Source organism: Lentzea albida, from assembly GCF_900111005.1.
Classification (GTDB): domain Bacteria; phylum Actinomycetota; class Actinomycetes; order Mycobacteriales; family Pseudonocardiaceae; genus Lentzea; species Lentzea albida.
The window spans coordinates 1-224362 of sequence record NZ_FOFV01000016.1 but is presented as its reverse complement, the minus strand read 5'-3'; the positions used below and the strand labels follow the sequence as shown (position 1 = coordinate 224362).

Sequence of the window (224362 nt, the reverse complement as noted above, 5' to 3'; positions counted from 1 at the left end):
AGCGCGGGCCACGGCTACGAGGAGGCCGGGATCAAGATCGAGCGCGGCTTCGTCATCACCGACGAGCGCCTGCGCACGAACCTGCCGAACGTCTACGCCGTCGGCGACATCGTGCCGGGCCTGCAGCTCGCGCACCGCGGTTTCCAGCAGGGCATCTTCGTGGCCGAGGAGATCGCGGGCCAGAACCCGAAGGTCATCGACGAGGCGGGCATCCCGCGCGTCACCTACTGCAAGCCCGAGGTCGCCTCCGTCGGCCTCTCCGAGGCCGCGGCCAAGGAGAAGTACGGCGACGTCAAGACGTTCGTCTACGACCTCGCGGGCAACGGCAAGAGCCAGATCCTCAAGACCGCCGGTGGCGTGAAGCTCGTCAAGGCGCCCGACGGCCCGGTCGTCGGCATCACCATGGTCGGCGAGCGCGTCGGCGAACTCATCGGTGAGGCCCAGCTGATCTACAGCTGGGAGGCTTTCCCGGAGGACGTGGCTCCGCTGATCCACGCCCACCCGACCCAGACTGAAGCCCTCGGCGAGGCGTTCCTCGCCCTGGCCGGCAAGCCGCTGCACGTGCACGGCTGACCGTTCCCCACACAAAGTCAGCCACACGAGAGCACGAGGAGTCAGCGAACAATGGCCTTCTCCGTCCAGATGCCCGCACTCGGTGAGAGCGTCACCGAGGGCACGGTCACCCGGTGGTTGAAGCAGGAAGGCGACCGGGTGGAGGTGGACGAGCCGTTGCTCGAGGTGTCCACCGACAAGGTCGACACCGAGATCCCGTCCCCGGCGGCCGGCGTCCTGCAGAAGATCGTCGCGCAGGAGGACGACACCGTCGAGGTCGGCGGCGAGCTCGCGGTCATCGGTGACGGTGACGGCGGTTCCGCCGAGCCCGCGCCCGCCCCGGCGCAGGAGTCCGCCCCGGAGCCCGAGCCGCAGCAGACGCAGCCCGCGCCGCAGCAGCCTTCCGAGGAAGCCCAGGAGGCCCCCGCGGCCCCCGCCCAGTCGGGTGGTTCCGCCGAGGGCACCGACGTCACGATGCCGGCGCTCGGCGAGTCCGTCACCGAGGGCACCGTCACCCGCTGGCTGAAGCAGGTCGGCGACAGCGTCGAGGTCGACGAGCCGCTGCTCGAGGTCTCGACCGACAAGGTCGACACCGAGATCCCCTCGCCGGTCGCGGGCACGCTGCTCGAGATCGTCGCCGGTGAGGACGAGACCGTCGAGGTCGGCGGCAAGCTCGCCGTCGTCGGTTCCGGCAGCCCGCAGGCCGCTCCCGCCCCCGAGGCCAAGCCCCAGGAGACGGCACAGCCGAAGCAGGAGGCCGCCCCGGCTCCCGCTCCGAAGCAGGAGGAGGCCCCGAAGCCGGCTCCGGCTCCGCAGGCCGCTCCGGCCCCGGCCCCGCAGGCCGCGCCCGCTCCCGCCGCCGCTTCCTCGAGCGACGACGCGAACGGCACGCCGTACGTCACGCCGCTCGTGCGCAAGCTCGCGTCGGAGAACGGCATCGACCTGGGCTCGCTCAAGGGCACCGGCGTCGGTGGCCGCATCCGCAAGCAGGACGTGCTCGCCGCCGTCGAGGCCAAGAAGGCCCCGGCTCCGGCCCCCGCCGCCCCTGCTCCCGCGGCGTCCGCTCCGGCCGCTCGCACCGCCGCCCCGGCCGCGGTCGACAACTCGGGCAAGCGCGGCACCGTGCAGAAGCTCCCGCGCCTGCGCCAGATCGTCGCGCAGCGCACGCGCGAGTCGCTGCAGCAGTCGGCCCAGCTCACCCAGGTGTTCGAGGTCGACGTGACCAAGATCGCCCGGCTGCGCAACCAGGCCAAGAAGGCGTTCGAGGCCCGTGAGGGCGCGAAGCTCACCTTCCTGCCGTTCTTCGCGAAGGCCGCCATCGAGGCCCTCAAGGCCCACCCGGTGCTCAACGCGTCGATCGACGAGGAGCGCAAGGAGGTCACCTACCACGGTGCCGAGCACCTCGGTCTGGCGATCGACACGGAGCGCGGCCTGCTCAACGCCGTGATCCACAACGCCGGTGACCTGAACCTGTCGGGCATCGCCCACAAGATCGGTGACCTGGCGGCGCGCGCCCGTTCGAACAAGCTCACGCCGGACGAGCTCGCCGGTGGCACGTTCTCGCTGACGAACCTCGGCAGCAACGGCGCCCTCTTCGACACCCCGATCATCCAGCAGCCGCAGGTCGGCATCCTGGGCGTCGGCGTCGTCAAGAAGCGCCCGGTCGTCATGACCGACGAGGACGGCAACGACACCATCGCGATCCGCTCGATGATGTACCTCGCGCTCACCTACGACCACCGCCTGGTCGACGGTGCCGACGCGGGCCGCTTCCTCACGACGGTCAAGAACCGTCTCGAGGAGGGCGCGTTCGAGGCCGACCTCGGCCTCTGAGCAGGACTGATATCCGATATATCGGATATCGCCGCCCTGTGAGTCGCAATGCGAGACGCAGTGTGATCTGAAGGCCACCCCGGTTTACCGGGGTGGCCTTCGGCACATCCTGGGTCCGATATGTCGGATGCGGCTGTGCAGGTGACGTCGCGGTGGGGAACGATCTAGGTATGCGAGTCGTCATCGCGGGATCGTCGGGCCTGATCGGAACGAGCCTGGTGGCGTCCATGCGCGCCGCCGGCCACGAGGTGCTGCGGCTGGTGCGCCGCAAGGCCGCCGCTCCCGACGAACGCGGCTGGGACCCGTACGCCGGGCGCATCGACGACGGCACGTTCGACGGCGTCGACGCCGTCGTCAACCTGTGCGGCGCGGGCATCGGCGACAAGCGCTGGGACGACGCCCGCAAGCAGGTGCTGCACGACAGCCGCGTCGTGCCCGCCGAGGTGCTGTCGGCCGCGGTCGTCGAGCACGGCGTGCCCACCCTGGTCAGCTCGTCGGGCGCCCACTTCTACGGCGACACCGGCTCGCGGCTCGTGGACGAGGACGCGCCGGGCGGCCACACGTTCATGTCGCGGCTGACCCAGGACTGGGAGGCGGCGACGTCCGCGGCCCAGGAGGGCGGCGTTCGCGTCGTGCTGATGCGCACCGCCGTCGTCATCTCCCCCTCGGGCGGCGTGTTCGGCCGGTTGAAGCCGGTCTTCCAGTTCTTCCTGGGCGGCAAGCTCGGGACCGGTGAGCAGTACTTCCCGTGGGTGTCGCTGGACGACGTCGTGTCCGCCTACCGGTTCGTCGTCGAGCACGACGACATCCGCGGGCCGGTCAACGTCGCGGGCCCGGCGCCGGTCACGAACGCCGAGTTCACCAAGGCGGTCGGCAACGCGCTGGGCCGGCCGACGCCGTGGACGGTGCCCGCGTTCGCGCTCAAGGCCCTGCTCGGCGGTGAGATGGCGCAGGAACTGCTGCTGACCGGCCCCGGCCTGACACCGAAGGTGCTGGAGAGCCGCGGGTTCCACTTCCTGCACCCGGCACTGCCCTCCGCGCTGACCGCGGCGGTCGCATGACGCGGGCTGTCGCGGCGGTGCTCGTGATCTCGTGGATCCTCCTGGGACTCCCCGAGACGACCGGGCTGGACGTGTGGGTGCACGACGCGCTGCCCCGGCCGGAGTGGTTGAAGGCGACGGCGTTCGCGGTCAGCCTCGTGATGGGGCCGACGATCGGCTGGGCGTTCGCGGCCGTGCTGTTCGTGCTCGCCTGGAAGCGGCGTGACGCGCGGTTGTGGAAGGCGCTGGCCCTGCACGCGATCTGCTGCGCGACGTTGCTGACGCGGTTCCTGTTCGACCGCGTGCGGCCCGTCGAGTACCACCTGCCGAGCTACCCGAGCGGGCACACGGTCGCGGTCGCGTCGGTCGGGTTCACGATGGTCGTGCTGCTGAAGCGCGGCGTGCTGTGGGCCGTACTCGCGGTGCTGGTGGCGGGGTTCGCGAGGATCGTCCTCGAGATGCACTGGGTCACCGACGTCGTCGGTGCCGTGCTGGGTGTGACGGGCGTCGGTCTCTTGGCCGCGATGGTGCTGGGGTTGGTAACGTCGGGTCGTGAACTCGTGTCGCACCACGTCAGACCCCGTCGTCATCCGTGAGCTGGGGCTCATCGACTACATGGCGGCGTGGGACCTGCAGAAGGAGGTCGCCGAGGCGCGCGCGGCCGGCGGCCCCGACACCCTCCTGCTGCTGGAGCACCCGCCCGTCTACACCTGCGGCAAGCGCACCCTCGACGAGGAGCGCCCGCGCGGCGGCAGCACCCCGGTCATCGACGTCGACCGCGGCGGCAAGATCACCTGGCACGGCCCCGGCCAGCTCGTCGGGTACCCGATCATCAAGCTCTCCGACCCGATCGACGTCGTCGACTACGTGCGGCGCGTCGAGCAGGGCCTGATCGCCGTGTGCGACGAGCTCGGCGTGCACACCGGCCGGGTCGAGGGCCGCAGCGGCGTGTGGATCCCCGCCGACGACCGCGGTCCGGAGCGCAAGGTCGCCGCCATCGGCATCCGCGTGCAGCGCGGCGTGACCATGCACGGCTTCGAGATCAACTGCAACGCGAGCCTCGACGCGTTCGGCGACATCATCCCGTGCGGCATCGCGGACGCGGGCGTCGCTTCCCTCTCGCACGAACTGGGCCGTGACGTCACCGTCGCCGAGGTCCTTCCGCTCGCCCGTGACTCCGTGCTCGCGGCGCTCGACGGAACCCTCCCCCTGACGGACCGCACTTTGACCCGCTCTGGCCCCGTCGCGGCGGGGATCACCTTCGCTAGCATTCCGTAGCCCTGCGGCGGGGAACCGCAGGCTTGCGGAGGAGGGTGCGTCGTGAGGTTGTCCCGACGCCAGTTGTTCACTGCTGCCGGAATCACGGCACTGACGTCCACGGGGTTCGGGACAGGACCGGCGGCGGTGGCCGCTCCTGTCCGCACGTGGTCCGGTGAGATCCAGGTCGGCGAGTGGGAGCAGTACCACCTCGGGCTCGACGGCGGCGCGCACCAGAGGGCGCTGACCGCGCTGGGCATCGCGCACCGCGACGGGGTCCGCGCCGACGAGCCGTACCTGGTCGTGCCGGTCGAGTCCGTGCGGCGGGCCGCGCTGGAGTTCGGCGACCACGCGGCCGCGGACGTGCTCCGGGCGCGCTTCGGCCTCGACTCGCCGTCGATGCTCGGGCGCGGCCTCAAGGTCGTGCTCGGCCAGGACGGCTTGGAGAAGCGCTACCTCGACGAACCGGGGTTGCAACTGCGATACATCGGACATCGGCGGCGCTTCGCGGGGTACGTGATGCCGATGCCGGCGTCGGTGCGCAAAGCGCTCGCCTGATATCCGACATATCAGAGCTGGGGCGCCACGTCCGACGCGATCTCGGTGATGTGGTCGAGGTCGGCCAGGTCGAGGACCTGCAGGTACACGCGCTGCACACCGGTCGCGTCACGCCACGCGCCGATGCGGTCGACGACCTCGGCGGGGGTACCGGCCAGGCCGTTCTCCTTGAGCTCGCCGACCTCGCGGTCGATCGCGGCGGCGCGGCGGGCGACGTCGGCGTCGGTGCGGCCGACGGCGGCGACGAGGGCGACGGAGCGGATGAGCTCCTTCGGGTCGCGGCCGATCTCCTCGCACGCGGCGTCGACGCGGGCGAACTGCTCGACGGCGGCGTCGATGCCGACGAACGGCAGGTTGAACTCGGTGGCGTAGGACGCGGCCAGCGCCGGGGTGCGCTTGGCGCCCATGCCGCCGATCAGCAGCGGGACGCGTTCCTGCGCGGGCTTAGGCAGCGCGGGCGAGTCCGTCAACGTGTAGTGCTTGCCCTCGAACGAGAACGTGCCGCCCTCCGGGGTCTCCCACAGGCCGGTGATGATCGCGACCTGCTCCTCGTAGCGCTCGAAGCGCTCTCCCAGCGGCGGGAACGGGATGCCGTACGCGGTGTGCTCGGCCTCGTACCAGCCGGCGCCGATGCCGAACTCCACGCGGCCACCGGACATCTGGTCGACCTGGGCGACGCTGATGGCCAGCGGCCCGGGGTGGCGGAACGTCGCGGCGGTCATCAGCGTGCCGAGGCGGATCGTCGACGTGTCGCGGGCGAGGCCGGCGAACGTGATCCACGGGTCGGTCGGGCCGGGCAGTCCCTCCACCGACCCCATCTTGAGGTAGTGGTCGGAGCGGAAGAAGGCGCCGTAGCCGGCGTCCTCGGCCGTCCGCGCCACCCGGAACAGGTCGTCGTAGCTCGCCCCCTGCTGGGGCTCGGTGAAGATGCGCAGTTCCACGAAGACCAAATCTAGTCGCTGGAAAACCGCGGTGCAGGAACGGCCGCGCCTTCCTGCGTGAACACCCCGCGTGCCACGAGGTGCGGGTGCGAGGCGGCTTCCTCCAGCGTCAGAACGGGGCTCACGCACGCGTCCGTGCCCGCGAACACCTCCGACCACTCGTCGCGCGTCCTGGTCAGGAACACCTCGGTGAACGTCTTGCGCAGCGACGGCCAGCAGGCGCGGTCCATCTGCGCGGGGAGGTCGTCGGCGGACAACCCCAGACCGGTCAGCAACAGGGCGTAGAACTGCGGCTCCAGCGACCCCACCGCGACGGAACGGCCGTCCGCGCACTCGTAGATCGAGTAGAACGGGCACCCGCCGTCGAGCAGGTTCGCGTCCGGCGCGTCCTCCCACACCGACTGCGCCTTCATCGACCAGATCATCTGCGCGAGCGACGCCACCCCGTCGACGATCGCCGCGTCCACGACCTGGCCGCGACCGGTGCGCTGCCGTTCCCACAACGCCGCCAGCACGCCGAGCACGAGGTAGAGCGAGCCGCCGCCGAAGTCGCCGACGAGGTTCAGCGGCGGCTTGCCGATCGCGTGCAGCACCCCGGTCACCGACAGGTAGTTGATGTCGTGACCGGCGCGCTGCGCGAGCGGTCCGTCCTGCCCCCAGCCCGTCATCCGCGCGTAGACCAGCCCGGGGTTGACCGCCAGGCAGTCCGACGGCCCGAGGCCGAGCCGCTCCAGCACGCCGGGGCGGAAGCCCTCGATCACCACGTCGGCCGACGAGATCAGCGAGAGAACGGCGGCACGGCCCTCGGCGGACTTCAGGTCCGCCGACACCGAACGCCTGCCGCGCAACAGGAAGTCGCGGGAGGCGTCCGGCACGACGGACAGGCCGCCGGACGGACGCTCGACGCGCGTTACCTCCGCGCCGAGGTCCGCCAGCAGCATGGCGCCGTGCGGGCCGGGACCGATGCCGCCGAACTCGACGACCTTCAGCCCCTCCAGGGGTGACATCAGGCTTCGGTGGAGGACACGAACGACAGGCGCGGGCTGAAGATCGCGCCGGAGGACTCGGCGAGGCCGCGCATCGCCTTGGCGTGGTTGCCGAAGTCCGGGTGCGCGAGGGCCGCGCGCAGGGCGTCGGCGCTCTCCCACAGCGCGATGTTGACGTAGGAGGCCGGGTCGTCGAGCTGGCGCGACAGCGTGTACTGGACCAGGCCCGGCTGCTCGCGCAGGAAGGCCGCCGTCTCGTCGAAGGCCTTCTCGAACTCCTCGGGGTCACCGGTGAGCGTGAAGCGGTTGACGAAGGTGATCATGACGTGGCTCCTCGGAGAAAACGGTGTCCGACTGGGGAAAACCATGCACACCGCCTCTTGAGACGTGCTCAAGGAACGCCCGCCAAGCTCGGCTCCATGCGCATCATCGATCTGTCTTCCCCCATTGACGCATCCGCGTACGAAGCGGACCCGGTGACGCACGAGGTGCTCACGGCCGCCCAGGGCGCGGAACACATGGCCGAGCAGCTCAAGGCGCGGCTCGGCATCGAGTTCGACGTCTCCGTGCTGCGGGACTCCGAGTTCCTCACGCTGGACCGGATCAGCCTGACCTCCCACACCGGCACGCACGTGGACGCGCCGTCGCACTACGGCTCGAAGACCACGTACGGCAACGGGATCCCGCGCCACATCGACGAGATGCCGCTGGAGTGGTTCCACAACCCCGGCGTGAAGCTCGACGTCCGCGGTCACGGCACCGGCGTCATCGGCGTCGAGGTGCTCGAGAAGGAGTTCGCGCGCATCGGTTACACGCCGAAGCCGATGGACATCGTCGTCCTCGACACCGGCGCGGCCGAGCACGCGGGCACCCAGACCTACTTCACCGACTACACCGGGCTCGACGGCCCCGCCACGAACTTCCTGCTGGACCTCGGGGTCAAGGTGATCGCCACCGACGCGTTCAGCCTCGACGCGCCGTTCCCCGACATCGTCAAGCGGTACCTGCAGACCCAGGACGAGAGCGTGCTGTGGCCCGCGCACTTCGCCGGCCGCGACCGCGAGTACTGCCAGATCGAGCGGTTGTCGAACCTGGAGGCGTTGCCGGACTTCGGGTTCACCGTCGTCGCGTTCCCGGTCAAGATCAAGGGCGCCGGTGCGGGCTGGACCAGGGCCGTCGCGCTGCTCGACGACTGACACCACGCGAACGTTCGTTTCGAACCCGGGCTCAAGTGAGAGCTGAATCACCGTACTTACCTTGGGAAGTATGGATGACAACGAGTTCTACCCACCGGAGTCCGAAGACCACATCGTCCGCGGCATCGATTAGTGGCGTGGCTCGGAACGTTGCCGGTGTATTCGTGCTCAGACGGGTGCGTCGTGGTGCCGCGAGGCGCCCTGCTGAGCGCGGATACGCCGCCAACGTTCTGAGTCACACCACTGAATGAACGCCAAAGAGCCGCCCTCCAGCCGGAGGGCGGCCCTTTTATGTGCTCACACCAGACGAGCGCGTGCGGTCTCGACGGAGTCGTTGGCGTCCAGCAGCGGCAGCACCTGCGAAGCGCCGTGCCGCACCGCCTTGGTGCGCCGCGCGAACGACGTCAGCGTCTGCCCGGGACCGGCCTCGACCAGCAGCACGTCGTACATCGCCAGCAGGTCGTTGAGCGCAGGTCCGAAGTAGACGGCGTCGGTCAGCTGACGCGTCCAGAACCGCGCCGACGTCGCGTCGTGCTCGGTCATCAGCGTGCCCGTGTACCCGGAGTACACCGGCATCCGGGGGGCTCGCGGCGACACGTTCCACGCCGCCAGCGCCTCGTCCACGGCGGGCTGCATCGCCGGGCTGTGGAACGGCGTGGTGGCGGGCACGGTCACGACGATGAACTCGTCCGCCTCCAGCCGGGCGCGCACCTCGGCCAGCGGCGCGTCCGAGCCGGCCAGCATGGTCTGGCGGGCGGAGTTCACGGCCGCGATCGCCACATCGCCCTGCAGGTACGGCAGCATCTCGGCCTCGGAGGCGGCCACCGCGAGCATGCCGCCGGACGGGATCGACACGGCCGACACCACCCGGTCCCGCACCAGCGACACCGCTTCCTCCAGCGAGAACACGCCCGCCAGGGTCGCCGCGACGACCTCGCCGGCGGAGTGCCCGATCAGCGCGACGGGCTTCACACCCCACGACAGGACCGTGCGCCCCAGCGCGTAGTCGATCGCGAACAGCAACGGCTGCGCGCGCGACACGTGGTCGATGTCCGCGCCGGAAAGCCAGTCGTCGCAGGCGATCGAGCCCACTTCGCCGAACAGTTCGAACACCTCGTCGACCACCGAGGTGAACACCGCGTCCGTGCCGTACAGGGAGGCCGCCATCCGCGGGTACTGCGACCCCTGCCCGGGAAACATCAGTGCTACGTCCACAAGTCCCCTCCAGAAACGGCTCGGGGGCCGTGAAGGTGACACCTTCACGGCCCCCGAGGCATGACATCACCTGTACTCGCGCACCACCATGGCGGAGTTGAAGCCGCCCTTGCCGCGGCCGAGCACCAGCGCGGCCTTGACCTTGCCGTGCCGCGCCTCGTTCATCACGAGGTCGATCTCGTACTCCGGCACCGGGTTCTCGACGTTGACGGTCGGCGGGATCGCGCTCCAGTAGATGGAGAGGATCGCCGACGCCACGTCCAGGGACCCGCCACCGGCGAAGAGCCGGCCGGTCATGGTCTTCGGCGCCGTCACCGGCACGCCGTACGGCCCGAAGATGCCCTTGATCGCCTCGGCCTCGGCCTTGTCGAGCTCGGGGATGCCCGCCGCGTCGGCGAACACCACGTCGATCTCGGAGGCGTCCATGCCGGCGTCGCGCAGCGCGAGCTCCGCGGCCCGTTTGAGACCCGGCTCCCGCGACGGCATCCGCGAGTCGAACGTCGAGGCGTACCCGACGATCTCGCCGTAGATGCGCGTGCCGGGACGCTCGGCCGCCGACTCCGGCGTCTCCAACACCATGATCGCGCCGCCCTCGCCCGCGACGTACCCGGAGGCGTCGCGGTCGAACGGCAGGTAGGCGCGCTTCGGGTTGTTGTTGCGGGACAGGCAACCCGACGCCTGGTGCGCCACCCACGCCCACGGGCACAGGGACGAGTCCATGCCGCCCGTGAGGGCCAGCTGGACGCCCTTGCGCAGCTGGCGCCGCGCGTGCCCGATGGAGTCGATGCCACCGGCCTGCTCCGACACGACCACCGCGCCGGGACCGCGCGTGCCGTGCCGGATGGAGATCTGGCCCGTGTTGACCGCGTAGAACCACGCGAACGACTGGTACGCCGAGACGTACTCGGGGCCCTGGTGCCACAGCTTCTGCAGTTCGCGCTGGCCGAACTCGTACCCGCCCGCCGTCGCCGCGGTGATGACCGCGATGTCGGTGTCCGGGATGTCGTTGGGCTGCACGCCCGCACCACGCAACGCCCAGTCCGTGCCGACCAGTGTCAGCCGCGTCATGTGGTCCGTCTGCGGCAGCAGGCGGCCCTGCAGGTGCCGCCCTGCCTCGAAGCCGGGCACCTCGCCGGCGATCTTCGCCCAGTAGTTCGCGCTGTCGAACCGGGTGATCGGCTTGATCGCCGCCTCCCCGTGCAGGGTCGCCCGCCAGTACGCGGTCGGCCCCAGCCCGTTCGGCGACGCGATGCCGATTCCCGTCACCACCGCCCGAGTCACCGGCCTGCCCCTTCCACCTTCTTGAGCACCATGGCGCTCTGGAATCCACCGAAACCACTGCCCACGGTCAGCACCGTGTTGACCTTCTTCTCGCGCGCGACCAGCGGCGTGTAGTCGAGGTCGCACTCGGGGTCCGGCTCGTGCAGGTTCGCCGTCGGCGGGATGAGGTCCTGCTCGAACGCCAGCAGCGAGCCGACGATCTCCAGGGACCCGATCGCGCCCAGCGAGTGCCCGATCATCGACTTGAAGCCGGAGACCGGGGTCTTGTAGGCGTGCGCACCCAACGAACGCTTGAACGCGGCCGTCTCGTGCAGGTCGTTCTGCTTCGTGCCCGACCCGTGCGCGTTGATGTAGCCGACGTCCGTGGCGTCCGCCCGCGCCTGCTTCAGCGCGATGTTGATGGCGTCGGACATCTCGATGCCCTCGGGGTGCAGGCCCGTCATGTGGTAGGCGTTGCACCGCGAGGCGAAGCCGCCGATCTCACCGTAGATGTGGGCGCCGCGGGCACGGGCGTGCTCGAGCTCCTCCAGCACGATGATCGCGCAACCCTCGCCCAGCACCAGGCCGTCGCGGGTCTTGTCGAACGGCCGGCACGCCGTGGTGGGGTCGTCGTTGCGGGTGCTCGACGCGCGGATCACGTCGAAGCACACCACGGTGATCGGGGAGAGCGGGGCCTCGGTGCCGCCGGTGACGACGACGTCCGCGGAGCCCTCCATGATCAGTTCGGCGGCGTAGCCGACCGAGTCGAGGCCGGAGGTGCAACCCGTGGAGACCACGGAGACCGGACCTTCCGCGCCGACCGTCCACGCCAGCTCCGTCGCCATCGAGGACGGCGTGAAGTAGTCGTAGAGGTGCGGAACGGCGTAGGACTGGTCGACCTCCCAGTACCGGCCCCGGTCGGAGCCGACGATGAACTCGCGCTCCAGCGAGGTCGTGCAGCCGACGGCGGTGCCGAGCGAGACGCCGATGCGGCCCGGGTCGAGCTGGTCGAACTCGATGCCCGAGTCGGACATCGCCTCGCGACCCGCGACGACCGCGAACTGCGCGGCCCGGTCGAGCCGGCGGATCTCCTGCGGTGTCAGGCCTTCGCGCACTGGGTCGAAATCTGCTTCTCCCGCCATGCGGGAGCGGTACGGAGACGCGTCGAAGTGCGTGATGTTGCGAGTCGCCGTACGCCCTTCGGACAGCAGTTTCCAATACGCCTTCGTTCCGATGCCACCAGGTGCGACCACGCCCACCCCGGTGATGACGGCGCGACGACTCATCGGACACCTCCAATCGCCTTCTGTGCGGACACGGTCTGCTCCAATCTCGGACAGGGCAATGGTGAGACGGCCCGATCGAGGCCACCTCGAACGACGGCGTAGGACCCCTGTACGAGCCCGGCCCCCGCATCGGCCGCGAACAACTGCTTCGCCGCCGATCCGCCGTCGTCGGGACAACCGAAACCAAGGGGCACACCGGTTTCCGCGACCGACTCGACGATCTCGCCGATCTGGTCCGGCCACAACGCGCCCGCGGTGTCGTGCAGCACCACGGTGTCCGCCCCGGCCTCCGCGGCTGTCCGCACGACCTCCAAAGCGTGTTCGGGGTCGATCAGCCAGCCGTCGAAGAAGTCCCGCGCCTCGACGACCACTCGCCGTCCGGCGCGCACGAGTTGGCGCACGGCTTCGCGGAGGACCGAGAAGCCGTGCCCCTGAACAACCACCGCCACCGCGGTCGTCTCCGCGGCGAGCAGCGCGGTGAGGTCCTCCGGCCGGCCGGAGGCGGTCAGCGTGGCGGTCCGCAACCGGAGTTCGACGGCCGCCCGGTGGTAGAACCGGCGGTCCGGCCTGCCTCCGTCGACGAACGCGACGCCGAGTGCGTCGAGGTGCCGCGCCGCGACCAGCCTGTCGGTGACGGACGAGCCGGCGCGGCGCAGCGAGATGTCGTAGAGCTCCACCCAGAACCCCCTCGCGCTTCGTCCCGTCAGAACCCCGACAGCAGCACGCGGGAGGCCTCGATCTCCTGGGCGCAGGGCGCCACGTCGGACGGGCAGCCCTTGCGCTGGTGCTCGACCGCGGCCTTCTCCAGGTACATCGACACCACGTGCAGGCCGTTGCGGCTCGCGGCACGAGCCGCCGCGGTCAACAGGTCCACACCGACCAGCCCCATCGCCCACCACCTCACAGATCAGCCGTTCTCGGCGAACTCCTTGGCGTGCCGCAGGGTCGTGAGGCTGTTCGTGCCCAACGCGTGGCGGATCAGCTCACGGGCGCGCTCGAGCGTGCCGTCCGCGCCGAGCACCTCCTGCACGACCTCGGGACGGATGACGACGGTGTGGTGCGAGGTGGCCTCGATGCCCGCCTCGATGCCGTCACCGATGTCCCGCAACGTCCACCTGCCGATGTGCGCCGCCATGATCGGCGGCGTCCTGGTCTGCTTGTAGACGATCGTGTCGTGCGGCGTGCACACCCGAACGGAGTGCGTCGTGTGGATCGAGCCGTCCGGGCTGCGCGTGTCCATCTCCATGGACTGCACGCCCGTCACGGCCTCGGTGAGGTCGAGCCGGGCGACGTGCGGCAGCCGCTGCGGCCACAGGTCCGACCGGTACAGGAACTCGTACACGTCCTTGCGGGTCGCGTGGATCGTGATGCTGTCGGAGAACGACAGCACCAGCTTGTCGTACTCGTCGCCGTACTCGGCGGCACGCTTGAGCGCCGCGAGCTCGGCGTCGCTGTTGTTGTTCACCGCCCTCAGCACGAGGTCGACGGCCTCCGGCTGGGCGACGGTGAAGTGGTGCAGGAGGTCGACGCGCGTCGCCGAGTCGGCGATCGGCGTGATCCGCCACTCCCCTCCCATCGACTTCACCGGCGCCGCCGAACGCTCCTGCTCGAACCTGACGTGCAGGTTCGCCGAGTCCAGCTCACGGCGGGACGTCCACGTGCGCACGTCACCGTTGGCGAAGGCGTGCAGCCGCAGCCGCTCGGTCGGCCCGTCGGTCTCGAACACCTCGGCGTGCACCGTGGGCCCGAAGATGTACGGCCAGCGCGTGACGTCCGCGATCAGGTCGTACACCACCTTGGCGGGGGCACCGATCATGACCGTGTGCGTGGTGGTGTGCGTCATGTCCCCGTGTCTCCGTTCTCGGCTCGGCCCGCGGTCAGGCCGCGATGTCCCCGTTGACCTTGGTCAGCAGCTGGCGCGGGGTCTCGAGGTGCGCGAGCTCGTCGTCGCCGACGGCGACGCCGTACTTGCGCTTGATCAGCGCCACCGTCTCCAGCAGGGCCAGCGAGTCGAAGCCCAGCTCGAGGAACGGAGTGTCGAGAATGTCCTGGCCGGCCTTGAACGAGTCGTCATCGCCGGCGGCCTCGTTGAGGATCTCCTTGAGACCCTCGATGGTCAGTGCGCTCACGGCTTTTTCCTTTCCTCACCGGGCGTATCCACTCGCCCCACCAGTGAGGTTGCCAGGGTGCGCTGGTAGTCCGGTGGAGGGTTCCTCGAACCCATCACCCGGAAATGCTTGGGGTGCAACGAAAAACGGCCCCCGCCACAGTGTGGCGGGGGCCGCTCGAGCGTTGGACTAGGCGAGAAGTCCTTGCAACTGCCGGGCTTCCGCGCGGTCGAGCCGCGGATCGGACGTCACGATGGCGTGCTGCAACTGCTGCAGGCGCGCGGACGGCTCGACCCCCAGCTCGTCGACGAGGGTGCGGCGCAACGCCCGGAACGCGTCCAGGGCCTGCCACTGCCGTCCCGCGCGGAAGAGCGAGATCATGTACTGCGCGCACAGGTTCTCGTTCATCGGGTTCTGCACGGTGAGCACGGAGAGCTCGCTGAGCAACGCCTTGTGCTTGCCCAGCCGCATGTCCGCCTCGATGCGCATCTCCATCACGCCGAGCCGGGACTCCTCCAGGCGCACGACCTCGACGCTGAGCGGCATGCCCGGCCGGACGTCGACGACGGCCGGACCGCGCCAGATGTCCAGCGCCGACCGCAGCAGCCTCGACGCGACCGCGAAGTCCTCCGCGTCGTAGGCGTTCTGGCCCGCCCGGGCCAGCCGTTCGAACTCGTGCACGTCGACGGCCTCTTCCGGCACGTCCAGCAGGTAGCCGCCGTAGCGCGTGACCAGCACCTCCTTGGCGCCGCTCTCGTCCGACGCGGCCAGCGCGTCCCCGATCAGCCGGCGCAGCTGCAGGATGTAGGTCTGCAACGTGGTGCGGGCGCTGCGCGGCGGGCGGTCGTCCCACAGCTCCTCGATGAGGGTCGGCACGGACACGACCGAACCCGAGTGCAGCGCGAGCAGCGCCAGGATCTGCCGCGGCTTGGCCGCCGACGGCGTCACCGATCGGCCGTTCACCTTGGCCTCGACCGGCCCCAGGACCTTGATGTGCATCGCCGTCCCCCTTCTGCTCGAACTTGAGAACCAGTGTGGTCCGCAGGTGGGGACGCCGTTAGTGCACCGGCCATCGATCTCGGGTGAGTTCTCCCCGGCGGGGGTATGAAAACTTCATACCGAGGCGCGTTAAGCGGTAACTACCAGGCCATTAGCCGAAGTCCTCATGATTACCCACGTCAACTCGGTCGCAAACATCGGAGTTCAACATGTACCCCACCGCCACCGTGGAGCAGCTGGTTTCCATCACCGCCGTCGACGACTCCGCCGACGTGAAGATCTACGAGTTCGACCGTGAGTCCTCGGCCGACTTCCTGCCCATGAACTGGTGCGCCACCTCTCCCGGCACCCGGTCGTTCGTGAGGTACGAAGAAGTCCTCGCGGCATGAGAGAGGACCTGGCCGAGCCGGATGCGCGACGCATCGGGTTCAAACGGCACCTCCGGCCGCAGATCGTGCGGGGCGAAGCCGTGTACCTCTTCGGGGAATCCGGGGTCACGGCGTTGCAGGGCCCGCACGTCGAGACGCTCGCACTGCTGCTCGACGGCACCCGCGACCTCACGGCGCTGCTGCGCGACGCATCCGCCGACCTGACCTCGGACCAGGTCGAACGCATGCTCGCCCGGCTCACCGCGGCGGGCCTGATCAGCTGCAGGGGCGCGGAGGACGTTTCGGCCGACATCGAGGCCTCACTCGCGTACTGGGACGCGGCCGGCCTCGATCCCGCGGACGCGGTGGCGGCGACAACGACGTCGCTCGTCTCCGTCGTCACGATCGGCGACATCGACCGCGACGCGGTCGTGGACGCGCTGCACCGCAACGGACTGGCGGTCACCTCGGGGAGTGGTGACCTGACGGTCGTGGCGTGTGCGGACTACCTGGCTCCCGAACTCCGCGAGCTCGACGCCGCGCACCGGGCCGCCGGTACCCCCTGGCTGCTGCTCAAGCCCGTCGGCGCGCAGGTGTGCGTGGGTCCCTTCTTCACGCCCGGCGACGGCCCGTGCTGGCGGTGCCTCGCCACGAGGCTGTCGGCCAACCGGTCGGCGGAGGCCCACGTGCGGGCGCGGTGCGGGGAACGCGGTCCCGCACCCCGCGCGACCATCGGGCTGCCGTCGCTGCGGGCGACCGCGCTCGAGATCGCCTCCGTCGAGGCGGCCAAGTGGCTCGCGGGCCTGCGCCAGGACGCGCAGCGGTCCATCTGGAGCTACGACAGCCTCACCATGAAGGTCGCGCAGCACGAGGTGCGGGTCCGCCCGCAGTGCCCCGGCTGCGGGGACCCGGAGGTGGTCGCACGCAGGGCGTTCGAGCCCGTCCGGCTGGAAAGCCGCAGGAAGCGCTCCTGTTCCGGCGGCGGCCACCGGTCCGCGTCGCCCCAGGAGGTGCTCGACACCTACCGGCACCTCGTCGGCCCGCTCACCGGGATCGTGCGGGACATCCGCCGCAACACCACCGGACCCGCGTTCTTCAACTCCTTCTGGTCCGGCTCGAACATCGCGGCCGACGGCGAAGGGATCGAGGGGCTGCGTTCGTCACTGCGGACGGAAACCGGCGGCAAGGGCGTGACGCCGCTCGACGCCGAGGTCGGCGCCCTGTGCGAGGCGGTGGAACGGCGCAGCGGCACGTTCTGCGGCGACGAGGCCCAGGTGAGCGGCAGCTACCGGTCGCTGGGCGACCGGGCGGTCCACCCCGGCGCCGTGCAGCTCTACGACCCGCGCCAGTTCGCCGGCAGGGACGCCTGGAACGCGGCCCACTCGAAGTTCCAGCACGTCACCACCCCGTTCGACGAGGACGAGGTGATGAGCTGGACCCCGTACTGGTCGCTCACCGAGCAGCGGCACAGGTACCTGCCCACCGGCATGTCGTACTTCGGCGCCCCCTGCCCGCCGAGCGTCACGGCGAACTCCAACGGGTGCGCCGCCGGCAGCAGCCTCGAGGACGCGGTGCTGCAGGCGCTGCTGGAACTCGTCGAACGGGACGCCGTCGCCATCTGGTGGTACAACCGCACGCCGGTGCCGGGTGTCGACCTGGACTCGTTCCGCGACCGGTGGATCGACGAGTGCCGTGAGGTGCACGCCGGTCTCGGCCGCGAGGTGTGGCTGCTCGACGTGACCGCGGACCTCGGCGTGCCCGTGATGGTGGCCCTGTCACGGCGCACCGGCGGCGGCCGCGAGGACGTCATGCTCGGCTGCGGCGCGCACCTGGACCCGCGGATCGCCGCACGCAGGGCGCTCACCGAGCTGAACCAGTGCATGCCGATGGTCTGCGGCACCGCCGGCCTGGACTCGTTCGACACCGACACGAGAACCTGGTTCGAGCAGACCCGGGTCGCCGAGCAGCCCTGGCTGGTACCCGATCCGGCCGTCGCACCGCACGACGCGTCGCACCACGACCACCAGCACCGCGACGACCTGGCCGACGACATCCGCGGCATCCGGGACGCCCTGGAGGCACGCGGGATGGAGGTGCTCGTGCTGGACCAGACCAGGCCCGACCTCGGTCTCCCGGTGGTCAGGGTCGTCGTGCCGGGGCTGCGCCACTTCTGGTCGAGGTTCGCTCAAGGGCGCCTCTACGACGTGCCGGTACAACTGGGGCGACTGAACCGGCCACGCCGGTACGACGAGCTCAACCCGATCCCGTTGTTCATGTGACCCACCTGCCGGAGCGGAGCAGCGCCGTGGTGCCCACGCAATCGCACGTCCCGACGGGACGCCCGCTGTGGTCGTTGCTGGAGGACGCCTTCGTCGACGAGAGCTCCGAGCACCTCACCGTGCACGGCAGGTGGGGCGCGATCCAGCTCGCGGACACCAGCCCGGTCGTGCGGGAGGCGTTGCACCGCATGAGTCTCGGGCCCGTCGCCCTGGAGAACATCTCCGCGCTGCACGAGAACTTCGTGCGGTGGAAGACCGGCGGCGGACCGTGCCTGATCTGGCGCAAGCTGAAGAACACGCTCGACCAACTGGGTGGATGTGTCGTGCCGTCGCTCGGCATGGACGACGGCGCCGGCCCCATCCTGTCCGTCGTGGCCGTGACCGGGGACGCCGTGTTCACGCTGCCGCACATCGGCGACCACGAGACCGTGTCCATGCGGCCGGGCACCGAGATCGAGCGGCTCAACGGCGACCAGGCGCTGACCTGCGGAGGACGCCAGTACCAGGTGATCCTGCACAGCGCGCCCGCGACGGAGATCGCGAAGTCCCTGCTCGACGGCGAGACCACCATCGCGCACATCTCGGACGCGTTGCACGTCAGCAGGACGCTGGTCGCGGACGTCGTCGCTTATCTCGCCGGTGCGCAACTCGTCGTCCCGAGGTGTTGATACGCCGCCATGTTGCTCCGTTCGAGGTCCGCGAAACGCGAGATTTCCCAGGAAGCGCCCGTATCATGGCCGCGTCCAGACCCTCGCGTGGGAGCTGCTGCTGTGACACTGCGACAGGAACGCTCATCCGTGTCCCGTCGCTTGGCGTACGTCGTGATCAGCGTCGTGTTCGCCAACTACCTCGGCAACGCCTTCTTCTACGTCCTGCAGGCCGGCGTCACGCCGGTGCGGGTCGTCGGATCGCTTGCCTGCCTGTTCTCGATCGGGTACCTGCAGCTGCGGGTGTTCTCGCGGCCGGGGGCCGATCTGCGGTCGGTCAGGGCGTACCTGGCACTGGGCGCGATGGCGTTGCTGGTCTTCGTCCCCGTCCTCTACTTCCCCAACGCGTGGTCCGGCATGCCGGGGTTCTTCGCCGGCAGCGCGTTGCTCGTCCTGCCGGGACGCGTGCGGTGGTTCGTGTTCGCCGCGGTGGCGCTCACCAACGGCGGGATCAAGTACCTGTACGTCGCGAACCTCGCCGAGCTCGCCTACTACGTGCTGACACCGGTGGTCTCCGGCCTGGTCGTCTACGGCCTGTCCCGGCTGCCGACGCTGGTCAGGCAGCTGGAGACGGCCCGCTCCGAACTGGCCGAGCTCGCGGTGTCGCAGGAGCGGCTGCGGTTCGCCCGCGACCTGCACGACCTGCTCGGCTTCAGCCTGTCCGCGATCACGCTGAAGGTGGAGCTGGCCCGCAAGCTGGTGGGGCAGCACACCGAACGCGCGCTGCGCGAGCTGACCGAGATCCTCACCATCGCCCGCGAGGCGTTGAAGGACGTCCGCGCCGTGGCGTCGAGCTACCGCGAGCTGTCGCTGACCGACGAGGTGGAGTCGTCGCGGTCGGTCCTGGCCGCGGCGGGGGTCGCGACGACGATCGAGTTCGACTGCGGTGAGCTGTCGCCGCGCTCGCGGACGGTACTCGCGACGGTGCTGCGCGAGGGTGTGACGAACCTGCTGCGGCACAGCGACGCGACCCGCTGCTCGATCAGGATCTCCGGCGACGCGCACCGGGTGTCGATCGACATCGTCAACGACGGCGCTCCCGGCGAGACCACGACCGGCAGGGGCAGCGGCCTCACGAACCTCGCCACCCGCACCAAGGGAATCGGCGGGTCCCTGTCCGCCCAGTCCTCCCCGGACGGCACCTACCGGCTGCACGCCGAGGTGCCGGTCACCCCCGCGCCGGAGGAACCGGCGGGCGAGCGCGGCACGGCGGGCCTGCCGATCCCGACGCGGTTCGCGCACGTGCTCGTCACGTCCGTGGTGGTCGGGTACGGCCTCATGGCGGCGACGCTGTCGTTCCACGACTACGAGCTGCTCGGACCGTTCGGGATCGCGGTCGCCCTGGTCAGCATCGCCGGCATGATCGCCCTGGTGCTGGGCCTCGTGAGCCGTCCGCAGGTCCACCTGACCCCCGCGCGGACGGCCGCGGTGCTCGGCGCGCTCGCGGTCTGCGTGTACGTGCCCCAGTTCGTGTACGGCAGCCCGTTCATCGGTCTGCCCGGCTTCATCGCCGGGTCGGCCGCGCTCCTGCTGCCCCGTACCGCGGGCTGGGTGGGGTTCCTCGTCGTCGTGGCCGGCCAGGGCGTCGTCTTCAGCGTGCTCGGGCAGGACGCCGTGTACGTCGCGTGGGGAGTCATGGCCGCGATGAACCACGGCCTGGTGCTGTACGCGCTGGCCCGGCTGCGGTCCATGGTGAGCGAGCTGCACGAGGCGCGCGAGGAGCTAGCGACGGCCGCCGTGACGAAGGAGAGGCTGCGGTTCGCCCGCGACCTGCACGACCTGCTCGGCTACAGCCTGTCCGCCATCACGTTGAAGAGCGAGCTCACCCACCGCCTGCTCACGATCGACCCCGGCCGCGCCCGTCAGGAGCTCAGCGAGGTGCTGGACATCTCCCGGCAGGCGCTCGCGGACGTGCGGTCCGTGGCGCTGAGCTACCGCGAGCTGTCGCTGGACGAGGAGACCCAGTCGGCGCAGGCGCTGCTGTCGGCGGCCGACATCGACGTGACCGTGCGCATCGACTCGTGCGACGGGCTGCCGGTCGACGTGCGGGTGACGCTCGCGACGGTGCTGCGCGAGGGCGTGACGAACCTGCTGCGGCACAGCAAGGCCGAGCGCTGCGAGATCGTGCTGTCGAGCTCACCTCGGCTGGTGACGATGGACATCATCAACGACGGCATCCCGACGATGGACCGGAACTCGCGTGACGGCAGCGGCATCGGGAACCTGACGACGCGCGTGGGGGCGTTGGGCGGGAGCCTGGACGCCGGTCCGACGTCGGACCGCACGTTCCGCCTGCACGCCGAGATCCCGCTGGGCAGCTGAGCGGTGTCGCGCGGAGGTCCGGCGCCTCGCGGCGCCCTCTCCCGCTGCCTGCTCAGATCCAGCCGGCTTCTTCCGCGATCCGGATCGCGTCCACCCGGTTGCGGCCGTTCAGCTTGGTGATGATGGTCGTCATGTAGTTGCGCACGGTCCCGGTCGACAGCGACAGCGCCACGGCGATCTCCGGCGCGTCCGACCCGGCCGCGGCCAGGCGCAGCACCTCGAGCTCGCGGTCCGTCAGCGGGCACTCCCCGCGGTCCCAGGCGGCGAGCGCCAGCTGGGAGTCGACCACGCGCTTGCCCGCCGCCACGTCGCGGATCGCGCCCGCGAGCTGGCCGGGCGGGGCGTCCTTGAGCAGGAACCCGTCCACGCGGGCCGCCAGCGCCTTGCGCAGCGTGCCGGGGCGGCCCAGCGACGTGAGCATGAGCGTGCGGACCGACGGCATCGTCTCCCGGATCTTCGCGGCCGCGCTCAGGCCGTCGAGGACTGGCAGGTCGATGTCGATCACCGCCACGTCCGGTTTGTGTTGCCGCGCCATGGGAAGGATCTTGTCCCCCGAGCTCACCTCGGCCACGACTTCGATGTCCGGTTCGAGGTTGAGCAGCGCGATGAGGGCACCGCGCACCATGTGCATGTCCTCGGCCAGCAGAACCCTGATCATTGCGCCCCTCCGGCGAGAACCATATCCCCCGGCGTTCAGGCCGCGCTCGACGCCGCGTCGAGGCGCACCGGCAACGGTGGTGGGGACCTGCCTGCGAAAGGGATCCCGCCATGGAACGCAGCGTCAACGTCTCCGTCGTCTACTACTCGTCCACCGGGACGATCCACCGCATCGCCACCGAGATCGCCGAGACCGCGGAGAAGGCGGGAGCAGAGGTCAGGCTGGTCAGGGCGGCCGAACTCGCGCCCCAGGCCGCCGTGGACTCGCGTCCGGCGTGGGCCGAGCACCTCCGGCAGACCGAGGACGTGCCGGTCGCCCAGGTCGAGGACGTGCTGTGGGCCGACGCGGTCCTGTTCGGCACGCCCACAAGGTTCGGCAACATGTCCGCGCAGCTCAAGCAGTTCATCGACACGCTGGGTCCCGCGTGGTTCCAGGGGCGCCTCGCGAACAAGGTGTACAGCGCGTTCACGTCGGGCGGCAGCACGCACGGCGGCATGGAGACCACGATCGTCTCCATCCACAACATGGTCTGCCACTTCGGCGGGATCATCGTGCCGCCGGGGCTGAACGAGAACCCGTACGGCACATCTCACGTCCTGGGTTCGGATTCCAAGCCGGTGGGCGAGGTCGCGCTGCAGTCCGCCCGCGTGCAGGCCGACCGGGTCGTGCGGGTCGCCCGTGCGCTGAAGGAGGTCTGAGTGCGCGTCGAAGGCATCTACCTGCGGGGCAACGGGATCCGCCTCCCCGCGACGCTGAGGGTGCAGGACGCGATCGACTCCGGCGAGTGCGAGCCGAAGCTGGTCGCCCGCACGGACGTCACCAGCGTCGCCTACTCCCCCGACGAGTCGGCGGCCGAGATGGGCGTCAAGGCGGCCCAGCAGGCACTGGCGCGGGCCGGCAGCACCGGGGACGACGTCGAGCTGATCCTGCACGCCACCACCTACCACCAGGGCCAGGACCTGTGGCCGGTCGGCAGCTACATCCAGCGCGAGACCGTGCGCAACAACTGCCTGGCGCTCGAGATCCGGCAGATGTCGAACGGCGGCATGGCCGCGCTGGACCTCGCCGTGCGGTACCTCAGCCCCGGTCGTGACGCGTTGCTGACCACCGCGGACCGGTTCTGCCTGCCCGGCATCGACCGGTGGCGCACCGACCCCGGCACGCCCTACGCGGACGGCGCCAGCGCGGTCGTCCTGTCGCGGCGAGGCGGGTACGCGCGACTGCTCTCCCTGGCCATCAACGCGGACTCCGATCTCGAGCCGCTGCACCGCGGCGACGAACCGATGGGGCTCGCGCCGTTCTCGCACCGCATGCCGGTGGACTTCGAGGCCGCCAAGAACTCGTTCGCCAGGCAGTACGGGCTCTCGTTCGGCATCAACCGCGCCAACGCGGGCCAGGCCGCCGCCGTCGAGGAGGCGCTGGCGGACGCGGACATGAAGATAGGTGACGCGGACTGGGTGGTGCTGCCGCACTTCGGCCGGCGCCGCCTCGACGTGAACTACCTGCGCCCGTACGACATCGACACCTCGCGCACGACGTGGGAGTGGAGCCGCACGGTCGGGCACCTCGGCGCGGGCGACCAGTTCGCCGGGCTCGGGCACCTGGTCGACACCGGTCAGGCCCGTCCGGGGCAGCGCGTCGTGCTGTTCGGCGTGGGCGCCGGGTACAGCTGGGGCTGCGCCGTGCTGGAGATCGACGCGAAGCCGTCCTGGGCGGCCTGACCGCCGCTCAAGTGAGATGCCAGACGCTTTTGGCTGGATAGGTGTGACACCCGATGGCTTTCGAAAGGAACCCAGACCATGTCCGACCAGCCGTTTGAAGGCCAGCGAGTCGTCGTCACCGGTGGTGGCACCGGCATCGGCAAGCACGCCGCCGTCGAGTTCGCGAAGCTCGGCGCCGCGAGTGTGATCATCACCGGCCGCCGCAAGGAGCGGCTGGACGAGGTCGCCGAGCTGCACCCGAACATCGTCCCCGTGGCCGCCGACGTCACCACGGCCGAGGGCGCGCAGGCCGTCGCCGACGCCGTCGAGACCAACGGCGCCAAGCTGGACGTGCTCGTGCACAACGCCGGCATCTTCCGCAACACCCTGGCCGAGTACTTCGACGAGAAGGCCAGCAACGAGCTGCTCAACATCAACCTGCTCGGCCCGGTCCGCCTCACCGGCGCGCTCTACCAGTTCCTCGCCAAGCCGGGGGGCAACATCGTGTTCGTGTCGTCGGTCGCGGGCCACAACCCCGAGCCCGGCGCGGCGCTGTACGCGGCCAGCAAGGCCGGCATGCACAGCCTGACGCTCACTTGGGCGCGCGAGCTGGCCCCGCTCGGCATCCGGGTCAACGCCGTCGCGCCGGCCGGCGTGCGCACCGAGGTGTACGCGGCCAACGGTCTCAACGAGGAGGAGACCGACGGCATCTTCGCCACGCTGGCGGACATCATGCCGCTGGGCCGCACCGGCACGGTCGAGGACATCACGCCGTGGATCACCCAGCTCGCGAGCCCCGCCAGCTCCTGGGTCACCGGCCAGATCATCACGATCGACGGCGGCCAGGACCTCACCGCGGGCACCGACCACCTGTTCATGTCGTGGTTCCGCTCGCGCATCGAGGGCGACGCTGCCTGACCTGCGTCCTTCCCGTCCTGAAGCGGTCGTCACCGGTAACCTCCGGTGACGGCCGCGTTTCCGCGTTTCCCGTGCTTTTACAGAAAGGCCTTCCCGTGCTGGACCGCCGCGCGATCAACCGAGCCACCCTCGCGCGCCAACTCCTGCTGCAGCGCCACGACCTCGGCGTGCTCGAAGCCACCGAGCAGCTCGTCGGGCTGCAGGCGCAGCTGCCCTTCCCGCCCTACATCGGTTTGTGGGCACGCCTGGAGCACTTCGACCGCGACGAGCTCTCGAAGCTCATCCTGGACCGCCAGATCGTCCGGTCGTCGCTCATGCGCTACACCATGCACCTCGTGACCACGACGGACCTGCTGTGGCTGCGGCCGTTGCTCCAGCCCGTCCTCAACCGCGCGCAGAAGGGCTTCTTCGGCCGCGAGACCGAGGGCCTGGACCTCACCGAGATCGCCGAACACGGCAAGAAGCTGTTGCGCGGCAAGGCCCTGACGCAGGTGCAGCTGCGCGAGTCGATGAGCGAGCGGTTCCCCGGCCGCGATCCGCTGGCGCTCGCGTACTCCGTGCAGTACCTGGTGCCGCTGGTGCACGTGCCGCCGTGGGGCAAGGGCGGGTCGGTGCCGTCGACGCTCGCGGAGCCGTTCCTCGACCGCGAGCTCACGAAGGACCCGGACCCGAAGCACCTGGTGCGCCGCTACCTCGCCGCGTACGGGCCGGCCACCGTCAAGGACCTCCAAGCGTTCACCGGGCTGACGTTCATGGCCAAGGTGTTCAAGGACATGGGTCCCGAGCTGGAGGTGCTGCGGTCCGACACCGGCCAGGAGCTCTACGACCTGCGCGACGCACCTCGGCCGGAAGGGGACACGCCGGCGCCGGTCCGCTTCCTGCCCGAGTACGACAACCTGATGGTGTCGCACTTCGACCGCACCCGCGTGATGGACGACGACATCCGCAAGAAGGTCTGCGTCGGCGCGGGCATCGCGGCCACGCTCCTGGTCGACGGGTTCGTGCACGGGATCTGGAAGCTCAAGGAGCAGAAGAAGACCGCGACCCTGACGCTGACGCTGTTCAAGCCGTTGTCCAAAAAGGACCTGAAGGTGGTCGAGCAGGAGGCCGACGCGCTGATGCGCTTCGCCGCTCCGGACGCGACGACGCGGGAGCTCGTGGTCGGGTGAAGCTCTCCGCACGGCAGTTGAACCGGGCGCTGCTGGCCCGGCAGTTCCTGTTGGAACGCAGCGAGAAGGCACCTCTGGAGGTCGTGGAACACCTGGTGGGCATGCAGTCCCAGGTCCCGCTGTCGCCGTACGTGGGCCTGTGGTCGCGGGTGAGCGGTTTTCAGCCCGCCGCCCTCGCCGCCACCCTGGAGGACCGTTCCGCGGTCCGCCTCGTGCTGATGAGGGGCACGATCCACCTCGTGAGCGCCCGCGACGCACTGTTGTTGCGGCCGTTGCTGAAACCCGTGCTGGACCGTGTGAACTTCACCGGCCACAACGGGAAGCAGATCGCGGGCATCGACCCCGAAGAACTCGCCGAGCACGGCCGTTCGTTGCTCGAAGAGGAACCACGCACGCGTGAAGACCTCGGCAAGCTGTTGCAGGAGCGCTGGCCCGGCCATCAGGCGACCGCCCTGGCGTACGCGGTGCAGCTGCTCGTCCCGCTCGCGCAGATCCCCCCGCGAGGCGTCTGGGGCGTCGCACAGGGCCGGGGCGACCACGCCACGCTGCACACCTGGCTCGGCGCCGAGTCCCTGCCCGCACCGTCGATCACCGAGGTGGTGTCCCGCTACCTCAGGGCGTTCGGACCGGCGAGCGTCCAGGACGCGCAGACGTGGTCCGGTCTCACCAGGTTGTCCGAGGTGTTCGACCGGTTGCCGCTGCGGCGGTTCACCGACGAGAACGGCAGGACGCTCTTCGACCACGAGGACTCGCCGCGGCCGGACGAGGACACCCCGGCGCCGCCGCGGTTCCTGCCCGAGTTCGACAACGTCGCGCTCTCGCACGCCGACCGCACCCGGATCACCTCCCCCGGCTTCAACGGTTCGTCCACCCGCGGCGGCTTCACCGTCGACGGGTTCGTCAGCGGTACCTGGAAGGTGGCGAAGGGAACCCTGTCGCTCTCCCCGTACCAGCGGCTCCTGAAACGAGACAGCGCGCTGGTCGAGGCCGAGGGACACCGCCTGCTGGAGTTCGTGGCGCCCGGTGCGGACCACGCCGTGATCTTCGAGTGAACCTGGAGCGAGCTGCGGTTTTCTGGCCGGTATGACGACGATCGCGCTGCCGGACGGATTCCGGCCAGAGTCGATGACGATCGGGCCCGGTCCGTTCGCGTACTTCGGTTCGCTGGCCGACGGGTCCATCTACCGCGCGGACCTGATCACCGGCGAGGGCAGGCTGATCCACCCCGGCCCCGGCACCGCCTCGGCCGGCGTGAAGCTCGACCGCAGGGGCCGCCTGTTCATCGCGGGCGGCTTCGCGGGCGACGCGCACGTGATCCACGCGGCCTCCGGCGCCACCCTGGCCTCCTACCCGCTGGCGGGACTGGTCAACGACTTCGCCCTCACCCCGACCGCCGCGTGGGCGACCGACTCGGTGCTGCCGGTGCTGTGGAAGCTCCCCCTGGGCGGCAACGGCGAGCTGCCGGAGCTCGACGAGGTCTCCCAGCTGCCGCTCAGCGGTGACATCGAGTACCTCGAGGAAGGTTTCAACGCCAACGGGATCTGCCAGACGCCGGACGGCACCGCGTTGCTCGTCAACCAGTCCAACACCGGCGGACTGTTCCACGTGGACACGGCCACCGGCCGCGCCACGAGCGTCGACCTCGGTGGTGAGGACCTGATGGACTGCGACGGCATGGTCCTCGACGGCGACCTGCTGTACGTGGCGATGGGCGTGCGCAACGAGGTCGTGCTCCTGCGGCTCAACCACGAGGGCACGGTCGGCAAGGTGCTGCGGCGGGTGAGCGACCCGCGGTTCGACATCCCCAGCTCGCTCGCGTTGCACGACGACCTGCTGTACGTGATCAACGGGCGGTTCACGACGGAGGCGACGCCGCAGACGAGCTACACGTCGGTGGCGATCCCGCGACCGAAGCCGTGAGGCACCAGCCCTGCCCACGCAGGCAGGGCTTCCCGTTCCCGCCACGACGAAGGCCCCGGCCACCCGGCCGGGGCCTTCCTCCCGCTCCACCTCAGGCGGCGGACACGACCTCGTCGTACTCGAGCCGCGGCGACCGCGGCCACCAGGCGTTCTCACCGGGCTTGCCGATGTTCATCACCAGCAGCACCTTCTGCTTGCCGTCCGGGAAGAACTCGCGGTTCACGGCCTCCGCGTCGAACCCGATCATCGGCCCGGCGTTCAGGCCGGCCGCCCGGATGCCGAGCAGGAAGTACGCGGCCTGGAGCGTGCCGTTCTGGATCGCCGACGCCTCGCGGATCGCGGGGTCCGCGAACATGTCCTTGGCCTCGGGGAAGTGCGGGAACACCCGCGGCATCAGCTCGTGGAACTCGAGGTCCGCGGCGAGGATCGCGACCAGGGGCGCCTGCGCGACCTTGGCGCCGTTCGGGCCGTACATCGTCTTGACCAGGCGCTCGCGGGCGTCGTCGGTGCGGATCAGGACGATGCGCAGCGGCTGCTGGTTCATCGACGTCGGCGCGTACTTCACCAGGTCGTAGACGGCCTGCAGGGTCTCGTCGGAGACCGGGTCGGACGAGAACGTGTTGGCGGTGCGGGCTTCCCGGAACAGCAGGTCCTGGGCGGCGGCGTCCAGCTCAAGCGACATTGCGCGACTCCTCGATCAGTACCGCGGAGACGTGCTCCGCGAGCATCATGGTGGGCAGGTTGGTGTTGGCTGCGGGCACTTCCGGGATCACGGAGGCGTCGGCGACCCAGAGGCCGTCCACGCCGAGCACCTGCCCGTCCGGTGACACCACGGACCCCATCGCGCACGTGCCCACCGCGTGGTGGTACGTGCCCGTGTTCGCGAAGATCCACCGGTCGAGCGCCTGGTCGTCCGACAGGTCCGCGGGCGGGCTGTTGAGCGGCGGACCGTCGATCTCCCCGGCGAACGGCTTGGTGCCGATCAGGCGCAGCAGGTCGCGCACACCGGACCGGATCAGCGCTCTGTCCTCGTAGGACCGCAAGAGGCCGAGATCGATGTGCGGCGCGTCGGTCGGGTCGGCCGAGCGCAGCCACACGCGGCCGCGCGAGGTCGGCTTGAGCAGCGCCACGGAGATGATCAGGTTGGCGCCGGTCGTCTCGGCGGGCGACGGGGCGCCGGGCAGGAACTGCAGGCCGGACGGCGTCGTGGCGACGGCCTGGTACAGCGCGGGACCGCGGCCCATCAGCTTCACCGTGACCAGGGGGTGGTCCTGCAACCCCTGCCCCACCGGCAGGTCGGCCACGACCGAGATGCCCAGGGCGGACAACGCCGTGGCGGGCCCGATCCCCGACCGCATCAGCACCGCGGGCGAGCCGTACGCGCCGGCGGCGACCACGACCGTCGAGGCCGACACCGTCTCACCGCCGAGCAGCACCACGCCGACCGCGCGGCCGTCGCGCACCAGGACCTTGCACACCAGCGAGTTCGGCCGGATCGTCAGGTTCTCCCGCGACCGGGCGGCCGCGAGGTACGTGACGGCCGTGCTCTGCCGCACGCCACCGACCTCGTTCAGCGGCACCGGGCCGGCGCCGACGGCACCGGGCGCGTTGTGGTCCTCGAGCCGCTCCATGCCCAGGGAGACGGCGGTCTCGATGAACGCGCGGTTCGTCGAGGTCATGTCGTCGGAGGGCCGGCGGATCGGCACGACCGACTCGACGGTCTCGAAGTAGGACCGGGCCCGGTCGAACGACCAGTCGCCCGGCCACGCGTCGTAGTCGGAAGGCGCGCCGCGCAACGCGATGCACGCGTTGACCGCCGAACAACCGCCGACGATCTTGCCGCGCGGCAGGTTCAGCGGCTCTCCGCCGATCTGCGGTTCCGACCGGTACATCCAGTTGTGCGTGGGGCCCGCGGCGGGGTCGTCAGGTCCCGCTTCCAGCAGCAGCACGCGCCGCGAGGGGTCCTCCGACAGCCGTGCCGCCAGAACGCCGCCCGCCGAGCCGCTGCCGACCACGATGACGTCGAAGTCAGCCATGGCCCCAAGTCAGCCAGTGCGCCCTGCAACCGCGCTCGCACGTGCCTTGAGGTGGCTCAGGCACCTCTCAAGGCAGCCGAAGCCGTGCGGGGGGACGGTGGAAACCCCACTGTGCAAGGCATAAGGAGATCCGTATGAGCGCCGAAGCGATTCCGACGACGTCGCGGGAGCTGCGCCTGGTTTCGCGTCCGGCGGACCGGCTGACCCAGGAGAACTTCGAGCTCGTCGAGGTGCCGACGCCCACCCCCGGCGACGGCGAGGTGCTGGTGCGCAACGAGTGGATGTTCCTCGGCTCGGTGTACCGCGACCTGATGAACGAGGAGACGGCGCTGCCGATCCCCAACTACGAGATCGGCAAGACCCCGTGGTGCACCACCGTCGGCACCGTCGTGGTCTCCCACAACGAAGAGCTGCCGGTGGGCACGTTCGTCCTGCACTACGAGGGCTGGCGCGAGTGGGCCGTCGTGAGCCCCGGCTTCGGCGTGAAGAAGCTCGACCGCTCGCTGCTGCCCGGCGCGGAGTACTACCTCGCCAACGGCCCCACGGCGTGGCGCGGCATCGTCGAGATGGCCGGCGCCGGTGAGGGCGACATCGTGTTCGTCTCCGGTGCGACCGGCGCGGTCGGCACGCTCGCCGGGCAGATCGCGAAGGCCCGCGGCGCCAAGCTCGTCATCGGCTCCACCGGCAGCAAGGAGAAGGTCGACTTCCTGCTGAACGAGGCCGGCTTCGACGCGGCGTTCGACTACCACGACGGCCCGGTGCTGGACCAGCTGCGCGCGCTCGCCCCCGACGGCATCACGGTGTGCTTCGACAACGTCGGCGGCGACCAGTTCGAGGCCGCCGTCGAACACGCCCAGCCCGGCGCCCGGTTCGCCCTGTGCGGCGCGCTGAGCGGCCAGATCGGCGGCACGGACGGCGACCACCCGCGCCTGGCCCTGATGCGCGCCATCGCGAAGCAGCTGACGTTCAGGGGTTTCGCCACCTTCGACACCGAGGAGCAGCTGGCCGCGTGGAACCAGCAGTTCTCCACGTGGCTGAAGGAGGACAAGATCTCCTTCGCCCACACCGTCGTCAAGGGCGGCGTGCCGTTCGCGGCGGAGGCGTTCATCGGGTTGCTGGACAAGAAGTACGCGGGCACGGTCGTGCTCCAGCTCAACGACTAGAGGACAACGCAGAAGCCCCCGGCTCGCGAGCCGGGGGCTTCTCCACGTCCGGGGTTCAGACGCCCGCGAGGGCCTCCAGCTCCGGCACCAGCGCGGCCGGGGACGGCGCGCCGTGGATCTCGGCCTGCAGCGCCAGCGACGCCTCCTTGGCCTCGGGCTTGTGGATCAGCTCCTCCAGGAGGTCCTGGATGAACGACACGTCCTGCTGCTTCTCCGTGCCCTCGACGAACGCGCCGGCACCGGTCGCCTCGAGCCGCTCCGCCCACGGGAAGTGGTCGGCGAACTGCGGCAGCACCAGCTGCGGCGTGGCGGCGTTCAGCGCGGTGAGGCCCGTGCCGGAACCGCCGTGGTGCACGATCACCGAGCACGTGCGCATGAACAGGTTCAGCGGCAGGTGCGACGACGAGATCACCTTGTCCGCGATGACCGAGTGGTCCTCGGCGTCGATCCCGTTCGGCACGGCGAGGACGACCTCGACGTCACCGAGGCGCGCGATGGCCTCGTAGACCCAGCCCAGCACCTTGCGCATGCCGAGCTCCTTGGGCATGGAACCGAAGGACACGCAGATGCGCGGCTTCGACGGCTCCTCGAGCGCCCACGCCGGCACGGCGCCGAAACCGTTGGACGGCAGGTACCGCACGGGGCGGCCCTGCTCGAGGCCGGGCAGCTGGAACGACGGCGGGCACGGGTCGATGGTCAGCTCCGGTTCCGGAAGGCCGGTCAGGCCCATCTGCTGCGCCACCGGGTCGAGGACCATGTGAGCGGTCTCCTCGAACGCCTCCGTGAGCGGGTCGACGCCCCAGCGGTGCCGCACGACCGGCACGCCGAGGATGCCGCCGAGCAGCCGCCCGGACAGGTCCATCGGGTCCGACACGATCAGGTCGGGCGCGAACGCCTTGGCCTTCTCCAGCAGCAGCGGGAGGACCTCCGCGGTGCGACCGGCGGGGCCGTAGGCGATGTTGCCCCAGAACTGGCGGTCCGGCCGCGGCAGCGCCTCTGCGGGGGAGGCGTTCTCGCCGGCCTGCTGGATGATGCCCTGCAGCATCATCTTCTGGTCCTGCTCCTCGCCGAGGGCGATCGCGTCGAGGCCGGTCGACTTCACGAAGGGCACGAGGTGCTGGGGTGTGGTGACGACGACCTCGTGACCGGCACCGCGCAGTGCCCAGCTCAGTGGGACGATCGGCTGCAGGTGCCCGCTCGCCGGCCACGTGCTGATCAGTACTCGCATTGCCGTTGCTCCTTCATCCGGCTGACGGTAGGACTTCGAGTGGCACGCCGGTCGTCGCGCTGAGGTAGCGGTCGACGACGCGCCGGTAGTAGTGGGGGCCGAAGCCCAGCTCGCGCACGACGGGTGCGAGGCGGGTGAGCTTGGCCAGGGAGATGTCGTGCCGCGCGAACGCGTCGCGGTAGCTCTTCCGCAACGGCACGCGCAGCCTGTTCTCGAGGTGTGCCACGACGTCCTCGACCGGGACGGGCACGCCGCTGGCGACGTTGACGACCTCGTCCGACACGCGGACGGTCAGCATCGCGTCGAGCAGGCGCACCACGTCGAGGACGTCGACGAGGTCGCGGTGCGCGCCTCGCCAGACCTCGATCTCGCCGGACCGCACCTGCGCCACCAGGGTGGGCATCATCTGGTGCGGCGGCTGTTCGGGACCGACGAGATGTCCCAGGCGCAGCACGAGGTGCGCCACCCCGGAGGCGCGGATCAGCGCCTCCATCGCGAGCTTGTGGCGCCCGTAGGCGTTGCCCGGGTAGACCGGTCCGTCCTCCGTGCCGGGCGAGTCCGGGGATCCGTACATCGCGGCGGACGCGGTGGAGAAGTAGACGAACATCTTGCCTTCCGCGCGGCACCTGCCGATCGCGTCGTGCAGGATGCCGGTCTCGCGGCCGAACTCGTCCGACGACGTGGCGACGGTCGAGGAGGATCCGGCCGCGAACGCGACGACGTCATGATGCTTTCCCGCGATTCGGGCGAGGTTCGTGGCGAGGAAGCCACGTCCGATGACGTCCATGGAAGTCCCTTACTGGGAGATGTCCTGTTCGCTGCGGACACCGATGTGCTGCACCAGGAGGCCGTCGCGGCCCTCGAAGTAGTGCGCCTGCGCGTAGGTGAACCGCGTGCCGACGGGTGCGGCCTGGCCTTCCTCGGTCTCGATGCCGGTGAAGCGGACGCGCAGCACGACGGTGGTGCCCTCGGCGACGGCCTGCTGCACCTCCCACTTCGCGTCCTTGAACCGGCGGTTGAGCCACAGGATGTGCTGCCGCACGCCCTCGGGACCGTCCGGGAACATCCCGGGAGGGCCCGTGACGTCGAGGAACTCGTCGTGGATCAGGCCGTCGACCAGGCTGAGGTCCTGGGTGTTCAGCGCGACCTGGAGCTTGAGCGCGAGGTCCTTGTAGTGCTCGCTGATCGACTTCTTGTACGTCGCGGCCAGCGCGACGTCCAGAGAAGGTTCTGCCACCGCGGTCATTGAGTCTCCCTCGAAGATTTCTTGAAAAGAGCCCACTACGTGCGGAAGGCCCGCCGATCGCGAGATCGGCGAGCCTTCCGGACAATTCAGGTGTTGCGCTTACTTCTTGGCGTCCGCGTTCCAGTCGGCCGCGGCCTTGTCGGCGGTGTCGCCACCACCCCACTGCGCGGCGGCTTCGGCACTCCACTCGCCACCGCCGTCACCGCCCTCCCAGGCGCTCGGGTCCCAGGCGGGCTTCGGCATCTTCGGCAGGAAGAAGATCAGCCCGGCCGCGGCGAGTTCCAGTGCCACGACCACCCAGATGCTGGTCTCGATCGCCGGCAGGTAGCCGGATCCGCCCACCACCGCGAAGAACACGGTGCCGAGGACCGCGACGCCGAGGGCGCCACCGAACTGCTGCACGGAGGTCAGCGTGCCGGACGCCGAACCGGTCTCGTGCGGGTCGACGCCCGCGAGGATCAGCTCGAAGAACGGCGCCATCGCGAGACCCATGCCGATGCCCGCGAAGAACAGCGACGGGGACATCGCCCAGCCGCCGACGTCCGGGCCGCCCAGCTTGATCGTGAGGTAGAACGCGACCAGGCCGAGGATCATGCCGGTGAGTCCGATGTGGATCAGGCGGCGGCCCAGCTTGGCGGCGAGGCCCGCACCGGACGCGGCGAAGCCGAACGTCGAGCCGATCGCCTGCGGCAGCACCGCGAGCGACGCGCCGAGCGCGGTGAACCCGAGGCCCAGCTGCAGGTAGATGCTGAGCACCAGCGAGAAGCCGGTGAGCGCCGAGAACAACGCGAGGCCCGCCACCAGACCGCCGTTGAACGCCTTCTTCTTGAACAGCGACGGCACGACGAGCGGCTCGCCGCCGTTCTTGTCGCGACGGCCCTCGTACCAGCCGAACACGAAGAACGTGATCACACCGGCCACGATGGACACGAAGGTCCACGCCGGCCAGCCCTCCTCACGTCCCTGCACGACCGGGACGACGAGCAGCGCGGCACCGCCGGAGGCGAGCAGCGCTCCGACGAGGTCGAGCTTCTTGGCCGTCTTGTTGGCCTTGGGGAACGTCTTGATGGCGCCGATGATCGCCAGCAGGCCGAGCGGCAGGTTGATCAGGAAGATCGCGCGCCAGCCGGTTCCGAACAGGTCGAGGTTGATCAGCCAGCCGCCGAGGATCGGGCCGCCGATGGTCGCGAGACCGAGGATCGGGCCGTAGGCGCCGAACGCCTTGGCCATCTCCTTGGGCGGGAACACCTCGGTGATGACGCCGAGGCCCTGCGGCAGCATCATCGCGCCGAAGAGGCCCTGCAGCACGCGGGCGACGACCAGCACGCCCGGCGTGGTCGCGACGCTGCACAGCGCCGAGGCCAGCGTGAAGCCCGTGGCGCCGACGATGAACATCTGCTTCTTGCCGAAGATGTCACCGAGCCGGCCGCCGATGATCAGGCCGCACGCCATGGCGAGCGTGTAGCCGGCACCGAGCCACTGGATGAAGGTCGCGCCACCACCGATGTCCGCCACGATGGACGGAGCGGCGATGACCGTGATCAACGAGTCGAGAATGTCCATCGCGGTGGCCAGCAGGATGACACCGAGTGCCAGCCAGCGCCATTTGAACGGCTCACCCTGGTTCGCGTTGGCACCGGGCCAACTCTGCGCACCTGAATCCGGCGCCGCGTCGATGTTCTGGGTCATAGCTCCTCACTCAGTTTCTTCCGCTGCGCCGACGGCGCGGTGACGGACGAAGTCCTCGATCACCGGCACTACCGCGCCGGGCGAGGGCATTTCCTCTATCGCTTGTTTCAACTCGCTCGCGCGATCGGTGTAGGACGCGTCCTCCAGCAACGCCCGGCAGGCCTCGAGGACCTCGGCCGGTTCCACCTCCTGCGACTGCAGCTGCCTGGCGGCGCCGAAGTCGCAGAGGCGTTGCGCGGAATCCCGTTGCTCCGCCATGACTCCCGGAGCGAGCAGCTGAGGGAGTCCGGCGATCAGGGAGGACATGGTCGATCCCCCACCCGCGTGGTGCACCGTGAGATCACAGGCGGGCAGCACGGAGGTGAGCGGCATCCACCCGGCGGCGACGACGGCGTCGGGCAGCGGAGCGAGCTTGGCGACCGCCTCGTCCGGCATCGCGAGCACGAGCTCCACACCCAGCGAGGGCAGGGTGCGGACCAGCTCGTTGAAGATCGCCGGGCCCGCGGGGGAGTTCGGCAGGATCGTGCCGAGCGTGATCATGATGCGCGGGCGGTCGCGTTTCTCGAAGACCCACGAGGGGACCGGGGCGGGGGTGTCGTACTGGACGCACCGCATCGGTTGTCCCGCAACGACGTTGTCGCGGACGTCCGCGGGGTGGATGATCGCGGGACACGTGTCCAGCACCAGGTCGGGGTGCGGCAACGCGTCGAACCCGAGCTTCTCCAGCTCGGGCGCGAACTCCTGCGCGGTCCAGCCGTCGATGTCGGAGCGGTACCCGATGCCGATGCCGTTCTCGAACCACGGGATCCCGTGGAGCTTCGCGGCGACACCGGCGGAGAACGCGTGCGCCTCGCCGATGATGGCGTCCGGTTTCCACGCCTCGGTGATGGCGAGCATGCCGTCGAGAGTGCGGGCGGCGAGCCGGCCGAACCCGCGGCCGACCTGCTCCAGCAGGCCCTCCTCGGTGCTCGCCTGTGCCAGCGGGTTGCCCGCGCGGTCGTGCAGCATGACCTCGCGCATGTGCATGGGGCCGTACGTGGCCACATGCGGGAGCCCGGAGCCGTTGACCGTGGCGGCCATGCTCTCCGGGCTCGCGACGAGCACCTCGTGACCCGCGGCCCGCAAGGCCCACGCCAGCGGGACGACGGGGAAGTAGAGCCCGAACGACGGACCGCTACTCACTAGGATCTTCATGGTGACCACGCTATTCAAGCCGGATCGGGTGGCACTCGATTCGCGCTAGAGCCGCGTAACCCGATCGTGTTTTTCGCAGGTGACGCAGGTACTATTTCCCGCCCGGTCGACTAGCCGAGGGCGTTGAGCGCCGCCACCAGCGTCCTGGCCTGCACGTTCACGTAACGGCCGTGCCGCAGCAAATCGGTCAGCTGGCCCACGGTGACCCACGCGTACTGCGGCGGAACATCCGTCGGGAATGAATCGTCCGCCTCGACGACGAGGTAGTCGCTTTCGGTGTCGAGGAATCGGCCGCCCTCCTCGGAATGCACCGTCGAGTAGTGGATCCTCGACTTCTCCGCGGACAGCACGTGGTCGAGGAACGGCGGCCGTTCGGCGTCGTGGTAGTTGCCGGGCACGCACTGCACGGTCGGCCCCAGCTCGACGGTGTCGAGGAACCCGCCCTCCAGCCGCGCGTGCACCAGCACGTGCAGGACGCCGGCGAACTGCTTGACGATGAACGCCGCCACTCCCCTGCCGTGCTGTTCGAACAGCGGCTGCGTCCAGCTGGTCACCTCGCGGTTGCCGGCGATCGCCCGCACCGCCACGCACCGGAAGAACTTCCCGTCCTCGCGGCTGATCTCGTCGTCGGTGCGGATCCAGCCCGGCACCTGGCCCAGCGGCACGCGCGAGACGTCGATGTCGTGGTCGGCGCGCTGGCCGGTGAACCAGCTCAGCACGTCCGGTGTCGCCGACAGCGCGCCCGCGTGCGGGTCCCGGGACGCCAGCAGCGCGGACTGGAACTCGGTGGCGGGCTCGCCGAAACCGCGCGCGGGCAGGCACGAGAGCACCGTGCGCGAGTCCATGTTGACGAGGTTGTCCCGGTGCAGCAACGAGTTGACCTGGCCGAGCGTGAGCCAGACGAAGTCGTCGTCGGCGGGCACGTCCTCGGTCACCTCGACGACGATGTTGCGGTTGCTCTTGCGGTAGAACCACGAACCGTGCTCGGACTGGAGCACGTCGACGATCACGCGGCCGCGCTGGGCGCCCTCGGCGAAGTACTCCAGGTACTTCACCTTGGCGCCCTTGTGCACGCGGGTGTAGTTCGACTTCGTGGCCTGCACGGTCGGCGAGAGCTGGAGCAGGTTCGGGTTGCCCGGCTCCATCTTCGCCTGCATCAGGCAGTGCAGAACGCCGTTGAACTCCTTGACCAGAATGCCGAGCATCCCCACCTCGGGCTGGCGGATGATCGGCTGGCTCCACGACCGCGTGGGCGTGTCGACCTTCAGGCCCTCGACGGTGAAGAACTTCCCGCTCTGGTGCCGGATGTTCCCCGTCTCCTCCTCGGTGTACCAGAGGTCCAGGTCGGCGAACGGGATGCGCTCGACGCGGAACGCGTTGGCGAGCCAGCGTTCGGTGAGCCACAGGTCGAAGTGCTCGGTCTGCAGGAACGCCCCCTGCTCGGTGGCGGCGGACTTCGCGAGCCTCGTCGGGAGGTCGGTGTCCTCCCGCCTGCGCAGCTCCGTGGTGGACGGTGGCACGGCAACCTCCCTGGGGGACTTCCCTCGACTCCGAAACGGTGTCCGCGCCCGCTGGAGAACGGATCGGGAAGTGGCGGAGGGAAAAGCCTTCGAGCAGGTCGCGAGCCATTCGCCATGGCGTGTTCCCACCATCGGGCGACCACCGTCGATCCGCTTTCCGAAAGGTCCCCACCGTGTCGAGCCAAGTAGCGAGTTCGTCGAGACTCCCGTCGCTGACGGGCATGCGGTTCGTCGCCGCGGCAATGGTCTTCGTCTTCCACGGCAGCCTGGAGTTCCTCTTCAGGACTCCTGAGATCGGCTTCCTGTACATGCTCGCGACGAGCACCGCCGGGTTCGTCGGCGTGTCGTTCTTCTTCGTCCTCAGTGGATTCGTGCTGACGTACTCGGCGCGGCCCGGTGACACGAAGGGGAACTTCTTCCGGCGGCGGTTCGCCAAGATCCTGCCCAACCACGTCGTCACGTTCGTCGCGGCGATCGTGCTGCTGCTGGTGTTCCGGCAGGCGGTCGACCCGGCCTCCGCCCTGGCGAACCTGTTCCTGTTGCAGGCGTGGGTCCCGAACTACGACGTCCTGCTGTCCGGCAACGGCGTCGCGTGGTCGTTGTCCGTCGAGGCCCTGTTCTACCTGTCCTTCCCGTTCCTGCTGGTGCTGGTCAACAAGATCCGCCCGTCCCGGCTGTGGCTCTACGCCGGCGCCGCGGTCCTCGCGGTGCTGCTGGTGCCGCTGATCGCCAAGCTGGCGCTGCCGTCGGCGCCGGTCTGGCCGTGGGGTCCCGCGTCCTACACCCAGATCTGGTTCGTCTACAACTTCCCGGTCTCGCGCCTGTTCGAGTTCGCGCTCGGCATGGTCCTCGCGCGGATCGTCATGACCGGGCGGTGGATCGGTCTGGGCGTCAAGTGGGGCGTCGCGCTCGCGGTCGTCGGCTACGTCGCCTCGCTGTTCGTGCCGTTCCTGTGGGCGTTCACCGGCGCGACGATCATCCCGCTGGCCCTGCTGATCCCGGCCGCGGCCGTCGCGGACGTCAAGGGGCGCAGGACGTTCTTCGCCCGTCCCGGCATGGTGTGGCTGGGTGAGGTGTCGTTCGCGTTCTACCTCGTGCACCGGCTGGTGCTGACGTACGGGCACTGGGCGTTCGGCACGGAGATCAACGCGTTCGGCGGCTTCGGCGGCAAGGCCTGGTCGACCCCGGTCGCCCTGGCGTTCCTCGTGGCGGCCTTCGCGGTGTCCCTGCTGCTCTCCTGGGCGCTGTTCGCGTGGGTGGAGACCCCGTTCATGCGGAAGTTCGGCCGCACGCCCGTGAAGCCGCTGCAGACGTCCCCGCAGGAGGATGTCGTTGCCGCTGTCCGCTAGGCACAACACGAGAAGGGCCCGCCGGGAGCAACCGGCGGGCCCTTCTCGTTGTGGCGCTGGAAGTCACCAGGTGACGGGCATTTCGTAGACGCCGTACATGACCGCGCCGTCCTTGTACTGCAGCTCGTTCCACGGCTTGGCGAGCCGGAGGTTCGGGATGCGCTGGAACAGCTTGGTGAGCACGACCGTGAGCTCGACGCGGGCGATCTCGGCGCCGATGCAGTGGTGCACGCCGTAGCCGAACGCGACGTGGTTGCGCGCGTTCGGGCGCTCGATGTCGAACTTGTCGGGCTCCGGGAAGGTCTCGGGGTCGCGGTTGGCGGCGCCACCGCAGATGATCATGCCCTCGCCCTCCTTGATGGTGACGGGGCCGGCGTCGATGTCGGCCAGCGCCACGCGGGAGGACGCGAGGTCGCCCGGCGTGAGGTAGCGCAGCAGCTCCTCGACGGCGTTGGGCGCGAGGCTCCAGTCGTTCTTCAGCTTCTCCAGCTGGTCGGGGTGCTCCAGCAGGGTCATGGCGCCGATCGCGATCATCGCGGCGCTGGTCTCGTGACCGCCGTTCAGCAGCAGGCGGACCAGGTTGACGAGCTCGCGGCTGTCGTAGAGACCGGCCTCGTGGAAGCGGACGACGATGCGGCTGATCAGGTCCTCGCCCGGCTCCTCGAGCTTCTTCTCGAGCAGGCCGGCCAGGTAGCCGTTCAGCTCGGTGATGGCGGCCATGCGCACCTCGGCGGAGGACTTGCCGCCGAACAGCTTGTCGGTGCGGTCGTGCAGGTAGTCGTGGTCCTGGTGCGGAATGCCGAGGATCTCGCAGACGATCGTCAGCGGCACCGGCAGCGCGAGCGCCGTGACGAGGTCGATCGGCCCGCCCTGCTCCAGCATCGCGTCGATCCGCTCGTCGACGATCTGCTCGATGCGGGGCAGCATCGCGCGGACGCGCTGCTTGGTGAACTCACCCGAGACCGCGGCCATCCGGCGGTAGACCGTGTGCTTGGGCGGGTCCCAGCCGATGAACGAGCCCTCGGTGCGGAACTGGGGCGGGATGTCGATGTAGTACGGGAAACCCTCGTGCCCGCGGTCGGAGCTCGCGTTCGGCTCGGTGAGGAGCTTGCGCACGTGCTCGTAGCTCGTGACGACGTACGCCTCGCGACCGGTGCGGAGCCCGACCTTCGCGATGGGGGTTTCCGGCCGGAGCTGCGCGTATTCCTCCGGGGGCTGGTACGGGCACTTGCGGTGCCAGGGGAAAGGCGTCAGCTCTGTCTCGGCGTTGGTCATGGCGGTTCCCTTCTCGTCAGCCGCGCTTGACCGTGCCAGCCGCGCGTGGAGATGCCCTGGATGTCCGCTGGACCGGCTTCGAGGGCACTTCGAGGTGCCGTCCGTAACGTGCCACGCATGAACGTCACCGAGTTCGAGGTCACGGTCCCTGAGTCCTCTGTGGACGATCTGCGCGCCCGTCTGTCGCTGACCCGCTGGCCCGACGCGGAGACGGTGTCCGACTGGTCGCAGGGCGCGCCGCTGTCCTTCGTCCGCTCGCTCGCGGAGCACTGGGAGCACAAGTACGACTGGCGCGCGATCGAGGCGAAGCTGAACTCGCTCCCCCAGTTCCGCGCCGAGATCGACGGGCTGGGCATCCACTTCCTGCACGTCCGCTCGCCGCACGAGGGCGCCACGCCGTTGCTGCTCACGCACGGCTGGCCCGGTTCGGTGCTCGAGTTCCTGGACGTGATCGAGCCCCTGACGAACCCCGCCGACCCCGCGGACGCGTTCCACGTCGTCGTGCCCTCCCTGCCGGGCTACGGGTTCTCCGACCGGCCGGCGGAAACCGGGTGGGGCGTCGAGAGGATCGCGCGCGCCTGGTCGTCGTTGATGACCGGCCTGGGCTATGAGCGCTATGCCGCGCACGGCGGCGACTGGGGTTCGTTCGTCACCGCGGAGCTGGGCCACGTCGACGCGTCCCGGCTGATCGGCATCCACCTGACGATGGTGTTCGCCGGACCGCCCGAGGCGCAGGTGGAGCTGACCCAGCGCGACTACGCCGGGCTGGCCGCCCTGAAGCAGTTCCAGGCGACGGAGGCCGGGTACTCCGCGATCCAGATGTCCAAGCCGCAGACGATCGGCTACGGCCTGCAGGACTCCCCTGTGGCGCTGCTGGCGTGGATCGCGGAGAAGTACTACTCGTGGACCGACCACGACCGCGCGTTCGAGGAAGTGGTTCCCGTCGACAAGCTGCTCGACGCCGTGTCGATCTACTGGTTCACCGGCACGGCGACGTCGGCCGCGCGGCTGTACTGGGAGTCGCACAACAAGGTCTCGATGCACCAGGTCTCCGTGCCGACCGGCGTGACGATCTTCCCGAAGGACGCGCGCATGCCGAAGGCGTGGATCGAGGCCAGGTTCACCGACCTGCGCTACTGGAACGACGCCGAGGTGGGCGGCCACTTCCCCGGCATCGAGCGCCCGGACGTGCTCGTGCAGGAGCTCCGCACCTTCTTCCGCCACGTCCGCTGAACGCGCGAAGAAGCCCCCTTCCGCAGGAGAAGGGGGCTTCTTCGCGTTCCTCAGGCCGCGGTGCGCAGGTCGAAGCCGGGGACCGCGACCATCTCGGGCCGGATCGGGCAGTTCGCCGCGAGCAGCCGCCGCGCGAGGACGTGGTCGACGGGCTTGTTGACCGACTCGACGCCGAGCAGCCGGTCACCGGAGAAGCAGAACACCGAGAACGCGCCGGAGATCGGATCTCCCGTCACCACGGCCCTGTCGTGCCCGGTGGTGACGCCGGCGATCTGCACTTTCATCGCGTACTGGTCGCTCCAGAACCACGGCACCTGGCCGTGCGGCTCGGCCGAGCCCGTGATGACCGCGGCGACCGTGCTGCCCTGGTCGACGGCGTTCTGCACGCACTCCAGCCGGACCTGCTCCGCGCCGTGGTGGAACCGCGCGCAGTCGCCGATCGCGAACACCGCCGGGTCGGACGTGCGCAGCCACGGGTCGACCACGATCCCGTCGTCCACGGTCAGCCCGGCCTCCTGCGCGAGTTCGACGTTCGGCACCACGCCGATGCCCGCCACGACGACGTCGGCGGGCAGCACCGTGCCGTCCGCGAGCACGACCTCGCCTTCGCGCACCTCGGACACCATGGCGTTGAAGAGGAACTTCACGCCTCGCCTTCGGTGCACCTGCACGACGTGCGCGGCCGTCTCCTCGGACAGGACCCGCGCCAGCGCACGGGGTTGCGCCTCGATGACGGTGACGTCGCACCCGGCCTCGCTCGCCACGGCGGCGTACTCGAGCCCGATGAACCCGGCTCCGATCGCGACCACGTGTCCCTGGGGACGGGCGGAGTCGGCGTCGGCGACGGTCCGGATCGTGTGCGCGCCGGGGATCGGCCGTGGCCGCGACCCCGTTGCCAGCACGAGGTTCTCGTAGCCGACCGCGCGGCCCGAGCGCAACGTGACGCTGCGGGCCGCGCGGTCCACGGAGACCACCGGGTCGTCGAGCACGAGCGTGATGTCGTGCTCGGTGTAGTAGGTCTCCTGGCGGAACACCAGGTCGCCGAACCCGATGTCCCCCTGCAGGTAGGCCTTGGTGAGCGGCGGGCGCTGGTAGGGCAGCGCGCCCTCGTCGCCGATCAGCGTGATGGTGCCGCGGTGTCCCCGTTCTCGCAGGGACACCGCGGCCTGGCACCCCGCCTGGCCCGCACCGACGATGACGATCGCACCGTCGGTCATCAGTAGTTCCCCAGGCCACCGCAGACGTTGAGCGCCTGCGCGGTGATGGAGTTCGCGGTCTCCGTGGTCAGGTAGGTGACCAGGCCGGCGACCTCCTCGGGCGTGGAGTAGCGGCCGAGCGGGATCTTGGCGTTGAACTTCTCCAGGACGTCGTCCTCGGTGATGCCCCAGTGGTTGGCGTAGCCCTGGCGGACCTTGCCGGCCATCGGCGTCTCGACGTAGCCGGGGCACACGGCGTTGACGGTGATGCCGGTCTTCGCGAGCTCCAGGCCGACGGCCTTGGTGAAGCCGACGACGCCGTGCTTCGACGCGCTGTACGGGGAGGCGTAGATGACGCCCTGCTTGCCGCCGGTGGACGCGATGTTGATGACGCGGCCCCAGTCGCCCTGGTTCATCCGGCCCGTGGACAGGACTTCCTTGGTGACGCGGAAGACGCTGTGCAGGTTGGTGTCGATGACGTCGGTCCAGATGGCCTCGTCGAGCGTGGCGATCTCGCCGCCGCCGCCGCGACCGGCGTTGTTGACGAGGATCTCGATGCGGCCGAACGTCTCCACGGCCTTGGCGACGGCCCTGCGGATGTCCTCCGTGGACTTCACGTCGCAGGTCGTGCCGTCGGCCTCGTACCCGTCCTCGCGCAACTGCTTGACCGTGGACGCGACGTTCTCCGCGTCACGGGCGACGACGAACACCGCGTGGCCCGCCGCGCCGAGCGACTCCGCGACGGAGAGGCCGATTCCGCTGGTTGCGCCCGTGACGAAGGCGACCCGTCGAGTCATGGTTCAACGCTCCTCAGAGTTGCTTCTCGGGAAGGTGCACGACGAGCCCGTCCAGCTCCTCGGAGACCGGGATCTGGCAGCTCAGCCGGCTGTTGTCCTGGCGGGGGCTCGCCGTGACGCACAGCAGCCCGTCCTCCAGGTCGTGCATGGCGGGCAACGGCTTGGTGTTGTCCCTGTCCACGTAGATGTGGCAGGTCCCGCACGTCGCGCCACCGCCGCACTGGGCGAGGATGCCCTCGACGCCGGCGAGCTTGGCCCCCCGCATGATCGAGTTGCCCGGCTCGACGTCGACGACCGACGACGTCCCGTCCGGGTGGACATAGGTGATCTTGGCCATCGCGGTGTCTCCCCACGGAAAATCGGCTCGCCGGACGGAAGTCACAGTGCCGATGACGTCTGGGGATCCCCTGGAACTCCCCTCGAACGCGTTCGAGACCTCCTCTAGGTCCCTTTGCGACCCTCACAACCCGACGCAACCGACGCGGAGGTCTTACCGTGCCCGACGCACTGCACGAGTTCTACGAACAGCGACCGGAATGGTCGGCGCCGTCGGCGGAGGACGGCCTCGAACGCGCCACGATCTCGGTGCCGCGCGACTACAACGACCCCCAGGGCGTCCAGCTCACCATCGCCGTCTCCCGCCTGCGCGCGACGAACCCGGCCAAGCGCCGCGGTGTGCTGCTCTCGGTCAACGGCGGCCCGGGCGGCGACAACGGCGAGGGCCTCAAGCTGCCGCTGCAGTTCCCGGCGGAGGTGCGCGAGGCCTACGACCTGATCGGGTTCGACCCGCGCGGCATCGGCGAGTCCACCAAGCTCTACAGCGAGGTCGCGGTGCCGGTGGCGCCGTTCGACTCGCGGCCGCCGGACTCGTTGTTCGAGCAGATCGCGATCGACATGCGCGAGCGCGAGCTGGCGTGCGCGCGGGCGGGCGGGGACCTGCGCCCGCACATCACCACGCGCAACATCTCGCGGGACATGGACGTCATCCGCGGTGTGCTGGGTGAAGAGCGGATCAGCTTCGTCGGGTACGCGTACGGCACGCTGGTCGGCGCGGTCTACGGGTCGATGTTCCCCTCGCGCCTCGACCGCAGCGTCCTCGACTCGTGCGTGAACCCGAACTGGACCTGGCGCGAGCAGTTCGTCACGCAGGCCGAGGGCGTCTACCGCAACGTGCAGAAGTGGGCGCAGTGGACCGCCGAGCGCAACGTCCACTTCGGACTCGGCACGTCCGCCGCCGCGGTGCTGGAGAGCGTCGAGGAAGTGGTCTCCGCGCTGGAGGAGTTCGGCGCGATCCACCTGCGCACGCTGTTCGACGGCGCCGTCGGCACGCGCGCCACGGACCGCGCGCAGTGGGACTCGCTCGGCTACCTGGTCGGCGACCTGCGCAAGGCAGAGGACGTGGCCACCGCGCAGCAGCTGATCGCCGGCAACGGCACGTGGCGCCCGCAGGACACCACCGGTGAGCTCCGGATCGGGGTGCTGGAGGCGATCACGATGGAGACGGAGTGGCCCTCGGACCTCGAGGTCTACTTCAACGACATGCGCCACCACCGCGAGCACCACCCGTACGGCTTCGGCGTGCTGCGCGCCCAGCCGTGGGTCGGCGCGTTCCGCACGTTCGAGAACCTGGAGGAGCCGACGTACCTCAAGCGGGTCGGCTACCCGGTCGGGCTGTGCGTGCAGGCCGACGGCGACCAGTACGACCGCTACGAGGGCGGTGTCGCGATGGCCGAGCGCCTCGGCCACCACCTGGTCGTCATCGAGGACTCCGGTGACCACGAGGTGTACGCGTTCGTCGGCAACTCCGCTCTCGACGCCATCGTCAACGCGTACCTCGTCGACGGTGTGCTGCCGGAGAAGGTCGTCACCGTGCCGGGTTCGACCCCACGGCCGGACATCCCCGCGGATGCGTGAGACGCAGGAGAAGGGGCCCGGATCACCGGGCCCCTTCTTCGTTCGCTCGTCTACCTCGCCGCTTCCCTGACCTCGTCCACGAGCCGGGCCAGCTCGACCGACTCACCGGAGGTGGGACCGCCGGTCCGGACCGCCGACACGAAGCTGCGCGCCGCGTTGGTGTACTGGTCGTCCGGTTCGAGCACGACCTCCTCACCCCCGAGCGACACGATCGGCGTGAGGTCGACCGGCGGGGCGTAGGCGCGGTCCACGGTGATGTGGCTTTCGCTGCCCCACACGGTGTAGTTCGCCCGGTAGGTGTGCTCCATGCCGAACGTGAGGTGGGCCGTGACGCCACCGGGAGCGCCCAGCAGCACCGAACCCGACACGTCCACGCCGTAGGTGCTGTCGACCTTGAGGCTCGCGCCGAGCACCCGCAGACCGGGGCCGAGCATCAGCATCGCCGCCTTGAGCGGGTAGACGCCGACGTCCAGCAACGCGCCTCCGGCCAGGTCCTTGCGGTACCTGATGTCGCCGGACGGCCGCGGCGGGATCGTGAACGCCGCCTCGAACGACCGCACCTCGCCGACCGCTCCCCCGACGACGAGCCGGCGCACCTCGTGGTGCTGGGAGTGGAACGGGAACAGGAAGTTCTCCCGCAGCACGAGCCCGCACTCCCTGGCCTGCGCCACGAGGTCGGCGGTCTCCTCCAGCGACGGCGTGACCGGTTTCTCGGCCAGCACGTGCTTCCCGGTCCGCAGCGCGCGTTCGATCCACACCGCGTGGTGCGCCGCGGGCAACGGCACGTACACCGCGTCGAGGTCCATCCCGAGCAGCTTCTCGTACCCGGTCACCGCCTCGCAGCCGTAGTCGGCCGCGAGCTTGCCCGCCTTCTCGGAGTCCCTGCTCGCGACCGCCACGATGTCCACTTCGGACACTCCGGCGAACGCGGGCAGCATCCTGCGCCGGGCGATGTCGGCACAGCCGACGACGCCGAGCCTCACTCGCCGGTCAAAGCCGCTGGCCATGTCCGTGCCACCGCCGTTTCGTACCGCAGCGCGACGTGACTGGACGCGCTGACGATGTCCCGCCAGAACCGTTGCAACGGCGAGTTCTCGCTGAAACCGCTGGTGCCGGCGGCCCTGACGAGGGTGCCGACCGCGTCGACGAGGCTCTCCGCGGTGAAGGCGGCGTTGCGCTCGCAGCGCGCCATCAGCCTCGGCGTGAACGTGCGCTCGTCGAGCACCTGGGCGTTCTGCTCCACCAGGAACCGCGCGGAGTCGATCTGCGCGGACGCCCGGCAGAGGTCGACGCCCTGCGTGGTGTTCACCTTCTTGCCGCTCATCGCGTTGATGGCCGCGGTGAGCGCCCCGTACGCCGCGCCGACCGCCGGTCCGACGAACGTGAGGCCACCGACCGCCTGGAACGGCACGTTGTGCGCCGGCAGGTCGCTGGTGGAGTTCTTGCCGGAGATGAAGTCGGCGCGCAGGAACGACAGGTGCTCCGGCACGAAGACGTCGTCGACGATCACGTTGTGGCTGCTGGTGGCGCGCATGCCCGCGTTGTCCCAGCCCTCGACGACCGTGAAGTCCCTGCGCGGCAGTGCGAAGAACCGCGCCTCGGGCTCACCGCCGGTGGCGACCATGCCGCAGACCAGCGCCCAGTCGGCGAAGTCGACACCGCTGACGTAGGCCCAGCGGCCGCTCAGCCGGTGGCCGCCCGATGCCGTCGTCGCCTTGCCGAGCGGCGGCTGCGCGGTCACGACGAACGTGTCCGCGCCGGAGCCCCACAGCTCGTCGTGGCCGAGCTGCGGCAGGTGCGTGGCGTACCGGGCCGACAGCGCGGTGAGCGAGGCGCACCACGCCGTCGAGGCACAGCCCTCGCCGACCGCCATGACGGCCTGCGTGAGCTCCGCGAACCCGCCTTCGTTGCCGCCGTGGGACTTCGCGACGAAGTGCCGGGCGAAACCGGCTTCCCGCACGGCTTCGACGACCTCGGGCGCGAGCTTGCGCGTCCGGTCGGCTTCCTGGGCGTGCTCGGCGGCGAGCGCGCCCACCTTCTCCGCGACCGGGACGAGACCGGTGTCGCTCATGCGGCTCCCTTCTGGGCCGCCGCCGCTGCCGCGATGGCGACCGGAGAGGGCTCGTCGCGGTGGATCGTGCGGGACTTGGCCTGCAGCCCGCCGTCGACGCGCACGAGCACGTCCTCGATGAAGAACGTCGGCTCGAACGTCACGGTTCCCGCCTTGTCGGTCCTGGTGACCAGCGAGCAGTACGAGACGTTGATCGTGTTCTCGTCGACCTCTTCCATCAGGTAGTGGTCGTTCCAGTGCCGCACGGCACCGTTGGCGTAGCGCGGCAACGCGGCGTTGGCGCCCGCGATGAGCTGCGCCCTGCCCACGACCTTCTCGCCGCGGTGGGCGTGGTCGGTGATGCCGTCGACGGTGAAGGTCGCCGCGTACCCCTCGATGTCGAGTGCATCGAGCAGCCGCATCTGCAGCGCGTAGAAGGTCTTCACCTCGATGTAGGTGGTCACGCTGACTGGGGACACTACGACTCCCTCCTCCTGTGATCTGTGCTATCGACGATCCACACGGGCGGTGGAAGCCCGGTGGAGGACTTCTCGTTCGAGGCCGCTTCTAGTTGGCGTGCAGTGGTTTCGCGGAAGCTGGGTCCGATTTGTCCATCACACCTGGAGGGCTCATGTCGGAGGCAACTCCCGATGTCGCCAAGTCCGTCACGGTCGAGTGCTCGATCGAGCAGGCGTTCGCGATCTTCGCGGAGCACCCGCTCGACTGGTGGCCGGAGAAGCACGTGTTCGTGCAGGACCGTCGCTCCATCACCATCGAGCCCGTCGTGGGCGGCCGCTACTACGAGACCGGTGCCGACGGCGAGGAGATCGCCTGGGGCACGATCACCGAGTGGGACCCGCCGAACCGCCTCGTCATGACCTGGCGCGTCGGCCCCGGCTGGCAGCCGATCTACGAGGACACCAAGGCGTCGTTCATCAAGGTGGACTTCGAGGCCGCCGGCCCGAACACCACGAAGGTGACGCTGACGCACGCCGACCTGGACCGCCACGGCCAGCCGCTGGCAGGCCAGATCTACGGCGCCCTGAACGGCCCGAGCCCCGGCGACACGCTCGCCAAGTACGCGACGGCGGTTCTGAAGCACACACCCGCGAAGGTGTGACCCCGCCCGCGTGACAAGAGCCCGCTCTCGGTGTGAGAGCGGGCTCTTGCTTTGCCTGGGGCTCTTGGCACAGGCCCGTGCGCTTACCGCAGCGCGGCCATTCTCCTCGCGCGCCGCCACTCCCCCGCACGGCGACGCGAAGAGGCCCGCCACCCCGGAGGCTCGGGGTGGCGGGACTCTTCCTCTCAGGCGCCGATCTGGTTCCGTGCCTGGTCGGCCACCGCCACGACGCTCTTCACGTCGACCAGCCGGGAAAGCTGCTTCACCAACTGGTCGGGAGAACGTCCGGCCGGCAGGCCCACCACCACGTCCATCCTGGACACGTCGCCTCGCTCGGTGGGATCGAGGCTCAGCGACTCCACGTCGACGCCGCGGCTGGAGAACAGCACCACGACCCTGGCCAGTGCGCCGGGAACGTTGTGCAGCACCATCGACAACACATGTCTGGTCATCACAGGTCCTCGTCGAACAGGGGCTTGAAGTCCCGCACGGTCATGATCTCGTCGTTGCCGGTTCCCGCGGCCACCATGGGCCACACCTGGGCGTCCTCGCCGACCACGAAGTCGATCACCACGGGCCGGTCCCGGATCTCCATGGCCCGCAGGATCACGTCGTCCACCTCGGACTTCTCCTCGCACCGCAACCCCGCACAGCCCAGCGCCTCGGCGAGGGCGACGAAGTCGGGCACGCGCTTGTGCGTGGAGAGGCCCGTGTTGGAGTAACGCCCTTGGTAGAACAGGGTCTGCCACTGGCGGACCATGCCGAGGTTGCCGTTGTTGATGACGGCGACCTTGATCGGGATGCCCTCCAGCGCGCAGGTGACGAGCTCCTGGTTCGTCATCTGGAAGCAGCCGTCGCCGTCGATCGCCCACACCGCGCGGTCGGGCACGCCGCACTGCGCGCCCATCGCGGCGGGGACGGCGAAGCCCATCGTGCCGAGCCCGCCGGAGTTGATGAACGACCCCGGCCGCTCGTAGCCGACGTACTGCGCGGCCCACATCTGGTGCTGGCCGACGCCGGAGGTGTAGATCGCCTCGGGGCCGACGAGCGTGCCGATGCGCTCGATCACGTGCTGGGGCGCGAGTTTCCCGTCGGCGGGCCAGTCGTAGCCGAGCGGGAAGCGGTCGCGCAGGCCGTCGAGGTACGCCCACCACGACGTGAGCACCGGGGCCTGGCGCACGGCCGCGATCAGCGAGACCAGGACGTCCTTGCAGTCGCCGACGATCGCGACGTCCGCCTTGCGGTTCTTGGAGATCTCGGCGGGGTCGATGTCGGCGTGGATCACCGCGGCGTTGGGGGCGAACAGGTCGAGCACGCCCGTGACGCGGTCGTCGAAGCGGGTGCCGAGCGCGATCAGCAGGTCGGACTGCTGCAGCGCGGCGACGGCGGGCACCGTGCCGTGCATGCCCGGCATGCCGAGGTGCTGGCGGTGCGAGTCGGGGAACGCGCCGCGCGCCATCAGCGTGGTGACGACGGGGATCCCGGTGCGTTCGGCGAGCGTCCGCAGTTCCGCGGCGGCGCCGGCGCGGACCACCCCGCCGCCGATGTAGAACACCGGGCGGCTGGCGGACGTGATCAGGGTGGCCGCCCTGCGGACCTCGTTGGCCGCGGGCGTCACCTTCGGGGTGTGGACGGGAAGTGCCGGGGTGTAGGTGGTCGTGGCGCTCAGGACGTCCTTGGGGATGTCGACGAGCACCGGACCCGGCCTGCCTCCCGCGGCGAGCGCGAACGCCTCGGCGATCACCGCCGGGATGTCCTCCGGCTCGGTCACCTGGAACGCGTGCTTGGTGATCGGCAGGCAGATGGAGCGGATGTCGGCTTCCTGGAACGCGTCCGTGCCGATCACCGACCTGTTGACCTGCCCGGTGATCGCCACGACCGGCACGGAGTCCATGTAGGCGTCGGCGAGCGGGGTGACGAGGTTCGTCGCGCCGGGCCCCGACGTCGCGACGCACACCCCCACCCTGCCCGTCGCCTGCGCATACCCCGACGCGGCGTGCCCCGCGCCCTGTTCGTGCCGCACGAGCACGTGCCGGATCTTCGCCGAGTCCAGCAGCGGGTCGTACGCGGGCAGGATGGCCCCGCCGGGAATGCCGAAGACCACTTCGCAGCCGGCGTCCTCGAGCGCTCGAACCAGTGAGCTCGCACCGGTGACGGTATCCACTTTTCTGGCTCTCCCCGATCGAAGGCGGATCAACCGGCGAGCTGACGTTCCAGCTGCAGTGCGGACGTCGGGCCGTTCAGCGTCGGCTCGGAGCTGAGGATCGCGCACTGCAGCTGGCGCAGGCGCTCCGACGGCTCCAGGCCGAGCTCCTCGATCAGGGTGTCGCGCAGCGACTGGTAGGCCTCCAGGGCGCGCCACTGACGGCCGGCCCGGTAGAGCGCGAGCATGTACTGCGCACACAGGTTCTCGTGCATCGGGTGCTGCGCGGTCAGCACGGACAGCTCGCTCAGCAACGACTGGTGCTTGCCGAGCCTGAGGTCGGCCTCGATGCGGGCCTCGAGGACGCCGAGCCGCGACTCCTGCAGCCGCGTGACCTCCATGCCCAGCCGGACGCCGATCTGCACGTCCACGAGCACCGGCCCGCGCCAGACGTCGGTGGCCGAGCGCAGCAGGCGTGACGCGGACTCGAGGTCGCCGACCTCCAGCGCGCGCTGGCCGGCGACGGCGAGGCGCTCGTAGCTGCGGACGTCGATGGTCTCCGGCGCGACGTCCAGCATGTAGCCGCCGTAGCGGGTGACCAGCACGTTCTTGGCGGCTCCGGCACTGCCCTCCGGCAGCGCGGCCTCGATGCGGCGGCGCACCTGGAGCACGTATGTCTGCAATGTCGTGAGGGCGCTTCGCGGCGGAGTGACCCCCCACAGCTCTTCGATCAGGGTCGGCACGGTGACGACGTGCCCGGCCTGCAACGCGAGCAGTGACAGCACCTGACGCGGCTTCACCGCGCTCGGCGTGATCGAGATGCCGTTCTCCCTGGCCTCCAGCGGTCCGAGAACCTTGATCTCCATGGTGGGAGCCCTCCCCAGTTCCAGTTTCAGCGGCGGCTTGCTGTTGTCGTGACATCAAGTTCACCTGAGGCGGGCTATCGAACGCCACGTAGCGCGGCACGAGTCGGAGATGGCGGACTACCGCTCCCCGCATGAGATATTCACGGAGCCGGACGGACCCGAACAAATCCTATCGGTAACCGCTTGAACACCCGTCGTGATCAGCACGACAAATACTCGTCCTTTTGAGCGAAACTTGTCAAAAACGGTAACTGCGACAGTTCCGTCTGTACCGATTCAGAACATGATCCGCACCGGGTGCTTGCTGTCTAGCATTTGCCCTGGGTTCGCCGAGTGGGCCGAAGGGGCGAGCTCGGCTCCTTTTGGGGGAATCGTGAATGAGTCGCCTGAAGCGCCGGCTCCCGGCAGGATCGTCGGCGCCCCGGTGGTGGTGGCGGCGGTGGGCATCTGCCTGGCCGACTTGGCGCGACTGCTTCTGAGCGACCAGGAAGCGTCGCATTCCGCCATATATGTCATCTCATTGACCTTGGTTCTCGCTCTGCAGGCACTTCAATTCAGTCCGCTGAACGCGCCCACTTATCGCATCATGCTGGCAACACAAGCAGTGCTCACATTCCTGCCGTTCGCCCTGGTCGGCCACATGTGGGCCGCGGTACCGGGCCTGATCGCCGGCAACGCGCTGGCGCTCTTCCCGCGGATCGCGGGCTGGGTCGCCTTCACCCTGGTGGTCGCGGCGACGAGCCTCCTGCAGACCCCGGCCCTGCTGCCCTGGTCACCGGGCTCCTCACCGCTGGAGGCCGCGATCGCGACGACCGCGACGGGTCTGCTCATCTCCGGCCACGCGTTCCGCCAGCACCAGCAGGCATCCGCACCGCCCACGTCCCCCGAGGAACCGCAACGCCTGGCCCGCGACCTGCACGACCTGCTCGGCTACAGCCTCAGCGCCATCAAGCTGAAGAGCGAACTGGCCCACCGCCTGACGCCGTCGCAGCCGGACCGCGCGCAGGAGCACCTCGCCGATATATTGGATATCGCCGGTAGAGCCCTCTCCGACGTGCGCTCACTGGCCCGCAGCTACCGCCGCCTGTCGCTGTCCGACACCTCCGACTCGGCGAAGACCATGCTGGCCGCCGCGAACATCGACGTCCGCGTCGAACTCGACCACACCCCGATGCCGGAGGAGGTCGAGACCGTCCTGGCCACGGTCCTGCGCGAGGCGATCACCAACGTCCTGCGCCACAGCGACGCCGAGAACTGCGCGATCACCGTCCGCCAGGCCGACGGCACGGTGGAGCTCGACGTCGTCAACGACGGCGCCACCGACCGCCCGATCTCGTCCGACTGCAACGGCGTCCGCAACCAGGCCGAACGCGTCCACGCGGCGGGCGGCACCTTCATCGCACGCCACGTCGGCACCGACCGCTTCCACGTCCACGCGTCGATCCCGACGGCGACCGCCGCCTGACCACCGGCGGGAACCGACATATCAGTTCCCGCAGCCGACGGACCGGCCACGACGCTGAATCAGAACCAGCCGGCCTTCCGCGCGATGCGCACGGCGTCGACCCGGTTGCGGGCGTCCAGCTTGGCCGTCGCCGCCGTCAGGTAGTTGCGGATGGTCCCGACCGACAGGAACAACGTCGTCGCGATCTCCATGGCGTCCGCGCCGTCGGAGGCCAGCCGGAGCACCTCCAGCTCGCGCGGCGTGAGCGGGCACTCGTCGGTGTCCCACGCGGAAAGCGCGAGCTGCGAATCGATGACCCTGCGCCCGACCGACACCCCGCGGATCGCGTCGGCGAGTTCGTTCACCGGAGCGTCCTTGAGGATGAATCCGTTCACGCGGGCGTTGAGCGCCCGGCGCAGAGTTCCCGGACGGCCGAGACTCGTGAGGATCAGCGTGCGAGTGCCGGGTGCGGTGTCGTGGATGACCGTCGCCGCCGAAAGGCCGTCCATACCCGGGAGGTCGATGTCGAGCACCGCTACGTCCGGCTGGCTCTTTGCCACCGCCGGCACGATTTCGTCGCCCGTCGCCACGGAGGCGACCACCTCAATATCTGGTTCGAGGTTCAACAAGGCGACCAATGCGCCCCGGACCATTTGCACGTCCTCGGCGAGTAAGACCCTGATCATCATCAGCCCCCTAGCGCGGTCCCCCCTGCCGACTTTCCGAGTTTTACACTCGGTCACCGCGCCGGACAAGCATTTGAGCTGAGCGTACTTTTTACTACTCCGAATGCGCTACTCCCAATTTGCAACACCTATAGGCTGATGACGTCGAGTCACTGCGCGCTGACAGATAGACACGACTCCGGCCTCGCACGAGCGGAACTCCACCGAACCGGCATAGCCGCAATAACCTCTGCGCATCACAACCGTGAACAAGACAACCGGCCCGGCCGATGGACATCGGCCGGGCCGGGACTCCCGAAAACGTCCGGTGGTCGCTCAGCGCGTCTCGCCCCACCGCTCCAGCAGTTCCAGCCCGCCGTCCACGGTGATCACCTGCCCCTGGATCCAGGCGGCCTCGTCCGCGCACAGCAGCGCCACGGCGTTCGCCACGTCCTCTGGCAGCGTCACCCGGCCGGACGGGCTCTTGATCGCGAGCCGGTCCACCAGCTCCGGGTCGATGTTCATCGGGCCGTTGTCGACCACGGTCGTGACGACCGCGTTGACCGCCACCCGGTACCAGGCCATCTCGAGCGCCAGCGTGCGGATCACGCCGTGCACCGGTGTCACCGTGTAGCCGGCGATCACGACGCGGCCGCCGTCGACGAACGCCTTCGCGAGCGGTTCCACGAGGTTCAGCAACGGCGTGAGGTCCGGCGAGACCGCGTGGTGCACGAACAGGTCGAGCCGCCCGCGATCCTGCTTCACCTGCTCGAGCAGGACCCGCACCGCGTGCTCGTCGTGGACGTCGAGCGGCACCACGGACGCCGAACCGGGCTTGCCGCCGAGCACGAGCAGGGCCCGTTCGGCGTCGACGTCGCCGGGGGACGTGGTGATGATGACGTGTGCGCCGTTGTCGCAGAGCTTGCTCGCGATGGCAAGGCCCAGACCGTGCGTGCCCGACGTGACCAGAGCGATCTTGCCGTCGAGTCCCAGGCGCGTGTTGACAGGTTCGATCATGCTGACCACCTCGTTGTCCGCGTGGTGATCGACGTTCCGCCCGGCCGCTAGGGCCCAACTCGACTACTTCTTGCGCAAACCCTCCAAAACGCGCAGGATCGCGCGTTCGACCTCGCGCCCGGTGCGCTTCGGATCGGATGAGCTGGCGATGGTGCTCGCGCCCGCGGACAGCGCCCCGAACAGCAGCCGCGCCATGATCTCGACCGGTGCCTCCTCGATCTCGCCGGCGTCGACGAGCAGCTGCACGGCCGTGCGGAGCAGACCGAAGCTGAACTGCTCCTCCGCCTCGCGCCAGCGCTCCCAGCCCATGACGACCGGGGCCTCGTGGACGATGATCCGCTGGTACTCGGGCTCCAGGCACTTGCGGACGTACGCGCGCAGGCCCGCGACCGCGGTGTCCCAGGCGTCGCCCTCACCGGTGACCACGGCCGTCAGCGACTCGATCGAGCGCGTCTCGACCTGGGTGAAGGCCGCCTCGAACAACGCCTGCTTGCCGCTGAAGTGGTGGTAGAGCGCGCCCTTCGTCACGCGGGCGCGCTTGACCACCTCGTCGAGCGAGGTGCCGGCGTACCCGCGCTTGGTGAAGAGGTCGACGGCGCTGTCGACGAGCGCCTGCCTGGTCGACTCCGAGTACTCGGAGCGTCGTGTTCGCACGGACGAAACGTATCTCACATACCGACGGTACGTACCGGTGGTATGGTCGTGTCATACCGACAGTATGCGAGAGACCGGGGGTACGAGACATGGGCTGGGCAGACCACTACCGCCGTCGCGACGCGCTCGACGCCGTCCTGAACGACGCCCGTCGCGACCCGTCCGCACCGCTGATCGTGGATCCGGACGTCTTCGGCTCGCTGCGGGAACTGCTGCTGGCGCTCGACCACCGCTGGCAGAACAAGCTGACCGCGCGCATGGAGAACGCCGGGCTGAACGGTCCCGTCGACGAGGACCGCGTCCGGGCCGAACTCGCCGCGGACGAGCCGGTGTTGCGAGCAGTCCTCGACGCCCACCTTCCGCTCGACAGTTACCGGGCGGTAGGAATGACTCCATGAGTCGTTGGACCGAAGCCGACATCCCCGACCAGTCCGGCCGCACCGTCCTCGTGACCGGCGCGAACTCCGGCCTGGGCCTGCGCACCGCCCAGGTGCTCGCGGCCAAGGGGGCCCACGTGCTGATGGGCTGTCGCTCGGTCCAGCGCGGGGAGACCGCGCGCCAGTCGGTCCGGGGCTCGGCCGAAGTGCTCGAGCTGGACCTCGCCGACCTCGTCTCCGTGCGCGCCGCCGCGGACAAGGTCGAGGAGCTCGACGTCCTGGTCAACAACGCGGGCATCATGGCCGTCCCGAACGGCCGGACCGTCGACGGCTTCGAGCGCCAGTTCGGCACCAACCACCTCGGCCACGCCGCGCTGACGTGGCTCCTGCTGCCCGTGTTGAAGCAACGTCCGGGCGCACGCGTCGTGACCGTCTCGTCTCTCGCGCACCACGCGGGCCACATGGACTTCGCGGACCCGAACTTCGACCGCCGCCCGTACACGCTGCGCGGCTCCTACGGCCAGTCGAAGCTCGCGAACATCCTGTTCGCACGCGAGCTGGAACGCCGTTCATCGGCCGTGACGTCGATCGCGGCCCATCCCGGCCTGACGGTCACCGAGCTGACCAACAACATGGCCGACGCGCACAGGTCCGCGGTCCTCAAGATCGGCGGCAGGATCAGCCACCTGTTCTCCCAGTCCGTCGAGATGGGCGCGTTGCCGCAGCTCTACGCGGCGACGGCCCCCGAAGCACGCGGCGGGCAGTACTACGGCCCAGGCGGCTTCAACGAGTTCCGCGGCCACCCCGCCACGGCCAGGATGAGCGCCGCAGCCCGTGACGACCTGGCCGCGAACCGCCTCTGGGAGCTCACGAGCAAGCTGACGGGGATCACACCGGAGCTCGAGTAGTGCGTGACCCCGGACACGCGGGTGTGCAGCGTAGGGTGAGGACGTGACTGTGGTACCTGAGGGTCGGAAGCTGCTGCGGCTCGAGGTCCGCAACAGCCAGACGCCGATCGAGAAGAAGCCGTCTTGGATCAAGACGCGCGCCAAGATGGGCCCCGAATACCGGGAGCTCAAGGGTCTGGTCAAACGCGAAGGCCTCCACACGGTCTGCGAAGAGGCCGGCTGTCCCAACATCTACGAGTGCTGGGAAGACCGCGAGGCCACGTTCCTGATCGGCGGCGAGCAGTGCACCCGGCGCTGCGACTTCTGCCAGATCGACACGGGCAAGCCCGCCGACCTCGACCGCGACGAACCGCGCCGCGTCGCCGAGTCGGTCCAGGCGATGGGCCTGCGCTACTCCACGGTCACGGGTGTCGCCCGCGACGACCTGGCCGACGGCGGTGCCTGGCTGTACGCCGAGACCGTCCGCCAGATCCACGAGATGAACCCCGGCACGGGCGTCGAGCTGCTGATCCCGGACTTCAACGCGGTCCCGGAGCAGCTGGCCGAGGTCTTCGAGTCCCGCCCCGAGGTGCTCGCGCACAACCTGGAGACCGTCCCGCGGATCTTCAAGCGCATCCGCCCGGCGTTCCGCTACGAGCGCTCCCTCGACGTGATCACGCAGGCCCGCGAGTTCGGCCTGGTCACCAAGTCGAACCTGATCCTCGGCATGGGCGAGACCCCCGAGGAGGTCACGGAGGCGCTCGCCGACCTCTACGACGCGGGCTGCGACATCATCACGATCACCCAGTACCTGCGCCCGTCGCCGCGGCACCACCCGGTCGAGCGCTGGGTGAAGCCCGAGGAGTTCGTCCAGCACAAGGAGACGGCCGAGGAGATCGGCTTCCTCGGTGTGATGGCGGGCCCGCTGGTGCGCTCCTCGTACCGCGCCGGCCGCCTCTACGCGCAGGCGAAGCAGAAGCGCGGCGAGGACCTCCCGGAGAACCTCCAGCACCTGCTGACGGTGTCGGCGTCGCAGGAGATCACGAGCCTGCTCGCCCCCCGGTAAGCACCTCGACAGCACAGAAGCCCAGGTCTTCGGACCTGGGCTTCTGCTTTCTCAGTGCACTCGGGCTTCGGCCTTGGAAGGCGTCATCCGGAACTCCACGGTGGCCTGGAGGTCGGGTGTGCCGAGCGCCTCGCGCAGGCGTGGCAGGCCCTCGTCGTCTATGCGGCGGCGGATCCCCCGCAGATCGGCGTCGCCATGGGCGCGGACGACGAGGGCCAGGTTCGGAGCGGTGTGCGAGCCGGTCAGCGCGGCTTCGACCTTGCGCACACCGGGGTAGGCGCTGACCTCTTCGGTGAACGGCGCGGTGGCCGTCGCCGTGCTGAGGCGGGTGGTGCCCGCCTCCTCGGCCCAGCGCCAGGTCGCGACCTTGCGGCGCGGGATCTGGGCGGTGAGCCAGCGCAGGCACAGCAGCGCGACCACGACCGCCGCGGCCGCCACCACCCACAGGACCCACGCCGGCGGCAGTGCGGTGCCGGGCACCAGCGAGGCGTCGCGATCCACCTGGGTCACGAGCCCGTAGTGGACGACGACGGCGAAGGCGCCGGCGAGCAGCAGGACCAGCCCGAGCAGGCCCAGGAGAAAGCGGTTCACGATGTGCTCCTGAGGGCTTTGACCCTCACGACGACCTGCGGCGGCCGAGCGAGGGCGAACTCTCCGACGCGGTGTTCGAGCGCCGTGCGGACGGTGTCGCCGAGCCCGTCGACCACGGAGCGCCGGGTGCGCACGACCGCGCGGACCCGGCGGCGGCGCACCTTCACCGCCGCCGACTCGACGCCGTCGACCTGGGCGGCGGACCGCAGTGCGTTGCGCAGGCCGCGCACCGACACCGCGGTGTGCTGGTCCAGCGCCGCGGTTCGCGCCCGGCCGGGCACCACCGCGACGAGGAACAGCACCAGTCCGACGGCCGCGACGACCCCGCCCGCCACGGCCACCTCGAGCGCCGACCACGTCGTGCCGGACAGCCGGCCCGCGACCGACTCGTACGACAGCAGCGGTGTCTCCCCGAGCGCGAGCTGGATCGCGCACACCGCCACCAGGACGGACGCGGCCAGCAGGACGAGTGCGGCGAGCACGGCGGGCAGCGCCCGGCGGGAGCGGCGGGTCACAGGACCCTCCTCACCGGGGCGGCGTCCGCCCGCAGCACGCCGACCGACACGTCCACGACGGACACCCGCAGGCCGGTGAGCTCCGCGACCCGTGCGACCAGATGCGCGCGCACCCGCGCGGCGGTCGCCGCGACCGGCGCCGGGTAGCGCAGGTCCAGGCGCGCGTTGAGCGTCGCCACTCCCCCGGTCACCCGTGCGGTGACGGCGCAGTCGAGCACGTCCGGCACCTCCACGGCGGCGCGTCCGGCGATGCGGCCCACCGCGCGGTCCGCGACGGTGGTCAGGCCGGGCTGCGCCGCGTCCGGCTGACGTGGTGGCGTCAGGCCCTGGGCCGGCACGGGTGCGGCCGAGCCCGGCTGGGCGGCAACGAGCGGTGTGGTCATGGTCAGTCCCGATCCCTGCCCAGCAGCTGCGCGAGGTCGAGCTTGCCCTCGGCGACCCGGCCCGCGATCAGGCCGAGAGCGCCGAAGACGAGCACGAGCAGGAACGCGCTGAAGCCCCCGAACGCGGCGGCCAGGCCGAGCGCGAGCCCGGTCAGCAGGCCCAGTGCGGTGGTGCTCATGGCGTTGCCCCTCACTGCACGCGTGCGGTTTCGGGCTGTTCGTCGCCCTCGGAGTCGCTCGGGATGTGCACGTCGTTGACGTTGATGTTGACCTCGACGACCTCGAGGCCGGTGATCTGCTCGATCGCGGTGATCACGTTGGTGCGCACCGACTTCGCGAGATCGGCGATCGGCACGCCGTACTCGACGACGAGCTCCAGGTCGACGGCGGCCTGCTTCTCGCCGACCTCGACCGAGACGCCCTGGCCCGCGCTCGCGGTGGCGCCGGGGATGCGGTCGCGCAGCGCGCTCAGCGCACGGGTGGCGCCGCCGCCGAGGGCGTGCACGCCGCGGATCTCGCGCGCGGCGAGGCCGGCGACCTTCTGCACGACGACGTCCGCGATGGTGGTGGATCCCTTGTCGGTCACCAGCTTCCCGTTCGCGGTGTTGACCTTCTCCACAGCCTGCGTGCTCATCGCAATCCCTTCCTTCGAAGCGTTCACACCAGATCGACACCGGTGGGCGCGGAAACGTCACGCCCCGTTCAGGTGATCGAGGGCACGTTTGTCCACATCGGTCACCACGATGCGTACGACCGCCTTTTCCCACTGCGTGCCAACGAGAACGGCGCGCAGCGACTCGCCCGCCTCCGCGAGCGACAACGGCAACCTGGTGGCGACCACCCGGACGCACACCAGGTCGTCCTCGACGTCGACGGCCAAAGCGTCCACGTCCCAAGGGATCCACGAGCGCGCCGGCGCGGACGCGGGCGTCGACGGACGCAGTCCCTCGACCTTCTCCAGTGCCTTCAACAACTCCGCCACGATCACCATTCGACGTCCACCACCGTGACCACGACCGACTCCACCTCGACGCCGGTCAGTTCGGGCACGACCGCGCGCACGGACCGCTGCACGGCGGCGGCCACGGCCGCGGCCTGGTCCAGCCCGGAGATCGTCACGTCCACCTCCAGCAGCGCGACGGATCCCGTCCACCGCACCCGAACGCCTTCGACGGGCGCGGGCTGCAGACCCTTGATCTGCTGCCGCGCCACCCGCACCACGGAACTCACCAGGCCGGCCAGACCGGGCTGCACGCGCACGCCCGCCACTCTCTCGGCCGCGTGCACCGCGACCGCCGCCACCGCCGGGGCGGACACGACTGTTTCGATCACTCGCTCATCCCTCGAGAACGTCGGACACGACGAGGTCCAGGCGGGCCAGCCGCACACCGATCCGCGCGGACGCGGCGGCCAGCACCCGGCGCCGCACCTCGTCGTACGCCTCGTGCGTGACGAGGAGCGCGGTGATCGCGATGCTGAGCTCGACCTCGATCACCGGATCCGAGCCCGTCGACTCCGGCGCCTCGACGACACGGCACCCACGCGCGCGCACGCCGTCGACGCCGTCCGCCGCGTACCGCAGCACCGCCGCGATCGCCTTGGTGCTGATGCGGGCCAGGCCGTCGCCGGGCAACGGCACGACGTCCGAGCGCCGCACGTCGGCGCGCACCGCGGACATCACCCGGCTCACCAGGTCGAACGGCGGCTCGATCTCCTCCTGGACCATCTCCGCGGTCGCGTCGCGCAGCACCAGGAGGCTCTCCCGGACCGCCGCGCAGTGCGGGCACGAGCGCGTGTGTTCGTCGGAGAGGTCGATCGCCTCCCAGACCTCTTCCACGTCCCGCCCGCACGGCAGGACGTAGTCGGACGTCACCGCCACGGCGCCATCACCTCCGCGAGTTGTGCCCGTGCCCGCGCGAGCCTGCCGCGCACCGACTGCTGGGTCGTACCGATCGCCTCGGCGATCTCGTCGTACGACCGGCCGTGCACCTCGCGCAGCACCCAGCACGCCCGCTGTTCCGGCGTGAGGCCGCGCAGTGCGGCTTGCAGCGCGTCGAGCTGCGCGTTCACCTCCACCGCGCGGTCGGGCCGGGTCCGCGGCGACGGCGACTCGTGCTCGTCGAGCTCGGTGTCGGCGTGCGGCTTGCGCTTGCGCAGCACGTTCAGGCACTGGTTGGTCGTGGTGCGGTAGAGCCAGCCGAGGAACGCCCCGTCGTCGTTCAACTGCCCGAGACGCCGCCACGCGGTCAGGAACACGTCCTGCACCGCGTCCTCGGCATCACCGGTGCTGCCCACGATGCGCAACGCCAGCCGGTACATGGGCCCCTGATAACGCCGCACGAGCTGCTCATACGCCCTCATGTCGCCGTCGCGAGACCTTGCCACCAGCGTGGCATCGTCGAGTGCGGCTGCTTCGGCCACGCTCATGCGCACACCCCCGCCCACTTCTGCTCGGTCGCCTGATGGACACGTTCGAACGCGGAACGTCACGCGGTTCCCAGTTTTCCCGCTCGTGATCACACTCACCCGGTTTTCACCCGACAGTGGCGTGACGAAGGTGGGGCGGTGGGTGTCGAACAGGCGTCGGACGAACTCCGGCTCCAGGAACTCGACTCAGGAGGACGACATGTCGCTGTCGGACAAGATCGGCAACAAGGCGGAGGACCTCGGCGGCAAGGTCAAGGAGACCGCGGGCGAGGCCACCGGCGACCAGCAGCTCGCCAACGAGGGCCGCGCCGACCAGGCGAAGGCGGCCGTCAAGGACGGCGTGGAGAAGGTGAAGGACGCCGTCGGCGGGGTCGTCGACAGCGTCGCCAAGCACCTGAAGAAGTGACGTTAGAACTTCTAACGCGCGTGAGGCCGGAGGCGAGAACCTCCGGCCTCAGGTTTGTTGGAGCTCCTGACTCGCGTGACGCGAGAGGCGCTGACTCGCAGCGCCGTTAGAACCTCTCACCGTCGTGACGAGACTCGCCGGCCGCACTTTCGTTAGAGGCTCTCACTGTCGTGACGAGACAACTGGCCGACCGCGAGCCCGTTAGAAACCCTCACCGTCGTGACGAGACAACTCACCGGCCGCGAGCCCGTTAGAACCCCTCACCGTCGTGACACGACAGCCCTCAGCCGCGCGTCCGCGAGAACCTCTCACTCAGGTGAAGCGGACCTCGCTCACGACGACCCCGTCGAGCTCCCGCACGAAGTCGGCACCGAACGCGCTCGACGGCGTGTGCGCCCCCGGTGCCGCGCCTCCCACCTTGCCGACGGCACGGAGCACCGAGTCCGCGGTGAGGCTGTAGGGGTTCGGAGTGGTGAGCGCGCACTCGACCCGCTTCTGCGCGTCCCACGCCTCGCCGTAGACCTCGGCCCTGGTGTTCGCGCGCTTGCGCTCGTCCGGGCCCTTGACCTTGCCGGCGACGGTCATCGCCAGGTTCTGCACGAACGACGTCCGCAGCACGGGCGCGAAGACCTGCTGGAGCTGTCCGAGCAGGCCGGGCACGGTGGTGAACGTCGTGATGTTCGGGATGCCGGTCGAGCGGTAGGCGGTGCTGACGTCACCCCACGGGATGCTGCCGACCTCGCGCTGCCCCGACCGGAAGTGCGCGGTGCGCCTGCGGTGCCCGATGCGGACGCTCCTCAGCTCGCCGTTCACGCGAATCCGCCCGCCGACCGCCGCGGCCTCGACGGACGTCTTGGTCGTGCCCGCGCTCGCCCCTCCTCCGACGACGAACGCGAGGTCGAGGTGCGTCGCGGTCGGCAGGGCGTTCTTCAGGATGGCGGCGACGCAGTCCGTGGGAACGACGTCGAAGCCGGCACCGGGCAACAGCACGATGCCCGCCTCGCGCGCGTCGGCGTCCCGCGAGGCGACGAACTCGAAGACGTCGATCTCACCCGTGATGTCGAGGTAGTGCGTGCGCGCCCCCAGGCACGCGTCGACCATGGCGGCGGAGGTCTGCGAGAACGGGCCCGCGCAGTGCACGACGGCGTCGACGTCCTCCAGGTGCTCCCGCGCCCGGCTCAGGTCGAAGGCCCGGTGCTCCAGCCCCAGAGCGGCGGCGACCGGCTCGACCTTCTCGCGCGAGCGCCCGGCGAGGACCGGCCGTTCCCCGCGCTCGACCGCGAGCTCGGCGATGAGACGTCCGGTGTAGCCGTTGGCGCCGTAGACCATCCACGTCATGCCGTGCACCCTACCGGCGAGTAGCCCTCCGGGAACCGATCAGAGAGCCGAGCAGCAGGATCGCGCCCACCCCGATCACCGGCAGGCCCCAGAGCAGCCGGCGCTGCCTGAGGTCGGCGCAGATGTCCACATAGGCCGGACTGACCGCCGAGGCCGCCGGCTCGTCGGCACCGAGCCCGAGGCTGTTGCCGCACGGGATCAAGGACCCGCTCGGGGCCTCGACGGCCAGCGACACGAAGAGGATCGCACCCCCACCGAACAAGAACGCGAGACCGACCACGACGGCGAACGTCCGCACTGACATGAGCAAAAGTTACGTCTCAAATGGACTTCGGCATAGCCCTGGTCAGCCGCATTGGGGTTCATCCCCTAATCCCCCACTGAACCGGCCCGCACCCCAGGAGCTCAGAACGGGGAAGCGAACGAGTAGCGCTGCTCCAGTCGGCCGTTGCGCGGATGCGGCACAGGGGCGCCGACCTTGATCCACCCGAGGCGTTCGTAGAGCCGCACGCCCCGCGTGTTGTCGACGAAGACCAGCAGCTCCGCCCTCGCGTACCCGAGTTCGGCCAGGACCCCGGGCAGGGCGCGCAACATCGCCTCGCCGACACCCCTGCCCCACGCGTCGGGGTGCACGCCCACGTAGTTGACGAAGGCGGTGTCCGTCCCTTGTGGACCTCCGGCGAGGAAGCCCACCGCCTCGCCGCCATCCCTCGCGATCAGCAGCAACGAGGGCTCGTTCGCGAGAGCGCTCTCCACCCCCGGCCGCGCCTCTGCGAGCGTCGGCACCTCGTAGCCGTCCCGCCTGCTGACCGCGTGCGCCCAGATCAACGCGGCCGTGTCGACGTCTTCAGGTCCCCCTCGGATGATCTCCACGACGGTCAGCCTGTCACCGGCGAAGGACGACCGGAAGCGATTTAAGGCTGGCCATGATGTCGTTGTGCGTCACCTCGGGCGGCTCGTCGCCCGCAAGGGTCGTGCCCGGAAACCGGCTCGTGAGGTGCCGCAGCACGGTCTCGGTCTCCAGCCGCGCGAGCGCCGAGCCCAGGCAGAAGTGCGGGCCGTGCCCGAACGTCGCGTGGCCCGCGGTCCCGCGGTCGAGCCGGTACTCGGCGGCGTTCTCGTGTGCCCGCGGGCAACGTCCGGCGGAGCCGAGGTTGATCAGCAGCAGCGTGCCCGCGGGAACCGTCGTGCCGGCGATCTCGACCGGCTCCGTGGTGATCCGGTGCGTCGCGCTGCGGACCGGCGGGTTGTGCCGCAGCGTCTCCTCCACGAGCCCGGGCACCAACCCGGGATCGTCGGCGGCCGCGCGCCACAGGTCGTTGTCCAACGCGTCGTGCGCCACGTTCGCGATGAGGCTCGCCGACGTCTCGTGGCCCGCGACGACGAGGAGGAACGCCATCGCCATCAGCTCGTCGTGGCTCAGGCGGTCGCCGTCGTCGTCGACAGCGGTGGTCACCACACCGAACAACGACCGCGGGTCCAGCGCGTTGCCGGTGAGCAGGCCGTGGAAGTAGGCGCCCAGCTCGTCGCTCGCGGGCTGCGACACCTCGGGTTCCATCGACATCATCGTCTCGATCAACACGCGGACGTGCGCGCGATCCCCCGCAGGCAGCCCCAGCACCTCGCCGATGATGTGCATGGGCATCGGCACGGCCAGCCGCGCGACGAGGTCGACCTCCTCGCCCTCGGGCAGCGCGTCGACCAGCGCGGCGCTCATCTCCTCGATGCGCGGCGCGAGCTGCTGCACCGCCTTGCCGTTGAACGCCTTCACCGCGAGCGCCCGAAGCCGCGCGTGCTGCGGGTTGTCGCTGTTGAGCATGCTCGGCCCGAAGAGCCCGGCGAGGTTCTCCTGCGCGCTGCCCGACTCCGCCAGCTGTCGCTTGATCTCGCGTTGCAATGCCGCGCTGTCCTTGGAGAGCCGCTGGTCCGTGAGCAGCTGACGGGTCAGCTCCAGCCCCACCGTCACAACCTGCATCGTGACGCCGTTGGGCAACGTCACGGCGTGCAATGGGCCTAGTTCTCGTGCCTCGTCCTCGATCCGATGGTGCTCACGAGCGCGCAAATCGCCGCCGGCCAACAGGTTCGACATGCCGGTCTTCGCCTCCGTCGTTTGGAATCGACCAAGACCGTTCTACCGCGCTAACGCAGCGAGTCCAACGCGCCGATCGTCTCGACCGAAGGCAACCGGGGCGGCTCCGAGGCGATGGCCTTGCGCCCCAGCACCCACTCCGGCAGGTGGTGCCGCAACGCCGCGCGCCCCTGCGCCGTGATGTCGACGGGCGCCGCCATCCCGTGGTCCGCCGGCTGCTCCCAGGTGATCCAGTCCCTGTGCCGCAGCACTTCGAGGTCGTCCGCGTCCCACTCCTTGGCGGGCCGGTGCTCGAGGTACCAGCGCGTGGCGCCGCGGTGCACGCCGCCCTGCTCGACCAGGGCGAGCAGCTTGACCTGCTCCTGCGTGACGGTGGCGGGCACGGGTTTCGCGTTCTTGCCCTTGCGCTTCACGGGTCTTCGTCGTCCTTCGGAGGTGGCAAACCTCGAACAAGGTACGGCACCGTCTCAATTCGTTCCAGTGATCACGAGCACGAGAACGGCTCGTTCATGTAGCAGTGGACTGCGTTCGCCGCGCGGGTCATGCGGAACGGCTTCCCGTTGCGCCCGACCGTCTGCACCCCGCTCCTGCCACCGGCCGACCAGCCGAGCTCGACCACCCACGTGCAGTCGCAGGAGGCCGTCCGCGCGACGACGGTGAACACCGCCTCACTCGCCTGCGCCCCGTCCCTGCTGTGCTCCCACGTCGTCCACCGCTCGTGCCCGACGGACGGATCCGACACGGTCGAACATGAAGGTGTTGCCTCGGAAGACAGCGATGGTGCCGACCTGCGTGGCGGTGCCCACATCGCCTTCGACGGTGTCGGTGGTCTCGAACGCCGGTCTCTGCTCGGGTCTGTCCTGCACAGGACCTCCTGAGCGGCAGCGGGTTCTACGCCCTTGCTACTTCGACCGGAGCCGTGAGGCTGTTACGCGATTCCACGCGACCGTTCAGGTGCAGAACACCGTGTCGACACGGCAGGCCGACAGGCACACATGCGCAACGTGTTCATACTCGCCGCTCACCGCATGTCAGCTGATGATGTCAATGGCGCCTCGGACACGGATGAAGGCGCCGTTCGGGCTGGTGGGCGCGACAGGGATCGAACCTGCGACCGCTCGGGTGTAAACCGAGTGCTCTTCCGCTGAGCTACACGCCCCGACCCGGCGCCACAAGACGCGCGGGGTACCACTACATCATGCCCTGAGCGAGGCCACGGCCTTCTTCCAGGCTTCCTGATCGCGGGCCTCACCGGGCCCGTTCACCTCGGCGAAGCGCACCACGCCGTCGACATCCACCAGGAACGTGCCCCTCAGCGCCATGCCGGCGGACGAGTTGAACACGCCGTACGCCTGCGCGACGGCCCCGTGCGGCCAGAAGTCGGAGAGCAGCGGGAACCGGTAGCCCTCCTGGTTCGCCCACGCCTTCAGGGCGAACGGGGAGTCGACGGACACGCCCAGCACCTGGACGTTCTCGTCCTCGTAGGTCGCGATCTCGTCGCGCAGCTGGCACAGCTCGCCGTGGCAGGTGCCGCTGAACGCGAACGGGTAGAACACCAGCAGCACGGCACGAGAGCCGCGGAACGACGACAACGTCACGGGCTGCTTGTTGTAGTCGTTGAGCGTGAAGTCCGGGGCTTCCGAACCGACCTCGACCGCCATGAGACAAACCCCTCCAGCAAGACACAGGACCCACGGACGCGTGAACGCCCGTGGTCCAACCCTATGTCAGCTCAGCGCTTGGCCTTGGCCGACTTCGGCCACACCAGGCGGATGCCCGCCCAGTCGTCGGCGACGCTGATGTTGGAGGTCTGCGACAGGCCTGCGGTGGGCACGGCCTCGGCGACGTCCGAAGGCTCCACGTGGCCGGGACGGCCGGTCTTCGGGGTGAGAACCCAGATCACGCCGTCCTCCGCGAGCACCCCGGTGGCCTCGAGCAGGGCGTCGACCAGGTCGCCGTCGTCCTCCCGCCACCAGAGCAGGACGACGCTCACCGTCTCATCGGCTTCCTCGTCGAGGAGATCGCCCCCGATCCGCTCCTCGACAGCGGCACGGAGGTTGTCGTCGACGTCCTCGTCCCAGCCGAGTTCCTGGACGACCATGCCCGATTCGATCCCGAGCTTCTCGGCGACGCCGATCTTGCCGGCGTCTTCCGCGGCGACCACGGTTTTCACTCCTCCAACTACGCAAGAGCGACAGCCCTAAGACTGCCGCTGAAGTCCGTTACTCGGGCTAGCGAACACTGTCAGCTACCTCCGGCGCAACTGTTGACCACGTGACACGCCGTAACGCACACCCCCGTGAAGACCCCTAGACTGGCATGACGCATGCTCTACATACCTCTTATCGCGCGCGCGTGAGCGACACGATCCAGAACTACCGACCGGTAGCGATGACGAAGTCGCCACGCAAGGACAACGATAGGAGCGCGTGGCACGGTCTTCCGGGCCAGCGCGTGTACCGCCAACGAAGCCGAGGAGACACCTTGAGCCCGCAGAACACCGGCCCCGAGCGGGTGCGTGTCATTCGCGACGGTCTGGCAGCCCACCTGCCGGACATCGACCCGGAGGAGACCTCGGAATGGCTGGAGTCGTTCGACGAGGTGCTCAAGGGCGGCGGGCAGCAGCGGGCGCGCTACCTGATGTTGCGGCTGCTCGAACGCGCTGGTGAGAACCACGTCGGGATGCCGTCGCTGACGAGCACCGACTACGTCAACACCATCCCCACCGAGCGGGAGCCGTGGTTCCCCGGTGACGAGGAGGTGGAGCGTCGTTACCGTGCGTGGATCCGCTGGAACGCCGCGATGACGGTGCACCGCGCGCAGCGGCCCGGTGTGGGTGTCGGTGGCCACATCTCGACGTACGCGTCCAGCGCGTCGCTCTACGAGGTCGGCTTCAACCACTTCTTCCGCGGCAAGAACCACCCCGGCGGTGGCGACCAGATCTTCATCCAGGGCCACGCCTCGCCCGGCGTCTACGCCCGCGCGTTCCTCGAAGGCCGGCTGTCCGAGCACCAGCTCGACGGCTTCCGCCAGGAGTACTCGCACGCCGGTCTGGGCGGCGGCCTGCCGTCGTACCCCCACCCGCGGCTGATGCCGGACTTCTGGGAGTTCCCCACGGTCTCCATGGGCATCGGCCCCATGAACGCGATCTACCAGGCGCGGTTCAACCGCTACCTGCGCGACCGCGGCATCAAGGACACGTCCGACCAGCACGTGTGGGCGTTCCTCGGCGACGGCGAGATGGACGAGCCGGAGTCGCGCGGCCTGCTGCAGCTCGCCGCGAACGAGCAGCTCGACAACCTGACGTTCGTGGTCAACTGCAACCTGCAGCGCCTCGACGGCCCGGTCCGCGGCAACGGCAAGATCATCCAGGAGCTGGAGTCGTTCTTCCGCGGCGCCGGCTGGAACGTCATCAAGGTCGTCTGGGGCCGCGAGTGGGACGCGCTGCTGCACGCGGACCGCGACGGCGCGCTGGTCAACCTGATGAACAGCACGCCGGACGGTGACTACCAGACGTACAAGGCGAACGACGGCGCGTACGTCAAGGAGCACTTCTTCGGCCGTGACCCGCGCACGAAGGCTCTCGTCGACGCGATGAGCGACGACGAGGTGTGGAACCTCAAGCGCGGCGGCCACGACTACCGCAAGGTCTACGCGGCCTACAAGGCGGCGACCGAGACCGTCGGCCAGCCGACCGTGATCCTCGCCAAGACCATCAAGGGCTACTCGCTCGGCCCGCACTTCGCGGCCCGCAACGCGACGCACCAGATGAAGAAGATGACCCTGGAGGACCTGAAGGGCTTCCGGGACAGCCTGCGCATCCCGATCTCGGACGAGCAGCTCGAGGCCGACCCGTACCTGCCGCCGTACTACCACCCCGGGCAGGACTCGCCGGAGATCCAGTACATGCAGGAACGCCGTCGCCAGCTGGGCGGCTTCGTACCGGAGCGCCGCACCAAGTCCAAGGCCCTCGTGCTGCCGGGCGACAAGGTCTACGAAGGCGTGCGCCGCGGTTCGGGCAAGCAGGAGGTCGCCACGACGATGGCGTTCGTCCGGCTCGTCCGCGACCTCGCGAAGGACCCGGAGATCGGCCCGCGCATCGTGCCGATCATCCCGGACGAGGCACGAACGTTCGGCATGGACTCCATGTTCCCGACGCAGAAGATCTACAACCCGAACGGCCAGGCGTACACCTCGGTGGACGCCAACCTGATGCTCGCCTACAAGGAGTCCGAGCAGGGCCAGATCCTGCACGAGGGCATCAACGAGGCGGGTTCCACGGCGTCGTTCACGGCGGTCGGCACGTCCTACGCCACGCAGGGCGAGCCGATGATCCCGATCTACATCTTCTACTCGATGTTCGGCTTCCAGCGCACGGGTGACGGCCTGTGGGCGGCGGCGGACCAGATGGCGCGCGGCTTCGTGCTGGGTGCCACCGCGGGCCGCACCACGCTGACCGGTGAGGGCCTGCAGCACGCCGACGGCCACTCGATCCTGCTGGCGCACACGAACCCGGCCGTGATCGCGTACGACCCGGCGTGGTCGTTCGAGGTGGCGCACATCGTCAAGGACGGTCTGCGCCGGATGTACGGCGAGAACGCCGAGAACATCTTCTACTACATGACGGTCTACAACGAGCCGTACGTGCAGCCAGCCGAGCCCGAGGGCCTGGACGTGGAAGGCCTCCTGCGGGGCCTCTACCGCTACCAGGAGGGCCCGCGGACCGGTGGCCCGCGTGCCCAGCTGCTCGGCAGCGGCGTGGGCCTCCCGTGGGCGCTCAAGGCCCAGCAGATGCTGGCCGACGAGTGGGGCGTCTCCGCGGACGTGTGGTCCGCCACGTCGTACTCGGAGCTGCGCCGCGACGCCGTCGAGACCGACCGCCACAACCTGCTGCACCCGGACGCCGAGCCGCGCGTGCCGTACGTGACGCAGGTGCTCAAGGACGTCGAGGGCCCCGTCGTCGCCGTGTCCGACTGGGCGTCGGCGATCCCGGACCTGATCCGCCCGTACGTCCCGACCGACATGACGACCCTGGGCACGGACGGCTTCGGCTTCTCCGACACCCGCCCGGCCGCCCGCCGCCACTTCCTGGTGGACGCGGAGTCCGTCGTCGTCGCCACGCTGGCCTCCCTGGCCCGCCGCGGCGAGGTCGAGCAGTCGAAGGTCGTCGAGGCGGCCCGCAAGTACCGCATCGACGACGTGCAGGCCGCCGGCCCGTCCACGTCGGACGCGGGCCTCGCGTAGCCACCGGAGCCGATCGAGTCGCTGAGAAGCGATCTGAGGGGCCGTTCCGCCACCGCGGGACGGCCCCTCGTCCGTTCAGGCGTCGTGATCGTCTTCGGCGTGCTCGTCGAACCGCATGGCCGAGCGGACGAAGCCGTCCGCGCAGACACGGAGCAAAGAGGCCGTGTGAGGCCACCGCTGCTCGATCCGGTTCGCCCACTTCTCGTGCTCGACAGCCTGCTCACGCTCCTCGGCACCTCCCCCTGCGGCGATTCGGCTCCCCGCGACGTGGTCGTTCCGCGCACCTCGGACGAAGCCCTCGTCGACGTCAGGGCGCTCGAGCTCCTCCAGCAGGTCGCGCACGAACTCGGCGGGCCACGTGCCGTCCTCGCCCACCGGGCTGCCGGCCAGCATGGAACCGATGCACTGTTCACCGAAGCTCGCGACGCCGGTCGTGGCGAGAAGACCCAGCGCCTCGTCCACCCAGTGCGCGGTCGCGGGAACGCTCCGGCACTCGGTCAACGCGAGCCACAGCTCAGGCCTGGACAGGCCGCCGGTCCCCTCCACCGCCTGCCGGACGCGTCGCACGAACTGGTGCGGGTCGGTCGAGATCCGCCGGTAGAGGGAGACCGGCGGACGCTGACGTCGCAGCACGCTGAAGTAGGCGATCTCGAGATCCGCGACCACGTCCTGGTCGTCGCTGGTCGCCCCGAGGTGGTCGAGCAGCACCGCCACCTCGTGCGACAGCGACGCCGGCAAGGGGCCTGGTCGCTGCGCGACGGCCCGCAGCGCGCTCACGAACAACGCCGCCGACGGTGTCCACGACCTCGTCCGCACCGCCACGTACAAGGCGTGCAGAACGGACTCGGCCCGGTCACGTGCCACGAGTTCGCCGAGGTACCGCTCCCTGCTGTGGTCCTCCGGCACGAGCGTGGTCCGCTGCCAGTACACGGCCTGAGCCGCACGGTCGGCCGTCTTCACGAGTTCGAGGACGTCCGCGGAACCGGGCAGCGCCAGGAGCACCCTGGCTTGGGTGGCCGGGTCCCAGGACGTCAACCCGGACGAGACCACTTCGCCGACCCGCAGGGGTTCCGTCCGTGCGGCCGCGGTCAGCCAGCCGGACGCGAGCTCGGCGGAGTGGCCGTATCCGGCGAACAAGGGGAACAACTCTTCCAGCAACAGCGGGTCCGCGACCTCGGCCACCAGGGAACCGAGATCGCGAGGACTGTTCACCTCGGAGGCGAGCTGGACGATTCCCTCCACGCCCCACGAGGAGAGCAGCTCTTCGACCACCGCCTTCCTGCCGAGGAAGACCCGCTCCAGGAATCCCTGGAAGTCGTCGAACACCTCGACGGGCACGATCTCGGAGTTGAACCACCTCGCGTGCCGTTCCGGCAACTCGACGGGCTCCCACCGGACGGCGAACTCCCACAGAACGGGTTCCGGGAACTGCGTCAGGTGGTCGAGAACCGCCCACCACAACCGCATCCGGACATGAGGATCAACCGCTTCCACCTGGAGGTCCACCAAGGCTGTGGTGAACCTCCGCCGCGTCTCGTCGCGGAACTGCGCCATCGAGCCGACGACATCGACCCACCAGGCCGGCCACTCGCGCAGTTCGCCCAGGGCACGATCGACCAGCCACTCGGGCGCAGGCTCCCGGTCCTCCTGCGGGACCGTCACGAACGGGGCAGGCCAGTCGCGGAACTCCGGCCGGTCCACCAGGGTGTGCGCACCGCTGTCACCGGACAGGGAGCGGAGGAGGAGTTGCCGACCGATCCGCGGGTTGTGCCGGAGCACGTCCATGATCGCCGCACGCCGGTGTCCGGGGGTCGCCGTGGCTAGGGGCACGACCGACACCAGGGCGTCGACCAGTGTCTCAAGTGGACTGTTGCGGTGGTTGCCGTCCGGCTCGGGATCCAGCTCGGCGAGGCGCGCCATCGCGCACGCGGCGCGCGAGATGTGTTCCCCCGACCAGCACAGCCTGCCGAGTGCCAAGAGGAGGTGTGTGCGCGGTGGTGGACCGTAGCTGTTGCCGGGGATCGGGAACGCCAACGCGGGACTCTCGCCTGAGAGCCCTCTCCCCACCGCATCGAGGAAGGCCGTCGGCGACGCTTCGGCGATCAGCGGTAAAGCCTTCGCGAGCCTGCTCCACCGCTGCCCGGACCGGTCCTCCTCCGCGTACCGGAGGATCTCCCCGACCAGCCGTTCCGCACGGGTGTCACCCGCCGTCCCCGCCGCGGCCAGCACCTGCACGACTCCCCGGCGCAGGTGTCCACTCGCACCGTCGCCGAACATCACCTCGAACACGAGGTTCCGCCAGCGCCCGAACCCGCTCGCGCCGAGCCGGCTGCCCAGGAACGCCCAGGCATCCCGCACGTCGGCGAGTTGGTACGACGTCGACGTCCGATGCAGCAGCGGATCGTCGGCCTTCGAGTGATCGAGGGCGAAACGCTCGACCTTCTGGTAGGGCCTTCCGGTGAGCCTTTCGAGGATCCGCCGGTCGGGGTCGATCTCAGCGGTGTCCTCCGTGCCCGCGGCCCACTCGCCCACGAGCGCCAAGGTCACCGCGAGGTCGGTCGCCGAGGCGCCGGCCCACGGCGGTGTTTCGGCGCCGACGGTCAACCGTCGCGTCAGCGCGCGAACACTTCTCCTCGCCGCGGCCGCGAGTGCGTCGGCTTCAGCGGGGTCGACGCCGTGGGCGACCAGGACCTCTCTCGCCTCGTCCCGGGGTGTTCGAGGCAAAGCGATCTCACCGGAGCGCGGCGCCTCGTGCGAATCGGCGACCACGAGCACGTGGTGTCCCTTGTCCACAGCGGTCTGCACGTCGATCTGCCCCGGCGGCGTGACGATGAGCAACGGCAGCAGGCGCAGCGCGTGCTTCGCGCCGTCCGCGGAGTCCACCAGCACCGCGCGCGGAGGCGGGTGCGACGTGCTGACCACCGCCGCGACGAAGGTCTGCGCCTCGTACCGGGAGTTCCCCCTGATCACCAGGGCGAACGCGGGTCCGGAAAGCCAGTCCTCGATCCTGCGGACCGCCGCGTCACGGCCGGCGAGCTGGAATCCGGCGGGGAGGATCCTCGACTCCGGGCGTTCCTGCCACCAGGTGGTCAGCCGGTGCAGTCCGGGTACGACCCCGATTCCCAGTTCCGGCTCCACCTCGACGAGGTGCCGCGGCAGGAAGTCGAGCCACACGTGCAGATCGCGATGGGTCGACGTGGAGTTCTGCTGATGGACCAGGCCCTTGACATCGTCCGGCAGGGAGTCCTCGTCCGGCAGCCTGGTGCCTTTCCCGAAGAGCACGGGGATGACGCGCTTGCGCAGCCGGAGCGCCTCCGCGATCTCCCTGCGAACCCAGTCGTCGTCCTCCCACAGAGCCTTCACGTTCCAGTGCGGTCCGATCACGACGAGCAGGACGCGGCAGTGCCGGACGCCCTCCTCGAGCGCGGGCCTGTGGTCCACGCCCAGCTCGATCGACCGGCTCGACCTGAGGACCTCGTCCCGCCCGAACTCGGACGACAGCCGTTCGTCCAGCGCGCACGCGGCACCGTCGCCGTCGCCGGTCTGGAAGTTGATGAAGATGCTCGCCACGCCACACATCCTCGGCAGGACAGCTTCCCAGGTCAGGACGTTTCCCGTTGCCAGCTCAGGTCTTCCGGGTCAACGGAACGTGGTCGTGGTCGTGGCGGCGGGGCTGGTCGACAGCAGCGAGTCCCCTGGCAGCAACAGCAACTTCGCGTCACCCAGCACGAACTCGTTCGGCGTGGGGCACTTCTTGGCGGGGATACCACGCCACGCGATCTTCAGCCGGAGCACGCCCGCGAGGTCCCGGCTGATCTTGACCTCCTTGCCGAACCCGACGCGCTCGTCGACGATCTTCGCGCCGTCGGCGAACATTTCGAGGTGAACCTGCAGGCTCGAGTCCGTGCTGTTGTCGTCGATACCCGCCACGGCTTCCAGCTTGCGAGCTTTCTTCGAGAGGTTGTACTCGACGCTCCAGGTTTCCTGGCAGGCGGAGGTCGAGGACGAAAGCGAATGCAGGTATTCGTTGCCCGCGATGTGCGCCACGGTGTCCTTCTCGGACCAGTAGCTCGTGCTGGCGGGCATCGCGGCGAGATACGTGATAGCGCCCTTTTGCGCCACGCTGACCTTCACCGCGCCGGTGAACGGCTCGCCGGCTTTCGGGTCCTGCCCGACGATGGTGCCCGCGGGAACCGACTCGTCCACGACCGGTTCGGACTGCACGGCGGGGAAGACCTTCTGCGCCTCGGCGAGGGTCTTGCCCATGAAGTCGGGTACCACGGACGGCAATGACGAGGTCGTGGTCGTGGTGGCCGACGTCGTCGCGAGGGCTCGGGTCGTCTCGCCGTCCGGGCCGGGCAGCGCCGCCGGCTCCTCGTCCTGGCGGAACACGAGAAATCCACCGGTGACGACGACCACGACCGCTGCCACCGCGAGCGCGACGGTGCGACGGCGACGCTTGGCCATGGGAACTCCTGACGGCGGCGGTGGAACGGGGACGAACTGCGCGGCGGGCTCAGGTGCCGGTGGTCGCGCGAACGGCGCTGAGCGCAGTGCGGGTTCGAGGAGGGTGAGCAGGTCGGCCACGTCGCCCGCGGACGGCCGGGCGGCGGGATCGGGCGAGAGCATCCTGCTCAGGAGGTTCCACAGGTCCGCATCGATGCCCTGAGGCGCCGGAGGACGCGCCGCACGCCGCTCCTGAGGACGTGCACCGCGGAACGGCAGGGCGCCGCAGCTGAGTTCGTACAGCACCGCGCCCAGAGCGAAGACGTCCCCCGCCGGGGTGGGCGGCGCGGCGGGTTCGAACTCCGGGGGCAGGTAGCCGGTCCGCCTGCCGAAGTCGGCTGCGGCGGCACGCCAGGTGGTGCCGAAGTCGGTCAGCTTCGGGGTGGAGTCGGCGGCGAACAGGACGTTCTCCGGCCGCACGTTGCCGTGCCCCATCGCCAGTTGCTCGTGCAGCGCGGCGAGCCCGCGTGCCACCCCCGCACCGATCTCGGCGACCTGTGACGGCAGCAACACCTCGTGGTTCGCCAGTTGCTGCCGCAGGTCACCGGCGGCGAGATGCTCCATGACGACCGTGACGCGCTTGCCCTCGTACAGGAGGTCGAGTGTGCGGGCGACGTTCGGATGTGGAGACATGGACCTGATGCGGTCGTGGTCGTCCATGAACCCCATGCGGATGTGGGTGTCCTGCGCGAGCTGCCGGTCCAGCTCCCGGAACGCCACTTCCGCGCCGGTGTCGGTGTCGATTCCCCGGTAGACGGTTCCCACCGCTCCGCGACCTATTTCATCATCGATCCGGTAATGAGTACCCAACGCTCGCGCCATATCCGCGGCCTCCGTTTTCCTGCACGGCCGACAGACTCGGCCCAACCAGGACATCACAGGCGGCGAAAGATGTCACAAGTGGACAATCAACAGGAGAAAAAACGGACACGGGAATGGACAACATCGCGCACGGATGACGTTCTTCGGCTCTGTTGGCCAACAATCGGAAGGAAACGGGAAACAGGTACCGCGCCTCACCTGTGGTACGGCACACTCGATGAGAAGGGGAGGTGCGCCATCAGCAAGGTCTTCATCAACTTTCGGGTCGGCGACGGTCAGGACAGCGCCGTCCTGCTCGAACAGCGGCTCGTCACCGAGCTCGGCCGTGACGAGGTGTTCAGGTCCAGCACCGGGATCACCGCCGGAACGGCCTTCGAGCCCCGGCTGGTCGAAGCGGCCTCGGCGTGCGAGGTGATGCTGGTCGTGATCGGTCCGCGGTGGCTCACCATCACCAAGGGATCCGTGGCGAGCATCGCGGCGCCCGCGGACTGGGTGCGACTGGAGATCGAGCTTGCGCTCGCCGGTGACGCCAAGGTCATCCCGATCCTCGTGGGCGACATCAAGATGCCGGCCGAGGACGACCTCCCCGAGACGATCCGAGAACTCGCGGGTCGTCAGTACATCCGGCTGCACCACCGCAGCGCCAAGTACTCCCTCGACCAGATCGCGGATTCCGTCCGCGCGCTGGTGACGTCCGACAACAGCGTGCTGCCACCACCACCAGCCCAGGTCACGATGCTGACCAGCCTCGGCGCCGCGAGCCGCACCGCCGACATCTCGTTGTCCGAGGCGAACGTCAACGGCAGGTACTACAGCGAGAGCATCGTGTACCGCTGCAGCGACTTCGCCAACGCGGTCCGCGGCCGCATCGCGTTCAACCTGGGCAGGAGGTTCCGGTCCTTCAGGACGACCGCCGGCGTGCTCGACGACGCGCTGGAAGGTCATCAGACCGGCGTGTTCCAGGTGATCGGCGACGGGGTCATGCTCGCCGAACGGACCGCCTCCCACGGCGCGCCCTGTGTGATCGACGTCGACGTGTCGACCGTGCTCCGGCTCGAACTGATCGCCCACCGCCCCGGCACGACCCGGCACCCGATGCTCGCCGGAGTGCTGGCGATCAGCGGGAAGTCGAACAACCTGCCCGAACTCGCCTGGGCCAACCCGACCCTGTACGCGTGAGGAGTTTCCGATGTCCGCGTTCGGCGTGGAACTGCGGCGCCTCCGCCACGAGAGAGGTCTGTCCCTGACCGACCTCTGCCAGCACACGCACTACTCGAAGGGCCAGCTGAGCAAGGTCGAGAACGGCAAGAAGCAGCCGTCCGAGTACCTGGCCCGCATGTGCGACTCGCTGCTGGAAGCGAACGGTGCCTTGCTCGCTCTCGTGCACTCCGCGTTGAAGGCCCCTGCCACCATCGACCCGCCGGAGGAGAAGGACGACGTCTGGATCGTCGGCCTCGGACCCGGTGGAGGAAGCGTCTTCCACCCGATGAACAGAAGAGACGTGTTGACCTTCAGCGCGGCCACGATCGCGGGAATGGCCGTCGGCGCGCCGACGAGGCCCGCGGCCGGTGTCGGCGACTCCATCTCCTACTTCGCCACGACGTTCGACGCCACCCGCAGACTCGGCCAGACCAGCACGCCTGCGATGGTGTTGCCGATCGTCGTGGCGCACGCGCACGGCCTGCGCGGTCTCGTCCCGCACGCCACGAAGGCGGAACGGACGCGGATCGCGGTGCTGACGGCACGGCACGCCGAGTACGCGGGATGGATGGCCCAGGAGGCAGGCGACCTGAACGCCGCCCGTTGGTGGACCGCGAAGTCGGTCGCGATCGCGGCTGAGGTGGGCGAGCACGACCTCAACGCCTACTCGCTGGTCCGGCAAGCGCTGATCACGATGTACCAGGGTGACGCGGCGTCCACGATCGAGCTCGCCCGGCGGGCTCAGATGATGGACGGAACACCGCACCGCGTGCTCGGACTCGCCGCACAACGCGAAGCTCAGGGCCACGCACTCGCCGCCGACTACGACAGCTGCATGCGCGCGCTGGACCGTGCTCGCGAACACCTCGGAAAAGCCGCCGAGCGGCCCGTCGACGGGCCTGTGCTGGGCACGAGCACCATCGCCGACCCGGTCGGGGTCGTCACCGGCTGGTGCCTCTACGACCTGGGACGTCCCGGCGAGGCGGCCGACGTGCTCGATCGCGAGGTCGCGCTCATCCCGTCCACCGCGACACGCGCGTGGGCGAGGTTCGGCACGCGCCAGGCACTGGCCCACGCCGGTGCCGGTGACCTCGAGCGAACCTGCGATCTGGCGGCACGACTGCTCGAGGTGACGCCGATGATCGCCTCCGACACCATCCGGTCGGAACTGTGCACCTTGTCAGCGGTCCTGCGCAGGTGGCCCGACAAACCCGAGGTGCGCGAACTGAACAACGCGTTCGTCCAGGTGCTGCGCCGGAGGGACGGCTGAAGTACCTCGTGAGGAGGTCAGGCGCACGCGTACTCGGTGAAGCGGCCGCACGCCTTGAACCCGAGACGCCGGTAGACCCTCTCGCCGTCCTCAGAGGCCTGCAGGACGGCAATGCGGTACCCCTCGGCACGTGCGGTGTGCAACGCGGCCGCCGTGATCGCACCGCCGTAGCCACGCCGACGGGCATCCGTGAGGGTCGCGATGTTGTAGATCCCGGCGACCCCTGCGTGGAGGAACACCTCCGCCGTGCACACCGCACGGCCGTCCACGTACCCGACGAGGTAGCGCGCCGAGCTGGTCAACGCGTGCGGGGCGGCATCGGCGTAGAAGCGGCGAACGGTGGCTGCGGGCGGGTCCCAGTTCGCGGCGAGGACCTCGGCGTAGTCGGCGAGCTGCTCCGGCGTCCGCACCGGCTGGACGTGGAGACCGGACACCTCGGGCAGCGGCCCGCCGAGGTCGAGCCACATGCCGGTCTCCGTCTCCGACGGGCTGAGCCCGGCGGCGATGAGCCGCTCCCCCAGGCCGTCGGAGTCAGGACCGGCCCACCACGAGAACGGGCGGCCGGTGGCGCGGATCGTGCGCACCGCCCCGGCCACGTCGGCGGTGGGGCGGGCCGCCGCGACGATGTTGAACGTGTTGTCGGGCAGCCCGCTGTCCGCGATGAGCAGGTCATCCGTCTCGGTGACGGTCGCGCCGGGCAGGTGGCGGTGGAGGTGGCACGCGTGCTCGGCGAGGTTGCGTTCCATCCGGGCAGTCAGGTCGATCACGCCGCCATCCGATCACGCCGGTCAGCACTGCGCGACGGGCTGCCCCGCGACGAGCGGTCCGTCCGCACGCGCGTCGAGCAGCAACGGCACCAACGCCCGCGCCTCCTGCTTCAACGGCACGATCCGGTCACCGCCGCGCAGGTACTGGGAAGCCACCCCGTGCAACGCCAGTTCGTCCTGCACGCCCACGTACTGCGCGCCGGTCAGCACGTACCCGCACGGCGCAGGCACGACGTCGGCGGGATCCGGCGCCTGGTTGTCCGCGCCGCCGAAGTAGACCGGCCCGGTCCGCACGGCACGAGAAGCCGCGTTGGCGGCCTCGACGGCCGAGCGGTTCGCGCGCACGAACGACTGGGTGCCGTCCAGCGCCAGCAGGTGCGAGTCGACGCGGAAGCGGGGCGTGTTGTCGACGTTGGTCTCCACCAGCAGGCCCATGCCGTGCTTCAGGCCACCGGTGTTGCGCAGGATGCGTTCCTGGCCGTCGCCCGCGATCTGCCCGACCGGCTCGCCGGTCTCCGGGTCGATCAAGATGCCGTAGACGCCGGACGTGCGGCCCGCCGCCTCCACCGACGGCCTCACGAACGAGCGCGACAGCGTCTCGGACAGGTCGTGCACCCCGGGAGCCACGTTGAGGTTGCGCGGCCACAGCCACAGCACGTCCTTCACGTAGAACGGCTCGGAGGGACCGAACTCGTGCAGGTCGTGGATGACGTCGGGCTGCCAGTCGCGGATCACGGCGGCCATCGCGCGGGCCTCGGCGGTGCGCAGCAGCAGGTGGTCGCGGTTGATGTCGATGCCCGCGGAGTTGCCGCGGGTGTCGGCGGCGCGTCCGTCCGGGTTGGCGTTCGGGACGAAGAGGTAGGTCACGTCGGACGAGCGCGGCAGGGAGCGCATGCGGATCAGGCACGCCTCGCGGCCCGCGGGTTCGTCGCCGTGCTGGGAGCAGATGAAGAGAACCACCGTGCGCGCGTTGCGGGAGCCCACGCGCACGAGCTGGATGGGACGGCCTTGGGCGGTCGTCCCGATCTGGGAAACAGGCAGGCCGGTGGCCCGCAGGTAGGCCTGTTCCCCGGACTCGGTGGTCCACTGGCCGGTGAGCTCGAACCCGGTGCGCGGCTCGGGAGCAGCGTGCGCGGGAACGGCTACCAGCGACGAGACAGCGGTCAGCAGAGCGATCAACAGTCCCCTCATAGAGGAGACTTTGCCGCCTGTGTCAACCGGCGGGCGGTGCGGTTCCAGTCGATGAAGCCGTGGACCACCAGGCCCGCGAAGATCACGTAGACGAACGCGCTGAAGTACAGGCCCGACTGGATCTGCAGCGGCACGCCGACGGCGTCGACCACCAGCCACACCAGCCAGAACTCCACCAGGCCGAGGCCCTGCAGCGCGAAGGCGAGGACCGTGCCGACGAAGATCGCGGCGTCCGGCCACGGCGCCCACGAGGCGTCCAGCGCGTCGAGGACCAGCGCGAACGCGACCGTGCCGGCGACGAAGACGCCGGCGACCGCGAGTCGTTCGCGCCAGGAGCCCTTGCGCACCACCACGCCGAAGACCGGGTCACGGCGCCGCACCCACGCGTACCAGCCGTAGACGGCGATCGCGCCGACGGCCACCTGCCGCGTCGCGAGTCCGCCCAGGTGCGCCGACATGTAGACGGTGAACAGCAGGGCGACCGACACCAGCTGAACGGGCCAGGTCAAGAGTGAACGGCGCTGCGCGAGGAACACCACCGCGAGCGCGAGCACCTGCCCGACCAGCTCCGTGTACGCGATCTTCTGCCCGAAGATCGTCAATCCCAGCTCGTACCACACGGTTGTTCCCCCGCGGTTCAGTCGCAGTACACCGGTGTTTCCTACGGTCCCACCATGTCATCTTCCTTAGCACTCGCGCTCGTGCCTTTGTTCCTCACCACTCCCACAACGCCCGTCATCACACCCACCGTGATCACGCAGACGTTCGAGGAGCCCGCCGACGCGGACGACCCGGCCATCTGGGTGAACCCGCGCGACACCGAACGCAGTGTGGTCCTGGGCACGCTCAAGGAAGGCGGCCTGGCGGCGTTCGACCTGAACGGCCGCACGATCGGCGTGTACCCGGCACCCGCGCCGCCGACCCCGGACGCCAAGCCCGGCCGCTTCAACAACGTCGACGTCCTCGGCGACCTCGCGTTCGTGAGCGACCGCGGACGCGACCGCATCCGGGTGTTCCAAGTGGACGAACGCGGTGCGCGCGACGTCACCAACCCGGCGACCAGGCCGGTGTTCAGCAAGACCGAGGCAGAGGTCGACGACCAGCACACCGTGTACGGCCTCGCCGCCGGCAGGGTCGGCGGCAGAGACGTCGTCGTCACCAGCCGCCGCAACGAGACCAGCATCGCGCTCCTCCAGGTGCAGAAGGGCAGGACCTACGACACGAAGAAGGTGTCCACTCTGGACCTCCCGAGCACCTTCACCCTGCCAGACGGCGAGCAGTGGACCGTCTGCGGAGAGCCCGGCGAGGGCCCGCAGGTCGAGGGCATGGTGATCGACGAGAAGACGAACACCCTGTACGCCGCGCAGGAGGACGTCGGCATCTGGCGCATCCCGTTGCGCGCCAACGGGTTTGGCAAGCCGCAGCTCGTCGAGAAGGTTCGCACCTGGGGCGCCCCGCAGAAGTACGACCCCGAGACCGAGGAGTGCGTGCCCAACGGTCCCGACCCCGGGTTCGGCGGCCAGTGGCTCGAAGCCGACGCCGAGGGCCTCACGATCGCGGACGACGTGCTGCTCGCCTCCAGCCAGGGCGACTCCCGGTTCGTGGCCTACCGCAAGGCCGACATGAAGCCGCTCAGGGACTTCAAGGTCAAGGACGTCGAGCACTCCGACGGCGCCGACATCGTGCTCGGCAAGCTCAACCTCCTCGTCGTGCACGACGGCGAACGCCCCGACGGCACCGGGTTCGCGTTCATCAGGTTCTAGTCTGTCCCGATGGGGACACTCGGCCTGCACGCCCTCAACCGGGCGCTGATCGAACGCCAGATGTTGCGCGAGCGCGCCGGTAAGAGCGCGCTCGCCACCATCGAGCACCTCCTCGGCATCCAGGCGCAGGAACCGAAGTCGCCCTACGTCGGCCTCTGGACCCGCCTCGAGGACTTCCGGCCGCAGGAGCTCGAAGACCTGCTGACCACCCGCGAAGCGGTGCGGATCCTGCTGATGCGCGGCACGATCCACCTGGTCAGCGCGCGGGACGCGCTCGCGTTGCGCCCCCACATGCAGCTCCGGCTCGACCGCGAACTGCAGAGCGGCCCGTTCGCCAAGCGCTTGCGAGGCCTCGACCTCGACGCCGTCGCCGAAGCCGGCCGCACGATCCTCGAGACCACACCGCAGGGCACCGCGGACGCGGGCAAGCAGCTCAAGGAGCTCTGGCCCGACCGCGAGCACACCGTCCTCGGCAACGCCCTGCGCAACAAGCTCGCCCTCGTCCAGGTCCCGCCGCGCGGCCTGTGGCACCGGAGCGGCAGGGCGGTCTGCACGACCGTCGAGACCTGGCTCGACGCACCGCAGCAGGCCATGGACCGGCGGGAACTCGTCCTGCGCTATCTGACCGCGTTCGGCCCCGCCACGGTCATGGACGCCCAGCAGTGGTCCGGCCTCACCAGGCTCGGCGAGGTGTTCGACGAGCTCAGGCCCGAGCTCGTGACGTTCCGCACCGAGGCCGGCAAGGAGCTGTTCGACCTCCCGGACGCCCCGCGGCCTGACGCGGACACCGACGTCCCGGTCCGGCTCCTGCCCGAGTTCGACAACGTCCTGCTCGCCCACGCCGACCGCCGCCGCGTCATCGCGGACGACCGGCTCGGCGTGGTCGTCGGCGGCAAGCCGACGGTCCTGGTGGACGGCTTCGTCGTCGCCACCTGGGCGGTCACCAAGGAACGCACCGTCGAGGTCGAGTACATCGACGACCTGCCGCCGAGCAGGCGGAAGGCGGTCGCCGAGGAGTGCGACCGCCTTCAGGACTGGATCAGGACGTGAAGTCCCGCAACGGCTTCCACCACGCCGGGTGGTCGCGGTACCAGGCGACCGTGTCCGCGAGGCCCTGCTCGAACGACACCAGCGGCTCGTAGCCGAGCTCCTCGCGGATCTTCGTGTCGTCGAGCGCGTACCGCAGGTCGTGCCCGAGCCGGTCGGCCACCCGCTTGACCAGGGCCGGCCCCGCACTGCACAGGTCCAGCAGCGCCTCGGTGATCTGCAGGTTGGTGCGCTCGTTGCCGCCGCCGACGTTGTAGACCTCGCCGGACCGCCCCGAGGTCAGCACCAGCTGGATCGCCCGGCAGTGGTCGGAGACGTGCAGCCACTCCCGCACGTTCGACCCGTCCCCGTACAGCGGCACCTGCAGGCCGTTGAACAGGTTCGTGATGAACAACGGGATGAGCTTCTCCGGGTGCTGGTACGGCCCGTAGTTGTTGGAGCAGCGCGTGATCGACACGTCGAGCCCGTGCGTGCGCCAGTACGAGCGGGCGACCAGGTCGCTCGACGCCTTCGAGGCTGCGTACGGGGAGTTCGGCAGCAGCGGCCAGGTCTCCGTCCACGCGCCCTCGTCGATCGACCCGTACACCTCGTCGGTCGACACGTGCACGACCCGCGAGACCCCGGTGCGGCGACAGGCCTCCAGCACCGTCTGCGTGCCGAGGACGTTGGTGAGCACGAAGTCCGCGGCGGCCGTCAGCGAACGGTCCACATGCGACTCGGCGGCGAAGTGCACCACGGCGTCGTGGCCGGGCAGCAGCTCCAGCAACAGCTCCAGGTCGCAGATGTCGCCCTCCACGAACGTCATCCGCGGGTGCGACTCGGGCAGGTTCGCGCGGTTTCCCGCGTACGTCAGCTTGTCCAGCACGGTGACGTGCGCGTCCTCGTAGCCCGCGTACCCGCCGTCGAGCAGAGTGCGGGCGTAGTGCGAGCCGATGAACCCGGCAGCGCCGGTGACCAGCAGCTTCACGCCGCCACCTCCACATGTGCGTCGTCACCGACGACCAGCCGGTGTTGTTTCGCCGAGCCGACCCGGGCCTTGCGCCCGATCAACGAGGTCTCGATGCCGGACACGTCGTGCACGTGGGCACCGGACAGCACGATCGAGTCGGACACCCCGGACTCGGTGATCCGGCAGTCCGCCCCGATCGCCGTGTACGGGCCGATGATCGACTCCTCGACGAGCGTGCCGGCGCCGATGATCGCGGGCCCGACGATGCACGACCGGACGACGCGGGCGCCCTCCTCGACCACGACGTCCCCGATGAGGGTGCTCTCCTCGTCGACGATGCCCTGGACGTCGGTGCGCAGCCGTTGCAGCACCTCGCGGTTGCACTCCAGCACGTCCTCAACCTTCCCGGTGTCCTTCCAGAACCCCGAGTAGATCCGCGCCCGCACGTCGCGGTCGTTCGTCACCAGCCACTGCAACGCGTCGGTGATCTCGAGCTCACCGCGCCACGACGGCTCGATCGCGTCCACGGCCTCGTGGATGCGCGGGGTGAAGAAGTACACGCCGATCATGGCGAGGTCGCTGCGCGGCTCCTGCGGCTTCTCGACCAGCCGCGTCACGCGCGAGTTCTCGTCCACCTCGGCGACGCCGAACGCCCGCGGGTCCGGCACCTTGTAGACGACGACCTGAGCGGACGTCCGGTTCGCCGCGAACTCGTCGGCGATCTCGGAGATCCCCTCGACGAGCATGTTGTCGCCCAGGTACATCACGAAGTCGTCGTCGCCGAGGAACGGCCGCGCGATCTTCACGCAGTGCGCGAGCCCGAGCGGCGCGTCCTGCGGGATGTACGTGATCGCCACGCCCAGGGCGGATCCGTCGCCCAGCACGTCGGAGATCTCGTGAGCGCGGTCGCCGACGATGATGCCGATCTCGGTGATCCCGATCTCGCGCAGGTTGTCGACCACGTACTCGAGGACGGGCTTGTTGGCGATCGGGATCAGTTGTTTCGGCATCGAGTAGCTGAATGGTCGCAGGCGTGTTCCCGCGCCTCCGGACAGCACCAGGGCTTTCATGGAACGTCTCCTCCACCGTCACGTGGAACCGAGGTTCGCCGCCCCTGGTAGACCGCAACTGGAGAACGACCTAAAACGCGAAGAAGGGCCCGCGCTGCTCCAGCGCGGGCCCTTCCGTCGAGATCAGACCTACCGGTCGGTCATCGGCATGCCCGACGGGGGCGTCGGCGCGTCGCCCATGCGGGCACCGACGTTCTGGGGCACCTCCTGCGACGCGCGCGGCATCGGGGACTGGGCCTGCGCCTCGTCCTGCACGCGGGTCAGCCAGCCCTCCCAGCGCTGCTGCATCGGGCGGACCAGGCCGCCGCCGACACCGATGACGATCACGCCGGCCACGGTGGCGAGCACCGCGATGAGGACCGGCATGGTCACCGAGATGGCGATGCCCAGCTGGTTGAGCGCCGCGATGATGCCGAGCGCCATCACGAAGCCGTAGGTGATGTTGCCCATGAGCTTCGTGTACGAGCGCTGCCCGAGCGCGCCGGTCACGAGGCCCTTGAGGGCGGTGCCGATCGCGGACGCGACGATCACGAGCACCAGCGCGACGACGATGCGCGGCAGGTACGCGATGACCTCGTTGAGCAGCGTGCTGACCGGGTTCGAGGCGCCGAAGACGCCGAACGCCAGCTGCAGCGCGATGAGCAGCACGAAGTAGTACACGATCTTGGAGATCAGACCGGAGGCGTCCATCGACGACTGCCGCATCGCGCCGTTGAGGCCCGACCTGTCGACCAGCTTTTCGAAGCCGACGCGCTTGAGCAGGAACTGGACGCCCTTGGCCAGTGCCTTGGCGATAAACCAGCCGATGAGCAGCACGACGAGGAAGCCGAGCAGCTTCGGCACGAACGTGGCGATCATCGCCCACGCCTGGCCCAGGCCCTCGGTGATTTGCGAGCCCACGGGCCCCTCCTAGAACAAAAGTTGCGGTGAGTGAAGATCCGACCGTCTGATCGTTTCGCGGATCACACCGCCGTTCAACTTCGACACTGCTACACGAAAGGGTGGCTGACGTGGATTTTTGTCTCAATACAGTCCAGAGTGGAAGGACCGGTGGGGACCGGGGAGAGGGAAGGGCCCGCCACGCTCCGTGGCGGGCCCTTCCACATTCCTCCCGCCGGTCGCTAGGGCCGCGCGGAGAACCCGCGGCCGTCCAGGTAGGCCTGGATGCCCTCCGGTGACAACGTCAGCGCCGAGCCGCCCTGCCCGTCCTTCGGCACGTCCGGCCTCGGGTCGCCGGCGCACTCGGAACTGCTGCCCGGCAGCGCCCCGTCGACGAGGTACCGGTTGACCTTCTCGTCCACGCACTTGTTGCCGCCGTTGTAGAGGCCGTGCTTGCCCTCGTCGGTGACGGTGATCAGGTTGTGCCCGAGCCGCCGCGCCATCGCCGGGCCGCCCGCGTACTGGGTCTGCGTGTCGCCCTCGGACTGCACGACGACGCCGATCGGGTAGCCCTCGCGCGCGAGCTTGACCGGTGCCTCCGGCGGCGTGAACGCGCGGAACGTGCACGTCATGGGCGCGGCCCGCACGATCCCGAAGCCGTAGGGGTAGCGCTCGCGGAACATCCGCATGTCCTCGTAGTAGACGTGCAGTTCCGTCGGCCAGTCCGACTCGCAGGTGACCGTGTCGAACACCCCGGAGCGCAGTTCCTGCAACCCGGTCTTCGTGAGCACCTGCCCGGCCTTGGCGCCCTCGGCGTTCGCGGGCTGCTCCCCGGACCGCAGCTTGGTCACGATCGACGCCAGGTCCGACCACAGTGGACGGTAACGGGCGCCGACGCCCACCGCGCCGTCGAAGGAGGACTGGTCGTACTCGCCGACCGGCGTGGCGCGCAGCTTCACCGCGACCTTCTCGACCTCGGCGAGCACCTCGTCCCGCGACTTGCCGAGCCCGAACTTCTCGGCGCGCTCCCCCACCCACGCCGCCCACGCCTCGACGTCCTGCCGGTAGGCGATGGCCTGCTGGCGGAACTGCTCGTGCCAGATCCACTCCGGGTGCACCGCGGAGTCGAGCACGCTGCGGTCGAGCCGGCCGGGGAACATCGTCCCGTACACGGCGCCGAGGTACGTGCCGTAGGAGTAGCCCAGGTAGTTGATCTTCGCCTCGCCGAGGACGGCCCGGACGACGTCCATGTCCCGCGCGGTGTTGGCGGTGCTGATGAACTGCCGGATCCCGCCGCCCGAGATCTGGCAGGCCTCCTCGGCCTCGCGGGCCTCGGCCGCCCACTTGCCGAACTCGCCGTCCGCGGGCCGGGACTCGGGCGCGGCGATCGCGGGCGCGCTGCGGCAGTTCAGCGCCGTCGAGCCGCCGACACCGCGCGGGTCGATGCCGATCAGGTCGTAGACCTGCGCGAGCTCGGACTTCATCAGGAACAGCGGCAGCCCGAGCCCCGAACCGCCAGGTCCACCCGGATTGGTGAACAGCACGCCGCGCCTGCGGTCGGCGGCCGCGGCCTTCCTGCGGCTGACCGTCAGGTTGATCCTGTCCCCGCCCGGTTTCGCGTAGTCGAGCGGCGCGACGAGCGTGGTGCACTCCAGTTCGGCGAGTTTTCCGCTGCACGGCGCCCACTTGACCGGTTGTGCGTGGAACTCGGTGAGGGGGTCGGGAGGATCGGCCGAGGCGATCGCAGTCGTCGTCAGCAGGGTCACCACGCTCAGGGCGAGTACCGGGAACCTGTGCAAGATCGAACCTCCGCGCCGGACCGAAAGATCTCTGCTGCCCGAAGGTATGGGGGTTCACACGGGTCCATGGGTTCTGTCACCCGTACCGGTGATGGGGCTCGACTGGCCCTAAGCTGCGGGTATGACCAGCAGCAAGGCGAAGGAGGAGCACCCGCCGACGCTCTCCGCCCGCACCATGCGCAAGATCGAACGCGCGTCGGGTTCGCTCGCGACCGCCAGCGTGTCCGAGATGGAGCGGCGGCTGCCGTGGTTCGCCCGGATGCCCGCGGACCAGCGGGCGAGCGTCCTGCTGCTGATCCAGAACGGCGTCGCTGGGTTCTGCGAGTGGCTGCACGACCGGCAGCAGGCGATCCGGCTGACGGCGGACGCGTTCCGCAGCGCCCCCAAGGACATCTCCCGCTGGGTCAGCCTGCGCCAGACCGTCGAGCTGGTCAGGATCGCGCTGGAGCTGTTCGAGGGGCAGCTGCCGGAGATGGCGGCCGACGACGCCGAGCGCGCGCTGCTGATGGAGGGCGTGCTGCGGTACGGGCGGGAGATCGCGTTCTCCGCCGCCACCTCCTACGCGGCGGCCGCCGAGGCGCGCGGCGCGTGGGACGCCCGGCTGGAGGCGCTGGTCGTCGACGGCATCGTGCGTGGCGACCCCGAGGAGTCGCTGCTCTCCCGCGCGGCGGCGCTGGGCTGGGACCCGGCGCTGGAGGCGACGGTGCTGGTCGGCAACCCCGGCGGCGAGGACCCGCCCGCGATCATCTACTCGGTGCGCAGCAAGGCGGCCCGCGCCGGGCGGCCGGTGCTGCTGTCCGTGCAGGGCTCGCGGCTGGTCGTCGTGCTCGGCGGGCCGACGGAGACCGGGGAGGACGTGCTGGGGCGCATCGCCGAGGGCTTCGGCGAGGGGCCGGTCGTGGCCGGCCCGACGGTGGCCAGCCTGTCCGAGGCCCACCGCAGCGCCAGTGACGCGCTGAGCGGCCTGCGCGCCGTGGTCGGCTGGCCCGCCGCGCCCCGGCCCGTCCGATCGCTCGACCTGCTGCCGGAACGGGCGCTGGCGGGCGACCCGGAGGCCGAGTGGCAGCTGGTGGACCGGGTCGCCCGGCCGCTGGAGGACGCGGGCGGCGCGCTGCTGGAGACCGTGGACGCGTTCCTGGAGGTCGGGGGCGTGCTGGAGACGTGCGCGAAAAGACTGTTCGTGCACCCGAACACGGTCAGATATCGCCTTCGGCGCGTTCAGGAAATGACGGGAAGAAATGCACATGACGCTCGAGACGCGCTTGTGCTTCGCGTCGCATTGTCTGTAGGACGCCTAGCGCGCTCCCGGGGCCTGTGGTAGCGAACGGCCTGTGACGGACTTCGCACACAGCCGTTGGGGTGAGGGCCGAACGACCTCGGATAGCGCTGAGCTGGGGTTACGTCGCGGAGCGTTCACCTGGGAGTCACTTTTGTAGGGTCTCTACAAATACGATCGCCGTACTTCGTTCTTCACGACATGGGGTACCGGTGGGTTCACCGGCTTTAGTAATCGACGTGATCGCACTCCTCGCGCCCGGACAAGGGTCCCAGACGCCCGGCATGCTCACCCCCTGGCTCGAACTGGAGGGGGCGGAGAAGCAGGTCCGGACGTGGTCGGAGATCACGGGCCTGGACCTGGTGCGCCTCGGCACCACCGCGGAGGCCGACGAGATCGTCGACACCGCGATCACCCAGCCGCTGGTCGTGGCTCTCGCCGTGCTCGCGTTCGGTGAGCTGCGCAAGCGCGTGGAACTGCCCTCCGCCGTGATCGTCGGTGGCCACTCGGTCGGCGAGCTCGCCGCGGCCGCCGTCGCGGGCGTCATCAGCGCCGACGACGCCGTCGCCCTGGCCGCCGTGCGCGGTGCCGCGATGGCGCAGGCGTGCGCCCTGGAGCCGACCGGCATGGCCGCGGTGCTCGGCGGCGACGAGCTGGAGGTGCTCGCGCGCCTCGAGGAGCTCGGTCTCGTGCCCGCGAACCGCAACGGCGCCGGCCAGATCGTCGCGGCCGGTCCGCACTCCGCGCTCGACGCGCTCGTCGAGAACCCGCCCGGCCCGGCGAAGATCCGCAAGCTGGCCGTCGCGGGCGCGTTCCACACCAAGTACATGGCGCCCGCGGAAGACGCCGTGCGCGCGCGTGCCGCCGAAGTGACCACGCAGGACCCGTCGCTGCCGCTGGTGTCCAACAAGGACGGTCAGCTCGTCACCGAGGGCGCCGAGGTGCTCTCGCGCCTGGTCACCCAGGTCACGAGCCCCGTCCGCTGGGACCTCTGCCAGGCCACCTTCGTCGAGAAGGGTGTCGCGGGCTCGCTCGAACTGCCGCCCGCCGGCGTGCTGACGGGTCTCGCCAAGCGTGCGATGAAGGGCACCGCGACCCTCGCCCTCAAGACCCCCGACCAGCTGGAGAAGGTCTCGGAGCTCATCGAGACCGTTGGAGCCGATAAGTGACGACCTTCCAGGCCCCGCAGGCAGCCGCGGGTAGCCGCATCATCGGGCTCGGCAGCTACCAGCCCGAGACCGTCGTGAGCAACCACGACCTCGCCGCGCGCATGGACACCTCGGACGAGTGGATCCGCGAGCGCGTCGGCATCGTGAACCGGCGCGTGGCCGCGAAGGACGAGGGTGTCGTCGACATGTCCGTCCTCGCGGGCACGAAGGCGATCGAGGACGCGGGCCTCACCCCGGAGGACATCGGCGGCGTGATCGTGGCGACGTGCACCATGCCGTCGACCATCCCGAACGCCGCCGCGCAGGTCGCCACCCGCCTCGGCATCAAGGCCGCGGCCGCGTTCGACCTGAACGCCGCGTGCGCGGGCTTCTGCTACGCCGTCGCGACGGCCGCGGACATCGTCCGCGCCGGCACCGTGAAGAACATCCTCGTCATCGGTGCCGAGAAGCTCACCGACTGGACCCACCAGGACGACCGCTCGACCGCGATCATCTTCGCGGACGGCGCGGGTGCCGTCGTGGTCGGCGCCGGTGAGACGAACGAGATCGGCCCCGTCGCGTGGGGCTCGGACGGCAGCATGTCCGAGGTCATCCGCATCGACGACCGCGACTCGTTCATCCACCAGGAGGGCCAGACGGTCTTCCGGTGGGCCACGACCCAGATCGCCCCGGTGGCGCTGCGCGCCGCCGAGCTCGCGGGTGTCGAACTGTCCGACGTGGACGTGTTCGCCCCGCACCAGGCCAACCTCAGGATCATCGAGGCCATCGCCAAGCGCCTGCACAAGAATGGTGCGCGCGAGGACCTGAAGATCGCTCGAGACATCGTCGAATCCGGCAACACCTCCTCGGCCTCGATCCCCATGGCACTGGACCACATGAGGTCGGCGGGCGAGATCTCCTCGGGAGATGTCGTGCTGATGGTCGGTTTCGGCGCGGGCCTGTCCTACGCGGGACAGGTGGTCCGGTGCCCATGAGTTCTTCCACCGTTTCAATCGAAAGGGAACTTCAGTGAGCGACAACGTCCTGTCCGGTCTTGCCGAGATCGTCGAAGAGGTCGCCGGCGTTGCCGCCGACGACGTCACCGCTGAGAAGTCCTTCGTGGACGACCTCGACATCGACTCGCTGTCGATGGTCGAGATCGCCGTCCAGGCTGAGGACAAGTTCGGCGTGAAGATCCCGGACGACGAGCTGGCCAACCTCAAGACCGTTGGTGACGCGGTGAACTACATCACCAGCAACAAGTGACTTCGGGCATCGAGGTCGTCATCACCGGGCTGGGTGCCACCACCCCGCTCGGTGGTGATATCACGTCCACCTGGGACGCGCTGCTGGCCGGCAAGAGCGGGGTCCGCCCCATGACCCACGACTGGGTCGAGAAGTACGACCTGCCGGTCAAGATCGCGTCGCAGCTCGTGGTGGACCCGACCGAGGTGCTCCCCCGAGTCGAGGCACGCCGCCTGGACCGCTCCGAGCAGGTCGCCATCGTGGCGTCCCGCCAGGCGTGGTCCGACGCGGGCCACGACGACGACACCGTCGACCGCCAGCGCCTCGCCGTCATCATCGGCACCGGCATCGGCGGCGCGATCACCCTCCTGACCCAGGACGACCTCCTGGAGCAGCAGGGCCTGCGCAAGGTGTCGCCGCTGACCGTCCCGATGCTGATGCCGAACGGCCCGGCCGCCCACGTCGGCCTGGAGCTCAAGGCACAGGCGGGCGTGCACGCCCCGGTCTCCGCCTGCGCGTCGGGCGCCGAGGCCATCGCCTGGGCCTACCGCATGATCAAGTCCGGCGAAGCCGACGTGGTCGTGGCGGGCGGCGCCGAAGCGTGCATCACGGCCATCCCGGTGGCGGGCTTCTCGCAGGCCCGCACCATGAGCACCCGCAACGACGAGCCGGAGAAGGCCTCACGCCCGTTCGACACGGGCCGCGACGGCTTCGTCCTCGGCGAGGGCGCGGGCGTCATGGTCCTGGAACGCCGCGAGTTCGCCGAGGCCCGTGGCGCGAAGATCTACGGCAAGCTCGCCGGCATCGGCACCTCCGCCGACGGCTACCACATCACCGCCCCGGACCCCGAGGGCGTGGGCCAGTCCCGTGCCATCGCGGCCTCCCTGCGCTCGGGCGGCATCGACCCGGCCGACGTGGGCCACGTGAACTGCCACGCGACCTCCACCCCGGTGGGCGACGTCGCGGAGACCGTGGCGATCCGCAAGGCGATCGGCGACCACCCGGTCCTGACCGCGCCGAAGGGCGCACTGGGCCACCTGCTGGGCGCAGCAGGAGCGGTAGAGGCCATCGTCACCGTCCTCTCGATCCGCGACGGCATCGTTCCCCAGACGCTCAACCTGGAGAACCTCGACCCGGCCGTCACGCTGGACGTGGTGGCGGGCGAACCCCGCAAGATCAAGCTGGAGGCCGCCGTGAACGACTCGTTCGGCTTCGGCGGCCACAACGTGGCGCTGGCCTTCACCCCGGCTTAGCCACACGCTCCACCGCACGCCCCGGTCTGCTCCGCAGACCGGGGCGTTGTGCTGTGCGGGGAAAGGCGGCCAGGGAGAGGTGGAGGCGGGAAGGCTCGGCCCGGGGACGCCCGGCGGGGAGCCATGGCGCGGCTGGCAGGACGCGGGCCGGGAGGCGGCAGGCGGGCCAAGCGGCACGCGGACTGGGAGACGGCGGTCGGCCAAGCTGCACGCGGCTGACGGGACGCGGGGCCCAGAGACGGCAGGCGGGACGCGGGCCAGGCGACGGCGGGCGGGCCGAACGGAACGCGCAGGCGGGACGCGGCAGGCGACGGCGGGCGGGCCGAGCGAGACGCGGAAGGCGGCAGACGGGCGGCGGGAGGCGGGCGCGGGACGCGCAAGACGGGGGCGGGGTGGTGGGCGGGACGCAGCAGACGGGAGAGGCGAGGCGCGGCACGCGAGTCGTGGGATCGGTGCGATGCCGGAGGCGAGCCGAACGATTGCCGCGATGCCGCAGGCGAGCCGTCCTGAGCAAAGAGGTACCGGCGGTGGGGTCCCATCACGAGTCGCGCCATAGCTCTTGCTGCACCTGAGGAGGGGTGTCAAACCGCCACGCTTTTCGGCGGTTTGACACCCCTCCTCAGGTGTGGCCCGCTCTTGGTGCGACTTGGGATGGGACCCCACCGCCACCGCAACCAAACTACGAAACAGGCAGCCGCCCTACGCAACAGGCGTGCCATCAGCCTGCCCGCGGCGCTACCCCCTGATCAGATTGCCGGGGTCTGGGGCAGAGCCCCAGGGGAAGCACGCAAGGCGACCAGGCCGCAAGCAGAACAACCACCCGCACAAGCCGCGAACCCGCGACCAGGAGCTCAGCACTTCTCCATCTGGGGGTTCCGGTTCTCCGCCGCCTCGTCCACCTTCAACTCCCCACCCTCCCACACCAGCACATACACCACCCGCCACCGAATGCACCCCTCCGGCAACGCGGGCGGCGCCTTCGCAACGTCCTGAGTGGACACAAAAGACAGCAGCACCCGAAGCCGCCGCCCCACCACGTCCGACTCGATCCGCTGCACCACCATCCCGCCGTCGCGAGTGGTCTCGTACGCCGACATCCAGCTCGCCTCGGGCGTCCCGGACACCCGCCGGGCCGACACCACACCACGCCACGAAGCGAAGTCCCCGGCGTTGATCGCGTCGAAGTACTCCTGCAGCACCCGCTGCACCGAGGTCCGGTCCGGGTGGGTGAAGGAGTCCGGGCTCAGCCGCACCTCCGCGGACCCCGGCAGCGTGCCCACGACCGACGACTCGACCGCCGGTGTGCCCTTGGCCTCGGCCGGGCGGGCGTACACGGTCCGGCCCACCATTCCGGCCGCCACCGCGGCTCCGGTGATCACCACCACGGCCGGCACCAGCCAGCGGCTCGCCACGCTCCCCACGGCCGCCAGCCTAGTCGCACAACACGCCGAGCAGCAGAGGGCCACTCACGAAACGGGTCGCGTTACATCAAAACACAATTTTTCACTCGAACGATTACATCACACCGGAATTTACTCAGTTGCATGTAGTAAGACAATGTTTGGTACATAAAAGTCAATGGGCAATCTCCTCCAACGAATGGGTTCCAACGGGGCACTCAATACCGCCATTCGGCCGCATCAAACACGCAATTGCAGCCAATCAAGGCTTCACCCGGAGAGAGCAGTCGCCACTGCGCGTGCACGACACATCGCTGCATCCGCCTATACGTCGGACACGATCTGGAATAGCGCAGCTCAGAGGCGCCTCAGAAGCAGAACGCCAGAGTTCCGTTTAGCGGAGGCCCGAGCAGAGCCCGTCCACCGGCTGGTCAACAAACATCTCAACCGGGTGAGATGGACCCAAACCTCATCACGAGGCGTCACATACGCATCGGTAACCGACACCCTTTCGGCCACGAACAGGGGACCCATATGACTCTAACGGCGGATTCCCCATAGCCGCGGATTTGTGCGGGAATATGCCGCGTCAAACAAAACGCAAACGAGTCGGAGAGGGGAATTCGGTGGACCTCAGATACGAGGCGTACTGCTTCGCGGACCGGCAGTTCTACGATCTGCAGAGCAGCACCGAAACCACTCCCGCGGACGACTTCTCGCTCGAACTCCCCGCACTTCCGCCCGGCTGGACGACCGTCGAGCGCAACGTGTGGAGGCACCACCACCCGAACGGTGTGGAGCTCCCCCGGCAGGGGTGGAAGATCCACGTCTCCGCCGGTCTCGACAACGCCGGCCGGGTGCTGAAGGCGACCTTCGACCACTGCGTCGAGCGGCGCGTCCCCTTCAAGTACCTGCAGACCGTCTCGATCGTGCTGGCCCGCAACTCGAAGTACGCCCCGCGCGACGGCAGCGGCAAGCTCATCACGATCTACCCGGCGGACGCCGAGCAGCTCGAGACCCTCTGCACCGAGCTCGCGCAGGTCCTCGACGGTGAGCACGGGGCCTACATCCTGAGCGACCTCCGCGTCGGCAGGGGTCCGCTCTACGTGCGCTACGGCGGGTTCGCCGAGCAGTGGCTGGAGATCGACGGCCGGCAGGTGCTCGCGATCGAGGGCCCGGACGGCGAACTGGTGGCGGACACGCGCAAGCCGGTGTTCAGCCTCCCCGAGTGGATCGAGCTGCCCGCCTTCCTCGAGCCGCACCTCGCCGAGCGCAACGCAGGCGACGCGGACAAGTTCCCCTACCAGATAAAGAGTTCGCTGCACTTCTCCAACGGCGGCGGCGTCTACCTCGCGACGCGCAAGAGCGACGGCAAGGAGGTCGTGCTCAAGGAGGCGCGGCCGCACGCCGGGCTCGACCGCGAGGGCCGCGACGCGGTGGCGCGTCTCGAACTCGAGCACGAGATCCTCACGAAGCTGCACGGCATCGACGGCGTTCCCGAGGTGTACGACCGCTTCACCGAGTGGGAGCACCTGTTCGTGGCCATGGAGTTCATGCCGGGGCGTTCGCTCGGGCAGTGGCTCGGCCACAACTACCCGTTGACACACAAGGACACCACGCCCGAACTCCTCGAGAACTACCGCATCAGGGCACAGGAGCTCATCACCAAGGTCGAGCGCCTCGTCGAGAAGGTGCACGAGCGCGGCGTCGTCTTCGGCGACCTGCACACGATGAACATCCTGGTCGACGAGGACGACAACGTCTCGCTCATCGACTTCGAACTCTCCTCGACCATCGAGGACGTGCACCGACCGACGCTCGGCGCACCCGGTTTCCAGGCGCCGAAGGACCGCGAGGGCTTCGACATCGACGCCTACCCGCTGGCCGCGCTCAAGCTGTGGATCTTCCTGCCGCTCAACGCGGTGCTGGAGCTCGCGCCGGCCAAGCTGCGCCAGCACGTCCATGTCATCGCGGACCGGTTCGGCCTGGGCGACGACTACCAGCGGCAGATCCTCGACGTGCTCACCCCGCGCGTCGACCCGCCGGCCGATCCCGCGTTCACCGCGTTCGACGACGAGAACCCGGACTGGTCGGTGGTGCGCAAGGAGATCGCCGCGGCGATCCTGCACAGCGCGACACCGCACCGCAGGGACAGGCTGTTCCCCGGCGACATCGAGCAGTTCGAGACCGGCGGCCTCGGCTTCGGCCACGGTGCCGCGGGTGTGCTGCACGCGCTCGCGGAGAGCGGCGAGGGCCGCTACCCCGAGCACGAGGAGTGGCTGGTCGAGGCGGTCCGCAACGACCCGCCCCAGCAGCCCGGCTTCTTCACCGGCGCCCACGGCATCGCGCACGTGCTGGAGAACTTCGGCCACCACGACCTCGCGACCGAGATCGTCGAGCGCTACGCCCCGCTCGTCCGCACCACGCGGGACCACGGGCTCGGCGCCGGCCTGTCCGGCATCGGCCTCAACCTGCTGCACTTCGCGAACGAGCGCGGCGACCAGAACTTCACCGACCAGGCCGAAGAGCTGGCCGAACGGCTCGCGAAGCAGCTCTCCGAAGCCCCGCCGCCCGGCGACACGGCGAGGGCGGGCCTGCTGCACGGCTGGTCCGGTCCCGCCCTGTTCTTCCTGCGCCTGTTCGAGCACACCGGACACGAGCGCTGGCTCGACCTGTCCGAACAGGCGCTCGAACGCGACCTGGCCGAGACGATGGTCGCACTGGACGGTTCACTGCAGGTCCGCGACGGGACGTTCCGAAGCCTGCCCTACGTCGGCATCGGCGGCGCGGGAATCGCGCTGGTGCTCACGGAGTTCGCGAAGGCGGCACCGGAACGTCCCTGCGCGGCAAGGCTTCCCGAGCTGCTCGACGGCTGCACCGGCGAGTTCGTCATCCAGCCCGCGTTCACGCTCGGCAGGGCCGGGCTGATGGCCACCCTCGCCCACGCGACGAGGCACCGGCCCGACGAGCGCCTGGAACGCTCCGTCCAGCGGCACCTCAAGGCACTCGGCTGGCACGCCGTGCGCTACGGCGGCGGGCTCGCGTTCCCCGGGGTGCAGCTGCGCCGGCTCTCCATGGACCTCAACACCGGCGGTGCGGGCGTGCTGCTCGCCATCGCCTCCACAGTGGACGGACGTCCACCACTCCCCTTCCTCGGAAGGGCCCAGACCCCGGCCCGCTCGGGCCGGTAGCAAGAAGATCGATTCCTCGAATTAGGAGACAGTCATGGGCTTCATCCTCGACCTGCAGGACATCGAGACCCCCGAGGCGCCGAGCAACGTGCTCGCGGGCGGCGGCCACGGTGGCGGCGGCGGCTCCACGACCGCGTCCAACGCGTCGCTGCTGCTCCCCTGCTCGCACAGCACCGTCAGCCTGCTGGCCTGCTGACCTGCGCTTCAACTGCAACACCGCGGTGAGTGAGCGGCATAGGCGAAGTATGCCGCTCACCCTCCGACTGCAGGGCCCGGCAGCCGGCCAGCTGTCGGGCCCTCGCTCATGATGCGCCCTGAACACCCCCGGAGGAACAGCCGATGGCCAAACCAGGTGACGCCCTGCTGTTCTCCGTGATCCGCCGCGACCACCGTCCGTGGGCGCTGCTGCTCAACGCCGCGGTCACCACGACCGGCGGCCTGCTGCTCCCCGCCGCGCTCGCCGACGCCGTCGACATGGCCCTGAGCGGGACGTTCGTGCTGGTCACGATCGTGTGGCTGCTCGCGCTGGCGGCCGTCGAGATCATCGGTGACGCCATCGGCGTGGTGCTCGCCGCGAGCACCACGAGCCGGGCGACGGCCTTCCTGCGCCGCAAGCTCTCCCGGCGACTCCTCACCCTCGGCCACCCCTCCCCGTTCGCCGCCGGTGACGCGGTGAGCCGGGTGACGGGCGACTGCGGCAACGCGGGCGGCATCGCCGTCACGATGATCACCCTCGTCGTCACCGCCGTGTCCTCGGCGGGTGCCGTGGTCGCGCTGGCGTTGCTGGACTGGCGGCTCGCGGCCGTGTTCGTGCTGAGCGTCCCGCTGGCGGGGTTGCTGATCCGCACGCACATGCGCATGACGGCCGACGACGTGCTGACCTACCAGGAGGTCTCCGGTGAGGTCTCGGCACGGCTGCTCGACTCCGTGTCCGGTCTGCGCACGATCGCGTCCGCCGGCATCGCCGACCGGGAGGCGGACCGCGTGCTGGAGCCGCTGCCCCGGCTCGCCGCGGCCGGCGCCGGCATGTGGCGCACGCAGGCGAGGATGATGTGGCGGGCCGGGTTGCTGCTGCCCGCCGTCGAGGTGGCGGTGCTCACCGCCGCCGGTTTCGGCGTGATGCAGGGCAGGCTGAGCACGGGTGACGTGCTCGCCGCCCTCGGCTACGCGGCCCTGGGCATGGGGATCGTCGGCCAGATGACCCAGCTGACCGTGCTCGAACGGACCCGCGCCAGCGCCACCAGGATCGCCGAGGTCCTCGACACCCCCGTGCCGAAGAGGCCTGTCGCTAAGGCGTCCAACGGTGTCATCGAGCTGCGGAACGTCAGCGTCGAAGGCGCGCTGCACGACGTGAACCTGATGATCCCGGCCGGCATGTTCGTCGCGGTCGTCGGCAGTTCCGGCGCGGGCAAGTCGACGCTGGCGGCGGTGCTCGGTGGACTGTCCGCTGTGGACTCGGGCGAGGTGCGCGGTCACGACGCGGTCGGCTACGCGTTCGAACGTCCCGCCTTGCTGGGCACGACGATAGGCCGTTCGATCGGCTACGGGACGGACGCAGACGAGGTCCAGGTCAGGGACGCCGCCGTCGCCGCCCAGGTGCACAACGTGCTCATCCGGCTGCCCCAGGGCTACGAGACCCCGGTGGCCGACGCCCCGCTGTCCGGCGGTGAGGCGCAGCGGATAGGTCTGGCCCGCGCGATCGTCCGGGATCCGGACGTGCTCGTGCTCGACGACGCGACCGCGAGTCTGGACACCGTGACCGAGGCCGAAGTGGACAAGGCGCTCACCACGGCCCTGCCCGACAGGACGCGGATAGTGGTGACGCACCGCCCGGCCACGGCCGCGAGGGCGGATTTCGTGGTGTGGATGGAGAACGGCCGGATCAGGGGCACCGGCAGCCACGGGGCCCTGTGGCACAACGAGCACTACCGAGCCGTGTTCACCGGGGGCGAGTGATGCGCTTCTACCTCTCCACGCTGGCAGGACACCGCCGAGGCGTGCTGGTCCTGCTCGGCTGGTCGCTGCTCGAGGGCGTTCCCGCGTTCTTCGGCGGCAGGCTCGTCGGCACCGCCGTCGACAGGGGCTTCGCGGCCGGGAACCCGCTGGCCGGCGTGCTGTGGCTGCTCGCGTTCGCCGCACTCGCGGTGGCCGGCGCGCTGGGCCAGCGGCAGGTGTTCGCCCGGCTCGGCTCCGTCGTCGAACCGATGCGCGACGCCCTGGTCGCACGGGTCGTGCGGGGCGTGCTGAACGACCCGACGCATCGCCGCACCCCGGACGCCAGCGCGGTCGCCATGATCACCCGGCACGTCGAGGTGGTCCGCGACGCCACCGCGGGCGTGCTGGTGCAGGCCCGTGCGCTCCTGGTCACGACGGTGGCCGCGCTGGTCGGCCTCGCGACGACGGCCGCCGCGCTGATCTGGCTGGTCGTGCTCCCGATCGTGGCCGCGCTGGTGCTCTTCGGGTTGATGCTCCCGTCGCTCGCCCAACGGCAACGCGACGCCGTGATCGCCGACGAACGCACGGCGGAGGCGTCCGGCGCGGTGCTGAGCGGACTGCGCGACGTGGCCGCCTGCCACGCTTCCTCCGAGGCCTACCGGGACATCGCGACGCAGGTCGACCTGCAGGCCAGGGCCGCGGTCACCGTCGCGTGGGCCAACTCGTTGCGCGCCACGGTGATCGCGCTGGGCGGCTTCGCGCCCGTGGCGCTGCTGGTGGCGTTCGCTCCCCCGCTGGTCGCGTCCGGGCAGCTCACGACGGGTGCGGTCCTGGCAGCGGTCGTCTACCTGACCACCAGCGTGAACCCCGCGCTGCACGGCCTCGCCCGCACGACCAGCACGGTCGTGATGCGGTTGATGGTCGCACTCAAACGACTTCAGGAAGCGGCACCGCGCACGGACGTTCAGGCGGGCACCGAGAGCCCGGCCACCAGCGAGTTCGTGCTGCGGGACGTGACGTTCGGCTGGAGCCCGGACGCGGAACCGGTGCTGCGCGGCCTGTCGCTCGACCTGCGTCCCGGCGACCACCTGGCGGTCGTCGGCCCGTCCGGCATCGGCAAGTCCACAATGGCCGGTCTGCTCACCGGGCTGATGCCACCGGACCACGGCCACGTGCTGTTCGGCGGAGCGCCGGTCCACCGGGTGACGCCGGCGATCCGGCACCACGCGATCGCGCTGATCCCGCAGGAGACGTACCTGTTCACCGGCACCGTGCGGGAGAACCTCGCGCTTCTCGCGCCGTGGGCGACCGACGACGAACTGGTCGAGGCGGCGAAGAAGGTTGGCGCCGAACGACTTCTGGACAGGATCGGCGGCCTGGACGGGACACTCGGCCACGGTGGTGAAGGACTTTCCGCTGGTGAGGCACAGCTTCTCGCGCTCGCGCGGGTCTACGTGACGTCCGCGGGCGTCGTCGTCCTCGACGAGGCGACCTCACACCTCGACCCCGCCGCCGAAGCCAGGGTCGAACGGGCTTTCGCGGAACGGCAAGGGGTTCTCGTGGTGATCGCGCACCGGCTGAGCTCGGCGCTGCGGGCGAACCGCGTGCTGGTCATGGACGGCGGCAGGCCGTTGCTCGGCACGCACGAGCACCTGCTCAGGACGTCCGCGCTCTACGGGCGGCTCATGCTGGCCTGGGATCCCACGCACCGAGTGGAAACCCCGCTGCCCAAACGGTGAGCGGGGTCCACTCAGGACTAGCCGACGCGGTGCAGCCAGGTGACCGGCGCGCCGTCTCCCGCACGGCGGAACGGTTCCAGGGCGTCGTCCCACGCCGCGCCGAGCAGTTCGTCGACGCCGTGCGCGAAGGACTCACCGCCACGAGCCCGGACCGCGAGTGCACGCAGCTGGTCCTCGTTCACGACGATGTCACCGTTGGCCGAGGTTCTGGCATGCCAGAGCCCCAGCACGGGCGCGAAGCAGAAGCGCTCCCCGTCCTGACCGGAGGAAGGTTCCTCGGTCACCTCGAACCGGAGCATCGGCCACGCGCGCAGCGCAGCAACGAGCTTGGCGCCGGTGCCGGCGTCTCCGGTCCACGCGCATTCAGCGCGCAACTGGCCTGGTGCCGCGGGTTGCGCTGCCCACCTGAGGTCTACCCGGACACCGAGGGTGCCCGAGATCGCCCACTCGACGTGCGGACAGACCGCAGACGGCGACGAGTGGACGTAAACCACGCCACTGGTGCTGCCACGGGTGCTCACTGCTGACCTCCGCTACTCGACGAGGGACGTCTTCCCCTACGCCTTTGCCGAGTGTGAGGTGATCACCGCGAAACCCGTTCGCTGCATTCTGCCTCGACTTGAGGCATGTCCGCCATAAGAACCAGCTCGATCATCACCCGACCGGGGCAGATACAGGTCTTAAGTCCCGATCTCCCCGGCCGAGCGATGCCTGATCGTGATCTAGAGCGCGTTTACCGCGGCCACGACGTCGACCAGGCCGGTTCCCTTGTCGAACGACGAGGTGTACGGCCCGGCCGGCTGGTAGCCCGTGCCGTACTTGTGGGCGGTCGACTTCAGCGCCCGCTCGATGTCGGCGGGGGTCGCGGAAGGCTTGGCCTGGAACAGCTGTGCGACGATCCCGGCGATGTGCGGCGCCGCCATCGACGTGCCGCTGATCGTGTTGAACGTGCCGAGGTCGAGCAGTCCCGGCCCGTTCTGCGGGTCCAGGCCGGTGGCGCAGATCGGCAGGTAGAGCCGGCACGACGAGGTGATGTTCTCCCCCGGCGCCGAGATGTCCGGCCACGTCGCGGAGTCCGCGGCGAGGCCGCGCGAGGAGAAGTCGGACAGGGCGCCGTCGCGGGTGCCGGTGCCCTGGTCGTCGTAGGAGGCGACCGAGATCACGCCGGGGGTCGGGTCGACGCCGGGCGGGTTGGACAGGTTCGCGGACCCGTCACCACCGTCGTTGCCGTTCGCCCACACGACGACGACACCTTCCGCGACGAGCTGGCGCTGCAGCTTGACCGTCACCGACTCGGGGTCGAACGCGCCCCCGCCGGACGGGCCGTAGGAGTTGTTGATCACCTTGATCGGCGGGCAGGTCGCCGCGGGCACCCCGGCGCCGCACGGGGCCCGGTGGTTCTCCAGCACCCAGTTGAGCGCGGCGTCCGCGCCGAGGATGAGGATCGCCGCGCCGGTCGAGATCACGACGCCCTTCGCGCCCGGAGCGGCGCCGCGGATCACCGGGCCACCGGTGGTCTGCACGTCACCGCCGATCGCGATGCCGGTGACGTGGGTGCCGTGGCCGCCCAACGACGTCGTGTCGGTGTCCAGGAAGTTCGGCACCGGCACGATGCAGTTCGTCTGCGTCGTGCCGTCCAGGCACAGGCTCTTCAGGTTGCGGACGATCCGGCCGCCGAACGACGGGTGGGTCGGGTCGACGCCGGAGTCGATCACGGCGACGGACACGCCCTCACCGGTCAGCCCGAGGCTGGTGCGGGCGTCGAGGCCGCGGGTCGCGATGTGCGAGGTCGATCCCAGGAACTTGATCGGCCTCTGGACCTCGACGCGCGTAACGCCGGACTTCGCCCTGGCGGAGGAGATCCGCGCGGCGTCACCCCTCGCGGCGACCACGCCGATCTTGCGGAAGCTCGTGAGCTTCTGCAGGCCGGCCGCCTCGACCGCCTGTTCGGCGGCGGCGATGTCGGTGCCGTGGACGTAGACCGTGGAGGTCGGTGCGGCCGTCGCGACAGGGGAAGCGACGGCCACCAGCAGTACGGCGAGCGATGCAGCGCGTTTGTACATGGACCCTCCGTGAACATTGGCAGGCAATCCTTCTAACGAGTGATCCACATAACGGTGACGGCCATCACGCAATGTCTCGACCGAGTGCGGTGGGACGACCCCGGAGCGCTACCGTGTCCCCCCGTGCGGAAAGGTGGGGACTCGTGCGGCTGATCCGTCTGGGCGCTGAACCCTCGGCCATTGGGGCGGACGTCCGTGCCGCCCTCACGGCGTGGGGTGCGGGCACCGGAGTCCTGGGTGGTGTGGCGCTGCTCGGCGTCCAGCCCCCCGACTGCCCCGTGCCGCTCGACGCGATCGTCGTGCTGCCCAAGGGCGTTCTGGTGATCGTCGGCGTCGACCTGCCCGACCCCGGCGTGAAGCTCGAGGCCCCGCTCGGCGGCCAGTGGACGATCGACGGCTGGCCGCTCGTCTCCCAGGACGGCTCGCCCAACCCCGCGACCGAGGCCGTGGCCGCGGCGACGGCGGTGGCGCAGCGGATCCAGGCGATGCGCGCGGAACCGCTCCCGGTCAGCACGGTCGTGGCGGTCGGCCCGTTCGTCAGCCAGGTCGTGCAGCCAACGAACGACCTCAACCGCGGCGTGCGGGTGCTGCACCCCAAACCGTCCACTTTGCTCAGTGCGGCCCGCGAGCTCGCGACGTCGACGGTGCCGTGCACCGCCGACCACGCCGTGAAGCTCCTCGCGATCCTGCAGACGACCGGCACGCCACCGGAGTCGCGGTCGCTGCTGTCCGAGGGTTTCAGCGACGCGGTGTCCGACCTCGCGGCCGAGACCACGATGCTGATCCCCAAGGCCCAGCTGCGCCAGGCCGTCGGACGCAAACGCTTGCCAGGCAAGCTGACCTGGCCGTACCTCGCGGCGGCCGCACTGCTCGCACTGGTCCTCGTGGTGTGGCTGGTGGTCGCGCTTCCCGGCGACGACAAACCGGCCGACGCGACCCCCGCGCCGTCGTCCGCGCAGCCGACGACGGTGGTCGTGGACGGCACGGCGTTCGTGCCGAAGGAGATGAAGAAGGACCAGGACTGCAAGACGCAGGCGTTCGGTGACGTCAAGGCGTGGCTGACGGCGAACGACTGCGGTGTGCTGCTGCGCGCCACCTACGAGACGACGGTGCAGGACAAGCAGGCGACCGTGCTGGTCGCGGACATGGACCTCTACGACGCGCCGAGCGCGAAGGCGTTGCACGCGGTCGTCGTGCTGCCGGGATCGGGCGGCGTGCACGGTCTCGACGGCAAGCCGCTGGAGAACGCGGCGTTCGCCAACAACGTCAAGGGAAGCCACGTCACGCTGGCGTTCGCGGTGTGGGAGGGCGGTGCGGGCGACCCGTCGCTCGACCCGATCGCCAAGCAGGCGTTGCGGCTGCCCGTCAGCCGGTAGAGGCTTGAGGGCATGGTCGGACAACTTCGCTCTGTCGTGCTCGACTGCCCGAACACCTCCGAGCTCGCCTCGTTCTACGAGCAGCTGCTCGGGGCCGAACGCCTGGCTGGCGGGACCGAGGACTGGGAGGTGATCGTCGCGAACGGCACGCGGGTCGCGTTCCAGCTCGCCCCCGAGTACGAGCCGCCCACGTTCCCCGATCCGCGCGGTTCGCAGCAGTTCCACCTCGACGTGCTGGTGGAGGACATCGAGGAGGCCGAACCGAAGGTGCTGGCGCTCGGGGCCAAGCTGCTGCAGCGCGACAACGACGACACGTTCCGGGTCTACGCGGACCCGGTGGGGCACACGTTCTGCCTCGTGTGGCTCTCCTGATCCATACGATGCGGGTATGAGCCAGCCGATCCCGTTCGCCGACACCAACTTCAAGCTCGCCGTCGTCCAGGAGTTGATGTACAACCAGAACCTCCTGCCGAGGTTCGACCTGCGCGAGTACGCCGCCGCGCAGGGCTTCACCTACGACGAGAGGAGCTTCGGGGCGGTGCCCGAGGCGCTGGCCTACTTCGAGGCCCTCGAGGTCCCCGCCGAGCTCGCCGGCGAGATCACCGAGATCTACATGGACGGCGGCAACGAGATCTACCTCGAGATCGCGCCGGGCTGGGACGGCGAGGACGGCCTGTTCGACGTCGACGAGTTCGCCGACGTGCGGCACTTCCCGAATCTGAAGTCCATGACACTGCTCTACACGGGCAACCAGGAGGCGCTGGAGGCGCTGCGCGCCCGCGGGATCGAGGCGGACTGGCTCTGAGGCACCCCCTCTGCCTCGTGTGGCTTTCTTGATCCGGGCCTACTGTGGCGGCCATGGACTTCGACGTCATCGTCATCGGTGGTGGACCCGTAGGTGAGAACGTGGCCTGGCGGACGGCCGCGGGAGGCCTGTCCACCGCCATGATCGAGAAGGAACTGGTCGGCGGCGAGTGCTCGTACTGGGCCTGCATGCCCTCGAAGGCGTTGCTGCGCTCCGGGCACGCGCTCGCCGCCGCCCAGCGGGTCAAGGGCGTGGTCGGCGGGTCGCTCGACCCGGCCGCGGTGCTGGAGCGGCGCACCGGCTTCACCTCCAACTGGGACGACACCGGTCAGGTCAAGTGGGCCGAGTCCGAGAACATCCACGTCCTGCGGGGCGACGGTGAGGTCACCGGCGAGCGCGAGGTCACCGTGCGCGGGGCGGACGGCGAGACGGTGTACCGCGCGCGCCAGGCCGTCGTGGTGTGCACCGGCAGCGTGCCGAAGATGCCGCCGCTGGACGGCATCGACGACACTCCCGTGTGGACCTCGCGTGACGCCACGTCGGCCCGCGAGGTGCCGGACTCCCTGGTCGTGCTCGGCGGTGGTGTCGTCGGCGTCGAGATGGCGCAGGCGTGGGCGCGGCTGGGGTCGCAGGTCAAGCTCGTCGTGTCCGGCGACCGGCCGCTGCCGAAGATGGAGGACTTCGTCGGCCCTCTGGTCGTCGAGGGTCTGGAGGCGGACGGCGTCGAGGTGTTGCTGGGCGGGCGTGCGGCGGCGATCAAGCCGGGTGAGCTGACGTTGCAGGACGGCCGGACGGTGCAGGGCTCGCACATCCTCGTCGCGACGGGCCGGGTGCCCGCGACCAAGGACGGCAAGCCGCTGACCATCGACGACTCCGGGCTGGTGTCCGGCGTGGACGGCCGCTGGCTGTACGCGGCCGGCGACGTCACCGGGCGCGCGTTGCTGACGCACCAGGGCAAGTACCAGGGGCGCGCGGTCGGCACGGCGATCCTGGAGCGCTCCCGCGGGTTCGAGCCGAAGGAGCGGTCGGCGGGGCAGGCGTGGGCCGACCACGTGGCGGTGCCGCAGGTCGTGTTCACCGACCCCGAGGTGGCGTTCGTCGGCCACACCGCCGAGCAGGCGCGGGCCGCCGGGCGTGACGTCAAGGTCGTCGACCTCGACATCGCGGTCGCAGGGTCGTCGCTGCACGCCGACGGCTACAAGGGCAAGACCCGCATGGTCGTGGACGAGCGGACGCGGACGCTGGTCGGTGTCACGTTCGTCGGCCAGGACGTGGCCGAGCTGCTGCACTCGGCCACCGTCGCGATCGTCGGCGAGGTCACCGTCGACCGGTTGTGGCACGCGGTGCCCTCGTACCCGACGATCAGCGAGGTCTGGCTGCGGCTGCTCGAGTCCTACGGCCTCTGAGGCTCCAGCACGGAGCCGAGCATGCCGGTGAGCAGCTCGTCCGCCGTGCCGACCACGTGCGCGCGGTCGTCCTCGTCGACCCGTTCGGCGAGCTTGAACAACGCGTCCGCGGTCTGCACGGCGATCCGGAACGTCAGCACGACCGGGGCGTCGCCGTGCGCGCCGAACCGGCCGACGAACATCTCGGCGAGCCGTTCGGCCATCAGCTCGTACTGGTCGACGCTCGAGTCGAGGCGGTGGCTGTCCAGCATGTCGCTGAACCGGACGCGCCCGAAGCCGGGCACGTCCGCCAGCATGCGCGTGTAGACCGCGACGACCTGCCGGGTGGCCTCGCGCCACGTGTCCGCGATCAGGTCCTCGGTGAACAGCTCCTCGACTTCGCGGAGGTAGTTCTCCATACCTCGAAGTGCCAGAGCGTGCACGACAGATCGTTTGTCGGAGAAGTACTGATAGAAAGAACCAATGGGCACTCCGGCCACGTCGACGATGCGAGCCGTCGTGATGTCGTCGTAGTCGTATTCGTTCAACAGGCTCGCACAAGCGTCGAGGATCGCGGAGACCGTCGCCGCGCCGCGCTGTTGCACGGGCTGCCGGCGCATCACCCTGGCTAACCTGCCTTTTGCCGGATCTTCATGCACACCGACATCTTTATCCACAAGTGCGCTCAATCCCAAGCACAGTTTGCCGACAGTTTTCAGCCGGGATCGCCGCGGCGTTTCCGGTGAACCACCCAGCCGAAGTCGACGAGGCAGACGACGGCGAGTAGCAAAAGCAGGATTCCGAGCCAGGTGAGATCAGCTCGCAGCGCCAGCCACCCGGCCACCGAGTTGAAGACCAGGCCGAATCCCGCCAGCCACAACCGCAAGGTCAGGGCGCTGCGCGGCGGCGCGGGAGGGGGCAGGTAGTCGCTCACCTCATCCGGTTTCCCGCAGCAACGGGGCCTCAACCCGCCTCAGCAGGCGCGGCGGTTTCGTCACGTAGGGGCGGACCAGGCGGACAACGGCCAGGCCAGGGGCTATGAGCGGGACCACGGCGGTCAGCACGGCGGCCGTGATGCCCGCCCGCACGACGTCCTTGGGCATGACGGCGACGCGGTCGACGACGAACGCGCGCCGGCCGGTGATCGACACGGCCGCCAGCACGAGCAGGAAGACGACCATGCTGAGAATCGCCCGCTGCACGGCGTGCTCGTACCCGGCCGCCTCGCCCGCGACGAGGACCGCGAACCACCCGGCGAGAGCGGGCAGCTGCCCCTGTTCGGTGGTGGCCGCCCAGCTCAGGCCACCCAGTGTCGCGAGCCACGCGAGGACGTCGGCGCGTTCGCGGGCCCATAGGGATGCCGAATCGAGGGGGATGCCGGTCCAGGCCAGCAGACCGAGCGGGCTGAGGGGGTCGTCCGCGAGCTGACCGAGCACCCAGCCGAGTGTCCACGCGGACAGCAGGACCGCGACGACGAGTTGCCACCGGGGCCGGCGCACCACACAGCGGGCGAGCCGGACGATCTCCGCACGCGTCATACCCCCACCTTGCCGCTTCCTGGTGGTTTGCGGAGAAACGTCACCCCAACGCTCACCCTGTCGGCCCCCGGCCGGGAGCGTTGATCACGCAGCGCAATCCACGATCGAGCTACGGATCGGTTCCTAGACTTGAGGACATGAGCATTGATCGGCTTCTGCGTCTGCCCAGCTACCTGATGCTCGGGCTGGTGCGCGAAGCACGCCGGATCGGGCGCGCGGGACTGCGCGGCCCCCACCTGACGGTGCTCGCGTACCTCTCCGAGCAGGAGGCGGTGGCGCAGAAGCGGATCAGCGACCGGGTTCGGATGGACCCGAGCGACCTCGTGTCGGTGCTCGACGACCTGGAGGGGTTCGGGTTCGCCCAGCGCAGGCGGGACGAGAGGGACCGGCGGCGGTTCACCGTGTCGATCACCGGTGAGGGCAGGCAGGCGCTGGAGCAACGGCTGGAGGCGGCTCGGGCGCACGAGGAGGAGCTGCTGGCGCCGTTGACGCCGCACGAGCGCGATACTTTGGCCACACTGCTGCGGAAGGCGTACCTGCACCACGCTGATATGCGTGTAGATTAGACAGTCTGCGCTAAGCGACCCGGCGCAGGCAGGACGGTGCGACACGGATTGTTTCCGAAGTCGCATTGTATGGAGAAAAGAGGCAAGTTGTCAAGCCCCTCCGATGACCTCCGGCTCGCCGAAATGGAGCCGGAGCAGGAATACGTGGCCATGTTGTACGGCCGGCTCGACGACCTCCGCGAACAGACGTCGAAACGACTCGCACAATCGTTGCGACAAACCGGCGGCACGCACCAGATGCGGTCCGAGCGCGACACGTCCGTCGCGATGTACACAGATCAATTGGCCCAGTACAGCGCTGTCGAGAACGGACTCGCGTTCGGCCGGCTCGATTTCCACAACGAAGACCGCTTCTACATCGGCCGAATCGGTCTGTTCGACGAGGACAAGGAATACGAGCCGCTGCTGATGGACTGGCGCGCCCCCGCCGCCAGGCCGTTCTACCTCGCGACCGCCGCCTCCCCCGACGGCGTGCGCCGGCGCAGGCACCTGCGCACCCGCTCGCGCAAGGTGATCGGCCTCGACGACGAGGTGCTCGACATCAACTCGGCCGACGTGACGCGCAGCGAGTCGCTGACCGGCGAGGCGACGCTGCTGGCCGCGCTGAACGAGTCGCGCACCGGCCAGATGAGCGACATCGTCGCGACGATCCAGGCCGAGCAGGACAGGATCATCCGGTCGGAGCTCAACGGCGTCGTCGTCGTGCAGGGCGGACCGGGCACCGGCAAGACGGCCGTGGCGCTCCACCGCGCTGCATACCTGCTGTACACGCATCGTCGACAGCTGGCGAAACGCGGCGTGCTCGTCGTCGGCCCGAACACGACGTTCCTGCGCTACATCAGCCAGGTCCTCCCCTCGCTGGGTGAGACGGGCGTCCTGCTCTCCACCGTCGGCGAGCTGTACCCGGGACTGACCGCGGTGGGGCGCGAGTCGTCCGAGGCGGCGGCGGTGAAGGGCCGCATCCAGATGGCCGACGTGATCGCCGCGGCCGTGCGCGACCGCCAGGAGGCGCCGCCGTTCGTCGAGGTCCGCTTCGACAACGACGTGCTGCGCCTGGACCGCCGCGCGATCTCCGACGCGCGCGGCAGGGCGCGCCGCACCCGCCGCCCGCACAACGAGGCCCGCCGCACGTTCGCGCGCGAGATCATCTCGACCCTCTCGGGCATGGTGGCGTCGAGGCTGGGCAACCACCTGCTCGACAAGGCGGACGTGGACGACATCCGCCGCGAGCTGCGCGAGTCCGACGAGGTCCAGGCCGCGATCTCGTCGCTGTGGCCGGTCCTCACCCCGTTCTCGCTGCTCTCGGAGCTCTACCGCAACCCGAAGCGCCGCAACCGCGCGATGGCCAAGTTCACCCGCGAGGAACGCGACCTCCTGCAGCGCTCCACCGACGACTGGACGCCGGCGGACGTGCCGCTGCTGGACGAGGCCGCCGAACTGCTCGGCGAGGACGACACGGAGGCCAAGGCCCGCGCCGAACGCCAGCGCCGCCAGGCCATCGAGTACGCGCAGGGCGTCCTCGACATCCTCGACCTGGAGGACGACGCGGACCCGGACCTCCTGATGGCCTCGGACCTGATGGACGCGTACAGCCTGGCCCAGCGCCACGGCGTGGACCGCTACGAGACCGCCGCCGAACGAGCAGCGGCCGACCGCACCTGGACCTTCGGCCACGTGATCGTCGACGAGGCCCAGGAACTCTCCGCGATGGCCTGGCGCACCCTGATGCGCCGCTGCCCCAGCAAGTCCATGACCGTCGTGGGCGACATCGCGCAGACCGGCGACATCGGCGGCGCCACCTCGTGGGGCGCTGTCCTGTCGCCGTACGTGCAGAACCGTTGGCGCCTGACGGAACTCACGGTCAACTACCGCACCCCGGCCGAGATCATGGAGGTGGCGGCCGACGTCCTCGCCTCGGTGGACGCCGCTCTCGTACCGCCGACCTCCGTGCGTGAGACCGGTGTGCCGCCTTGGGTTTCTCCGGTGTCGTCGTTCGCCGCCGAGGTGCCCGACCTGATCGCCCGCGAGGTCACCGCCGTCGGCGACGGCAAGATCGCCGTGATCGTGCCGGCCGCGCTGCTGCCGTCCGTCGGCTCGGCCATCGCCTCCGCCGTTCCCGGATCGTCCGTGGGCAACGAGCTGGAGGAGGCGCAGGTCGTCGTGCTCGGCGTGACGGACGCCAAGGGCCTGGAGTTCGACTCGGTGGTCGTGGTGGATCCGTCCGGCATCCTGTCGGAGTCGCCTCGGGGCGCGTCGGACCTGTACGTGGCGCTGACCCGTGCCACGCAACGGCTTGGCGTCGTGCACACCGGAACGCTGCCGGATGTGCTATCCCGGCTGAAGGACGTTTCGTAAGCGATCGGGGACCCGGATGGCCAGCATCGAGTCGACGGTCATCCGGGTCGTCGTGGACGTGAGCGACAAGCTCTCCGACCGCCTCACCGAGAAACTCCCCCGGCCCGCGGTCACCAGCGCTGCGACGGCCGGCCTGTTCACCGACCTCGTCCGCTCCGACGCCGAGGCCCTTCAGGCCTACCTCGACTCCCCCGACTTCGCGACGGTCGTGGCGCAGAAGCGCATCGGCAACATGGCGGGCAAGGCCGCGAAGGACCAGTTGCGCGAGGGTCTCCGATTAGCGGGCATGTCCGACCACCCGCTGTCCCGCATCACCGACGTCGTGCACGACGTGATGATCGCCGCCTGCGACGAGGTCGACGCGCACTTCGGCCGCACCAGCGGCAGGATCGACCGCGGCGACCTCTACACCGCGGCCACCAACAACAGCGTCCTCCTGAAGCGCCTCAAGTCGTCGGCCCGCATCCACACCTTCGCGGCGCGGATGCGCGACCAGGTGGTCGCACTGCACAGCCGCATCCGCATGCCCCACGTCGGTGTCAGCCGCTCCGTCCGCTACGACCACCTCTACGTCGAGCCGGCGCTGATCTCGAAGTCGGAGTTCCGCATCGGTGCGCCGGGCGAGCGCGTGCTGGTGCAGGGCGACCCCGGTGCCGGCAAGTCCACCCTGGCCGCGAAGCTCGCCCACGACGTCGCCGTCGACGGCCGGGTCCCGTTCCTGTTGGTGCTGCGGGAGTTCTCCACCTCGTTCGACGAGGGCGGGCGCGACCTCCTGCACTACCTGGAGAAGGTGTGCCAGGCGCCGTACAACGTCAAGCCTCCGCGCGACGGCGTCGAGTACCTGCTGCGGACCGGGCGGGCGGTCGTCATCCTCGACGGGCTCGACGAGCTGGTGCAGACGGAGTTGCGGCGACGAGTCGTGTCGTTGGTGGAGGGGTTCGCGCACCTCTACCCGTTGGTGCCGATCCTGGTGACGGCGCGGAAGGTCGGGTACGAGGACGCGCCGCTGAGCACCGACTTGTTCGTGTCGAGCCACATCGCGGAGTTCGACGACGACCAGGTCGCCGCCTACGTGTCGCGGTGGTTCAAGCTCGACGAGGCCACCTCCCCGGCCGAACAGGACCAGCTGATCAGCTCGTTCATGGAGGACAGCGCGCAGATCGCGGAGCTGCGCAGCAACGCGTTGCTGCTGACGTTGTTGTGCGCCATGTACTCCAGCGACCGCTACCTGCCGCACAACCTCGCCCAGGTCTACGAGCGATGCGCGTTGATGCTGTTCGAGCAGTGGGACTCGAAGCGCGGCATCGACCTGCCGATCAAGTTCCACGGCCGCTTGCGCGGCGCGGTGCAGCACCTAGCGTGGAACATGTTCAGCGCGGCGGAGTCCGGCAAGCCGCAGACCCGCACGCGCGTCATCAACAGCCTCGCCGCCTATCTGGACAAGAAGCTCGACGACCACGACGAGTCCGTGGCGATGGCGGAGGAGTTCCTCGCGCACTGCACCGGCCGGGCGTGGATCCTCGCCGATGTCGGCGCCACCGAGTCGGAGCCTCAGTTCGGCTTCACGCACCGAACGTTTTTGGAGTACTTCGCCGCCGAGCACCTGGTCCGTGCGCACCGCACGGCGGAGGCGTTGTGGGCGGTGCTCAAGCCTCACGTCGAGCAGTGGGACGTGGTCGCGCAGATCGTGTTGCAGCTCTACGACCGCAACGTCGAGGGAGGCGCCGACGAGTTGTTGACCGAGGCGCTTGCTGATGGCGGACTGGGGTTCGCCGCCCGCGCGTTGCACCACGTGGCGCCCAGCGACCGCGTCGTCCGGTCGATCGTCACGGCGGCGTTGGACCAGTTCGTCTCCGTTCCGACCGACGCACGCGCCAACGCCACTGGCGAGACGATGACTTCGGACGCGCCCCTGCAGGATTGTGTGCGCAACTCCTCTCATCTGAACAAGCAGGTGATCGAGCGAACGCTGACCGACCGGCTCGAGGTGCTCGTCGCACGCGGCGAGATCGGCGCCATGCTCGTGATCGACACGCTGTTTGCCCGGTCAGATGGGTGGAAGGCAGTCCACCAGGACCTGTCGGAACTTCGCGGGTCGTCGCCGTGGGCGCAGTGGGCCATCGACGAGCCGAGGCTCTTGAAAACGATCATCCGCCGCGTGGGAGCAGCGGCGTTCTACACGGATTGCAACGTCGGCGACAGAACGTACGTCAACGCTACCGCCCTGTTACTCATCAAAGAGGCGCTGCCGTTCTCCAAATCCGAGGCGGACTCCATCGCCACCCTGATGACCACTCTGCCCACACCGTGGCCGATCCCGGAGCACGCAAGACCAGGCAACTACCGCCACGACGACAGTCTCCGGATGGTGCTTTGCCTGCCATACCTGGAGATGTCCGAGAAGAGGGTGTTGCCCCACACCGACGTCATCGAGCCGGTGCGCGAGTTCCTGCTGCGCTGGGAACGTGGCGAGATCAGCGTGCTAGAGCAAGACCAATAGCCGCCGCACCGACTCCGAGCACCACGCTGACCACAACGTTCAGCAACGCCGACCGGTACTTCTCCGCCTCCAACAGCTTCACCGTCTCGTAGCTGAACGTCGAGTAAGTCGTGAGCCCACCGCAAAACCCCACCCCGAGCAGCGGCATCCAAGAAGTCCCAACGACAAACCCGATCACCAAACACCCGACCACGTTCACAACCAAAGTCCCGAACGGAAAGTCGAGGGAGTGCCGCGACTGCACGAACCGATCCACCAGGTACCGACAAGGAGCCCCAAGCGCAGCACCGAGAAACACCGCAACCAGGGTCACCGACTCACCCGCAACCCCAGAAACGCCGCCACCACAGCACAAACAGGCGTGGCCACCAACGCCCAGGACCAAGAAGCGGCATACGACGAGAACGTCGTGAACCCGCCCAACACCCCAACCCCGAAGAACGCCCGCACCAACGGCCGGGGCACCGTCCCCATCAACACACCGATCAGGAACGACCCCACCACGTTGATCAGGAACAGCCCCCAAGCCCCAGGCACCACCAGAGACAGCCCGTACCGCGCCACCCCGCCAAGCCCGCCGCCCAACGACACCAGCGCGACGAAGCGGAGCCCCGGATCAGGCTGAGGGCTCGGCAAGGTGCTCCACCAGGTGGTCCAGGGCCTTCAGGGCGCGCACCACGTCCTCGCGCTCGGACAGCTCCAGCTTGGCCAGCGCCGCGCCGATCCGCTTCTCGTGCTCGCGCTGCCAGACGAGGAGCTGTTCGTGTCCACGAGGTGAGACGGATAGTCGCGCTACCCGCCTGTCCTTGGGGTCTCCGCCTCGCACCACCAGGCCGGAGTCGATCAGCTGGGACACCAGTCCGGACACCGTGTTGGGGGCCAGGCGCAGGGCCGCGGCGAGGTCGCCGACCTTCATCGGCGGGCGCTCCGCGAGGGTCTGCAGCAGCTCTACCTGCGCCATCGGCAGGGATTCCCACGGCCAGTCGGCCCGGATGCTCGTCCGCAGCGCCCGGCGCAGGCGGGTGACGACGTCGGTGAGCGTGCGGGCTTCGTCTGACATGCGGAAATCTTACTGAACGCCAGCTAATAGCTCTGGGTCAGATATAATCTGTCTGCGATGAACTGGTTCGTCACGGAGTCACCTCGCCCGGCGTGGATCGCACGTCGGGCGTACGCGCCGTGGCTGGTCATCGCGACGGTCTGCTTCGGGGCGTTCATGGGGCAGCTCGACGCCTCGATCGTCACGCTGGCGTTCCCCGCGATGAGCGCGCACTTCCACGCCGATCCCGAGTGGATCTCGCTCAGCTACCTGATCACGCTCGTGGCGCTGCTCGTCCCAATGGGCAGGATCGCGGACCGGGTGGGACGCAAGATCGTCTACATCTACGGCTTCGCGTTGTTCACCGGGGCGTCCGTCGCGTGCGTGTACGCGCCGGGGTTCGACGCGCTCATCGCGGCGCGGATGGCGCAGGCCGTGGGCGCGGCGATGTTGCAGGCGAACAGCGTCGCGCTGGTCGTCACGGCGGTGGCGCCGGAGCGGCGGCGCAGGGCGCTCGGGATCCAGGCCGCGGCGCAGGCGGGCGGGCTCGCGGCCGGGCCGTTGCTCGGCGGGTACCTCACCGAGAACTTCGGGTGGCAGGCCGTGTTCGCGATCAACGTGCCGATCGGCGTCGTCGCCGTGATCGCCGGCCACTACCTGCTGCCCCGCACGAAGACCGGCCGGGACCGGGGAAGGCCGACCTGGAAGGTCGTGCCGGGGCTCGTGGGCGTGCTGCTCACCTACGCCGCGTTGTTCGCGCCGATGACGTTGCTGCCGTTCACGATGGAACAACCCTTGGCACACATAGGACTCACGGTCGCGGCGCTGCCGCTCGGGTTCGCCGTCGCGGCGACGTTGCTGAGCAGACCGGGGGCGAAGACCGGCGCGCTGATCACCGCCGTCGCGCTGATCATGCCCGTGCCGCAGGTGGTCCAGCTCGTCGTCGCGGGCATCGGGCTCGGCATCATCGCGCCCTCGTGCACTAAGCGCGTGATGGGCGCGTTGCCGGAGGGGTCGGCCGGGGTCGGCAGCGGGCTGGTCAACGTCGCGCGAGGGCTCGGCACGGCACTGGGGGTCGCGGTCGCCACCCTCCTCGTTCACACCTTCCAGTGACAGCAGCGGTTTCACTGCTCCGAACGGGCCCTGGGCCTGCCGCGCACGGGGGCGTCTCAGTAGCCTGATCACATGTCTGAACGGGTGAGCTGGGTTCCGGAAGGCGTCGACACGGGCAGGCCGAGTGCCGCGCGACTCTACGACTACCTGCTCGGGGGAGGGCACAACTTCGCCGCTGACCGGGCGCTCGCGGAGAAGTTCCTGCAGGCCCAGCCGAACGCCCGCGCGATCGCACGGCTGAACAGGTCGTTCCTGCGCAGGGCCGTGCTGTTCATGATCGAGCACGGCATCCGCCAGTTCCTCGACCTCGGGTCCGGCATCCCGACGGTCGGCAACGTGCACGAGATCGCGCAGAAGGCCGACCCGGAGGCCCGTGTCGTCTACGTGGACTTCGAGGAGGTCGCGGTCGCGCACAGCCAGCTCATCCTGGAGCAGGACCCGCGCGCGACGATCATCCAGGAGGACATGACGAAGCCCGACGAGGTGCTGGCGGCGGCCCGCTACAGCGGTCTGGTCGACTTCGCGGAACCGGTCGGCGTGCTGACGGCCGGCGTCTTCCACTTCGTGCCGCCGCAAGCCGACCCGAACGCGATCGTGGCGGCCTACCGCGACGCCGTGCCCGTGGGCAGCTACCTCGCGGTCTCGCAGTTCACCCAGGACCTGCAGCCCGAGGAGATGGCCGGGATCGTCGAGGTCATGAAGAAGAGCCAGAACCCGATGTACCCGCGCACGAAGGCCGAGATCGAGGCGCTCTTCGACGGGTTCGCACTGGAGGAGCCCGGCATCGTGCCGACGCCGTTGTGGCGACCCGAGAGCACGAACACGGATGATCCGGACAAGGCGGGCATCTACGCGGCGGTCGGCCGCAAGGTGTAGCCGCCTGTCGTTGTTGGCCGTGCGGCGCGAAATCCGTACGCTCTGTGAACAGGATGGAACTTCCGGAGCTCGCCGCCCGCTGGATGCACGCGCTGACGTCTACCGCGTACATCCCGCTTTCCCACGCCGAAATCGAGCAGTCGCTGCTCGATTTTCTGCGTGATCTGCGGGAGTCACCCGAATCGGTCGCCTATCGATTGGTGTCACTGCACGCGACCGGACCGGACTCGCTGCGCGCCACGATCGAGGTCCTTTCTCCCACCTTCGAACTACCCCTGCTGGCGAGGTTGAGCTCCGCGTACGCACAGGCCATGCGGACGGACGCCTTCGACCAGCAGGAGCAGATCAAGGTCGCGATCGTGCGGGCCAAACAGCGGGTCGAGCGCACGCTGAAGGTCAGCCAGGCGCGGTTCCAGGAGGTGTTCGACTCCGCCGCGCTCGGCATCGCGATCACCGACCTGGACGGCCGGTGCGTCGAGGCCAACGACAAGCTCGCCGAGATCGTGGGCCTGGAGTCCGGGGCCGACCTGACCGACCGCGACCTGCGCGACTTCTACCACCCCGAGGACCTGGTCGCCCTGGGCGCCTCGTACCGCAGGGTGAGCGAGGGGCAGGCCGACAGGTTCCGCGACCAGCGCAAGCTCATCCGCGCGGACGGAGAGCCGGTGTGGGTGCAGCTCGTCGTCTCGGTGCTGCGCGACGCGGACGGCCGGCCGACGCACCACGTGACGATGGTCGACGACATCAGCGAGCTGCACCTGTTGCAGCGCAGCCTCGACCACCAGCTGCTGCACGACTCGCTCACCGGCCTGTCGAACCGGCAGCACTTCCTCTCCCAGGTCGAACGGCAGCTCGACGGCACCCCGATCACCCTGTACCACCTGGGCCTCGACGCGTTCTCGGTCGTCAACAACGGCCTGGGCCACGACACCGGCGACAAGCTCCTCAAGATCGTCGCCGGCCGACTGGGCAGGCTCGCCGCCGAGAGGAACGCCGTGGTGGCGCGGATCGGCGGCGACGAGTTCGCGCTGATCACGGTGGGGGACGACGTCACCTCGACCGTCGAGGAGATCCAGGAGGTCCTGGCGGAACCGACCTTCGTGGACGACCACGGCATCGCGCTGTCGGCCAGCATCGGCGTGGTGGACCGGCCTCCGGCGTTCGCGACCGCCGCCGAGCTGATGCGCTGCGCCAACGCCGCACTGCGCCAGGCGAAGGCGCGCGGCAAGCGGCAGTGGGCGTTGCACGACCCGCACGACGACGCCCGCCGCCGCGGCCGGTACGCGCTGGCCGCCTCGATGCCCGGCGCGTGGGAGCACGGCGAGATCGAGATCGTCTACGCCCCGGTGCACGACCTGGAGACCCGCGAGGTGCTCGGTGCCGTCGCCCGCCTGCACTGGGACGACCTGAGCCACAACGACACGATGGCGCTCGCCGACTCGACGGGCCTGTCGCTGCCGATCGGCCGGTGGCTGCTGCGCGAGGCGTGCGCCCAAGCGGCGAGGTGGGTGGAGGAGTTCGGTGACGGGGCGCCCACGCTGCACATCGCGCTGGGCGCCCTGCAGTCCCGCGACGAGGACCTGGTCGCCGACGTCAAGCGGGCACTCGACGAGACGGGCCTGCCGCCCGAGAGGCTGCGGATCGCCCTCGACATCTCGTCGGTGCTCGCCGGTGACGACAACGCGTTGGTGCTGCACGACAACGGCATCGTCACGGCGTTGGACGGCTTCCGCGGCGGCCACGACGAACTGGCCGTGCTGGCCGAGCTGCCGGTCCGCTCGGTGATCACCCGCGCCCCCGCGCCCGACCCGGACTCCCCGCTGTACCAGGCGATGCGCGCCCTGATCACGACGGTGCACGGATTCGGCGTGCGGTTCGCCGTCGACGAGGTGCACACGCTCACCGACGCCGCCCACTGGAGACGGGCCGGCGCCGACGGCGGGATCGGCCTGCTGCCCGCGCTCACCGCAGCCGAGGTCACCGACCTGCTCACTACAGCTGCTTCACTGCCGCCAGCAGCTTCGTGAGCGAGTCCTTCGCGTCGCCGAACAACAGCGTCGTCTTCGGGTTGTAGAGCAGCTCGTTGTCCACGCCCGCGAACCCCGGCCGCATCGAGCGCTTCATGAACACCACGGACTTCGCGCGGTCCACGTCGAAGATCGGCATGCCGTAGATCGGGCTGGACGGCTCGTCGCGCGCACCGGGGTTCACCACGTCGTTCGCGCCGACCACCACGGCCACGTCGACCGACGTGATGCCGGGGTTGACGTCGTCGAGCTCCTTGAGCTGCTCGTACGGCACGTCCGCCTCGGCCAGCAGCACGTTCATGTGCCCCGGCATCCGCCCGGCGACCGGGTGGATCCCGTACGACACCGCCACTCCACGCTTCTCCAGCGTCGACACGAGCTCCCGCACCGCGTGCTGCGCCTGCGCGACGGCGAGCCCGTAGCCGGGCACGACGACCACGTTGTTCGCGTACCCCAGCAGGATCGCGACGTCCTCGACCGTGCCGGACTTGACCGTCCGCTGCTCTTCCCCTTGCACGGCGGCGGTCGTCGCCTTGAACGCGCCGAAGAGGATGTTCGCGAGCGACCGCCCCATCGCCTGCGCCATCAGCCGCGTCAGGATCGTGCCGGACGCGCCGACGAGCGTGCCCGCGACGATCAGCAGCGTGTTCGCCAGCACGTACCCGGACGCCGCGACCGCGAGCCCGGTGAACGCGTTGAGCAACGAGATCGCGATCGGCACGTCCGCACCACCGACCGGCAGCACGAACAGCACACCGAGCGCGAGCCCGACGACCGCCAGCAACCACAGCAGGAACCCGTTCGGCACGGCCATCGTCAAGGCGCACAGGGCCACCGACGACACAGCGGCCGCGATCGCCAGCTGCTGCCCGGCCGGCAGGAGCACCGGCCGCGTGGTCATCAGCTCCTGCAGCTTCAGGAACGTCACCACCGAGCCGGAGAAGCTGACCGAACCGATCAGCACCGTGAGCACGGTCGCGAGCCGGAACATCACGGTCGTGTCCGGCACCGCGAAGAACTCGGCCAGCGCGACGAGAGCGGCCGCCGCGCCACCGACCCCGTTGAACAGCGCCACCATCTGCGGGATGGCCGTCATCTTCACCGACCGCGCGGCCGGGATGCCCACGACCACACCGAGTGCGATGGCGACGAGGATCCACAGTCCGTTGTGGACGACGCCGTGGACGTAGGCGGTGACGACGGCGACCAGCATGCCGAACGCGCCGACGAGGTTGCCGTAGCGCGCGTACTTGGGCGAGCTCAGGCCTTTCAGCGCCAGGATGAAGCAGAGCGACGCGACGAGGTACATCAGCCCGACGGTGGTCATTTCCGGAACATCTCCAGCATCCGGTCCGTCACCACGAACCCGCCGACGACGTTCACCGTGGCAAGGAACACCGCCAGCAACCCGAGCACCAGCTCCAGCGTGCTCTCCGCGGACCCCGTGATCAGGATCGCGCCGACCAGGATCACGCCGTGGATGGCGTTCGCGCCGGACATCAAGGGCGTGTGCAGGATCGTGGACACCTTCGAGACCACCTCGAAGCCCACGAACACGGCCAGCACGAAGATCGTCAGCAGGTCGATCACGGCAACTCCTTGCGGATCCGGCCGTCGTGGGTGAGGCAGCAGCCGTCGAGCACCTCGTCGGTGAGGTCCGGCGCCACGGCCCCGTCCGCGATCATGAGCTTGAGCAGGTTGAGGACGTTGCGCGAGTACAGGCGGCTCGCGTGCACCGGCATGGACGACGGCAGGTTCAGCGCGCCGTGCACGAGCACGTCGCCGACCCAGGTCTCCTGTCCCGCAACGGATCCGGCGTAGTTGCCGCCGGACTCCGCGGCCAGGTCGACCAGCACGGAGCCCGGTGTCATGGCCTTGAGCATGTCGGTCGTGACGAGCACCGGCGCCCTGCGGCCGGGGATGGCGGCGGTGGTGATCACGACGTCGGACGCGGCCACGTGCTCGCCGATGAGTTCTCGCTGGCGTTCCAGGAACTCCTCGGACTGCACGGACGCGTAGACGCCGGACTGGGTCTCCAGGTCCAGTTCGAGGAACTTCGCGCCGAGGCTGCGGACCTCCTCCCCCGCCGCCTTGCGCACGTCGTAGGCCTCGACGACGGCGCCCAGCCGCCGAGCGGTCGCGATGGCCTGCAGGCCCGCGACCCCGGCGCCCAGCACGAGCACCTTCGCGGGCGGCACGGTGCCGGCGGCGGTGGTGAACATCGGCAGGAAGCGCGGTAGTCGTTCGGCGGCGACCAGGACGGCCCGGTACCCCGCCACCAGCGCCTGCGACGACAACGCGTCGGCGCTCTGGGCACGGGTGACGCGGGGCAGCAGGTCGAAGCTGAACGACGTCACCCCGCGGTCGCGGTAGACCTCCAGCAGCTCCCGTTCGGCCTGGGGCTGCAGGAAGCTGATCGTGACGGCGCCGGGCCGCAAGGTGGAGGCCTGGTCGACGGTCAACGGCTGGACGGACACGACGACGTCGGATTGCGACGTCGGGTCCTCGGGCGTCACGGTCGCCCCGGCCGCGCGGTAGGCGGCGTCGAGGGCGTGGGCGTGGCGCCCGGCGCCTTCCTGTACGTGCACGGTCAAACCAGCGTCGACCAGCGACGACACCGTTTCCGGTACGCAGGCGACTCGGCGCTCGGCGGGCCGCGACTCTGCGGGGGTTCCCACTTTCACCGTACGCACGTTACGCGATCAAAGGTGACCTGGGCCACATCACAATTGCCAGAGGACCGCACCGGCGAGAGTCAGGCACCCTGCCAGCCCCACCGCGGGCACGACGCGCTTACCGAGCGTCCACGCACTGGCGTTGGCGATCGCGTAGTAGAGCAACACGCAGAACGAGCTGAACACGATCGCGCGCGTCACGTCGACGGTGAGCACCAGTCCGATCGCGACCAGCCCGGTCGCGATCTCCGCCCACCGCAGGTCGGCCAGGAAGCCGGGCAGCCTGCGGTCGCGCGCCATCGCCAGCGTCGTCCGGCTCACCCCCAGCTGCAACGACAGCAACGAGCCCAACGCGGCCAGGCACGCGGCCACCCGGATCACCGGCGCGAGGGAAGGAGACACGTCGGCAAGGGTCGACACGGCCAGTGAGCTGCCCAACGCGTTCAAGGCGACAAGAGCGACGACCGAGTACACGACGAGGGTGATGCCCAACGAGATGACCACGGCACGGGGGATCGTGCGAGCGGGTTCGCGCACCTCCTCTCCGAGCGTCGCGATGCGCGCGTAGCCGGCGAACGCGAAGAACAGCAGCGCGGCGGCGGGAAGGATTCCTGCGGGCAGGAACTCCGCCGGCTGCACGGCTTCGCGGGCCGTCACGGACGTCAGCACGAGCACGAGCACCACGACGACGACGATGATCCGCGTGACCAGCGCGGACTTCTGGACACCGGTCAGGTTCAGGGCGGTCAGCGCCACGATCGCCGCCACCGCAACGGGTTTCGGTGCCCCGGCGTACACACCGACCGTCAACGCCATGGCGGCGCACGAGGCCGTCTTGCCGAGCACGAACGCGAACCCGGCCAGGTCGCCCCACAGGCGCCCGAGCCGTTCGCGGCCGTAGACGTACGTGCCACCGGACTGCGGGTAGCGGGCCGCGAGCCAGGCGCTCGACAGCGCGTTGCAGCAGGCGATCACGCCGGCGATCACCAAAGACACCAGCAACGCGGACCCGGCCGCCGCCGCGGCCGGGGCGAACACCGCGAACACGCCCGCGCCGATCATCGAACCGAGTCCGACGAACACGGCGTCGGTCAGCGTCAAACTCCGGGTCAGCTGCACCCGGTCAGTGTGCGACAGGGCACCCGGAGGGCTTCGAGGCGGGGAAGAAGTTCGGCAGCAGTTCATCCGTGTCGTAGTAGCGGTGGTAGACCGGCGTCAGCCCGCCCGACACGGGTGGCACGATCCACGACCAGTCCGCGGGGCACGAACGGCCTGCGGCCTCCTCCCTCTCCAGGTGCGTCAGGAACCGCTGCGACTCCGTGTGGTGGTCCGTGATCGTGACCCCGGCCTCCGCGAACGAGTGCAGGACGGCGCGGTTGAGCTCCACCAGGGCTCGATCGCGCCACAACGTCGCCTCCGACGACATGTCCAGGCCCATTCGCTTGGCGAGGTACGGCAGAAGGTCGTAGCGGTCCGAGTCGGCCAGGTTGCGGGCGCCGATCTCGGTGCCCATGTACCAGCCGTTGAACGGCGCCGACGGGTAGTCGATGCCGCCGATGCGCAGGCGCATGTTGCTGATCGCGGGCACGGCGTGCCACTTCACGCCGAGGGTGCCGAGCCAGGGGAAGTCGGGGTGCGACAGCGACACCTCCAGCACGTCGTCGGCGGCGATCTCGACGAGCGCGGGTTCGTGGCCCTTGCAGGTCACCATGAGCGGCAGGACGTCGAACGGGCCGCGCGTGGCGGGCGGCTTCCAGCCCCGCTTCAACGCGAGCTCCGTCAGCGCCAGGTTGCGCGCGTCGCCGAGCACTCCGCCGTCGGTGCCGCGGTAGGCGGCGTAGCGGATGATCTGCTCGTTGTCGATCTGCGGCGCGTGCGTGCCGGGCTCAGCGGGGGCGAAGACCGTGATGACGGGCCGGATCTTGCCCTTGTTCGTGGCCACGCGGAGGTGTTCGACGCACTCCTTCGCGACGTCGGCGGGAGCGGACACCTCGCGCTGGTCGCGCACTTTCAAGCTCCGCCAGTACAGGCGGCCGATGCAGCGGGAGCTGTTGCGCCACGCCACGCGCGCGCCGAAGGTCAGTTCGGCGGTGGTGTGGCGGTAGGTGCCGGTCGCGGCGATCTCCGCGTGCACCTCGGCCAGCCTGGCCTCGACGGGGCCGAGGTCCGGGTGCTCGGTGTGGTGCTGTCGGACGAAGTCCTCAGCCTCGGCGATGTCGATCTCGCCGGTGTTCTCGACCTGCGCCGGGGGATGCGCGGAAAGGGAACGGGGCATCACATCAGTCGGGACGGGGGTCATGGCGAGGCACCGTAGTTGCGCTTTCGTGTAGGAGGAACCGCCTGTCGCGCTACGCCATCTGGATCACTGGACCGCGTCCGACACGCTCAGCAGTTACTTGATCCTACAACTGGGTGACAAAGGGCGCGACAAAGGGTGGTTCTTGACCGTTATCAGGCTGACATCAAACATTGACCAGTGATTCAGTTCACCACTGGATTCGACCCGTTCGAGTGAACTTGGGGCACCTCCCACGCCGAGAAGCGCGTCATCCCCTGGATCGCCAAGGAAGGCGGCACCGCCCGGAGGGCGAAGTTCCGCAGCGCCAAGGCGATCGGGGACCGCATCTCGATCCCGAGCCTGCCCGCCCTCTTCGAGCCCTTCCACACGGACTGCGTGCGCGGCCGCCGCAACGCGTCGTACCGCGCCAGATCACCGTTGCACAGAGCCAAAGTCACCGCGTCCTCCAACGCCATGCACGCCCCTTGCCCGAGATACGGCGTCATCGCGTGCGCCGCGTCGCCGAGCAACGCCACCCGGCCCTTCACGAACGTTGGCAGCAAAGGCAGTTCGTAGATGTCGTGCCGGATGACGTCCGCGGTCGTCCGCACCAGCTCCGGCAACGGGTCGTGCCAGTCCGCGAACAACGCGACCGGGTCCAGGTCCGCCCGAGCGGGCGCCACCTTCGCCACGTACCAGCAGACCCGGCCGTCGCCGAGAGGCAGGATCCCCGCCTCACCACCAGGTCCGAGCGTCTGCGAGATCGGCAGCTCGTACGGTCCCGGTGCCACCCCGCGCCACGCCGTGGCGCCCGCGTACACCGGCCCCGGCGCGTCCGGCAGCAGTTCCGCGCGCAGGCGGCTGTGGATGCCGTCGGCCGCCACGACGAGGTCGGCGTCCAGGTCGTCGGCACCGGTCACCTCGACGCCGGTGAACAGCACCTCGGGCGGCAACGCGCGCAACAGGACACCGTGCAGGTCGGCGCGGTGCATCGCGATCACCTTCTCCTGCCCCACGTCCGGCAGGTGCACGAGCCAGCGCCCGTCGTCGGCCCGCACGCCGCCCGACACGCGGGGCGTGCCCAGCCTGCGGATCTCGTCGTCGAGGCCCATCCACTCCAGCGCGCGCATCGCGTTCGGCATGACGCCCACACCGGCGCCGATCTCACCGAACGCGGCCGCCCGTTCGAGGACCTGGACCTCCCAGCCGACCCGCCGCAACGACACCGCCGCGGCCAGCCCGCCGATGCCGCCGCCCACCACGATCGCTTTCATCGCTTCCTCCTCTACACCTGTAGAGGAATCTACACCCGTAGACTACAGCTGTAGAGAGAGATTGGGACCACAGGTGCGCAGAGACGTCATCACCGACGCCGCGATCCAGCTCGTGGCCGAACAGGGCATGCGCGGGCTCACCCACCGCGCGGTCGACCGCCGCGCGGGGTTGCCGGAAGGCTCGACCAGCGCGTACTTCCGCACGCGCAAGGCGTTGGTCGAGGGGTTCGTCGAACGGCTCGCCGACCTGGAACGGCTCGACGTGGTGCCCGATCCGGACGACGTCGCCGGCAGCATCGCGAGGACCCTCGACAGCTGGCTCGTCGAGCGGAACAGGACGCTCGCCCGGTACGCGGCGATGCTGGAGGCCACCCACCACCCGGAGCTGAAGTCGATCATGGCCCACTCGCCGCGCGAGCAGGCCACCGCGCTCGCGAAGATGCTGGGCCACACCGATCCCGAACGCGCGGGCGCGCACTTCACGGCGTTCCTGGAGGGCCTGCTCTTCTACCGGCTCGTCGGCGCCGGCAGCACGGTCGGGCCGGAGCCGGGCACCCCGGAGAGCGTGCGGGACCTGAAGGACGCCGTCGAAAAGGCGTTGCGACCGTAGGTACCGTGGGTTTCATGGGATTCGGGTACGGGGTCTTCTACCTCTGATCAAGGACGTGTGCCCCAGCGCAACACGTCCTGATTTCGCGTACCCGAAAGAAGATCCCCGTGCGTTCGCATGTTCATTTGACGACCCAAGACCTCACCAAGGGCTATGAGGCCGGGCCCGTCGTCGACGGCATCTCGCTGAAGGTCTCCGCCGGTCAGCGCCTCGGCGTCATCGGTGAGAACGGCCGCGGCAAGACCACCCTCCTCCGCCTGCTCGCCGACGACCTGGTCCCGGACCAGGGAACCGTGACGCGGCACGGTTCGTTGAGCCTCGTGCAACAGGAAATGCCGTTCCACGAGGGCGAAACGGTGGGGGACCTGCTGTCCGAGGCGTTGCGCGAGAGCCGCGAAGCACTGTCCGAACTGGACGGTGCGGCGGAGCCGTTCGACGGCGAGCGCTACGAGAAGGCCCTGGCCCACGCCGAGGACATGGAGGCGTGGGACGCCGAACGGCGCGCGGACATCGCGCTCAAGGCCCTCGACGCGGACCACCCCCGGCAGGTGCGGCTGTCCGAGCTCAGCGTGGGCCAGCGCTACCGCGTCCGGCTGGCCTGCCTGCTCGCCGAACGCGCCGACGTCCTGCTGCTGGACGAACCCACCAACCACCTCGACGCGGACGCGTTGGCGTTCCTGACCGAACGCCTCAAGCACCACCACGGCGTCGTCGTCCTCGTGAGCCACGACCGCACGTTGCTCGACGACGTCTGCACGCAGTTGCTCGACCTCGACCCGTCCCCGGACGGCGAGGTGCACCTGCACGGCGGTGGCTACCGGGCGTTCAAGGAGGCCAAGCGCGCCGAACGGCAGCGATGGGAGCAGCGGTTCGCCCAGGAGGAGGCCGAGCACGGCGAACTGGCCGAGAAGGTCGAACGGGCCCGGTCCCGGCTCCAGGACGGCTGGCGGCCGCCGAAGGGCGCGTTCAAGCACAAGCGCGGCACCCGCGCGGCGAACAAGATGCGCACCGTCGCCCGCAGGCTCGACGAGCTCGACGACCAGCGCGTCGACGCTCCCCCGCCGCCGTTGCGCTTCACCCCGCCGGAACTGGAGGCGAGCGGCGACCTGCTGCACGCCACCCCGCTCGCGGTGCCGGGAAGGCTGAGCCTCGCCGAGCCCATCTCGTTGAGCGCGGGCGAGAAGCTCGTGGTCGTCGGCCCGAACGGGGCCGGCAAGTCGACGCTGCTGAACGTGCTGGCGGGCCGCATCACCCCGGCGCACGGCACGGTGCACCACGCCGGCCGCGTCGCGCTGCTGGCCCAGGAGTCGGTGTTCGAGGACGAGGACGCCACGGCGAGGCGGCTGTGTCCGCGAGTCGCGGAACTCGGCCTGCTCACGGGACAGGACCTGGACCGGCCGGTCGGGCGCCTGTCCACCGGCCAGCGCAGGCGACTCGAACTGGCGGTGCTGCTGAGCGGCTCCCCGCACGTCCTGCTGCTCGACGAACCGACCAACCACCTGTCGATCGCCCTCGTCGACGAGCTGACCGAGGCCCTGCACCGGACGCGCGCGGCCGTGGCCGTCGCGACCCACGACAGGCAGATGCGGACAGATTTCCGGTCGTGGCGGACCGTGACCCTCAATTCACCTTCACGAAGTAATGAAAGTTCTGTAGCTTCGGAACAAGGTCCTCTGCCGAGCACTGGGAGGTGTGCGAGATGACCGAAGTGATCTCCGAGAAGCTGCCCACCACGCGCCAGACCCCGTTCGACCCGCCGCCCGAGCTCGCCCGGATCCGCGACCAGGCCGCGATCAGCAGGCTGAAGTTCGCCGACGGGCACCTCGGCTGGCTCGTCACCGGCCACCACCAGGTGCGCGAGGTGCTGGGAAGTCCCAAGTTCACGAACGACCCCGCGGAACACCACCTGCTGGAGGTCCGGTTCCAGGGAGAGGTGCCGAAGGAGAGGCGCAGGATCAAGCCCGGCATGTTCCTGAACCAGGACCCGCCGGACCACACCCGGCTGCGCAGGATGTTGCAGGGCCAGTTCACGGTCCGGCGGATGAACCAGCTGTCCGAGTGGATCGGCACGATCGTCGACGACCAACTGGAACACCTCAGGTCGTTCGGCGGTCGCGCCGACCTGGTGCAGGAGTTCGCGCTCCCGGTACCGTCACTGGTGATCTGCGCGTTGCTCGGCGTCGACTACGACGAGCGGCACAGGTTCCAGGAGGACACGGCGAAGCTGCTGAGCCTCAACTCGACGTTCGAAGAGGCCATGGCCGCCATGGAACGCATCGAGGCGTTCATGCGCGAGCTGATCGCCCGCAAGAAGGCGGACCCGGGCGACGACATGATCAGCGACCTGCTCGCCACCGGGGAACCGACGGACGAGGAGGCGTCGAACATGGCGATGCTCCTCCTGCTCGCGGGGCACGAGACCACGGCGAACATGCTGGGCCTCGGCACGTTCACGCTCCTGCGGCACCCGGACCAGCTCAAGATCCTGCGCGACGAGCCGGATGTCGTCGACAACGCCGTCGAGGAGCTGATGCGGTACCTGTCGATCATCCACTTCGGACCGGTCCGCACCGCGACCGAGGACGTGGAGATCGACGGCCACCTCATCAAGGCCGGTGACACGGTGGTCATGCACGTGCCCGCGGCCAACCGCGACCCGGAGAAGTTCCCCGGCAACCCCGAGGAGCTCGACCTGCGCCGCCCGGCGACCGGCCACGTCGCGTTCGGCCACGGCATCCACCAGTGCCTGGGCCAGCAGCTGGCGCGCATCGAGATGCGGATCGCGTTCGCCAAGCTGTTCCAGGCGTTCCCGGACCTCCGCCTCGACACGGCCCCCGAGGACGTGCCGCTGCGCACCGACATGGGCATCTACGGGGTCCACGCGCTGCCAGTAGCGTGGTCGTCATGAAGATCTCGGTCGACCAGGCGAAGTGCTGCGGTTCGGGGATGTGCGTGCTGACCGATCCGGACCTCTTCGACCAGAACGACGAGGACGGCACGGTGGTGCTCCTCGAGGAACACCCGGACGCCGCCCACGAGGCGTCCGCGAAGGAGGCCGCCGGGTTGTGCCCGGCGGGCGCGATCACGATCAGCTAGTCGCGTTGAAGAGCTGCCAGGCGACACCAGTGCCCCGTCGCCTGGCACCAACGCGCGTCTACGACGTGGCCATCCGCAGCTCGTCCACCTCGGCCTGGAACCCCGCCGCCGTCAGCGTCTCCTCCGCCAGCCGCCAGTGCTCCCGGGCCTCCTCGCCCCGCCCGACCCGTTCCAGGGCGTTGCCCAGCACCCGCAACGACCGCCCGACCTCCGGCGGCGACCCCATCTCCCTGGCCTGGTCCATCGCCAGCGCCGCGAGCCTCAACGCCTCGTCGGCGGACGCGGCCATGCCGGACCGGAGCCGCCAGACCCAGATGCGGCCCTGCCGGTCGTCGTGCTCCTCGAAGAACTCCCAGGCCTGCCGCAGCTGCTCCTCGGCGAGCGACTCCTGCCCGGAGCGCAGCAACGTGTCCGCGAGGAACAGCCGGATGTTCGCCGCCAGGTCCGGGTCGCCGAACTTCTGCGCGGCCGCGAGCGACGACCGCAGGAACGCGGCGGACTCCGCCAGCTCCCCGGTGAACTGGTGCAACCGCCCCAGTTCCAGGTTCGCCATCAGCTCGCTCTGCAGGTCCCCGAGCGTTCCGGCGACCCTGCGGGCGCGCTCCAGGTACTCCTGACCGGCGACCAGCCCGCCGGCCCGCCGCTCGATGGCGCCGAGGGAGCACAGCACCTCGATCTCGCCGTGCGGGTTCCCGGACGCCACGAACCGGGTCATGGCCTCGCGATGGGCCTCACGGGCTTCGACGGACCGGCCGCTCCACTCGTGCATCCACCCCATGCCGTACCAGGCGTAGGCCTCGCCCCACACGTCGCCGGCCGCCGCGAACCCTTCTTGGGCGGCCTGGAAGTCGGCGGAGGCGGCGCAGTAGTCGTGCAGGCGGACCCGCAGGATCCCGCGCTGCTGGAACAGCATGGGGCGCCGGGCGGGCGGCGCGCACGACAGGCCCAGCGCGTTGATCTGCTCCCAGTCGTCGAACCGGGCGCGCAGGTCGCAGAACGCGGCCGACCGCACGGCCAGTTCGGCGGCCAGCTCGCCCAGCCCCAGCGCGGCGGCCTGCGTGATCACGGCGTGGACGTTCTGCCACTCGGCGTCGAACCACTCCGCCGCGTCCCCGAGGTCGAACCGTTCCAGCTCCAGGGGTTCCAGCCGGACGCCCTGGTGCGGCAGCTCGGCGTCGGCACGCGTCGCGAGGTCGAGCCACTGCTCGAACAGGCCGCGCAGCGCCACGGCCGGGTCCTCGGTGGCCGCCTCGCGGCCGAAGGCGCGCAACAGGTCGTGCAGCCGGTACCGCACCTGTCCCAGCGCGTCACGTCCCGCGTAGTCGACCAGCCGGGCGTCGACCAGCGCCTCGACGTGGTCCTCGGCGTCGTCGAGTCCGAGGCCCAGCAGCGGGGACGCCACCCAGGCAGGGAAGTCCGGCGTGTCCACCAGCGACAGCAGCCGGAACGCGGTCCGGTGCGACTCGTCCAGCCCGTCGTAGGACAACGCCAGCGAGGCGCGGACGTCGAGGTCGCCCACCGACAGCTCGTCGAACCGGCGGCGTTCGTCGGACAGCCGACCGGCGAGCTTCGCGAGCTGCCAGTGCGGGCGCGCGACCAGGCGGGCCGCCGCCACCCGCAACGCCAGCGGCAGCTTGCCGCAGTACGTCACGATCTCCTGTGCCGCGGCGGGTTCGGCGGCACACCGCGCCTCGCCGACGGCGGCCTTCAGCAACGCCAGCGCGTCCACCGGGGGCAGCACGTCCAGCGGCACGACGTGAGCGGCCTCGAGCCCGGCCAGAGCCGCCCGCGACGTCACCAGCGCCGCGCCGGAGGTGGTCCCGGGCAGCAACGGACGCACCTGCGCCTCGTTCACCGCGTTGTCCAGCACGACGAGGATCCGCCGGTCCGACAACAGGTCGCGGTACAGGTCGACCCGGTCCTCCACAGTGGACGGGATCGCACCACCCGAGACGCCCAGGCCGCGCAACAACCGGTCCAGTGCAGCGGCGGGTTCGACGGGTTTCTGCTCACCACCGCGCAGGTTCAGGTACAGCTGACCGTCCGGGAACGCGTCCCGGACGGCGTGGGCGCAGTGCACGGCCAGCGAGGTCTTGCCGACGCCACCGGGACCGGTGATCGTCCACGTGCCGCCGGCGCGCAGCCCCGCGGTCAGGCGCGCGACCTCGTCGGCCCGGCCGGAGAAGTCGCCGACCGCGGGCGGCAGCCACGACGGTCCCGACTGGACGGCGGGCACCGGTGCGGAGGATCCCGCCAGCACCTCCATGTGCAGCGCGCGCAGCTCGGCGTTCGGATCGATGCCGAGCTCGTCGGCGAGCACGTCGCTCGCGCGCCGGAACACGTCCAGGGCCTGCGCCTGCTGGCCCGTGCGGTGCAGCGCGAGCATCAGCTGGTACCAGAAGCGTTCGCGCAGCGGGTGTTCCGCGACCAGCGACCGCAGTTCGTCGACGACCTGGTCGTACCGGCCCAGCTGCAGCTCGGCGTCGTTGCGGCGTTCCAGGACCTCCCAGCGCTGTTCGTTCAGGCGCTGCACGTCGGTCTGCTCCATCCGCAGCGACGAGACCTGGTCCAGCGCGGGACCGCGCCACAACGCCGCGGCCTCGCCCAGCAGGCGCGCCTCGGTCTCCAGGTCGGGCGCGCGACGGGCCTCGGCGCGCAACCGCTGGAACGTCAGCAGGTCGAGCTGGTCGTCCTCCAGGTGGATCGAGTAGCCCGTCGGCCACGTGCGGACGAGCTTGCGGTCGGCCAGGTCGTCCAGCGTCTGCCGCAAACGCATGATGTACGTCTGCAGGGTCGCGCGCGCCGACCCCGACGGTTCCTCGCCCCAGAGGTGCTCCATCAGCTCGTAGGACGACACCGGAGCGTTCGCCTTCATCAACAGCGCGGCGAGCAGGACCCGCTGCTTGGCCGAACGCAGCTCCACCGCCCGGCCCGCGTCGATGACCTGCAACGATCCGAGAACCCTGAACTCCCACCGCCGTTGCATGTGCCCGATCCTAACCAGCCGGTAACCAGACGTGTCAGCGATATGTCAGCGGCCGTCGTGATGCTCACAGCCCATGAAGAGGACAACGCTGATCGCCGCCGCCGCGTTGCTTCTGGGTCTCGTCACGTCCGGCCAGGCGCAGGCCGAGAGCGCACCCGGCTGTGGGCCGGTGACCCAGATCGGCAGCACCGCCCACGTCGGCGACAACGGCCAGAAGTGGGCGTCGGTCAAGCAGTTCAAGGGCTGCGGCAAGAACTGGGCGTACGTCTACACCTGGTCGAGCGTCCACAGCGCCGGTGCGCCGTACACGCCGGAACTGATCTCGATCGAGCAGTGGGCCTCCAAGGACGCGCGGGAACCGTACGGCCACCCCGGACTGAAGCAGGGCCGCTACCGCCAGCAGGAGCTCTGGTCGGGCGGCACCAACACCCTCGGCGACTGCACGTCCGCCTACGTCGAGTGGAACTCCGGGGCGCAGACCTACCGCGTGCGCACCGACATCCGCTGCTGACCTCCGAACCGGAGCGGCGCCCTGGCCCCCAGCTGGACGTCGCTCCTCCCCGGTCGGTGCCGCCGGGGCCCGAAGCCCAAACCTCTCCTCGGGCCCCGGTGACGCCTTCCAGGCCTCAGGCAGCGCCCTGCGACGCCGTCATGAACTTCCCCAGGCGTGCCGCCAGCTCGTCGGCGGCCGCGTTGCCCCGCAACCGTTCCGCCTCCTGCTTCAGCGGCCGCATGCGGTCGCGGGTGCGCGCCGAGCGGATGGGTCCGGACAGCTCGATGGCCTGCCGCCCGACCTCGCCCGCCTGCTCGGCCTCGTTCTGCACCAGGTAGTTCACCGCCAGCGCGGCCAGCCGGAACGACTGGCTGCGCGACGCGTCCTCCCCGCCGGAGGAGATCGCCCTGGTGAGCAGCGGGATCGCCGACCGCGCGTACTTCACGTCGCAGGTGCGCGCGAGCTCGGTGTGCACCATGCCGCCGATCGACACCAGGTCCGCGAAGTCGAAGAACCGCGCCCACGGCGGCGCGTCCTCGGCCGCGGAGCGTTCGAACTCGTCCTGGGCGCGCGCGAACTGGCGCAGCGCCTGCCTTTCCGCGCCCATCTTCGCGAACGCCCACGCCTCGTTTGCGTGCAGGATCGACACGGCCAGCGTCGACCCGCTGGCCTGCGCGATGGGCAGTCCACGCTGGAACGACGCCAACGCGTCCTCGGCCAGTTCGTAGTGCAGGTGCACCCGGCCCATGCGGTAGTGGATGTTCGCTTCCAACGCGCTGTTGCCCGACGCGCGCGCGAGGCCCATCGCACGGCCGAAGTGCAGGTGTGCCGACTCCAGCAGTCCCATGTCGAACGACGCCCAGCCGGCCAGGTTGTGCAGGTCCGCGATCGCGACCTGGAGCCGCCGCACCACCTGCCCGGGCGGCCCGGTGTCGAGCAACGGGTTCGCCCACCTCAGCAACGCCACGCAGGCGTCCCGGCACGAACCGCCGCCGTATTCGTGGTCCAATGCCCGGAGGGCGCTCGTGAGGGTTTCGACATGCCGCACGTCGGTCTTGTCCACGCGAGCGGGAAATGCGTCTGCGTTGAACATAGGTAGACCCTCCTGACGTGCTCAGCGCACCCGCACAAGGGGGGTACCCGTGGCACACAGCCGGTACTCACCGCGCCGCCACCATCCCGCTGTCGGACCTGGTCGGGAAGGGTCTTTCGACTCTCCCCGCGCACAGCGGCGCGGCCACCACAACGCCGTGGTGGCCGCGCCTACGATTACGGACGGCCGTGGTGAACCGAAAGCGGCCATCGAGGTGTCGGGAAATCCGCACTGAATCAATTCCCCGTGACGACCGCTCACCGAAACGGCCGATCAAGTCACTCGTCCAGGGTCACCACCTGGGCGGGGCACCTGTCCACCGCGTCACGAACGCCCGGCAGCAACTCCGCCGGCGGTTCGGCGATGAGCACGAGGCCGATCCCGTCGTCGTCGGACTGGTCGAACACGTCCGGTGCGGCGAGCACGCACTGGCCCGATCCGATGCACCTCTCCTGGTCTATGCGGACCGTCACGTCACCACACCACCGGGATCTCGGCGGCACCGTAGGTGATCATGTCGTTGCGGTACCTCATCTCCGTGACGGGCACCGCCGGGCGCAGGTTCGGGAACCGTTCGAAGAGCGTCCGCAGGCCGATCTGCAGCTCGGCGCGGGCCAGGTTGGCGCCGAGGCACTGGTGCGGCCCGAACCCGAAACCGAGGTGCGACACGGCGTCGCGTTCCAGGTCGAGCTCGTCGGCACGCGGGCAGAGCGCCTCGTCGAGGTTCGCCATGAGCGACACGCTCACCCACTCCCCCGCCCTGATCAGCACGCCGTCGACCTCGACGTCCTCGGTGGCCCTGCGGGTGAGGCCGGGGCCGCCGAGGTGGCCGACGGTGTAGCGCAGGAGCTCCTCGACCACGACGTCCGCGCGGCCAGGATCGCGCCGCAGGACCTCCAGCTGGTCGGGCTGCTCGAACAGGTGCAGCGTGAAGAGGCCGAGGAAGTTGGACGTGGTCTCGTGCCCGGCCGCGAGCAGGCCGATGCAGAGGAAGATCAGCTCGTCCATGCTGAAGTCGGTGTCGTTGGCCATCAGGCCGATCATGTCGTCGTTGGTGCCGGCGGCCTTCTTCGCGGCGACGATCGGCGCGAGCACCTCGGCGAGCTTCGTGGCGTGCGCGAGGTACTCGTCCTTCGAGCCGTTCTTGCCGAACAGGTCACCGGCCGTGGCCTGGAACAGCTCCTGGTGCTCCGGCGGCACACCGAGCAGTTCGGCGATCACCAGCGACGGCAGCGGCAGGCACAGCGAGGCCACCAGGTCGGCCGGGGCGCCCTTGGCCTCCATCACGTCGAGGTGCTCGTCGACGATCTGCTGGATCCGCGGCCGCAGCTCGTTCATGCGCTTGACCATGAAGCCCCGCGAGAGAGGACGGCGCAAACGCATGTGCTCGGGGCCGTCGATCCCGTTGATGTTGCCCGGCTGGTCGGGGTCGAGCACGGCCTCCCCGGCGTCCGTGCGCATCTCGGGCTGACCGCCCTTGCGGGTGCTGAACCGCGGGTCGGACAGCACCTGCCGGACGCCGGCGTAGCTCGACACCATCCACGCCTCGACACCGTTGGGCCAGAGCATCCTCACCGGCCCGTCGCTGACGGCCTCCTGGAAGCCGACCGGCGGCCGGAGCGGGTGGTCGCGGTCCTGGTGGACGGGGCAGACAGCAGCTTCAGTCACGGGAATCCCCTCAATAGAACAAATCTGTTCTTTTGAAACCATGACCGAACGTAGCGGAACAACTACGCCTTGACGAGTTATTTGGCCCGAAAGGTGCCGATGAGCGGTCTCAACAGGCCGTCGACGATGGCGTCGACCACGCCCCGTTCCTCGGACCGCAGCACGAACGTCGAGATCAGCGCGGTGATGAGCACCTCGGCGTCGAGGCTCGCCGGCAGTTCGCCACGTGCCTTCGCCCGGTCCGCCGCGACCCGCAGGTGCTCCGTGTAGGCGCGGTCGACGTGCTCCTCCCGCAGGCACGCGAGGTCGGCGTCCTGGCGACTGCCCTCGAGCAGACCGAGGAAGATCCCGGCGGTGTCGAACGGCTGCGGCTCGCCCCACGCCCGCATGATCTGGCGGACGTCCTCGGCGAACGTGCCCTCGTCCGGCTGGGCCAGCCGGGGCATGTTCGCCTTCAGCGCGTCGGTGATCAGCCGCGCCTTGGACGGCCAGCGCTGGTAGAGGCTCGCCTTGCTCGCACGGGCCCTGCTCGCGACGAGGTCCATGTTGAACCGCGCGTAGCCGACCTCGGCGAGCACCTCGAGGACAGCGGCGAAGACCTCCTGCTGACGCGCCGGCGCGTCCAGGGGCGTGCGACCCACCCTCGCCTCCCGTTGATCAGGTGACGGGCACAGTACCGCCGGGCGCGTCCAGCAGCCGACCCGTCCGCCGCACCGACATCCAGCGCAGCTGCGTGCCGTGCAGCGCCGTGATCAACGACTGGATGACCACGACGTACATCAGCTGCCGGTACACGACCTGCTGCAGCGGATAGGCCCACAACGGCCTGAGCGACTCGCCGTCGAGCCGCAGCGCGTACCCGGCACTCGCCGTCTGGATCAGCAGGAACACCGTCCACACGACCAGCGCGAGGGGCGCGTCCGCGACGAGGAACCCGTACAGCACGAAAAGGTCCATCACCGGTGCGAGCAACGGCAGCAGCAGGTGGAACGCCAGCAGGTAGAGGATCCCGAACCGGCCCATGGGCCCCTTCTCCACCAACGCGCGGCGGTGCTTCCACATCGCCTGGAAGGTGCCGTAGGACCAGCGGTAGCGCTGCCGGAACAGGCCGTGCACAGTGACCGGCGCCTCGGTCCACGCCTTGGCCTCCGGGCGGTAGGCGACCCGCCAGCCCGCGCGCGTGACGGCCATCGTGAGGTCCGTGTCCTCGGCGAGCGTGTCGTCGCTGACGCCGCCGACGTCGTCGAGTGCCTCCCGGCGGAACGCCCCGACCGCGCCCGGCACCGTCGGGATGCAGCGCAGTGCGTGCAGGATCTGCCGGTCGAGGTTGGAGCCCGCGCAGTACTCCAGGTGCTGCCAGCGCCCGAGCAGGCCCTGCCGGTTGCCGACCTTGGCGTTGCCGGAGACCGCACCGACGTCGTCGTCCGCGAACGGCTGCACGAGCTGGCCGACCGTGTCCGGTTCGAAGATCGTGTCGCCGTCCACCAGCACCAGCAGGTCGTGGCGCGCCTCGCGGACACCCGCGTTCAGCGCCGCCGGCTTGCCCTGGTTGGTCTGCCTGATCACGGTGACGCCGGGCAGGTCCAGCTCCTCGGCGACGTCCGCGGTGCCGTCGGTCGAGCCGTCGTCGACGACGACCACCTCGACGTCGGCGAGGTGGTTGTTCGCGGCGATGGACCGGACGGTGGCGGCGATGTTCAGCGCCTCGTTGTACGCCGGGACGACCACCGAGACCGGCGGGGCGAACCACGGTGGCGGTTCCTCCTCGCTCTCGCGCCGCAACCGCCGGTCGGTGTGCGCGAGGCCGAGCTGCATGAACGTGCGCAGCAGGCCGAGCAGGGCGGCGACACCGATGGCCGTGCCGAACAGCGCGAGCACGAGTCCGCCGTTGCGCTGCGACCACGTGGTGACGGCGCCGGTGAACCGTTCGCGGTCCGACGCGGCGACCGGTTCCTCATCACTGACCAGGACGAACCGGTAGCCGGGCACCTTGACGAGCTCGCGGACGATGTCGCCGCCGATGCTGCCGTCGTCGTGCAGCCGGACGACGCCTCTCTTCTCCGTCAACGACATCCGCACCAGCGTGCCCATGTCCTGGTGCTCGCGGTCGCCGCTGTCGACCTCCTGCGGCGCACCGACCAGTCGCGTGTGGACGCCCAGCGCGTCAGCGAGCGCGGCCTGGGCGAGGGCGACGTTCAGCGGGTCGGCGAAGTCGCCCTCGGCGCGGAACCCGTCGAGGCCGATCCGGTGCCCCTCGGCGACGATCCGGCGCGCCACGTCCGGGTGGCGGGTGACCTGGGCGCCCGTGACGTAGAAGGTCGCCCTGATCCCCGCGGTGTGCAACCGTTCCAGCGTGCGCGGGGTCCACTTCGGGTCCGGGCCGCCGTGGAACGCGAGCGCGAGCGTGCCCTCGGGCAGCTCGACGCGGTGGCCGGTGTGCCGCACGGGTTCGGGCCTGACCGCCGCGTAGGCGTGGAACGACACCACGCACATCAGCACGAGCAACCCGAGCAGGATGGAGATCCAGTGCAACCGGGGTGTGCGCTTCACCACGCTCCCAGCAGCGTGCCGCCGACCGCGGCGACGAACACGAGCAGTCCACAAGCGACGGTCCAGCTGACCAGCCTGGCCGCTACCCGCCTAGCGCCGGTTCTGTCGACGAAGACCTGCATTTCCTTCTTCCCCCAATGAAAACGCGGACGAGCGCGACCACCAGTGCCGCACCGACCGCCGCCGCCATCCACGGGAACCCGTGCACGAGCCACGGAACCGCGTCAGCGCCGAACTCCTTGAAGCTCCCCCACGGACCGAGCCTCTTCGACTGCCGTTCCCAGGCCGCGTCACCCACCGCGACCACGACGAAAACGAGAGGTGGCGCCGGCGCCACCGTCCACAACCCCACCGGGCGCACGAGCGCGGAGGCGACCAGCGCGCCGCCCACGAGCCACACGCCGAACGCCCAGCCGAAGTCGTCGCCGCCCACCCAGACCCCCGTCTGCGCGAACACCGCCAGCATCGCGACCGCGGCGAGACTGGGCAGTTGAACCCCCATGGCGCACTAGGATAATTCAGGGGGTGTCCGATTCATGCAAGTACGTGGTGCCGGTCTCGTCCTGGTCCTGACGCGCACCGCGTGGGCGGCTCTGAGCGCGGTCGTGCTCGCCGCCTCGGCGGTCGTCTGGTCCACGGTGTCCACCGTCTCGACGGGCGTCGAGCGGTCGTACGCGATCACCGCCGACGCACCCCGCTCGGAGTCCGGCCGCAACATCCTCGTCATGGGCCTGACGACACGCCTCGACCTGCACGGCGAACCGCTGCCCGACGACGTGCTGCGCCGCATGCAGGCGGGCGAGAGCGACCGGGGCGGCTACAACGCCAACACGCTGATCCTGTTGCACATCCCGGCTTCCGGCCCGGCCGTGGCGATGTCCGTGCCCCGCGACAACCTCGTCCCGCTGTCCTCGGGCGGCGAGGGCAAGATCAAGGAGGCGTACGGCCGGGCCAAGATCGTCGAGGAGGACCGCCTGCGCGCGGCGGGCACGCACGACAAGCGCGAACTCGAACGCGCCGGCCGCGAGGCGGGCCGCAGGGCCCAGGTGCGCACCGTGTCGACGTTCCTGAACCAGCCGATCGACCACCTCGTGGAGATCTCCCTGATCGGCTTCTTCCACATCGCCGAGGGCCTCGGCGGCGTCGACGTCTGCCTGCGCCACCCGACGAAGGACCCGTTGTCCGGCGCGGACTTCCCGGCCGGCCCGCAGCACCTCGACGCGGCGCAGGCGCTGTCGTTCGTGCGGCAGCGGCACGGGCTGAAGGACGGCGACCTGGGCCGGACGCGGCGCCAGCAGGCGTTCCTCTCGGCCGTGACGAAGCGGCTGAGGGGTGCCGACGTCACAGCCGTGCAGGCGATGATCGACATGGCGAAGCAGGACGTGGTGCTGGACGCGGGGTTCGACCTGGTCGAGTTCGCGCGCGAACTGCCGGCGGAGGTGCGCTTCGACACGCTGCCGATCGAGGGCGGCGCGCACCTCGGCGGGCTCGACGTCAACAAGGTGGACCAGGAGAAGGTGCGGGCGAAGGTGACGGAGCTGGCGACCGCGCCGCCTCCCCCGCCGCCGGACGACGGCATCCCGTGCGTGGACTGAGGTGAGCGGACCGGGTGTGTGGACCGGGGTGCGTGAACCGGGTGAGGCGGTCCACGCCTGAACAACGCCCCTCACGCCCCCCAGCAACGCCACTGCCCGCCGCACCCACCGGCCACCGCCCCCAGCCGCACCCCTAGTTGCGCCGCTGCGTCACCCACGTCGCGATCTGCGCCCGGGACGTGAACCCCAGCTTCTGCAGGATCCGCTCCACGTGCCCCTCCGCGGTCCGCCGCGCGATCACCAGCCGCGCCGCGATCTCCTTGTTCGACATCCCACCCGCGATCAGGTCGGCGACCTGCTGCTCCCGCCGCGTCAACGGCGTCAGCGCCACCACGGGCGCCGCCTCCCGCTCCTGCTCCTCCCCGATGGCGAACGCGATGGCGTCCTCCAGTTCGAGGTCCATGCCCTTGCGGAACACCGAGCGGAACTCCTGCTCGCCGAGCGCGGACACCACCGCCGACTCGCACTCGCCGTGCGGCGCGCCGAAGTACCGCGACCCGAACATGGGATAGCCGACCGACTGCCAGATCTCGCTGGTGGCGCCGAGCAACGTCGCCGCGCGGCCCGCGTTGCCCTGGGAGGCGGAGATCCAGGCCAGGATCTCGATCGAGAGCACGATGCCCAGCAGGTCGTGGAACGTGCGCTTGATCCGCAGGCACTCGCGGCCGAGCCGGTCGGCGCCCGCCAGGTCGCCGCTCACCCACGCGCACAGGGCCAGCACCCAGATCGCGTACGCCTGCGCCCACTGCTCGCCGTGCTCCTCACCGACGGCCTTGGCCTCGACGCAGAGTCGTTCGGCGGCGGCGAAGTCGTGCCGGAACGTCGCCGAGATCGCCAGTTCGATGCCCGCGAGCATGGTGTGGCTGTTGACGGTGCCCTGGCCGCGGTACAGGCGCATGGCCTCCTCGAACATGCCGTCCGCGAGGTCGAGGTCGTCGCCGACCAGGTGGGTGCAGGCGATGCGGTGGGTGGAGTAGGCGAGCGCGGAGGCGTCCCCGGACTCGACGGCGTAGCCGCGGCACTCGTCCAGCATCGCGGTCGCCGCGGTCAGGTCGCCCTGCAGCGTCGCGACGTAGCCGTTGACCCACAACGCCTTGGCGCGCAGCGGGCCGGGTTTCGCCCTCGCCACCGCGCGGTCGAGCCAGTGGCGGCCCTCGCCGAGCATGCCGCAGCCCGCCCAGTAGAACCACAGCGTGCTCGCCAGGTGCACGCAGTGGTCGCCGTCGCTGTCGAAGCAGAAGTCCAGGGCGCACCGCAGGTTTCCCTGCTCCAGGCGGGTGAGCCGGAAGATGTGCGGCTGGGCCGGGCCGAACCACTCCTGTTCCCGCCGCTCCGCCCAGTCGATGTAGTGGTCGCGGTGCCGTTCCCGCAGGACCTGTTCGCGTCCGGCGGCGCGCAGCTTCTCGAGGCCGTACTGGCGCAACGGCTCCAGCAGCCGGAACCGCGTGCCGGACGGGTGCTTCTCCGACACCACGACGGACTTGTCGACCAGGCCCATCAGCGAGTGCAGGACCTGCTCGGGCGCGACGCCGTCACCGGAGCAGACCCGTTCCGCGGCCTCCAGGTCGAACGTGCCGGCGAACACCGACGCCCGCGCCCACAGGATCTGCTCCGGCAGCGTGCACAGGTGGAAGCTCCAGTCCACCGCGGCGTGCAGCGTCTGGTGGCGGGGGTCGCCGCCGCGCTTGCCGTCCCCGAGGACCCGGAAGGTGTTGTCCAATCTGGACAACAGGTGGTCGAGGTTCAACACGCGCAGGCGCACCGCGGCCAGTTCGATGGCCAGCGGGATACCGGCGAGCAGCGCGCAGATCTGACCGACCTCGTCGTGGTTGCCCTCGTCGAGGACGAACCCGGGCTCGACGGCGGCGGCCCGTTCGGCGAACAGCGCCAGCGCCGGGTCGGGCGGCAGGGGCGCGACCTGCCAGAGGTGTTCACCGTCGACGCCGAGGCGTTCCCTGCTCGTCGCGAGCACGCGTACACCGGGGGCACCGCGCAGCACCGCGTCCACGAGGTCGGCGGCCGCCGCGACGACGTGCTCGCAGTTGTCCAGGACCATCAGCACCTGCCGGTCGCGCAGGTGTTCCACCAGGACGGTGCGGTGCATCCGGACCGTGTCGTCGTGCACGCCCAGCTGCTCCAGGACCGTGTGCACGACCAGTTCCGGGTCGGTGACGCCGCCCAGGTCGACGACCCACACCCCGTCGCGGAACGCCCTGCTCGTGCCGGCGGCGGCGCGCAACGCCAGCCGCGTCTTGCCCACCCCGCCGACACCCGTCAGGGTGACGAGGCGCGACTCGGACAGCAGCCTCCTGACCTCGGCGACGTCGTGCTTGCGGTCGACGAAAGTAGTTGTGTCGGCAGGCAAATTGCCTTTGCGACCTGGGGAAAGCGAACCGCCCACAGCGGCACCCTAGGTCGGCCCGATCTCCCGCTGCAACGCGGTCCCCCGGAGGTACCAACGGCGAAAGACGGGTAGTTACCCCCTAGGGCGCACGCGCCCGCGTCCAGAGACTTGGAGGATTGGGGGGAGGCGCCTTGCGTGAGGGGACGGGATCATGGCCGGTGACAGCCTCGAGGTCGACGTCCGCGAGCTGAACGGCGTGCTCGTCGTCCGGTTCAGCGGACGGCTCGACTGGGCGACGTACATGCGGGTGCAGGACGTGCTGCTCGACTGCGCCACCAAGGAGCTCGTCGGCGTGGTGGTGGAGCTCGACGAACTGGTCGCCGAGTCCCCCGCGCTGCTCGTCGTCTTCGACGTCGTGTGGTTGTCCGCGGCACGCTGGCCGGGCATCTCGCTGAGCCTCGTCGTGAGCGACCACCGGCTGCGGTCCACGCTGGAGTCGCGCGGGCTGCCCCGGCACATCCCGATGCACACGACGACGTCGGCCGCGGTGGCCGCCGTGGTGCGACACAGGCACGAGGACAGGGTCGACGCGCCGCTGCCGTCGTGCCGCTGCCTGCCGCACGTGGCCGAGCGGATCACCGAACGCGCCTGCGAGCGGTGGGGCGTCCAGTCGATGCTCGACGTCGCGCCGCAGATCGCCGTCGAGCTCGTGTCGCACATAGAGGACAACAGCCCTCTCTCGCTGCTGCTGCGCATGCGTGGCGACAAGTTGTCCGTTGCCGTGCGCACGACCGCACGCTTCGACCTCAGGCAGTGGCACATCATGCGGCGCAACATCGCGTCCATCGCCGTCTGCAACTTCACCATGGGCGAGACGCCGGCCGGAGGCGGGCGGCACATCATCTGGGCGTTGCTCGACGTGCCGGAGGACAGCCACCGGCCCCCGAGCTACCTCCCGGAGGCCGCCGTCTTCACCCGCCAGGCTTAAGTCATCCGGGTCGTTCTACTGAGCGTGCATGGCCGCGATGCTGGTGCGGCACGCCCGCACCACTTGGCGGTTCGCCGCGGTGTCCGGCGTGCCGGTGCCGCACTCCGGACACGAGAGGTGCGCCGTCGTCTCGTCCACGAACACCTCGAGAGGGCGTCGGCACGGACGGCACCAGCGGTGCCCGGTCAGCGGGACGACGTGGGCCGGAGAGGCCACGCAGAGGTGCAACCAGCAGCGATGCAGGCCGCACGTCACCCTGGCGTGGGGGTCGAGGCCGAGCTCCTCGGCAAGGTCCTCTGCGCTCAGCACCGCAGTGAGAGTCGTGTCCTCGGCTTCGGAGGAGGTCACCAGCCGCAAGTGGGCGCGTCGCCTCATAACCAAGAATCTTGCGCCGTCAACTTGTTGCCGCATACCCGGATTAATACCTGTTGAATCACAGCTTGCATTCGATTCCGCGCCGCACAGGACGACTTCACCCCGAGTCGCCGACGGCCTACGCTCGGGTACCACCGGCGTAGAGGGGTGCCCTCATGGCGGATCCCGCGTACTTCCCTCCACCCCACTCCTCGCGCATCGGAATCAGCGACGTGGAGCAACTGGAGGCGCAGACCCGTTCCCTGCGGTCCGTGGACTACCAGCACGGAGGCGGGGCGTGCCGTGACGCCGTCGTCGTGCGGATCTACTGGGCGCAGCAGCTGCTGGCGGCCGAGGCCTCCGACTCGGTGCGGGCGCGGCTGCTGTCCGCCGTCGCGGACCTGCACAACCTGGCCGGGTGGACGTCGTTCGACAGCGGCCAGGTCGGGGCGGCGTACCACCATTTCGACCGCGCGCTGGATTTCGCGCGTCACGACGAAGATCTGACGACCAACATCGTTTACAGACGTGGGCGCGTGCATCTTCATCACGGTGCACCGGGTGATGCGCTGGCGTATTTCCAGAGGGGCGCCTTCGCGCCGTTGGCGTCGAGCATCATGTATGTGAACGAGGCGTGGGCGTACGCGCGTCAGGACCGTTCGGTCGAGGCGTTGCGTGCGCTGGGCAGGGCGCAGGACTCGTTCGCGTCGGCCGACCGGACGCACGTGCCGGACTGGGCGCGGTTCCACGACGAGACCGACCTCACCGCGATGGCCGGCACCGTCCACGCGGAGCTCGGCGACACCCGGCAGGCGATCCCGGCACTGGTGTCGGCGATCACGGCCTGGGGTCCGGAGATGGCGCGCAGCGGGGCGTTCTGCCTGATCTCGCTGGCCTCGTGCCACTTCCTCGACGGCGACGTCGACGAGGGGCGGTCCGTCGGGATGCGGGCGGTGAACGCGGCGGAGGAGCTGCGGTCGGAACGGGTGTGGGACCGGCTGCGGCCGATGCTGCGGGCGGCGGCCTCGCACGGCGTCGCCCTGCGCTGACCCGCCCGGCGTTGATCTTTGCAGAACCCGAACATTCGGCGGACCGTCCTCTGATCGTGGGCGGTCATCGTTCTGTGCCATGAACATTTCGCGAATCGGTGGGCTCGTGGCGGGGATGCTGCTGCTGGGCGCGGGGACCGCGTCGGCGCAGGAACCGATCACGATCAGCCCGGAGAAGGTGCAGAAGATCTGCTCGCAGCGGGTGCCGCGGGTGGAGGCGAAGGTCAAGGCGCTGACCGACAAGATCAACGGTGGCCCGGAGACCCTGGGCTCGAAGAAGTGGATCGAGCAGAAGGCCGCCGACGCCCGCAAGAACGGCAACACGGCGCGTGCGGACGTGTTGGACGCGCGGCTCAAGCTCCGCGACGCGCAGCTCGTGAAGCTGGCCAAGGCCGGCGAGCGCGTCGCGAAGTTCAAGACCGAGCACTGCGGGTCCAAGTGAGGTGGGTCGCCGCTCTCGTGCTGCTGGTGTCGCTGACGGCGTGCCGGAGCGAGGAGCCGTCACCGGACCTCGATGATGTGGAGTCGACGCTGAACAGCATCGAGTCGGATCTCAACCAGCCGGGGTGAACGCGTGGAACGTGGCCTGGTGCTCGTCGTGGAGGACGAACCGGCGATCGCCGAACTCGTCGCGCTGTACCTGCGGCGCGACGGCTTCGGCGTGCACCTGGAGTCCTCGGGGGACGCGGCACTGGCCGCGGTCCGCTCGCTCTCGCCGGTGGCGGTCGTGCTGGACGTCGGCCTGCCCGTGCTGAACGGCATCGAGGTGTGCCGCGCGATGCGCGCCGCCGGCGACTGGACGCCGGTGCTGTTCGTGACGGCTCGCGACGACGAGGTGGACCGCCTGCTCGGGCTGGAACTGGGCGCCGACGACTACATCACGAAGCCGTTCAGCCCGCGCGAACTCGCTCTACGCGTCCGCACGGTCCTGCGCCGCTCCTCAGGTCCCGTGTCGGACGTTCTGCAGGTGGGTTCCGTCCGGCTCGACGTGGGCGAACGGCGTGCTTTCGCCGATGGTGCCGAGGTGGCCTTGACGTCAACGGAGTTCGGATTGCTCTCCTACCTGATGAAGAACCCGCGCCAGGTGTTCTCGCGAGAGCAGCTGTTGTCTGCCGTGTGGGGCTACTCCTCCGTGGCCGGCACACGGACCGTTGACGTCCACATCGCCCAGCTGCGCGCGAAGTTCGGTGCGTTGAGTCCGATCCGGACGGTGCGCGGCGTCGGCTACTCGGCGGACGCGCCGTGAACCTCACCGCCCGGATCGCGTTGGTCTGCCTCGGAGTCGCGTTCGTCGCCGTGCTCGTCGCCGGCTTCGTGTCGACCCGCCTCGTCCTGTCGACCTCTCAGCAGGTGAGCCGCGAGTTCCTGCGCTCCCAGGCCGACGTCGTGGCGGGCCAGATCTCGAACAACCGCGTCGAGCAGATCCTGGAGGGCCAGGACATCGCGATCGTCCGCATCACCGCCGCGGGCGACGTGACGGGCGACGACCGGGCCGCCGTCCGCGCGGTCCGTTCCGTCGACTACCGGTCCGTGCTGTCGGGATCGGCCGTGTCCGGGGTGAGCGGCCGCCTGAACGTGGAGGCCCGCCCGTCGGGTGCGGGCGGCTTCGCCCTGGTCCAGCAGACGGAGACGAGCGGCTCCTACCGCAAGCTGGTCCGCAACATCCTCTTCGCCCTCGGCATCGGCCTCGTCGTGGCCGCCGTGGCGGGCTTCGCGCTGGGCTCGTTCCTGTCCCGCCCGATCCGCCGGGCCGCCTCCGTGGCCCACTCGATGAGCACGGGCCGCCGCGACCTCCGCGTCCCGATCTCGCGCACCTCCGAGCTCGCCGAGGTGGGCCACGCGGTCAACTCGCTCGCGGACGCGTTGCAGCGCAGCGAATCCCGCCAACGCGACTTCCTGCTCTCGGTCTCCCACGAGCTGCGCACACCCCTGACCGCCGTCACGGGCTTCGCCGAATCGCTGGCGGACGGCGTCGTCTCCGGCGACCAGGTCGCCCCGGTCGGCACCGTGATCCTGGACGAGGCCAGGCGCCTCGACCGGCTGGTCACCGACCTGCTCGACCTGGCCCGTCTCGGCGCCGACGACTTCCGCCTGGACATGGCACCGGTGGCCCTGGAACCGGTCGTCCGCTCGGCCGCCGAGGTGTGGCACGCCCGCTGCCACGCCCGCGGGGTCGCGTTCTCGCTGCAGGTGTCCGCTTCCCCGGTGGTGCACGCCGACGCGCGGCGGTTGAGGCAGGTCATCGACGGCCTGATGGAGAACGCCCTGCGCGTCACCCCCGCCGGCCGCCCGGTCGTGCTCGCCCTGTCGTCGGCGCTGGAGGTGCGCGACGGCGGCCCCGGCCTGGCTCCCGAGGACTACGCCGTGGCGTTCGACCGCGGGGTGCTGCACGCGCGGTACCAGGACTCGCGGCCGGTCGGGACCGGGGTGGGGCTCGCGCTGGTGCACGGGCTGGTGACGCGGATGGGCGGGACGATCGTGGCGGGGCCCGCGGCGGAGGGCGGGGCGGCGTTCACCGTGACGCTGCGGCCGGGGCCTGAATAGCCGGGACGGCGTGCTCGGTCACTTCGACTGCGGCAGCTTGACCTTCTTCTTCGCGCCCGGCGCGGACGGCGGCGGCACCACGGGCCCGATGTCCCCGTCCGGCGCCTCGTCCAGGTCCACGATCACCGGCGCGTGGTCGCTCGGCCCGGTCCCCTTGCGCGCGTGCCGGTCGATCCACGCGGCCTTCGTCCGCGGCGCGACGGAGTCCGACGCGAGGACCAGGTCGATCCGCATGCCGAGGTCGCGGTGGAACATGCCGGCCCGGTAGTCCCAGTAGCTGAAGACCCGCTCGTCCGGCCACCGCTCGCGCACGACGTCGTGGAACCCCAACGCCTCGATGGCCTGCAACGCGGCGCGTTCGGGTTCGGTGACGTGGGTGTGGCCGATGTACGCGGCCGGGTCGAACACGTCGGCGTCGGTCGGGGCGATGTTGATGTCGCCGCACACCAACGCGTCCGCAGGTCCCGCTTCCAGCACGTCGCGCAGGGCCGCGAGCCATTCGAGCTTGTACTTGTAGTGGTCCGAGTCGGGCTCACGGCCGTTGGGGACGTACAGCGAGTGGACGCGCACGCCGCCGCACGTCGCGGCGACAGCGCGTGCCTCGACGTGCGGGTAACCCGGTGCGCCTGCAATGCCGACGGCGACGTCTTCGAGGCCCACCCGAGAAAGGATCGCCACGCCGTTCCACTGCGTCTCCCCGAACAGCGCGACCTCGTAGCCGCGTTCCGCCAGCGGTTCCCCGAGCAGCGCGGTGAAGGCGTCATCGGCCAGCTTGGTCTCCTGCAGGCAGACCACGTCCGGCCGCCTCTGGTCCAGCCACGGCAGGAGCCTCGGCACGCGCTGCTTGACGGAGTTCACGTTCCAGGTCGCCACTCGCACCCGTCCCACCGTAGTCACCGGGGCTCGAGCTCGCATCGAGGCGAACGCAGACCGCGTGCCGCCACCCACGCGACGACGGGCATCAGCACCAGGGACAACAGGCCCCACTGGAGGTTCGTGGCGCCCGCGACGGCGCCCACCACCGGTGAGCCCAGGCCGCCGACGCTGACCGCGAGTCCCAGCGTGACGCCGCCGGCGGTGCCGAGCCGGTTCGGCAGGTAGTCCTGGCCGAGAGTGACGTGCAGCGAGAACGGCACGTACAGCGACACGGCCGTGAGCGCCACCATCACGTACACGGCGGGACCGGGCACCAACGCGACGCCCGCGACAGCGGGGATCGCGACCGCGTAGGACACCCGCAGCACGCGGACGCGTCCGAACCGCCCGGCCAGCACGCCGCCGAGCAGCGTGCTCGCGGCACCGGCCCCGAACAGCACGACCAGCGCCGCCGCACCGGCCGCCGGACCACCGCCGACGCGCGAGGTCACCCAGAGCGCGAGGAACGTGCCGAGCCCGAACGTCACCACCGACCGCGCGATGATCACCACGGTCAGCCTGCTGAACTGACCCCAGTCGTCGGTGCCGGCCCGCACCCCGGCCGCGCTCCCGGCGCTGTGCACCCCGCGCAGCGCCACCGTCGTGCACGCGCCTCCCACCAGCGCGGGAACGGCGAGCAGCGGACTCCACGCGAGCCCGCCGAACGCCAGCACCGGCGTCACGAGCACCGGCCCCAGCGCGAACCCGACGTTGCCCCCGACCGAGAACCAGCTCATGCCGACGTGGCTGTCCCGGGCGACGCGGCGCGCGAGGCGGGCCGCCTCCGGGTGGTAGGCGGCGACGCCGAGGCCGGACAGCGCGATCGCGAGCCACGTCAGCACGTACGAGTCGCTCAGCCCGGCGAGCCCGACGCCCACCCCCGCGAGCGTCATGCCGAGCGGCACCAGCCACGGCATCGGCCGCCGGTCCGTCAGCCACCCGAACAACGGCTGCACGACCGACGACAGCAGCGTCGCGGCGACCGTGATGCCGGCGACCGCTAGGTAGCCGTACCCCCGTTCCAGCACGAGGAAGGGCACGAGGGCCGGCACCGCGCCCTGGTACAGGTCGTCGACGGCGTGCCCGGCGACCAGGACCGCCATCCGCCCGCGAGAGTGCTCCACGTCTTGATCGTGGCCCCGCCGCCGCGTTCGCGATTCCGATATTCTGCCGATGTATGTCGAATTCACGCCATCTGCCCGCGGCCCCGACCACGAGCCGCGACCTGGCCGCCGCCGACGGAGTCAGCGCGCACTGGCACGACGAGCACCAGATCGTCTACGCCAGTCGCGGCGTCGTGGCCGTGCACACGGAGGCGTCACGCTGGATCGCGCCCGCGCACCGTGCGTTGTGGATCCCGTCCGGCGCCGTGCACTCGCACCGCGCGTACGGCGTCACACGGCTGCACTTCCTCGGGCTCACGCAGAATCCGCTGAAGCTCCACGAGCCGACGGCGCTCGCAGTTTCCCCTCTGCTGCGTGAGCTGCTGATCGCCTACACGGAGCTCGACGACCGAGAAACCCCTGCGGGCAAACGAATGCGCTCAGTCCTGCTGGACCAGCTCATCACCGCGTCCGAACGACCGGTGCGCGTCCCCGCCGCCCACGATCCCCGGCTCGCGGCGGTGTGCGCGGTGCTCGAGACCGACCCCTCGGACGCACGCGGTCTCGAAGCGCTGGGCCGCGCCGCCGGCGCCAGCAGCAGGACGCTGACCAGGCTGTTCCGCGACGAGATGGGCATGACGTTCCCCCAGTGGCGCACGCAGCTTCGGCTCTACCACGCCCTGCGCCTGCTCGCGGAGGGCCAGTCCGTCACGAGCGTGGCCCTGCGGTGCGGGTTCGCCACCACCAGCGCGTTCATCGACGTGTTCCGCCGCTCGCTCGGCCACACCCCCGGCTCGTACCTCTAGAACACCGAGAACACCTCCTCAGCACGGTCCCGCCGCACGAACATCTGCCACGCGACGTCCGCGACGGCGTCGGGGTCGAGCGTCCGCACCTCCCCGAACCGCTCGGGGTCCGCCCGCACGGCCCGGTGGATGTCGCCGCGTTCGACGAGACCACCGATGGTCAGCGTGCCCGCGTACACGCCCTTCTCGGCAAGCGCCGCGTGGAGCGTCACCGCGTAGTTCCTCAGCGCCGCACCGGAAAGGGCCAACGCACCGAGCATCGGCATCGGCCGCACCGCGCTCAGCCCACCGGCGAACAGCAGGCCGCCACCGCGTTCGACCACCCCCGCCAGCACGTGCTGGACGACGTCGACAGCCGGGTAGAGCCACTCCAGGGCGGCACGCGCGTCCGCGGACGTCGTCGCCGTGATGTCCTCCGGCGCCTCGCTCAGATCCGTCGCGCCAGGCCCGTAGTACACGACATCGACCGGTCCGATCGAGTCCAAAGTGGACAACAAACGTGTCCGATCCCGCACGTCCACCGCGAACGCCTCGGCCTTCACCCCCGCCCCGGCCAGCTCCGCCAGATAACCCTCGTGCCGCGTCGCACCGCGGGAGACCAGCGCGACGTCATACCCCTCACGCCCGAACCGGTGCGCGATCGACATGCCGAGCCCAGGTCCGACCCCGAGCACAACCGCCTTGCGAGACATGGGTTCCACCCTCCGCACGCTAATTCGAGGCAACCCTCGACTTACGTCCGCCGACGCTACCACAGAAATCGAGGGCACCCTCGACTTAACCGCCGAGTAGGATCCCCCGCATGGTCACCGCGTCGAGGCCCCTGCGTGCGGACGCGGCACGCAACCGGGACAAGCTGCTGGCAGCGGCCGCGGAACTGTTCGCGGAACGCGGCCTCGACGTGCCCCTGGAACACATCGCCCGGCACGCGGAAGTCAGCATCGGCACGCTGTACAAGCACTTCCCGACCCGCGACGACTTCGTGGCGCAGATCTTCCCGCAGCGCCTGGCCGCGCTGGACGTCATCGGCGAGAAGGCCCTGGCCGAACCGGACCCGTGGCAGGCCTTCGCCGGCTACCTGGAAGACCTCTACGCCTTGCAGGCCGAGGACCGGGGCCTGAACGACGTGCTCGTCCGCGACCTGCCGAACGCCCCCGAGGTGGTCTCGGCCTGCCACCGCGGCGCGGGCCACGCGGGCACCCTGATCGACCGCGCCCTGGCGGCCGGCGTGCTGCGCGCCGACTACTCGATCGCCGACCTGGCCACGCTCACCAGGGCGATGGCCCAGGTCATCCGCGACTCCCCCGACGAGTGGCGGCGCTTCCTGTCGATCTACGTGGAAGGCCTGCGCGCGTAGCGGTTCAATCGACGAGCTTGACGTCCATTCGCACCCGACTTTGACGACGTCGTTCTCGGCGGTGACGGGAAGAACGACGGAACATCGCGCGAGGTAAGTGTTTTCGTCCTGCCGCCCTGACTGTCGTCACGACCGGCGGTTTCGCCCTCGTGGCGGCGTCCTCCCTGGCCACCGCGCGGGGTACCGTCCTGCTCGTCACCGGCACCGAGGTCGTCGGCTTGCCCGACCCGACGCCGATCTCCTTCAGCACGTTGACCCCCGTCAGCGTGTGCACGGCGGTCAAGATGGCCAGAACGCCACCGACCGTGCCGATGATGACGTTCCAGTTCTTGCATTCCGGCTCGCTGTCGGAATCCGGGACATAGGTGGGGCCCCGGACATGTCCAGTCCGGGGCCCCGTTTGTCCGCCCATTTGCGCACACCAGCGACGTTTAAGAGGCCGGATCAGTCCTTAGGTCGCCGCGCTCTTCCGTTGAGCTACGGCCGCATGGGCAGAGCGGCCAACGGGATTCGAACCCGTACCTCGGCGAGTCTTGTCCGGTCTCGGTAGATCTGGCGTTCGGCGGTGATGCTGAACCTGGAGCGAGAGTCTGAGCTTGATCCCGGTCTGCCTCTGCCGGCTTGGGCCATCCCGGCGAGTGGTGCCGGGAGAGGGATTCGAACCCCCACTGGTGACCGAGTGGTTCAGGCTGACGTTCAGCTTCAGCTTTCACGCTCCCGCGTCGGGGAGCGCATCCCCCGCGCTCCAGCGGGGGAATCCGTGACGCCTACCGGAACAGGTAGGCGAAGAGGACACCACCGACGCGCTGGTCGGTGATCTCCATGTTGTTGGCTTCCTCCCGGGCGAACTTCACCGCGTGCTGCAGCTTCTCCACGCGGTCCACGAGCTCGTTGACCCGCCGGGCCGGCAGCGCACCGGAGAACTTCACGGTGTTCCAGTAGCCCACCGGGATGTCCTCGTAGTACACCTCGACCTGCGCCGGGTGCTTCTCCGTGGCCTCGGCCTTGACGTGGTTGCGCGGCACCTTCTTGGTGCGGATGGTCCGGACCTGCTCGGTGCGCCAGTAGTCGGCGGACTCGTCGAAGCTCCAGTCCTCGGCCGCGTCCAGCAGGGGCAGCTTCTTCACGAAGGTGTGCAGGTCGGTCAGCTGCTTCTCGAGGAACAGCAGGTACGACACGGGCACGTCGCGCAGCAACGTCTCCCCGTCCACCACGACGTCGGCCTTCGCGACGCAGTTCGCCCAGTCCTTGGTCGCCGTGACGTCGAAGAGCCGGGTCATCACGGCCGCGGTCTTGCGCAGCACGTCCTCGGCCTTGATCTGCACGCGCGTGGACTCCGGCGGCAGCACCTCGCCGTCCTCGTCCTTCGGCTGGTAGGTCCGGGAGATCCCCGCCAGCAGCGCGGGCTTCTGCAAGCCGTGGTGCGCGTCGGTGAGGTCCCGGAGCGTGCCCCCCTTGACGCTCTTCTCCACCGCGATGATCTGGTTCAGCTTCGTCATGCCGCACCCCCTTTGGTTTCGGGGCACAGTACTCAGCGGGAAGCCGCGCCCGCATGCGATTTCTTCAGTTCGCGCGCACGTCTTGGAAGAGGGCTGCGATCTCGGCCGTCACCCAGTAGCACGCGGTCTCGCCTCGGGGGTATTCCCACTCCCACAGCCAGGTGCGTCCGACGGCCAGGCAATGGCGACGGGGCCACCCGAGAAGACCGGCAACGCCGTGCTTGCCCTTCTCCAGACCGAGCAACCCAACCAACTCTTCACCGCTGTACCTGGTGCCTGGGTGGTCCATCAGCACCGAGAACAGGGACCTGGCCGGAGGTGAGAGCTTCTCCCATACGGCGGCAGCGAGTTCGCCGTCCGACGCGCTCCACGCGACCTGCTCAGCCCGAGTGTCCGCGGTGCCGGTCATGGGTGGTTCCTCGCCCGTGGAGTGGTCGCACAACGAGTGGTCGTGGTGGGGCAGGTCGGATTCGAACCGACAACCTGACAGATTATGAGTCTGCTGCTCTGACCGGTTGAGCTACTGCCCCCTCGCAGCAGCGGACCCCGACCCGCTGACGCTGCGTGGTGGAGGATACCGATCACCCCGAACGGCCCTTGCGCACCCCCGTGGCGAGCGACACATAGGCTGGACACGTGCGTCTGATCCTCCGCGACTTCACCCCGGCGGACGAACCCGAGGTGCTGGCGCTGTTCGCCGACTGCGACGACTGGTTCCAGGCCGCCACCGGCCACCCGTCCGGCCCCGGTGACGTGCAGAGCCTCTTCTACGCGTTGCCGGAGGGGGCCGCGTTCGAGCAGAAGCGCCTGCTGGTGGCGCGGGCCGAGGGCATGATCGGGTTCGTCGACCTCGTGCTCGACCACCCTGCTGCCGGCGAGGCCAGCGTCCGGTTCTTCCTCGTGCCGCGGGACCTGCGGCGGTGGGGCATCGGCCGGGAGATGGCGAAGGCGCTCACCGAACGTTTCCCCGAGGTGCGGCGGGTGCACGTGGCGCTCGACGACTTCAAGCCCGGCAACGAGTTCCTGAAGACGATGGGCTTCGCGCTCAACGGTCAGCGGGCGGTGCTGGAGGTCGCGCCGAGGTCCGACGGCCGGTAACCGCGGGGGTAGCCCGGGTAGGTGCGGTTGCGGGTGTTCGTGAGCTTCAGCTCGCGACGCACCGGCATGCGGCGCACCACGAAAGCCCTCAGCCGCAACGCTTGGCGCCCAAGAACGCCAACCCAGGACGGCGGGGCCATGAAGCCGAACGCGCGCACCATCGCCGGGTCGAGCATCGAGATCACCGCCCGTGCCACCGCCGGTCGCGTCCAAGACGGGTACCACGAGCAGAACAGGTCCAGCGTGTACTGGCCGATGCGGCGGTTCGACGGCGCGAACACGAAGTGCTCGCGCTCGTAGGCCGTCTTGAAGGCCAGGAACTCGTCGTAGTCCCCTGGGATCTCGCGGATGCCCATGCGGGCGCCGACCGCGCGGTAGAAGTGGAAGCCCGCCAGCCGTTCGTTGTCGGTCAGCGGGCGCCAGCCGTGCTGCGAAAGCCACTCGATCGGGTCGTAGATGAACGTCGACAGCACGTAGAGCATGTCGTCGTTCGAGATGTCGTAACGGCCGTGCTGGCGGTTGACCACGCGCAGCGCCTCACGCCCGCGCGGGGAGTCGTAGCCGTGCTCCACGAGCTCGGCCATCAGGACCGCCGTGTCGTCGTAGCGCTTCTGCGGCCGCCGTTCGAACTCGCCGGTGCGCTCGAGCAGGCCCGAGATCGTCGGCACGCAGTACGTGCGGAACAGGGCCATCTCGAGCGACTTCTGGTAGTCCCACGGGAACTCCAGGCCGGCGGAGATCCGCAGGATCTCCTCGTGGTCGCGGACCGGGTCGAGCGCGGAGATGCGGCGGAGGTTCGCGAAGCGGTCGGCCATGCGTCCCAACCTGACCCACGCCCGCGCGAACCGGAAGACCCCAGATGGTGGACGAAGGACCCGACCAAGCAAAAGACCCCAGTCCGTGGACTAGGGTCTGAGCGGTGGCTCCCCCAACTGGACTCGAACCAGTAACCCTGCGATTAACAGTCGCATGCTCTGCCAATTGAGCTATGGGGGAATGTTCTGTTGTTCTGCTCTGTCAGGCTTGGTTCCTCCTGACAGTGGGTAACTCTACATGAGCCTCAAAAGGGGTTTTGCAAGCACCCCCCACTTTGCGGCAAAACAGCCTCTGACCAGGCACGATGCGAGAGGAGACGCCACATGAAGGGCATCTTGGTCGGTGCGGCGATCGGCTACGTGCTCGGCGCGAAGGCCGGACGGGCGCGTTACGACCAGATCGTGCGCCTCTGGAACCGCTTCACCGCGAACCCGACGGTGCGCAAGACGGCGGCCCAGGCGAAGGACAAGGCGTTCGAAGCGGCGGTTCAGGCCAAGGACCTGGCGGCCGACGCCGCAGGTAAGGCAGCGGATGCGGCGGGTAAGGCGGCGGAGAAGGCGCCGTGGCGCCACCAGGAGGAGACGAACGGCAAGGCCTTCACCCCTCCCGCGACGCCGCGGGCGTGACAGTCCTCACACCTGCGCCACCGCGAAGATCCGCCTGAAAGGGAACCAAGTGGTGCCGTCGGCTCGCTGCGGGTACGCCTCGCGCAGCCGCGGCGCCAGTTCCGCCACGTAGGCCTCCCAGTCCGTTGAGGACAGAGCCGCGCGCACGGGCCGCAGAGCCGTGCCGCTCACCCATTCGAGCACCGGGTCCCGACCGGACAGCCGCTGCACGTACGTCGTCTCCCAGACGTCCACCGAGGAGCAGTCGCCGAGCAGGTCCGCGTACTCCACGGGCTGCAGAACCGGCTTCTCGGCACGGAAGACGTGCTCCAACGCCGATCCGGCCACCTCGCGGATCAACCGGTGCGAGGGGTCCGCGTAGTTGCCGGGCACCTGGAACGCGAGCCACGCGCCGGACGGCAGCGCCGCCGCCCAGGAAGACACGATCGAGGGATGTGACGGAACCCACTGCAGAACCGCGTTGGACACCACGACGTCGGTGTCCGGCAACGGTTTCCAGGTGGTCAGGTCGTCCACCCGAGCGTTCACGCCGGCCTCACGCGCCGCTTCGACCATCTCCGGCGACGAGTCGAACGCCTCGACCACTGCCGAGGGCCACCGCTGCGACAACGACAGCGTCAGGTTGCCGGGTCCGCAGCCCACGTCCACCACCCGACGGGGTTCGGCGGCCCGCACGCGCCCGACAAGTTCGTAGAACGGCCTCGCCCGGTGATCGGCGAAGGCCAGGTACTGCGCCGGATCCCACATGCCAACTAACAGTACACGCGTACTGCTAGCCCGCAAGCTTCGCGGCGAACGCCGAAACGGCCTCGCGCACCGCGCCCAGGTCCACGCCCGCGTCGCCGCGCGCCTGCCACACGACACCGTCCTGACCGGGGATCTTGCGCTGCAGGATCCACACGCCGGGCGACTCGACGCGCTCGCGGTGCCGGATCGACCCCTCGACGCGCTGGCTGATCGCGCGCAGCACGCGCCTCGGGTCCTCGAGCGCGAACCGGTGCGCGGGAAGGTCTTCGAGCAGCACGACGGGACCTTCGGTCGAGGCCTCGGACGCCTCCACCACCCGCAGCGCGCCCTCCCACTTCACCTTGCTGATCAGGTGCCAGCCGATGCGCCGCGGCGACTCCCCCGGCACCCACAGCCCGAGCGACGTCACGACGAGGTGCCCGCCGCCCGTCACCGGCGCGTGCGCGATCACGGTCTCCTCGCGCTCCAGCGAGCCGGTGAACCCGTCCGGCGCACCGTTGCCGAACAACCGCCGCAACAACCCCACTACAGCACTCCAGCGCTCTGCTGCAGGAGCGCCTTGCGGTACTCCTCCAGGGCCACCAGGTCGCCCCACAGCGCCCGGTACTCGTCGGCGTCCTTGATCGGCGACAGCCGGCGCAGCCGCGACTTCACGTCCTCGACCTGCTTGCCGACCTGCACCTCCTGCAGGCGCGCGATCACCATCGACACGTAGCGGAACTCGTCGTTCTGCTTGACGGCCAACGGTTCCACCGCGAGCTCGGTCAGCACCGACCGCACCGACGCGTGCTGGCACGCCTGCGAGATCGCGTCCAGGTACGCCGTGCCCGCGAGGCCGCAGGCCGCACCGCCCGCGTCCCGGATCGCCCGGTGCAGCGCGACGTACGCCGGGTCGGTGAAGGCCTCGTCCGGCAGCGAGTCGTAGAGCGGCCCCGCGTACTCGGGCAGCCGCAGCGCGATCTTGAGCACCTCGCGTTCGAAGATCAGCTTCGGGTCGCGCGGGTTCGGCCGGGCCGGGCCGTCGACCTCCACGCCGAGCGCCATCTGGTTCGGGTCGACGCGCGCGGCGGGCACCACGGGCGCCTTGCCACCGGCGGTCTGGCGCACCCGGCGCACGACCATCGCCTCGTCGTCCCAGCCGACCCACCACGCCAGACGCGTCGCGTAGCCGTCGCGCTTGGCCCTGTCCTTGATCTGCGCGACGAACGGCACCATCTTCTTCAGCGCCTCGACGCGGCCGTCCACCGAGTCGAGGTCGTACGCCTTGAGCTGGGCCTTGATCGCGAACTCGATCAGCGGGATGCGCCGCGCCACCAGGTCGCGCACCGCCACGTCGCCCTTGGCCTGCCGCAGCTCGCACGGGTCCATGCCGTCCGGCGCGACCGCGATGTAGGTCTGCGCGGAGAAGTGCTGCTCCCCGTCGAAGGCCTTCAGCGCGGCCTTCTGGCCCGCCTCGTCGCCGTCGAAGGTGAAGATGACCTCGCCGTTCACGTCGTCGTCGATCAGCAGCCTGCGCAGCACGTTCATGTGGTCGGTGCCGAACGCCGTGCCGCAGGACGCGACGGCCGTCGGCACGCCCGCGAGGTGCATCGCCATCACGTCGGTGTAACCCTCGACGATGACCGCCTGCTTGCGCTTCGCGATCTCGCGCTTGGCCTGGTCGAGCCCGAACAGCACCTGCGACTTCTTGTAGATCATCGACTCGCTGGTGTTCAGGTACTTCGCCTGGATCGGGTCGTCGTCGAAGATCCGGCGGGCGCCGAACCCGACGACGTCGCCGCCGATGTCCTTGATCGGCCACAGCAGCCGCCGGTGGAACCGGTCGATCGGCCCCTGCCGGCCCTCCTTGGTGAGCTGCGCCTTGATCAGCTCCTGCAGCTCGAAACCGCGTCCGAGCAGGTGTTTGGTGAGCTTGTCCCAGCCGCCGGGCGCGAAGCCGCAGCCGAACTGGCGTGCCGCGTTCTCGTCGAACCCGCGCTCGGCGAGGAACTCGCGGGCGGGCTGCGCCTCGGGCGACTTGAGCTGCTCCGAGTAGTACTCGGCGGCGGCCTTGTGGGCCTCGATGAGCCTGCTGCGGGTGCCGCGGTCGCGCTGGACCGTGTTGCCGCCGCCCTCGTAGACGAGCTGGATGCCGGCCCTGTCCGCGAGCCGCTCGACGGCCTCCACGAACGACAGGTGCTCGACTTTCATCACGAAGGCGATCACGTCGCCGCCCTCGCCGCAGCCGAAGCAGTGGAACGTGCCGTGCGACGGGCGCACGTTGAACGACGGCGTCTTCTCGTCGTGGAAGGGGCACAACCCCTTCAGGGCGCCTCCACCGGCCCGCTTCAGCGAAACCTGGTCACCGACGACCTCGTCGATCCGGCTGCGCTCACGCACCAACGCGATGTCGCTCTCCCTGATGCGTCCTGCCACGTCCCCGAGTCTAATCCCCTGGCAAACTGCCGACCGTGACCACCGCCGACGTCTTCGCCCTGCACCGGACGCACCTGATCGGCGTCGCGTACCGCCTGACCGGCAGCTTCGCCGACGCCGAGGACGCCGTGCAGGAGGCGTGGCCCCGGTTCGCGAAGGCCGAGGGCATCCAGGACGCGCGGGGCTGGCTCACGACCGTGGTGAGCCGCATCTGCCTCGACAGGCTGCGCTCCGCCGCCGTGCGCCGCGAGACGTACGTGGGTTCGTGGCTGCCGGAACCGCTGCTCACGACCGGTGAGGACGACCCGCTGGCGAGCGTGGTGCAGGCCGACGGCGTCCGGATGGCCGCGCTGGTGGTGCTCGACCGGCTCACGCCCGACCAGCGCGTCGCGTTCGTGCTGCACGACGCGTTCTCGTTGCCGTTCAACGAGATCGCCGACGTGTTGCAGGTCTCAGAGGCCGCGGCGCGCAAGCACGCGTCCCGTGCCCGCAAGGCCGTCGCGGACGCCGAGCCGCCGCCCCGCGCGGCGCTGGCCGAGCAGCAGGAGGTGCTGGAGAAGTTCCTGCGCGCCATGGCGAGCGGGGACATCGACCGCGTGCTGGAACTGCTGCACCCGGACGCGGTGATGATCGGCGACGGCGGCGGCAAGGTCCGCACCGCGGTCAACACGGTCTCCGGCGCGGACAAGGTCGCCCGCTTCTTCCTCGGCCTCATGCGCAAGTACGGCTATCCGGAGGAGCACCGGCCGACGTTCGTCAACGGCGACATCGGCGTGCTGATGCCCGCGTACGGCGACGTGACGTCGCGCGTCACGGCGTTCACCGTGCACGAGGGCAAGGTGGCCGCGATCTACGACATCGCGAACCCGGACAAGCTCACGCACGTGGCGTTCTGACGGTCACCAGCGCATCCGCAGCAGCTTCCCGACGTCGCGGAGCTTCGGGATCGCGCTGACGACCTTCATCTGGATCTGACCGGACCTGGGCAACGCCTCCAGGTGCGGCAGGTCCACGCTGCGCCAGGCGTCCACTGTGGTCAGTCCGGGGTGCAGCGCCTCGACCTCGCGCGGGTCGTCGACACCCCAGTGCAGGGTCGCGCCCGCGTTGCGCACGGCGGGCACGAGCTTCTGCAGCTTGATCCCCCACGACCCGTAGACGTCGAACAGCAGCTCACCGCTGTCGAACCGGCTGGTGATCCGGCGGATCAACGCGTGCCCCTCCGCCTGCGTGAGGTACATCGACAGGCCCTCGAACACCGCGACGACCGGTCCGCCGGCGGGCACCTCGTGCAGCCAGGCGTCCTCGGTCACCGACGACGCCACGAGCCGGTAGTCGCCTTGGGGTTCGGGCAAGAGCTTGTGCCGCAACGCGACGACGTCCGGCATGTCGACGTCGACCCACCGCACGGTGTCCGGCCGTTCGATGCGGTGCGCGCGTGTGTCCAGGCCGCAGGCCAGGTGCAGCACGGTGCACGACGGGTGGCGCCCGAGGAAGTCGCGCGTCCAGTCGTCGAGCACCCTGCCGCGGATGGCGACGCCGACCGCCGTGGTCGTGGTCATCCCGGTCTTGGCGAAGTCGTAGTCGATGCGGTCGACGGCGCGTCTGGCCTCGTCGTCGTGCAGCACGGACGTGGGCCGCTCGCTGTCGAGGGCCCGTCCGTACAGCGTGGCGAGCATGGTCTCCTGCGCACCCGTGAGTGCGATCTTCTCCACACGCCCTAGTTTGTCGGCACCCGGCAGGCGTCGCCAGAGGTGAAGCCCTGGTCCTTGATGTCGAACGCGCTGTTGAACCGGGCCCGCTGGTTCTCCAGCGCGATCTGGTAGGTCAGCGCGACGAGTTCCTTGCGCCCCAGCAGCTCCTCGAGCTCCGCGACCTGCTCGTCGGTGACGGCGACCGGCGTCTCCGTCATCGCGTCGGCGTAGGCGAGCGCCTTGCGTTCGAGGTCGGTGAACAGCGGCGACGTGGCGTAGGAGTCGATGTGCTTGAGGCGCTCGACGTCGAGCCCGCCGTGCTTCATCAGCATGGCGCCGAAGTCGACGCACCACGAGCACCCGAGTCGCACGGCCGTCCTATATACGCACAGCTCGAACAACGGCCCGTGGACCGCCTTCTTGACCGCCAGCTCGTGGCGGCTGCTCGCCATCAGCAGCTTCGGGTGGTGCGCCATCACCGTGACGGGCTCCGGCACCGCCCCGAACTCACGCCGCGCGAACCAGTACACGGCCTTGAGCAGCGGGCCCGCGTCCTTCTTGGCAACTCCGTTGATCCTCGTCATGTCCTGTGGACGGGGCAGCCCGCCGGAACGTGACACCTTTGGGTGACTGGGGCGCGAGCCGGTCCACCCATAGGGTCCCTGCATGAGCAACGACTTCGTGCTGGACATCGACCACGAGTCGGCCGGCCTGCTCGCGGGAACACTGCTGGCAGGCGACTCGTGTGCGGTCCCGGTGCGGCACCAGAACGTCAAACTCCTGCTGTGCGCGCTGCCGGGCGAGGACGGGATGCGGCTCTTCCTGCGCCGCAACACCCCCTAGGGCCTGCTTCGCCGGTCCTGTCCGCGATAGCCGGGGCTGAGGCGGCCCCTGGGGGCGCGGGCGGCAGACCCGAATACAACACCGGTATGCGGCTCTGCCGCCCGCACCGCCAGGAACCACCTCAGCCGCGACTCTCACCGGACGAGACCGGCGAAGCAGGCCCTAGCGGTCGTACACCGCCACATACTCCATGAGCACGTCACGCGACCGTTCGTTGTCGAGCGCGACGGCGTGCATGCGCTGGAAGATCTGCACGGCCCGTTCCACGGTCGCGGCATCGCTGGCGAGCGTGAAGTTCGCGAGGTAGACCAGCGGCGGCTCGTGTTCGTACTGGATGAGCGCGTAGTCGAGCCCGACCGCCGCCGCCCCTCCCGCGCTGGCCGGCACGATCCGGATCGACGGCGCGTGGAACAGCAGGTGCAGGACCTGGTCCTCCATCAGCCGGTCGCCGCCGACGACGGTGCGCAGCGCGTACTCGTGGATGAAGAACACGCACTGCGGCAGCACGCCGTCGGGCTGCAGTTCGGGCGCCGGCGCGAACCCCAGCGCCCTGGCCAGCGCCTTCGCGTAGCACTCGGTCCTGAGCAGGACGGGAATGGTGACGCCGCTGAAGCAGGTGATGCGCGTGGCGCCCGCCGCGGCGAGCACGACGAGCTGCTCGCCGGCACCGTGCTGGGTCATGCGCAGAACGGTAAGCCCATGATCATGATCTCGCCGTGCGAAACGCTCGCCCGACAGGGCGTCACGCCATCACGGACGGGCGACCTGCGCGAGGAAGTAGACCGCCTTCGAGCGGGCGTGCCGGACGGCGAGCAGGAACGGCCGGTCGACGAGCACGACGACCGGGTGCGCGGGCTTCCTCGGTCGCGCGCCCCGCGACTTCATCACCGCGGTCGCGGCCGCACCTTCCAGGCCCTGCTCGTCCAGTCGCAGCACGGCCTCGTGCACGACCTCGCTGACGAACAGGGGCTTCGGCGAGAGCCCGCTGAGATCGGCGTCCGGCGAGAACATCGTGCCCACACCCACCTGTTCGAGCGCCTCCCGCAGCTCGAACTTCTCCCGGACGTCCACTTTGGGCAGTGACAGCGCGACGGCGGTGCTGCCGGGCACGTCGAACGCGGCCGGGTGCGGCTGGTCCAGCGGCCCGTCCGGCAGCAGCACCAGCACCTCCACCCCCGACTTCGCCGGCAGCACGACGGTCTGCCAGCCCCCGGTCCTGGCGTAGCCCAGTTCGGCCGTCACCGTCATGGTCGGCACCTCGACGTCACCGCCGGGGGCGTGGAACGGTCGCGGCGTCGTCCGGGACGCCGGGAACGCGGTCTCCCAGCCGGTCCTGAGGTAGAGGGCGTTGACGACGACCGCCCCGCTGTACGGGGTGGAAGGGGGCGGCAGCAGTGCGGGGACGAGGCCGCGGGTCGCCTCGGCGACGTCGGCGTTGATCAGTTCGCGCACGGTCCCGGACTCGGCGAAGTCCGCCCTCCGCACGGAGGCCGTCAACGAGAAGGCGGGGTCGAGCGGCAGGCCGGCGTCCGCCCACAGCGAGTTCGCGACGGCCAGGTCCGGCACGTCGAGCGCGTCCGAGCCGTCGAACCCGCCGATCAGCAGGCCGAGCTCCTCGCGCGTCCGCCCCCGGGAGGCCTCGTGGACCAGCGCGAGCGCACTGGCCACCGAGAACGGCGACCAGCACGCGTTCACGGACGGATCGGGTACGGCGGCTCGGTGCAGGGTCAGGGCGAACGCGGTCTGGTCGGTCACGGACGGGCGACCTGCGCGAGGAAGTAGATCGCACCGGACCGCGCGTGCCGCACCGCGAGCAGGAACGGCCGGTCCACGGTCACCACGACCGGGTCCACCGGGATCTCGATCGACACCGTCCGGAACGTGACGGCGGTGGCCGCGGCTCCTTCGAGGCCCTCCTCGTCGAGGCGCAGCACGGCCTCGTGCACCACGTCGTCCACGAACATCCGCTCGTCCGGGGAGAGGCCGGAGAAGTCGGCGTCGCGCGCGAACATGCGCTCGACCCCCAGCTGCCGCAACGTGTTCTTCAGGTTGAACTTCGCCCGCACGTCCACTTTGGGCAGTGAGAGCTCGAGCCGCGTGAGGTCCTGGGCGGTGAACGCGGAGGCGGGCAGCGGCTGGTCCAGCGACTCGTCCGGCAGCAGGACCACGGTCTCGACGCCCGAGTCCGCGGGCAGCACGATCGTCTGCCAGCCGTCGTGGCGGGCGTAGCGGAACTTCTCCGTCACCTTCATCGTCGGCACGTCCACGTCGTCGCCGGGCGCGTGGAACGGCTTGTCGGCGGTGTCCCAGGCGGCGAACGGGTTCAGCCAGCCGACCTTGAGGTACAGGGCGTTGACGATGATCGCGGCGGCGTCCGCGGGCGGCGCGTCGGCGAGCAGTTCGGGGATGAGGCCGCGGGTGGTCTCGGCGACATCGGTGTTGACGAGCTTGCGGACCGTCGCGGGGTCGGAGAACGCCGTGCGGCGCACCGAGCCGGCGAGTGAGAAGCCCAGGTCGAGCGTCAGGTCGTCGTCGGCCCACAGCGTGTTCGCGACGGCCAGTTCGGGCACGTCCAGCGCGTCCGAGGCGTCGAAACCGTTCAGCAGGCCGTCGAGTTCCGCGCGGGTCTCGCCGCGGGCGGCCTCGTGGGTCAGCGCGAGCGCGCTCGCCACCGAGAACGGCGACCAGCACGCGTTCGTGGACGGATCAGGTACGGCGACGCGGTGCAGGTTCAGGGCGAAGTCGGCCTGATCGGTCACAAGAGCTCCCTCGACTGGTCGGCCATCGCCCTCGAAGCTACGCCGATGCGCGGTGCCAGGCCACGGCCTGCGCGTCGGTGAGCAGCGCGACCTGGTCGATCACGACGCGAAGCCTTGCGGCGTAGGAGGAAGCGGCCTCGAACACCGGGCGGAACGCCGGGTCGAGCAGCTCCGGGCGCTCCAGCAGGCGGCCGACGAGGCTCGTGATCAGGTCGCGCTGGTCGGCCTGCATGGCGAGGCGCGCCGGGTCGCTCATGACGTACCGGACGGCCATCGCCTTGAGCAGCGCCACCTCCGCCGCGACCTGCCGCGGGACCTCCAGCGACGCGTTGTACCTCGTCAGAGCGCCGTCACCGTGCACGGCACGGGTCGCGGTGACGGCCGCGGAGGCGAAGCGGCCGACCAGTTCGCTGGTGAGGTTCTTCAACGCCACCTGGGCGCCGAGCGAGCCGTCGTACTCGTGGCCGGTCCAGTACCCGATCACCGGGAGGTCCAGCAGTTCCTCGGCGGTGGCCTCCAGCGTCGCGACGGACTCGTCGGAGAACGTCTTCGCGGCGAGCGACGCGATGGCGGCGCGTTCGTCGGCACTGGCCAGCGCGCCGAGGTTGATGCGGTGGGCCAGGACGCCGTCCTCGACGTCGTGCACGGAGTACGCCACGTCGTCGGACCAGTCCATCACCTGCGCCTCGATGCACCTCTCCCGTTCCGGCGCGCCCGAACGCATCCACTCGAACACTTCGAGGTCGTCGTCGTACACGCCGAACTTCACCATGCCCGGCGTGCGCTTCCACGGGTACTTCGTCGACGCGTCGAGCACCGCGCGCGTGAGGTTCAGGCCGTGCGCCGTCTTGGGCTCCAAGCGCGCGAGGATGCGGAACGTCTGCGCGTTGCCCTCGAAGCCACCGCACGGACCGGCGAGCTCGTTGAGCGCCCTCTCGCCGTTGTGCCCGAACGGCGGATGCCCGATGTCGTGCGCGAGGCCGGCCGTGTCGACGATGTCCGGGTCGCAGCCCAGCTCCTCGCCGATGCCGCGGCCGATCTGCGCGACCTCCAGCGAGTGCGTGAGGCGCGTGCGCGGCACACCGGTGACCTCGGAACCCTCACCGGGACCGACGACCTGGGTCTTGCCCGCCAGCCTGCGCAACGCCGCGGAGTGCAGCACGCGGGCCCGGTCACGGGAGAACGGCGTGCGCTCCTCGATGCGGGCACCCGGCAGCGCGGCGCTCTTGGGCTCTTCGGAGAGCAGTCGCTCCGCGTCGTGACCGGTGTATCCCATCACCCGATTTTAGGGAGTTTCAGCTCGTCGAACACGCCGGCGTGCGCCTTCATCAAGCGGTAGTAGAGCAACGCTCCGGTTTCGCGCTTGATGTAGAACCACTGCGTTTCGCGCGTCTGCACGTTCGGACCGCTCCTGGTCGGCGACGTCCACGCCCGCAGACCGGCGTCCTCGGCCATGGTGCGGGCGCGCAGCGAGTGCCACGGGTCGCTGACGATCACGGCGGTCTTCAGGTTCCGCTCCTGCGCGACCGACGCGACGGCCCGCAGCGAGCCGAGCGTGTCCGCGCCCTCGCCGACCTGCAGCACCCTGTCCTCGGGCACACCGCGCTTGACCAGCCAGAGCTTGCCGACCTGGCCCTCGGTGAAGTTGTCGCCGGGCTGGCGGCCTCCGGTCGTCGCGATGTAGCCGACGACGCCTTCCTGGTAGAGGCCGAGCGCGTGCTCCAGGCGGGCCGCGAGCACGTCGGACGGGACGCCGTTGTACTGCGCGGCACCGAGCACGATGGCCATGTCGGCTTTCGTCCAGTCGTCCACGCGCGCGACCTGCCACACGCGGAACGCCGTGCCGCCGCCCACGAGCACGCCGACGACCAGCGCCCCGAAGACGAGGCGCAACACGATCCGGCGAATCCTGGCGAGTGGTCTGAGGGGCGTGGTCCGCACACCGTGCATGGTCCCAGACCGCGCGCCTGTCGCGTTGACGCCCCTGCGAGGATCAAGGTCATGCCTGCTGAGCAGCCCACCATCCTCGCGACCTCCGGGGGATTGCGCCCTGGGCACCGCACCCTCGTCGAGTTCGACAAGCTGATCCACTTCGCACTGGACCTGTCCGGCGTGGACGGCCGCACACCGCGCCTGTGCCACGTCGGCACCGCCGGCGGCGACCAGCGGGCGATGAACGCGAACATGACCGAGGCGGGCAGGGTCGCGGGCGTCGACGTGTCGGTGCTGAACCTGTTCACGATGCCGCCGACCGACGACCTGGAGGACTACGTGCTCTCGCACGACGTCATCTGGGTGGGCGGCGGATCGGTGGCGAACCTGCTCGCGGTCTGGGAGGTGCACGGCCTCGGCGCCGTCTTCCGCAAGGCGTGGGAGGCGGGCGTGGTGCTCAGCGGTGTGTCGGCGGGCTCGATCTGCTGGCACGCGGGCGGCGCGACGGACTCGTTCGGCCCGGACCTCCGCATCGTCACGAACGGCCTGGGCTTCCTGCCCCACGGCAACGGCGTGCACTACGACTCCGAGGAGCAGCGCCGCCCGAAGATCCACGAGGCCGTGGCCTCCGGGGTGCTGCCGAAGACGTACTGCACCGACGACGGCGCCGGCCTGCTCTACCGCGGCACCGAACTCGTCGAGGCGGTGACGGAACGTCCCGGCGCGAGCGCATACGTCGTGGTCAGGGACGATTCTTCAGCAACCGCACAGGAGGAAACGCTCGACACCAGAGTCCTGTGACGCGGACCTTGGAGGTGTGCGTTGGACTCTGATCGTTCTCCTCGTGGTGGCGGTGTTCGCCATCCCCGACGCATCGCCGTGCCTCGCACACGGCAAGCGCTCAGCTGATATATCGCGCGGCCCCGATGTAGTGGACACCGACGACGCCGATATATCGCATACCGATCCCGACACGTCGGAGACAGCCTCGTCGTCCGCGATATCCGATATATCAGCGACTGATATATCGGATATCGCCGCTGCCGGTAGCTCGTCCGACGTAGGCCTCGCGATCTTCGACCTCCAGACCGGCCAGGTGGTCTCGCAGCAGGGCGACAAGCCGTTCTACTCGGCGTCGCTGTCGAAGCTGCTCGTCGCCGTCGACGCGTTGCGGCAGCAGCCGTCCGACGAGGACAGGGACCTCGTCCGCCGCGCCCTGAGCGCGAGCGACGACAACGCCATGGACGTGCTGTGGACGCGGTTCGACGGCATGGGGGCCATCGGCCGCGTCGCCGCCGAAGCGGGGCTTACAGGTACTCACGCCCCTGACGACCCGTCACAGTGGGGAGAGGTCGTCATCACCGCGAACGACATGGTGCGCCTCTACGACCACATCCTCGCCTCGCCGGAACGCGACGAGGTCGTCGCGATGCTGTCGTCGGCCACCGCGACCGCCGCCGACGGCTTCGACCAGGCGTTCGGCCTGCTCGGCGTCACCGGCGCGTACGCCAAGCAGGGCTGGATGTACTACCTGCCGAGCGACGTCTACCTGCACAGCGCGGGCGTGGTCGACGACCGCTACGCCGTCGCCGTCCTCACGACGAGCCCGACCGGCAACTGGACCACGGCCAGGGAGTCGATCAACGCCGTCACGACGGCCGCCCTCGCGAAGCTGCGCGCCACGACCGGTCCCACTCGCCCGTGAACTCGCGGACCACGAGGTTCGCCCCCACGAGCAGCACGATCGCCCCGAAGACCAACGCCCCGAACAACATCCCCGAGGAACCGCCGATGGAGGCGAGCTTGGCCGCCGCGTACCCGGCGGCGGCGGGGACGACGACGTACGCGCCGACGTTGCGCCGCCGCGCCGAGTAGACGTCCTCCACCCGCACGAGCGACAACCCGAGCACCACCGGCGTCAACGTCACCACCAGCCCGAACACCTCGAGCAGCGCCCACTGCGACGGCGACACGAGCGCCAGCACCACCACAGCGACCGACAGCACCGCACCCGCGACGACGAGCAGCGTCCCCAGCGCCCTGATCCGCGGCACGACCGCGGGCGCCGCCGAGTCCGGCACGAGCGGCCCGAACTCGCCGACGACGAACCGGTGCACGGCGAGACTGCTCCGCAGTGCGAGCACCAGCGCGATCACCACCGGCACCGCGAGCACCAGCACCACCCCCAGCGCGAACGCGCCGGGCTCCCCCACCGGCTCGACCCCGGACGCGAACCAGTAGAAGGGGAAGAAGAGCGCCAGCGCCGTCCCTTCGAGCACCACGAACACGTGCCGCACCCGAGCGGCCGCCGCGGCGTCGGCGACCCGCGCCGCCACCAGCCCACCCGCCAGCACGCACAGGCACACCAGCCCGCCACTCGCCGCCGTGGCCACGAGCACGGGCGGATTCCCCGTCTCGACCACCGCGGCGACGACCACCACCCACGCCAGCAGACCCAGGCCCGCCACCGCCTGCGTCACCCCGCGCCTGCGAAACCGCTCCCCCGTCACACCCTCCAACACGCGCGAACGCGCCGGAATGTTGCCTCAGCCGACCCGCAGCACCCTGCGCGCGGTGAAGAACGCGACGCCGCCGAGCACGACGAGCAGCCCCAGCACCGCGAGGTACACGGCGGACCCGACGGTGAACGGCACCGGCCGAGCCTCGCTGTTCAACGTCATGACCTCGCAGAACCACGCGACCAACGCGCAGAAGATCGCCGCGCCCCACCAGACCCCGAGCAGCCGCCGGACCAGCCGCGCGCCGTTCACGTCGACGAACTCACCTCGAGCGCAGGACCTTGCCGTCACGAGGCTCACGCCGGACAGGACTCCCCAGAAGGCGCCGATCCCGGCCATCACCACGCCGATCACGTTGATCGGGCTGTGCGCGGTCGGCAGGTCCAGCCCGACCGCGACGAGCACGATCCCGAACACGAGCGCCATGCCGATGAGAGGCAGCCCCGTCAGCGCCAGCCGCGTCCGGACGCGTTCGACGCGCGCGGCGGGCACCCACACCCACTGCGGCGGCGGCCCCTGGCCCACGATCATCAACTGTCGATCTTCCAATCCGAGCCGTCGCCGTCGGTCACGCTGGCGTCGCCCATGTCGGCGGTGTTCGGCATGGTCCACTCACGGCCGATGTCGTGGATCTTCTGCACGATCGCGTTCTGCTCGGTCTCGATCGTGTTGGTGTGCGACTCCAGCGCCACGATCGTGGCGCCGATGATGCCGATCGCCGCGGCGAGCCCGCCCGCGATGGCGGCGACGGCGGCAGGCGTGCCGACGACCGTGCAGGCCGCCGCGATCGCCCCCACCGCTGCCACGACGAACGTCGCCAGCGCGACACCCATCGCGATCCAGAAGGCGTCGATCGAGTTCGCGAGGCTGTTGAGGGACGCGCGCATCTGGTTCGCGACGTCCTTCACCGCGTTCAGGCCCGCCGACTGCGGCGGCACCGTCGCCGAGTAGGCCCGCGCGGCCCTGCCCTCCCACTCGACGTTCGTGCGCATCTTGTCAAGCGTGATCGTGCCGGCGATGTCTCCGAGCTTGTTGCCGACCTGCTCGACCCAGCCGGTGCCGACCTGCCGGAGACGGTCCGAGTCACCCGGCTGTGCGAAGAGCTGGTTCACCCGGTCCCAGAACTCGGCGATCCGCACGTTGACGACCCGGATGCCGTCCTGGACCTTCTCGATCACCCACTTCAACGGAGCGGGGACCCAGCTGAGCGTCGTGTTGACCACGTCGAAGAACCGGCGGATCGCGCGGTCGACCTCGTCGGCGTTGCCCTTGGCCTGCACCACCAGTGGGTTGGTCACCTGATCTCCCCCGTGAGCCGGTTCATCTCGTGGAGGTTCGCGGCTTCTTCGCGCGCGTAGGTGTCGGCGGCGGCGAGCAGGCTGTCGCCGAGACCGTTGAACGCCGTCACCGCCTGGCGCAGCAGGTCTTCAAGCACGACCCGGCCGTTCTCGTACGTGCGGTCGAGGCCGCGGTCGACCGCCCACATGGACACGTCGTGGCCGGTCAGCGTCAGTTCGCCGAGGGCGCGCTGGGGCGCCTGCACGTTGTCCGCGGCCGTCAGCCAGAGGCCTGCGTCCGCGTGCAACGCCTCCAGTGCGTCGAGCACCACGTCGCTCATGCCAGCCCCACCTTCCGCAGCAGTTTCGCCGGATCGCTCGCCAGCGCCTGGAGTTCCGCGATGGCGGACCCCGTCGGTCGTGTGGCGGGAGTACCCCGGTCGCGCAACGCGCGCAGGACCTCGGCGAGTTCGCCCTCCATCTCGGCATTGGGCGCGGCGTGCGCCCACCGGTCGATCTCGAAGCGGACGACCTGACCGGACTGGGCGATGCCGCGGACGCCGTGACCACCGCGGCTCTCGGCCCGCACGGGCGCGTTCACCGCCTGGTCCAGGCCGGCGGTGAACATGGCGAGCTCGGCGTTCACGGCGGCGAACAGCCGTTCCGCGTCGGCACGGGTGAGCGGCGTCTCGTCGACCGGCGCACTCCTCGGTGCGGGCGGGACGACCGCAAGATCTCCCTGCGTCTCGACGGAACGGGACAACGCCCGCATGGTCGCGTCGTTCGCCGCGTCGAGCACGGCTCCGTCCAACGCGCGCTGGTCGATGCTGTCGCGCCACCGGGCGGCCAGCCTGACGGCACGCACCCGGCCGTCGAACTCGACGAGCACCGAGACCGCACCACTCGCGTCGACGCCGATGCAGGCGTCCGCGTCATCCGGCGGCGGCTGCGCGGGCGGCGGTGTGGCACGCCGCCCGGCCTCGTACTCCCAGTCCTCGGCTTCCTCGAAGCCCCACCTGCGGTTGTCTTCGACCACCTTGGCCGCCCCCTGCACGCTGTGACGAAGTGACTTCACAACGTAGCAGAGGGGTACGACCGAACGGAGCAGTTCGAGCTAGCAGCCGATCAGGCGCGCGGCCAGGTACGACTCCAGCTGGTCCATCGCCACGCGCTCCTGCGACATCGTGTCGCGCTCCCGCACCGTCACGGCGTGGTCGGTGAGCGTGTCGAAGTCGACCGTCACGCAGAACGGCGTGCCGATCTCGTCCTGGCGGCGGTAGCGACGGCCGATGGCGCCGGCGTCGTCGAAGTCGACGTTCCAGTTGCGGCGCAGGGCCGTCGCGAGGTCGCGGGCCTTGGGCGAGAGGTCGGCGTTGCGCGACAGCGGGAGCACCGCGACCTTGACCGGGGCGAGGCGCCGGTCAAGCTTCAGCACGACGCGCTTGTCCACGCCGCCCTTGGCGTTCGGGGCCTCGTCCTCGGTGTAGGCCTCGAGCAGGAACGCCATCATCGGGCGGCCGACGCCGGCCGCCGGTTCGATGACGAACGGCTTGAAGCGCGAGTTCGTGGCCTGGTCGAAGTACGACAGGTCGACACCCGAGTGGTTCGAGTGCGTCGTGAGGTCGAAGTCGGTGCGGTTCGCGATGCCCTCGAGCTCACCCCACTCCTGGCCGCCGAACTGGAAGCGGTACTCGACGTCGACCGTCCGCTTCGAGTAGTGCGACAGCTTCTCCTTGGGGTGCTCGTAGTGACGCAGGTTCTCCTTGGAGATGCCGAGGTCGGTGTACCAGCGGGTGCGCTCGTCGATCCAGTACTGGTGCCATTCCTCGTCCGTGCCCGGCTCGACGAAGAACTCCATCTCCATCTGCTCGAACTCGCGGGTGCGGAAGATGAAGTTGCCCGGCGTGATCTCGTTGCGGAACGACTTGCCGATCTGGCCGATGCCGAACGGCGGCTTCTTGCGGGAGGTCGTCTGCACGTTCAGGAAGTTCGTGAAGATGCCCTGCGCGGTCTCGGGGCGCAGGTAGTGCAGGCCCTCCTCGGTCTCGATCGGACCGAGGTGCGTCTTGAGCAGGCCGTTGAACATCTTCGGCTCGGTGTAGGAGCCGCGCACGCCGCAGTTGGGGCACGGCACGTCGGAGACGTCGCCCTCGGCGACCTCCTTGCCGGTGCGCTCCGCGTACTCCTCCGACAGCGTGTCCGCGCGGAACCGCTTGTGGCACGACTCGCACTCGACGAGCGGGTCGACGAACGCCTCGACGTGACCGGAGGCGACCCACACGTCACGCGGCAGGATGACCGACGAGTCCAGGCCCACGACGTCCTCGCGGCCGCGGACCATGAAGTTCCACCACTGGCGCTTGATGTTGTCCTTGAGCTCGACGCCGAGAGGGCCGTAGTCCCACGCCGAGCGGGTACCGCCGTAGATCTCCCCGCACGGGTAGACGAACCCCCTGCGCTTGCAGAGGCTGACAACGGTCTCGATGCGATCGGCGGGCAAGGGGAACTCCATCGGGGGAATGCGAATCGGGGGCTCAAGCCTAGCCCGTCACGTTGAGCCCCGAACGGGCGACCGGAGCCTTACCCTGCACGAATGGAAGACCGGCTGCGAGAGCTGTGGGACTTCGCCGACCTGGACGGCACCGAGGCCAGGTTCCGCGCGTTCCTGGCGGACGTGAAGACCGACGACGAGCGCGCGGAGGTGCTGACCCAGCTCGCTCGCGTGCAGGGCCTGCGCGAGGACTTCGCCGCAGGTCACCGTCTCGTCGACGAGGCGGAGACGCTGGTCGCTCCCGACTCGACGGGCCGGGTGCGGGCGTTGCTCGAACGCGGCAGGCTGCACCGCTCCGGCGGCGACCCCGAGGCCGCGCAGCCGCTGTTCGTGGCGGCGTTCATCCTGGCCAAGACCCGCGGTGACCTGTCGCTGGCGGTCGACGCCGCGCACATGGCGTCGCTGGTCGACGACCCGGAGAAGTGGACGAGGCAGGGCCTCGAGATCGTCGTGGCGAACCCCGAACTGGTGCGCTGGCTCGGCCCGCTGCACAACAACCTCGGCTGGTTCTACTTCGAGAACGGCCGCTTCGACGAGGCGCTGGAGGCGTTCGAGAAGACGCCCGAGGCGTACGCGGAGAGCGGCAAGGCCAAGACGCTGCACGCGCTGGGCCGCACCGAGGAGGCCGCGGCGGCCGCGCGCAGGGCCCTGGAGCTCCTGCCCCACGACTCGCAGGAGGAGTGGGTCAAGGAGATGGAGGCCATCGCCGAGGGGTAGACGGCCCCGCGGCTTCACCGAGGCGCACGGTGAACGCGTCCTCGGCGAGGACGCTCGTGTGCGTCTCGACCTGGCCGTCGGCGCTGGTCAGCGTCGGTTCGTACATCGCAGGCTCGTCCGTGAGCGCCTCGGACAGCAACGGGATGACGTGTTCGCGCACGGGGAACGGCGACATCGCGCGCCGGTAGGCCACCACGGAGTCGAACTCGACCGTGAGCACCCAGCGGTCGTCCTCGTCGGTCGAGCGCGCCAGCGTGCCGCGGCGGCACCCCGGCTGGGCCGTGAGCAGCGCCAGGGCCTGCTCGGCGCGCGAGGTGAACGTCTCGGGGTCGGACACGCGGAAGCGGCACACCAGCAGCACGGTGCAAGGATGGCACGGTGACCTCCAAGCGCCCTCTCCTGCCCGGCGACGGCCCGCTCGCGCGTGTGCGTCCCGCCGTGGCGTTCGTGCTCGTTCTCGGTCTCTTCATCACCGGCGTGCTCGTGGGCGGCACCCTCGGCGCGGTGCTGCTCGGTGTGCTCCTCGTGGGCGCGGCGGTGCTGCTCGCGGCCACCTGGAAGGTTCTTTCCCCAGGTCATCGCACATTGCGCGTGGTGGTCCTGCTGGTACTGCTCGTCATCACCGTAGAATTGGTTCTGAAAATCCCTACCAGGTGAGGTGCGCCGCCATGACCGTCCAGTTGCACGGCGAGCACTCCCCCGAACGCGCGGCTCCCGCGCCCGCGCCTCCCCGCTCCGCGCACACCCTCGCCGAGGCGGGCGACCTGCTGCGCGCGCTGGCCGCGCCGGTCCGCATCGCCATCGTGCTGCAGCTGCAAGAGCACGACCGCTGCGTGCACGAGCTCGTCGAGGCGCTGGGGGTCGCGCAGCCGCTGATCAGCCAGCACCTGCGGGTGCTCAAGTCGGCGGGCGTGGTGCACGGCGAGAGGCACGGCCGTGAGGTCGTGTACCGGCTGGTGGACGAACATCTGGCGCACATCGTGGTGGACGCTGTGACGCACGTCGAGGAGAAGTTGTGACCGGTCTGAGGTCCACCAAGCAGCGCACCGCGGTGTCGAACCTGCTCGACCAGCTCGACGACTTCCGCAGCGCCCAGGAACTGCACGAGGAGCTGCGCCGCCGCGGCGAGGGCATCGGCCTGACCACGGTCTACCGCACCCTGCAGTCCCTCGCGGACGCGGGCCAGGTCGACGTGCTGCGCACCGACTCGGGCGAGGCGATCTACCGCCGTTGCTCGGCGCACCACCACCATCACCTCGTGTGCCGCCACTGCGGGCGCACGGTCGAGGTGGAGGGTCCCGCCGTCGAGAAGTGGGCGGACCGCGTCGCCGCCGAGAACGGGTTCTCGCAGGTCAGCCACACCGTGGAGATCTTCGGGACCTGCGCGGAGTGCACCGCGAAGGGCCTACGGTAGGCACTCGTCACCAACGGTCCCGGCAGCGACGACCCGACGGTGCACGAACAGCGTCGGTGACCACGGCACCGTCGTCCTGGCGGGTTCGATCGGCAGTCCGGGGCCTTGCCTCGGCCCTGCGCGGACCCGCCTAGCTCTCGTAGGGCTCGACGGGCTCGGCCACGGGCGTGAACGACTCCACGGTGAAGCTCGGCACCCACGAGTTCTTCTCGTTCGCGGACTTCGGCACGACCTGACCGGTCACCTCGACCCACTGCTCGTCCGGCAGCGACGGCACGTCCCCGGTCACCCGGACCTTCAACGGCCGGGCGTCGGCGGCGCAGCACGAGATCGCGAGCCGCGCGACGTACGTCTCCCCCTCCGCGCGCAGCAGGAACCCCGTCAACCGAACACGGCGGCCGTCCAGCGTCCCCGACTCGTCCCACGCCGTGCGCGTGACGAACTCCGTCATGGACAACGGGATGACGTCACCGGAGGGCAGCTCGCCCAGCAGGTTGCGGGAGCGCTGCGTCTGGTTCGTGTCGGCGGCCGAGTTCACGACGTCGCCGCCGAGCGCGGGCGGCGAGATCAGGAACACCGCCAGCACCGGCAACAGCATCAGCCACGTCGAGCGCGAGGAGTGCGAGTGGCCGTGCTCGTCGTCGTCGACGGCCTTGCCGCGGCGGATGTCCCGGATGATCGCGAACAGCGCGAGGCCGATCATGACCACGCCGGCCGCGATCAGCAGCGGCAGCAGCGACTTCTGGACGTACCGCAGGTACAGCCCGGAGAAGCTGATCTTCAGCAGCGCGCCGCCGAGCAGGACCAGCAGGATGTTCTGGGTTTCCCGTCTCACAACAGCACCACTCCCGACACGACGGCGCACAGGATCGCCACCACGAACGTAGCGGGTGCGAAGCGGAAGGCGAAGGACTTGCCGAACGCACCGGCCTGCAGCGCGATCAGCTTCACGTCGACGGCCGGGCCGACGACCAGGAACACCAGGCGCGGCAACAGGGGCAGCGCGGAGAACGCCACCGCGACGAACGCGTCGGCCTCCGAGCACAGCGCGAGGATCACCGCGAGGAACGCCATCACGATCACGCCGAGGACGATCTGGCCGCCGAGCGTCTGCATCCACGCGACCGGCACGAACGTCTTGAACGCGGCCGCGAACAGCCCGCCCAGCACCAGGAACCCGCCGGCGTCGACGAGGTCGTGCCGCGCGCTTTCGGCGAACACGGCCCATTTGTTCTGCCCGGAGTGGTCGCCCATGCGCGCCAGCGCGCGTTCGGCGATCCACTCCATCTTGCCGAAGCGCACCCACAGCCAGCCCATGACCATCGCGGTCAGCAGCGAGCCGACGAACCGGGCGACGACCATCATCGGGGTGTCGTTGAACGCCACCGCGGTCGACACCAGCACGATCGGGTTCACGGCGGGAGCAGCCAGCAGGAACGTCAGCGCCACGGCCGGGGCGACGCCCTGCTGCATCAGCCGCCGCGCGACCGGCACCGAGGCGCACTCACAGCCCGGCAGGGCCACACCCGCGACTCCGGCCACGGGCACGGCCAGCGCGGTCTTCGACGGCAGCAGCCTGCGCAGGGCCGACGCCGGCACGAACGCCGCGATGGCGCCCGAGATCAGCACGCCGAGCACCAGGAACGGCATCGCCTGCACGCAGATCGCCACGAACACCGTCGAGGCCGTGCGCAGCTTGGGCACGTCGAGCAGCTCGACGAGCCTCGATTGGAAGAGCAGTGCGAGAACGAGGATCCCGCACAGCACCTCCAACGACGTGATCTTCAGCCGAGGCGGGCCGGAGCGCCGCTTCGGCGAGCGGATCTCGCCGGTGATCGTCATTCCGCGTCCGCGTCCAGGTCCAGCAGGCGGCGGTACTGGCGCGCCATGCCCTCGCGGATCTCCTCGGGAGACGGCGGCTCCTCGAACTCGGCCTCTTCCTCTTCGAGGTCGTCCTCGTCGTCGAAGTCGACGGGCGTGCCGTTGACGCCCTCTTCGGCCTCGGCCTCCTCCTCGAGGGCGGCCTCGCGGAGCTCCTCGATGGTGGCGGAGACGTCCTCGGCCGACAGCGCCGGCAGCATCGGCTTCACGATGGCCAGCACACCGCCCTCGGCGTCGTCGAGCGCCACGGCCTCGGCCAGCGCCACGGCGTGGTCGCGCTCGTACGGGCCGCAGATGAACGAATCCCAGTCGTCGCCGCCCGAGGGCTCGAACGTGACGGTCCAGGGGAACTCGTTGACGTCCGCGTCCTCTTCCGGCTCGTAAATGATCACGCCACCCATCGAGGGGTCCTTTCTCAAGAAAAGCGGGAGAGGAGCTCGCCGCGCACCTGCGACGCGGTCGAGACGACCAACATGAGCAGCGTGCTCAGGGGTTCGGGCTTGAGGCCGTCCGCCGGGAACGCGTAGCGCAGCATCACGTCCGTGCCACCGCGTTCGCTCGCGATGACGCCGAGCGTGCCGAACAGGCCCTGACCGGCGCGTTCGGCGACCCACACGGCCGCGTCGCCGGGCAGGTCCCACGCGACCACGACGGTCAGCGAGAGCACGGTCAGCCCTTCGGCCAGCTCCATGCCCTGCACCGCGCACGGCACGTCGCCGTGGCGGAAGCTCAGCGCGCCGTCGTCGTCCACGGACACGTCGTGGAACAGCTCCAACGCCTTGCGCGCGGCCTCCAGGGCCTCACCGCTCGCGTTCACGACGACACCACCTCCTCACCGGGCTTGTCGACGGCGCCACCGAAACGCCGGTCGCGGCCCGCGAACTTCTCGCAGGCGCGCCACAGGTCGCGGCGGTCGAAGTCGGGCCACAGGATGTCCTGGTAGACCATCTCGGCGTACGCGGACTGCCACAGCAGGAAGTTCGAGATCCGCTGCTCACCGGACGGCCTGATGAACAGGTCGACGTCGGGCATCTCCGGCTTGTACATGTGCTTCGCCAGCGTGCGCTCGTCGACCTTGTCCGGGTTGATCTTCCCGGCGGCGACCAGGCGCGCGACCTCGCGGGCGGCGTCACCGATCTCCGCGCGGCCGCCGTAGTTCACGCACATGACGAGGTTCAGCACGTCGTTCTCCGCCGTGCGGACCTCGGCCTCCTGCAGCTGCTTGATGACGCTGCCCCAGAGCTTCGGCGAACGGCCGGCCCAGTGGATGCGGACGCCCATCTCGTCGAGCTCGTCGGTGCGGCGCGCGATCACGTCGCGGTTGAAGTTCATCAGGAAGCGGACCTCTTCGGGGCTGCGCTTCCAGTTCTCCGTGGAGAAGGCGTAGAGGGACAACCACTTCACGCCCAGCTCGATGGAGCCCTTCGCGACGTCGAGCACGACCTGCTCACCGCGCTTGTGGCCCTCGACCCGCGACAGCCCGCGCTGGTTCGCCCAACGGCCGTTGCCGTCCATCACGATCGCGATGTGCTGGGGCACCAGGTCGGCCGGGATGTCCGGGGGCGTCGCACCGGACGGGTGCGGCTCCGGCGGGCGCGGAACGCGCTTCTCACGCTCAGAGCGGCGGCGACGCAGCATGGGACCAGGCATCCTCTCGGGGCGAAAACCGTTGTCGGGTGGACGCCACATTAGCCGTCCGCCGGCTGCGCCTTTCGCTCGACCAACGGCAACGAACGCAGCTGCCGTTCGAGGTGCCACTGCAGATGCGCCGCGACCAGGCCACTCGCGTCCCGGCGGGCGATGTGCGGGATCTCGTCCACCACGGTCCACTGCCCGTGCAGCAACGCCGAGAGCAACGTCAGCGTGTCCTGCGACGGCGACGACGACCCGGCGGGACGGCAGTTCGGGCAGCACGAGCCCCCCGCCTGGATGCTGAACGCCCGGTGCGGACCGGGGTCACCGCACTTCGCGCACTCGTTCACCGCGGGCGCCCACCCGGCGAACGCCATCGCACGCATGAGGAACGCGTCGAGCAGCAGCGACGGGTCGCGCTCCCCCGTCGACAACGCCTTCAACGCCCCGGCCACGAGCATGTAGAGCCGCAGGACCGGTTCGCCCTCTTCGGCCGTGAGCCGGTCCGCGGTCTCGGCGATCGCACACGCCGCCGTGTACCGCTGGTAGTCGTTCACGATCCCCACGCCGAACGCGTCCAGCGTCTGCACCTGCGTGATGATGTCGAGCGTCCGGCCGGGGTAGAACTGCACGTCGACGTGGCAGAACGGCTCGAGCCGGGCGCCGAACTTCGACGTCGTCTTGCGCACGCCCTTGGCCACGGCGCGGAGCTTGCCGTGCCGTTGCGTCAGGAAGGTGATGATCCGGTCCGCTTCACCGAGCTTCTGCACGCGGAGCACGACCCCGGTGTCGCGGTACAGGTTCGCCATCAGAGTGCCGCCATCTAGAACCCCAGGCGGCGCAGCTGCTTCGGGTCGCGCTGCCAGTCCTTGGCGATCTTGATGTGCAGGTCCAGGTAGACCCTGCTGCCCAGCAGCCGCTCGATCTGCTTGCGCGCCGCCATGCCGACCTGCTTGAGCCGCTCACCCCGGTGGCCCAGGATGATCGCCTTCTGCGACGGCCGCTCCACGAACACGAACGCGTGGATGTCGATCAGGTCGTCACGGCCCTCGCGCGGTGCCATCTCCTCCACCACCACGGCGATGGAGTGCGGCAACTCGTCGCGCACGCCTTCCAGCGCGGCCTCGCGGATGAGCTCGGCGACCAGCGTCTGCTCGGGCTCGTCGGTCAGGTCGCCGTCCGGGAACAGCTGCGGGCCCTCGGGGAGCTTCTGCAGCAGCAGGTCGCTCAGCTTGTCGACCTGGAACCCGTCGACCGCGGAGACCGGGATGATCTCCGCGAACTCCATGACCTTCTGCAACGCGAGCAGCTGCTCCATCACCTGCTGCTGCGACACCAGGTCCGTCTTGGTGACGATGCCGATCACGGGCGTGCGCTTGGCGACCTTCTCCAGTTCGGCGGCGATGAACTTGTCACCGGGGCCGACCTTCTGGTCCGCGGGCACGCAGAACCCGACGACGTCGACCTCCGACCACGTCTCGCGCACCAGGTCGTTCAGGCGCTGGCCGAGCAGCGTGCGCGGCCGGTGCAGACCGGGCGTGTCGACCAGCACGAGCTGGCCGTCCTCGCGGTGCACGATGCCGCGGATCGTGTGGCGGGTGGTCTGCGGCTTGCTGGACGTGATGGCGACCTTCGTGCCCACCAGAGCGTTCGTCAGCGTCGACTTCCCTGCGTTCGGGCGGCCGACGAAGCACGCGAACCCGGAGCGGTAACCATCCATCAGTCCATTGTCCCTCTAGCCGGTTTTGGCCGTTCGGGGGCCCTCAGAGCTGCTCGCGAACCTCACCCGCGGTGTTCGCGAGGTGCACCGGGCCGGTCGCCGTGAGGTCCCGCACGGCCGCCAGCGACTCCGCGTCCACCAGGTTCGCCTCGGTGACGACCACCGCCGCCTCCAGGCCCTCGGCGCCGCTCGACACCGCCGCGGCCACCGCGGCCTGCAGCGCCGTCAGCTTCAACGAGGGCAACGCGACCGTGGACGCGTTGTACGTGCGGCCGTCGAGGTCGCGCACGGCCGCACCCTCCGCGGCGCCGTTACGCGCGCGCACGGACCGTGCGAGCGTCACGAGCTTGGCGTCCTCGGGATCGATGTCAGTCATCTTCTTCTGTCTCCTTCTGCACGGGACGCACGAGCACGGTCGTCACGCGGATGCGGCCGCGCTCGTCCTTGCCGCCCTCCGCCCGCATGCGCAGGCCCGCGATCTCGGCCTCGGTGCCGGGCAGCGGGACGCGCCCGAGCCGTTGCGCGAGCAGGCCGCCGACGGTCTCCACCTCGTGGTCGTCGAGCTCGGTGCCGAACAACGCGTCCAGGTCGTCCACCGGCAGGCGCGCGCTGACCCGCACCGCGCCGTCGTCCAGATGTTCGACCGGCGGGCGGTCGTCGGTGTCGGACTCGTCGGTGATCTCGCCGACGATCTCCTCGAGGATGTCCTCGATGGTCAGCAGGCCCGCGGTGCCGCCGTACTCGTCCACGACGATCGCCATGTGCCGGCGCGACACCTGCATCTCGCGCAGCAGGTCCGCGATGGGCTTCGAGTCCGGGATGAAGCTCATCGGCCGCATCAGCTCGGAGACGGTCTTCGGGTCCTCGTCCTCGGCGAGCGTGGCCCGCATCATGTCCTTGAGGTTCACCACGCCGAGCACGTCGTCCACGCTCTCGCCGATCACCGGCACGCGCGTGTAGCCCGTGCGCAACGACAGCGCGAGCGCCTGCCGCAGCGACTTCGACTGCTCGATCCACACGATCTCGGTGCGCGGCACCATGATCTCGCGCGTGATCGTGTCGCCCAGCTCGAAGACCGAGTGGATCATCTCCCGCTCGCCCTCGTCCACGACGCCGCGTTCCTGCGCCATGTCGACCAGCTCGCGCAGCTCGACCTCGGAGCTGAACGGACCCTCGCGGAAGCCCTTGCCGGGCGTGATGGCGTTGCCGACGAGGATCAGCAGCTTGCTCAACGGCCCGAGCACCCGCCCGAGCTGCCGGACCGTGCCCGCGGCGAGCAGGCTCACGGCGTACGGGTGCTGACGGCCGAGGGTGCGCGGTCCGACGCCGACGAGGACATACGACACGACGAGCATGCTCAGGCACGAGTACAGGACGGCGACCCAGTCCTGCTCCACGTAGTCCAGGAACACCGTCGTGACCAGCACCGCCGCCGACATCTCGCACGCGAGGCGCAGCAGCAGCAACAGGTTGACGTGCCGCGGCCGGTCGTTGAGGACCTGCAGCAACTGCCCGGTGCCCCAGCGCCCCTGCCGTTGCAGGGACTCCACCCGTGCGCGTGACACGGTGCCGAGAGCGGCATCCACACACGCGAACAGGCCGGCGGCAAGCACGAGCACAACGGCCAGCACGATCACACTGGCAGGGTTCGCGCTCATCGGCGTCAGGCTTCTTCGTTCTTCTCGTCCAGGCCGACCGCGCCGAGCACCTTGTCGTCGGTGCTGCGCTGGTGAGCGGCCCGCTCGGCCTCGTCCCGCGCGGTGCGGAAGTCGGCGAGGATGCGGTTCTGCAACGTGAACATCTCACGTTCCTCGGCGGGCTCCGCGTGGTCGTAGCCCAGCAGGTGCAGCACGCCGTGCACGGTCAGCAGGTGCAGCTCGTCCAGCAGGCTGTGGCCCGCCTTCTTGGCCTGGTCCTTGGCGAACGCGGGGCACAGCACGATGTCCCCGAGCAGCGCGGGCCCGAGCCCCGCCGCGTCGGGACGGCGCGCGGAGTCCAGCTCGTCCATGGGGAAGGCCATGACGTCCGTCGGACCCGGCAGGTCCATCCAGCGCTCGTGCAGGTCCGCCATCACGTCCAGCTCCACGAGCAGGACGGACAGCTCGGCCAGCGGGCTCACGCCCATGCGGTCCAGCGCGAAGCGGGCGGCGGAGACGATGGAACCCTCGTCGACTCCGACACCCGACTCGTTGGCGATCTCGATGCTCACGGCGTCTATCGTCCCCGCCGCTGGTTTCCCCTGCGCGCACCGGGTCCGTGGTGCTGCCCGTTCTGGTCGATCGCGTCCTGCTGGACCTGCCACTTGTCGTACGCGTCGACGATGTCGCCGACCAGGCGGTGGCGCACCACGTCCTGGCTGGTCAGCTCCGAGAAGTGCACGTCCTCCACGCCGTCGAGGATGTCCCGCACGACCCGCAGGCCGCTGCGCTGACCGCCCGGGAGGTCGACCTGGGTCGTGTCGCCCGTCACCACCATCTTGGAGCCGAAGCCCAGCCGGGTGAGGAACATCTTCATCTGCTCGGGCGTCGTGTTCTGCGCCTCGTCGAGGATGATGAACGCGTCGTTCAACGACCGGCCGCGCATGAACGCCAGCGGCGCGACCTCGATCGTGCCCGCCTGCGTGAGGCGCGGGATCGACTCCGGGTCGACCATGTCGTGCAGCGCGTCGTAGAGCGGGCGCAGGTACGGGTCGATCTTCTCGTACAGCGTGCCCGGCAGGTACCCGAGCCGCTCGCCCGCCTCGACGGCCGGGCGGGTGAGGATGATGCGGTTGACCTGCTTGGACTGCAGCGCCTGCACGGCCTTGGCCATGGCGAGGTAGGTCTTGCCGGTGCCGGCGGGACCGATGCCGAACACGATGGTGTTCTTGTCGATCGCGTCGACGTAGTGCTTCTGGTTCAGCGTCTTCGGCCTGATGGTGCGGCCGCGGCGGCTCACGATGTCGAGGCTCAGCACCTCGGCGGGCGACTCGACGTCGGTCTCGCTGAGCATCGCGATGATGCGGCGGACGCTGTTCTGGTCGATCGGCTGGCCGCGGCCGGCGAGGGTGATGAGCTCCGAGAAGACGCGCTCGGCGAAGGCCACGTCGGCGGGGTCGCCGGACAAGGTGATCTCGTTCCCGCGCACGTGCACGTCCGCCTCGAGGAGCTCCTCCGCGAGCCGGAGGTTCTCGTCACGCGACCCGAGCAGCGTGAGCACCGCACCTTCCGGCACGGCGAACCGGGACTGACCTTCCTTGTTGCTCTGCTGTGTTTCGTCGGCCACGTGGCCCCGGCCTGCTTCCTGTCGCTCGGATCTGGTGCCGTCGATGCTAGTCCGGCCGAAAATGGGTGGCTACCGGATTGCTCACCGTGTGTGCTCGTGAACCGTGGAGATCCGCAGGCTTGGTGTTGAAGACGTACCCGAGTGCATGAAGCTCATCACGGACCGCGGCTGGGCGTGGACGCCCGCGCAGTGGGAGATGATGCTCGCCCTCGGCCCGGGGTACGGCGCGTTCGACTCGTCCGGACTGCTCGGCACGGCGCTGACGACGCCTTATCCCGAGATGCAGGCGATCAGCGGGGTGTTGGTCGCGTCCTGGGCGGGGCGCCGCGGGATCGGGACGCGGCTGATGTCCAGCATATTGGATATCAGTCCGTCGGTCCTGTACGCGACGGCGATGGGTGAGCCGCTCTACGCGCGGCTCGGCTTTCACCCCGTCGGGGAGACCGCCGACTTCCACGGCGTGTTGACCGGCGACGCCCCCGGCGTGTCCCGGGAGGCCACCCCCGCCGACGCGCCGGCACTCGCGGAGCTCGACCGGGAGGTCAGCGGCTACACCCGGCCCGCGTTGTGGGACCGGTTGCTCGACCCGACGTCGCCGTACGCCGTGCTGATGTCGGACGACGGCGTCGTCGCGACCCGGCCGAACCCCGCGGGGGTGACGATCGGCCCGCTGATCGCCCCCACCGCCGAGGCCGCGTGCGCGTTGGTCGCGGACGTGGCGGCCGGCGCCGGCGAGGTCCGGGTCGACACCGACAACGCCGACGTGGCGGCGTTCCTGCTGCGGCGGGGTTTCGAGAAGCGCAGCGGTGGCTGCAAGTTGATGGTGCGGGGGGCCGAGGGCGTGCCGGGTGACCGGTCGCGCTACTTCGCGCCCGCCTCGCACGCACTCGGATGACTGGGGGAACCTGCTGTGGAACTGCGACGACTGGAACTGGGCGACCTCCCCGCGTGCTCCGACCTGGCGGAAAGCCGGTCGTGGCCGAGGGAGGAGAAGAAGTGGGAGTTCCTCCTCGCGCACGGCGAGGGCTGGGGCCTGTTCGACTCGGAAGGCCTTGTCGGCACGACGATCGTGACGCGCTACCCGGAGCTGGCGTCGATCAGCATGGTGCTGGTCGCCGAACGCGCCGCGCGTCAGGGGCACGCCCGCCGGCTGGTGTCCCACGTGCTGGATACGGGTGTCTCGACGTTGTTCGCGACGGACATGGGCCGCCCGCTCTACGAGCAGCTGGGGTTCCACGCCGTCGGGTTCACCGACATCCACGCGGGCACGTTCACGGGGCAGGCGGCTGATATATCGCATATCGCGACCGCCGCCGACCTCGACGACGTCGTCGCGCTCGACACGAAGGTCACCGGCATCACGCGGCCGTACCTGTGGGAGTTCCTGCTCGCCAACGGGAGCATCCGGATCTCCGGCCACGGCGTCGCGGGCACGTGGCAGGTCCGGGACCAGCGGATGCTCATCGGCCCGATCATCGCCGACACCCCCGCCGACGCGTGCGCGCTCATCGCCGACTGCGCGGCCGGTGTCCCCAGCGTCCGCGTCGACGTGCACGACCCGGAGGTGGTCGCGTTCGTCCGCGCGAACGGCATGGAGTCGTGGGGCACGCCCACGTGGATGGTCCGGGGCGCCGACGCACTGCCCGGTGACCGCGCCCGGTACCGCGCTCCCCTGCTGCAGGCACTGGGCTAGGGATGAGGGGTTAGAGCCTCTCACCACCGAGAAGGTGCAGGTGGGCGTGGAAGACCTCCTGCCCGCTGTCCGGTCCGGTGTTGAACAGCAGTCGGTAGCCCGTCTCGGCCACGCCCTCGGCGTCGGCGACCTCCTTCGCGGCGGCGAAGAGGTCGCCGAGCTGGTCGCCGTTCAGGTCGACGGCGTTCGGCACGTGCCCGCGCGGGATGAGCAGCACGTGCACGCGCGCCTTGGGCTGGATGTCGCGGAACGCGAGCGTCGTCTCGGTCTCGTGGACGATCGTCGCGGGGATCTCACCGTCGACGATCCGGCAGAACAGGCAGGACATGTCCCAAGCTAAACAAAGAGCGCGTCCAGCTGCTGGTCGACGGCCTCGACCATGTCGGCGGCGGTGAGCTCGTCGGGACCGAGCCCGTGGTGGATGTTGAGGCCGTCGATCAGCGCGATTAACCGCCGCGCGGCCTTCATCGGCGCGACGCCGTCCCGCAGCTCACCGGCCTCCTCCGCGGCCACGAGGACGCGGGCGACCTCGTCGTAGAGCACGCGCGTGCCGAAGCGCTCCAGGTCGTGCAGCGACGGCTCGACCATGGCCCGCGGCAGGAACGACAGCAGCACCGCGGCCTCGATCCTGCGGTCCTCGTCCACCGCCAGCATCTCGTGCGCGAACGACCGCAGCACCTCGCGGCTGCCGGCGGTGGTGTCGATCTTCTCCAGCCGCGTGATGAACCGCCGGTACGCCAGCTCCATCGCGAACCCCAGCAGGGCGTCCTGCGTCGGGAAGTAGTGGCGCAGCGACCCGCTCGACCACCCGGACTCGGCGGCGACGGCGCGGACGGACGCGTGGTCTATCCCGTCCCGCTGCACGATCCGCCACACCGCCTCGGCTAGCTCGCGGCGGCGTTCCTCGTGGTCGACAACCTTCGGCACCGGCCCTTTCTAGCAGCCGCGCGCAAGGGTGCGGACAGCCGTCTGGCACCGCTCCCAGGCCTCGGTGCCCGGCGTGATCACGTCCATGTGCCCGGCTCCCTCCACGACCACGAGCTCCGCCTGGGGCTCGGCCGCGCAGAACCCGATCGACTGCTCGACGGGAACGTCCTCGTCCCGGTCGCCGTGCACGCAGATCACCGGCTTCCCGATGGGCACCAGCGCGGCGGGCGACGCGTCCGCGAACTGCTCTTCGCTGCACAGCTCCAACGCCCGCGGCGTGATGTGCTTCGTGAAGTCCAGCACCGCAGCCTGGGCGACGGCTCCGGCCACGCGGGCACTGCGCTTGGCGGCCCACACCGCGAGGTGCCCGCCGGCGCTGTGCCCGAGCGTGACGACGGGTCCGAGGTCGACGGCGTCGAGGGCGGCGAGCACGTCCTGGCCCGTCTGCGGCCAGCCACCGCCACCGCCCACCCGCCGGTACTCGATGTTCCAGACGGCGAATCCGTCAGCGACGAGGACGTCCGCGAGAGGCCGTCCGAGTTCCAAGCCGTAGCGCTGGTGCCAAAAACCACCGTGAATGACGACAACAGCACCCTGCGCTACGCCATCGGGAAGGTAAAGCTCACCGAACTGGCTTGGATGGTCACCGTAAGCAATTCGCTGCACACGCAGAACTTACGTGATCGGCGACAATTCGCCAGTAAGCGCGCTGGTTCGGCAGAAGAGGACGAAGTCCCAGGCCAGACCGCCTGCCGAGAACTGCGAAACAGGCCTCGAAACCAAAAGGGGCGCCTCGCGGTCCGAAGCCTGGGGGTCGCTTCGCCGCGAGGCGCCGACGCCGGACCGAGGGGGGAGGTGTCCGGCGAGTCCTTTGGTCGGAAGAGCCTATTCGTCTACTCCGTTTCCGGATAGACCAATCAGCCCCTCCGCAAACCAGGGTAACCCCATCGGCCTGCGATTCGCTACAACTTCCGTCAAGCCAATCCATTCGATGTTCATCTTCCGAGTGATCGGGGTCACCACCGGGTGGTGAGCACCCCGAGCGCACCAAGAGCAACCGCGGCGGCGGTGGATGCACGCAGAACGGTTGGGCCCAATCGGACGATCCGTGCACCCGATGATCGCAAGGTGTCGAGCTCCTCGGGCGTGATCCCGCCTTCGGGACCGACCACGAGCAGCACGTCTCCGGACTCCGGCAGCGGGACGTCGGCCAGCCGTTCCGTGGCGCTCTCGTGCAACACGAGGGTGAGCGCCGACGACGACACGCGATGGGAGAGCTGGGTCGTGCTCACGGGTTCGTCGACGTGCGGCACGCGGGAACGACGGGCCTGCTTGGCGGCCTCGCGGACGGTGGAACGCCAGCGCCCCAACGCTTTCGCGCCGCGCGGCCCGTCCTCCCACTTGGTGATGCACCGGGCGGCGCGCCACGGCACGACACCGTCCACTCCGGCCTCGGTGGCCAGTTCGACGGCGAGCTCGCCCCGGTCGCCCTTCACCAGGGCCTGGGCGAGCACCACGCGCGGCGCCGGTTCGGGCTCCACCCAGCGCTCGACGACGCGCAACGACAGGGCGTCGCGCTCGACCGCCACCACGGAGCACCGCACCTGGGCACCGGAACCGTCCGACAGCACGAGTTCCTCGCCCACGCGCAGGCGCTTGACCGTGGCGGCGTGGCGGCCTTCCGGCCCGTCGAGCACGAACTCCTCACCCGAGGGCAGCGCCTCGACGAGGAAGACCGGCAGGGTCACCGGTTGCCGCGCGAGGCACGCAGACGGGAGAACAGTCCCCCGCCGCCCTTGCCGTTGTGCGACAACGACGGCTCGCTCTCGCCGCGCATCTCGGCCAGGTCGCGCAGCAGCGCGGACTGGGCGGCGTCGAGCTTGGTCGGCACGACGACCTCGAGGTGCACGTGCAGGTCGCCGCGGCCGTCGACGCGGCCGGTGGACCGCAGCTTCGGCATGCCGCGACCGCTCATGACGAGCTGCGTGCCGGGCTGCGTGCCGGGGTCGATCTGCAGCTCTTCCTCGCCGTCCAGCGTCTTGAGCGGCAGCGTGGCGCCCAGGGCGGCCGTCGTCATCGGGATCTGCACGATGCAGTGCAGGTCGGCGCCGTCGCGTTCGAAGATCTCGTGCGGGTGCTCCTCGACCTCGACGTAGAGGTCGCCGGCCGGGCCACCGCCGGGGCCGACCTCGCCCTGGCCCGCGAGGCGCACGCGCATGCCCTCGGCGACACCGGCGGGGATGTTGACGGAGATCGTGCGGCGCGACCGCGTGCGGCCGTCACCGGCGCACTGCTGGCACGGGTCGGGGATGACCTCGCCGTAGCCGCGGCACACCGGGCACGGGCGGGACGTCACGACCTGGCCGAGGAACGAGCGCTGCACGGACTGGACCTCGCCGCGGCCGTGGCAGGTGTCGCACTGGACGGGCTTGGAGTTGTTCTGGGTGCCCGCGCCGTGGCAGCGGTCGCACAGGATCGCCGTGTCGACGGTCAGCTCGCGCGTGGCACCGGCGGCGCACTCCTCCAGCGTCATGTCGAGCCGGATGAGCGCGTCGGAACCGGGCTGCACGCGGCTGCGGGGCCCGCGACCACCGGACGAGGCGCCGAAGAAGGCGTCCATGATGTCGCCGAGCCCGCCGAAGCCCGCGAACGGGTCACCGCCACCGCGGCCACCGCCGCCCGAGTCGAGCGGGTCGCCACCCAGGTCGACGACGCGGCGCTTCTCGGGGTTCGACAACACCTCGTAGGCGGCCGTCACCTCCTTGAAGCGGGCCTCCTCGTTGGGATTGACGTCCGGGTGCAGCTGCCTGGCGAGCTTGCGGTAGGCGCGCTTGATCTCATCCTGTGTCGCGTTCTGCGAGACACCGAGGATGCCGTAGTAATCCCTGGCCACCTTGTTCGCTTTCATGTTCATCTCAAGTGCAAGAAGTTTCTGATCAACGACCGGTCAGGATCTCACCGACGTAGTTGGCAACCGCGCGCACGGCCGCCATGGTCCCCGGGTAGTCCATCCGCGTGGGCCCGACGACGCCGAGGCCGCCGAGCGGGTTGTCCCGGCTGCCGTAGCCGATGGACACCACGGACGTGCTGCGCATCTCCGCGGCCTCGTTCTCCTCGCCGATGCGCACCAGCACGCGACCGGGGTCGCGGGAGGCGGCCAGCAGCTTGAGCACGACGACCTGCTCCTCCAACGCCTCGAGCACCTGCCGCAGCGAGCCCGGGAAGTCGGTGATGTTGCGCGTGAGGTTCGCGGTACCGCCGAGCACCAGCCGTTCCTCGGGGTGCTCCACCAGCGTCTCGATGAGCACAGTAGCGACTCGCAGCATCGGGTCGCGGAGGTTCGACGGAACCTCGTCGGGCAGTTCGGCGACCTTGGCACTGGCCTCGGCCAGCCGCTGCCCCGCCATCGCCTGGTTCAGCACACCGCGCAGCTGGGCCGTGTGCTCCTCGCTGATGACGTCCCCGAGCTCGACGATCCGCTGGTCCACCCGGCCCGTGTCGGTGATCAGCACCAGCATGAGCCGGGACGGCGTGATCGGCAGCACCTCCAGGTGGCGCACCGCGGCGCGCGACAACGTCGGCACCTGGATCACCGCCACCTGCCGCGTGAGCTGCGCGAGCAACCGCACGCTGCGGCGCATGACGTCGTCGAGGTCGATCGCCCCGTCGAGGAAGCTGCGGATCGCCCGCTTCTCGGCCTGCGAGAGCGGCTTGATCTCGCTCAGCTTGTCCACGAAGAGCCGGTAGCCCTTGTCCGTGGGCACGCGCCCGGCACTGGTGTGCGGCTGGGCGATGTACCCGTCGTCCTCCAGCGCGGCCATGTCGTTGCGCACGGTCGCGCTCGAGACGCCCAGGTTGTGCCGCTCGACCAGGGCCTTCGAGCCGACGGGCTCCTGGTTGGACACGTAGTCGGCGACGATGGCGCGCAGCACCTCGAACCGACGCTCATCGGCGTTCACCGCTGTTCACCTCCCGTGTCCCCGTTCCCCGAGTTTACCTAGACCTTCGGGGACACCGTGCCCCCTCTGAAGTCGTGCTCCACCAGGGCCCTGTTTTTGTCGGTGCCGCTCGCTAGGGTCCAAACGTGGGCAACGTGGTGTGGCTCAGGCCACCTGATGAGGAAGGTCCCGCACCGGGGAGACCGTGTCTGGTCCACAGCGAGGACGAGTGGTGGGAGGGCACCGTCGTCTGGGAGGAGGCGCGCAGGCAGGACGGGTTGTGGTGGGGCACCGCGACCTACCGCAAGCGCGGGGAGCAGGTCACCGAGGTGCACAGCCAGCACGACCTGCGCGCCCGCTGACTCAGGGCAGCAGGCGCCGCACGACGGCGTCGGCCAGCAGGCGGCCCCGGTCGGTCAGCACGCAGCGGTCGTCGTACGGCTCCAGCAGCCCGTCGGCGATCGCCTGCTTGGCCTCGTCGCGGCCGGCGGGGTCGAGCACGTCCATCGGCAACCCCGACGCGAGCCGGAGTTCCAGCAGCACCCGCTCGACGCGCTGGTCCTCCGCGGTCAGCACCTCACGACCGGCCGCGGGCGACTGGCCGGAGGCGAGCAGGGACGAGTAGCGGGCCGGGTGCTTCACGTTCCAGAAGCGCACGCCCCCGACGTGGCTGTGCGCGCCGGGGCCGAAGCCCCACCAGTCGGCGCCCTGCCAGTACAGGACGTTGTGGCGGCACTGCGCTTCGGCGGAGGTCGCCCAGTTCGACACCTCGTACCAGGAGAAGCCGGCACCGCTCAAAACCGAGTCGACCATCTCGTACGACGAGGCGAGCACGTCGTCGTCGGGCATCGGCAGGTCGCCGCGGCGGATGCGGCGGGCCAGGCCGGTGCCGTCCTCCACGATCAGCGCGTAGGCGGACACGTGGTCGACGCCCGCGTCCAGCACCGCGTCCAGGGACGCGGCCAGGTCGGAGGGGCGCTCCCCCGGCGTGCCGTAGATCAGGTCCAGGTTCACGTGGTCGAAGCCGGCCGCACGGGCCTCGCGGGCGGCTTCTCCCGGACGGCCGGGCGTGTGCTTGCGGTCCAGCACGGCCAGCACGTGCCGCGCGGCCGACTGCATGCCCAGCGACACGCGCGTGTAGCCCGCCGCACGGATCCCCTCGAAGAACGACGGGGACGTCGACTCCGGGTTCGACTCCGTCGTCACCTCGGCGCCGGGGGCCAGGCCGAACGACCGGCGCACGGCGTCGAGCACGTCGGACAGACCCGAGGCGCCCAGCAGGGAGGGCGTTCCGCCGCCCACGAACACGGTTTCGGCCGGCGGTGCGGTCCCGAGGACGGACGCGGCCAGGTCCAGTTCGCGGCGCAGGCCCTCCAGCCACGACTCGGGCGAGGCGGAGGTGCCGAGTTCGCCGGGCGTGTAGGTGTTGAAGTCGCAGTAGCCGCAGCGGGTCGCGCAGAACGGCACGTGCACGTAGACGCCGAACGGGCGGGAGCCGACACCGGCGAGGGAAGACGCGGGAAGCGAACCGTCGGCGGGCGCGGGCTCGCCTTCGGGCAGTGCGGAGGGCATGTCACCAGTGTCCACTACAGCCCGATCGGCGGTGCACAGCCAGCGGATGTATCTGTCGGTGACAGAAATACTACGGAGTGAAACCAGCCTAGGATGTCAACTCCTCCTCGTCAATCTCAGCATTCGGTTGGCGGTGGACCACGCTCTGGACGGCAGGCACACTGAGGTCATGCATTCGACTGGAGTCCGCCTCGTGGCCCGCCGCCACGTCGACTTCCGTCGTGTCTCCAGCGCGATGTGCCGTCGTTCGGCATGACCGCGCGCTGATTTGTTCCCGTCGGCGCCCGGCGCGCTGACGACGCCCCCACCACAAGCACCTCCGGGCTCGCACGCGCACCGAGCGCCTCGAAACCCCGGAGGATGGCGATGGCCACGCCGCAGACGTCACCGCGCGCCAAGCAGCGTCGCGGCGAGGGGCAGTGGGCACTCGGGTACCGAGAGCCGCTGAACCCCAACGAGCGGAGCAAGAAGGACGACAACCCGCTCAACGTCCGCGCCCGCATCGAGAACATCTACGCCCACGGCGGTTTCGACTCGATCGACCCGGCCGACCTGCGCGGACGTTTCCGCTGGTACGGCCTCTACACGCAGCGCAAGCCCGGCATCGACGGCGGCCGCACGGCCACGCTGGAGCCGGAGGAGCTGGACGACGAGTTCTTCATGATGCGCGTGCGCAGCGACGGCGGCGCGCTCACCACGGAGCAGCTCACGGTCCTCGGCGAGATCTCGCAGACCTACGCGCGCGACACCGCGGACATCACCGACCGGCAGAACATCCAGTACCACTGGATCCGCGTCGAGGACGTCCCCACGATCTGGCAGAAGCTCGAAGCCGTCGGCCTCACGACGATGGAGGCGTGCGGCGACAGCCCGCGCGTCATCCTCGGCTCGCCGGTCGCGGGCATCTCCGAGGACGAGGTCATCAACGGTCAGCCGGCCATCGACACGATCCTCGAGCGCTACATCGGTGACCCGCGCTTCTCCAACCTGCCGCGCAAGTTCAAGACCGCCATCTCCGGTCTGCAGGACGTCGCGCACGAGATCCACGACATCGCGTTCGTCGGCGTGAACCACCCCGAGCACGGGCCGGGCTTCGACCTCTGGGTCGGTGGCGGCCTGTCCACGAACCCCATGCTGGGCAAGCGGTTGGGCGCCTGGGTGCCGCTCGACGAGGTCCCGGACGTCTGGGAGGCGGTCATCTCCGTCTTCCGCGACTACGGCTACCGCCGCCTGCGCCACCGCGCGCGCATCAAGTTCCTCGTCGCCGACTGGGGCCCGGAGAAGTTCCGCCAGGTCGTCGAGGACGAGTACCTCAAGCGCAAGATGATCGACGGCCCCGCGCCCGAGCAGCTCGACCGGCCGCTCGACCACATCGGCGTGAACAGGCAGAAGGACGGCCTGTTCTACGTCGGCGCCGCGCCGATCGCGGGCCGCGTGTCGGGCTCGATCCTCGTCGAGGTCGCGAAGTTCGCGGAACGGGCCGGGTCGAACCGCGTCCGCTTCACGCCCCAGCAGAAGATCATCGTGCTGGACGTGCCCGAGGCCGAGGTCCCGACCCTCAAGAGCGACCTCGCGAAGCTGGGCCTGCAGGTCGACCCGTCGCCGTGGCGCCGCGGGATCATGGCCTGCACCGGCATCGAGTTCTGCAAGCTCGCGATCGTCGAGACCAAGGCCCGCGCACAGGACCTCGTCACGCAGCTCGAAGCCAACCTCAAGGACGTCGTCGACGGCGTCACGGCGCCGATCACCGTGCACATCAACGGCTGCCCCAACTCCTGCGCCCGCATCCAGACCGCGGACATCGGGCTCAAGGGCCAGATCGTCACGGACGCGAGCGGCAACCAGGTCGAGGGCTTCCAGGTCCACCTCGGCGGCGGCCTCGGCCTCGACGCGGGCTTCGGCCGGAAGCTGCGCGGCCACAAGGTCACCGCGGCCGAACTGCCCGAGTACGTCGAGCGCGTGGTGCGGAACTTCGTGGCGCAGCGCGAGACCGACGAGCGGTTCGCTCAGTGGGTCGCCCGCGCCGAGGAGGGCTCGCTGCGATGAGCGAACGCGCGACGCCGTTCTACTGCCCCTACTGCGGCGACGAGGACCTCCGCCCGCAGGAGGAGCCGAGCTACGCGTGGCTGTGCACCGGGTGCCGCCGCGTCTTCAAGGTCTCGTTCGTCGGGCTCAACCTGCCGCAGGAGGTGAAGAAGTGAGCGATCTCAAGGAAGACCTCAAGATCGTCGCCGAGGCCGCCGAGCAGGAGTTGAAGGACGCCGGCGCGATCGAGGCGCTGGAGTGGGTCGCGCGGACGTTCGGCGACAGCTACATCGTCGCCTCCAACATGCAGGACGCCGTGCTGATCGACCTCGCCGCGAAGGTGAAGCCGGACTTCGACGTGCTGTTCCTGGAGACGGGGTACCACTTCCCGGAGACGATCGGCGTGCGTGATGCCGTCGGGGTCGTCTACCCCGGGGTGCGCATCGTGAACGCCGCGGCCGAGCAGTCGGTCGAGGACCAGGAACGCGAGTTCGGCCTGCTCTACCAGTCGGACCCGGCCACGTGCTGCAACCTGCGCAAGGTCGTGCCGCTGCGCCGCGAGCTCGCGAAGTACGACGCGTGGGTCACCGGTGTGCGCCGCGTGGACGCCCCGACCAGGGCGAACACGCCGATCGTGCAGTGGGACGACCGCAACGGCCTGGTGAAGATCAACCCGATCGCGCCGTGGTCGGACGACGAGTTCAACGCCTACATCCACGAGAAGGGCATCCTCGAGAACCTGTTGGTGCAGGAGGGTTATCCCTCCATCGGCTGCCTGCCCTGCACCTCGAAGCCACTGCCGGGCCAGGACGCGCGCAGCGGTCGCTGGGCCGGTCAGTCGAAGACGGAATGCGGGTTGCACGGATGACCACAGCCACGCTCGACACCCTGGGACGCCTCGAATCGGAGGCGATCCACATCTTCCGCGAGGTCGCGGGCGAGTTCGACCGGCCGGTGATCCTCTTCTCCGGCGGCAAGGACTCGACGCTGCTGCTGCACCTCGCGATCAAGGCGTTCTACCCGGCTCCGGTGCCGTTCCCGTTGCTGCACGTCGACACCGGGCACAACTTCGACGAGGTCATCGAGTTCCGCGACCGCGTCGTCGCGCAGCACGGGCTGCGCCTCGAGGTCGCGAAGGTCCAGGACTGGATCGACGACGGCCGCCTCGAAGAGCGCCCGGACGGCACGCGCAACCCGTTGCAGACCGTGCCGCTGCTGGACTCCATCACGCAGCACAAGTTCGACGCGGTCTTCGGCGGTGGCCGCCGGGACGAGGAACGCGCCCGCGCCAAGGAGCGGATCTTCAGCCTGCGCACGGCGTTCGGCCAGTGGGACCCGAAGCGCCAGCGCCCGGAGCTGTGGAACCTCTACAACGGCCGGCACCGCGCCGGTGAGCACGTCCGCGTGTTCCCGCTGTCCAACTGGACCGAACTCGACGTGTGGAACTACATCGAGCGCGAGGGCATCGAGCTGCCGGACATCTACTACTCGCACGAGCGCGAGGTGTTCCTGCGCGACGGCATGTGGCTCGCGGAGGGTCCGTGGGGCAAGGCGCGCGACGGCGAAACGTTGCAGCGCAAGGTGGTTCGCTACCGCACGGTCGGTGACGGGTCCTGCACGGGCGCCGTCGAGTCCGACGCCGCCGACATCCACGCGGTGATCGCCGAGGTCGCCGCGTCCCGGCTGACCGAGCGCGGCGCCACGCGGGCCGACGACCGGCTGTCCGAGGCCGCCATGGAAGACCGCAAGCGGGAGGGCTACTTCTAAATGAGCGACCTGTTGAGGCTGGCCACCGCGGGCAGCGTGGACGATGGGAAGTCCACGCTCGTCGGCAGGTTGCTCTACGACACCAAGTCCGTTCTCGCGGACACCCTCGACGCCGTGCACCGCGCGAGCGCCGACCGCGGCCTCGCGACCCCGGACCTGTCGTTGCTGGTCGACGGCCTGCGTTCGGAACGCGAGCAGGGCATCACGATCGACGTGGCGTACCGGTACTTCGCGACGCCGAAGCGGTCGTTCGTGCTCGCCGACACCCCGGGCCACGTGCAGTACACGCGCAACACCGTCACGGGCGCGTCCACCGCGCAGCTCGCGGTCCTGCTGGTCGACGCGCGCAAGGGCGTCATCGAGCAGACCCGGCGCCACGCGGCGGTTCTCGCGCTGCTCGGCGTGCCGCGGCTCGTCCTGGCGGTCAACAAGATCGACCTCGTGGACTACGACGAGGTGACGTTCTCCCGCATCGCCAAGGAGTTCACCGCACACGCCACCGCACTGGGCTACACCGAGGACTCGGTCGTCGAGATCCCGGTGTCGGCGCTGGCCGGTGACAACGTCGTGGAGAAGTCGGCGAACACGCCCTGGTACTCCGGCCCCACCCTGCTGGAGCACCTGGAGAACGTGCCGGTCGAGCCCGACCCGCACGACGCCCCGTTCCGCTTCCCGGTGCAGTACGTGATCCGCCCGCGCACGGCCGAGCACCTCGACTACCGGGGCTACGCCGGTCTCATCGCGGCCGGCACGGTCAAGCCCGGTGACGAGGTCGTGGTGCTGCCGTCGGGGCGGCGCTCGACGGTGACGAAGATCGACACGGCAGATGGTGAACTGGCCGAAGCGGCGGCCGGCCAGTCCGTCACGCTGCTGCTGGCGGACGAGATCGACATCTCCCGCGGCGACCTGATCTCGGTGGCGGGCAACGAGCCCACGGTCACCGACGAACTGGACGCCACCCTCTGCTGGCTCGCGGAGAAGCCGCTGCGAGCCGGTGCCCGAGTCCTCGTCAAGCACGGAACGCGCACCGTGCAGGCGATGGTCACCGACCTGCGCGACCGCTTCGACGAGCAGACGCTGTCCAGTGTGGACGGTCCCAGCTCGCTGGAGCTCAACGAGATCGGCCGAGTTGCTCTGCGTCTCGCAGAGCCCGTACCGCTGGACGACTACAGCTTCAGCCGGCGCACCGGGTCGTTTCTGGTGATCGACGCGAGTGACGGTTCCACGCTCGCGGCTGGGCTGGTCGGGGCTCCGCTGCCGCTGCTCGAGAACGGCGTGGAGAGCTGTACCGGGGGTAGCACCGCTACCCCTGACGACCACGCCCTCGTCTCCCCCGGTCCCTGAAAGGCCTCCTCCCCGTGAACCTCAAGCCAGCAGTCGCCATCGCGTTGATCGCTCTGACAGCACTGTCCGGTTGCAGCCGCCGCGGCACCGATGAAGCACCAGTGGCCCAGTCCAAGGGTGCCGCGACCGAGGTTCGCCTCGGGTACTTCCCGAACATCACCCACGCCGCCGCGCTGATCGGCGTCGAAAAGGGTCTGTACGCGAAGGAACTCGGCACCACCAAGCTGACGACGCAGACGTTCAACGCGGGCCCGGACGAGGTGAACGCGCTGCTGGGCGAGTCCCTCGACATCGCCTACATCGGCTCCGGCCCGGCGATCAACGCCTACTCGAAGTCCAAGGGCGAGGCCGTGAAGCTCATCGCGGGCGCCACCTCGGGCGGTGCGCAGCTCGTGGTGAAGCCCGAGATCAACTCGATCGAGGACCTCAAGGGCAAGGTCATCGCCACTCCGCAGCTCGCGAACACGCAGGACGTGTCGCTGAAGAAGTACCTGGCGGAGAAGAACCTCACCGGCCAGGTCACCGTGCAGAACGTGGAGAACGCCGCGTCGCTCGACCTGTTCAAGAAGGGCGACATCCAGGCCGCGTGGGCGCCGCAGCCGTGGGCGGCGCGCATCGTCGACGAGGGTGGCGGCAAGGTGCTGCTCGACGAGAAGACGCTGTGGGAGGGCGGGGCGTTCCCGACCACCGTCGTGATCGTGCGGACGAAGTTCCTGCAGGAGCACCCGGAGACCGTCGAGGCCGTGCTGAAGGGTCACGTGGCCGCGATCGACTGGGCGAAGGCGAACAAGGACGAGGCGAAGAAGACCGCCAACGCGCACCTGGAGAAGCTCACGTCCAAGAAGCTCGGCGACAAGATCCTCGACGCCGCGTGGGACAACATCGAGCTCACCACCGACGCGCAGGCCAGGCACTTCCCGCAGCTCGCAAAGGACGCCGTGACCGCCGGGGTGGCCAAGGAGGCCGCGAACGTCGCCGGGTACGCCGACTTCACGCTGCTGAACAAGGTCCTGCAGGCGCAGGGCAAGCCGCAGGTCCAAGCAGCGGGCCTGGACGAGAAGTAGCACTTCTGACGCGAGGGAAGGCACACCATGACCGCCACGCTCGAAACCGCTCTTCTGTCCACTTCGGACACCGCCGTCGAACTGTCCGGCGTCCGCAAGGTCTTCGGCCACGGCAGTTCGGCCGTGGTGGCGCTCGACGGGGTGGACCTCAAGGTCAAGCCCGGCGAGTTCGTGTGTCTTCTCGGCGCGTCCGGCTGCGGCAAGAGCACGCTGCTCAACATCGTCGCGGGCCTCGACGGCGCGACGTCCGGTGACCTGCAGATCAACACGTCGCGCCCGGCCGTGATGTTCCAGGAGCCCGCGCTGATGCCGTGGCTCACCGCGGCCCGCAACGTCGAACTGGCGCTGCGCTTCGCCGGCGTCGGCCGCCTGGCCCGCAAGCGTCGCGCGCTGGAGCTGCTGGAACTGGTGCGGCTGGGTGACGTCGCGGACAAGCGTCCGCACGAGCTCTCCGGTGGCATGCGCCAGCGCGTGGCCCTGGCCCGCGCATTGGCGTCCACCACCGTGTCCGCCGACGGTTCCCCGGCCCTGCTGCTGATGGACGAGCCGTTCGCGGCGCTCGACGCCATCACGCGGGACGTGCTGCAGAGCGAACTGCTGCGCGTGTGGGAGACCACCAACACCGCGATCATCTTCGTGACGCACGACGTGCGCGAGGCCGTGCGCCTCGGTCAGCGCGTCGTGCTGCTGTCCTCCCGTCCCGGCCGCGTCGTGCGCGAGTGGGACGTGCGCGACTCCTCGGACGAGGTCCTCGGCGAGATCAACACCCATCTTCGAGAGGTCATCAGTGGCCACGCCTCCTGACACGCTCGACAAGGTCGGCGCCGGCCTCGACGCGCTCGATGTGCCCACCGAGGCGCACAAGCCGCCGTTCTGGCGCCGTTTCCTGAAGACGGGCGTGCCACCGCTCATCGCCTTCGCGCTGCTCCTGGGCGTGTGGCAGGCGTTGTGGGCTTCGGCCCTACTGCCCGAGTTCCAGCTGCCGGCTCCGGTCAACGTGTGGAACGAGCTCGTCCGGTCGGTCTCCTCGGGCGAGGCGTTCGGCATCCTGTGGACGTCCCTGCACCGCGCGGTTCTCGGCTTCCTCGCGGCGGTGCTCATCGCGACACCGCTGGGCCTGCTGATAGCCAAGGTGCGCGTGGTGCGCGCGGCGATCGGCTCGCTGCTGACCGGCCTGCAGTCGCTGCCCTCCGTGGCGTGGGTCCCGGCCGCGATCCTGTGGTTCGGCGTCACCCCGTCCACGATCTACTTCGTGGTGCTGATGGGCTCCGTCCCGTCCATCGCGAACGGCCTCGTGGCCGGCATCGACCAGATCCCGCCGCTGCTCCCCCGCGTGGGCCGAGCCCTGGGCGCCGGCCGCTTCGCCTCGGCACGCCACATCCTGCTGCCGGCCGCGCTGCCCGGCTACCTCGCCGGCCTGAAGCAGGGCTGGGCGTTCTCGTGGCGCTCGCTGATGGCGGCGGAGATCATCGCGACCTCCCCGCAGCTCGGCACCGGCCTCGGCCAGTACCTGCACAACGGCTCGTCGCTGAACGACATCAACATGGTGATCGCCGCGATCTTCCTGATCCTCCTGGTCGGCATCGGCATCGAACTGCTGCTGTTCCGCCCCCTGGAGCGCGCCGTGCTGCGGGCCCGCGGCCTGACGGGGGCGCTGTGATCCCCCTGATCGCCGTGGCCCACGGCAGCCGCGACCCCCGCTCGGCCGCCTCGATCCACGCCCTGCTGGACGTGGTGCGCTCGCTGCGGCCCGAACTGGACGTGCGCGGCTGCTTCCTGGACCTGTGCGCACCCCGTTTGCACGACGTGCTGCGCGAGCCTTCCGTCGTCGTACCTTTGTTGCTGGGCAAGGCTTATCACGCCCGTGTCGACGTCCCGGCCGCCGTCGCCGAGTCACGGGTGCCCGCTGTGGTGACACCCGTGCTCGGGCCGGACCCGCGGCTCGAGTCGGCGGCGTTGCGGCGGCTGTCCGAGGCCGGGGCCTCCTTCGGCGACCGGTCTCTGGGCGTCGTGCTGGCCGGCGCCGGGTCGTCGCACGCGCCCGCCAACGAGGCCGTGGCGCGGGTGGCCCGGCGGTGGGCTCGTGAGTCGGGGTGGGCGGGGGTGGAGCCGGCGTTCGCGTCGATCGCCTCGCCGACCGTGCCCGAGGCCGTGGAGCGGTTGCGGGCTCGGGGGGCCTCGCGGATCGCCGTGGCGTCGTGGTTCCTGGCGCCCGGGTTGTTGCCGGACAAGGTCGTCTCGCTGGCGGGCGATGCCGTGGTGGCTCGGCCGTTGGGGGACGACGTGGAGGTCGCGCAGTTGGTGCTGGACCGCTACGACTCCGCGCTGGCACGGCAGACGGTGGCCGCTTAGCTTGTGGCGCAAGCAAGTCCTTGATTGACGTACATGCACCCGAGCGGGGATTGACGGTCCGACCTGCGATCCTGTTTGGATGCATATGTTCGTCGACGAGACCGAGCGCGGCGGTCACCTCCTAGCCGCGACGCTCGTCGCCCCCGCCGCACTGCACTCGACCCGCTCATTGATGCGGAGCCTGCTCCTGCCCGGCGAACGCCGGGTGCACTTCAAGTCGGAGAAGGACAGCCGTCGCAAGTTCATCGTCTCGCGGATCGTTGAGCGAGCATTCGACGTGGTCGTGGTGTCCAGCTGCGAGAAGGGCGATTCCGCGCGAGCGGTTCTCCTGGAGCGGCTGGTGGCCGAAGCAGTCGGGAGAGGGGTGAGCAGGCTCGTCCTCGATTCACGCGACCACGCCGGCAACGGCCGTGATCGCGTGGTTCTCGCGCGTACGAAGGCCCGCGACGCAGGCATCGTCTACGAGCACATCCAGTCGTCCGCCGACCCTGCACTGTGGGTGAGCGACGCCGTCGCCTGGTGTCTGGGGGCCGGTGGTGACTGGGCGCGGCGGATCAGTCCTGTGGTGACCCGCATCCAACCCTGAAAAGCGCGAAGCCCAGGCAGCAACCGTCCGGAAGCGCACCTGGGCTCACTTCCTCCACCTAGTGGCAGAGGCTATGCGCACAGCCTAGCACATTTGACCCCAACCGCTGCACCACGCCACTTCCGGACGCCGCCACAAGATCGAACAGGCAGCGCCGTTCGGCCCATGTGAACTGTGAACCGTTGACGTGAAACCTACTCATGAGTAGGCAAGTGATTACGCCGCGTGCTGGAAGTGTCCCTCGTCCACTCATCGGGGAGAGGTCATGAAGCTAGCCGCAATCGCAGCAGCCGCACTCGTGCCCATGCTGGTGTTCGCCACCACCGCGTCAGCTGAGGCGCCGCAGACCATCACCTACAAGCTCCGCGCCAGTGCCGCCGGGCAGTCGTCGGACTTCACGCTCGACCAGGGCGTCGACGCGTCGGCGCCCGCCACCACCGCGCCCGGTAGCAGCCTCGCGGTCACCATCGACCCCACGCCCAACACCATCCCGTCCGAGGCCGGTGGCCGGCAGGTGCGGGAGATCAAGGGGCTCGCGCTGAAGCTGCCGGTACCCGCCAACTCGACGTTCGCCTCGGCGAGCCTCGCGGGCGGGTCCGGGCTCGGTGGCACGCCGACGATCGGCTTGCAGGGCAACGACGTCGTGCTGAGCGTGCCCGGGCCGATCAAGGGTGGCGCGAACTTCGAGCTGCCGACCGTCACGATCAACCTGACGGCGGGTGCGGCCGGGTCCATCGACACGAAGCTGGGCGGCACCAGCTACGACGTCCCCGGCCTCACCTTCACCGCCGTCGTGACGGTGTTCGGGTTCCCGGTCGACGCGGCCGCGAAGGGCTACCCGGACCCGAACCCCGTGCTGACCACGACCACGATCGGCTAGAACCTGACGCCCCCACCCCTGCCGGGCATCAGGAGGTAGCCGCGACCAGCTTGGTCATAGTCGCGAGCGTCGTGCGCAGGTCTTCCAAGGAGACCTGCGCACTGACGCGGTTCGCCCACTCGTGCTGCGCCTCCCGCAGCCGCTCGACAGCCGCGTATCCCTCTGCAGTGGGCCGGATCAGCTTCGCGCGGGCGTGTGCCGGGTTCGGCAGGTACTCCGCCAAACCCTTGTCCACCAACAGGTCCGCGATCCGCTGCACGGACTGGCGGGCCAGGCCCATCTCCCGCGCCACGCCCGACACCGACAACGGCTCGCGCAGCACGGCGCCGAGCACCTGCCACCACGCCGCGGTCAGGCCGACCGGCTTCGTCATCACCTCGGCCGCGTCGAGGAACGCCCCGTACAGGCGGAACGTCCTCATCACGACGTCGGTCAGCACGTCACCCGACTCACTCCTGGACACTCGCCACCAGCTTCCCGAACGCCTCGACCGAATCCACCCGGTTGAACTCGTACCAAGCGTCCAAAGTCGCGGGAGAGAACGTCTCCAGCTCCGCCAGCACCTCTCGCGCGAACTCCAGCGACGAAGCACCGCCCGCCGTGATCACGCCATCAGCGCGCACGACCCGTTCGTCGCGGTAGAACGCCGCGCCCCCGTAAGAACCAAGCCCCTCCAGGAAGTTCGACGTGTGCGGTACGTCGTCGAGCAGCCCCTCGGCCGCCAGCGCGACCGTCGCGCCGCAGATCGCCGCGATCGGCTTGCCCGCCTCGCGGAAGGTCCGCGCGAGCTTCCCGAACACCGCCAGCGCACCGGTCTCCCACCCGTCGCCGCCGGGCATCACGAGCATCGCCGCGCCCTCCACGGACACGTCCTCCACGGCCACGTCCGGCAACATCCGCACCCCGCCGAGAGTGCGGACCGGGTCGAGCGTCAAGCCGACCGTCCGGATCTCGTACCGCCCCGCCTGCTGCTGGAACTGCTGCAGGCTCACCTGCGCGGCCACGTGGCCGTACTCCCAGTCCGCCATGCCGTCGGACAGAACGAGGTACACCGTCTGTGTCATGACAGCAGACTGTCATATTTGACAGCATGCTGTCAACCAACCCGGGAGCTAAGGTCAGCCACATGGCAGAAGAGCTGGTCCACTACGAGGTGCGGCGTGGCATCGCGACGATCACGCTGGACTCCCCCCACAACCGCAACGCGCTGTCGTCGCAGCTGCGCCGGGAGCTCGGGGAACACCTGACCACGGCGGCGAAGGACGACGGCGTGCGCGTGGTCGTGCTGACCCACACGGGCCCGGTGTTCTGCTCCGGCATGGACCTCAAGGAGGCCGCCGGCGCGAGTGCGGGCGACCAGGGCGTCAACGAGTTCCCCGCGATCCTCGAACAGCTCTGGACCAGCCCGAAGCCCGTCGTCGCCGCCCTCAACGGCCCGGCGCGCGCGGGTGGTGTCGGCATCGTGGCGGCGTGCGACATCGCCGTCGCGGACGCCAAGGCGACGTTCGCGTTCAGCGAGGTCCGCATCGGCGTCGTGCCGGCCGTCATCTCGGTGACGGTGCTGCCGCGGCTGCTCCCCCGCCAGGCCCACGAGCTGTTCCTCACCGGCGAGACGTTCGACGCGCAGCGCGCCAAGGAGATCGGCCTGCTCAACGCCGCCACGGACGACGTCGAGGCCGAGGTCCGCCGCTACACGGACATGCTCGCGCTCGGCGCCCCCACCGCCCTGGCCGCCACCAAGGAGATGCTCCAGCAGGAGCGGTCCACGAACCTCGGCGAGGTCTTCGCGGACATGCTCGAGCTGTCCGCGCGGCACTTCGGCGGCCCGGAGGGCCAGGAGGGCATCACGGCGTTCCGGGAGAAGCGCAAGCCGTCCTGGGTGCCCGCCGAAGACTGATCCGGCGGAAGGCTAGAACCAGCCGGTGCACTCGATGCGGCCCTGCGACGACCCGCAGGCCCGCATCAGCTTGCCGTCGTTCTTGAACGCGTCGGTGTACTTCGCCGAACCCGAGTCGATCCTGGTGTACCCGAGGAAGCCCTCGTGCCCGTTCGCCGAGGGCTCCTTGCGGTCGGTCCAGATCTCCTCGCCGGGCGTGCCGTGCGAGATGCGCCCCCACGCGCACTTGGACGTGTTCGACGCCCGCAGTTCGATCACACGGCCGTTCGGCATCGTCACGGGGTTGTCGCCGTCGAGCGTCTCGAACGGCGAGAAAGGCTTCTCCTGCGAGCAGTCCGGATCACCGGCGAACGACGCGGTGGGGCACAGCAGTCCGAGAACCACGGCAGCGCCGAGCACACAGCTCACACGGCGGAATTGCGTCTCCATGGAACGGCACTGTCCACTCCGGACGACGAATCCGCAGCCCGGATCACCTTTCCGTGCGAATCACGCGCACTTTCCGGTCACCGGACTCGGCGGTCTGCTCCACTGCGTCCCGCAGCACCTCCAGCACCGACCGGTCCAGGTCCACCGGCACGACCAGCACGTACTCACCTGCGGGAAGCCACGAGAGATCGGTCAGGCTGTCGTAGAGCGCGTCGAGGTTCTGCCCGAACCACGACGGGAAGTCGAGCGCGGCGGCAATGGCCGAGATCGCGGCCGACTTCTCCGAAACGAGAATGTGCCGTTTCATTTCTTCACGTCCACGACGACGAACGACGAATAGTGGTCGCCGGTGTAGAAGACTTCCTTTTCCGACCCGGTGACGATCCGCCGCGCACCTCGGTCCGGACTGCCCGGCGTCGGCACCGTGTACTCCTTGTAGTACCCGGAGTTCTTGGCGGGCAGCCGCTTCTCCCGGTTCTGGAACGTCACGCCGTCGTTGCGCGGGTACGGGAACGGCCCGTTGGCCTCGATCAGCTTCCACGTCTTCGCGGCCTCGGCGGGCAGCTTCGACAGCGCCTGCACGTCCATGCCGGACGACGCTCCGGGCACGGCGCCCGCCTGCGACCCGGAAGACCCGGAAGACGCGGCAGTCGCCGACGGCGAGGAGGACGAGGACGGCGGCACGGGGTCCGAGGCGGTGGTGTCCTTGACGAACCACCCGATCACGACCAGAGCGATGAGCCCGACCAGTGCGACGGTCAGGCGACGACCAGGACTCACGCGGCGACCTTCTCCGTCTCGGGCTCCGGGTCGGGCTCGGGAGCGCCGACCGACGCCGGGTTGTTCGCACCCCAGTCAGCGACCCTGTCGATCAGCCGCGCCACGCCCAGGCAGAGGGGCAACACCACGATCATCACGACGGGGAACTGCACGGCGACGGGCAGCTGCACGACCCACAGCTCGACCCCGTCCCACCACTGCACCAGCCAGTCCACGACCCCGAGAGTAGTCGCGTGACCCGTGTCACGGCATTCGGCCACGATCCAGGTGGGTATGTTGCGAACCATGTTCGCCGTCTACGCAGCAGAACCCGGTCCCGAGAACCCGCTGGCCTCGCTCCGCGTCGGGGAGCGCCCCGATCCCGAGGTCCCGGCCGGGTGGGTGCGCGTCGCGGTCAGGGCGGCCAGCCTCAACATGCACGACCTGTGGACGTTGCGCGGGGTCGGCATCAAGGCCGAGCAGTTCCCGATGATCCTCGGCTGCGACGGCGCGGGCGTGCTCGACGACGGCACCGAGGTGGTGCTGCACTCCGTCATCGGCGACCCGGACTGGTCCGGTGACGAGACGCTCGACCCCAAGCGCACGCTGCTCACCGAGAAGCACCAGGGCACGTTCGCGGACTACGTCGTGGTTCCGGCCCGCAACGCGCTGCCCAAGCCCGCCGGCCTGTCGTTCGCCGAGGCCGCCTGCATGGGCACGGCGTGGCTCACGGCGTACCGGATGCTGTTCGTGAAGTCCGGTCTGCGCCCCGGCCAGACGATGCTCGTGCAGGGCGCGTCGGGCGGTGTGTCGACGGCGCTCGTGCAGCTCGGCCGTGCCGCCGGGTTCCGCGTGTGGGTCACGGGCCGCACGGAGGAGAAGCGCGCGCTCGCCCAGAGCCTCGGTGCCCACGAGACGTTCGAGTCCGGCGCCCGGCTGCCCGAACGGGTCGACGCGGTGTTCGAGACCGTCGGCAAGGCCACCTGGTCGCACTCGATGAAGTCGCTCAAGCCCGGTGGCATCGTCGTCATCTCGGGCGCGACGTCCGGTGACGCCACCGCGGCCGAGCTCCAGCGGCTCTTCTTCCTGCAGCTGCGCGTGGTCGGCTCGACCATGGGCACGCGGGAGGAGCTGGGCGACCTGATCCAGTTCTGCGCCCTGAACGACCTGAAGCCGCAGATCGGTGCCGAGCTGAGGTTCGAGGACGCCGAGCAGGGCCTCAAGGCGATGCTGGACGGCGAGACGGCGGGCAAGATCGTCCTCAGCCGCTAGTGGCAAAGCGCGCAAAACGCCCTTCTGCCGAGCGGCTCCCGCCGAACCGCGTGACAGTGGTCCGCATGACCACGCAGGGCGTTTTCAGGCGCAAGCCCATAGATCAGATCGCTGAGGACAACGGCGACGGGCTCACCAGGACGTTGGGCCTGTGGCAACTGACGGCCATCGGAATCGGTGGCATCATCGGCGCCGGCATCTTCTCGCTGGCCGGCGCCGTCGCGAACAAGACGGCGGGCCCGGCGGTGCTGGTCTCGTTCCTCATCGCCGGTGTCGCGAGCGCGGCGGCGGCGTTCTCGTACGCGGAGTTCGCGGGCCTGATCCCCAAGGCGGGCAGCGCCTACACCTACGGCTACGCGGTGCTGGGCGAGATCGTCGGCTGGTTCATCGGCTGGGACCTGCTGCTCGAGTACACCGCGATCGTGGCGGTGGTCGCGATCGGCATCTCGGGCTACTTCACCGAGCTGCTCAGCCTGCTCGACATCCACCTACCGCAGTGGATGCTGGGCGCTCCAGGAACAGAAACCGGTGACGTCGCCGCGGGCACGTACAAGGTGAACCTGTTCGCCGTGCTGCTGTGCCTGCTCATCGCGTTCGTGCTGAACATGGGCATGAAGAACGCCGCACGCTTCGAGACCACGTTGGTGTACCTGAAGATCGCGGTCGTGGCACTCGTCATCGTCGTCGGCGCGTTCCACATCAACACCGACAACTACAACCCGTTCTTCCCGTTCGGCATCTCGGGTGCGCTCACGGGTGCGGCGACGGTGTTCTTCGCGGTGTTCGGCTACGACGCCATGTCGACAGCGGCCGAGGAGTCGAAGGACTCCCAGAAGCACATGCCGAAGGCGATCATCTACTCGCTCGCCGTGTCGATGGTCCTGTACGTGCTGGCCTGCCTCGTGCTCACGGGCATGGTCAACTACAAGGACGTCGACTCGGAGTCCGCGTTCGCCACGGCGTTCGCCGACATCGGCCTGCCGGCCCTGGGCATCATCATCAGCGTCGGTGCCATCCTCGGCATCACGACGGTGCTCTTCACGTTCCTGCTGGGCGCGGCCCGCGTCGGCTTCTCGATGAGCCGCGACGGCCTGCTGCCCCCGTGGTTCGCGAAGACGCACCCGGTGAAGCACGTGCCGTCGCGCATCACCTGGGTGCTCGGCATCGCCTCCGCGGTCATCGCCGGTTTCCTGCCGATCGCGGAGGCCGCCGAACTCACCAACATCGGCATCCTGCTGGCGTTCGTCGTCGTGTGCGTCGCCGTGATCGTGTTGCGCTACAAGCAGCCCGACCTGCCCCGCACGTTCAGGACGCCGGGCATGCCCGTGGTGCCGGTCATCGGCATCATCTTCTCGATCTGGCTGATCACGTTCCTCAACCCGGAGACCTGGCTGCGGTTCGCGGCCTGGTTCGTGATCGGCCTGATCATCTACTTCGCCTACTCGAAGCGGCACTCCGTCATGGAGCGTCGGTCCACGAGGTGACGATCTGGTCGAGGGTGGAGAGCGGCACCGCGCCGCTCCCCACCACCAGGTCGTGGAACGCGCGCACGTCGAACCGGTCGCCCAGCTTCGTCTCGGCCTCGCCGCGGATGCGCTGGATCTCCAGGCGCCCCACCATGTACGCGAGGGCCTGGCCGGGCGTCTCGATGTACCGGTCGATCTCGCTGTGGATCTCGGGCTCGGTCATGACCGTGTTGTCGCGCAGGTAGTCGACGGCCTGCTGCCGCGACCAGCCGAACGCGTGGATGCCGGTGTCGACCACGAGCCGCCCGGCGCGCATCGCGTCGAGACCCAGCATGCCGAGGCGCTGCTCGTCGGACGAGTACAGCCCCATCTCGTCCGCGAGCCGCTCGGTGTAGAGGCCCCAGCCCTCCAGGTACGCCTCGATGAACGCGTACTTGCGCACGTTGTGCAGCTCGGTCTCGGACGAGATCGTGAACTGGTAGTGGTGGCCCGGAACGGCCTCGTGGAACGCCGTCACCTCGGACAGCGTGCGGCTGCGTTCGGTGGCGCCCAACGGGTTCAGCCAGTACGTGCCGGGGCGTGAACGATCGGCCGACGCGGGCTGGTAGAACGCGATCGCCGACGTGCGCTGCTCCTCCTGCGGCACGAGACGCACCTGGCAGCCGACGCCGGGCATGCGCCCGAACCACTTCGGCGCCTCGGCCTCGGCGCGGGCGATCGCCTCGACGGCACTCTCGAGCATCTGCTCTTCGTTGTCCCACAACAGTTCCGTGCGCAGCCGCCGGAAGATCTCGGGCACGTCCGAGACGCCCCAGACCCGCGACCCGATCTCCGCGTACTCCTCGCGCAGCGACGCGATGACGTCGAACCCCAGCCGGTGCAGCTCGTCGGGTGTGCGGGAGGTCGTGGTGTAGTTGCGGACCAGGTTCGCGTAGTTCCGCTCGCCCTCGGGCAGCCAGCACAGACCGGCCTTGTCGTCGCCGCGCCCGTCCTCGACGGATGCCAGCACGTCGCGGAACCCGGCGACGGCGGTGCGGATGCCGTCGGAGTGCGTGCCCTCCCACTCCTGCGCCGGCAACGCGAGGAACGCGTCCATCCGCTGCACACCGGTCTCCAGGTGCCGGCTCAACGGGCGCCGGTCGGAGTCGCGGACCCGTGCGGCGGCCTGCTCGACGTAGCGCGGGAACTCGCCGAGGCGCTGCGACACGTCGAGCTTCGACGCGATCAGGAGCAGGCTGTTCACCGGCGAGCTCATGGTCGCGACGCTGTGTTCGACGAGCCTCGCGTCGATGCGGTCGACGACCGCCCGTCCCTGCTGCTTGATCACCGCGAGCGTGACGGCGTCCTCGGTGTCGTCCGTCTCGGCCCTCTCCAGGAGCGCGGCGATCCGGTCCCGGTCGGCCTTCTGCCCCTCGGGGCTCAGGTCACCGAGCCCGTCCTCCCACCCCGGCACGCCCAGCATCGCCGCCTGCAGCGGCGAGTGGTCCATGAGTGCTTGGAACATGTCGTCAGCGAGTGACATCAGGCCCTCCCGGACCAGTCGGAAACGAGTGAGCCGAGCGTGGGCAACGGCACGACGCCGTTCTCCAGCACCAGGTCGTGGAAAGCCTTGACGTCGAACCGGTCGCCCATCGCGGACCGGGCCTGTTCGCGCACGCGCTGGATCTCCAGGCGCCCCACCATGTACGCGAGCGCCTGCCCCGGCGCCTCGATGTACCGGTCGACCTCGGAACCGATCTCCGCGTCGTCCATGGCGGTGTTCTCGCGCAGGTAGTCGACGGCCTGCTGCCGGGGCCACCCGAGCGCGTGCAGGCCCGTGTCGACCACCAGCCGCCCGGCGCGCATCGCGTCGAGCCCCAGCATGCCCAGGCGTGCCTCGTCGGACGAGTAGAGGCCCATCTCGTCGGCCAGGCGCTCGGTGTAGAGGCCCCAGCCCTCCAGGTAGGAGTCGATGAACGCGAACTTGCGCAGGTTCGACAGCTCGGTCTCGGCGGCGATCGAGAGCTGGAAGTGGTGTCCGGGCACGGCCTCGTGGAACGCCGTCACCTCGGCGACGGTGCGGCTGCGGCCGGTGGCGTTCAAGGGGTTCACGAAGTACGTGCCGGGACGCGACCCGTCCAGGGCGGCGTCCTCGTAGTAGGCGAACGCGGCGTTGTGGCGGTCGACCTCCGGCACGAAACGGACCTCGCACCGCGCCTTCGGCAGCCGCCCGAACCAGTTCGGCGCCTCGGCCTCGGCCCGCGCGACGGCCTCGACCGCGTGGACGAGCATGTCGTCCTCGTTGTCCCACAACAGGTCCGTGCGCAGCCGCCGGAAGATCTCGTGGACGTCGCTGACGCCCCAGACCCGTGATCCGATCTCCGTGTACTCCTCGTGCAGCCCGGCGATCAGGTCGAGCCCGAGCCGGTGCAGCTCGGACGGGCTGTAGGACGCGGTCGTGTAGTCGCGGACGAGCTTGCGGTAGTTCTCCTCGCCGTCGGGCAGCCAGCACAGACCGGCCTGCTCGTCGTCACGACCGGGCAGCCCCAGCAGGACCTCGCGGTACCGGGCGAACGCCGGACGCAGGTCCTCCTCGCCCTCCCACTCCTGCCGCGGCGAGGCGAGGAACCGCTCGACGTACGCGGCGCCGTTGTCCACGTGCCGGCGCAACGGCCTGCGGTCGGTCTCGACCAGCCTCCGCCCGGCCTGCTCCAGCAGCCGCGGCACGAGGTGCCGCCGCCGGGAGAAGTCGATCTGCGAGGTGGCCCTGAGCATGCTCGCGACCGGCGCGTTCGTGCCCCTGGACACCGAGTGCTCGACCAGCCGCGCGTCGATGAACGTGATGATCGACTCGGCCTGGTGCCGGATCACGTCCCGCGACACCCGGTCCTCGTCGCTGCCGTCGAGGCGGTCGAGGATCCCGGTCAGCCGCCGCCGCAACGCCTGGTGACCGTCGACGCTGACGTCGTCGAGCCGGTCGTCCCAGCCGGGGACTCCGACGAGCGTGGCGAACAGCGGGTTCCAGTCCATCATCGCCTGGAACATCTCATCGGAGAGCGAGGTCACGCCCTCCTTCTTAGCCGCGCCGGAACCGCTCTGCCAAGGAATTGATCGTTTCCGTCAGCTCGGCCCCGATGCGCTCCACGATCGCGCCCGCCGGTTCGGCCGTGGCGATCGGGTACGTGGTGCCCGCCCACAACGACATGACCTCCACCTCGCCGGACGCCCGCACGGGCTTCGTGAGGTGGTGCACGTTCGGGTACGCGGCGGGGGCGTGCGGCCCCTGCTCGATCAGGAACCTGTTGACGAGCCCCCGCGCCGGCCTGCCGCTGAACGCCCGCGTGAGCGCCGTGCGCCGGACTCCCTCGGCGAGCGCTTCCCGTTGGGCCGCATTGGTTCCCGCCTCCGGGCAGCCGAGGAACGCGGTGCCGAGCTGCGCCGCCACGGCCCCCGCCGCCAGCACGGCCGCGACGTCGGCGCCCGTCACGAGACCACCGGTCGCGATCACCGGCAGGTCGACCGCGCTCTGCACGAGCCGGATCGCCGCGAGGGTGCCGTAGAGCTCGCCGCCGCCGGGCGAGACGCCGTCGTCGGCGAACGTGCCGCGGTGACCGCCCGCGTCCGACCCCTGCACGCACACGACGTCCGCGCCGATCTGCTGCGCCTGCCGCGCCTCGGCCGGGGTGGTGACCGTCACGACGATCGTGGAACCGGCCGCCCTGAGCCGCTGGACGTCGTCCACGTCGGGCAGGCCGAAGGTGAACGACACCACGGGCACCCGCAGCGCCAGCACGAGTTCGAGCTTCGCCGCGTAGTTGTCGTCGTCCCAGCGCGGGTCACCGGGCGCCGTGCCGACCTTCTCGGCGTAGGACGCGACCCGCTGCACGTACGACGTGAGGTCCGCTGTCGAGCGTGTGCCGGGCACGAACAGGTTGACCCCGAACGGCTTGCTGGTCAGCTCGCTCGTGCGCACGATCTTCTCGGCGAGCTGCTCGACGGTGATGTACCCCGCCGCGAGGAACCCGAACCCGCCCGCCTCGTTCACCGCGGCGACCAGCTCGGGGGTGGAGGGGCCACCTGCCATGGGCGCGGCGATGACGGGCACGGCCAGCGTGTGGAACATGAGGACAACCTAGTGCGATCCGGCGTGGAATGCCTGGTGGAAGCGTGTGTCGTTGCCGACTCGGGAACACGACGGCGCCACGTCCACAGTGGACGTGGCGCCGACCGTTCCATCATCTAGGGCAGGGAGTCCAGATGAGGGGCGACGGTGTTCGCGAACTGCCAGTTGTTGGAGGCGTCCCAGTTGATCGACCACGTCATGGCGCCGCGGATGGACGGCCAGGTCGTGCTCGGCTTGAACGTCCCGCAGTTCGTGCCGCGGGCGAGGCAGCTGAGCGCGTTGTTGACGTTGGACGGCGACTGGTAACCGCCACCGGCACCGGACGGCGACGCGGGCAGGCCGAGGCCGACCTGGTCGGCGCGCAGGCCGGACTGCAACTGGATGCACGCGAGCGCGGTCAGGAAGTTGACCGTGCCCTGGCTGTAGACCTGCTGGTCGCAGCCGAGCATCGAACCGGAGTTGTAGTACTGCATGTTGACGATCGTCAGGATGTCCTTGGTCGCCAGCGCCAGCTTGAAGTACTCGGCGTTGACGTTCTGCATGTCGATCGTCTGCGGCGCCATCGTGATGACCTTGCCGCCGCCGGCGTGGATGTCGCGCAGCGCCTGGCCCATGTACTGGGCGTTGACGCCGTTCTCCAGGTCGATGTCGACGCCGTCGAAGCCGTAGGACGAGATGAGGCCCTTGACGCTGTTGGCGAAGTTCGTGGCCGCCGTGGAGTTGCCGACGCTGATCGTGCCCTTCTCACCGCCGACGGAGATGATCACCTTCTGGCCGCGGTTCTGGACCGTCCGGATGTCGGCGCGGAACTGCGCGTCGGTGTAGCCGCCGAGCTGGCTGCTCAGGCCGGGGTCGAGGTTGAACGCGACCTGGCCCTGCACCGCCGTGGCGTCGGCGAACGACACCGCGATGATGTCGTAGGTGGTGGGGACGTCGGCGAGCTTCAGAGCGCGCGCACCGTTGTAGAAGTTCTGCCAGTAGCCCGTCAGCACGTGCTTGGGCAGACCGGTGTTCGGCGGGTTGCTCGTCGTCGTGGTGGTGGTCGTCGTGGTCGTCGTAGTGGTGGTGGTCGACGTCGTGGTGCTCGTGGTCGTCGGCGGTGTGCCGGGGCCGTCGAGGTTCACGTCGTCGGCGAAGTACGCGGGCTGCCCGTACCAGCCGTGCAGGTAGATCGTGACGCTGCTGGCACCGCCGGAGTTGAAGTCGAGGCTCAGCTGGCTGAAGCCGCTCGATCCGGGCGTCCAGGTGTTCTTCTCCACGCCACCGGTGACGCCGAGGTAGACGTAGCTGCCCTGCACCCACGCGGACAGCTTGTAGGCCGTGTTCGGTTGCACCGGAACGGTCTGCTGGCACCGCGCGTTGCTCTGGCCGACGGGGGCGCCCTGCAGCGCGTACGTGCCGGTGCGCTTGGTGCTGTTGGTGACGCTCGTGCCCTCGGTGCAGGTCCAGCCGCTGAGGTTGCCGGCCTCGAAGCCGCTGTTGGCCGCGAGGTTCGCGGCGGCGGCGCTGCCGTTGATCACCAACACCAGACCGGCGCACGAGAAGAGCGCGGCGAGCAGCGCTATCGCTGCTCGTCTGGTCTTGGACATGGTCCACCTCCACACATCATGCGGCGGCCATGTTGTGAGTGGACTAAAAATGGACTAGACCACTGCACTTGGTCAAGTCCTGGTTTAGCTTGATGCCCGTGTTCACCCTCGAAGACGCCATCGCGATCGCCACCTCCGCGCACGACGGGCAGGTCGACAAGTCGGGCCGGCCGTACATCGGACATCCGTTGCGGGTCATGGCCTCCGTGACGGGAGAGCACGAGAAGATGGCCGCCGTCCTGCACGACGTCATCGAGGACACGGCGGTGACGGCGGACGACCTCCTCGCCCGCGACTGCCCGCCGGTCGTCGTCGACGCGGTGGTGGCGTTGTCGCACCTCCCGGACGAGCCGCAGGAGGACTACCTGCGCCGCGTGGCCGCGAACCCGCTGGCACTCTCCGTGAAGCACGCCGACATCGGCGACAACCTCTCCCCCACCCGCATGGCCCGGTTGGACGAGGAGACGCAGGAGCGCCTGAAGGCCAAGTACGCCCGCGCGCTCGGGTTGCTCGCCTCCTACGTGAGGTAACTCGCCTTCTTCATCGGTACAGGTCGCTTGAACAGGGTGTATTATCGAAACGTAACCAGGATTGGAAGGACACGATGACCCGCCACGACCTGTCCGTGAAGTCCCTGCGTTCAAGCCTTGCCACGCGCCGCGCGGCTCGGGTGAAGCGTCAGAGCCTGGAGCGGCAGTTGGCCAGCTACACCACGGAGAGCGACCGACTCGAGCTGGACGCCATCCTCTCCCGCCACAGCGCGGAGGAGACCGGCGAGATCCGTTCGATCATCAACCGCCAGGCGATGGACCGCTTGATGCGCACCGCCTGACGAACATCCTGAGGCCACCCCGGCAATGCCGCCGAGGGTGGCCTTCTGCGTTTCTAGAACAACCTCTTGAGCGTCAGGACGTTGTCCTTGCGCATCTCCTGCTGCCCCTCCGGCCCCGTCAGCGGCCGTTCCACCACCTCGTCGGTGACGATGATCCAGTTGTCCTTGAGCTGGAGGTGGTCGAGCACGTCCTTGGTCGTCGGGAAGTAGTAGTCCTGGTGCTCGGACCACGACGGCGCCCCGGCGTGCCCGCCGATGACCAGGTGCCCACCGGGAGCCACGGCCTGCGAGGCCCTCTTGAGGATGCTGTTGCGCTCCCCGTCCTCCTCGACCGGCGAGTGCAGGAACTGCGCGCTCACCAGGTCGTACAACCCGTCGGGGAACGTCACCTTGAGGTCGTGCCGCTCCACGGAGATCTCGACGCCGGCGTCGTGCGCGTGCTTGAGCGCCCGATCCAGCGCCACCTGCGACACGTCGACCCCCAGCACCCGCCACCCGCGCTTCGCGAGCCACACGGCGTCCCCGCCCTCCGCGCACCCGACGTCGAGCGCGCTGCCGGGCGCGAGCCGTTCGACCTCCCGCACCAGCAACGGATTCGGGTTGCCGGACCACACCTGGTCCCGCTCCGAGTAGAAGGTCTCCCAGAACTCCTGCGCAGTCGTCATGACTTCAAGGTGCCTCTTCTCGTGCCGGATCGGCAAACTACGTTGCCGAACCAGCAACACCAGGACCGGGCAGCAGGTCGACGTCCCCCGCGCGCATCGACTCCCCGCAGTGGTCGCACCGCAGTTCGACGTCCGAGATCTCCCCGCAGGCGTGGTGCCGGTAGAGCACCGGCGGCCCCGCCTCCCCCGCGAGCCACCGGTCGCCCCAGCCCTTCATCACCATGAGCAGGTCGATCAACTCGGTGCCCTTCGCGGTGAGCACGTACTCGTACCGCGGCCGCTGGTCGTACGGCCTCTTGTCCAGAACCCCCTGCTCCACCAGGTGGTTCAGCCGCTCGGTGAGCACCTTGCGCGAGATCCCGAGATCGGCCTGGAGCTGCTCGAACCGGTTCATCCCGACCCACACGTCCCGCAGGATCAGCGGCGTCCACGGCTCCCCGACGACGTCGAGCGTGCGCGCGATCGAACACGCCATCCCACTGAAACTGGTCCGCTGCATGGCTCGAGCCTACCAACTCGGGGTTCCCTAAAGGAACTTCAACCTGCTACGGTCACGAAGTCTCTTCAAGGAACCCCAACGAGGAGTGAGCGATGAGCAAGGTGATCAGCGCCCACGCGGTGTCGGTCGACGGCTACATCACCGGCCGCGACGCCCGCCCAGGTCACGGCCTCGGTGACGGCGGCACGCTGTTCGACTGGTACTTCGACGGCACCGTCCCCAGCACCGTCTTCGACGGCTTCAAGTTGAGCGAGGCCAGCGCACCGCTCTTCGACGCCCTCGCCGCACGGGTGGGCGCTCTGGTCGCCGGCCGCAAGACCTACGAGGACTCCGAACGCTTCGGTGGCGGCAGCCCGGTCCCGAACACCCGCGTCGTGGTCCTCAGCCACACCCCGGTGCCGTCGCTGAGCGACCAGCAGACCCCGGCCACCACCGTCGAATCCGCCATCACCGCGGCCCGCGACCTGGCCGACGGCCGCGACGTGGGCCTGATGGGCGGCGGAGTCCTGGCGTCGGCACTCGAGGCCGGGCTCGTCGACGAGATCGTGCTGCACCAGGTGCCCGTGCTGCTCGGCGCAGGCCGCCCGTTCTTCCAGGAACTACCGCAGCACGTGCGGCTCCAGTTGGTCGAAGCCGTCCCCGCCCCTGGCGTCACGCACCTGCGTTACGAGGTGCAGCGATGAACGCGGAACTGCGCGAGGTGCTCGACGGCACCCCGATCGCCCACCTGGCCACGCTCCTGCCCGACGGCGCACCGCACTCGGTGCCGCTGTGGATCGGCACGCACGGCGACCACATCAAGTACATCGGGGCGCCTTACGGCCGCGACGAGGAACGGGTCGTCGCCCTCATCGCAGTCGCCTGAGCACCCCGGCTCCGTCGCCGAAACCGAAGTAGCCCTCGGCGGTCACCGCACTCGCCAGAAATGACGAGCGCTCAGCCCAGCAACGGGATGTCCAGCCGCCCGTAGTGGAACTCGCGCACCGCGATCACGAGCTCGTCCACCGTCAAAGCGCCATCACCGTCGAGGTCGATCCGGTCGAAGGCGGCATCCGAGTCGGCGTCGCTCAACCCCACCGCCGACCCGAGCCAGCGGCGCAGCTCCACCCGGCTCACCAGCCCGTCGCGGTCGGTGTCGCACAGGTCGGCGATCGCCGCGATGGCCGGCCGCAGCAACGAGTCGAATCCCTCGTCACCGCGGCCGAACATCAACTCCTGGTTGGCCGCCAGGTACTGCTCCTGGTTCATCACACCGCCGGGCCCCACCCCGGCGGCCTCAGCCTGACGCCAGTGGAGATCGATCAACGCCTCCATGACGGCACGACCGCGGCCGCTGTTCAGGCTCTCACCGAACGCCGCGACGATCCGCCGCGCCTCGGCCTCGTAGTCGCTGCGGTCGATCACACCGTCGTTGTCGGCGTCCCACTTCTGGAAGCGGCGGACGTCGTTCTCATGGCTCAAAGCAGAGGTCACGACTGTCGACGTTAGGCAACATGGCTCAACGTCGGCAGTCGCACGAACAGCTGAACCTACTTCTTGCCCTTCGGCTCCTCCGTGGACAGCGCGGCGACGAAGGCCTCCTGCGGCACCTCGACCCGGCCGACCATCTTCATGCGCTTCTTGCCTTCCTTCTGCTTCTCGAGCAGCTTGCGCTTGCGGGTGATGTCACCGCCGTAGCACTTCGCGAGCACGTCCTTGCGGATCGCGCGGATCGTCTCGCGGGCGATCACGCGCGAGCCGATCGCGGCCTGGATCGGCACCTCGAACTGCTGCCTCGGGATGAGCTCGCGCAGCTTCGTGGCCATGCGCGTGCCGTAGCCGTACGCGTGGTCCTTGTGCACGATCGCCGAGAACGCGTCCACGGCCTCGCCCTGCAGCAGGATGTCGACCTTGACGAGCTCCGCGTCCTGCTCGCCCGACTCTTCGTAGTCGAGGGAGGCGTAACCGCGGGTGCGCGACTTCAGCGAGTCGAAGAAGTCGAAGATGATCTCGCCGAGCGGCATCGTGTAGCGCAGCTCGACTCGGTCCTCGGACAGGTAGTCCATGCCGCCGAGCTGGCCGCGCTTGGCCTGGCAGAGCTCCATGATCGCGCCGATGTAGTCCGACGGCGCGATGATCGTGCACTTGGTGACGGGCTCGTACACCTCGGCGCGCTTGCCCTCGGGCCAGTCGGACGGGTTCGTCACGACGTGCTCGGTGCCGTCCTCCATCACCACGCGGTACACGACGTTCGGAGCCGTGGAGATCAGGTCCAGGCCGTACTCGCGCTCGAGGCGGTCGCGCGTGATCTCGAGGTGCAGCAGGCCGAGGAAGCCGCAGCGGAAACCGAAGCCCAGCGCGGCCGAGGTCTCCGGCTCGAACGTCAGCGCGGCGTCGTTGAGCTGCAGCTTCTCCAGCGCCTCGCGGAGCTCCGGGTAGTCGGAGCCGTCGACCGGGTACAGGCCCGAGTAGACCATCGGCCGCGGCTCGCGGTAGCCGGCGAGCGGGGTGGTGGCGCCCTTCTTCTCGGACGTCACCGTGTCGCCGACCTTCGACTGGCGCACGTCCTTCACGCCGGTGATCAGGTAACCGACCTCGCCGACGCCGAGACCGCGCGACGGCTTCGGCTCGGGCGAGACGATGCCGACCTCGAGGATCTCGTGCGTGGCACCCGTCGACATCATCTTGATGCGCTCGCGCGGCGTGATCTTGCCGTCCACCACGCGGATGTACGTGACGACGCCGCGGTACGTGTCGTAGACCGAGTCGAAGATCATCGCGCGGGCCGGGGCGTCGGCCTCGCCGACGGGCGGCGGGACGAGCTTCACGACCTCGTCGAGCAGCGCCTCGACGCCCAGACCGGTCTTCGCGGAGACCCGCAGCACGTCATCCGGCTCGCAGCCGACGATGTGCGCGATCTCCTTCGCGTACTTGTCGGGGTCGGCGGCCGGCAGGTCGATCTTGTTCAGCACCGGGATGATGGTGAGGTCGTTCTCCATCGCCAGGTACAGGTTCGCGAGCGTCTGCGCCTCGATGCCCTGCGCGGCGTCGACCAGCAGGATCGCGCCCTCACAGGCCTCCAGCGCGCGCGAGACCTCGTAGGTGAAGTCGACGTGGCCGGGTGTGTCGATCATGTGCAGGACGTGGTCCTGCCCGTTGACCTGCCACGGGAGGCGCACGTTCTGCGCCTTGATGGTGATGCCGCGCTCACGTTCGATGTCCATGCGGTCGAGGTACTGAGCGCGCATCGCCCGCGCTTCGACCACGCCGGTGAGCTGCAGCATGCGGTCGGCCAGCGTCGACTTGCCGTGGTCGATGTGCGCGATGATGCAGAAGTTCCGGATGAGCTCCGGAGGCGTGAAGGTCGTGTCGGCGAACGTGGTCAAGGCAGTCCTCAACAGGAAATCGGACGGGTGTCCCCTTATGGTCCCATAGTGGCCGGCGTGCTCTGCACCACTAGGGTGCGTTCGTGCTGATGAACGGTGAGGACCCCCGCCCGGCCAAGGGCGCGGTACGCGAAATCTTCGACGCGGCGAGGGCCGCGAAGCTCGACTACTCCCCCACCATGGACGGCGACGCCGACCCCGGCGAGGTCGTCTGGGCCTGGGTTCCCTTTGAAGAGGACGCCAACCGCGGCAAGGACCGCCCGCTGCTCGTCGTGGGCCACGCCGACGGCGACCTGGTCGCGCTGATGCTCTCCTCGAAGGAGCCGCGCGACGACTTCCTCGAACTGGGCGCGGGCGCCTGGGACCGCGAGGGCAGGCCCTCGTACCTGCGCCTCGACCGCGTCTTCGCCCTCGCCTCGGACGACGACATCCGCCGCGAGGGCGCCGTGCTCGCCCCCGCCGCGTTCGGTGAGGTCGTCGACGCCCTACGCGAACGTCACGGCTGGCGCTGAACGAACGCACGCCACGCGGGTGCGCTGAACCTCAGCGTGCCCGCGCCGGCGTTCTTGGAATCACGCACCAGGACGTCGCGAGCGATCGACACCTCGACGCACTCGCCGCCCTCGGTCGCTCCGCTGTAGCTGCTCTTACGCCAGACGCGGTCCCCGGCCATCGAATTCCTCTCGCGGTGGGCTGACGTACTCCGCCAGCTTCGTCCGCGATTGTCCCGCATCCAACGCGACTCGCTCCAGGTGATCGAAGAGCAGCCTGGTCCGCGCGATGGCTCCCGGGTCCTGCACGAACACGTTCACGAGGTCCGCCTCGCAGTAGACGACCGATGCCGCCTTCTCGTACGACCACAGGACGCAGCCCGACGAGGGCACCACGACGTCCGCGGGCACGATCCGGATGTCCAACCCGCTGAAGAGCAGCTTGGCGTACTGGTCCTCCATGACCTGGTCGTCTCCGACCTTCTGCCGGAGCGCGAGCTCGTGCACGAAGAACACGCAGGTCGGCCGGTCGTGCCGCCGCAGGATCGCCTGCCGCTCGATCCGGAACCGCACGAGGTTCGGGATCCGCTCCTCCGCGACGAACCCGCCCAGCCGGTACAGGGCGTCCGCGTACTCCGGTGTCTGCGTCAGGCCCGGTATGCCCCGCGCGGAGTAGCTGGTGAGCGTCACCGCCGTCGACTCGGCGAAAGCGACCGTGCGCAGTTCTTCGTTCACCTGCACCACGTACTCGTCGAAGGCGTGCCTGTAGCGCCTGCGGAAGTCCTCGAAGAAGTCGATGTCCTTGCCGCACGCCGTCAGGAACTGCACCAGGTCGATCTCGCTGGCGCGCGCCTTGCCCTTCTCTATGTTGGTCACCTTGCTCGGGTGCCAGCCCAGCCGCAGGGCCATGTGGGCACCGCCCAGGTCGGTGCAGGACTCCCGGAGCCGGCGCAGCTCGTCTCCCAAAGCCCTGCTGCACGCCGTCGATGTGATCACACTCATAGGGCCGACGCTAGGGATTGCAGTCGGTCCAATGAAGGGGCTCATTCGGGTGAAAACAAAGGCCCCTACGCAAGCCGTGTGATGTCCACGGTGACCTCGAGGGCGGTAGCCGCCCCACCCGAATAGATCCCCTTCAACGGCGCCACGTCCGCGTAGTCGCGGCCGAGCGCGACCCAGATGTGCCGGGGCCCGACCGGAATCGCGTTCGTGGGGTCGTACCCCCACCACCCGCCGGTCCACGCCTCGATCCACGCGTGCGACTCGCCGCGCACGGTCTCCCGCAACGGCCCGTTCTCCTTGGTGTGGAGGTAGCCGGAGACGTACCGCGACGGGATTCCCATGCCGCGCAACGACACCAGCGTCAGGTGCGCGAAGTCCTGGCAGACGCCCTTGCGTTCGTGCCACGCGTCGACCGCGGAGCTGTGCACGCCCGTCGACCCCGGCTGGTACGTCAGCTGCTCCCACACCCACTGCGAGGCGGCCAGCACGGCCTCGGACGGCGTCCTGCCCTTCTTGAGTTCGCGGGCCTTCGCCAGCAGTTCGCGATCGCGCGGCGTGTAGAGCGTGGGTTCCAGGAACTCCGTGTAGCGATCGACTAGGTCGTCTTCCTTCAGGTCCGCCCACGTTCCGGTCGTCACCGGCTCGATCTCCGCGCTCGTCTCCACCACGGACGACGCGACTACCTGCAGTTCCTTGTGCGGCGCGTGGAGGTCGAACGACGTGACCTCCGTGCCCCAGTAGTCGGTGTACCGGTACGCACGGGTCGCAGGCGTCGTCTCGACGCGTGACACGACCACGTTCTGCTTGCGGTCACCACGTGGTGTCAGCCGTGCCTCGTTGTACGACTGCACGACCGGTGCCTCGTAGACGTAACCCGTCGTGTGCACGACACGCACTCGCCAGCTCATGGTCAGCCCACCTCGGTGTTCGTCCAGGCGACCCACTGCGCCGTGTGGAAGTACTGGAGCGACACCGCTTCACCGACGTCACGCACCGTTTGTTGCAGTGCGGCAAGGCGTTTCGGCAGGTCCGGAAGCAAGTCGTGCGGCCGCAGGAACTCCAGCTCGCTGCGCGCCTGGCCGAGCAACCGCAACGCCTCCGCGCGCGCACCGACGCGCACGGACGGTTGGTTCTCCAGCTGTTCCAGGCACGACTCGGCCTGCCTCAGCGCGTGGAACACCGACCGCGGGAACAGCCTGTCCAACAACAGGAACTGCACCACTCTCGACGCGTCCAACGCACCGCGGTACGTCCTTAAGTACGTGTCGTGCGCACCGGCGGAACGGAGAACCGTGACCCAGCCGGGAGACGACGCCTTGTCACCGACGTGCGCGAGCAGCAGCCGCACGATCATGTCGACGCGCTCGACCGACCGTCCCAGCACGAGGTAGCGCCACCCGTCGTCTCGCGACATCGTGGAGTCCGCGAGGCCCGCGAACATCGCCGCCCGTTCCTCGACGAAGCTGAAGAACGCGTGCGGACCCATCGTGCGCGCGTAGGTCTGCCGTTCCGCGACGGCGTTCCACATCGCGTTGAGGCACTCCCACATCTCGGTCGACACGACCTCGCGCGCACCACGGGTGTTCTCGCGCGCGCTGTTGACCGACGACACGATGGAGCTGGGGTTGTCCTTGTTGTACGCCACCAGTTCCGTCAGCGACCACACGTCGAACTGGTCGGCCCCGTCCGGGGGCTTGATCCCCAGGACCGTCAGCAACCGCCGGGACGCGGCGTCCGGGTCGACGGTCGCGTCCTCCAGCAACTGGTGGACCGAGACGTCCAGGATGCGCGAGGTGTCGTCGGCCCGTTCGACGTAGCGGCCGATCCAGTACAGCGACTCCGCGTTGCGTGCGAGCACTTCGCCTCCCTACTGCTGCTGTTGTTGCTGTTGCTGGGAAGTGGTCAGCTCGGGCCCCTGCTCGGCCGCGGTCGACTCCATGTCGGACGGTCCGGCGAGCCCGGGCTCGGCCAGTTCCCGTTCCTGCGTGGACGACTTCGCCGCGAGCACCCACGTGTCCTTCGACCCGCCGCCCTGCGAGGAGTTGACGACGAGGCTGCCCTCCGGCAACGCGACGCGCGTCAGCCCGCCGGGCAGCACGAAGATGAAGTTGCCGTCGTTGACCGCGAACGGCCGCAGGTCCACGTGCCGCGGCACCAGCTTGTCGCCGACCTTGGTGGGCACCGTGCTGAGCTGCACGACGGGCTGCGCGATCCACCCGCGCGGGTTGGTCTTGATCCGCTTGCGCAACGAGTTGAGCTGCTTCGTGGTCGCGTCCGGCCCGAACACGATCCCGTAGCCGCCGGACCCCTCGACGGGCTTCACGACGAGCTCGTCGATCCTGTCGAACACGTGCGCCCGCTCGTCCGGCAGCCAGCACCGGAACGTGTCCACGTTGGGCAGCAACAGCTTCTCGCCGAGGTAGTACTGCACGATCTCCGGCAGGTAGGTGTAGACGAGCTTGTCGTCCGCCACCCCGTTGCCGATGGCGTTGGCCACCACGACGTTGCCGGCCCGCGCCGCGTTCACCAGCCCGGCGATGCCCAGCACCGAGTCGGGCCGGAAGTGCACCGGGTCGAGGTAGTCGTCGTCGATGCGCCGGTAGATGACGTCGACCTGCCGCTCGCCCTCGGTGGTCCGCAGGTACACGAAGTTGTCGCGGCAGAACAGGTCCCGCCCCTCCACCAACTCCACACCCATCTGCCTCGCCAGCAACGAGTGCTCGAAGTAGGCGGAGTTCCCCAGCCCGGGCGTGAGCACGACGACGTTCGGATCGGCCGCGTTGGGCGCGGCAGCATTCCTCAACGCCCTGAGCAGATGCACCGCGTAGTCACCCACCGCGCGCACGCGATGCCGTGCGAACAGATCGGGGAACACGCGCGCCATCGTCCGCCGGTTCTCCATGACGTACGAGACGCCGGAAGGACACCGGAGATTGTCCTCGAGCACCCGGAACGTCCCCTGCTCGTCCCGCACGAGGTCCACACCCGACACGTGGATGCGCACACCGTTGGGCGGACTGATGCCGGCCGCCTCGCGGTGGAAATGTTCGCACGACGTAATGAGACGCCTCGGCAACACTCCATCCCGAACGATCTGGGCGTCGCCGTAGATGTCCGCGAGGAACATCTCCAACGCCCGAACCCGTTGCACGATCCCCTTTTCGAGCTTCGACCACTCGCTCGCGGTGATGATGCGCGGGATCAGGTCCAGCGGGAACGGCCGCTCCTGCCCGCTCAGCGAGAACGTGATCCCCTGGTCCACGAAGGCGCGACCGAGCGCCTCACTGCGCGCGTTAAGGTCGTTGACCTGCGACGGAGCCACCGAGTCGTACAGCGCGCGATACGCCGAGCGCACCCCGCTGTCCGTGGAGAACATCTCGTCGTAGGCGCCGGCATGCGGCCGTGCGGGATTCAGATAGCCGTTGAACAGCTCACCGAGCCTCGGCGCGGTGACCGTGCGGCTGCGGCGCAGTCCTGAGGTGCGGGCTCGGTGTTCCATGGTCCACATCTTCACCCCACCTGCGGCGATTGCGCACTAGTCCGACCGGACAAGAAACTTCCCGGAAACGAAACCCGTCCCTTTCCCGACCTTGGAGGCGTGACCTCAGCCGAGCCGCCTGGCATGGAACTCGAACGCACCATCCAGCTCAGGGCTCCGATCATCGGCATCGCGGTGGTCGACCCTCCTGATCCACGGCTCGTGGTCAGCTTCGACGAGCCGGAGCGTCCTCCCGAGCTCGTGAACCCGCGCACCGGTGGCCACTCCCCGAGCCTCAGGACCAGGGTGCGGGAGCAGCGGCCGACCCGAACGGTGCAGATCGAGGACCTGACGATCTGGGCGGAGGACGTCACCATCACGGTGCTCGAGGAAGACCACGTGCTCGCGACGTTGAAAGGGCACCGGACGCCGGTCACGGCGCTCGCGGTGCTCCCGGCCGTGGGAGGTCCGCTGCTGGTCTCCGGCAGCGAGGACGGGTCGGTCCGGATCTGGGATCCGCGCACCGGCCGCCAGGTGGGCCAGAGCAGCGCGACTCGCGTCACGACGCTGGCCACGTTCACCGGAGTCGACGGCAGGACCCGCGTCGTGTCCGGCGGGAAGACCGGCAGGCTGCGCATCTGGGATCCCCGCCTACCCGCGCCGCCGCGCACCGGCGTGGTGTCGACGCGCGGGTTCAGCGACCGCGTGGCACGCCTGGACCTGCTCGGCCGCGGTGCGCTGGTGCGCGCGCTGCGGGACATGCTCGATCCGCGCGAGGACGACCCGCCGACCGTCATCACCGTCGAAGGGGCGTGGGGTTCGGGCAAGAGCACGTTGCTGGAGCTCGTGAAGGAGCAGTTGGCCGTGCCGCCCGCGGAGGCTCCGCGCGGCCGGCGGCTCACGGTGTTCGCCGCCGACCGCGGGCTGTGGAGGCAAGGGGCGCGCAAGCCCAGGCCGACGGAGGTGGTGCCGACGACGAAGCCGTTGGTGGTGTCGTTCAACCCTTGGCGTCACCAGTCGAGCGAGCAGGTGTGGGCCGGGCTCGCGAAGACCGTCACCGAGGCGGTGGAGGCGGCGATCATGCCGGACCGGAACATGCGGGAGCGGTACTGGTTCACCCGCAACGCCGAGCGCGTCGACCGCAGGCACCTGCAGCGCCAACTGTGGAAGCGAATCGTCTCACCGCTGCTGTCGTTGGCGGGGCTGGGCTTCGGGCTCACAGTGCTGAACGCCCTGGCCAACCTGAAGCTGGGATGGGCGTGGTGGGTGACCGTCGGTCTCGCCGCGGCCGGGGTGCTGCACACGGGGTGGAGGTACTTGTTCGCCAGGGCGTCCGCGTTCCTGCCGGGGGAGCTGTTCGCCCGGCCCGTCCTGAGCAACGCGTTCTCCGGCACCACAACGGATCCGTTGATCCGGGACCCCTACTACAACGCACGGGCCGGGTACCTCTACCTCGTCCAGCACGACGTCCAGGTGTTGCTGGAGGACCTGAGGGCACACGGGCACCAGCTGGTTCTGCTGATCGACGACCTCGACCGCTGCACACCCCGCACGACGGCGCAGGTGTTCGAGGCGGTCAACGTGTTCCTGTCCGACGACTTCCCCGCGACGAGGTTCGTGCTGGGGCTCAACACGACAGTGGTCGCATCGCACGTGGACCACGCCTACAAGGAACTCGCCGACGCCGACATCGTGACGCACCCCGACGATCCGAGTCCGGGGTGGACGTTCCTGCGCAAGCTCGTGCAGCTCCCGGTGCGGATGCCCCGCACCACGGTGGACAACGTCGACGACGTCCTGTTGGCTCAGCTCGGCTCAGTGCACGAGGACCGGCCGTTGCCGTCCGAGCCGGAGCCCGTGTCGAACGGCTCCGACGCGGCCGGCCCGTCCGAGCCCCTGCCGCCGAACGAGCAGGAGATCATCGCCATCGAACGGCACGCGGAGGTGCGGAAGGTCCTACGGCACCGGCTGCGGGCCCAGCCGGAACAGTCGGTGCGCGAGGAGAAGCGACTGCTCAACGTCTGGCAGTTCTACCTGCGTGTTCTGGGAACGGTCGACGTGGACGAAGCGGCTCACCTGGTGGTCATCGCCGAGATCGCGACGAGGTGGCCCGCCTACCTGCATCGGCTCCGCGGTGGTTGGAAGGGCCTGGCCGACTCGGCGCGCGATGACGTCGGCTGGGGAACGCAGATCGCCAAGCTCGGGTTCGGTTATGGCGACCGCGGTGCCGCAGCCAACCTGCGGAAGCTGCTGCTGGACTGCGACGCCTCGGCGGTGGCGAGGCTCGCCGACAGGCTGTTCTGAGCACGAAAAAAGCCCTGCGGGGAGCGCTTGTGGCGTTCGACCCGCAGGGCAAATTAAGTTCGGCGGCGACCTACTCTCCCACACCGTAACCAGTGCAGTACCATCGGCGCAGAAGGGCTTAACTACCGGGTTCGGAATGGGACCGGGTGTTTCCCCAACGCTATAACCACCGAAACACTATGAAATTACAACCTAGAACCCCGATCCTGCGGGTTCGATCGGTTCTGGTTGTTCTTCCAGAACCGCACAGTGGATGCGTAGCGTCTTTGTAACAAGTCCTCGGCCTATTAGTACCAGTCAGCTCCAACCGTTACCGGTCTTCCACCTCTGGCCTATCAACCCAGTGGTCTAGCTGGGGGCCTTAACCCACAAAGGGTGGGATACCTCATCTTGGAACG

The 224362-nt window shown here is 69.7% G+C and carries 242 protein-coding genes, 3 tRNA genes and 2 rRNA genes (1 of these 247 cut by a window edge); 99 read left to right on the top strand and 148 right to left on the bottom strand.

The features are described from left to right. The 6 genes from lpdA to BMY74_RS33350 all read left to right on the top strand — a co-directional run. On the top strand, positions 1–573 hold the final stretch of the coding sequence (gene lpdA, locus BMY74_RS33375; protein WP_245786492.1) for a dihydrolipoyl dehydrogenase. 816 nt of this gene lie to the left of the window's left edge; only the last 573 of its 1389 coding nucleotides appear in the window; its start codon lies off the left edge, out of view; the stop codon is at positions 571–573. Positions 574–624: 51 nt separating this feature from the next. Further along, complete coding sequence (sucB, locus tag BMY74_RS33370) at positions 625–2385, top strand: 2-oxoglutarate dehydrogenase, E2 component, dihydrolipoamide succinyltransferase (protein WP_089922482.1); 1761 nt, start codon at positions 625–627, stop codon at positions 2383–2385. Positions 2386–2555: 170 nt separating this feature from the next. Beyond that, on the top strand, positions 2556–3446 hold the full coding sequence (locus tag BMY74_RS33365) for a TIGR01777 family oxidoreductase (protein WP_089922481.1): 891 nt from the start codon (positions 2556–2558) through the stop codon (positions 3444–3446). After that, complete coding sequence (locus tag BMY74_RS33360) at positions 3443–4021, top strand: phosphatase PAP2 family protein (RefSeq protein ID WP_089922480.1); 579 nt, start codon at positions 3443–3445, stop codon at positions 4019–4021. The genes BMY74_RS33365 and BMY74_RS33360 overlap by 4 nt, the downstream gene beginning before the upstream one ends. Beyond that, positions 3978–4703, top strand: coding sequence for a lipoyl(octanoyl) transferase LipB (gene lipB / locus BMY74_RS33355; RefSeq protein ID WP_089922479.1), 726 nt, complete (start codon positions 3978–3980; stop codon positions 4701–4703). The genes BMY74_RS33360 and lipB overlap by 44 nt, the downstream gene beginning before the upstream one ends. Before the next feature lie 126 nt (positions 4704–4829). Next, positions 4830–5240: a hypothetical protein gene (locus tag BMY74_RS33350; protein WP_089922478.1), complete on the top strand. Its 411-nt coding sequence runs from the start codon at positions 4830–4832 to the stop codon at positions 5238–5240. An 11-nt stretch (positions 5241–5251) separates the two neighbouring features. Here BMY74_RS33350 and BMY74_RS33345 read toward each other — a convergent pair whose 3' ends face one another. Genes BMY74_RS33345 through BMY74_RS33335 form a run of 3 tightly spaced genes read right to left on the bottom strand, consistent with a single transcriptional unit; the run spans position 5252 to position 7490 of the window. Beyond that, complete coding sequence (locus tag BMY74_RS33345) at positions 5252–6181, bottom strand: LLM class F420-dependent oxidoreductase (protein ID WP_089922538.1); 930 nt, start codon at positions 6179–6181, stop codon at positions 5252–5254. Positions 6182–6192: 11 nt separating this feature from the next. Next, a complete protein-coding gene (locus tag BMY74_RS33340; RefSeq protein ID WP_177230049.1) occupies positions 6193–7191 on the bottom strand; it encodes a CaiB/BaiF CoA transferase family protein in 999 nt (332 codons plus the stop codon). Next, positions 7188–7490 carry an antibiotic biosynthesis monooxygenase family protein gene (locus tag BMY74_RS33335; protein WP_089922476.1) on the bottom strand — a complete coding sequence of 101 codons (303 nt, stop codon included), beginning with the start codon at positions 7488–7490 and terminating at the stop codon, positions 7188–7190. Before BMY74_RS33335 ends, BMY74_RS33340 begins: the two co-directional genes overlap by 4 nt. Before the next feature lie 96 nt (positions 7491–7586). Between BMY74_RS33335 and BMY74_RS33330 the strand changes: the two genes are divergently transcribed. Next, positions 7587–8363, top strand: a complete 777-nt coding sequence (locus BMY74_RS33330) for a cyclase family protein (RefSeq protein WP_089922475.1) — start codon at positions 7587–7589, stop codon at positions 8361–8363. A gap of 297 nt (positions 8364–8660) precedes the next feature. Here the strand turns inward: BMY74_RS33330 and BMY74_RS33325 are convergent, their stop codons facing one another. The 8 genes from BMY74_RS33325 to BMY74_RS33295 form a co-directional block, all read right to left on the bottom strand. After that, on the bottom strand, positions 8661–9578 hold the full coding sequence (locus BMY74_RS33325; protein WP_143091794.1) for an acyltransferase domain-containing protein: 918 nt from the start codon (positions 9576–9578) through the stop codon (positions 8661–8663). A 66-nt stretch (positions 9579–9644) separates the two neighbouring features. Beyond that, positions 9645–10859, bottom strand: a complete 1215-nt coding sequence (locus BMY74_RS33320; protein ID WP_089922473.1) for a ketosynthase chain-length factor — start codon at positions 10857–10859, stop codon at positions 9645–9647. Next, a complete protein-coding gene (locus BMY74_RS33315) occupies positions 10856–12124 on the bottom strand; it encodes a beta-ketoacyl-[acyl-carrier-protein] synthase family protein (RefSeq protein ID WP_089922472.1) in 1269 nt (422 codons plus the stop codon). The genes BMY74_RS33320 and BMY74_RS33315 overlap by 4 nt, the downstream gene beginning before the upstream one ends. Further along, complete coding sequence (locus BMY74_RS33310; protein ID WP_177230044.1) at positions 12121–12801, bottom strand: beta/alpha barrel domain-containing protein; 681 nt, start codon at positions 12799–12801, stop codon at positions 12121–12123. The genes BMY74_RS33315 and BMY74_RS33310 overlap by 4 nt, the downstream gene beginning before the upstream one ends. A gap of 26 nt (positions 12802–12827) precedes the next feature. Then, complete coding sequence (locus BMY74_RS45370) at positions 12828–13013, bottom strand: hypothetical protein (RefSeq protein WP_177230043.1); 186 nt, start codon at positions 13011–13013, stop codon at positions 12828–12830. Positions 13014–13031: 18 nt separating this feature from the next. Then, complete coding sequence (locus BMY74_RS33305; protein WP_089922470.1) at positions 13032–13967, bottom strand: aromatase/cyclase; 936 nt, start codon at positions 13965–13967, stop codon at positions 13032–13034. A gap of 34 nt (positions 13968–14001) precedes the next feature. Next, positions 14002–14253, bottom strand: coding sequence for an acyl carrier protein (locus tag BMY74_RS33300; RefSeq protein ID WP_089922469.1), 252 nt, complete (start codon positions 14251–14253; stop codon positions 14002–14004). Positions 14254–14421: 168 nt separating this feature from the next. Then, complete coding sequence (locus tag BMY74_RS33295) at positions 14422–15231, bottom strand: AfsR/SARP family transcriptional regulator (RefSeq protein ID WP_089922468.1); 810 nt, start codon at positions 15229–15231, stop codon at positions 14422–14424. A gap of 209 nt (positions 15232–15440) precedes the next feature. Here BMY74_RS33295 and BMY74_RS33290 point away from each other — a divergent pair, with 209 nt between their 5' ends. The 4 genes from BMY74_RS33290 (at position 15441) to BMY74_RS33275 (ending at position 20907) form a co-directional block, all read left to right on the top strand. Next, positions 15441–15620, top strand: coding sequence for a hypothetical protein (locus tag BMY74_RS33290; protein ID WP_089922467.1), 180 nt, complete (start codon positions 15441–15443; stop codon positions 15618–15620). Further along, the gene (locus BMY74_RS33285; RefSeq protein ID WP_089922466.1) at positions 15617–17878 is read left to right on the top strand and encodes a TOMM precursor leader peptide-binding protein; all 2262 of its coding nucleotides are present in this window, start codon (positions 15617–15619) and stop codon (positions 17876–17878) included. The genes BMY74_RS33290 and BMY74_RS33285 overlap by 4 nt, the downstream gene beginning before the upstream one ends. A 26-nt stretch (positions 17879–17904) precedes the next feature. Next, positions 17905–18546 (top strand): hypothetical protein, encoded by a 642-nt coding sequence (locus BMY74_RS33280; protein ID WP_143091792.1) that lies wholly within the window; start codon positions 17905–17907, stop codon positions 18544–18546. A 129-nt stretch (positions 18547–18675) separates the two neighbouring features. Beyond that, on the top strand, positions 18676–20907 hold the full coding sequence (locus BMY74_RS33275; protein ID WP_177230042.1) for a sensor histidine kinase: 2232 nt from the start codon (positions 18676–18678) through the stop codon (positions 20905–20907). A gap of 52 nt (positions 20908–20959) precedes the next feature. Here BMY74_RS33275 and BMY74_RS33270 read toward each other — a convergent pair whose 3' ends face one another. After that, positions 20960–21565, bottom strand: a complete 606-nt coding sequence (locus BMY74_RS33270) for a response regulator transcription factor (RefSeq protein WP_089922463.1) — start codon at positions 21563–21565, stop codon at positions 20960–20962. 110 nt (positions 21566–21675) lie between these two features. Between BMY74_RS33270 and wrbA the strand changes: the two genes are divergently transcribed. The 6 genes from wrbA (at position 21676) to BMY74_RS33240 (ending at position 27272) form a co-directional block, all read left to right on the top strand. Continuing rightward, on the top strand, positions 21676–22263 hold the full coding sequence (gene wrbA, locus BMY74_RS33265; protein ID WP_089922462.1) for an NAD(P)H:quinone oxidoreductase: 588 nt from the start codon (positions 21676–21678) through the stop codon (positions 22261–22263). Continuing rightward, a complete protein-coding gene (locus BMY74_RS33260; RefSeq protein ID WP_089922461.1) occupies positions 22264–23286 on the top strand; it encodes a ketoacyl-ACP synthase III family protein in 1023 nt (340 codons plus the stop codon). It begins immediately after the preceding gene. Between the two features lie 78 nt (positions 23287–23364). Next, positions 23365–24183 (top strand): SDR family NAD(P)-dependent oxidoreductase, encoded by an 819-nt coding sequence (locus BMY74_RS33255; RefSeq protein WP_089922460.1) that lies wholly within the window; start codon positions 23365–23367, stop codon positions 24181–24183. 95 nt (positions 24184–24278) lie between these two features. Then, positions 24279–25352 (top strand): winged helix DNA-binding domain-containing protein, encoded by a 1074-nt coding sequence (locus BMY74_RS33250; protein ID WP_218159823.1) that lies wholly within the window; start codon positions 24279–24281, stop codon positions 25350–25352. Next, entirely contained in the window at positions 25349–26404 is a 1056-nt protein-coding gene (locus BMY74_RS33245) for a winged helix DNA-binding domain-containing protein (RefSeq protein ID WP_089922458.1), read from the top strand. The genes BMY74_RS33250 and BMY74_RS33245 overlap by 4 nt, the downstream gene beginning before the upstream one ends. A 31-nt stretch (positions 26405–26435) precedes the next feature. After that, positions 26436–27272, top strand: a complete 837-nt coding sequence (locus BMY74_RS33240) for an SMP-30/gluconolactonase/LRE family protein (RefSeq protein WP_089922457.1) — start codon at positions 26436–26438, stop codon at positions 27270–27272. A 91-nt stretch (positions 27273–27363) separates the two neighbouring features. On the opposite strand, the gene BMY74_RS33235 is transcribed toward BMY74_RS33240, so the two are convergent. After that, positions 27364–27954, bottom strand: coding sequence for a malonic semialdehyde reductase (locus BMY74_RS33235; RefSeq protein WP_089922456.1), 591 nt, complete (start codon positions 27952–27954; stop codon positions 27364–27366). After that, positions 27944–29308: a GMC family oxidoreductase gene (locus BMY74_RS33230; RefSeq protein ID WP_089922455.1), complete on the bottom strand. Its 1365-nt coding sequence runs from the start codon at positions 29306–29308 to the stop codon at positions 27944–27946. Before BMY74_RS33230 ends, BMY74_RS33235 begins: the two co-directional genes overlap by 11 nt. A 134-nt stretch (positions 29309–29442) precedes the next feature. On the opposite strand from BMY74_RS33230, the gene BMY74_RS33225 reads away from it, so the two are divergent. Further along, positions 29443–30471, top strand: coding sequence for an MDR family NADP-dependent oxidoreductase (locus tag BMY74_RS33225; protein ID WP_089922454.1), 1029 nt, complete (start codon positions 29443–29445; stop codon positions 30469–30471). A gap of 55 nt (positions 30472–30526) precedes the next feature. Here BMY74_RS33225 and BMY74_RS33220 read toward each other — a convergent pair whose 3' ends face one another. The 6 genes from BMY74_RS33220 to BMY74_RS33195 form a co-directional block, all read right to left on the bottom strand. Then, positions 30527–31699 carry a nucleotide disphospho-sugar-binding domain-containing protein gene (locus tag BMY74_RS33220; RefSeq protein WP_089922453.1) on the bottom strand — a complete coding sequence of 391 codons (1173 nt, stop codon included), beginning with the start codon at positions 31697–31699 and terminating at the stop codon, positions 30527–30529. Between the two features lie 13 nt (positions 31700–31712). Then, a complete protein-coding gene (locus BMY74_RS33215; RefSeq protein WP_089922452.1) occupies positions 31713–32486 on the bottom strand; it encodes an NAD-dependent epimerase/dehydratase family protein in 774 nt (257 codons plus the stop codon). Between the two features lie 9 nt (positions 32487–32495). Beyond that, positions 32496–32945 (bottom strand): ester cyclase, encoded by a 450-nt coding sequence (locus BMY74_RS33210; RefSeq protein ID WP_089922451.1) that lies wholly within the window; start codon positions 32943–32945, stop codon positions 32496–32498. Positions 32946–33044: 99 nt separating this feature from the next. Continuing rightward, positions 33045–34634 (bottom strand): MFS transporter, encoded by a 1590-nt coding sequence (locus tag BMY74_RS33205; RefSeq protein WP_089922450.1) that lies wholly within the window; start codon positions 34632–34634, stop codon positions 33045–33047. 6 nt (positions 34635–34640) lie between these two features. Continuing rightward, entirely contained in the window at positions 34641–35828 is a 1188-nt protein-coding gene (locus tag BMY74_RS33200) for a nucleotide disphospho-sugar-binding domain-containing protein (RefSeq protein WP_143091791.1), read from the bottom strand. Positions 35829–35938: 110 nt separating this feature from the next. Further along, positions 35939–37348 (bottom strand): NDP-hexose 2,3-dehydratase family protein, encoded by a 1410-nt coding sequence (locus tag BMY74_RS33195; RefSeq protein ID WP_245786491.1) that lies wholly within the window; start codon positions 37346–37348, stop codon positions 35939–35941. A 173-nt stretch (positions 37349–37521) separates the two neighbouring features. Here BMY74_RS33195 and BMY74_RS33190 point away from each other — a divergent pair, with 173 nt between their 5' ends. Continuing rightward, positions 37522–38697 (top strand): acyltransferase family protein, encoded by a 1176-nt coding sequence (locus BMY74_RS33190; RefSeq protein ID WP_218159822.1) that lies wholly within the window; start codon positions 37522–37524, stop codon positions 38695–38697. A gap of 63 nt (positions 38698–38760) precedes the next feature. Here the strand turns inward: BMY74_RS33190 and BMY74_RS33185 are convergent, their stop codons facing one another. Continuing rightward, complete coding sequence (locus BMY74_RS33185; protein ID WP_089922446.1) at positions 38761–39972, bottom strand: cytochrome P450; 1212 nt, start codon at positions 39970–39972, stop codon at positions 38761–38763. A 117-nt stretch (positions 39973–40089) separates the two neighbouring features. Between BMY74_RS33185 and BMY74_RS33180 the strand changes: the two genes are divergently transcribed. Next, the gene (locus BMY74_RS33180) at positions 40090–41205 is read left to right on the top strand and encodes an epoxide hydrolase family protein (RefSeq protein ID WP_089922445.1); all 1116 of its coding nucleotides are present in this window, start codon (positions 40090–40092) and stop codon (positions 41203–41205) included. A gap of 50 nt (positions 41206–41255) precedes the next feature. On the opposite strand, the gene BMY74_RS33175 is transcribed toward BMY74_RS33180, so the two are convergent. The 3 genes from BMY74_RS33175 to BMY74_RS33165 are packed head-to-tail and all read right to left on the bottom strand — an operon-like array spanning position 41256 to position 43535. Beyond that, on the bottom strand, positions 41256–42422 hold the full coding sequence (locus BMY74_RS33175; protein ID WP_089922444.1) for an NAD(P)/FAD-dependent oxidoreductase: 1167 nt from the start codon (positions 42420–42422) through the stop codon (positions 41256–41258). Beyond that, positions 42422–43198, bottom strand: coding sequence for an SDR family NAD(P)-dependent oxidoreductase (locus BMY74_RS33170; protein WP_089922443.1), 777 nt, complete (start codon positions 43196–43198; stop codon positions 42422–42424). Before BMY74_RS33170 ends, BMY74_RS33175 begins: the two co-directional genes overlap by 1 nt. A gap of 13 nt (positions 43199–43211) precedes the next feature. Continuing rightward, a complete protein-coding gene (locus tag BMY74_RS33165) occupies positions 43212–43535 on the bottom strand; it encodes a 2Fe-2S iron-sulfur cluster-binding protein (RefSeq protein WP_089922442.1) in 324 nt (107 codons plus the stop codon). Positions 43536–43693: 158 nt separating this feature from the next. Between BMY74_RS33165 and BMY74_RS33160 the strand changes: the two genes are divergently transcribed. After that, the gene (locus BMY74_RS33160; RefSeq protein ID WP_218159821.1) at positions 43694–45112 is read left to right on the top strand and encodes an alpha/beta fold hydrolase; all 1419 of its coding nucleotides are present in this window, start codon (positions 43694–43696) and stop codon (positions 45110–45112) included. 50 nt (positions 45113–45162) lie between these two features. Here BMY74_RS33160 and BMY74_RS33155 read toward each other — a convergent pair whose 3' ends face one another. The 3 genes from BMY74_RS33155 to BMY74_RS33145 are packed head-to-tail and all read right to left on the bottom strand — an operon-like array spanning position 45163 to position 47641. Next, positions 45163–46119 carry a Gfo/Idh/MocA family protein gene (locus tag BMY74_RS33155; protein WP_089922440.1) on the bottom strand — a complete coding sequence of 319 codons (957 nt, stop codon included), beginning with the start codon at positions 46117–46119 and terminating at the stop codon, positions 45163–45165. Further along, positions 46092–47183, bottom strand: coding sequence for an acyl-CoA dehydrogenase family protein (locus BMY74_RS33150; RefSeq protein ID WP_089922439.1), 1092 nt, complete (start codon positions 47181–47183; stop codon positions 46092–46094). The genes BMY74_RS33155 and BMY74_RS33150 overlap by 28 nt, the downstream gene beginning before the upstream one ends. After that, entirely contained in the window at positions 47180–47641 is a 462-nt protein-coding gene (locus BMY74_RS33145; protein WP_218159820.1) for a nuclear transport factor 2 family protein, read from the bottom strand. Before BMY74_RS33145 ends, BMY74_RS33150 begins: the two co-directional genes overlap by 4 nt. Positions 47642–47793: 152 nt before the next feature. Here BMY74_RS33145 and BMY74_RS33140 point away from each other — a divergent pair, with 152 nt between their 5' ends. Next, positions 47794–48282 (top strand): SRPBCC family protein, encoded by a 489-nt coding sequence (locus BMY74_RS33140; RefSeq protein ID WP_089922438.1) that lies wholly within the window; start codon positions 47794–47796, stop codon positions 48280–48282. Positions 48283–48467: 185 nt separating this feature from the next. Here the strand turns inward: BMY74_RS33140 and ilvN are convergent, their stop codons facing one another. From ilvN to BMY74_RS45815, 3 genes are read right to left on the bottom strand one after another with little or no spacing between them, the layout of a single operon-like run. Next, positions 48468–48734 carry an acetolactate synthase small subunit gene (gene ilvN, locus BMY74_RS33135; protein ID WP_089922437.1) on the bottom strand — a complete coding sequence of 89 codons (267 nt, stop codon included), beginning with the start codon at positions 48732–48734 and terminating at the stop codon, positions 48468–48470. Next, a complete protein-coding gene (locus BMY74_RS33130) occupies positions 48734–50446 on the bottom strand; it encodes an acetolactate synthase large subunit (RefSeq protein ID WP_245786490.1) in 1713 nt (570 codons plus the stop codon). Before BMY74_RS33130 ends, ilvN begins: the two co-directional genes overlap by 1 nt. A 29-nt stretch (positions 50447–50475) precedes the next feature. Further along, positions 50476–51291 carry an AfsR/SARP family transcriptional regulator gene (locus tag BMY74_RS45815; protein WP_086665181.1) on the bottom strand — a complete coding sequence of 272 codons (816 nt, stop codon included), beginning with the start codon at positions 51289–51291 and terminating at the stop codon, positions 50476–50478. 586 nt (positions 51292–51877) lie between these two features. On the opposite strand from BMY74_RS45815, the gene BMY74_RS33125 reads away from it, so the two are divergent. Continuing rightward, positions 51878–52756, top strand: coding sequence for a sensor histidine kinase (locus BMY74_RS33125; RefSeq protein WP_177230041.1), 879 nt, complete (start codon positions 51878–51880; stop codon positions 52754–52756). Positions 52757–52815: 59 nt separating this feature from the next. Here the strand turns inward: BMY74_RS33125 and BMY74_RS33120 are convergent, their stop codons facing one another. The 3 genes from BMY74_RS33120 to BMY74_RS33110 all read right to left on the bottom strand — a co-directional run bounded on the left by BMY74_RS33120 (position 52816) and on the right by BMY74_RS33110 (position 55071). After that, entirely contained in the window at positions 52816–53421 is a 606-nt protein-coding gene (locus BMY74_RS33120) for a response regulator transcription factor (RefSeq protein ID WP_086665901.1), read from the bottom strand. 315 nt (positions 53422–53736) lie between these two features. Then, the gene (locus BMY74_RS33115; RefSeq protein WP_143091790.1) at positions 53737–54417 is read right to left on the bottom strand and encodes an SDR family NAD(P)-dependent oxidoreductase; all 681 of its coding nucleotides are present in this window, start codon (positions 54415–54417) and stop codon (positions 53737–53739) included. Positions 54418–54480: 63 nt separating this feature from the next. Beyond that, on the bottom strand, positions 54481–55071 hold the full coding sequence (locus tag BMY74_RS33110) for a TetR/AcrR family transcriptional regulator (protein ID WP_089922434.1): 591 nt from the start codon (positions 55069–55071) through the stop codon (positions 54481–54483). Between the two features lie 89 nt (positions 55072–55160). Here BMY74_RS33110 and BMY74_RS33105 point away from each other — a divergent pair, with 89 nt between their 5' ends. From BMY74_RS33105 to lipA, 3 genes are read left to right on the top strand one after another with little or no spacing between them, the layout of a single operon-like run. Next, positions 55161–55469, top strand: a complete 309-nt coding sequence (locus BMY74_RS33105) for a hypothetical protein (protein ID WP_089922433.1) — start codon at positions 55161–55163, stop codon at positions 55467–55469. Continuing rightward, on the top strand, positions 55466–56356 hold the full coding sequence (locus BMY74_RS33100) for an oxidoreductase (RefSeq protein ID WP_089922432.1): 891 nt from the start codon (positions 55466–55468) through the stop codon (positions 56354–56356). Before BMY74_RS33105 ends, BMY74_RS33100 begins: the two co-directional genes overlap by 4 nt. Positions 56357–56399: 43 nt before the next feature. Continuing rightward, entirely contained in the window at positions 56400–57401 is a 1002-nt protein-coding gene (lipA, locus tag BMY74_RS33095; protein WP_089922431.1) for a lipoyl synthase, read from the top strand. Between the two features lie 51 nt (positions 57402–57452). Here the strand turns inward: lipA and BMY74_RS33090 are convergent, their stop codons facing one another. The 9 genes from BMY74_RS33090 to BMY74_RS33050 are packed head-to-tail and all read right to left on the bottom strand — an operon-like array spanning position 57453 to position 61317. Beyond that, entirely contained in the window at positions 57453–57992 is a 540-nt protein-coding gene (locus tag BMY74_RS33090) for an alkaline shock response membrane anchor protein AmaP (RefSeq protein WP_245786489.1), read from the bottom strand. After that, the gene (locus tag BMY74_RS33085) at positions 57989–58507 is read right to left on the bottom strand and encodes a DUF6286 domain-containing protein (protein WP_089922430.1); all 519 of its coding nucleotides are present in this window, start codon (positions 58505–58507) and stop codon (positions 57989–57991) included. The genes BMY74_RS33090 and BMY74_RS33085 overlap by 4 nt, the downstream gene beginning before the upstream one ends. Then, a complete protein-coding gene (locus BMY74_RS33080) occupies positions 58504–58890 on the bottom strand; it encodes an Asp23/Gls24 family envelope stress response protein (protein WP_218159819.1) in 387 nt (128 codons plus the stop codon). Before BMY74_RS33080 ends, BMY74_RS33085 begins: the two co-directional genes overlap by 4 nt. Before the next feature lie 2 nt (positions 58891–58892). Beyond that, positions 58893–59069 carry a hypothetical protein gene (locus BMY74_RS45365; protein WP_089922533.1) on the bottom strand — a complete coding sequence of 59 codons (177 nt, stop codon included), beginning with the start codon at positions 59067–59069 and terminating at the stop codon, positions 58893–58895. An 11-nt stretch (positions 59070–59080) separates the two neighbouring features. Further along, positions 59081–59524 carry an Asp23/Gls24 family envelope stress response protein gene (locus BMY74_RS33070; RefSeq protein ID WP_089922429.1) on the bottom strand — a complete coding sequence of 148 codons (444 nt, stop codon included), beginning with the start codon at positions 59522–59524 and terminating at the stop codon, positions 59081–59083. A 57-nt stretch (positions 59525–59581) separates the two neighbouring features. Next, a complete protein-coding gene (locus tag BMY74_RS33065) occupies positions 59582–59881 on the bottom strand; it encodes a hypothetical protein (protein ID WP_089922428.1) in 300 nt (99 codons plus the stop codon). Continuing rightward, entirely contained in the window at positions 59875–60222 is a 348-nt protein-coding gene (locus BMY74_RS33060) for an Asp23/Gls24 family envelope stress response protein (protein ID WP_089922427.1), read from the bottom strand. Before BMY74_RS33060 ends, BMY74_RS33065 begins: the two co-directional genes overlap by 7 nt. Positions 60223–60226: 4 nt before the next feature. Beyond that, on the bottom strand, positions 60227–60769 hold the full coding sequence (locus tag BMY74_RS33055; protein WP_089922426.1) for an anti-sigma factor: 543 nt from the start codon (positions 60767–60769) through the stop codon (positions 60227–60229). After that, a complete protein-coding gene (locus tag BMY74_RS33050; protein WP_089922532.1) occupies positions 60760–61317 on the bottom strand; it encodes an RNA polymerase sigma factor in 558 nt (185 codons plus the stop codon). Before BMY74_RS33050 ends, BMY74_RS33055 begins: the two co-directional genes overlap by 10 nt. 199 nt (positions 61318–61516) lie before the next feature. On the opposite strand from BMY74_RS33050, the gene BMY74_RS33045 reads away from it, so the two are divergent. Continuing rightward, complete coding sequence (locus BMY74_RS33045) at positions 61517–61723, top strand: CsbD family protein (RefSeq protein ID WP_089922531.1); 207 nt, start codon at positions 61517–61519, stop codon at positions 61721–61723. 312 nt (positions 61724–62035) lie between these two features. Here the strand turns inward: BMY74_RS33045 and BMY74_RS33040 are convergent, their stop codons facing one another. The 9 genes from BMY74_RS33040 to BMY74_RS32995 form a co-directional block, all read right to left on the bottom strand. Further along, positions 62036–63061, bottom strand: a complete 1026-nt coding sequence (locus BMY74_RS33040; RefSeq protein ID WP_089922530.1) for a saccharopine dehydrogenase family protein — start codon at positions 63059–63061, stop codon at positions 62036–62038. 10 nt (positions 63062–63071) lie between these two features. Further along, the gene (locus BMY74_RS33035) at positions 63072–63365 is read right to left on the bottom strand and encodes a hypothetical protein (protein ID WP_089922425.1); all 294 of its coding nucleotides are present in this window, start codon (positions 63363–63365) and stop codon (positions 63072–63074) included. 101 nt (positions 63366–63466) lie between these two features. Then, complete coding sequence (locus BMY74_RS33030) at positions 63467–63934, bottom strand: GNAT family N-acetyltransferase (RefSeq protein WP_177230039.1); 468 nt, start codon at positions 63932–63934, stop codon at positions 63467–63469. Positions 63935–63947: 13 nt separating this feature from the next. Continuing rightward, a complete protein-coding gene (locus tag BMY74_RS33025) occupies positions 63948–65150 on the bottom strand; it encodes a cytochrome P450 (protein ID WP_089922423.1) in 1203 nt (400 codons plus the stop codon). A 50-nt stretch (positions 65151–65200) separates the two neighbouring features. After that, positions 65201–65563, bottom strand: a complete 363-nt coding sequence (locus tag BMY74_RS33020; RefSeq protein ID WP_089922422.1) for a hypothetical protein — start codon at positions 65561–65563, stop codon at positions 65201–65203. Positions 65564–65634: 71 nt separating this feature from the next. Continuing rightward, the gene (locus BMY74_RS33015) at positions 65635–65892 is read right to left on the bottom strand and encodes a hypothetical protein (RefSeq protein ID WP_143091789.1); all 258 of its coding nucleotides are present in this window, start codon (positions 65890–65892) and stop codon (positions 65635–65637) included. Between the two features lie 342 nt (positions 65893–66234). Next, positions 66235–66309: transfer RNA gene (locus tag BMY74_RS33005), tRNA-Val, on the bottom strand. Positions 66310–66346: 37 nt separating this feature from the next. After that, positions 66347–66811, bottom strand: a complete 465-nt coding sequence (locus BMY74_RS33000) for a peroxiredoxin (protein ID WP_089922419.1) — start codon at positions 66809–66811, stop codon at positions 66347–66349. Between the two features lie 71 nt (positions 66812–66882). Further along, positions 66883–67314, bottom strand: coding sequence for a DUF3052 domain-containing protein (locus tag BMY74_RS32995; protein ID WP_089922529.1), 432 nt, complete (start codon positions 67312–67314; stop codon positions 66883–66885). A 320-nt stretch (positions 67315–67634) separates the two neighbouring features. Here BMY74_RS32995 and aceE point away from each other — a divergent pair, with 320 nt between their 5' ends. After that, positions 67635–70394, top strand: a complete 2760-nt coding sequence (aceE, locus tag BMY74_RS32990) for a pyruvate dehydrogenase (acetyl-transferring), homodimeric type (protein ID WP_177230038.1) — start codon at positions 67635–67637, stop codon at positions 70392–70394. Between the two features lie 75 nt (positions 70395–70469). Here aceE and BMY74_RS32985 read toward each other — a convergent pair whose 3' ends face one another. Both BMY74_RS32985 and BMY74_RS32980 read right to left on the bottom strand, forming a co-directional pair. Then, entirely contained in the window at positions 70470–73964 is a 3495-nt protein-coding gene (locus BMY74_RS32985) for a toll/interleukin-1 receptor domain-containing protein (RefSeq protein WP_177230037.1), read from the bottom strand. Between the two features lie 69 nt (positions 73965–74033). Continuing rightward, the gene (locus tag BMY74_RS32980; RefSeq protein ID WP_281245015.1) at positions 74034–75722 is read right to left on the bottom strand and encodes a protein kinase domain-containing protein; all 1689 of its coding nucleotides are present in this window, start codon (positions 75720–75722) and stop codon (positions 74034–74036) included. Here BMY74_RS32980 and BMY74_RS32975 point away from each other — a divergent pair. Together BMY74_RS32975 and BMY74_RS32970 are read left to right on the top strand one after the other, a co-directional pair. Beyond that, complete coding sequence (locus BMY74_RS32975; protein ID WP_089922416.1) at positions 75699–76901, top strand: TIR domain-containing protein; 1203 nt, start codon at positions 75699–75701, stop codon at positions 76899–76901. The two genes, BMY74_RS32980 and BMY74_RS32975, sit on opposite strands and share 24 nt — an antisense overlap. Positions 76902–76911: 10 nt before the next feature. After that, entirely contained in the window at positions 76912–78192 is a 1281-nt protein-coding gene (locus BMY74_RS32970; protein ID WP_089922415.1) for a helix-turn-helix domain-containing protein, read from the top strand. A 17-nt stretch (positions 78193–78209) separates the two neighbouring features. Here BMY74_RS32970 and BMY74_RS32965 read toward each other — a convergent pair whose 3' ends face one another. From BMY74_RS32965 to pnuC, 3 genes are read right to left on the bottom strand one after another with little or no spacing between them, the layout of a single operon-like run. Beyond that, complete coding sequence (locus BMY74_RS32965) at positions 78210–78959, bottom strand: GNAT family N-acetyltransferase (RefSeq protein ID WP_245786488.1); 750 nt, start codon at positions 78957–78959, stop codon at positions 78210–78212. A gap of 21 nt (positions 78960–78980) precedes the next feature. Then, complete coding sequence (locus BMY74_RS32960; RefSeq protein ID WP_089922414.1) at positions 78981–80150, bottom strand: M14 family metallopeptidase; 1170 nt, start codon at positions 80148–80150, stop codon at positions 78981–78983. Beyond that, positions 80147–80770, bottom strand: a complete 624-nt coding sequence (gene pnuC, locus BMY74_RS32955; protein ID WP_089922413.1) for a nicotinamide riboside transporter PnuC — start codon at positions 80768–80770, stop codon at positions 80147–80149. Before pnuC ends, BMY74_RS32960 begins: the two co-directional genes overlap by 4 nt. 54 nt (positions 80771–80824) lie before the next feature. Between pnuC and BMY74_RS32950 the strand changes: the two genes are divergently transcribed. Beyond that, the gene (locus tag BMY74_RS32950) at positions 80825–81913 is read left to right on the top strand and encodes a phytase (RefSeq protein WP_089922412.1); all 1089 of its coding nucleotides are present in this window, start codon (positions 80825–80827) and stop codon (positions 81911–81913) included. A gap of 9 nt (positions 81914–81922) precedes the next feature. Continuing rightward, complete coding sequence (locus tag BMY74_RS32945) at positions 81923–82963, top strand: winged helix DNA-binding domain-containing protein (RefSeq protein ID WP_089922411.1); 1041 nt, start codon at positions 81923–81925, stop codon at positions 82961–82963. Here BMY74_RS32945 and rfbB read toward each other — a convergent pair. From rfbB to BMY74_RS32925, 4 genes are all read right to left on the bottom strand, one after another. After that, complete coding sequence (rfbB, locus tag BMY74_RS32940) at positions 82953–83927, bottom strand: dTDP-glucose 4,6-dehydratase (protein WP_089922410.1); 975 nt, start codon at positions 83925–83927, stop codon at positions 82953–82955. The genes BMY74_RS32945 and rfbB overlap by 11 nt on opposite strands. Further along, positions 83924–84979: a glucose-1-phosphate thymidylyltransferase gene (locus BMY74_RS32935; protein WP_089922409.1), complete on the bottom strand. Its 1056-nt coding sequence runs from the start codon at positions 84977–84979 to the stop codon at positions 83924–83926. The genes rfbB and BMY74_RS32935 overlap by 4 nt, the downstream gene beginning before the upstream one ends. Positions 84980–85108: 129 nt before the next feature. After that, entirely contained in the window at positions 85109–85879 is a 771-nt protein-coding gene (locus BMY74_RS32930; RefSeq protein ID WP_089922408.1) for a mechanosensitive ion channel family protein, read from the bottom strand. Between the two features lie 221 nt (positions 85880–86100). Beyond that, the gene (locus BMY74_RS32925; RefSeq protein WP_245786487.1) at positions 86101–87657 is read right to left on the bottom strand and encodes an alpha/beta hydrolase; all 1557 of its coding nucleotides are present in this window, start codon (positions 87655–87657) and stop codon (positions 86101–86103) included. A gap of 121 nt (positions 87658–87778) precedes the next feature. Between BMY74_RS32925 and BMY74_RS32920 the strand changes: the two genes are divergently transcribed. The 5 genes from BMY74_RS32920 (at position 87779) to fabF (ending at position 92579) form a co-directional block, all read left to right on the top strand. Beyond that, complete coding sequence (locus tag BMY74_RS32920) at positions 87779–88978, top strand: PucR family transcriptional regulator (RefSeq protein ID WP_089922406.1); 1200 nt, start codon at positions 87779–87781, stop codon at positions 88976–88978. 194 nt (positions 88979–89172) lie between these two features. Further along, positions 89173–90102 carry an ACP S-malonyltransferase gene (locus BMY74_RS32915; RefSeq protein ID WP_177230034.1) on the top strand — a complete coding sequence of 310 codons (930 nt, stop codon included), beginning with the start codon at positions 89173–89175 and terminating at the stop codon, positions 90100–90102. After that, positions 90099–91076 carry a beta-ketoacyl-ACP synthase III gene (locus tag BMY74_RS32910; RefSeq protein ID WP_089922405.1) on the top strand — a complete coding sequence of 326 codons (978 nt, stop codon included), beginning with the start codon at positions 90099–90101 and terminating at the stop codon, positions 91074–91076. The genes BMY74_RS32915 and BMY74_RS32910 overlap by 4 nt, the downstream gene beginning before the upstream one ends. Positions 91077–91110: 34 nt before the next feature. After that, positions 91111–91347 (top strand): acyl carrier protein, encoded by a 237-nt coding sequence (locus tag BMY74_RS32905; protein ID WP_030465146.1) that lies wholly within the window; start codon positions 91111–91113, stop codon positions 91345–91347. After that, the gene (fabF, locus tag BMY74_RS32900; RefSeq protein ID WP_089922404.1) at positions 91344–92579 is read left to right on the top strand and encodes a beta-ketoacyl-ACP synthase II; all 1236 of its coding nucleotides are present in this window, start codon (positions 91344–91346) and stop codon (positions 92577–92579) included. Before BMY74_RS32905 ends, fabF begins: the two co-directional genes overlap by 4 nt. A gap of 851 nt (positions 92580–93430) precedes the next feature. On the opposite strand, the gene BMY74_RS32895 is transcribed toward fabF, so the two are convergent. Further along, positions 93431–94000, bottom strand: a complete 570-nt coding sequence (locus tag BMY74_RS32895) for a hypothetical protein (RefSeq protein ID WP_143091788.1) — start codon at positions 93998–94000, stop codon at positions 93431–93433. A 605-nt stretch (positions 94001–94605) separates the two neighbouring features. On the opposite strand from BMY74_RS32895, the gene lanKC reads away from it, so the two are divergent. The 4 genes from lanKC to BMY74_RS32875 all read left to right on the top strand — a co-directional run bounded on the left by lanKC (position 94606) and on the right by BMY74_RS32875 (position 100844). Next, positions 94606–97170 (top strand): class III lanthionine synthetase LanKC, encoded by a 2565-nt coding sequence (gene lanKC / locus BMY74_RS32890; protein ID WP_089922402.1) that lies wholly within the window; start codon positions 94606–94608, stop codon positions 97168–97170. A 34-nt stretch (positions 97171–97204) separates the two neighbouring features. Then, the gene (locus tag BMY74_RS32885; RefSeq protein ID WP_089922401.1) at positions 97205–97366 is read left to right on the top strand and encodes a SapB/AmfS family lanthipeptide; all 162 of its coding nucleotides are present in this window, start codon (positions 97205–97207) and stop codon (positions 97364–97366) included. Between the two features lie 143 nt (positions 97367–97509). Next, the gene (locus BMY74_RS32880; RefSeq protein WP_089922400.1) at positions 97510–99126 is read left to right on the top strand and encodes an ABC transporter ATP-binding protein; all 1617 of its coding nucleotides are present in this window, start codon (positions 97510–97512) and stop codon (positions 99124–99126) included. After that, the gene (locus tag BMY74_RS32875) at positions 99126–100844 is read left to right on the top strand and encodes an ABC transporter ATP-binding protein (RefSeq protein WP_089922399.1); all 1719 of its coding nucleotides are present in this window, start codon (positions 99126–99128) and stop codon (positions 100842–100844) included. The genes BMY74_RS32880 and BMY74_RS32875 overlap by 1 nt, the downstream gene beginning before the upstream one ends. A gap of 17 nt (positions 100845–100861) precedes the next feature. Here BMY74_RS32875 and BMY74_RS32870 read toward each other — a convergent pair whose 3' ends face one another. Continuing rightward, positions 100862–101365 (bottom strand): DUF3145 domain-containing protein, encoded by a 504-nt coding sequence (locus BMY74_RS32870; protein ID WP_089922398.1) that lies wholly within the window; start codon positions 101363–101365, stop codon positions 100862–100864. A gap of 201 nt (positions 101366–101566) precedes the next feature. Continuing rightward, positions 101567–102907, bottom strand: a complete 1341-nt coding sequence (locus BMY74_RS32865) for a S8 family serine peptidase (protein WP_089922397.1) — start codon at positions 102905–102907, stop codon at positions 101567–101569. A 143-nt stretch (positions 102908–103050) separates the two neighbouring features. Between BMY74_RS32865 and BMY74_RS32860 the strand changes: the two genes are divergently transcribed. From BMY74_RS32860 to BMY74_RS32845, 4 genes are read left to right on the top strand one after another with little or no spacing between them, the layout of a single operon-like run. Further along, positions 103051–104283 (top strand): hypothetical protein, encoded by a 1233-nt coding sequence (locus BMY74_RS32860; RefSeq protein ID WP_089922396.1) that lies wholly within the window; start codon positions 103051–103053, stop codon positions 104281–104283. Between the two features lie 12 nt (positions 104284–104295). After that, positions 104296–104655: a VOC family protein gene (locus BMY74_RS32855; RefSeq protein WP_089922395.1), complete on the top strand. Its 360-nt coding sequence runs from the start codon at positions 104296–104298 to the stop codon at positions 104653–104655. Between the two features lie 16 nt (positions 104656–104671). Next, positions 104672–105088: a DUF6892 domain-containing protein gene (locus tag BMY74_RS32850; protein WP_089922394.1), complete on the top strand. Its 417-nt coding sequence runs from the start codon at positions 104672–104674 to the stop codon at positions 105086–105088. Positions 105089–105141: 53 nt separating this feature from the next. Then, complete coding sequence (locus tag BMY74_RS32845; protein ID WP_089922393.1) at positions 105142–106494, top strand: dihydrolipoyl dehydrogenase family protein; 1353 nt, start codon at positions 105142–105144, stop codon at positions 106492–106494. Here BMY74_RS32845 and BMY74_RS32840 read toward each other — a convergent pair. From BMY74_RS32840 to BMY74_RS32830, 3 genes are all read right to left on the bottom strand, one after another. Further along, positions 106482–107093, bottom strand: coding sequence for a TetR/AcrR family transcriptional regulator (locus BMY74_RS32840; protein WP_089922392.1), 612 nt, complete (start codon positions 107091–107093; stop codon positions 106482–106484). The genes BMY74_RS32845 and BMY74_RS32840 overlap by 13 nt on opposite strands. Before the next feature lie 95 nt (positions 107094–107188). Then, a complete protein-coding gene (locus tag BMY74_RS32835) occupies positions 107189–107407 on the bottom strand; it encodes a DUF6343 family protein (protein ID WP_089922391.1) in 219 nt (72 codons plus the stop codon). Position 107408: 1 nt separating this feature from the next. Continuing rightward, the gene (locus BMY74_RS32830; protein WP_089922390.1) at positions 107409–108011 is read right to left on the bottom strand and encodes a hypothetical protein; all 603 of its coding nucleotides are present in this window, start codon (positions 108009–108011) and stop codon (positions 107409–107411) included. Positions 108012–108148: 137 nt separating this feature from the next. On the opposite strand from BMY74_RS32830, the gene BMY74_RS32825 reads away from it, so the two are divergent. The 3 genes from BMY74_RS32825 to BMY74_RS32815 all read left to right on the top strand — a co-directional run bounded on the left by BMY74_RS32825 (position 108149) and on the right by BMY74_RS32815 (position 113432). Further along, positions 108149–108577 carry a MarR family winged helix-turn-helix transcriptional regulator gene (locus tag BMY74_RS32825; protein ID WP_089922389.1) on the top strand — a complete coding sequence of 143 codons (429 nt, stop codon included), beginning with the start codon at positions 108149–108151 and terminating at the stop codon, positions 108575–108577. A gap of 69 nt (positions 108578–108646) precedes the next feature. Beyond that, positions 108647–110932: a HelD family protein gene (locus BMY74_RS32820; RefSeq protein ID WP_177230033.1), complete on the top strand. Its 2286-nt coding sequence runs from the start codon at positions 108647–108649 to the stop codon at positions 110930–110932. A gap of 16 nt (positions 110933–110948) precedes the next feature. Continuing rightward, on the top strand, positions 110949–113432 hold the full coding sequence (locus BMY74_RS32815) for an NACHT domain-containing protein (RefSeq protein ID WP_089922388.1): 2484 nt from the start codon (positions 110949–110951) through the stop codon (positions 113430–113432). Here BMY74_RS32815 and crcB read toward each other — a convergent pair. From crcB to BMY74_RS32800, 3 genes are read right to left on the bottom strand one after another with little or no spacing between them, the layout of a single operon-like run. Next, positions 113407–113745 carry a fluoride efflux transporter CrcB gene (crcB, locus tag BMY74_RS32810; protein WP_089922387.1) on the bottom strand — a complete coding sequence of 113 codons (339 nt, stop codon included), beginning with the start codon at positions 113743–113745 and terminating at the stop codon, positions 113407–113409. The two genes, BMY74_RS32815 and crcB, sit on opposite strands and share 26 nt — an antisense overlap. Next, a complete protein-coding gene (locus BMY74_RS32805) occupies positions 113742–114068 on the bottom strand; it encodes a fluoride efflux transporter FluC (protein WP_089922386.1) in 327 nt (108 codons plus the stop codon). The genes crcB and BMY74_RS32805 overlap by 4 nt, the downstream gene beginning before the upstream one ends. Next, positions 114049–114492: a MarR family winged helix-turn-helix transcriptional regulator gene (locus BMY74_RS32800; protein ID WP_089922385.1), complete on the bottom strand. Its 444-nt coding sequence runs from the start codon at positions 114490–114492 to the stop codon at positions 114049–114051. Before BMY74_RS32800 ends, BMY74_RS32805 begins: the two co-directional genes overlap by 20 nt. A gap of 57 nt (positions 114493–114549) precedes the next feature. On the opposite strand from BMY74_RS32800, the gene BMY74_RS32795 reads away from it, so the two are divergent. The 3 genes from BMY74_RS32795 (at position 114550) to BMY74_RS32785 (ending at position 118487) form a co-directional block, all read left to right on the top strand. After that, positions 114550–115584 (top strand): MFS transporter, encoded by a 1035-nt coding sequence (locus BMY74_RS32795; protein WP_089922384.1) that lies wholly within the window; start codon positions 114550–114552, stop codon positions 115582–115584. Positions 115585–115656: 72 nt separating this feature from the next. Further along, complete coding sequence (locus tag BMY74_RS32790; RefSeq protein WP_089922383.1) at positions 115657–116460, top strand: SAM-dependent methyltransferase; 804 nt, start codon at positions 115657–115659, stop codon at positions 116458–116460. Positions 116461–116513: 53 nt separating this feature from the next. Further along, positions 116514–118487 carry a putative bifunctional diguanylate cyclase/phosphodiesterase gene (locus BMY74_RS32785; protein WP_089922382.1) on the top strand — a complete coding sequence of 658 codons (1974 nt, stop codon included), beginning with the start codon at positions 116514–116516 and terminating at the stop codon, positions 118485–118487. Here the strand turns inward: BMY74_RS32785 and BMY74_RS32780 are convergent. The 6 genes from BMY74_RS32780 to BMY74_RS32755 all read right to left on the bottom strand — a co-directional run bounded on the left by BMY74_RS32780 (position 118453) and on the right by BMY74_RS32755 (position 124714). Beyond that, positions 118453–119814: an NAD(P)(+) transhydrogenase (Re/Si-specific) subunit beta gene (locus BMY74_RS32780; RefSeq protein WP_089922381.1), complete on the bottom strand. Its 1362-nt coding sequence runs from the start codon at positions 119812–119814 to the stop codon at positions 118453–118455. The genes BMY74_RS32785 and BMY74_RS32780 overlap by 35 nt on opposite strands. Next, complete coding sequence (locus BMY74_RS32775) at positions 119811–120077, bottom strand: NAD(P) transhydrogenase subunit alpha part 2 (RefSeq protein WP_045309221.1); 267 nt, start codon at positions 120075–120077, stop codon at positions 119811–119813. The genes BMY74_RS32780 and BMY74_RS32775 overlap by 4 nt, the downstream gene beginning before the upstream one ends. Continuing rightward, positions 120074–121165, bottom strand: coding sequence for an NAD(P) transhydrogenase subunit alpha (locus BMY74_RS32770; protein ID WP_342718304.1), 1092 nt, complete (start codon positions 121163–121165; stop codon positions 120074–120076). The genes BMY74_RS32775 and BMY74_RS32770 overlap by 4 nt, the downstream gene beginning before the upstream one ends. 45 nt (positions 121166–121210) lie before the next feature. Beyond that, the gene (locus BMY74_RS32765; RefSeq protein WP_281245017.1) at positions 121211–122275 is read right to left on the bottom strand and encodes an APC family permease; all 1065 of its coding nucleotides are present in this window, start codon (positions 122273–122275) and stop codon (positions 121211–121213) included. A gap of 10 nt (positions 122276–122285) precedes the next feature. Next, the gene (locus tag BMY74_RS32760) at positions 122286–123461 is read right to left on the bottom strand and encodes a nitric oxide synthase oxygenase (RefSeq protein ID WP_089922377.1); all 1176 of its coding nucleotides are present in this window, start codon (positions 123459–123461) and stop codon (positions 122286–122288) included. A gap of 182 nt (positions 123462–123643) precedes the next feature. Next, positions 123644–124714 carry an FAD-dependent monooxygenase gene (locus BMY74_RS32755; RefSeq protein ID WP_089922376.1) on the bottom strand — a complete coding sequence of 357 codons (1071 nt, stop codon included), beginning with the start codon at positions 124712–124714 and terminating at the stop codon, positions 123644–123646. A 73-nt stretch (positions 124715–124787) separates the two neighbouring features. Here BMY74_RS32755 and BMY74_RS32750 point away from each other — a divergent pair, with 73 nt between their 5' ends. The 4 genes from BMY74_RS32750 (at position 124788) to BMY74_RS32735 (ending at position 128420) form a co-directional block, all read left to right on the top strand. Then, complete coding sequence (locus tag BMY74_RS32750; RefSeq protein ID WP_245786486.1) at positions 124788–125324, top strand: TetR/AcrR family transcriptional regulator; 537 nt, start codon at positions 124788–124790, stop codon at positions 125322–125324. Positions 125325–125401: 77 nt separating this feature from the next. Continuing rightward, positions 125402–127027, top strand: a complete 1626-nt coding sequence (locus BMY74_RS32745) for an ABC-F family ATP-binding cassette domain-containing protein (protein ID WP_425434882.1) — start codon at positions 125402–125404, stop codon at positions 127025–127027. After that, complete coding sequence (locus BMY74_RS32740; RefSeq protein ID WP_089922374.1) at positions 127024–128232, top strand: cytochrome P450; 1209 nt, start codon at positions 127024–127026, stop codon at positions 128230–128232. The genes BMY74_RS32745 and BMY74_RS32740 overlap by 4 nt, the downstream gene beginning before the upstream one ends. Beyond that, the gene (locus BMY74_RS32735) at positions 128229–128420 is read left to right on the top strand and encodes a ferredoxin (RefSeq protein WP_089922523.1); all 192 of its coding nucleotides are present in this window, start codon (positions 128229–128231) and stop codon (positions 128418–128420) included. The genes BMY74_RS32740 and BMY74_RS32735 overlap by 4 nt, the downstream gene beginning before the upstream one ends. Before the next feature lie 58 nt (positions 128421–128478). On the opposite strand, the gene BMY74_RS32730 is transcribed toward BMY74_RS32735, so the two are convergent. Then, complete coding sequence (locus BMY74_RS32730) at positions 128479–131406, bottom strand: AfsR/SARP family transcriptional regulator (protein ID WP_089922373.1); 2928 nt, start codon at positions 131404–131406, stop codon at positions 128479–128481. A gap of 73 nt (positions 131407–131479) precedes the next feature. Here BMY74_RS32730 and BMY74_RS32725 point away from each other — a divergent pair, with 73 nt between their 5' ends. Then, positions 131480–131917, top strand: coding sequence for a hypothetical protein (locus tag BMY74_RS32725; RefSeq protein ID WP_089922372.1), 438 nt, complete (start codon positions 131480–131482; stop codon positions 131915–131917). A gap of 115 nt (positions 131918–132032) precedes the next feature. Here the strand turns inward: BMY74_RS32725 and BMY74_RS32720 are convergent, their stop codons facing one another. The 6 genes from BMY74_RS32720 to BMY74_RS32695 form a co-directional block, all read right to left on the bottom strand. Then, positions 132033–132992, bottom strand: coding sequence for an NsdA family TPR-like regulatory protein (locus tag BMY74_RS32720; RefSeq protein WP_143091787.1), 960 nt, complete (start codon positions 132990–132992; stop codon positions 132033–132035). A 278-nt stretch (positions 132993–133270) separates the two neighbouring features. Next, positions 133271–133465 carry a ferredoxin gene (locus BMY74_RS32715; RefSeq protein WP_089922370.1) on the bottom strand — a complete coding sequence of 65 codons (195 nt, stop codon included), beginning with the start codon at positions 133463–133465 and terminating at the stop codon, positions 133271–133273. A 1-nt stretch (position 133466) separates the two neighbouring features. Continuing rightward, positions 133467–134660 (bottom strand): cytochrome P450, encoded by a 1194-nt coding sequence (locus tag BMY74_RS32710; RefSeq protein ID WP_089922369.1) that lies wholly within the window; start codon positions 134658–134660, stop codon positions 133467–133469. Positions 134661–134737: 77 nt separating this feature from the next. After that, positions 134738–135301 carry a TetR/AcrR family transcriptional regulator gene (locus BMY74_RS32705; protein ID WP_089922368.1) on the bottom strand — a complete coding sequence of 188 codons (564 nt, stop codon included), beginning with the start codon at positions 135299–135301 and terminating at the stop codon, positions 134738–134740. A gap of 16 nt (positions 135302–135317) precedes the next feature. Further along, positions 135318–137210: a bifunctional polysaccharide deacetylase/glycosyltransferase family 2 protein gene (locus BMY74_RS32700; protein WP_218159818.1), complete on the bottom strand. Its 1893-nt coding sequence runs from the start codon at positions 137208–137210 to the stop codon at positions 135318–135320. Positions 137211–137292: 82 nt separating this feature from the next. Beyond that, a complete protein-coding gene (locus BMY74_RS32695; protein ID WP_089922367.1) occupies positions 137293–137712 on the bottom strand; it encodes a DUF6542 domain-containing protein in 420 nt (139 codons plus the stop codon). Positions 137713–137746: 34 nt separating this feature from the next. On the opposite strand from BMY74_RS32695, the gene BMY74_RS32690 reads away from it, so the two are divergent. Further along, positions 137747–138805, top strand: a complete 1059-nt coding sequence (locus BMY74_RS32690; protein WP_089922366.1) for an LCP family protein — start codon at positions 137747–137749, stop codon at positions 138803–138805. Positions 138806–138938: 133 nt separating this feature from the next. Here the strand turns inward: BMY74_RS32690 and BMY74_RS32685 are convergent, their stop codons facing one another. After that, positions 138939–141170, bottom strand: a complete 2232-nt coding sequence (locus tag BMY74_RS32685) for an ATP-binding protein (RefSeq protein ID WP_177230032.1) — start codon at positions 141168–141170, stop codon at positions 138939–138941. 190 nt (positions 141171–141360) lie between these two features. On the opposite strand from BMY74_RS32685, the gene BMY74_RS32680 reads away from it, so the two are divergent. Then, complete coding sequence (locus BMY74_RS32680) at positions 141361–142137, top strand: STAS domain-containing protein (protein ID WP_089922364.1); 777 nt, start codon at positions 141361–141363, stop codon at positions 142135–142137. 15 nt (positions 142138–142152) lie between these two features. On the opposite strand, the gene BMY74_RS32675 is transcribed toward BMY74_RS32680, so the two are convergent. After that, positions 142153–142446: a hypothetical protein gene (locus BMY74_RS32675; RefSeq protein ID WP_245786485.1), complete on the bottom strand. Its 294-nt coding sequence runs from the start codon at positions 142444–142446 to the stop codon at positions 142153–142155. Between the two features lie 221 nt (positions 142447–142667). On the opposite strand from BMY74_RS32675, the gene BMY74_RS32670 reads away from it, so the two are divergent. The 5 genes from BMY74_RS32670 to BMY74_RS32655 all read left to right on the top strand — a co-directional run bounded on the left by BMY74_RS32670 (position 142668) and on the right by BMY74_RS32655 (position 146084). Then, positions 142668–143540, top strand: a complete 873-nt coding sequence (locus tag BMY74_RS32670; protein WP_143091786.1) for an NsdA family TPR-like regulatory protein — start codon at positions 142668–142670, stop codon at positions 143538–143540. A 79-nt stretch (positions 143541–143619) separates the two neighbouring features. Continuing rightward, the gene (locus tag BMY74_RS32665; protein ID WP_143091785.1) at positions 143620–143982 is read left to right on the top strand and encodes a hypothetical protein; all 363 of its coding nucleotides are present in this window, start codon (positions 143620–143622) and stop codon (positions 143980–143982) included. Beyond that, entirely contained in the window at positions 143979–144110 is a 132-nt protein-coding gene (locus BMY74_RS46715; protein WP_256557243.1) for a hypothetical protein, read from the top strand. The genes BMY74_RS32665 and BMY74_RS46715 overlap by 4 nt, the downstream gene beginning before the upstream one ends. A 4-nt stretch (positions 144111–144114) precedes the next feature. After that, complete coding sequence (locus BMY74_RS32660) at positions 144115–144786, top strand: response regulator transcription factor (protein WP_245786484.1); 672 nt, start codon at positions 144115–144117, stop codon at positions 144784–144786. Continuing rightward, complete coding sequence (locus BMY74_RS32655) at positions 144783–146084, top strand: HAMP domain-containing sensor histidine kinase (protein ID WP_089922360.1); 1302 nt, start codon at positions 144783–144785, stop codon at positions 146082–146084. Before BMY74_RS32660 ends, BMY74_RS32655 begins: the two co-directional genes overlap by 4 nt. 18 nt (positions 146085–146102) lie before the next feature. Here the strand turns inward: BMY74_RS32655 and BMY74_RS32650 are convergent, their stop codons facing one another. Beyond that, complete coding sequence (locus BMY74_RS32650) at positions 146103–146972, bottom strand: exodeoxyribonuclease III (RefSeq protein ID WP_245786483.1); 870 nt, start codon at positions 146970–146972, stop codon at positions 146103–146105. 5 nt (positions 146973–146977) lie between these two features. Continuing rightward, complete coding sequence (locus BMY74_RS32645; protein WP_245786482.1) at positions 146978–148123, bottom strand: MFS transporter; 1146 nt, start codon at positions 148121–148123, stop codon at positions 146978–146980. 53 nt (positions 148124–148176) lie between these two features. Here BMY74_RS32645 and BMY74_RS32640 point away from each other — a divergent pair, with 53 nt between their 5' ends. Beyond that, a complete protein-coding gene (locus BMY74_RS32640) occupies positions 148177–148908 on the top strand; it encodes an AraC family transcriptional regulator (protein WP_089922358.1) in 732 nt (243 codons plus the stop codon). Here the strand turns inward: BMY74_RS32640 and BMY74_RS32635 are convergent. Continuing rightward, complete coding sequence (locus tag BMY74_RS32635; RefSeq protein ID WP_089922357.1) at positions 148905–149600, bottom strand: SDR family NAD(P)-dependent oxidoreductase; 696 nt, start codon at positions 149598–149600, stop codon at positions 148905–148907. The genes BMY74_RS32640 and BMY74_RS32635 overlap by 4 nt on opposite strands. A gap of 110 nt (positions 149601–149710) precedes the next feature. Between BMY74_RS32635 and BMY74_RS32630 the strand changes: the two genes are divergently transcribed. Together BMY74_RS32630 and BMY74_RS32625 are read left to right on the top strand one after the other, a co-directional pair. Next, positions 149711–150265, top strand: a complete 555-nt coding sequence (locus BMY74_RS32630; protein ID WP_089922356.1) for a TetR/AcrR family transcriptional regulator — start codon at positions 149711–149713, stop codon at positions 150263–150265. 149 nt (positions 150266–150414) lie between these two features. Then, on the top strand, positions 150415–150630 hold the full coding sequence (locus tag BMY74_RS32625) for a hypothetical protein (protein ID WP_089922355.1): 216 nt from the start codon (positions 150415–150417) through the stop codon (positions 150628–150630). 402 nt (positions 150631–151032) lie between these two features. Here the strand turns inward: BMY74_RS32625 and BMY74_RS32620 are convergent, their stop codons facing one another. The 3 genes from BMY74_RS32620 to BMY74_RS32610 all read right to left on the bottom strand — a co-directional run bounded on the left by BMY74_RS32620 (position 151033) and on the right by BMY74_RS32610 (position 152294). Continuing rightward, positions 151033–151764, bottom strand: coding sequence for a DUF7873 family protein (locus tag BMY74_RS32620; protein WP_089922354.1), 732 nt, complete (start codon positions 151762–151764; stop codon positions 151033–151035). 64 nt (positions 151765–151828) lie between these two features. After that, on the bottom strand, positions 151829–152173 hold the full coding sequence (locus tag BMY74_RS32615) for a DUF6416 domain-containing protein (protein ID WP_089922353.1): 345 nt from the start codon (positions 152171–152173) through the stop codon (positions 151829–151831). Between the two features lie 43 nt (positions 152174–152216). Further along, a tRNA-Ile gene (locus tag BMY74_RS32610) sits at positions 152217–152294 on the bottom strand. 106 nt (positions 152295–152400) lie between these two features. Between BMY74_RS32610 and BMY74_RS32605 the strand changes: the two genes are divergently transcribed. Next, on the top strand, positions 152401–152862 hold the full coding sequence (locus BMY74_RS32605; protein ID WP_089922352.1) for a GNAT family N-acetyltransferase: 462 nt from the start codon (positions 152401–152403) through the stop codon (positions 152860–152862). Here the strand turns inward: BMY74_RS32605 and BMY74_RS32600 are convergent. Both BMY74_RS32600 and BMY74_RS32595 read right to left on the bottom strand, forming a co-directional pair. Next, positions 152817–153677 carry an oxygenase MpaB family protein gene (locus BMY74_RS32600; RefSeq protein ID WP_089922351.1) on the bottom strand — a complete coding sequence of 287 codons (861 nt, stop codon included), beginning with the start codon at positions 153675–153677 and terminating at the stop codon, positions 152817–152819. The genes BMY74_RS32605 and BMY74_RS32600 overlap by 46 nt on opposite strands. A gap of 105 nt (positions 153678–153782) precedes the next feature. Continuing rightward, a tRNA-Asn gene (locus tag BMY74_RS32595) sits at positions 153783–153858 on the bottom strand. Between the two features lie 143 nt (positions 153859–154001). Here BMY74_RS32595 and BMY74_RS32590 point away from each other — a divergent pair. Continuing rightward, positions 154002–154304, top strand: coding sequence for a hypothetical protein (locus BMY74_RS32590; protein WP_089922350.1), 303 nt, complete (start codon positions 154002–154004; stop codon positions 154302–154304). 6 nt (positions 154305–154310) lie between these two features. Here BMY74_RS32590 and BMY74_RS32585 read toward each other — a convergent pair whose 3' ends face one another. From BMY74_RS32585 to dnaG, 3 genes are read right to left on the bottom strand one after another with little or no spacing between them, the layout of a single operon-like run. Continuing rightward, positions 154311–155051 (bottom strand): trans-aconitate 2-methyltransferase, encoded by a 741-nt coding sequence (locus BMY74_RS32585; RefSeq protein ID WP_089922349.1) that lies wholly within the window; start codon positions 155049–155051, stop codon positions 154311–154313. A gap of 25 nt (positions 155052–155076) precedes the next feature. Continuing rightward, positions 155077–155577 carry a hypothetical protein gene (locus tag BMY74_RS32580; RefSeq protein ID WP_177230031.1) on the bottom strand — a complete coding sequence of 167 codons (501 nt, stop codon included), beginning with the start codon at positions 155575–155577 and terminating at the stop codon, positions 155077–155079. Further along, entirely contained in the window at positions 155577–157466 is a 1890-nt protein-coding gene (gene dnaG, locus BMY74_RS32575) for a DNA primase (RefSeq protein WP_089922348.1), read from the bottom strand. The genes BMY74_RS32580 and dnaG overlap by 1 nt, the downstream gene beginning before the upstream one ends. A 26-nt stretch (positions 157467–157492) precedes the next feature. Between dnaG and BMY74_RS32570 the strand changes: the two genes are divergently transcribed. Then, positions 157493–158362 carry a sigma-70 family RNA polymerase sigma factor gene (locus BMY74_RS32570; RefSeq protein WP_089922347.1) on the top strand — a complete coding sequence of 290 codons (870 nt, stop codon included), beginning with the start codon at positions 157493–157495 and terminating at the stop codon, positions 158360–158362. A gap of 3 nt (positions 158363–158365) precedes the next feature. Here BMY74_RS32570 and BMY74_RS32565 read toward each other — a convergent pair whose 3' ends face one another. Beyond that, positions 158366–159178 carry a class I SAM-dependent methyltransferase gene (locus BMY74_RS32565; RefSeq protein WP_245786480.1) on the bottom strand — a complete coding sequence of 271 codons (813 nt, stop codon included), beginning with the start codon at positions 159176–159178 and terminating at the stop codon, positions 158366–158368. A gap of 5 nt (positions 159179–159183) precedes the next feature. After that, entirely contained in the window at positions 159184–159741 is a 558-nt protein-coding gene (locus tag BMY74_RS32560) for a carboxymuconolactone decarboxylase family protein (protein WP_089922346.1), read from the bottom strand. Between the two features lie 82 nt (positions 159742–159823). Between BMY74_RS32560 and BMY74_RS45360 the strand changes: the two genes are divergently transcribed. After that, positions 159824–160000 carry a hypothetical protein gene (locus BMY74_RS45360; RefSeq protein WP_157512840.1) on the top strand — a complete coding sequence of 59 codons (177 nt, stop codon included), beginning with the start codon at positions 159824–159826 and terminating at the stop codon, positions 159998–160000. 162 nt (positions 160001–160162) lie between these two features. On the opposite strand, the gene BMY74_RS32555 is transcribed toward BMY74_RS45360, so the two are convergent. The 5 genes from BMY74_RS32555 to BMY74_RS32535 form a co-directional block, all read right to left on the bottom strand. Beyond that, entirely contained in the window at positions 160163–160681 is a 519-nt protein-coding gene (locus BMY74_RS32555) for a Scr1 family TA system antitoxin-like transcriptional regulator (RefSeq protein ID WP_089922345.1), read from the bottom strand. Positions 160682–160750: 69 nt separating this feature from the next. Further along, positions 160751–161755 (bottom strand): serpin family protein, encoded by a 1005-nt coding sequence (locus BMY74_RS32550; RefSeq protein ID WP_089922344.1) that lies wholly within the window; start codon positions 161753–161755, stop codon positions 160751–160753. Further along, entirely contained in the window at positions 161752–162759 is a 1008-nt protein-coding gene (locus tag BMY74_RS32545) for a serpin family protein (RefSeq protein WP_089922343.1), read from the bottom strand. The genes BMY74_RS32550 and BMY74_RS32545 overlap by 4 nt, the downstream gene beginning before the upstream one ends. A gap of 37 nt (positions 162760–162796) precedes the next feature. After that, positions 162797–164035 carry a deoxyguanosinetriphosphate triphosphohydrolase gene (locus BMY74_RS32540; protein ID WP_089922342.1) on the bottom strand — a complete coding sequence of 413 codons (1239 nt, stop codon included), beginning with the start codon at positions 164033–164035 and terminating at the stop codon, positions 162797–162799. Continuing rightward, the gene (locus BMY74_RS32535) at positions 164035–164700 is read right to left on the bottom strand and encodes a YdcF family protein (protein ID WP_245786479.1); all 666 of its coding nucleotides are present in this window, start codon (positions 164698–164700) and stop codon (positions 164035–164037) included. The genes BMY74_RS32540 and BMY74_RS32535 overlap by 1 nt, the downstream gene beginning before the upstream one ends. Before the next feature lie 60 nt (positions 164701–164760). Between BMY74_RS32535 and BMY74_RS32530 the strand changes: the two genes are divergently transcribed. Continuing rightward, positions 164761–165492: a Type 1 glutamine amidotransferase-like domain-containing protein gene (locus tag BMY74_RS32530; RefSeq protein WP_089922340.1), complete on the top strand. Its 732-nt coding sequence runs from the start codon at positions 164761–164763 to the stop codon at positions 165490–165492. Between the two features lie 16 nt (positions 165493–165508). Then, positions 165509–166396 (top strand): serine hydrolase, encoded by an 888-nt coding sequence (locus tag BMY74_RS32525; protein WP_143091784.1) that lies wholly within the window; start codon positions 165509–165511, stop codon positions 166394–166396. Here the strand turns inward: BMY74_RS32525 and BMY74_RS32520 are convergent. From BMY74_RS32520 to BMY74_RS32495, 6 genes are all read right to left on the bottom strand, one after another. Next, positions 166341–167171 carry a hypothetical protein gene (locus BMY74_RS32520; RefSeq protein WP_089922338.1) on the bottom strand — a complete coding sequence of 277 codons (831 nt, stop codon included), beginning with the start codon at positions 167169–167171 and terminating at the stop codon, positions 166341–166343. The genes BMY74_RS32525 and BMY74_RS32520 overlap by 56 nt on opposite strands. Before the next feature lie 66 nt (positions 167172–167237). Continuing rightward, on the bottom strand, positions 167238–167741 hold the full coding sequence (locus tag BMY74_RS32515) for a hypothetical protein (protein WP_089922337.1): 504 nt from the start codon (positions 167739–167741) through the stop codon (positions 167238–167240). Next, positions 167741–168508, bottom strand: a complete 768-nt coding sequence (locus BMY74_RS32510) for a hypothetical protein (protein WP_089922336.1) — start codon at positions 168506–168508, stop codon at positions 167741–167743. The genes BMY74_RS32515 and BMY74_RS32510 overlap by 1 nt, the downstream gene beginning before the upstream one ends. Next, a complete protein-coding gene (locus tag BMY74_RS32505) occupies positions 168505–168828 on the bottom strand; it encodes a hypothetical protein (protein ID WP_089922335.1) in 324 nt (107 codons plus the stop codon). The genes BMY74_RS32510 and BMY74_RS32505 overlap by 4 nt, the downstream gene beginning before the upstream one ends. Beyond that, the gene (locus tag BMY74_RS32500) at positions 168825–169523 is read right to left on the bottom strand and encodes a hypothetical protein (protein WP_089922517.1); all 699 of its coding nucleotides are present in this window, start codon (positions 169521–169523) and stop codon (positions 168825–168827) included. The genes BMY74_RS32505 and BMY74_RS32500 overlap by 4 nt, the downstream gene beginning before the upstream one ends. Positions 169524–169601: 78 nt before the next feature. Beyond that, positions 169602–170987 carry a glycine--tRNA ligase gene (locus BMY74_RS32495; protein WP_089922516.1) on the bottom strand — a complete coding sequence of 462 codons (1386 nt, stop codon included), beginning with the start codon at positions 170985–170987 and terminating at the stop codon, positions 169602–169604. Positions 170988–171080: 93 nt separating this feature from the next. Between BMY74_RS32495 and BMY74_RS32490 the strand changes: the two genes are divergently transcribed. Beyond that, positions 171081–171755, top strand: coding sequence for a tetratricopeptide repeat protein (locus tag BMY74_RS32490; protein WP_089922334.1), 675 nt, complete (start codon positions 171081–171083; stop codon positions 171753–171755). Here BMY74_RS32490 and BMY74_RS32485 read toward each other — a convergent pair. After that, entirely contained in the window at positions 171724–172116 is a 393-nt protein-coding gene (locus BMY74_RS32485; protein ID WP_089922333.1) for an antibiotic biosynthesis monooxygenase family protein, read from the bottom strand. The genes BMY74_RS32490 and BMY74_RS32485 overlap by 32 nt on opposite strands. 17 nt (positions 172117–172133) lie before the next feature. Here BMY74_RS32485 and BMY74_RS32480 point away from each other — a divergent pair, with 17 nt between their 5' ends. The 3 genes from BMY74_RS32480 to BMY74_RS32470 are packed head-to-tail and all read left to right on the top strand — an operon-like array spanning position 172134 to position 173169. Continuing rightward, positions 172134–172412 (top strand): hypothetical protein, encoded by a 279-nt coding sequence (locus tag BMY74_RS32480; protein ID WP_089922332.1) that lies wholly within the window; start codon positions 172134–172136, stop codon positions 172410–172412. A gap of 11 nt (positions 172413–172423) precedes the next feature. Beyond that, on the top strand, positions 172424–172774 hold the full coding sequence (locus BMY74_RS32475; RefSeq protein WP_089922331.1) for an ArsR/SmtB family transcription factor: 351 nt from the start codon (positions 172424–172426) through the stop codon (positions 172772–172774). Then, on the top strand, positions 172771–173169 hold the full coding sequence (locus BMY74_RS32470) for a Fur family transcriptional regulator (RefSeq protein WP_089922330.1): 399 nt from the start codon (positions 172771–172773) through the stop codon (positions 173167–173169). The genes BMY74_RS32475 and BMY74_RS32470 overlap by 4 nt, the downstream gene beginning before the upstream one ends. A gap of 130 nt (positions 173170–173299) precedes the next feature. Here the strand turns inward: BMY74_RS32470 and BMY74_RS32465 are convergent, their stop codons facing one another. From BMY74_RS32465 to BMY74_RS32415, 11 genes are read right to left on the bottom strand one after another with little or no spacing between them, the layout of a single operon-like run. After that, complete coding sequence (locus BMY74_RS32465; RefSeq protein ID WP_089922329.1) at positions 173300–174004, bottom strand: TIGR03943 family putative permease subunit; 705 nt, start codon at positions 174002–174004, stop codon at positions 173300–173302. Then, positions 174001–175011 carry a permease gene (locus BMY74_RS32460; RefSeq protein ID WP_089922328.1) on the bottom strand — a complete coding sequence of 337 codons (1011 nt, stop codon included), beginning with the start codon at positions 175009–175011 and terminating at the stop codon, positions 174001–174003. Before BMY74_RS32460 ends, BMY74_RS32465 begins: the two co-directional genes overlap by 4 nt. Continuing rightward, a complete protein-coding gene (locus BMY74_RS45355; protein WP_177230029.1) occupies positions 175008–175442 on the bottom strand; it encodes a hypothetical protein in 435 nt (144 codons plus the stop codon). Before BMY74_RS45355 ends, BMY74_RS32460 begins: the two co-directional genes overlap by 4 nt. Positions 175443–175465: 23 nt before the next feature. Then, positions 175466–175867, bottom strand: coding sequence for a YbjN domain-containing protein (locus BMY74_RS32450; protein ID WP_089922327.1), 402 nt, complete (start codon positions 175865–175867; stop codon positions 175466–175468). Continuing rightward, positions 175864–176688 (bottom strand): isoprenyl transferase, encoded by an 825-nt coding sequence (locus tag BMY74_RS32445; RefSeq protein ID WP_089922326.1) that lies wholly within the window; start codon positions 176686–176688, stop codon positions 175864–175866. Before BMY74_RS32445 ends, BMY74_RS32450 begins: the two co-directional genes overlap by 4 nt. Before the next feature lie 50 nt (positions 176689–176738). Beyond that, positions 176739–177491, bottom strand: a complete 753-nt coding sequence (recO, locus tag BMY74_RS32440; RefSeq protein WP_089922325.1) for a DNA repair protein RecO — start codon at positions 177489–177491, stop codon at positions 176739–176741. A 14-nt stretch (positions 177492–177505) separates the two neighbouring features. After that, a complete protein-coding gene (era, locus tag BMY74_RS32435) occupies positions 177506–178402 on the bottom strand; it encodes a GTPase Era (RefSeq protein ID WP_089922324.1) in 897 nt (298 codons plus the stop codon). A 43-nt stretch (positions 178403–178445) separates the two neighbouring features. Further along, on the bottom strand, positions 178446–178778 hold the full coding sequence (locus tag BMY74_RS32430; protein ID WP_089922323.1) for a cytidine deaminase: 333 nt from the start codon (positions 178776–178778) through the stop codon (positions 178446–178448). After that, positions 178771–180060, bottom strand: a complete 1290-nt coding sequence (locus BMY74_RS32425; RefSeq protein ID WP_089922322.1) for a hemolysin family protein — start codon at positions 180058–180060, stop codon at positions 178771–178773. The genes BMY74_RS32430 and BMY74_RS32425 overlap by 8 nt, the downstream gene beginning before the upstream one ends. Before the next feature lie 5 nt (positions 180061–180065). After that, positions 180066–180611, bottom strand: a complete 546-nt coding sequence (ybeY, locus tag BMY74_RS32420) for an rRNA maturation RNase YbeY (protein WP_089922321.1) — start codon at positions 180609–180611, stop codon at positions 180066–180068. 5 nt (positions 180612–180616) lie between these two features. Beyond that, entirely contained in the window at positions 180617–181666 is a 1050-nt protein-coding gene (locus tag BMY74_RS32415; protein ID WP_089922320.1) for a PhoH family protein, read from the bottom strand. 145 nt (positions 181667–181811) lie between these two features. Between BMY74_RS32415 and BMY74_RS32410 the strand changes: the two genes are divergently transcribed. Together BMY74_RS32410 and BMY74_RS32405 are read left to right on the top strand one after the other, a co-directional pair. Continuing rightward, positions 181812–182561, top strand: coding sequence for a GNAT family N-acetyltransferase (locus BMY74_RS32410; protein WP_089922319.1), 750 nt, complete (start codon positions 181812–181814; stop codon positions 182559–182561). Between the two features lie 15 nt (positions 182562–182576). Further along, positions 182577–183359, top strand: coding sequence for a GNAT family N-acetyltransferase (locus tag BMY74_RS32405; protein ID WP_143091782.1), 783 nt, complete (start codon positions 182577–182579; stop codon positions 183357–183359). Between the two features lie 10 nt (positions 183360–183369). Here the strand turns inward: BMY74_RS32405 and BMY74_RS32400 are convergent, their stop codons facing one another. The 6 genes from BMY74_RS32400 to hrcA all read right to left on the bottom strand — a co-directional run bounded on the left by BMY74_RS32400 (position 183370) and on the right by hrcA (position 188245). After that, positions 183370–183687, bottom strand: coding sequence for a histidine triad nucleotide-binding protein (locus BMY74_RS32400; protein WP_089922317.1), 318 nt, complete (start codon positions 183685–183687; stop codon positions 183370–183372). An 8-nt stretch (positions 183688–183695) separates the two neighbouring features. Next, entirely contained in the window at positions 183696–184286 is a 591-nt protein-coding gene (locus BMY74_RS32395; protein ID WP_089922316.1) for a TetR/AcrR family transcriptional regulator, read from the bottom strand. A gap of 9 nt (positions 184287–184295) precedes the next feature. Then, positions 184296–184952, bottom strand: a complete 657-nt coding sequence (locus tag BMY74_RS32390; RefSeq protein WP_089922315.1) for an alpha/beta fold hydrolase — start codon at positions 184950–184952, stop codon at positions 184296–184298. Positions 184953–185302: 350 nt separating this feature from the next. Further along, a complete protein-coding gene (locus BMY74_RS32385; protein ID WP_089922314.1) occupies positions 185303–186034 on the bottom strand; it encodes a 16S rRNA (uracil(1498)-N(3))-methyltransferase in 732 nt (243 codons plus the stop codon). After that, positions 186031–187179 carry a molecular chaperone DnaJ gene (dnaJ, locus tag BMY74_RS32380; protein WP_089922515.1) on the bottom strand — a complete coding sequence of 383 codons (1149 nt, stop codon included), beginning with the start codon at positions 187177–187179 and terminating at the stop codon, positions 186031–186033. The genes BMY74_RS32385 and dnaJ overlap by 4 nt, the downstream gene beginning before the upstream one ends. 43 nt (positions 187180–187222) lie before the next feature. Continuing rightward, positions 187223–188245 carry a heat-inducible transcriptional repressor HrcA gene (gene hrcA, locus BMY74_RS32375; protein WP_089922313.1) on the bottom strand — a complete coding sequence of 341 codons (1023 nt, stop codon included), beginning with the start codon at positions 188243–188245 and terminating at the stop codon, positions 187223–187225. Positions 188246–188370: 125 nt separating this feature from the next. On the opposite strand from hrcA, the gene BMY74_RS32370 reads away from it, so the two are divergent. Continuing rightward, the gene (locus tag BMY74_RS32370; protein WP_089922312.1) at positions 188371–188586 is read left to right on the top strand and encodes a hypothetical protein; all 216 of its coding nucleotides are present in this window, start codon (positions 188371–188373) and stop codon (positions 188584–188586) included. Position 188587: 1 nt separating this feature from the next. Here the strand turns inward: BMY74_RS32370 and hemW are convergent, their stop codons facing one another. Continuing rightward, positions 188588–189796 carry a radical SAM family heme chaperone HemW gene (gene hemW, locus BMY74_RS32365; RefSeq protein WP_089922311.1) on the bottom strand — a complete coding sequence of 403 codons (1209 nt, stop codon included), beginning with the start codon at positions 189794–189796 and terminating at the stop codon, positions 188588–188590. A 366-nt stretch (positions 189797–190162) separates the two neighbouring features. Here hemW and BMY74_RS32360 point away from each other — a divergent pair, with 366 nt between their 5' ends. From BMY74_RS32360 to BMY74_RS32310, 11 genes are all read left to right on the top strand, one after another. Beyond that, positions 190163–191842: a nitrite/sulfite reductase gene (locus BMY74_RS32360; protein WP_089922514.1), complete on the top strand. Its 1680-nt coding sequence runs from the start codon at positions 190163–190165 to the stop codon at positions 191840–191842. Further along, positions 191839–191997 (top strand): hypothetical protein, encoded by a 159-nt coding sequence (locus tag BMY74_RS32355; RefSeq protein WP_030472080.1) that lies wholly within the window; start codon positions 191839–191841, stop codon positions 191995–191997. Before BMY74_RS32360 ends, BMY74_RS32355 begins: the two co-directional genes overlap by 4 nt. After that, positions 191994–192689, top strand: coding sequence for a phosphoadenylyl-sulfate reductase (locus BMY74_RS32350; RefSeq protein WP_089922310.1), 696 nt, complete (start codon positions 191994–191996; stop codon positions 192687–192689). Before BMY74_RS32355 ends, BMY74_RS32350 begins: the two co-directional genes overlap by 4 nt. Then, on the top strand, positions 192686–193588 hold the full coding sequence (cysD, locus tag BMY74_RS32345) for a sulfate adenylyltransferase subunit CysD (RefSeq protein ID WP_177230028.1): 903 nt from the start codon (positions 192686–192688) through the stop codon (positions 193586–193588). Before BMY74_RS32350 ends, cysD begins: the two co-directional genes overlap by 4 nt. Beyond that, positions 193589–194932, top strand: coding sequence for a sulfate adenylyltransferase subunit 1 (locus BMY74_RS32340; protein ID WP_089922308.1), 1344 nt, complete (start codon positions 193589–193591; stop codon positions 194930–194932). A gap of 14 nt (positions 194933–194946) precedes the next feature. Continuing rightward, on the top strand, positions 194947–195996 hold the full coding sequence (locus BMY74_RS32335) for an ABC transporter substrate-binding protein (RefSeq protein ID WP_089922307.1): 1050 nt from the start codon (positions 194947–194949) through the stop codon (positions 195994–195996). A 27-nt stretch (positions 195997–196023) separates the two neighbouring features. Further along, positions 196024–196800, top strand: a complete 777-nt coding sequence (locus tag BMY74_RS32330; protein WP_089922306.1) for an ABC transporter ATP-binding protein — start codon at positions 196024–196026, stop codon at positions 196798–196800. Continuing rightward, a complete protein-coding gene (locus tag BMY74_RS32325) occupies positions 196784–197656 on the top strand; it encodes an ABC transporter permease (protein ID WP_089922305.1) in 873 nt (290 codons plus the stop codon). The genes BMY74_RS32330 and BMY74_RS32325 overlap by 17 nt, the downstream gene beginning before the upstream one ends. Beyond that, positions 197653–198348 carry a sirohydrochlorin chelatase gene (locus BMY74_RS32320; RefSeq protein WP_089922304.1) on the top strand — a complete coding sequence of 232 codons (696 nt, stop codon included), beginning with the start codon at positions 197653–197655 and terminating at the stop codon, positions 198346–198348. Before BMY74_RS32325 ends, BMY74_RS32320 begins: the two co-directional genes overlap by 4 nt. 85 nt (positions 198349–198433) lie before the next feature. After that, entirely contained in the window at positions 198434–198934 is a 501-nt protein-coding gene (locus tag BMY74_RS32315; RefSeq protein ID WP_089922303.1) for a hypothetical protein, read from the top strand. 265 nt (positions 198935–199199) lie between these two features. After that, positions 199200–199814, top strand: a complete 615-nt coding sequence (locus tag BMY74_RS32310; RefSeq protein WP_089922302.1) for a hypothetical protein — start codon at positions 199200–199202, stop codon at positions 199812–199814. Between the two features lie 28 nt (positions 199815–199842). On the opposite strand, the gene BMY74_RS32305 is transcribed toward BMY74_RS32310, so the two are convergent. Together BMY74_RS32305 and BMY74_RS32300 are read right to left on the bottom strand one after the other, a co-directional pair. Beyond that, a complete protein-coding gene (locus BMY74_RS32305) occupies positions 199843–200277 on the bottom strand; it encodes a MarR family winged helix-turn-helix transcriptional regulator (protein ID WP_245786477.1) in 435 nt (144 codons plus the stop codon). Then, positions 200264–200878: a DJ-1/PfpI family protein gene (locus BMY74_RS32300; protein ID WP_218159817.1), complete on the bottom strand. Its 615-nt coding sequence runs from the start codon at positions 200876–200878 to the stop codon at positions 200264–200266. The genes BMY74_RS32305 and BMY74_RS32300 overlap by 14 nt, the downstream gene beginning before the upstream one ends. Positions 200879–200940: 62 nt before the next feature. Here BMY74_RS32300 and BMY74_RS32295 point away from each other — a divergent pair, with 62 nt between their 5' ends. Further along, positions 200941–201711: an enoyl-CoA hydratase family protein gene (locus tag BMY74_RS32295; RefSeq protein ID WP_089922301.1), complete on the top strand. Its 771-nt coding sequence runs from the start codon at positions 200941–200943 to the stop codon at positions 201709–201711. Between the two features lie 12 nt (positions 201712–201723). On the opposite strand, the gene BMY74_RS32290 is transcribed toward BMY74_RS32295, so the two are convergent. Genes BMY74_RS32290 through BMY74_RS32275 form a run of 4 tightly spaced genes read right to left on the bottom strand, consistent with a single transcriptional unit; the run spans position 201724 to position 203135 of the window. After that, positions 201724–202140: a hypothetical protein gene (locus tag BMY74_RS32290; RefSeq protein WP_143091780.1), complete on the bottom strand. Its 417-nt coding sequence runs from the start codon at positions 202138–202140 to the stop codon at positions 201724–201726. A gap of 43 nt (positions 202141–202183) precedes the next feature. Next, positions 202184–202447 carry a barstar family protein gene (locus tag BMY74_RS32285; protein ID WP_089922299.1) on the bottom strand — a complete coding sequence of 88 codons (264 nt, stop codon included), beginning with the start codon at positions 202445–202447 and terminating at the stop codon, positions 202184–202186. Then, positions 202444–202920, bottom strand: coding sequence for a guanyl-specific ribonuclease (locus BMY74_RS32280; RefSeq protein WP_089922298.1), 477 nt, complete (start codon positions 202918–202920; stop codon positions 202444–202446). Before BMY74_RS32280 ends, BMY74_RS32285 begins: the two co-directional genes overlap by 4 nt. Beyond that, positions 202917–203135: a hypothetical protein gene (locus BMY74_RS32275; RefSeq protein WP_089922297.1), complete on the bottom strand. Its 219-nt coding sequence runs from the start codon at positions 203133–203135 to the stop codon at positions 202917–202919. Before BMY74_RS32275 ends, BMY74_RS32280 begins: the two co-directional genes overlap by 4 nt. Positions 203136–203205: 70 nt before the next feature. Between BMY74_RS32275 and BMY74_RS32270 the strand changes: the two genes are divergently transcribed. Together BMY74_RS32270 and BMY74_RS32265 are read left to right on the top strand one after the other, a co-directional pair. Further along, the gene (locus BMY74_RS32270) at positions 203206–204171 is read left to right on the top strand and encodes a zinc-binding dehydrogenase (protein ID WP_089922296.1); all 966 of its coding nucleotides are present in this window, start codon (positions 203206–203208) and stop codon (positions 204169–204171) included. A 65-nt stretch (positions 204172–204236) separates the two neighbouring features. Beyond that, positions 204237–205655: an amino acid permease gene (locus BMY74_RS32265; protein WP_089922511.1), complete on the top strand. Its 1419-nt coding sequence runs from the start codon at positions 204237–204239 to the stop codon at positions 205653–205655. Here the strand turns inward: BMY74_RS32265 and BMY74_RS32260 are convergent. The 4 genes from BMY74_RS32260 to BMY74_RS32245 form a co-directional block, all read right to left on the bottom strand. Further along, complete coding sequence (locus tag BMY74_RS32260) at positions 205630–207159, bottom strand: DUF885 domain-containing protein (protein ID WP_089922295.1); 1530 nt, start codon at positions 207157–207159, stop codon at positions 205630–205632. The two genes, BMY74_RS32265 and BMY74_RS32260, sit on opposite strands and share 26 nt — an antisense overlap. Further along, on the bottom strand, positions 207159–208682 hold the full coding sequence (locus tag BMY74_RS32255) for a DUF885 domain-containing protein (RefSeq protein WP_342718274.1): 1524 nt from the start codon (positions 208680–208682) through the stop codon (positions 207159–207161). Before BMY74_RS32255 ends, BMY74_RS32260 begins: the two co-directional genes overlap by 1 nt. A gap of 10 nt (positions 208683–208692) precedes the next feature. After that, positions 208693–209739, bottom strand: coding sequence for a nitronate monooxygenase (locus BMY74_RS32250; protein WP_089922294.1), 1047 nt, complete (start codon positions 209737–209739; stop codon positions 208693–208695). A 116-nt stretch (positions 209740–209855) separates the two neighbouring features. Further along, positions 209856–211328, bottom strand: coding sequence for a chitinase (locus BMY74_RS32245; protein WP_089922293.1), 1473 nt, complete (start codon positions 211326–211328; stop codon positions 209856–209858). A 98-nt stretch (positions 211329–211426) separates the two neighbouring features. Here BMY74_RS32245 and BMY74_RS32240 point away from each other — a divergent pair, with 98 nt between their 5' ends. Both BMY74_RS32240 and BMY74_RS32235 read left to right on the top strand, forming a co-directional pair. Next, the gene (locus tag BMY74_RS32240; protein WP_218159816.1) at positions 211427–211858 is read left to right on the top strand and encodes an HD domain-containing protein; all 432 of its coding nucleotides are present in this window, start codon (positions 211427–211429) and stop codon (positions 211856–211858) included. Between the two features lie 74 nt (positions 211859–211932). Continuing rightward, the gene (locus tag BMY74_RS32235) at positions 211933–212160 is read left to right on the top strand and encodes a hypothetical protein (RefSeq protein ID WP_089922291.1); all 228 of its coding nucleotides are present in this window, start codon (positions 211933–211935) and stop codon (positions 212158–212160) included. Between the two features lie 53 nt (positions 212161–212213). Here BMY74_RS32235 and BMY74_RS32230 read toward each other — a convergent pair whose 3' ends face one another. Further along, a complete protein-coding gene (locus tag BMY74_RS32230; protein ID WP_089922290.1) occupies positions 212214–212825 on the bottom strand; it encodes a class I SAM-dependent methyltransferase in 612 nt (203 codons plus the stop codon). Positions 212826–212862: 37 nt separating this feature from the next. Next, complete coding sequence (locus BMY74_RS32225; protein ID WP_089922289.1) at positions 212863–213324, bottom strand: winged helix-turn-helix transcriptional regulator; 462 nt, start codon at positions 213322–213324, stop codon at positions 212863–212865. 92 nt (positions 213325–213416) lie between these two features. On the opposite strand from BMY74_RS32225, the gene BMY74_RS32220 reads away from it, so the two are divergent. After that, entirely contained in the window at positions 213417–214007 is a 591-nt protein-coding gene (locus BMY74_RS32220; protein ID WP_089922288.1) for a dihydrofolate reductase family protein, read from the top strand. Then, positions 214004–214189 carry a pyridoxamine 5'-phosphate oxidase family protein gene (locus BMY74_RS32215; protein ID WP_089922287.1) on the top strand — a complete coding sequence of 62 codons (186 nt, stop codon included), beginning with the start codon at positions 214004–214006 and terminating at the stop codon, positions 214187–214189. The genes BMY74_RS32220 and BMY74_RS32215 overlap by 4 nt, the downstream gene beginning before the upstream one ends. 71 nt (positions 214190–214260) lie before the next feature. Here the strand turns inward: BMY74_RS32215 and BMY74_RS32210 are convergent, their stop codons facing one another. Further along, a complete protein-coding gene (locus BMY74_RS32210) occupies positions 214261–214797 on the bottom strand; it encodes an EF-hand domain-containing protein (RefSeq protein ID WP_089922286.1) in 537 nt (178 codons plus the stop codon). Between the two features lie 56 nt (positions 214798–214853). Continuing rightward, positions 214854–216689: a translation elongation factor 4 gene (lepA, locus tag BMY74_RS32205; RefSeq protein ID WP_089922285.1), complete on the bottom strand. Its 1836-nt coding sequence runs from the start codon at positions 216687–216689 to the stop codon at positions 214854–214856. Positions 216690–216778: 89 nt separating this feature from the next. Between lepA and BMY74_RS32200 the strand changes: the two genes are divergently transcribed. Then, a complete protein-coding gene (locus BMY74_RS32200; protein WP_177230045.1) occupies positions 216779–217201 on the top strand; it encodes a type II toxin-antitoxin system PemK/MazF family toxin in 423 nt (140 codons plus the stop codon). Here BMY74_RS32200 and BMY74_RS32195 read toward each other — a convergent pair. The 5 genes from BMY74_RS32195 to BMY74_RS32175 all read right to left on the bottom strand — a co-directional run bounded on the left by BMY74_RS32195 (position 217186) and on the right by BMY74_RS32175 (position 221681). Beyond that, complete coding sequence (locus BMY74_RS32195) at positions 217186–217362, bottom strand: DUF397 domain-containing protein (protein ID WP_089922283.1); 177 nt, start codon at positions 217360–217362, stop codon at positions 217186–217188. The two genes, BMY74_RS32200 and BMY74_RS32195, sit on opposite strands and share 16 nt — an antisense overlap. Then, the gene (locus BMY74_RS32190) at positions 217337–218182 is read right to left on the bottom strand and encodes a helix-turn-helix domain-containing protein (protein WP_143091779.1); all 846 of its coding nucleotides are present in this window, start codon (positions 218180–218182) and stop codon (positions 217337–217339) included. Before BMY74_RS32190 ends, BMY74_RS32195 begins: the two co-directional genes overlap by 26 nt. Positions 218183–218247: 65 nt before the next feature. Then, positions 218248–219090 (bottom strand): transglutaminase family protein, encoded by an 843-nt coding sequence (locus BMY74_RS32185; protein WP_089922281.1) that lies wholly within the window; start codon positions 219088–219090, stop codon positions 218248–218250. 2 nt (positions 219091–219092) lie between these two features. Continuing rightward, complete coding sequence (locus tag BMY74_RS32180) at positions 219093–220040, bottom strand: alpha-E domain-containing protein (RefSeq protein ID WP_089922280.1); 948 nt, start codon at positions 220038–220040, stop codon at positions 219093–219095. Between the two features lie 9 nt (positions 220041–220049). Then, on the bottom strand, positions 220050–221681 hold the full coding sequence (locus BMY74_RS32175) for a circularly permuted type 2 ATP-grasp protein (protein ID WP_245786476.1): 1632 nt from the start codon (positions 221679–221681) through the stop codon (positions 220050–220052). A 99-nt stretch (positions 221682–221780) separates the two neighbouring features. Here BMY74_RS32175 and BMY74_RS32170 point away from each other — a divergent pair, with 99 nt between their 5' ends. After that, positions 221781–223964, top strand: a complete 2184-nt coding sequence (locus BMY74_RS32170) for a P-loop NTPase fold protein (protein WP_143091778.1) — start codon at positions 221781–221783, stop codon at positions 223962–223964. 57 nt (positions 223965–224021) lie between these two features. Here BMY74_RS32170 and rrf read toward each other — a convergent pair. After that, positions 224022–224138: ribosomal RNA gene (rrf, locus tag BMY74_RS32165) — 5S ribosomal RNA — on the bottom strand. 93 nt (positions 224139–224231) lie between these two features. Next, a 23S ribosomal RNA gene (locus BMY74_RS32160) occupies positions 224232–224362 on the bottom strand; the annotation flags it as partial.

Coding starts and splice junctions, on each gene's coding strand:
- BMY74_RS33100 (WP_089922432.1), top strand. CDS start 55,466: ATGAGTCGTTGGACCGAAGCCGACATCCCCGACCAGTCCGGCCGCACC.
- cysD (WP_177230028.1), top strand. CDS start 192,686: ATGACCACAGCCACGCTCGACACCCTGGGACGCCTCGAATCGGAGGCG.
- BMY74_RS33230 (WP_089922455.1), bottom strand. CDS start 29,308: ATGGCTGACTTCGACGTCATCGTGGTCGGCAGCGGCTCGGCGGGCGGC.
- BMY74_RS32410 (WP_089922319.1), top strand. CDS start 181,812: ATGAAGCTCATCACGGACCGCGGCTGGGCGTGGACGCCCGCGCAGTGG.
- BMY74_RS32250 (WP_089922294.1), bottom strand. CDS start 209,739: ATGTTCCACACGCTGGCCGTGCCCGTCATCGCCGCGCCCATGGCAGGT.
- BMY74_RS32445 (WP_089922326.1), bottom strand. CDS start 176,688: ATGCTGCGTCGCCGCCGCTCTGAGCGTGAGAAGCGCGTTCCGCGCCCG.
- BMY74_RS32950 (WP_089922412.1), top strand. CDS start 80,825: ATGTCATCTTCCTTAGCACTCGCGCTCGTGCCTTTGTTCCTCACCACT.
- recO (WP_089922325.1), bottom strand. CDS start 177,491: ATGGCGAACCTGTACCGCGACACCGGGGTCGTGCTCCGCGTGCAGAAG.
- BMY74_RS33210 (WP_089922451.1), bottom strand. CDS start 32,945: ATGACCGCGGTGGCAGAACCTTCTCTGGACGTCGCGCTGGCCGCGACG.
- BMY74_RS32490 (WP_089922334.1), top strand. CDS start 171,081: ATGGAAGACCGGCTGCGAGAGCTGTGGGACTTCGCCGACCTGGACGGC.
- BMY74_RS33335 (WP_089922476.1), bottom strand. CDS start 7,490: ATGATCACCTTCGTCAACCGCTTCACGCTCACCGGTGACCCCGAGGAG.
- BMY74_RS32935 (WP_089922409.1), bottom strand. CDS start 84,979: ATGAAAGCCCTGGTGCTGTCCGGAGGCGCGGGAACACGCCTGCGACCA.
- BMY74_RS33200 (WP_143091791.1), bottom strand. CDS start 35,828: ATGAAGATCCTAGTGAGTAGCGGTCCGTCGTTCGGGCTCTACTTCCCC.
- BMY74_RS32230 (WP_089922290.1), bottom strand. CDS start 212,825: ATGACGACTGCGCAGGAGTTCTGGGAGACCTTCTACTCGGAGCGGGAC.
- BMY74_RS33365 (WP_089922481.1), top strand. CDS start 2,556: ATGCGAGTCGTCATCGCGGGATCGTCGGGCCTGATCGGAACGAGCCTG.
- BMY74_RS33255 (WP_089922460.1), top strand. CDS start 23,365: ATGTCCGACCAGCCGTTTGAAGGCCAGCGAGTCGTCGTCACCGGTGGT.
- BMY74_RS33140 (WP_089922438.1), top strand. CDS start 47,794: ATGTCGGAGGCAACTCCCGATGTCGCCAAGTCCGTCACGGTCGAGTGC.
- BMY74_RS32665 (WP_143091785.1), top strand. CDS start 143,620: ATGAACATTTCGCGAATCGGTGGGCTCGTGGCGGGGATGCTGCTGCTG.
- BMY74_RS32200 (WP_177230045.1), top strand. CDS start 216,779: ATGAACGGTGAGGACCCCCGCCCGGCCAAGGGCGCGGTACGCGAAATC.
- BMY74_RS32970 (WP_089922415.1), top strand. CDS start 76,912: ATGTCCGCGTTCGGCGTGGAACTGCGGCGCCTCCGCCACGAGAGAGGT.
- BMY74_RS32635 (WP_089922357.1), bottom strand. CDS start 149,600: ATGTCTCGCAAGGCGGTTGTGCTCGGGGTCGGACCTGGGCTCGGCATG.
- BMY74_RS32530 (WP_089922340.1), top strand. CDS start 164,761: ATGCCTGCTGAGCAGCCCACCATCCTCGCGACCTCCGGGGGATTGCGC.
- BMY74_RS32340 (WP_089922308.1), top strand. CDS start 193,589: ATGAGCGACCTGTTGAGGCTGGCCACCGCGGGCAGCGTGGACGATGGG.
- BMY74_RS33025 (WP_089922423.1), bottom strand. CDS start 65,150: ATGTCGAACCTGTTGGCCGGCGGCGATTTGCGCGCTCGTGAGCACCAT.
- BMY74_RS32875 (WP_089922399.1), top strand. CDS start 99,126: ATGCGCTTCTACCTCTCCACGCTGGCAGGACACCGCCGAGGCGTGCTG.
- BMY74_RS32880 (WP_089922400.1), top strand. CDS start 97,510: ATGGCCAAACCAGGTGACGCCCTGCTGTTCTCCGTGATCCGCCGCGAC.
- BMY74_RS33225 (WP_089922454.1), top strand. CDS start 29,443: ATGAGCGCCGAAGCGATTCCGACGACGTCGCGGGAGCTGCGCCTGGTT.
- BMY74_RS32195 (WP_089922283.1), bottom strand. CDS start 217,362: ATGGCCGGGGACCGCGTCTGGCGTAAGAGCAGCTACAGCGGAGCGACC.
- BMY74_RS32295 (WP_089922301.1), top strand. CDS start 200,941: ATGGCAGAAGAGCTGGTCCACTACGAGGTGCGGCGTGGCATCGCGACG.
- BMY74_RS32620 (WP_089922354.1), bottom strand. CDS start 151,764: ATGACGAAGCTGAACCAGATCATCGCGGTGGAGAAGAGCGTCAAGGGG.
- BMY74_RS32760 (WP_089922377.1), bottom strand. CDS start 123,461: ATGACCCCCGTCCCGACTGATGTGATGCCCCGTTCCCTTTCCGCGCAT.
- BMY74_RS32630 (WP_089922356.1), top strand. CDS start 149,711: ATGGTCACCGCGTCGAGGCCCCTGCGTGCGGACGCGGCACGCAACCGG.
- BMY74_RS32740 (WP_089922374.1), top strand. CDS start 127,024: ATGACCGAAGTGATCTCCGAGAAGCTGCCCACCACGCGCCAGACCCCG.
- BMY74_RS33040 (WP_089922530.1), bottom strand. CDS start 63,061: ATGACGTGGATGGTCTACGGCGCCAACGGCTACACCGGACGTCTCATC.
- BMY74_RS33315 (WP_089922472.1), bottom strand. CDS start 12,124: ATGAGTCGTCGCGCCGTCATCACCGGGGTGGGCGTGGTCGCACCTGGT.
- BMY74_RS45815 (WP_086665181.1), bottom strand. CDS start 51,291: ATGGAGATCAAGGTTCTCGGACCGCTGGAGGCCAGGGAGAACGGCATC.
- era (WP_089922324.1), bottom strand. CDS start 178,402: ATGGATGGTTACCGCTCCGGGTTCGCGTGCTTCGTCGGCCGCCCGAAC.
- BMY74_RS32735 (WP_089922523.1), top strand. CDS start 128,229: ATGAAGATCTCGGTCGACCAGGCGAAGTGCTGCGGTTCGGGGATGTGC.
- sucB (WP_089922482.1), top strand. CDS start 625: ATGGCCTTCTCCGTCCAGATGCCCGCACTCGGTGAGAGCGTCACCGAG.
- BMY74_RS32690 (WP_089922366.1), top strand. CDS start 137,747: ATGCAAGTACGTGGTGCCGGTCTCGTCCTGGTCCTGACGCGCACCGCG.
- BMY74_RS32680 (WP_089922364.1), top strand. CDS start 141,361: ATGGCCGGTGACAGCCTCGAGGTCGACGTCCGCGAGCTGAACGGCGTG.
- BMY74_RS32920 (WP_089922406.1), top strand. CDS start 87,779: ATGACCAGCAGCAAGGCGAAGGAGGAGCACCCGCCGACGCTCTCCGCC.
- BMY74_RS33080 (WP_218159819.1), bottom strand. CDS start 58,890: ATGACCACACCGCTCGTTGCCGCCCAGCCGGGCTCGGCCGCACCCGTG.
- BMY74_RS45360 (WP_157512840.1), top strand. CDS start 159,824: ATGAGCAACGACTTCGTGCTGGACATCGACCACGAGTCGGCCGGCCTG.
- BMY74_RS33360 (WP_089922480.1), top strand. CDS start 3,443: ATGACGCGGGCTGTCGCGGCGGTGCTCGTGATCTCGTGGATCCTCCTG.
- BMY74_RS32290 (WP_143091780.1), bottom strand. CDS start 202,140: ATGGAGACGCAATTCCGCCGTGTGAGCTGTGTGCTCGGCGCTGCCGTG.
- BMY74_RS32270 (WP_089922296.1), top strand. CDS start 203,206: ATGTTCGCCGTCTACGCAGCAGAACCCGGTCCCGAGAACCCGCTGGCC.
- wrbA (WP_089922462.1), top strand. CDS start 21,676: ATGGAACGCAGCGTCAACGTCTCCGTCGTCTACTACTCGTCCACCGGG.
- BMY74_RS33000 (WP_089922419.1), bottom strand. CDS start 66,811: ATGGCGGTCGAGGTCGGTTCGGAAGCCCCGGACTTCACGCTCAACGAC.
- BMY74_RS32310 (WP_089922302.1), top strand. CDS start 199,200: ATGAAGCTAGCCGCAATCGCAGCAGCCGCACTCGTGCCCATGCTGGTG.
- BMY74_RS33115 (WP_143091790.1), bottom strand. CDS start 54,417: ATGATCGAACCTGTCAACACGCGCCTGGGACTCGACGGCAAGATCGCT.
- BMY74_RS32945 (WP_089922411.1), top strand. CDS start 81,923: ATGGGGACACTCGGCCTGCACGCCCTCAACCGGGCGCTGATCGAACGC.
- BMY74_RS32245 (WP_089922293.1), bottom strand. CDS start 211,328: ATGTCCAAGACCAGACGAGCAGCGATAGCGCTGCTCGCCGCGCTCTTC.
- BMY74_RS32460 (WP_089922328.1), bottom strand. CDS start 175,011: ATGACGATCACCGGCGAGATCCGCTCGCCGAAGCGGCGCTCCGGCCCG.
- BMY74_RS32225 (WP_089922289.1), bottom strand. CDS start 213,324: ATGCAGCGGACCAGTTTCAGTGGGATGGCGTGTTCGATCGCGCGCACG.
- BMY74_RS32670 (WP_143091786.1), top strand. CDS start 142,668: ATGGCGGATCCCGCGTACTTCCCTCCACCCCACTCCTCGCGCATCGGA.
- BMY74_RS33035 (WP_089922425.1), bottom strand. CDS start 63,365: ATGTCAGTGCGGACGTTCGCCGTCGTGGTCGGTCTCGCGTTCTTGTTC.
- BMY74_RS33220 (WP_089922453.1), bottom strand. CDS start 31,699: ATGCGAGTACTGATCAGCACGTGGCCGGCGAGCGGGCACCTGCAGCCG.
- BMY74_RS32865 (WP_089922397.1), bottom strand. CDS start 102,907: ATGTACAAACGCGCTGCATCGCTCGCCGTACTGCTGGTGGCCGTCGCT.
- BMY74_RS33235 (WP_089922456.1), bottom strand. CDS start 27,954: ATGTCGCTTGAGCTGGACGCCGCCGCCCAGGACCTGCTGTTCCGGGAA.
- hemW (WP_089922311.1), bottom strand. CDS start 189,796: ATGCCCTCCGCACTGCCCGAAGGCGAGCCCGCGCCCGCCGACGGTTCG.
- BMY74_RS32780 (WP_089922381.1), bottom strand. CDS start 119,814: ATGACCACCGTCGGGCTGATGTACCTCGTCGCGTCGCTCTGCTTCATC.
- BMY74_RS45365 (WP_089922533.1), bottom strand. CDS start 59,069: ATGAGCACCACCGCACTGGGCCTGCTGACCGGGCTCGCGCTCGGCCTG.
- BMY74_RS33165 (WP_089922442.1), bottom strand. CDS start 43,535: ATGGCCAAGATCACCTATGTCCACCCGGACGGGACGTCGTCGGTCGTC.
- BMY74_RS33175 (WP_089922444.1), bottom strand. CDS start 42,422: ATGACCGACGGTGCGATCGTCATCGTCGGTGCGGGCCAGGCGGGGTGC.
- BMY74_RS33105 (WP_089922433.1), top strand. CDS start 55,161: ATGGGCTGGGCAGACCACTACCGCCGTCGCGACGCGCTCGACGCCGTC.
- BMY74_RS32840 (WP_089922392.1), bottom strand. CDS start 107,093: ATGCGCCGGCAGCCCGTGCAACAGCGCGGCGCGGCGACGGTCTCCGCG.
- BMY74_RS33120 (WP_086665901.1), bottom strand. CDS start 53,421: ATGATCAGGGTCTTACTCGCCGAGGACGTGCAAATGGTCCGGGGCGCA.
- BMY74_RS33215 (WP_089922452.1), bottom strand. CDS start 32,486: ATGGACGTCATCGGACGTGGCTTCCTCGCCACGAACCTCGCCCGAATC.
- BMY74_RS32265 (WP_089922511.1), top strand. CDS start 204,237: ATGACCACGCAGGGCGTTTTCAGGCGCAAGCCCATAGATCAGATCGCT.
- BMY74_RS32960 (WP_089922414.1), bottom strand. CDS start 80,150: ATGAGGGGACTGTTGATCGCTCTGCTGACCGCTGTCTCGTCGCTGGTA.
- BMY74_RS32175 (WP_245786476.1), bottom strand. CDS start 221,681: ATGGAACACCGAGCCCGCACCTCAGGACTGCGCCGCAGCCGCACGGTC.
- BMY74_RS32825 (WP_089922389.1), top strand. CDS start 108,149: ATGAGCATTGATCGGCTTCTGCGTCTGCCCAGCTACCTGATGCTCGGG.
- BMY74_RS33240 (WP_089922457.1), top strand. CDS start 26,436: ATGACGACGATCGCGCTGCCGGACGGATTCCGGCCAGAGTCGATGACG.
- BMY74_RS32980 (WP_281245015.1), bottom strand. CDS start 75,722: ATGGCGCGAGCGTTGGGTACTCATTACCGGATCGATGATGAAATAGGT.
- BMY74_RS32720 (WP_143091787.1), bottom strand. CDS start 132,992: ATGTTCAACGCAGACGCATTTCCCGCTCGCGTGGACAAGACCGACGTG.
- BMY74_RS32425 (WP_089922322.1), bottom strand. CDS start 180,060: ATGAGCGCGAACCCTGCCAGTGTGATCGTGCTGGCCGTTGTGCTCGTG.
- BMY74_RS32640 (WP_089922358.1), top strand. CDS start 148,177: ATGTCGAATTCACGCCATCTGCCCGCGGCCCCGACCACGAGCCGCGAC.
- BMY74_RS33270 (WP_089922463.1), bottom strand. CDS start 21,565: ATGATCAGGGTTCTGCTGGCCGAGGACATGCACATGGTGCGCGGTGCC.
- BMY74_RS32830 (WP_089922390.1), bottom strand. CDS start 108,011: ATGACGCGTGCGGAGATCGTCCGGCTCGCCCGCTGTGTGGTGCGCCGG.
- BMY74_RS32260 (WP_089922295.1), bottom strand. CDS start 207,159: ATGTCACTCGCTGACGACATGTTCCAAGCACTCATGGACCACTCGCCG.
- BMY74_RS33150 (WP_089922439.1), bottom strand. CDS start 47,183: ATGAGCGACACCGGTCTCGTCCCGGTCGCGGAGAAGGTGGGCGCGCTC.
- BMY74_RS33295 (WP_089922468.1), bottom strand. CDS start 15,231: ATGCACATCAAGGTCCTGGGGCCGGTCGAGGCCAAGGTGAACGGCCGA.
- BMY74_RS32400 (WP_089922317.1), bottom strand. CDS start 183,687: ATGTCCTGCCTGTTCTGCCGGATCGTCGACGGTGAGATCCCCGCGACG.
- BMY74_RS33170 (WP_089922443.1), bottom strand. CDS start 43,198: ATGACTCGACGGGTCGCCTTCGTCACGGGCGCAACCAGCGGAATCGGC.
- BMY74_RS32975 (WP_089922416.1), top strand. CDS start 75,699: ATGAGTACCCAACGCTCGCGCCATATCCGCGGCCTCCGTTTTCCTGCA.
- BMY74_RS32285 (WP_089922299.1), bottom strand. CDS start 202,447: ATGAAACGGCACATTCTCGTTTCGGAGAAGTCGGCCGCGATCTCGGCC.
- BMY74_RS32235 (WP_089922291.1), top strand. CDS start 211,933: ATGACCCGCCACGACCTGTCCGTGAAGTCCCTGCGTTCAAGCCTTGCC.
- BMY74_RS32360 (WP_089922514.1), top strand. CDS start 190,163: ATGGCCACGCCGCAGACGTCACCGCGCGCCAAGCAGCGTCGCGGCGAG.
- BMY74_RS32815 (WP_089922388.1), top strand. CDS start 110,949: ATGGCCAGCATCGAGTCGACGGTCATCCGGGTCGTCGTGGACGTGAGC.
- ilvN (WP_089922437.1), bottom strand. CDS start 48,734: ATGACCAGACATGTGTTGTCGATGGTGCTGCACAACGTTCCCGGCGCA.
- BMY74_RS33070 (WP_089922429.1), bottom strand. CDS start 59,524: ATGAGCACGCAGGCTGTGGAGAAGGTCAACACCGCGAACGGGAAGCTG.
- BMY74_RS32540 (WP_089922342.1), bottom strand. CDS start 164,035: ATGGGATACACCGGTCACGACGCGGAGCGACTGCTCTCCGAAGAGCCC.
- BMY74_RS33330 (WP_089922475.1), top strand. CDS start 7,587: ATGCGCATCATCGATCTGTCTTCCCCCATTGACGCATCCGCGTACGAA.
- BMY74_RS32215 (WP_089922287.1), top strand. CDS start 214,004: ATGAACGCGGAACTGCGCGAGGTGCTCGACGGCACCCCGATCGCCCAC.
- BMY74_RS32885 (WP_089922401.1), top strand. CDS start 97,205: ATGGGCTTCATCCTCGACCTGCAGGACATCGAGACCCCCGAGGCGCCG.
- BMY74_RS32475 (WP_089922331.1), top strand. CDS start 172,424: ATGACCGTCCAGTTGCACGGCGAGCACTCCCCCGAACGCGCGGCTCCC.
- BMY74_RS33180 (WP_089922445.1), top strand. CDS start 40,090: ATGAACGTCACCGAGTTCGAGGTCACGGTCCCTGAGTCCTCTGTGGAC.
- BMY74_RS33205 (WP_089922450.1), bottom strand. CDS start 34,634: ATGACCCAGAACATCGACGCGGCGCCGGATTCAGGTGCGCAGAGTTGG.
- BMY74_RS32185 (WP_089922281.1), bottom strand. CDS start 219,090: ATGAGCTGGCGAGTGCGTGTCGTGCACACGACGGGTTACGTCTACGAG.
- BMY74_RS32800 (WP_089922385.1), bottom strand. CDS start 114,492: ATGTCAGACGAAGCCCGCACGCTCACCGACGTCGTCACCCGCCTGCGC.
- BMY74_RS33050 (WP_089922532.1), bottom strand. CDS start 61,317: ATGAGCGTGGCCGAAGCAGCCGCACTCGACGATGCCACGCTGGTGGCA.
- BMY74_RS32755 (WP_089922376.1), bottom strand. CDS start 124,714: ATGAAAGCGATCGTGGTGGGCGGCGGCATCGGCGGGCTGGCCGCGGCG.
- BMY74_RS32190 (WP_143091779.1), bottom strand. CDS start 218,182: ATGAGTGTGATCACATCGACGGCGTGCAGCAGGGCTTTGGGAGACGAG.
- BMY74_RS32555 (WP_089922345.1), bottom strand. CDS start 160,681: ATGACCCAGCACGGTGCCGGCGAGCAGCTCGTCGTGCTCGCCGCGGCG.
- BMY74_RS32695 (WP_089922367.1), bottom strand. CDS start 137,712: ATGGGGGTTCAACTGCCCAGTCTCGCCGCGGTCGCGATGCTGGCGGTG.
- BMY74_RS32785 (WP_089922382.1), top strand. CDS start 116,514: ATGGAACTTCCGGAGCTCGCCGCCCGCTGGATGCACGCGCTGACGTCT.
- BMY74_RS33155 (WP_089922440.1), bottom strand. CDS start 46,119: ATGGCCAGCGGCTTTGACCGGCGAGTGAGGCTCGGCGTCGTCGGCTGT.
- BMY74_RS33065 (WP_089922428.1), bottom strand. CDS start 59,881: ATGGTGATCGTGGCGGAGTTGTTGAAGGCACTGGAGAAGGTCGAGGGA.
- BMY74_RS33290 (WP_089922467.1), top strand. CDS start 15,441: ATGTACCCCACCGCCACCGTGGAGCAGCTGGTTTCCATCACCGCCGTC.
- BMY74_RS32600 (WP_089922351.1), bottom strand. CDS start 153,677: ATGGCCGACCGCTTCGCGAACCTCCGCCGCATCTCCGCGCTCGACCCG.
- BMY74_RS32560 (WP_089922346.1), bottom strand. CDS start 159,741: ATGACGAGGATCAACGGAGTTGCCAAGAAGGACGCGGGCCCGCTGCTC.
- BMY74_RS45370 (WP_177230043.1), bottom strand. CDS start 13,013: ATGGGGCTGGTCGGTGTGGACCTGTTGACCGCGGCGGCTCGTGCCGCG.
- BMY74_RS32790 (WP_089922383.1), top strand. CDS start 115,657: ATGTCTGAACGGGTGAGCTGGGTTCCGGAAGGCGTCGACACGGGCAGG.
- BMY74_RS32730 (WP_089922373.1), bottom strand. CDS start 131,406: ATGCAACGGCGGTGGGAGTTCAGGGTTCTCGGATCGTTGCAGGTCATC.
- BMY74_RS32795 (WP_089922384.1), top strand. CDS start 114,550: ATGAACTGGTTCGTCACGGAGTCACCTCGCCCGGCGTGGATCGCACGT.
- BMY74_RS32315 (WP_089922303.1), top strand. CDS start 198,434: ATGTTCGTCGACGAGACCGAGCGCGGCGGTCACCTCCTAGCCGCGACG.
- BMY74_RS32615 (WP_089922353.1), bottom strand. CDS start 152,173: ATGACCGGCACCGCGGACACTCGGGCTGAGCAGGTCGCGTGGAGCGCG.
- BMY74_RS32220 (WP_089922288.1), top strand. CDS start 213,417: ATGAGCAAGGTGATCAGCGCCCACGCGGTGTCGGTCGACGGCTACATC.
- BMY74_RS32845 (WP_089922393.1), top strand. CDS start 105,142: ATGGACTTCGACGTCATCGTCATCGGTGGTGGACCCGTAGGTGAGAAC.
- BMY74_RS32505 (WP_089922335.1), bottom strand. CDS start 168,828: ATGAGCGACGTGGTGCTCGACGCACTGGAGGCGTTGCACGCGGACGCA.
- BMY74_RS32515 (WP_089922337.1), bottom strand. CDS start 167,741: ATGATCGTGGGCCAGGGGCCGCCGCCGCAGTGGGTGTGGGTGCCCGCC.
- BMY74_RS32355 (WP_030472080.1), top strand. CDS start 191,839: ATGAGCGAACGCGCGACGCCGTTCTACTGCCCCTACTGCGGCGACGAG.
- BMY74_RS33185 (WP_089922446.1), bottom strand. CDS start 39,972: ATGACCAACGCCGAGACAGAGCTGACGCCTTTCCCCTGGCACCGCAAG.
- BMY74_RS33045 (WP_089922531.1), top strand. CDS start 61,517: ATGTCGCTGTCGGACAAGATCGGCAACAAGGCGGAGGACCTCGGCGGC.
- BMY74_RS32330 (WP_089922306.1), top strand. CDS start 196,024: ATGACCGCCACGCTCGAAACCGCTCTTCTGTCCACTTCGGACACCGCC.
- BMY74_RS32430 (WP_089922323.1), bottom strand. CDS start 178,778: ATGACTGACATCGATCCCGAGGACGCCAAGCTCGTGACGCTCGCACGG.
- BMY74_RS33285 (WP_089922466.1), top strand. CDS start 15,617: ATGAGAGAGGACCTGGCCGAGCCGGATGCGCGACGCATCGGGTTCAAA.
- BMY74_RS32850 (WP_089922394.1), top strand. CDS start 104,672: ATGAGCCAGCCGATCCCGTTCGCCGACACCAACTTCAAGCTCGCCGTC.
- BMY74_RS33125 (WP_177230041.1), top strand. CDS start 51,878: ATGCTGGCAACACAAGCAGTGCTCACATTCCTGCCGTTCGCCCTGGTC.
- BMY74_RS33305 (WP_089922470.1), bottom strand. CDS start 13,967: ATGACGCACACCACCACGCACACGGTCATGATCGGTGCCCCCGCCAAG.
- BMY74_RS32590 (WP_089922350.1), top strand. CDS start 154,002: ATGAAGGGCATCTTGGTCGGTGCGGCGATCGGCTACGTGCTCGGCGCG.
- BMY74_RS32300 (WP_218159817.1), bottom strand. CDS start 200,878: ATGACACAGACGGTGTACCTCGTTCTGTCCGACGGCATGGCGGACTGG.
- BMY74_RS32855 (WP_089922395.1), top strand. CDS start 104,296: ATGGTCGGACAACTTCGCTCTGTCGTGCTCGACTGCCCGAACACCTCC.
- BMY74_RS32725 (WP_089922372.1), top strand. CDS start 131,480: ATGAAGAGGACAACGCTGATCGCCGCCGCCGCGTTGCTTCTGGGTCTC.
- BMY74_RS32585 (WP_089922349.1), bottom strand. CDS start 155,051: ATGTGGGATCCGGCGCAGTACCTGGCCTTCGCCGATCACCGGGCGAGG.
- BMY74_RS32820 (WP_177230033.1), top strand. CDS start 108,647: ATGGAGAAAAGAGGCAAGTTGTCAAGCCCCTCCGATGACCTCCGGCTC.